This window comes from Actinoplanes palleronii (assembly GCF_016862315.1).
GTDB classification, from domain to species: domain Bacteria; phylum Actinomycetota; class Actinomycetes; order Mycobacteriales; family Micromonosporaceae; genus Actinoplanes; species Actinoplanes palleronii.
This window is the reverse complement of the sequence record NZ_BOMS01000053.1, coordinates 1-227,630: the sequence shown is the minus strand read 5'-3', so window position 1 is coordinate 227,630 and position 227,630 is coordinate 1. Positions and strand designations below refer to the sequence as shown.

201 protein-coding genes and 1 riboswitch are annotated in these 227,630 nt (G+C 71.4%); of the genes, 69 read left to right on the top strand and 132 right to left on the bottom strand.

Annotation, left to right across the window (positions count from 1 at the left end):
* Positions 1–93 precede the first annotated feature (93 nt).
* Entirely contained in the window at positions 94–474 is a 381-nt protein-coding gene (locus Apa02nite_RS20720; protein ID WP_203826418.1) for an STAS domain-containing protein, read from the bottom strand.
* 121 nt (positions 475–595) lie between these two features.
* Here Apa02nite_RS20720 and Apa02nite_RS20715 point away from each other — a divergent pair, with 121 nt between their 5' ends.
* The 5 genes from Apa02nite_RS20715 (at position 596) to Apa02nite_RS20695 (ending at position 8,237) form a co-directional block, all read left to right on the top strand.
* Positions 596–1,636, top strand: a complete 1,041-nt coding sequence (locus Apa02nite_RS20715) for a hypothetical protein (protein WP_239164433.1) — start codon at positions 596–598, stop codon at positions 1,634–1,636.
* A gap of 51 nt (positions 1,637–1,687) precedes the next feature.
* Positions 1,688–4,024 (top strand): putative bifunctional diguanylate cyclase/phosphodiesterase, encoded by a 2,337-nt coding sequence (locus tag Apa02nite_RS20710; protein WP_203826416.1) that lies wholly within the window; start codon positions 1,688–1,690, stop codon positions 4,022–4,024.
* 37 nt (positions 4,025–4,061) lie between these two features.
* On the top strand, positions 4,062–4,952 hold the full coding sequence (locus Apa02nite_RS20705) for a sulfite exporter TauE/SafE family protein (RefSeq protein WP_203826415.1): 891 nt from the start codon (positions 4,062–4,064) through the stop codon (positions 4,950–4,952).
* A 66-nt stretch (positions 4,953–5,018) separates the two neighbouring features.
* Positions 5,019–7,430 carry an EAL domain-containing protein gene (locus Apa02nite_RS20700; RefSeq protein WP_203826414.1) on the top strand — a complete coding sequence of 804 codons (2,412 nt, stop codon included), beginning with the start codon at positions 5,019–5,021 and terminating at the stop codon, positions 7,428–7,430.
* 117 nt (positions 7,431–7,547) lie between these two features.
* On the top strand, positions 7,548–8,237 hold the full coding sequence (locus Apa02nite_RS20695; protein WP_203826413.1) for a GntR family transcriptional regulator: 690 nt from the start codon (positions 7,548–7,550) through the stop codon (positions 8,235–8,237).
* Positions 8,238–8,448: 211 nt separating this feature from the next.
* On the opposite strand, the gene pulA is transcribed toward Apa02nite_RS20695, so the two are convergent.
* From pulA to Apa02nite_RS20670, 5 genes are read right to left on the bottom strand one after another with little or no spacing between them, the layout of a single operon-like run.
* Positions 8,449–13,872: a pullulanase-type alpha-1,6-glucosidase gene (pulA, locus tag Apa02nite_RS20690; RefSeq protein ID WP_203826412.1), complete on the bottom strand. Its 5,424-nt coding sequence runs from the start codon at positions 13,870–13,872 to the stop codon at positions 8,449–8,451.
* 26 nt (positions 13,873–13,898) lie between these two features.
* Complete coding sequence (locus Apa02nite_RS20685; protein WP_203826411.1) at positions 13,899–15,695, bottom strand: glycoside hydrolase family 13 protein; 1,797 nt, start codon at positions 15,693–15,695, stop codon at positions 13,899–13,901.
* Positions 15,692–16,549 (bottom strand): sugar ABC transporter permease, encoded by an 858-nt coding sequence (locus Apa02nite_RS20680; protein WP_067696734.1) that lies wholly within the window; start codon positions 16,547–16,549, stop codon positions 15,692–15,694. Before Apa02nite_RS20680 ends, Apa02nite_RS20685 begins: the two co-directional genes overlap by 4 nt.
* Positions 16,546–18,117 (bottom strand): ABC transporter permease subunit, encoded by a 1,572-nt coding sequence (locus Apa02nite_RS20675; protein ID WP_203826410.1) that lies wholly within the window; start codon positions 18,115–18,117, stop codon positions 16,546–16,548. Before Apa02nite_RS20675 ends, Apa02nite_RS20680 begins: the two co-directional genes overlap by 4 nt.
* Positions 18,117–19,367 (bottom strand): sugar ABC transporter substrate-binding protein, encoded by a 1,251-nt coding sequence (locus Apa02nite_RS20670; RefSeq protein WP_203826409.1) that lies wholly within the window; start codon positions 19,365–19,367, stop codon positions 18,117–18,119. Before Apa02nite_RS20670 ends, Apa02nite_RS20675 begins: the two co-directional genes overlap by 1 nt.
* 185 nt (positions 19,368–19,552) lie before the next feature.
* Here Apa02nite_RS20670 and Apa02nite_RS20665 point away from each other — a divergent pair, with 185 nt between their 5' ends.
* A complete protein-coding gene (locus tag Apa02nite_RS20665; RefSeq protein ID WP_203826408.1) occupies positions 19,553–20,602 on the top strand; it encodes a LacI family DNA-binding transcriptional regulator in 1,050 nt (349 codons plus the stop codon).
* A gap of 302 nt (positions 20,603–20,904) precedes the next feature.
* Here Apa02nite_RS20665 and argH read toward each other — a convergent pair whose 3' ends face one another.
* On the bottom strand, positions 20,905–22,368 hold the full coding sequence (argH, locus tag Apa02nite_RS20660; RefSeq protein WP_203826407.1) for an argininosuccinate lyase: 1,464 nt from the start codon (positions 22,366–22,368) through the stop codon (positions 20,905–20,907).
* Positions 22,369–22,434: 66 nt separating this feature from the next.
* Here argH and dapE point away from each other — a divergent pair, with 66 nt between their 5' ends.
* On the top strand, positions 22,435–23,493 hold the full coding sequence (dapE, locus tag Apa02nite_RS20655) for a succinyl-diaminopimelate desuccinylase (RefSeq protein WP_203826406.1): 1,059 nt from the start codon (positions 22,435–22,437) through the stop codon (positions 23,491–23,493).
* Between the two features lie 130 nt (positions 23,494–23,623).
* Here the strand turns inward: dapE and Apa02nite_RS20650 are convergent, their stop codons facing one another.
* Positions 23,624–24,874 (bottom strand): FAD-dependent monooxygenase, encoded by a 1,251-nt coding sequence (locus Apa02nite_RS20650; protein WP_203826405.1) that lies wholly within the window; start codon positions 24,872–24,874, stop codon positions 23,624–23,626.
* A gap of 54 nt (positions 24,875–24,928) precedes the next feature.
* On the opposite strand from Apa02nite_RS20650, the gene Apa02nite_RS20645 reads away from it, so the two are divergent.
* Entirely contained in the window at positions 24,929–25,504 is a 576-nt protein-coding gene (locus Apa02nite_RS20645; protein ID WP_203826404.1) for a TetR/AcrR family transcriptional regulator, read from the top strand.
* Between the two features lie 222 nt (positions 25,505–25,726).
* Here the strand turns inward: Apa02nite_RS20645 and argG are convergent, their stop codons facing one another.
* From argG to egtA, 13 genes are all read right to left on the bottom strand, one after another.
* Complete coding sequence (gene argG / locus Apa02nite_RS20640; protein WP_203826403.1) at positions 25,727–26,971, bottom strand: argininosuccinate synthase; 1,245 nt, start codon at positions 26,969–26,971, stop codon at positions 25,727–25,729.
* Entirely contained in the window at positions 26,968–27,861 is an 894-nt protein-coding gene (locus tag Apa02nite_RS20635; protein WP_067696710.1) for a hypothetical protein, read from the bottom strand. Before Apa02nite_RS20635 ends, argG begins: the two co-directional genes overlap by 4 nt.
* Positions 27,858–28,367, bottom strand: coding sequence for an arginine repressor (locus tag Apa02nite_RS20630; RefSeq protein WP_067696707.1), 510 nt, complete (start codon positions 28,365–28,367; stop codon positions 27,858–27,860). The genes Apa02nite_RS20635 and Apa02nite_RS20630 overlap by 4 nt, the downstream gene beginning before the upstream one ends.
* Positions 28,364–29,296, bottom strand: a complete 933-nt coding sequence (gene argF, locus Apa02nite_RS20625; RefSeq protein ID WP_067696704.1) for an ornithine carbamoyltransferase — start codon at positions 29,294–29,296, stop codon at positions 28,364–28,366. Before argF ends, Apa02nite_RS20630 begins: the two co-directional genes overlap by 4 nt.
* Positions 29,293–30,447, bottom strand: a complete 1,155-nt coding sequence (locus Apa02nite_RS20620; protein ID WP_203826402.1) for an acetylornithine transaminase — start codon at positions 30,445–30,447, stop codon at positions 29,293–29,295. The genes argF and Apa02nite_RS20620 overlap by 4 nt, the downstream gene beginning before the upstream one ends.
* Positions 30,444–31,310, bottom strand: a complete 867-nt coding sequence (argB, locus tag Apa02nite_RS20615) for an acetylglutamate kinase (protein WP_203826401.1) — start codon at positions 31,308–31,310, stop codon at positions 30,444–30,446. The genes Apa02nite_RS20620 and argB overlap by 4 nt, the downstream gene beginning before the upstream one ends.
* Complete coding sequence (gene argJ, locus Apa02nite_RS20610; protein ID WP_067696690.1) at positions 31,307–32,476, bottom strand: bifunctional glutamate N-acetyltransferase/amino-acid acetyltransferase ArgJ; 1,170 nt, start codon at positions 32,474–32,476, stop codon at positions 31,307–31,309. The genes argB and argJ overlap by 4 nt, the downstream gene beginning before the upstream one ends.
* An 88-nt stretch (positions 32,477–32,564) precedes the next feature.
* Complete coding sequence (gene argC / locus Apa02nite_RS20605; RefSeq protein ID WP_203826400.1) at positions 32,565–33,566, bottom strand: N-acetyl-gamma-glutamyl-phosphate reductase; 1,002 nt, start codon at positions 33,564–33,566, stop codon at positions 32,565–32,567.
* A 366-nt stretch (positions 33,567–33,932) separates the two neighbouring features.
* Entirely contained in the window at positions 33,933–34,982 is a 1,050-nt protein-coding gene (locus Apa02nite_RS20600) for a hypothetical protein (protein WP_203826399.1), read from the bottom strand.
* Positions 34,983–35,083: 101 nt separating this feature from the next.
* Positions 35,084–36,055, bottom strand: a complete 972-nt coding sequence (gene egtD, locus Apa02nite_RS20595; RefSeq protein WP_203826398.1) for an L-histidine N(alpha)-methyltransferase — start codon at positions 36,053–36,055, stop codon at positions 35,084–35,086.
* A complete protein-coding gene (egtC, locus tag Apa02nite_RS20590; RefSeq protein ID WP_203826397.1) occupies positions 36,052–36,801 on the bottom strand; it encodes an ergothioneine biosynthesis protein EgtC in 750 nt (249 codons plus the stop codon). Before egtC ends, egtD begins: the two co-directional genes overlap by 4 nt.
* Positions 36,801–38,105 carry an ergothioneine biosynthesis protein EgtB gene (egtB, locus tag Apa02nite_RS20585; protein WP_203826396.1) on the bottom strand — a complete coding sequence of 435 codons (1,305 nt, stop codon included), beginning with the start codon at positions 38,103–38,105 and terminating at the stop codon, positions 36,801–36,803. The genes egtC and egtB overlap by 1 nt, the downstream gene beginning before the upstream one ends.
* Positions 38,102–39,379 carry an ergothioneine biosynthesis glutamate--cysteine ligase EgtA gene (gene egtA / locus Apa02nite_RS20580; RefSeq protein WP_203826395.1) on the bottom strand — a complete coding sequence of 426 codons (1,278 nt, stop codon included), beginning with the start codon at positions 39,377–39,379 and terminating at the stop codon, positions 38,102–38,104. Before egtA ends, egtB begins: the two co-directional genes overlap by 4 nt.
* A 321-nt stretch (positions 39,380–39,700) precedes the next feature.
* Between egtA and Apa02nite_RS20575 the strand changes: the two genes are divergently transcribed.
* Together Apa02nite_RS20575 and Apa02nite_RS20570 are read left to right on the top strand one after the other, a co-directional pair.
* Complete coding sequence (locus tag Apa02nite_RS20575; protein WP_203826394.1) at positions 39,701–41,947, top strand: exo-beta-d-1,3/1,6-glucosidase; 2,247 nt, start codon at positions 39,701–39,703, stop codon at positions 41,945–41,947.
* Positions 41,948–42,280: 333 nt separating this feature from the next.
* Positions 42,281–42,982 (top strand): SanA/YdcF family protein, encoded by a 702-nt coding sequence (locus Apa02nite_RS20570; RefSeq protein WP_373873013.1) that lies wholly within the window; start codon positions 42,281–42,283, stop codon positions 42,980–42,982.
* On the opposite strand, the gene Apa02nite_RS20565 is transcribed toward Apa02nite_RS20570, so the two are convergent.
* Positions 42,979–44,364: an FAD-dependent monooxygenase gene (locus tag Apa02nite_RS20565; protein ID WP_203826393.1), complete on the bottom strand. Its 1,386-nt coding sequence runs from the start codon at positions 44,362–44,364 to the stop codon at positions 42,979–42,981. The two genes, Apa02nite_RS20570 and Apa02nite_RS20565, sit on opposite strands and share 4 nt — an antisense overlap.
* A 105-nt stretch (positions 44,365–44,469) precedes the next feature.
* Between Apa02nite_RS20565 and Apa02nite_RS20560 the strand changes: the two genes are divergently transcribed.
* The 7 genes from Apa02nite_RS20560 (at position 44,470) to Apa02nite_RS20530 (ending at position 50,743) form a co-directional block, all read left to right on the top strand.
* A complete protein-coding gene (locus Apa02nite_RS20560; protein WP_203826392.1) occupies positions 44,470–45,033 on the top strand; it encodes a TetR/AcrR family transcriptional regulator in 564 nt (187 codons plus the stop codon).
* 42 nt (positions 45,034–45,075) lie between these two features.
* Positions 45,076–46,437, top strand: coding sequence for a M20/M25/M40 family metallo-hydrolase (locus Apa02nite_RS20555; RefSeq protein ID WP_203826391.1), 1,362 nt, complete (start codon positions 45,076–45,078; stop codon positions 46,435–46,437).
* Positions 46,438–46,576: 139 nt separating this feature from the next.
* Entirely contained in the window at positions 46,577–47,323 is a 747-nt protein-coding gene (locus tag Apa02nite_RS20550) for a GNAT family N-acetyltransferase (protein ID WP_203826390.1), read from the top strand.
* 365 nt (positions 47,324–47,688) lie between these two features.
* Entirely contained in the window at positions 47,689–47,994 is a 306-nt protein-coding gene (locus Apa02nite_RS20545) for a hypothetical protein (protein WP_203826389.1), read from the top strand.
* 9 nt (positions 47,995–48,003) lie between these two features.
* Positions 48,004–48,819 carry a DUF4253 domain-containing protein gene (locus Apa02nite_RS20540; protein ID WP_203826388.1) on the top strand — a complete coding sequence of 272 codons (816 nt, stop codon included), beginning with the start codon at positions 48,004–48,006 and terminating at the stop codon, positions 48,817–48,819.
* Between the two features lie 53 nt (positions 48,820–48,872).
* Positions 48,873–49,331 (top strand): MarR family winged helix-turn-helix transcriptional regulator, encoded by a 459-nt coding sequence (locus Apa02nite_RS20535; protein ID WP_203826387.1) that lies wholly within the window; start codon positions 48,873–48,875, stop codon positions 49,329–49,331.
* Positions 49,328–50,743, top strand: a complete 1,416-nt coding sequence (locus Apa02nite_RS20530; RefSeq protein WP_239164432.1) for an MFS transporter — start codon at positions 49,328–49,330, stop codon at positions 50,741–50,743. Before Apa02nite_RS20535 ends, Apa02nite_RS20530 begins: the two co-directional genes overlap by 4 nt.
* 340 nt (positions 50,744–51,083) lie before the next feature.
* Here Apa02nite_RS20530 and pheT read toward each other — a convergent pair whose 3' ends face one another.
* The 3 genes from pheT to Apa02nite_RS20515 all read right to left on the bottom strand — a co-directional run bounded on the left by pheT (position 51,084) and on the right by Apa02nite_RS20515 (position 55,738).
* Positions 51,084–53,561, bottom strand: coding sequence for a phenylalanine--tRNA ligase subunit beta (gene pheT, locus Apa02nite_RS20525; protein ID WP_203826386.1), 2,478 nt, complete (start codon positions 53,559–53,561; stop codon positions 51,084–51,086).
* A gap of 4 nt (positions 53,562–53,565) precedes the next feature.
* The gene (pheS, locus tag Apa02nite_RS20520; protein ID WP_067696649.1) at positions 53,566–54,627 is read right to left on the bottom strand and encodes a phenylalanine--tRNA ligase subunit alpha; all 1,062 of its coding nucleotides are present in this window, start codon (positions 54,625–54,627) and stop codon (positions 53,566–53,568) included.
* A 205-nt stretch (positions 54,628–54,832) separates the two neighbouring features.
* A complete protein-coding gene (locus tag Apa02nite_RS20515) occupies positions 54,833–55,738 on the bottom strand; it encodes a metallophosphoesterase family protein (RefSeq protein WP_239164431.1) in 906 nt (301 codons plus the stop codon).
* 181 nt (positions 55,739–55,919) lie between these two features.
* On the opposite strand from Apa02nite_RS20515, the gene Apa02nite_RS20510 reads away from it, so the two are divergent.
* Positions 55,920–57,164: an MFS transporter gene (locus Apa02nite_RS20510; protein WP_203826385.1), complete on the top strand. Its 1,245-nt coding sequence runs from the start codon at positions 55,920–55,922 to the stop codon at positions 57,162–57,164.
* Positions 57,161–58,162: a TolB family protein gene (locus Apa02nite_RS20505; protein ID WP_239164430.1), complete on the top strand. Its 1,002-nt coding sequence runs from the start codon at positions 57,161–57,163 to the stop codon at positions 58,160–58,162. Before Apa02nite_RS20510 ends, Apa02nite_RS20505 begins: the two co-directional genes overlap by 4 nt.
* A gap of 18 nt (positions 58,163–58,180) precedes the next feature.
* Here the strand turns inward: Apa02nite_RS20505 and Apa02nite_RS20500 are convergent, their stop codons facing one another.
* The 7 genes from Apa02nite_RS20500 to Apa02nite_RS20470 form a co-directional block, all read right to left on the bottom strand.
* On the bottom strand, positions 58,181–58,954 hold the full coding sequence (locus tag Apa02nite_RS20500; protein WP_203826384.1) for a TrmH family RNA methyltransferase: 774 nt from the start codon (positions 58,952–58,954) through the stop codon (positions 58,181–58,183).
* 67 nt (positions 58,955–59,021) lie between these two features.
* Complete coding sequence (gene rplT, locus Apa02nite_RS20495) at positions 59,022–59,414, bottom strand: 50S ribosomal protein L20 (RefSeq protein ID WP_067696640.1); 393 nt, start codon at positions 59,412–59,414, stop codon at positions 59,022–59,024.
* Between the two features lie 38 nt (positions 59,415–59,452).
* Entirely contained in the window at positions 59,453–59,647 is a 195-nt protein-coding gene (gene rpmI, locus Apa02nite_RS20490; RefSeq protein ID WP_067696637.1) for a 50S ribosomal protein L35, read from the bottom strand.
* 57 nt (positions 59,648–59,704) lie between these two features.
* Positions 59,705–60,322: a translation initiation factor IF-3 gene (infC, locus tag Apa02nite_RS20485; RefSeq protein ID WP_067696634.1), complete on the bottom strand. Its 618-nt coding sequence runs from the start codon at positions 60,320–60,322 to the stop codon at positions 59,705–59,707.
* A 331-nt stretch (positions 60,323–60,653) separates the two neighbouring features.
* Positions 60,654–61,112, bottom strand: a complete 459-nt coding sequence (locus Apa02nite_RS20480) for a PH domain-containing protein (RefSeq protein ID WP_157441612.1) — start codon at positions 61,110–61,112, stop codon at positions 60,654–60,656.
* Between the two features lie 2 nt (positions 61,113–61,114).
* Positions 61,115–61,957: an ATP phosphoribosyltransferase gene (hisG, locus tag Apa02nite_RS20475; protein WP_067696628.1), complete on the bottom strand. Its 843-nt coding sequence runs from the start codon at positions 61,955–61,957 to the stop codon at positions 61,115–61,117.
* A 41-nt stretch (positions 61,958–61,998) separates the two neighbouring features.
* The gene (locus Apa02nite_RS20470) at positions 61,999–62,262 is read right to left on the bottom strand and encodes a phosphoribosyl-ATP diphosphatase (RefSeq protein WP_067696625.1); all 264 of its coding nucleotides are present in this window, start codon (positions 62,260–62,262) and stop codon (positions 61,999–62,001) included.
* A gap of 78 nt (positions 62,263–62,340) precedes the next feature.
* Between Apa02nite_RS20470 and Apa02nite_RS20465 the strand changes: the two genes are divergently transcribed.
* From Apa02nite_RS20465 to Apa02nite_RS20455, 3 genes are read left to right on the top strand one after another with little or no spacing between them, the layout of a single operon-like run.
* Positions 62,341–63,216: an ABC transporter substrate-binding protein gene (locus Apa02nite_RS20465; RefSeq protein WP_203826383.1), complete on the top strand. Its 876-nt coding sequence runs from the start codon at positions 62,341–62,343 to the stop codon at positions 63,214–63,216.
* Entirely contained in the window at positions 63,213–64,052 is an 840-nt protein-coding gene (locus tag Apa02nite_RS20460; protein ID WP_067696618.1) for an amino acid ABC transporter permease, read from the top strand. The genes Apa02nite_RS20465 and Apa02nite_RS20460 overlap by 4 nt, the downstream gene beginning before the upstream one ends.
* The gene (locus Apa02nite_RS20455) at positions 64,052–64,792 is read left to right on the top strand and encodes an amino acid ABC transporter ATP-binding protein (protein WP_203826382.1); all 741 of its coding nucleotides are present in this window, start codon (positions 64,052–64,054) and stop codon (positions 64,790–64,792) included. Before Apa02nite_RS20460 ends, Apa02nite_RS20455 begins: the two co-directional genes overlap by 1 nt.
* Before the next feature lie 279 nt (positions 64,793–65,071).
* On the opposite strand, the gene ribH is transcribed toward Apa02nite_RS20455, so the two are convergent.
* From ribH to Apa02nite_RS20430, 5 genes are all read right to left on the bottom strand, one after another.
* On the bottom strand, positions 65,072–65,557 hold the full coding sequence (ribH, locus tag Apa02nite_RS20450; protein ID WP_067696613.1) for a 6,7-dimethyl-8-ribityllumazine synthase: 486 nt from the start codon (positions 65,555–65,557) through the stop codon (positions 65,072–65,074).
* Between the two features lie 46 nt (positions 65,558–65,603).
* A complete protein-coding gene (locus Apa02nite_RS20445; RefSeq protein WP_203826381.1) occupies positions 65,604–66,812 on the bottom strand; it encodes a bifunctional 3,4-dihydroxy-2-butanone-4-phosphate synthase/GTP cyclohydrolase II in 1,209 nt (402 codons plus the stop codon).
* Positions 66,805–67,404, bottom strand: a complete 600-nt coding sequence (locus Apa02nite_RS20440) for a riboflavin synthase (protein WP_203826380.1) — start codon at positions 67,402–67,404, stop codon at positions 66,805–66,807. Before Apa02nite_RS20440 ends, Apa02nite_RS20445 begins: the two co-directional genes overlap by 8 nt.
* 55 nt (positions 67,405–67,459) lie before the next feature.
* Complete coding sequence (gene ribD, locus Apa02nite_RS20435) at positions 67,460–68,545, bottom strand: bifunctional diaminohydroxyphosphoribosylaminopyrimidine deaminase/5-amino-6-(5-phosphoribosylamino)uracil reductase RibD (protein WP_203826379.1); 1,086 nt, start codon at positions 68,543–68,545, stop codon at positions 67,460–67,462.
* A 217-nt stretch (positions 68,546–68,762) separates the two neighbouring features.
* Positions 68,763–68,937: riboswitch (FMN riboswitch) on the bottom strand.
* Positions 68,938–68,998: 61 nt separating this feature from the next.
* Positions 68,999–70,180 (bottom strand): aminotransferase class V-fold PLP-dependent enzyme, encoded by a 1,182-nt coding sequence (locus Apa02nite_RS20430; protein ID WP_203826378.1) that lies wholly within the window; start codon positions 70,178–70,180, stop codon positions 68,999–69,001.
* A gap of 76 nt (positions 70,181–70,256) precedes the next feature.
* Between Apa02nite_RS20430 and Apa02nite_RS20425 the strand changes: the two genes are divergently transcribed.
* Positions 70,257–70,874: a TetR/AcrR family transcriptional regulator gene (locus tag Apa02nite_RS20425; RefSeq protein WP_203826377.1), complete on the top strand. Its 618-nt coding sequence runs from the start codon at positions 70,257–70,259 to the stop codon at positions 70,872–70,874.
* Positions 70,875–70,879: 5 nt separating this feature from the next.
* On the top strand, positions 70,880–71,533 hold the full coding sequence (locus Apa02nite_RS20420; protein WP_373873012.1) for a lysophospholipid acyltransferase family protein: 654 nt from the start codon (positions 70,880–70,882) through the stop codon (positions 71,531–71,533).
* A gap of 6 nt (positions 71,534–71,539) precedes the next feature.
* Here Apa02nite_RS20420 and Apa02nite_RS20415 read toward each other — a convergent pair whose 3' ends face one another.
* A complete protein-coding gene (locus Apa02nite_RS20415) occupies positions 71,540–72,547 on the bottom strand; it encodes a GGDEF domain-containing response regulator (protein WP_067696599.1) in 1,008 nt (335 codons plus the stop codon).
* Entirely contained in the window at positions 72,544–73,224 is a 681-nt protein-coding gene (gene rpe / locus Apa02nite_RS20410; protein ID WP_067696596.1) for a ribulose-phosphate 3-epimerase, read from the bottom strand. The genes Apa02nite_RS20415 and rpe overlap by 4 nt, the downstream gene beginning before the upstream one ends.
* Positions 73,225–73,362: 138 nt before the next feature.
* On the opposite strand from rpe, the gene Apa02nite_RS20405 reads away from it, so the two are divergent.
* Positions 73,363–74,487, top strand: coding sequence for an acyltransferase family protein (locus Apa02nite_RS20405; RefSeq protein WP_203826375.1), 1,125 nt, complete (start codon positions 73,363–73,365; stop codon positions 74,485–74,487).
* 35 nt (positions 74,488–74,522) lie between these two features.
* Here the strand turns inward: Apa02nite_RS20405 and Apa02nite_RS20400 are convergent, their stop codons facing one another.
* From Apa02nite_RS20400 to pyrR, 18 genes are all read right to left on the bottom strand, one after another.
* Positions 74,523–75,992, bottom strand: a complete 1,470-nt coding sequence (locus Apa02nite_RS20400; protein ID WP_067696593.1) for an RsmB/NOP family class I SAM-dependent RNA methyltransferase — start codon at positions 75,990–75,992, stop codon at positions 74,523–74,525.
* Positions 75,989–76,915, bottom strand: coding sequence for a methionyl-tRNA formyltransferase (gene fmt, locus Apa02nite_RS20395; protein ID WP_203826374.1), 927 nt, complete (start codon positions 76,913–76,915; stop codon positions 75,989–75,991). Before fmt ends, Apa02nite_RS20400 begins: the two co-directional genes overlap by 4 nt.
* A 4-nt stretch (positions 76,916–76,919) precedes the next feature.
* On the bottom strand, positions 76,920–77,477 hold the full coding sequence (gene def, locus Apa02nite_RS20390) for a peptide deformylase (RefSeq protein ID WP_067696587.1): 558 nt from the start codon (positions 77,475–77,477) through the stop codon (positions 76,920–76,922).
* A 65-nt stretch (positions 77,478–77,542) separates the two neighbouring features.
* Positions 77,543–79,558: a primosomal protein N' gene (locus tag Apa02nite_RS20385; protein ID WP_203826373.1), complete on the bottom strand. Its 2,016-nt coding sequence runs from the start codon at positions 79,556–79,558 to the stop codon at positions 77,543–77,545.
* A gap of 69 nt (positions 79,559–79,627) precedes the next feature.
* The gene (locus Apa02nite_RS20380; protein ID WP_067696584.1) at positions 79,628–80,191 is read right to left on the bottom strand and encodes a histidine phosphatase family protein; all 564 of its coding nucleotides are present in this window, start codon (positions 80,189–80,191) and stop codon (positions 79,628–79,630) included.
* A 217-nt stretch (positions 80,192–80,408) separates the two neighbouring features.
* A complete protein-coding gene (gene metK / locus Apa02nite_RS20375; RefSeq protein ID WP_203826372.1) occupies positions 80,409–81,599 on the bottom strand; it encodes a methionine adenosyltransferase in 1,191 nt (396 codons plus the stop codon).
* 8 nt (positions 81,600–81,607) lie between these two features.
* Positions 81,608–82,855, bottom strand: a complete 1,248-nt coding sequence (gene coaBC / locus Apa02nite_RS20370; protein ID WP_203826371.1) for a bifunctional phosphopantothenoylcysteine decarboxylase/phosphopantothenate--cysteine ligase CoaBC — start codon at positions 82,853–82,855, stop codon at positions 81,608–81,610.
* A 71-nt stretch (positions 82,856–82,926) separates the two neighbouring features.
* Positions 82,927–83,190, bottom strand: a complete 264-nt coding sequence (gene rpoZ, locus Apa02nite_RS20365; protein ID WP_067705078.1) for a DNA-directed RNA polymerase subunit omega — start codon at positions 83,188–83,190, stop codon at positions 82,927–82,929.
* Positions 83,191–83,202: 12 nt separating this feature from the next.
* Positions 83,203–83,820 (bottom strand): guanylate kinase, encoded by a 618-nt coding sequence (gene gmk, locus Apa02nite_RS20360; protein WP_203826370.1) that lies wholly within the window; start codon positions 83,818–83,820, stop codon positions 83,203–83,205.
* A gap of 32 nt (positions 83,821–83,852) precedes the next feature.
* Complete coding sequence (mihF, locus tag Apa02nite_RS20355; RefSeq protein WP_067705076.1) at positions 83,853–84,170, bottom strand: integration host factor, actinobacterial type; 318 nt, start codon at positions 84,168–84,170, stop codon at positions 83,853–83,855.
* Positions 84,171–84,344: 174 nt separating this feature from the next.
* Positions 84,345–85,175 (bottom strand): orotidine-5'-phosphate decarboxylase, encoded by an 831-nt coding sequence (gene pyrF, locus Apa02nite_RS20350; RefSeq protein WP_203826369.1) that lies wholly within the window; start codon positions 85,173–85,175, stop codon positions 84,345–84,347.
* Positions 85,176–85,196: 21 nt separating this feature from the next.
* Positions 85,197–86,471: an adenosylmethionine--8-amino-7-oxononanoate transaminase gene (locus Apa02nite_RS20345; protein ID WP_203826368.1), complete on the bottom strand. Its 1,275-nt coding sequence runs from the start codon at positions 86,469–86,471 to the stop codon at positions 85,197–85,199.
* On the bottom strand, positions 86,468–87,496 hold the full coding sequence (locus tag Apa02nite_RS20340; RefSeq protein WP_203826367.1) for a quinone-dependent dihydroorotate dehydrogenase: 1,029 nt from the start codon (positions 87,494–87,496) through the stop codon (positions 86,468–86,470). Before Apa02nite_RS20340 ends, Apa02nite_RS20345 begins: the two co-directional genes overlap by 4 nt.
* Positions 87,493–90,804, bottom strand: a complete 3,312-nt coding sequence (gene carB / locus Apa02nite_RS20335) for a carbamoyl-phosphate synthase large subunit (RefSeq protein WP_203826366.1) — start codon at positions 90,802–90,804, stop codon at positions 87,493–87,495. The genes Apa02nite_RS20340 and carB overlap by 4 nt, the downstream gene beginning before the upstream one ends.
* Before the next feature lie 5 nt (positions 90,805–90,809).
* Positions 90,810–91,916 carry a glutamine-hydrolyzing carbamoyl-phosphate synthase small subunit gene (gene carA, locus Apa02nite_RS20330; RefSeq protein ID WP_203826365.1) on the bottom strand — a complete coding sequence of 369 codons (1,107 nt, stop codon included), beginning with the start codon at positions 91,914–91,916 and terminating at the stop codon, positions 90,810–90,812.
* A complete protein-coding gene (locus tag Apa02nite_RS20325) occupies positions 91,913–93,181 on the bottom strand; it encodes a dihydroorotase (protein WP_203826364.1) in 1,269 nt (422 codons plus the stop codon). The genes carA and Apa02nite_RS20325 overlap by 4 nt, the downstream gene beginning before the upstream one ends.
* A complete protein-coding gene (locus Apa02nite_RS20320) occupies positions 93,178–94,098 on the bottom strand; it encodes an aspartate carbamoyltransferase catalytic subunit (RefSeq protein ID WP_067705061.1) in 921 nt (306 codons plus the stop codon). Before Apa02nite_RS20320 ends, Apa02nite_RS20325 begins: the two co-directional genes overlap by 4 nt.
* Positions 94,095–94,655: a bifunctional pyr operon transcriptional regulator/uracil phosphoribosyltransferase PyrR gene (gene pyrR, locus Apa02nite_RS20315; protein WP_203826363.1), complete on the bottom strand. Its 561-nt coding sequence runs from the start codon at positions 94,653–94,655 to the stop codon at positions 94,095–94,097. The genes Apa02nite_RS20320 and pyrR overlap by 4 nt, the downstream gene beginning before the upstream one ends.
* 314 nt (positions 94,656–94,969) lie before the next feature.
* Between pyrR and bldD the strand changes: the two genes are divergently transcribed.
* Complete coding sequence (gene bldD / locus Apa02nite_RS20310) at positions 94,970–95,458, top strand: transcriptional regulator BldD (protein WP_014446326.1); 489 nt, start codon at positions 94,970–94,972, stop codon at positions 95,456–95,458.
* A 185-nt stretch (positions 95,459–95,643) separates the two neighbouring features.
* Here the strand turns inward: bldD and nusB are convergent, their stop codons facing one another.
* From nusB to aroC, 6 genes are all read right to left on the bottom strand, one after another.
* A complete protein-coding gene (gene nusB / locus Apa02nite_RS20305; protein WP_067705058.1) occupies positions 95,644–96,078 on the bottom strand; it encodes a transcription antitermination factor NusB in 435 nt (144 codons plus the stop codon).
* Complete coding sequence (gene efp / locus Apa02nite_RS20300; RefSeq protein ID WP_067705057.1) at positions 96,078–96,635, bottom strand: elongation factor P; 558 nt, start codon at positions 96,633–96,635, stop codon at positions 96,078–96,080. Before efp ends, nusB begins: the two co-directional genes overlap by 1 nt.
* A 75-nt stretch (positions 96,636–96,710) precedes the next feature.
* Positions 96,711–97,130: a type II 3-dehydroquinate dehydratase gene (gene aroQ, locus Apa02nite_RS20295; RefSeq protein WP_067705050.1), complete on the bottom strand. Its 420-nt coding sequence runs from the start codon at positions 97,128–97,130 to the stop codon at positions 96,711–96,713.
* Positions 97,127–98,188: a 3-dehydroquinate synthase gene (gene aroB, locus Apa02nite_RS20290; protein ID WP_203826362.1), complete on the bottom strand. Its 1,062-nt coding sequence runs from the start codon at positions 98,186–98,188 to the stop codon at positions 97,127–97,129. The genes aroQ and aroB overlap by 4 nt, the downstream gene beginning before the upstream one ends.
* Before the next feature lie 210 nt (positions 98,189–98,398).
* Positions 98,399–98,899: a shikimate kinase gene (locus Apa02nite_RS20285; protein WP_203826361.1), complete on the bottom strand. Its 501-nt coding sequence runs from the start codon at positions 98,897–98,899 to the stop codon at positions 98,399–98,401.
* Entirely contained in the window at positions 98,899–100,077 is a 1,179-nt protein-coding gene (gene aroC, locus Apa02nite_RS20280; protein ID WP_067705032.1) for a chorismate synthase, read from the bottom strand. Before aroC ends, Apa02nite_RS20285 begins: the two co-directional genes overlap by 1 nt.
* Before the next feature lie 144 nt (positions 100,078–100,221).
* On the opposite strand from aroC, the gene Apa02nite_RS20275 reads away from it, so the two are divergent.
* Positions 100,222–101,460: a multidrug effflux MFS transporter gene (locus Apa02nite_RS20275; protein WP_239164429.1), complete on the top strand. Its 1,239-nt coding sequence runs from the start codon at positions 100,222–100,224 to the stop codon at positions 101,458–101,460.
* On the opposite strand, the gene Apa02nite_RS20270 is transcribed toward Apa02nite_RS20275, so the two are convergent.
* From Apa02nite_RS20270 to Apa02nite_RS20215, 12 genes are all read right to left on the bottom strand, one after another.
* On the bottom strand, positions 101,457–102,329 hold the full coding sequence (locus tag Apa02nite_RS20270) for a shikimate dehydrogenase (RefSeq protein WP_067705029.1): 873 nt from the start codon (positions 102,327–102,329) through the stop codon (positions 101,457–101,459). The genes Apa02nite_RS20275 and Apa02nite_RS20270 overlap by 4 nt on opposite strands.
* A 70-nt stretch (positions 102,330–102,399) precedes the next feature.
* A complete protein-coding gene (gene mltG / locus Apa02nite_RS20265) occupies positions 102,400–103,593 on the bottom strand; it encodes an endolytic transglycosylase MltG (RefSeq protein ID WP_203826359.1) in 1,194 nt (397 codons plus the stop codon).
* A gap of 132 nt (positions 103,594–103,725) precedes the next feature.
* Positions 103,726–104,910, bottom strand: coding sequence for an endolytic transglycosylase MltG (mltG, locus tag Apa02nite_RS20260; protein WP_203826358.1), 1,185 nt, complete (start codon positions 104,908–104,910; stop codon positions 103,726–103,728).
* Positions 104,911–105,372 carry a Holliday junction resolvase RuvX gene (gene ruvX / locus Apa02nite_RS20255; protein ID WP_067705092.1) on the bottom strand — a complete coding sequence of 154 codons (462 nt, stop codon included), beginning with the start codon at positions 105,370–105,372 and terminating at the stop codon, positions 104,911–104,913.
* A 263-nt stretch (positions 105,373–105,635) separates the two neighbouring features.
* Positions 105,636–108,317: an alanine--tRNA ligase gene (gene alaS, locus Apa02nite_RS20250; RefSeq protein ID WP_203826357.1), complete on the bottom strand. Its 2,682-nt coding sequence runs from the start codon at positions 108,315–108,317 to the stop codon at positions 105,636–105,638.
* Positions 108,314–108,604, bottom strand: a complete 291-nt coding sequence (locus Apa02nite_RS20245) for a hypothetical protein (RefSeq protein WP_067705018.1) — start codon at positions 108,602–108,604, stop codon at positions 108,314–108,316. Before Apa02nite_RS20245 ends, alaS begins: the two co-directional genes overlap by 4 nt.
* Before the next feature lie 28 nt (positions 108,605–108,632).
* Positions 108,633–109,082 carry a DUF948 domain-containing protein gene (locus tag Apa02nite_RS20240; protein WP_067705015.1) on the bottom strand — a complete coding sequence of 150 codons (450 nt, stop codon included), beginning with the start codon at positions 109,080–109,082 and terminating at the stop codon, positions 108,633–108,635.
* A 79-nt stretch (positions 109,083–109,161) separates the two neighbouring features.
* Positions 109,162–114,132, bottom strand: coding sequence for a hypothetical protein (locus tag Apa02nite_RS20235; protein ID WP_203826431.1), 4,971 nt, complete (start codon positions 114,130–114,132; stop codon positions 109,162–109,164).
* Complete coding sequence (locus Apa02nite_RS20230) at positions 114,129–115,880, bottom strand: replication-associated recombination protein A (protein WP_203826356.1); 1,752 nt, start codon at positions 115,878–115,880, stop codon at positions 114,129–114,131. Before Apa02nite_RS20230 ends, Apa02nite_RS20235 begins: the two co-directional genes overlap by 4 nt.
* 129 nt (positions 115,881–116,009) lie before the next feature.
* Positions 116,010–116,225: a hypothetical protein gene (locus Apa02nite_RS20225; RefSeq protein ID WP_203826355.1), complete on the bottom strand. Its 216-nt coding sequence runs from the start codon at positions 116,223–116,225 to the stop codon at positions 116,010–116,012.
* Entirely contained in the window at positions 116,225–117,508 is a 1,284-nt protein-coding gene (locus tag Apa02nite_RS20220; RefSeq protein WP_239164428.1) for an MFS transporter, read from the bottom strand. The genes Apa02nite_RS20225 and Apa02nite_RS20220 overlap by 1 nt, the downstream gene beginning before the upstream one ends.
* Positions 117,505–118,164 carry a winged helix-turn-helix domain-containing protein gene (locus Apa02nite_RS20215; protein WP_203826354.1) on the bottom strand — a complete coding sequence of 220 codons (660 nt, stop codon included), beginning with the start codon at positions 118,162–118,164 and terminating at the stop codon, positions 117,505–117,507. The genes Apa02nite_RS20220 and Apa02nite_RS20215 overlap by 4 nt, the downstream gene beginning before the upstream one ends.
* A 124-nt stretch (positions 118,165–118,288) precedes the next feature.
* On the opposite strand from Apa02nite_RS20215, the gene Apa02nite_RS20210 reads away from it, so the two are divergent.
* A complete protein-coding gene (locus tag Apa02nite_RS20210) occupies positions 118,289–119,434 on the top strand; it encodes a questin oxidase family protein (protein ID WP_203826353.1) in 1,146 nt (381 codons plus the stop codon).
* 327 nt (positions 119,435–119,761) lie between these two features.
* Here Apa02nite_RS20210 and Apa02nite_RS20205 read toward each other — a convergent pair whose 3' ends face one another.
* From Apa02nite_RS20205 to Apa02nite_RS20190, 4 genes are all read right to left on the bottom strand, one after another.
* A complete protein-coding gene (locus Apa02nite_RS20205; protein ID WP_239164427.1) occupies positions 119,762–120,250 on the bottom strand; it encodes a GyrI-like domain-containing protein in 489 nt (162 codons plus the stop codon).
* 76 nt (positions 120,251–120,326) lie between these two features.
* Positions 120,327–122,144, bottom strand: coding sequence for an aspartate--tRNA ligase (gene aspS / locus Apa02nite_RS20200; protein ID WP_067704989.1), 1,818 nt, complete (start codon positions 122,142–122,144; stop codon positions 120,327–120,329).
* A gap of 526 nt (positions 122,145–122,670) precedes the next feature.
* Positions 122,671–123,471 (bottom strand): 2-phosphosulfolactate phosphatase, encoded by an 801-nt coding sequence (locus Apa02nite_RS20195; RefSeq protein WP_203826426.1) that lies wholly within the window; start codon positions 123,469–123,471, stop codon positions 122,671–122,673.
* Positions 123,472–123,491: 20 nt separating this feature from the next.
* On the bottom strand, positions 123,492–123,836 hold the full coding sequence (locus Apa02nite_RS20190; RefSeq protein WP_203826351.1) for a hypothetical protein: 345 nt from the start codon (positions 123,834–123,836) through the stop codon (positions 123,492–123,494).
* 251 nt (positions 123,837–124,087) lie between these two features.
* On the opposite strand from Apa02nite_RS20190, the gene Apa02nite_RS20185 reads away from it, so the two are divergent.
* On the top strand, positions 124,088–124,600 hold the full coding sequence (locus Apa02nite_RS20185) for a tetratricopeptide repeat protein (protein ID WP_203826350.1): 513 nt from the start codon (positions 124,088–124,090) through the stop codon (positions 124,598–124,600).
* On the opposite strand, the gene Apa02nite_RS20180 is transcribed toward Apa02nite_RS20185, so the two are convergent.
* Positions 124,549–125,100, bottom strand: coding sequence for a GNAT family N-acetyltransferase (locus Apa02nite_RS20180; protein WP_203826349.1), 552 nt, complete (start codon positions 125,098–125,100; stop codon positions 124,549–124,551). The genes Apa02nite_RS20185 and Apa02nite_RS20180 overlap by 52 nt on opposite strands.
* A gap of 44 nt (positions 125,101–125,144) precedes the next feature.
* Entirely contained in the window at positions 125,145–126,335 is a 1,191-nt protein-coding gene (locus Apa02nite_RS20175) for an alanine racemase (protein ID WP_203826348.1), read from the bottom strand.
* Positions 126,336–126,385: 50 nt separating this feature from the next.
* On the opposite strand from Apa02nite_RS20175, the gene Apa02nite_RS20170 reads away from it, so the two are divergent.
* Entirely contained in the window at positions 126,386–127,306 is a 921-nt protein-coding gene (locus tag Apa02nite_RS20170; protein WP_203826347.1) for an aminoglycoside phosphotransferase family protein, read from the top strand.
* 41 nt (positions 127,307–127,347) lie between these two features.
* Here the strand turns inward: Apa02nite_RS20170 and Apa02nite_RS20165 are convergent, their stop codons facing one another.
* Positions 127,348–128,976 carry a beta-N-acetylhexosaminidase gene (locus Apa02nite_RS20165; RefSeq protein WP_203826346.1) on the bottom strand — a complete coding sequence of 543 codons (1,629 nt, stop codon included), beginning with the start codon at positions 128,974–128,976 and terminating at the stop codon, positions 127,348–127,350.
* A gap of 74 nt (positions 128,977–129,050) precedes the next feature.
* Between Apa02nite_RS20165 and Apa02nite_RS20160 the strand changes: the two genes are divergently transcribed.
* The 4 genes from Apa02nite_RS20160 to Apa02nite_RS52375 all read left to right on the top strand — a co-directional run bounded on the left by Apa02nite_RS20160 (position 129,051) and on the right by Apa02nite_RS52375 (position 134,026).
* Entirely contained in the window at positions 129,051–130,403 is a 1,353-nt protein-coding gene (locus tag Apa02nite_RS20160; protein WP_203826345.1) for a helix-turn-helix domain-containing protein, read from the top strand.
* The gene (locus Apa02nite_RS20155; protein WP_203826344.1) at positions 130,400–131,707 is read left to right on the top strand and encodes an amidohydrolase/deacetylase family metallohydrolase; all 1,308 of its coding nucleotides are present in this window, start codon (positions 130,400–130,402) and stop codon (positions 131,705–131,707) included. The genes Apa02nite_RS20160 and Apa02nite_RS20155 overlap by 4 nt, the downstream gene beginning before the upstream one ends.
* Positions 131,707–132,087, top strand: a complete 381-nt coding sequence (locus tag Apa02nite_RS20150; RefSeq protein WP_203826343.1) for a RidA family protein — start codon at positions 131,707–131,709, stop codon at positions 132,085–132,087. Before Apa02nite_RS20155 ends, Apa02nite_RS20150 begins: the two co-directional genes overlap by 1 nt.
* Before the next feature lie 271 nt (positions 132,088–132,358).
* A complete protein-coding gene (locus Apa02nite_RS52375; protein ID WP_203826342.1) occupies positions 132,359–134,026 on the top strand; it encodes a serine/threonine-protein kinase in 1,668 nt (555 codons plus the stop codon).
* Between the two features lie 150 nt (positions 134,027–134,176).
* Here the strand turns inward: Apa02nite_RS52375 and Apa02nite_RS20140 are convergent, their stop codons facing one another.
* Positions 134,177–134,419, bottom strand: a complete 243-nt coding sequence (locus Apa02nite_RS20140; RefSeq protein WP_203826341.1) for a hypothetical protein — start codon at positions 134,417–134,419, stop codon at positions 134,177–134,179.
* The gene (locus Apa02nite_RS20135; RefSeq protein WP_203826340.1) at positions 134,416–140,496 is read right to left on the bottom strand and encodes a DNRLRE domain-containing protein; all 6,081 of its coding nucleotides are present in this window, start codon (positions 140,494–140,496) and stop codon (positions 134,416–134,418) included. Before Apa02nite_RS20135 ends, Apa02nite_RS20140 begins: the two co-directional genes overlap by 4 nt.
* 949 nt (positions 140,497–141,445) lie before the next feature.
* Between Apa02nite_RS20135 and Apa02nite_RS20130 the strand changes: the two genes are divergently transcribed.
* Both Apa02nite_RS20130 and Apa02nite_RS20125 read left to right on the top strand, forming a co-directional pair.
* A complete protein-coding gene (locus tag Apa02nite_RS20130; protein ID WP_203826339.1) occupies positions 141,446–143,593 on the top strand; it encodes an acyltransferase family protein in 2,148 nt (715 codons plus the stop codon).
* Between the two features lie 26 nt (positions 143,594–143,619).
* Positions 143,620–144,912 (top strand): serine/threonine-protein kinase, encoded by a 1,293-nt coding sequence (locus Apa02nite_RS20125; protein ID WP_203826338.1) that lies wholly within the window; start codon positions 143,620–143,622, stop codon positions 144,910–144,912.
* Positions 144,913–144,918: 6 nt separating this feature from the next.
* On the opposite strand, the gene Apa02nite_RS20120 is transcribed toward Apa02nite_RS20125, so the two are convergent.
* Positions 144,919–148,086: a bifunctional cytochrome P450/NADPH--P450 reductase gene (locus Apa02nite_RS20120; RefSeq protein ID WP_203826337.1), complete on the bottom strand. Its 3,168-nt coding sequence runs from the start codon at positions 148,084–148,086 to the stop codon at positions 144,919–144,921.
* A gap of 44 nt (positions 148,087–148,130) precedes the next feature.
* Here Apa02nite_RS20120 and Apa02nite_RS20115 point away from each other — a divergent pair, with 44 nt between their 5' ends.
* The 7 genes from Apa02nite_RS20115 to Apa02nite_RS20085 all read left to right on the top strand — a co-directional run bounded on the left by Apa02nite_RS20115 (position 148,131) and on the right by Apa02nite_RS20085 (position 153,401).
* Positions 148,131–148,718 (top strand): TetR/AcrR family transcriptional regulator, encoded by a 588-nt coding sequence (locus Apa02nite_RS20115; protein ID WP_203826336.1) that lies wholly within the window; start codon positions 148,131–148,133, stop codon positions 148,716–148,718.
* 66 nt (positions 148,719–148,784) lie between these two features.
* Entirely contained in the window at positions 148,785–149,087 is a 303-nt protein-coding gene (locus tag Apa02nite_RS20110) for an urease subunit gamma (RefSeq protein ID WP_203826335.1), read from the top strand.
* On the top strand, positions 149,084–149,512 hold the full coding sequence (locus Apa02nite_RS20105; RefSeq protein WP_239164426.1) for an urease subunit beta: 429 nt from the start codon (positions 149,084–149,086) through the stop codon (positions 149,510–149,512). The genes Apa02nite_RS20110 and Apa02nite_RS20105 overlap by 4 nt, the downstream gene beginning before the upstream one ends.
* The gene (locus tag Apa02nite_RS20100; RefSeq protein ID WP_203826334.1) at positions 149,509–151,227 is read left to right on the top strand and encodes an urease subunit alpha; all 1,719 of its coding nucleotides are present in this window, start codon (positions 149,509–149,511) and stop codon (positions 151,225–151,227) included. The genes Apa02nite_RS20105 and Apa02nite_RS20100 overlap by 4 nt, the downstream gene beginning before the upstream one ends.
* Positions 151,227–151,874, top strand: coding sequence for an urease accessory protein UreF (locus Apa02nite_RS20095; RefSeq protein ID WP_203826333.1), 648 nt, complete (start codon positions 151,227–151,229; stop codon positions 151,872–151,874). The genes Apa02nite_RS20100 and Apa02nite_RS20095 overlap by 1 nt, the downstream gene beginning before the upstream one ends.
* On the top strand, positions 151,864–152,565 hold the full coding sequence (ureG, locus tag Apa02nite_RS20090) for an urease accessory protein UreG (protein ID WP_203826332.1): 702 nt from the start codon (positions 151,864–151,866) through the stop codon (positions 152,563–152,565). The genes Apa02nite_RS20095 and ureG overlap by 11 nt, the downstream gene beginning before the upstream one ends.
* Before the next feature lie 14 nt (positions 152,566–152,579).
* Positions 152,580–153,401, top strand: a complete 822-nt coding sequence (locus tag Apa02nite_RS20085) for an urease accessory protein UreD (RefSeq protein WP_239164425.1) — start codon at positions 152,580–152,582, stop codon at positions 153,399–153,401.
* A 325-nt stretch (positions 153,402–153,726) separates the two neighbouring features.
* Here Apa02nite_RS20085 and Apa02nite_RS20080 read toward each other — a convergent pair whose 3' ends face one another.
* From Apa02nite_RS20080 to Apa02nite_RS20050, 7 genes are all read right to left on the bottom strand, one after another.
* A complete protein-coding gene (locus tag Apa02nite_RS20080; protein ID WP_067685421.1) occupies positions 153,727–154,629 on the bottom strand; it encodes a sigma-70 family RNA polymerase sigma factor in 903 nt (300 codons plus the stop codon).
* Positions 154,630–154,833: 204 nt separating this feature from the next.
* On the bottom strand, positions 154,834–155,085 hold the full coding sequence (locus tag Apa02nite_RS20075; RefSeq protein WP_203826330.1) for a hypothetical protein: 252 nt from the start codon (positions 155,083–155,085) through the stop codon (positions 154,834–154,836).
* A gap of 392 nt (positions 155,086–155,477) precedes the next feature.
* Positions 155,478–157,427, bottom strand: coding sequence for a serine/threonine-protein kinase (locus tag Apa02nite_RS20070; protein WP_239164424.1), 1,950 nt, complete (start codon positions 157,425–157,427; stop codon positions 155,478–155,480).
* A 375-nt stretch (positions 157,428–157,802) separates the two neighbouring features.
* On the bottom strand, positions 157,803–160,553 hold the full coding sequence (gene cphA / locus Apa02nite_RS20065) for a cyanophycin synthetase (RefSeq protein ID WP_203826328.1): 2,751 nt from the start codon (positions 160,551–160,553) through the stop codon (positions 157,803–157,805).
* Positions 160,444–161,328, bottom strand: coding sequence for a cyanophycinase (locus Apa02nite_RS20060; protein ID WP_203826327.1), 885 nt, complete (start codon positions 161,326–161,328; stop codon positions 160,444–160,446). Before Apa02nite_RS20060 ends, cphA begins: the two co-directional genes overlap by 110 nt.
* 69 nt (positions 161,329–161,397) lie before the next feature.
* On the bottom strand, positions 161,398–163,008 hold the full coding sequence (locus Apa02nite_RS20055; RefSeq protein WP_203826326.1) for an MFS transporter: 1,611 nt from the start codon (positions 163,006–163,008) through the stop codon (positions 161,398–161,400).
* A gap of 10 nt (positions 163,009–163,018) precedes the next feature.
* Positions 163,019–163,435, bottom strand: a complete 417-nt coding sequence (locus Apa02nite_RS20050) for a winged helix-turn-helix transcriptional regulator (RefSeq protein ID WP_239164435.1) — start codon at positions 163,433–163,435, stop codon at positions 163,019–163,021.
* A gap of 187 nt (positions 163,436–163,622) precedes the next feature.
* On the opposite strand from Apa02nite_RS20050, the gene Apa02nite_RS20045 reads away from it, so the two are divergent.
* The 3 genes from Apa02nite_RS20045 to Apa02nite_RS20035 all read left to right on the top strand — a co-directional run bounded on the left by Apa02nite_RS20045 (position 163,623) and on the right by Apa02nite_RS20035 (position 165,669).
* Positions 163,623–164,135: a PaaI family thioesterase gene (locus Apa02nite_RS20045; RefSeq protein WP_067685425.1), complete on the top strand. Its 513-nt coding sequence runs from the start codon at positions 163,623–163,625 to the stop codon at positions 164,133–164,135.
* Between the two features lie 175 nt (positions 164,136–164,310).
* On the top strand, positions 164,311–164,892 hold the full coding sequence (locus tag Apa02nite_RS20040) for an endonuclease domain-containing protein (RefSeq protein ID WP_203826324.1): 582 nt from the start codon (positions 164,311–164,313) through the stop codon (positions 164,890–164,892).
* A gap of 267 nt (positions 164,893–165,159) precedes the next feature.
* Complete coding sequence (locus Apa02nite_RS20035) at positions 165,160–165,669, top strand: hypothetical protein (protein WP_203826323.1); 510 nt, start codon at positions 165,160–165,162, stop codon at positions 165,667–165,669.
* 7 nt (positions 165,670–165,676) lie between these two features.
* Here the strand turns inward: Apa02nite_RS20035 and hisS are convergent, their stop codons facing one another.
* Positions 165,677–166,981 (bottom strand): histidine--tRNA ligase, encoded by a 1,305-nt coding sequence (hisS, locus tag Apa02nite_RS20030; protein WP_203826322.1) that lies wholly within the window; start codon positions 166,979–166,981, stop codon positions 165,677–165,679.
* 18 nt (positions 166,982–166,999) lie between these two features.
* Positions 167,000–167,698, bottom strand: coding sequence for an MBL fold metallo-hydrolase (locus Apa02nite_RS20025; RefSeq protein WP_067700893.1), 699 nt, complete (start codon positions 167,696–167,698; stop codon positions 167,000–167,002).
* A 176-nt stretch (positions 167,699–167,874) separates the two neighbouring features.
* Between Apa02nite_RS20025 and Apa02nite_RS20020 the strand changes: the two genes are divergently transcribed.
* Entirely contained in the window at positions 167,875–168,738 is an 864-nt protein-coding gene (locus Apa02nite_RS20020) for a peptidylprolyl isomerase (RefSeq protein ID WP_203826321.1), read from the top strand.
* 29 nt (positions 168,739–168,767) lie between these two features.
* The gene (locus tag Apa02nite_RS20015; RefSeq protein WP_067700899.1) at positions 168,768–169,613 is read left to right on the top strand and encodes a peptidylprolyl isomerase; all 846 of its coding nucleotides are present in this window, start codon (positions 168,768–168,770) and stop codon (positions 169,611–169,613) included.
* An 82-nt stretch (positions 169,614–169,695) separates the two neighbouring features.
* Here Apa02nite_RS20015 and Apa02nite_RS20010 read toward each other — a convergent pair whose 3' ends face one another.
* From Apa02nite_RS20010 to ruvC, 8 genes are all read right to left on the bottom strand, one after another.
* Positions 169,696–172,179: a RelA/SpoT family protein gene (locus Apa02nite_RS20010; RefSeq protein ID WP_067700902.1), complete on the bottom strand. Its 2,484-nt coding sequence runs from the start codon at positions 172,177–172,179 to the stop codon at positions 169,696–169,698.
* Positions 172,180–172,353: 174 nt separating this feature from the next.
* Positions 172,354–172,896 carry an adenine phosphoribosyltransferase gene (locus tag Apa02nite_RS20005; protein ID WP_232344761.1) on the bottom strand — a complete coding sequence of 181 codons (543 nt, stop codon included), beginning with the start codon at positions 172,894–172,896 and terminating at the stop codon, positions 172,354–172,356.
* A 97-nt stretch (positions 172,897–172,993) separates the two neighbouring features.
* The gene (gene secF / locus Apa02nite_RS20000) at positions 172,994–174,151 is read right to left on the bottom strand and encodes a protein translocase subunit SecF (RefSeq protein ID WP_203826320.1); all 1,158 of its coding nucleotides are present in this window, start codon (positions 174,149–174,151) and stop codon (positions 172,994–172,996) included.
* A 1-nt stretch (position 174,152) separates the two neighbouring features.
* Positions 174,153–176,087: a protein translocase subunit SecD gene (gene secD / locus Apa02nite_RS19995; protein ID WP_203826319.1), complete on the bottom strand. Its 1,935-nt coding sequence runs from the start codon at positions 176,085–176,087 to the stop codon at positions 174,153–174,155.
* 167 nt (positions 176,088–176,254) lie between these two features.
* Positions 176,255–176,665 carry a preprotein translocase subunit YajC gene (yajC, locus tag Apa02nite_RS19990; RefSeq protein WP_373873005.1) on the bottom strand — a complete coding sequence of 137 codons (411 nt, stop codon included), beginning with the start codon at positions 176,663–176,665 and terminating at the stop codon, positions 176,255–176,257.
* A gap of 146 nt (positions 176,666–176,811) precedes the next feature.
* Positions 176,812–177,879 (bottom strand): Holliday junction branch migration DNA helicase RuvB, encoded by a 1,068-nt coding sequence (gene ruvB, locus Apa02nite_RS19985; protein ID WP_067700913.1) that lies wholly within the window; start codon positions 177,877–177,879, stop codon positions 176,812–176,814.
* A complete protein-coding gene (gene ruvA, locus Apa02nite_RS19980) occupies positions 177,876–178,478 on the bottom strand; it encodes a Holliday junction branch migration protein RuvA (RefSeq protein ID WP_067700916.1) in 603 nt (200 codons plus the stop codon). The genes ruvB and ruvA overlap by 4 nt, the downstream gene beginning before the upstream one ends.
* Positions 178,475–179,002 (bottom strand): crossover junction endodeoxyribonuclease RuvC, encoded by a 528-nt coding sequence (gene ruvC, locus Apa02nite_RS19975; RefSeq protein WP_203826318.1) that lies wholly within the window; start codon positions 179,000–179,002, stop codon positions 178,475–178,477. Before ruvC ends, ruvA begins: the two co-directional genes overlap by 4 nt.
* Before the next feature lie 97 nt (positions 179,003–179,099).
* Between ruvC and Apa02nite_RS19970 the strand changes: the two genes are divergently transcribed.
* Positions 179,100–179,639, top strand: a complete 540-nt coding sequence (locus Apa02nite_RS19970) for a hypothetical protein (protein WP_203826317.1) — start codon at positions 179,100–179,102, stop codon at positions 179,637–179,639.
* 102 nt (positions 179,640–179,741) lie between these two features.
* Here the strand turns inward: Apa02nite_RS19970 and Apa02nite_RS19965 are convergent, their stop codons facing one another.
* Positions 179,742–180,494: a YebC/PmpR family DNA-binding transcriptional regulator gene (locus Apa02nite_RS19965; RefSeq protein ID WP_067700925.1), complete on the bottom strand. Its 753-nt coding sequence runs from the start codon at positions 180,492–180,494 to the stop codon at positions 179,742–179,744.
* 15 nt (positions 180,495–180,509) lie between these two features.
* Positions 180,510–181,115, bottom strand: coding sequence for a pyridoxal 5'-phosphate synthase glutaminase subunit PdxT (gene pdxT, locus Apa02nite_RS19960; protein WP_083972215.1), 606 nt, complete (start codon positions 181,113–181,115; stop codon positions 180,510–180,512).
* A 288-nt stretch (positions 181,116–181,403) separates the two neighbouring features.
* Between pdxT and pdxS the strand changes: the two genes are divergently transcribed.
* Positions 181,404–182,300, top strand: coding sequence for a pyridoxal 5'-phosphate synthase lyase subunit PdxS (gene pdxS / locus Apa02nite_RS19955; protein WP_067700931.1), 897 nt, complete (start codon positions 181,404–181,406; stop codon positions 182,298–182,300).
* Between the two features lie 44 nt (positions 182,301–182,344).
* Here the strand turns inward: pdxS and Apa02nite_RS19950 are convergent, their stop codons facing one another.
* From Apa02nite_RS19950 to pgsA, 4 genes are read right to left on the bottom strand one after another with little or no spacing between them, the layout of a single operon-like run.
* Complete coding sequence (locus Apa02nite_RS19950; RefSeq protein ID WP_083972216.1) at positions 182,345–182,884, bottom strand: hypothetical protein; 540 nt, start codon at positions 182,882–182,884, stop codon at positions 182,345–182,347.
* Between the two features lie 43 nt (positions 182,885–182,927).
* Positions 182,928–184,064, bottom strand: a complete 1,137-nt coding sequence (locus Apa02nite_RS19945; RefSeq protein WP_203826316.1) for a glycosyltransferase family 4 protein — start codon at positions 184,062–184,064, stop codon at positions 182,928–182,930.
* Between the two features lie 10 nt (positions 184,065–184,074).
* Positions 184,075–184,941 carry a phosphatidylinositol mannoside acyltransferase gene (locus Apa02nite_RS19940; RefSeq protein WP_067700939.1) on the bottom strand — a complete coding sequence of 289 codons (867 nt, stop codon included), beginning with the start codon at positions 184,939–184,941 and terminating at the stop codon, positions 184,075–184,077.
* Positions 184,938–185,549, bottom strand: coding sequence for a phosphatidylinositol phosphate synthase (pgsA, locus tag Apa02nite_RS19935; protein ID WP_203826315.1), 612 nt, complete (start codon positions 185,547–185,549; stop codon positions 184,938–184,940). Before pgsA ends, Apa02nite_RS19940 begins: the two co-directional genes overlap by 4 nt.
* A gap of 189 nt (positions 185,550–185,738) precedes the next feature.
* Between pgsA and Apa02nite_RS19930 the strand changes: the two genes are divergently transcribed.
* A complete protein-coding gene (locus tag Apa02nite_RS19930; protein WP_203826314.1) occupies positions 185,739–187,895 on the top strand; it encodes an elongation factor G-like protein EF-G2 in 2,157 nt (718 codons plus the stop codon).
* Positions 187,896–187,908: 13 nt separating this feature from the next.
* Here the strand turns inward: Apa02nite_RS19930 and Apa02nite_RS19925 are convergent, their stop codons facing one another.
* The 5 genes from Apa02nite_RS19925 to Apa02nite_RS19905 form a co-directional block, all read right to left on the bottom strand.
* Positions 187,909–188,364, bottom strand: a complete 456-nt coding sequence (locus tag Apa02nite_RS19925) for an HIT family protein (RefSeq protein WP_203826424.1) — start codon at positions 188,362–188,364, stop codon at positions 187,909–187,911.
* Between the two features lie 63 nt (positions 188,365–188,427).
* Positions 188,428–190,431: a GGDEF domain-containing protein gene (locus Apa02nite_RS19920; RefSeq protein WP_203826313.1), complete on the bottom strand. Its 2,004-nt coding sequence runs from the start codon at positions 190,429–190,431 to the stop codon at positions 188,428–188,430.
* On the bottom strand, positions 190,428–191,504 hold the full coding sequence (locus Apa02nite_RS19915; RefSeq protein WP_203826312.1) for a GGDEF domain-containing protein: 1,077 nt from the start codon (positions 191,502–191,504) through the stop codon (positions 190,428–190,430). Before Apa02nite_RS19915 ends, Apa02nite_RS19920 begins: the two co-directional genes overlap by 4 nt.
* 102 nt (positions 191,505–191,606) lie before the next feature.
* Positions 191,607–193,619, bottom strand: a complete 2,013-nt coding sequence (gene thrS, locus Apa02nite_RS19910; RefSeq protein WP_203826311.1) for a threonine--tRNA ligase — start codon at positions 193,617–193,619, stop codon at positions 191,607–191,609.
* A 54-nt stretch (positions 193,620–193,673) separates the two neighbouring features.
* Positions 193,674–194,591, bottom strand: coding sequence for an ADP-ribosylglycohydrolase family protein (locus Apa02nite_RS19905; protein ID WP_203826310.1), 918 nt, complete (start codon positions 194,589–194,591; stop codon positions 193,674–193,676).
* Between the two features lie 96 nt (positions 194,592–194,687).
* On the opposite strand from Apa02nite_RS19905, the gene Apa02nite_RS19900 reads away from it, so the two are divergent.
* From Apa02nite_RS19900 to Apa02nite_RS19885, 4 genes are all read left to right on the top strand, one after another.
* Entirely contained in the window at positions 194,688–195,377 is a 690-nt protein-coding gene (locus Apa02nite_RS19900) for a response regulator transcription factor (RefSeq protein ID WP_067700963.1), read from the top strand.
* Between the two features lie 2 nt (positions 195,378–195,379).
* On the top strand, positions 195,380–196,792 hold the full coding sequence (locus Apa02nite_RS19895) for a HAMP domain-containing sensor histidine kinase (RefSeq protein ID WP_203826309.1): 1,413 nt from the start codon (positions 195,380–195,382) through the stop codon (positions 196,790–196,792).
* Positions 196,793–197,144: 352 nt separating this feature from the next.
* Positions 197,145–199,304 carry an RICIN domain-containing protein gene (locus Apa02nite_RS19890; RefSeq protein WP_239164422.1) on the top strand — a complete coding sequence of 720 codons (2,160 nt, stop codon included), beginning with the start codon at positions 197,145–197,147 and terminating at the stop codon, positions 199,302–199,304.
* A gap of 31 nt (positions 199,305–199,335) precedes the next feature.
* A complete protein-coding gene (locus tag Apa02nite_RS19885; RefSeq protein ID WP_198171156.1) occupies positions 199,336–199,482 on the top strand; it encodes a hypothetical protein in 147 nt (48 codons plus the stop codon).
* Here Apa02nite_RS19885 and Apa02nite_RS19880 read toward each other — a convergent pair.
* Positions 199,473–200,495, bottom strand: coding sequence for an adenosine deaminase (locus Apa02nite_RS19880; protein ID WP_203826308.1), 1,023 nt, complete (start codon positions 200,493–200,495; stop codon positions 199,473–199,475). The two genes, Apa02nite_RS19885 and Apa02nite_RS19880, sit on opposite strands and share 10 nt — an antisense overlap.
* Before the next feature lie 10 nt (positions 200,496–200,505).
* On the bottom strand, positions 200,506–201,267 hold the full coding sequence (locus Apa02nite_RS19875) for a trans-aconitate 2-methyltransferase (RefSeq protein ID WP_203826307.1): 762 nt from the start codon (positions 201,265–201,267) through the stop codon (positions 200,506–200,508).
* Between the two features lie 68 nt (positions 201,268–201,335).
* On the opposite strand from Apa02nite_RS19875, the gene Apa02nite_RS19870 reads away from it, so the two are divergent.
* A complete protein-coding gene (locus Apa02nite_RS19870; RefSeq protein ID WP_203826306.1) occupies positions 201,336–202,313 on the top strand; it encodes an aldo/keto reductase in 978 nt (325 codons plus the stop codon).
* Positions 202,307–202,555, top strand: coding sequence for a hypothetical protein (locus Apa02nite_RS19865; RefSeq protein ID WP_203826305.1), 249 nt, complete (start codon positions 202,307–202,309; stop codon positions 202,553–202,555). Before Apa02nite_RS19870 ends, Apa02nite_RS19865 begins: the two co-directional genes overlap by 7 nt.
* 121 nt (positions 202,556–202,676) lie before the next feature.
* On the opposite strand, the gene Apa02nite_RS19860 is transcribed toward Apa02nite_RS19865, so the two are convergent.
* The 7 genes from Apa02nite_RS19860 to Apa02nite_RS19830 all read right to left on the bottom strand — a co-directional run bounded on the left by Apa02nite_RS19860 (position 202,677) and on the right by Apa02nite_RS19830 (position 206,998).
* Positions 202,677–202,880: a cold-shock protein gene (locus Apa02nite_RS19860; RefSeq protein WP_007458127.1), complete on the bottom strand. Its 204-nt coding sequence runs from the start codon at positions 202,878–202,880 to the stop codon at positions 202,677–202,679.
* 369 nt (positions 202,881–203,249) lie between these two features.
* Positions 203,250–203,522 carry a DUF4235 domain-containing protein gene (locus Apa02nite_RS19855; protein ID WP_203826304.1) on the bottom strand — a complete coding sequence of 91 codons (273 nt, stop codon included), beginning with the start codon at positions 203,520–203,522 and terminating at the stop codon, positions 203,250–203,252.
* Complete coding sequence (locus Apa02nite_RS19850; RefSeq protein WP_203826303.1) at positions 203,522–203,941, bottom strand: DUF3618 domain-containing protein; 420 nt, start codon at positions 203,939–203,941, stop codon at positions 203,522–203,524. Before Apa02nite_RS19850 ends, Apa02nite_RS19855 begins: the two co-directional genes overlap by 1 nt.
* Complete coding sequence (locus Apa02nite_RS19845; RefSeq protein ID WP_067700985.1) at positions 203,938–204,369, bottom strand: phage holin family protein; 432 nt, start codon at positions 204,367–204,369, stop codon at positions 203,938–203,940. The genes Apa02nite_RS19850 and Apa02nite_RS19845 overlap by 4 nt, the downstream gene beginning before the upstream one ends.
* A 66-nt stretch (positions 204,370–204,435) precedes the next feature.
* Positions 204,436–205,605 carry a mechanosensitive ion channel family protein gene (locus Apa02nite_RS19840; RefSeq protein WP_373873003.1) on the bottom strand — a complete coding sequence of 390 codons (1,170 nt, stop codon included), beginning with the start codon at positions 205,603–205,605 and terminating at the stop codon, positions 204,436–204,438.
* 197 nt (positions 205,606–205,802) lie between these two features.
* Complete coding sequence (locus Apa02nite_RS19835) at positions 205,803–206,627, bottom strand: DUF1206 domain-containing protein (RefSeq protein WP_203826302.1); 825 nt, start codon at positions 206,625–206,627, stop codon at positions 205,803–205,805.
* Between the two features lie 44 nt (positions 206,628–206,671).
* Positions 206,672–206,998, bottom strand: a complete 327-nt coding sequence (locus Apa02nite_RS19830) for a hypothetical protein (RefSeq protein WP_203826301.1) — start codon at positions 206,996–206,998, stop codon at positions 206,672–206,674.
* Positions 206,999–207,062: 64 nt separating this feature from the next.
* On the opposite strand from Apa02nite_RS19830, the gene Apa02nite_RS19825 reads away from it, so the two are divergent.
* Positions 207,063–207,350 (top strand): GNAT family N-acetyltransferase, encoded by a 288-nt coding sequence (locus Apa02nite_RS19825; protein WP_203826300.1) that lies wholly within the window; start codon positions 207,063–207,065, stop codon positions 207,348–207,350.
* A gap of 10 nt (positions 207,351–207,360) precedes the next feature.
* On the opposite strand, the gene Apa02nite_RS19820 is transcribed toward Apa02nite_RS19825, so the two are convergent.
* Positions 207,361–208,905, bottom strand: coding sequence for a glycoside hydrolase family 3 protein (locus Apa02nite_RS19820; RefSeq protein WP_373873011.1), 1,545 nt, complete (start codon positions 208,903–208,905; stop codon positions 207,361–207,363).
* A 138-nt stretch (positions 208,906–209,043) separates the two neighbouring features.
* Between Apa02nite_RS19820 and Apa02nite_RS51930 the strand changes: the two genes are divergently transcribed.
* Together Apa02nite_RS51930 and Apa02nite_RS19815 are read left to right on the top strand one after the other, a co-directional pair.
* Positions 209,044–209,172, top strand: a complete 129-nt coding sequence (locus Apa02nite_RS51930) for a hypothetical protein (protein WP_269748413.1) — start codon at positions 209,044–209,046, stop codon at positions 209,170–209,172.
* A 47-nt stretch (positions 209,173–209,219) separates the two neighbouring features.
* The gene (locus Apa02nite_RS19815) at positions 209,220–210,857 is read left to right on the top strand and encodes a RecQ family ATP-dependent DNA helicase (protein WP_067701006.1); all 1,638 of its coding nucleotides are present in this window, start codon (positions 209,220–209,222) and stop codon (positions 210,855–210,857) included.
* A 3-nt stretch (positions 210,858–210,860) separates the two neighbouring features.
* On the opposite strand, the gene Apa02nite_RS19810 is transcribed toward Apa02nite_RS19815, so the two are convergent.
* From Apa02nite_RS19810 to Apa02nite_RS19800, 3 genes are all read right to left on the bottom strand, one after another.
* Positions 210,861–211,136 (bottom strand): hypothetical protein, encoded by a 276-nt coding sequence (locus tag Apa02nite_RS19810; RefSeq protein WP_203826299.1) that lies wholly within the window; start codon positions 211,134–211,136, stop codon positions 210,861–210,863.
* Positions 211,137–211,200: 64 nt separating this feature from the next.
* Positions 211,201–211,872 carry an MBL fold metallo-hydrolase gene (locus tag Apa02nite_RS19805; RefSeq protein WP_239164421.1) on the bottom strand — a complete coding sequence of 224 codons (672 nt, stop codon included), beginning with the start codon at positions 211,870–211,872 and terminating at the stop codon, positions 211,201–211,203.
* Positions 211,873–212,257: 385 nt separating this feature from the next.
* Positions 212,258–214,828, bottom strand: a complete 2,571-nt coding sequence (locus Apa02nite_RS19800; RefSeq protein ID WP_239164420.1) for an ATP-binding protein — start codon at positions 214,826–214,828, stop codon at positions 212,258–212,260.
* Between the two features lie 96 nt (positions 214,829–214,924).
* Between Apa02nite_RS19800 and Apa02nite_RS19795 the strand changes: the two genes are divergently transcribed.
* Complete coding sequence (locus Apa02nite_RS19795; RefSeq protein WP_203826298.1) at positions 214,925–215,974, top strand: class I SAM-dependent methyltransferase; 1,050 nt, start codon at positions 214,925–214,927, stop codon at positions 215,972–215,974.
* A 300-nt stretch (positions 215,975–216,274) separates the two neighbouring features.
* A complete protein-coding gene (locus tag Apa02nite_RS19785) occupies positions 216,275–216,778 on the top strand; it encodes a hypothetical protein (RefSeq protein ID WP_067701021.1) in 504 nt (167 codons plus the stop codon).
* Positions 216,779–216,967: 189 nt separating this feature from the next.
* Here the strand turns inward: Apa02nite_RS19785 and Apa02nite_RS19780 are convergent, their stop codons facing one another.
* Complete coding sequence (locus tag Apa02nite_RS19780; RefSeq protein ID WP_203826297.1) at positions 216,968–218,083, bottom strand: FAD-dependent monooxygenase; 1,116 nt, start codon at positions 218,081–218,083, stop codon at positions 216,968–216,970.
* A gap of 181 nt (positions 218,084–218,264) precedes the next feature.
* Here Apa02nite_RS19780 and Apa02nite_RS19775 point away from each other — a divergent pair, with 181 nt between their 5' ends.
* Both Apa02nite_RS19775 and Apa02nite_RS19770 read left to right on the top strand, forming a co-directional pair.
* Positions 218,265–219,152: an AraC family transcriptional regulator gene (locus tag Apa02nite_RS19775; RefSeq protein WP_203826296.1), complete on the top strand. Its 888-nt coding sequence runs from the start codon at positions 218,265–218,267 to the stop codon at positions 219,150–219,152.
* Positions 219,145–219,555: a VOC family protein gene (locus tag Apa02nite_RS19770; protein WP_067701027.1), complete on the top strand. Its 411-nt coding sequence runs from the start codon at positions 219,145–219,147 to the stop codon at positions 219,553–219,555. The genes Apa02nite_RS19775 and Apa02nite_RS19770 overlap by 8 nt, the downstream gene beginning before the upstream one ends.
* 209 nt (positions 219,556–219,764) lie before the next feature.
* On the opposite strand, the gene Apa02nite_RS19765 is transcribed toward Apa02nite_RS19770, so the two are convergent.
* The 3 genes from Apa02nite_RS19765 to Apa02nite_RS19755 all read right to left on the bottom strand — a co-directional run bounded on the left by Apa02nite_RS19765 (position 219,765) and on the right by Apa02nite_RS19755 (position 222,204).
* Positions 219,765–220,961, bottom strand: a complete 1,197-nt coding sequence (locus tag Apa02nite_RS19765; RefSeq protein WP_203826295.1) for a glycosyltransferase — start codon at positions 220,959–220,961, stop codon at positions 219,765–219,767.
* 104 nt (positions 220,962–221,065) lie between these two features.
* A complete protein-coding gene (locus tag Apa02nite_RS19760; RefSeq protein WP_203826294.1) occupies positions 221,066–221,944 on the bottom strand; it encodes a helix-turn-helix domain-containing protein in 879 nt (292 codons plus the stop codon).
* A 14-nt stretch (positions 221,945–221,958) separates the two neighbouring features.
* Entirely contained in the window at positions 221,959–222,204 is a 246-nt protein-coding gene (locus Apa02nite_RS19755; RefSeq protein WP_239164419.1) for a hypothetical protein, read from the bottom strand.
* Positions 222,205–222,460: 256 nt separating this feature from the next.
* Between Apa02nite_RS19755 and Apa02nite_RS19750 the strand changes: the two genes are divergently transcribed.
* On the top strand, positions 222,461–222,691 hold the full coding sequence (locus tag Apa02nite_RS19750) for a hypothetical protein (RefSeq protein WP_203826293.1): 231 nt from the start codon (positions 222,461–222,463) through the stop codon (positions 222,689–222,691).
* Between the two features lie 29 nt (positions 222,692–222,720).
* Positions 222,721–223,170: an SRPBCC family protein gene (locus tag Apa02nite_RS19745; protein WP_203826292.1), complete on the top strand. Its 450-nt coding sequence runs from the start codon at positions 222,721–222,723 to the stop codon at positions 223,168–223,170.
* Between the two features lie 154 nt (positions 223,171–223,324).
* On the opposite strand, the gene Apa02nite_RS19740 is transcribed toward Apa02nite_RS19745, so the two are convergent.
* Positions 223,325–224,908, bottom strand: a complete 1,584-nt coding sequence (locus Apa02nite_RS19740; RefSeq protein ID WP_203826291.1) for a phytoene desaturase family protein — start codon at positions 224,906–224,908, stop codon at positions 223,325–223,327.
* A 97-nt stretch (positions 224,909–225,005) separates the two neighbouring features.
* On the opposite strand from Apa02nite_RS19740, the gene Apa02nite_RS19735 reads away from it, so the two are divergent.
* A complete protein-coding gene (locus Apa02nite_RS19735; protein ID WP_203826290.1) occupies positions 225,006–225,470 on the top strand; it encodes an SRPBCC family protein in 465 nt (154 codons plus the stop codon).
* A gap of 135 nt (positions 225,471–225,605) precedes the next feature.
* Here Apa02nite_RS19735 and Apa02nite_RS19730 read toward each other — a convergent pair whose 3' ends face one another.
* Entirely contained in the window at positions 225,606–226,247 is a 642-nt protein-coding gene (locus Apa02nite_RS19730; RefSeq protein ID WP_203826289.1) for a hypothetical protein, read from the bottom strand.
* Positions 226,248–226,320: 73 nt separating this feature from the next.
* Between Apa02nite_RS19730 and Apa02nite_RS19725 the strand changes: the two genes are divergently transcribed.
* The gene (locus tag Apa02nite_RS19725) at positions 226,321–226,641 is read left to right on the top strand and encodes a hypothetical protein (RefSeq protein ID WP_239164418.1); all 321 of its coding nucleotides are present in this window, start codon (positions 226,321–226,323) and stop codon (positions 226,639–226,641) included.
* 596 nt (positions 226,642–227,237) lie between these two features.
* Positions 227,238–227,594 (top strand): DUF6401 family natural product biosynthesis protein, encoded by a 357-nt coding sequence (locus Apa02nite_RS19720; RefSeq protein WP_203826288.1) that lies wholly within the window; start codon positions 227,238–227,240, stop codon positions 227,592–227,594.
* The last annotated feature ends 36 nt before the right edge of the window (positions 227,595–227,630 follow it).

Genomic DNA, 227,630 nt, shown 5'->3' with positions numbered 1-227,630 from the left:
GCGGTCCGGGGCGGAGCGGGGGTCGCGCGAGGCTGCCACGGGACGTGGCTTGTAGCCTACGGGCGGGACTCCCGTTTCGTACCAAATGGGGGTTTAACTGAGGTCGGCCAGGAGTTGCTCGATCGTGTCGGTGGCGGCCGGGGTGTAGAGGTGCTCGTCGGTGCGCGGGCAGAGGCCGGTGGCCTGCAAGGCCTGGTGGACGTGGCCGGTGGCGTTTACCACTTCGTAGCCGTGGCCGCTGCGCATCGCGCGGGTGTAGCCGACCAGCAGCACCTCGAGGCACTCGCTGCCGATCAGGTCCACGCCGGCCATGTCGACGACGACCCGGGAGTTGCGGGCCCGGTCGAAGGCCTGCCGCAGCTCACGGCGCAGCTCGGCACCGGATTCCCGGTCGAAGTCGCCGTCCAGGTGCAGCACGACGGTCGACCCGGTCTTGCCCGGGTCACGGTGGATCACACAGCGCACATCGCCCATGTCCCCGGTCTACTCGCGCCAGGTGTCCGGGGGCCGAACAGCACGAAAAGAGGACATCCTCCGGAATGAGGGCTACGTCACGGGACGGACCGGGCGGGACCCGGCCGTCTACCGTGTGGCGGTGGAGATCGAACTCTGGGCGATGGTCGGCGAGCCCGAGGCGCTCGCCCTGGCCGGGCCGGGAGCGACGCTGCTGACCGGGGCCGGCGCCGCCTACGCGGTCGGCTCGGACACCCTCGTGGTGATCGGCGGCGGGGTCTCCGGTGAGGCGCACGCCGCCGCCGAGGAGATGATCCTGCCGGGGCCGTTCCCGGAGCTGATCGAGGAACGGCTGGCCGGGATGCTGCGGCCGGTGGTGCACGCGTTCGCCCGGATGCCGGACGGCTGCCTGGCGCTCGGCGCGGCGCAGGCGACCGAGCTGAGCTACCGCCGCGGCGCGCTGCACGACATCCGGCTGCGGTTCGAGGCGCCGGTCCCGTCCGACCTGCTCGGCCGGGTTCCGCCCGGGATGGACTGGCTGGACCTCGCGGTCGACGACCCGGTCGGCGCGATGGAACGGTTCATCGCCTCCTGGTACGCCGAGATCCCGGAGCGGCGGGAGACACCCGCCGCGGCCGGGCTGCCCACCGCGCTCCGGGCCTTCCACCGGGCCGCCGCCGGCCGGCCCGAGGTGTACGGAATGACCTCCCGGATCTACCCGGAGCCGTTCGCCGGCCACCCGGAGGAGCTGATCACCTTCGGTCAGGACGGCGACGGGGTGGTCACCGTGCTGATGGAGCCGGACGGTGACGACCCGCGGGTCTACTACGACGGGCTCAGCGACCGGCTGCTCCCGGAACGCGAACGGCTGAGCCGCTACCTGCTGCACGCCACCCTGGCCCGGGCCGCGATGGACTCCCCGCTCGGCGGGATGGCGTTCGTCGACCGGCCGCAGGCCCGGCGGGTGATCGCCCCGCTGCGCCGGGTGCCGCTGCAACCGATGCGCTGGCCGTCGCTGTTCTCCCGGTGTTACGCCGGGCCGGGCACTGTCGTGCTGATCGGCGAGGACGACGCGGACTGGTTCGAGATGTACGTCGGGGTCCGCCGCCCCGGCCTGCTGCGCCGGCTGCGCAAGCTCGGCCTGGACTGGGAGTCGTTCACCGACTCCGCCGAGCCCGAGTAGAGCACCTCACTTTCGCTTCAGCCCCCGGCTCAATCGTCCGATGAATGGGCCATGTCCGCTCCGAACCGCGTCCTGCGCCGGGTACACGGCACCACCGCCGTGGCGCTGGGCCTGCTCGCCTTCGTCCTGGGCTGGTTCGCGATCGGCCTGGTGCACGTCTGGTCGCATCCGATCGTCGGCTGGGTGCCGCTGCCGGTGCTGCCCCTGCTGTTCGCGTACGAGTGCCGGCGGATCGCCCGGACCCCGGAGCTGGACCGGGACACCCGCCGGTTCTGGGGCAACCTGGGCCTGTCCAGCGTGGTGCTGGTGATCAGCGTGCTCAGCAACATGGCCGACGCGCTCGGCGGACCGTCGCCGTCGCAGGCCTTCAGCGTCCGGACCGAGCTGATCTTCGGGGTGATCCTGGCGATCATCATGTGGTCGCTGCTGCGCCTGCCGGCCTGGCAGCGCTCGCGCAGCGACTGGCTGCGGTTCGGCCTGGACACCACCGTCGTCCTGCTCACCGGCAGCGTGCTGACCTGGCACTTCTGGCTGAGCCGGGTCGACTTCGGCGACTCGCCGACGGCCGCGCCGGCCTCGATCCTGCTGATCGTGGTGGTGGCCATCGTCTCGCTGGTCACGTTCATCAAGGTGGCCTTCGCCGGGGCCGGGCAGCTGGACCGCCGGTCGCTGCACCTGCTCTCACTCGCGGTGGCCCTGTCCGCGGGCACCGCCGGCGTCGCACCGGTGCTGGCCGGCCGGCCCTACCTCAGCACCGCCATGCTCGCCATCTCGGCGTCGCAGTTCGTCGGCGTGCTGGCCGCGCGCCGGCAGTGGCGCATGCGCGACGCGCCGGCCGCGCCCCGGCCCCGGTCACGGCGGTTCAGCGTGCTGCCGTACATCGCGGTGGCCGCGCTGTACCTGACCGTGCTCGCCATGGAACTGCCGCAGGGCGGGCACGAGGCGGTGATCGCGATGGCCGCGACCGCGCTGACCGTGCTGGTCGTACTGCGGCAGATCAGCACGCTGCGGGACAACGCGCAGCTGCTGGACACCGTCGACACCAGCCTGCGGCAGCTCACCGCGTACCAGAAGGAGCTGGACCACCAGGTCGCCCACGACCCGCTGACCGGCATCAGCAACCGCCCGGCGTACGCCGAACGCCTCTCCGCCCAGCTCGCCGGCGGTGAACCGTTCGTCGTGGTGCTGCTCGACCTGGACGACTTCAAGGTGGTCAACGACCGGCACGGGCACGAGACCGGCGACGCCCTGCTGCAGGCGCTGAGCCACCGGCTGCGTAACAGCCTGCGCACCCGGGACACCGTGGCCCGGCTCGGCGGCGACGAGTTCACCCTGCTGCTGCCCGGTATCGACACCGACGACACCGAGCTGCTGCTGCGCCGGCTGATGGACGCCGTGCAGGAGCCGATGGTGCTGGGCGGCCGGGAGATGGCCCCGCGGATCAGCGCCGGGGTGACCCGCAGCGCGGCCGGCGACTCGCCCGAGGAGCTGCTGCGCCGCGCGGACGTGGCGATGTACGCCGCCAAGAACGCCGGTGGCGGCCGCTGGACCTGGTTCGACCCGATCATGGACTCCCGCGCGGACACCGACGCCCGGCTCGGCGCCGACCTGCGTCAGGCGATCGCCCGGGACGAGCTGTTCCTGCTCTACCAGCCGATCGTCGAGCTGCCGACCGGCCGCCTGGCCGGGCTGGAGGCGCTGGTCCGCTGGCGGCACCCGGAGCACGGCCTGGTCTCGCCGGCCGACTTCATCCCACTCGCCGAGCGCAACGGGCAGATCATCGAGGTCGGCCGGTGGATCCTGGCGCAGGCGATGCGCCAGATCGCCGCCTGGCACCACGAGTACGGCCCGGCCGCGCCGGAGAAGGTCTCGGTGAACGTCTCGGCCCGCCAGCTGAACGAGCCGGGCTTCCCGGACGAGGTCGCCGCCCTGCTCGCCTCGACCGGCCTGGACCCGGACCGGCTGGTGATCGAGGTGACCGAGACCGCGGTGCTCGGCACCGGCGCCGCCCTGGAGTCGGTCCGCCGCCTCGACGCGCTGGGCCTCAAGATCGCGCTGGACGACTTCGGCACCGGCCAGTCGTCGCTGAGCCTGCTCGTCGACACCCCGGTGAGCTGGCTGAAGGTGGACAAGTCGTTCGTCGACGGGGTGACCGTCGACAGCCCGGAGGCGGTGATCGTGGACGGCCTGATCGGGATCACCCGCGGGCTGCGCATCCAGGCGATCGCCGAGGGGGTGGAGACCGCCGAGCAGGCCGCCCGCCTGCACCAGGCCGGTTACCGGTTCGCACAGGGCTTCCACTTCGCCCGCCCGATGCCGGACAGCGACGTGGCGCTGCTGCTGGACCGTCTCAGCCATCGAGAATCTCGACAAATTCAACTGATTTAGTAGACAAGGTGGGGGATGCTCGGGAAAACTCCCGGCCATGGATTGGACCATGGCGCTCGCCGGTCTCGGCGTCGGCATCATCGTCGGCCTGACCGGCATGGGTGGCGGCGCCTTGATGACGCCGATTCTGGTGCTGCTCTTCCACGTGAACCCGGTCGCCGCGATCTCCAGCGACTTGGCGGCCAGCGCCGTGATGAAGCCGTTCGGCGGCGCGGTGCACGCCCGGCGCGGCACGGTGAACTGGAGGCTGGTCGGCTGGCTCTGCGCCGGCAGCGTCCCCAGCGCCTTCCTCGGGGTGCTGCTGCTGCGCCTGCTCGGCGACGACGAGAGCGTGCAGCACACCCTCAAGATCGCCCTGGGCGCCGCGCTGCTGCTGGCCGCCGCCGGCATGCTCCTCAAGGCGTGGACCGCCCGGCGCACCGGAGACGGCCCGCCCGCCGAGATCGTCGTCAGGCCGGTGCCGACCCTGCTGATCGGCATCGCGGGTGGCCTGGTGGTCGGCCTGACCTCGGTCGGCTCCGGCTCGCTGATCATCGTGGCGCTGCTCGCGCTCTACCCCCGGCTCCGGGCCAACGATCTGGTCGGCACGGATCTGGTGCAGGCCGTCCCGCTGGTCACCGCGGCCGCCCTGGGACACGCGTTCTTCGGCGACCTGCACCTGGACATCGCCGGCGCGGTGGTGCTCGGCTCCATCCCGGGCGTGCTGATCGGGTCCCGGATCTCCTCGCGCGCCCCGGGCGGACTGGTCCGATCCGCCCTGATCATCGTGCTGCTGGCCAGCTCGCTCAAGCTGTTCGACCTGTCCACCCTGGTGGTCGGCGCGGTGGCCGGCGGCGCGGCGCTGATCGCGATCGGGCTCGGCCTGAGCCGGCGGTACCGCAAGCCCGCCCCGGCACTCGCACCGGACCGCGAGACGATCTCCGCCTGACGGCTTATCCCTCATCTCCCGGCCGCCCGTGCCGATCTGTGACAGGTTGACGGGGGAAAGGGTCCGATGAACGTACGGCAGAAGCTGCTCGCCGGTTACCTGGTGGTGGCGCTCCTGGTGGTGGCCACCGCGCTGACCGCATGGCTCACCGACACGGCGTCGGCACGCCGGGCGGCCGCGCTCGAGGCGGCCCAGGTGGCCCGTGGCATCGGCAAGGACATCGCGCTCGGGCTGCCGGTCGACACCCCCGGCGAGGTGATCACCCCGCTGTACAACCACCGGGCGGCGCTCACCAACTACATCAACCGGCTGCACGACAACCAGCGCCGGGACGTCGTCGTGGTGGACACCACGAAGTACATCCTGGGCGACGCGGTGATCGAGAACATCGGCTCGGTCTTCGACCACGACACCGGCAACGAGGTCGGCAGGACCATCGCCGACGGCCGGTCCCGGGTCTTCGTCGAGCAGAGCGTCGACTATCCGCAGGGCATCAAGCAGGTCGTGGTGCAGATGACCCGGGCCAGCGGCGTGGTGGTCGGCGCGGTCATCCTGGAGTACACCCCGCTCTACGAGCAGATGCTGGCCGGCACCCGGCAGGCGCAGATCGTCATCCTGTGCACCGGGTCGGTCGCCTTCCTGTCCGTACTCGTGATCGGTTTTCTGCTGGCGACCTCGCTGACCCGGCGGATCACCGCGCTGACCACCGCGGTCCGCGTGATCCGCACCGGGGACTACTCGCACCGGGTGCCGGTGACCGGCGGCCGCGACGAGATCGGGCGGCTGGCCGGCGCGTTCAACGCGATGGCCGGCGAGCTGGAACGCTCGGCCCGGGAGATCCTGGCCAAGGAGTACACCGACAGCATCCTGGCCAACGCCGGCGAGGGCATCTGCGGCCTGGACACCACCGGCCGGATCGCGTTCGCCAACGCCGCGGCCGGCCGGATCACCGGGCTCGGCGTGGCCGGCCTGCTCGAGCGCGACGCCGCGGAGGTGCTGCCGGAGACGGCCGGGCTGACCGCCGCCACCCGGGAGGGCCGGCTGCAGCGCGCCGACGGCACGAGCGTGACCGTGGAGTACACGGTCAACGCGATCGAGAAGGACGGCCGGGCGATCGGCGCGGTCATCCTGCTGCGCGACGTCACCCGGCAGCACGCCCTCGAGTACGACCTGCGCCACCAGGCCCTGCACGACGGGCTGACCGGCCTGCCCAACCGCAAGCTGCTGCTGGACCGCCTGGAGCACGCGCTCACCCGCTCCCGGGCCGCGTCGGAGCCGCTCGCCGTGCTCTACCTGGACCTGGACGGGTTCAAGCGGGTCAACGACAGCCTCGGGCACAACGCCGGTGACCTGCTGTTGCGTACCGCGGCGGAGCGGCTCACCGGTGTGCTGCGGGCCCAGGACACGGTGGCCCGGCTGGGTGGCGACGAGTTCGCGGTGCTGCTGGAGAACGCCGCGCCGGAAGCCGTCGAACTCCTCGCGCAGGAGTGCCTGGACGCGCTGGCCCGGCCGTTCCTGATCCACAACCGCGAGGTGCTGGTCACGGTCAGCGTCGGCGTGGTGCCGGACGCGGCCCGCTACACCAGCGCCGACGAGGTGCTGCGCAACGCCGACGTGGCCATGTACGCGGCCAAGGACCAGGGCAAGAACCGCTTCCTGACGTTCGAGAACCGGATGCACGAGCAGCTGCTGAGCAGGCTGGACCAGGAGTCCCGGCTGCGCGACGCGGTGCACCGGGGCGAGCTGCGGATGCACCTGCAGCCGGTGGTCTCGGTGCCGGACGGGCAGATGGTCGGCGCCGAGGCACTGGTGCGCTGGCAGGACCCCCAGCACGGGCTGCGGCAGCCGGGATCGTTCATCCCGCTCGCCGAGGAGACCGGCATGATCGTGGAGATCGACCGGTGGGTGCTGATGGAGGCCTGCCGGACGATCAAGCAGTGGCAGGACGACGACCCGGCCACCGCGCCGGCCTGGGTCAGCGTCAACCTCTCGGCCGCGCACCTGGAGGTGCCGGACCTGACCGACCGGATCGCGTACGCCCTGTCCACCAGCGGGCTGCCGGCCCGCTGCCTGGTGCTGGAGCTGACCGAGACGATTCTGATGCGCGACATCGCGGTGACCGCGGCCCGGCTCGAGGAACTGCGCGAGCTGGGCGTGAAGATCGCCATCGACGACTTCGGCACCGGGTACTCGTCGCTGGGTTACCTGCGCGACATCCCGGTGGACGTCCTCAAGATCGACCGCTCGTTCATCACCGGGATGACCGGCAACGGGCGCCAGCAGGAACTGGTGAACGCGGTGATCCAACTCGGTCACATGCTCGGCCTGCGGGTGGTGGTCGAGGGCATCGAGGAGGCCGACCAGCTGGCCCTGCTCAGCGTGATGGGCTGCAAGTTCGTCCAGGGCTACCACCTGGGCCGGCCGGTGCCGGCCGACGAGCTCCGAGTGCTCCGGGCAGCGCCCGCCGTGCACGCCTGAGACCCCTCACCGGGACAGGCCCAGGTGGGTGCCCACCGTTTCGCGCTTGCCACCTCGGGGTTAGCAATCCGGCACCGGTCTAGGGTGGTAGCGCCGCGCCGACGGAAGGGGCCCCACTTGGCATCGCTGCGCGATCGGGCGTACCAGGAACTGCGTCGGCGGATCCTGACCACCGAGCTGGCGCCGGGCGAACGGCTGGTGGAGCGTGACCTGGCGGCGGACCTGGACGTGTCGCGGATCCCGCTGCGGGAGGCGTTGCGCCTGCTGGAAGCGGACGGCCTCGTGCTGCAGGTGCCGCACCGGGGCGCACTCGTCGCGCCGTTCACCCCGGCCGACGTCCGCGACCTGTTCGACGTCCGGGAGTCCCTGGAGGCGCTCGCCGCCCGGCTGACCGCGGAGCGCCGGGACGACGCCGGGCTGGCCCGGCTCCGCGAGCGGCTGAGTGCGGCCCGCACCGCCACCGCGGCCGGCGACGAGGCCGGGATAGCGGCAGCGAACGCCGGCTTCCACGCGGACATCGTCGAGATGGCGGCGAACCCGCTGCTCACCGGCCTGATGCGGCCGCTCGAGGCGCGGACCCACTGGCTGTTCCGGCTGACCGCGCAGCGCGACCCGGCGCGGCAGTGCGCGGAGCATGAGGAGCTCTACGAGGCGATCGAGGCGGGCGCGGCGGAGAAGGCGGCCGCGCTGGCGCACGAGCACGTGGCCAGTGGGCGGGAGACCAGCCTGCGCCTGGCCGAGCGGTGGGCACACCCGGAGGTCGACCCGGCCGCTGTCGCGGCCAAACGCCGGCGCCGCCGAGCGTGAGAAAAGCGGCCGCCTTGAGAAAAGCGGCCATGAGGAAAGCGGCCGCAAGCAGTGCGGGCCTCGAGAAAGCCGGGCGCCAGGAGTGCCGGCTGGTTCTCAGGGGTGCCTCCGGGGGCCGGAGGCACCCCTGAGAACCAGCCAGGAACGGTGAGCGAGCCGGCCCCGCCCTCCCGGGCTGATCGGGTGAGCGGGGCCGGTGTATCGGGGTGCGTCAGCTCTGGACGAACACCGAGACAGTACGCGCCGGTGCTGTGAACGTGCCGGTCGCCGGGGCGAACGATCCGGTCCGGACCAGCGGGTCGGCGGAGGACCGCTGCACCGGGTGCAGCGCGACGCTCTTGCCGGCCAGAGCCGGGACCGTCTGGGTGGCGGCCGCCGCGGTGGAGTTGAAGACCACCGTGATCGACTTCCACTGACCGCCGAGGCCCCGGGCGTCCAGGGTCATGGTGATCACGCCGGGCGTCTCGCCGGCGCCGGAGAGCGGGAACGCCAGCCGGTCCTGCACCTGCTTCGCGGTGGCCAGGCCGAACACCGGCGAGGACTTCCGGATCTTCAGCAGCTCCTGGTAGCGGTTGTCGGCCAGGGCGATCGCCGCGCAGTCCGCCTTCAGGGCCGGGTCGGCGAGCAACGGCTTGGCGTACGGCCACTTCGACTGGTTGTCGGCCGCCGGCGGCAGGCCCTTGCCGAAGCCGTTGCCCTTCGTGCAGTCCCACTCGACGGCGTTGAACCAGTCCCCCGAGTTGAACGAGTTCCGGTCGAGGGACTTCGAGCGGAGCCGTTCACTGCCGGCCGCCACGAAGCCGACGCCCTGACCGAGCACGGTGGTGGCGAGCGCCACCGACTGTGACCGGGCCCGGTCGGCCGCCGAGGTGGCCTGCGGGAGTTTGTAGGCGAGTGCGTCGTAGAGGATCTCGTTGTCGTGCGCGTCGACGTAGGTGATCGCCTCGTCCGGCGCGGCGGTGTATCCCGCGGGTGCGCCGTTGTAGTCGATCTGCGCCCCGGTGACCGTCGACCCCGACGAACCGGTGAACGAGTAGCCAGCGAGATTGCCGGTCAGACCGACTTTGATCAGGTCCTGGTAGTGCAGCAGCCGCTCCCGTTGCGAGGCTGCCGTGCCGTTCACCGGGTCGCCGTTCGGCTGGTCCGCGAGACCCGAGGCGAAGCCCTGCACTCGCGGGTTCTCGTCGAACGGGCCACCGCCACGGACCGCGTCCCGGAGCCGGTCGTTGAACGTGCCGATCCCGGTGCCGGCCATCTCGGTCTGGCTCGCCTGCACGAAGCGGGCGTTGTCGGCCACCTCGCCGAAGTTCCAGCCCTCGCCGTAGACGTAGATGCTCTTCCCGTCCACGCCGTCACGCGCGAGGGTGAGCCGGTCCAGCGCCTTGCGTACCGCGAGGATGTTCGCCTTCGGGTGGTGACCCATCAGGTCGAACCGGAAACCGTCCACCTTGTACTGCTTGGCCCAGGTGACGATCGAGTCGACGACCAGCTTGCCCATCATCGCGTTCTCCGGCGCGGTGTTGGCGCAGCACGTCGAGGTGGCCACCGAGCCGTCGGCGAGCAGCCGCTGATAGTAGCCCGGCACGATCTGGTCGAGCACCGACTTGTCGTCGACACCGGCCGCCGAGGTGTGGTTGTAGACGACGTCCATCACCACGCGCAGGCCGGCGTGGTTGATCCCGGCGACCATGGAGCGGAACTCCTTGGTGCGCTGGGTGGGGTCGACGGCGTAGCCGCCCTCCGGGACCGTGTAGTGCAGCGGGTCGTAGCCCCAGTTGTAGCCGTCCGTGCCGGCCACTGCCGCGAGGCAGGCCTGCTGCTGATCAGAATCGGGCGGCAGGGTGGCCAGGTCACAGGCGGGCTGCGCCTGGTCGGCCCGGTTCTCCGGAATGGTGGCGAAGTCGAACACCGGGAGCAGGTGCAGGTGGGTGACGCCCGCGGTGGCGAGTGCCGCGAGGTGTTTCGTCGCCGCGGTCTTCTGCGTGAACGCCGCATAGGTGCCGCGCTCGTTCGCCGGAACGGAACTGTCCGAGATGGAGAAGTCCCGTACCGAAAGCTCCTGGATCTGGATCTTCGCGGGTGTGACAGCGGCCGGCTTCTTCAGCGACTTCCAACCGGCCGGCGCGAGGGCCGGATCACCGAGATCCAGGAACCGGCTCTGCTGGGAGTCGGTGGAGAGCGCCACCGAGTACGGGTCGGTCACCGACGCGGTGACGACCTTCTGCGCGGCCGGCTGCCACGCGGTGACCCGGAACTTGTAGTACTTGCCGTACCAGCTCTTCTCGCCCTTGATCGACCAGATGCCGGTGCGGTCGTCGCGGGTCATCGGCTTGACCGCGTCGCCGAGCTCCAGCTCGACCTTGCTCGCGGTCGGCGCCCAGACCGAGACCGACGGTTTGCCGGCGGCGAACACCGGACCGAGATCCGCACTCGCGGCGGAAGCGTAGACATCGTCAAGGACACCCGCCGTCTGCACTCCCGTCGCGGCAAGCAGCTTGCCGGCCGCATCCCGCTCCGTGACGACGACCTGTCCGCGCAGAATGTCGGCAATGTGCCGCGCGTTCACCGCGAACGCTCCGTACTGCCACAGGTGCGGGAACGCCGCCCGCTGCGCCTCGGTCAACCCGTTGCGCCGCGAGTTGAGCCGCGTGCTCTGATAGGAACCGGTCAGTTCACCGTCGGCCACCCCGATCCCGCCGGTCGCCGACCAGACCAGGTCGTAGACCTTGCCGTCGGTGCCCGCGCCGACCTCCTGCAGCGTGGTGCCGGTGCTCGTCTGCCAGGCGATCGTCGAGCGGTCCATCCAGACCGCCGACTCCTTGGACAGATCCGTCGATCCGCCACCGCCCGCGGTCTTGACCAGCGGCAGCAGCCGCTTCTCCTGACCGCCGAGCAGCCACACCTCGTGGCCCGCCTCCGCGAAGGTCAGACGCTGGTCGGTCGGCAGGTCCTTGGCGTCGCCGTTGTGGATGATGTAGCTCAGCCCGGCCGCGCCGTCGGCGAGCGGCACCTGGAAGACCGCGCCGAACGCGTCGAACCGGGCCGGCTTCAGCGGGCTGCCCCAGTCGGTGCCGGTCGCCGCGCCGTCCCAGACGTGCAGGCCCCAGCCGTCGTAGTCGCCGTCCGCCTTGCGCCAGTGGATGACCGCCGTCGACGTGTCCTGCGCCGGGTCGGGCTGACCGGTGGCGGCCTGCCTCGACGGGTAGACCGCGGTGTCGCCCTGCTTGATCCACACTTCCGGTGTCGTGCTCGGATCGAGCGTCCGGTCCGCGTCGGTGTCCTTCACCCCGTCCTTGCTGACCGCGATGAACCCGACGCTCTTGGCGTTCGGCGCGAGCTTGACGTAGGCGAACCGCCCGAACGAGTCCTCGCCGGCGAACGGCTGCCCGGCGGGCCACGTGGTGGACATCGACGGGTCGACGTCGCCCCAGGTGTAGAGGCCGTAGTCGTCGTAGCCGCCGGCCGGGCGCTGGTAGTGCACGATCGCGTAGTCCACGGTGGACGCCGCGGCCGGGGTGCCGACGGTGATGCTGGTCGAGGACGACGCGAGCCGCCCCAAGCTGTCCCGCACCACCGCTTTGTACTTCACCGTGGTGCCGCCGGCCAGCCCGTCCAGGTCGTGGTAGATCCGGTACGGCGCCTTGTCGGCGGTGCCGAGCAGCTCCCACGCGCCGGTGCCGACCTGCGCGGCGAAGGTGACCGTGGCGAGCGGGTCGCCGGTGGTCGCGGCCACCAACTCGGTCCGGGTCGCCACCCGGTCGCCCGCCTTCGGCGTGCTGATCGTGACGGTGGGCGCGGCAGTCGGCACGGGCACTGTCACACCCGATTTGAGTACGACGGTGGACAGCGCCGGCACGGTCACCGTGATCTTGCCGGTACCGTCCGCGGTGACCGGGGCCGCCCCGCCGTACAGGCCGGTGAAGGTGGCGCCGGGTGACGAGGTGGCGAAGCTGACCGTCTGGGTGGTGGTGGCGCTGTTCGCGGCGACCACGTACTCGGACCGCTTGGCGCGGTCCAGCCGGGACACCGCGAAGACGCCCTGGCCCTCGGCCGCGTACCGGGTCAGCTGCACGCCGTTCACCAGCGCCGGGTGTGCCCTGCGGAGCTTCGCGAGCGCGGCGATGGCCTGGTAGAGCGGGTGCGTGGTGGTGTAGTTGTCGACCGCGTGGGTGCTGTCGGTGCCGATCAGGTCGTCGTCCAGGTAGTCCGCGCTCTTGCTGGCGAACATGTCCTGGCGGGCGTCCTTGTCACCACCCGGGCCGGTGAAGCCCTGCTCGTCGCCGGAGTAGACGACCGGCTGGCCACGGGTCAGGAACATCAGCTCGTGGGCGAGCTGATCCCGCTTGAGCTGGGTGTCGGCGGTCGAGGCGGCCGCGATGAACGAGCCGATCCGGCCCATGTCGTGGTTGCCCAGGAACGTCGGCAGCCGTTCGGCGCTGGTGCTCTGCGTGGTGTAGAGGTCGTCCTTGGCGTAGACGTCGGCGAGCCCGGTCGCGGCGCCGGCTCCGGTGACGAACGCCTGCGCGGCGGCCTGGAACGAGAAGTCCAGCGTGGCCGGGAGCTCACCCTGGCGTACATAAGAGGATTCGATTTCTTGATCGGCGCTGTAGACCTCGCCGAACATGAAGAAGTCCTTCTTGCCCGCCCTGTCGGCGGCCTTGGTGATCCCGGCGGCGAACTGCGGCCAGAAGTCCATGTCGGTGTGCTTGACGGTGTCCAGGCGGTAGCCGTCGATGCCGGTGCTGGTGATCCAGTCGGCGTAGATCTTCGTCATGCCCTTGACCACCTCGGGACGCTCGGTCCACAGGTCGTCGAGGCCGAAGAAGTCGCCGTATTCGCTGTTCTCGCCGGAGAACGTCGAGTCACCGCGGTTGTGGTAGATGTTCACGTCGTTGAGCCAGGCCGGGGTCTTGGCCCTCTTGTCCTTGGCGTCGACGACCGGCGTGTAGGGGTAGGACGTCGCGTCGACCGGCGGGAACCCGTTCTTGCCGGTCGCGTAGTTGCGGTCCTCGAACGGCTGGCCCTCGGTGTCGGTGTACGGCGACGCCGTCTTGTCGACGTACGTATAGGTGTTCTCGGCGTACTTGATCACGTCAGCGGTGTGGTTGACGATGATGTCCAGGTAGATCTTCATGCCCCGCCGGTGTGCGAGCGTGACCAGCTTCTTCAGGTCCGCGTTCGTACCGAAATGCGGGTCGACCTGAGTGAAGTCGGTGATCCAGTACCCGTGGTAGCCGGCCGAGACGTCGGTGCCGCTGCCCTGGACCGGACGGTTCTTGAAGACCGGGGCGAGCCAGATCGAGGTGGTGCCGAGCCCCTGGATGTAGTCCAGTTTCTCGATCACGCCCTTGAGGTCGCCGCCGTGGTAGAAGCCCTTGTCGGCCGGGTCGTATCCGGTGGACAACCGGTCACCGGTGAGACCGCCCTTGTCGTTGGACACGTCACCGTTGGCGAACCGGTCCGGCAGGACGAAGTAGTACTGCTCGTTGGTCGCGGGCCGGTCGGAGCCCCAGTTCGCGACGACGGACGCGCTCGGCTCGGCCGGGGCGGCGGACGCCTCGGCGGCCGGGACCGCGATCAGCGGGAGGAGAAGGCTGAGCAGCGCGGCCCCCAGCCGCGTTTTACTCGATGCCACGGGTGCACCTTCCGATTCGGTGGATATCAGATGTGGCGCACGGACCACACCTGGAAGGTAGGCCCATCACCAGATATTTCAATACATCCATCGGCGGCGACCTTCAGTTCGCCGGCGCCGCCGTAGAGGTTCTCGCCGCTGACGCCGGTCGGCAGCCCGGCCAGGCGCAGCGGTTCGCCCGCCGCCCGCCGGGCCACCACCAGCACCGCGTCGTCGCGCGTCTCGCGCAGGAAGGCCAGGGTGTCGCCGGACGCGTGCGCCCAGCGCAGGCCGCCGGCACGCAGCGCGGGCTGCGCCCGGCGCACCGCGAGGAGCGCACGGTAGGCGGCGAGGGTGCCGCGGTCCCAGGTCTCCGGGCGGTGCCAGGGCATCGGCGTACGGGAGTGCTCGCCGTTGATCCCGGTCAGCCCCAGCTCGTCCCCCGCGAAGATCATCGGGGTGCCGGGCAGCGTGCAGAGCAGACCCACGGCCACCTCGTGGCGAGCCGCGTCGCCGACCACCGAGCGGATCCGCGGGGTGTCGTGCGAGCTGAGGATCTGCCACGAACTGGCCCACGAACGCCAGGACATCTGCGCCGCGAACGCGCTCATCGTCGCCACCAGCGCGCCGGCGTCCCGGTCCGGGATCTCGCCGGGCACACCCAGGAAGTCGTCGAACGGCAGCACCGCGGCGCGCAGCCAGCTCCACACCGGACGGGTGAAGCCGGCGTAGTTCATCGTGCCCTGCCAGCCGTTGCGGTCCAGGTCGGCGGTGGCGTCGTGCGCGTGCTCGCCGATCAGCAGCGCGTCCGGGCGGACCTGCTGGACGGCGCGGCGCAACAACACCGCCGCCTCCCGCGACCAGTCCTCGGCGCCGCGGCGACCGGTCATGTTCGCCACGTCGATCCGCCAGCCGTCCAGGGCGTACGGGTAGGTCAGCCAGTGCTGGGCGATCCGCGCGAACCGGCGGCGCAGCTCGGGACTGCCCCAGTTGAGCTTGGGCAGACTCGGCGCGCCGAGCCAGGACTCGTAGCCGCCGTCCGGGGTGAAGTAGTAGAGGTCCCGCTCGGCCGGGAACCACGGATGGGCGGCGCCGGTGTGGTTCGTGGTCAGGTCACCGATCAGGCGCATCCCCCGCGCGTGGGTCGCCTCGGCCAGCCGGACCAGCGCGGTGTCGCCACCGAGCAGCGGGTCCACCTGGTCGAACGAGCTGCTGTCGTAGCGGTGGTTGGAGCGGGACGGGAAGAACGGGGTGAGGTAGAGCGTGTTCGCGCCGAGGGCGGCGACGTGGTCCAGGTGGTCGGTGACGCCGTCCAGGTCACCGCCGTACCACTGGGTGCCTTTGAGCGGACCTTGGGCCGCAACCGGTTCGTCCCAACCGCAACGGACCGCCCAGTCCGGGGTCTGCCGGGAGTCCGCCGCGGCGGACTTCCCGAAGCGGTCCGGGAAGATCTGATAGACCACCGCGTCGCGGGCCCAGGCGGGTGCCGGGGCGTAGGAGACCAGCCGGAAGTCGGTCGAGTCCGGCACGTCGTGCGAGGTCAGGCCGCAGCCGGTCAGCCAGCGCACCGCACCACCCGCGGTGCGGAGCAGGAACCGGTACGGCGTGACCGGGTTCCGCACCTGCAGCTCGGCCCGCCACCACTGTCCGCCGGCGTCGCGCCGGTCCAGCACCGCCGAGGTGAAGACCGGCTCGCCGTCGCGGACCCAGCGCATGTGCACCCGCGACACCCGGCTCCCGGCCGGCGCCCGGACGAAGACGTTGACCGTCTCGCCCAGGGCCGGCGCGGGGTTCGAGACGTACCCCTCGGAGCCGTCGTGGTGCGGCCGGAGCAGCCCGGTCATCCCTTCACCGCACCCGCGCTGAGACCCTCCACGATGTAGCGCTGCAGGTACATGAACACACCCACGGTCGGGATCGCGGTGAGCAGCGTGCCGGCGCAGAACATCCCGAAGTTGGTGTTCCGCTCCGAGCCCTGCACCAGGCCGTACAGGCCGACCGAGAGCGTCTTGGCGGCGCCGTCGCGCAGGAACACGTTGGCGATCAGGAACTCGTTGATGGTGCCGATGAACGCGAGCAGTCCGCTGACCGCGAGGATCGGCGACACCAGCGGCAGCAGGATCTTGAAGAAGATCTGTACGTGGGAGGCGCCGTCCACGTGCGCCGACTCGTCCAGCTCCTTCGGGACCGTGTCGAAGAAGCCCTTCATCAGCCAGGTGTTCACGCCCAGCGCGCCGCCCAGGTAGATCAGGACCATGCCCCACCAGGTGTTGAAGCCGATCGGTGGCCACAGGTCGGTGACCGTCGAGAAGATCAGGAACAGCGCGACGATCGCCAGGAACTGCGGGAACATCTGGATCAGCAGCAGCGCCAGCAGACCGGTGCGCCGGCCCCGGAACCGCCGCCGGCTGAACGCGAACGCCGCCAGCGCGGAGAGGAACACCGACAGGAAACTGGCCAGGGCGGCGATCACGACCGAGTTGACGAACCAGTGCCCGAAGTCGGTGTCGCTCCACAGCCGCGAGAAGTTGTCCGGTGACACTCCGCTCGGCACCAAGGAACTCGACGAGAGTGTTCCCAGCGGGTTGACCGCCGCGGAGAGCACGAAGGCGATCGGCCCGAGCGAGAAGAGCACGGCCAGGATCGCGACCAGGTGACGCCACCCGACCTGCTTGATCCACTTTGCTGTCGCCGTCATGAGTAGACCTCTTCCTGTGCGCGGGTGCGCCGGAAGCTCACCGCGGAGACCACGGCCACGATCATGAAGATGAAGATCGAGACGGCCGCGGCGAAGCCGTACTGGGCGCCGGATCCGCCGAAGGCCAGGCGATACGTGTACGTGATCAGCAGGTCGGTCGCCCCGCTGTTCGGATTGTCGGCCGGGAACGGGCCGCCCTCGGTGGTCAGGAAGATCGCGTTGAAGTTGTTGAAGTTGAACGCGAACGACGAGATCAGCAGCGGGGTCAGCGCGATGAGCAGCAGCGGCAGCTTGACCCGGCGGAACGACTGGAACGGCCCAGCACCGTCCACCTTGGTCGCGTCGGTCAGCTCCCCCGGTATCGCCTGCAGCGCACCGGTGGTCACCAGGAACATGTACGGATACCCGAGCCACAGCTGGACCAGCAGCACCGCGAACTGTGCGGTGATCGGAGTGCCGAGCCAGTCCACGTGGATGCCGAGCACGTTGTTGATCAGGCCGAAGTCGGTGTTGAACATGTCCCGCCAGACCAGCAGCATCGCGAACGACGGCATGGCGTACGGCAGGACCATCAGGATCCGGTAGAGCCCGCGGAACCGCATCCGGGTCGACTGGAGCGCGATCGCGCAGAACATGCCGAACACGAACGTGCCGCCGGTGGAGCCGATCGCGAAGACGAAGTCCCAGATCAGCGTGCCGAGGAAGGCGCTCGCGACGTCGTCGTCGGTGAACGCCCGGGTGAAGTTGGCGAACCCGACGTTGACCTTCCAGCCCTGGGCCAGGCGCTCGCCGTCGGCCGCCACGAACGCGCCGGCCGACTCGTCCGCCGGCCACACCTTGCCGGTGACGGTGTCCTTGATGGCGTCGGCCACGGCGTCGTACGCCCGGACCGCCTTGCCCTCGTACGCCCGGGACAGTCCGGCCGAGCGGATCGCGCCCGCCGCGGTCGGCACCGCGAAGTCGGTGATCTCCGCGCTCCGCGTGCTGGCCTGCCCCGCGGTGAGCACGGTGTACCCGGCCGGCGGGTTCCCGTCGGCCGGCCGCAGCCCGCCGGCGTCACCGATCTGCACCTGCCCGGTGGCCGGATCGGTGATCAGGAAGACCAGCGCGCCGGTGGCCGGGTCGCCCTGGGTGGCGATCCGCAGCCGGTACTCGGTGGAGCCCGGCACCCGGGTGACCGAGCCGGTCTGAATCGCGGTGACCGCGTCCGCCTTGCTCCCCCGGTGACCGTCGCCGAAGTTGGTGAACGCCGTGCTCGCCGTGTAGAGCACCGGGAAGATCTGGAAGATGATCAGGAAGATGGTGCCCGGGACCAGGTACTTCGCCGGGACGTGCCGCGGCGTGAGGTACAGGTAGAGCAGTCCGGCGGTCGTCGTGACCAGGACGCCCAGGCCGACCCAGTGGTCGCCGGCGATCAGCGGGAACGCCGCCCAGACGGCGACCGCGACGAGCAGCCCGAGCAGCAGCACCTTGGTGATCAGCCCGGCCGCGGTGACGGACCGCTCCGCCGGGGGCTCCGTGACGGGGAGGACCCGCTGGGTGGCGGGCCCTCCGAGCTGCGTCGTCATTACTTGATCTGAGCCGAGATCGTCTTGGCTGCCGCGGCGACGGTGGTCTTGGCGTCGGCGCCGCCGATCACGGCCGCCTCGGCCTTGCCGAACGGCTCCCAGATCGCGGCCATCTCCGGGATCGCCGGCAGCGGGATGGCGTTCTTGCCGGCCTCGGCCCACTTGGCCAGGTCCGGGTCCTGCGCCTTGACCTGCTCCAGGGCCGCGGTCAGCGCCGGCGGGCGGGGCTCGGCGTCGTAGAGCGCGACGGCCAGCTCCGGGGTGGTCACGTAGTTGGTGACGAACTCCTGGGCGAGGGCCTTGTTCTTGCCCTTCGACGCGACGTAGAAGGTCTGCACACCGAGGAACGGGGTGGCCTCCTTGCCGCCCTTGAACCCGGGGACGGCGGAGATGTCGTACTTGAGGCCGGCCTTCTTCACGTCCGCGGTCGCCCACGGGCCGGAGACCAGGAACGCGCACTTCTTGCCGGTGAACGTCGCGATCGCGTTGTCCGGGCTGATCGACCGCTTCAGGGCGCCGTCACCCTTCTCGCCGAGGGCGCGCAGCTTCTCGAACGCCGCGATCGAACCCTCCTTGCCGACACCGAGGTCCTTGGCGTCGTAGCCACCGTCCGCGGCCGTGCCGAACAGGTAACCGCCGGCCGAGGCGTACAGCGGGTAGGCGTGGTAGGCGTCGCCGTTCTGGCCGGACTGCAGGCAGAGGATCTCGGAGACCTTCTTGTCGGCCTTCAGCTTCTTGCCCGTGGCGACCAGGTCCTCGATGGTGGCCGGTGCGGCCGGGGCCAGCTCGGTGTTGCGGATCAGGCCGAGGTTCTCGGTGGCGTACGGGACGCCGTACGTCTGGCTGTTGAAGGTGACCGCCTTCAGCGCGCCGGGCTGGATGCCGCTCTTCTGCTCGTCGGAGAGCTGGACCGGGTCGACCGCCCCGTTCTGCACGAGGTTGCCGATCCAGTCGTGCGCGCCGACCATCACGTCCGGGCCGCTGCCCTGCTGGGAGGCGGTCAGGAAGGTGGTCTGCTGGTCCTTGGAGATCGCCTGGATCTTGACGGTGACGCCGTTCTCCTGGCCGAACTTGTCGGCGAACGGCTTGAGCGCGGCGGAGCGCTTGTCGTCGGCCCAGATCACCAGCTCGCCGGTGGCGGCGGACGCCTTCGGCCCGGCGGCCTTGTCGTCCTTGCCGTCGCCACAAGCCGCGGCGCCGACCAGGCAGAGCATGCTCGCCGCAAACACTCCTGCGGTGCGAATGCGCATGGAAATACTCCCGTTCTTAAACGGATTTAGCACGAGAAAAGGGGTGTCCTGAGCGCAGGCATGACACGGCGCTCACAAGATCGGTAAGGTGTCGTCCTTGTTGCCGGGACGTTAGCAAGCTCTTGCAGTCAATGGAAGGGCTTGCAAGACGATGGCCGGTAACAGCTCGGCACTACAGTGGCAACATGCGTGCACGGATGGCGGACATCGCCCGTCAAGCCCAGGTCAGCGAGGCGACGGTCTCTCGCGTCATCAACGACCGCCCGGGCGTCTCCCCGGAAACCCGGCAGGCGGTCCTCACCGCCCTCGACGTGCTCGGCTACGAGCGCCCCGAGCGACTCCGCAAACGCAGCGCCGGCCTGGTCGGCCTGGTCGTGCCCGAGCTGGACAACCCGATCTTCCCGGCGTTCGCCCAGGTCATCGAGTCGACCCTGGCCCAGTCCGGGTACACCCCGGTGCTCTGCACCCAGTCACCGGGCGGCGTCACCGAGGACGAGTACGTGGAGATGCTGCTCGACCGGCAGGTCTCCGGCATCGTCTTCGTCTCCGGCCTGCACGCGGACACCACCGCCGACGTCGAGCGGTACCGCCGGCTGCTGGCCCGGCCGCTGCCGATCGTGCTGGTCAACGGGCACACCAACGGCATCAACGCGCCGTTCGTCTCGTGCGACGAGCAGCTCGCCGGCGACCTGGCGGTGGGGCACCTGGCCTCGCTCGGCCACCGCCGGATCGGGATGATCTCCGGCCCGCACCGGTTCAGCCCGGTGCAGCGCAAGCTGGCCGGCTACCGGGTGGCGATCCAGCGCGAGCTGGGTGTGCCGGCCGCCGAGGTGGACGACCTGGTGGAGCTGACCCTGTTCGGCGTCGAGGGCGGCGAGGTGGCCGCGGAACGCCTGCTGAACAAGGGCGTCACCGGCATCATCTGCGGTTCCGACCTGATGGCGCTGGGCGCGATCCGGGCCGCGCGACGCCGCGGGATGACGGTGCCGACCGAGGTGTCGATCATCGGGTTCGACGACTCGCCGCTGATGGCGTTCACCGACCCGCCGCTGACCACGCTGCGCCAGCCGGTCTCCTCGATGGCGGTGGCCGCGGTCCGCTCCCTGGTGGACGAGATCAACGGGCACGGTTCGGACAGGTCGGAGTACCTTTTCCGCCCCGAGCTGGTGGTCCGGAACTCGACCGCGATGGCGCCCGCGCACCGCGCGTTGACGGCGAACACCCCGGCCGCCTGATCCGGCCCGAGCCGGGCCCGATCCGCACCCTGAGTCGGCCCCTGAGCCGGCCGCTGAAAGAAACTTGCTGCAACTTCTTGCACGATCTGCCAGAGAAATCCGCGCCGCCGCTCAAGAGAGCGTGTTCTCCGACTCCTTTGAGCGGCAGGCGCCGGCGCTGGTGACGCGCAGATCGCCGCGCTGGCGACCTGCGACGGCGACGTCATCCGGCAGCTCCCGCAAGCACATGCAGATCTCTTGCAGCACAAGCCAGCCGCCCGAATGTGACTCCCGTCACATGGGGCGGCTGGCCGGCGACGGCGTCAGCGGCGCGGGACGACCGTCTCCACGGCCCACTGCCGCCAGGTGTCCAGCTTGTGCTCGACCGTGGCCAGCTGCTCGCGCACCGGCCCAGGCCCGGTCGAGCCCTTCGTCTTCCGCGCGGCCAGCGCCGACGACACCGACAGCACCTCACGCACCGACGGGTCCAGATGGTCGCTGACCGTCTTCAGGTCCTCGTCGGACAGGTCCTCGAGCTCGCACTCCCGGGCCGAGCACAGCGCCACCAGCTTCCCGGTGATCTCGTGCGCGTCGCGGAACGGCACGCCCCGGCGGACCAGCCAGTCGGCCACCTCGGTGGCCAGGGAGAAGCCGACCGGCGCCGCGGCGGCCAGCCGGTCCACCCGGACGGTCATCGTGGAGATCATCCCGGCCAGGGCGGGCAGCAGCAGCTCCAGGGTGTCGACCGCGTCGAAGGCGGGCTCCTTGTCCTCCTGCATGTCCCGGTCGTACGTCAGCGGCAGTCCCTTGAGCATGGTCAGCACCGTGACCAGGCCGCCGATCAGGCGGCCGCTCTTGCCACGGGCCAGTTCGGCGATGTCCGCGTTCTTCTTCTGCGGCATGATCGACGAACCGGTGGCGAACGCGTCGTCGAGCTCCACCCAGCCGAACTCGGTGGAGGTCCAGAGGACCACCTCCTCGCCGAGGCGGGACAGGTGCACGCCGATCAGCGCGGTGGTGAACAGGAACTCGGCGACGAAGTCACGGTCGGCGACGGCGTCCATCGAGTTCTCCGCCGGCGCGGAGAAGCCCAGCTCGCGGGCGACGGCGGCCGGGTCCAGCGGCAGCGACGAGCCGGCCAGCGCGCCGGAGCCGAGCGGGCTGATCGCGGTCCGCACGTCCCAGTCGCGGAGCCGCTCCAGGTCGCGCAGCAGCGGCTGGACGTGGGCCAGCAGCCAGTGCCCGAAGCTGACCGGCTGTGCGTGCTGCACGTGGGTCAGGCCGGGCGCCGCGGTGTCGACGTTGCGGGCCGCCTGCTCGGTCAGCGCGTCGGCCAGCTCGATCAGCGCGACGGCCACCCCGCGGGCGTGGTCGCGCAGGTAGAGCCGCAGGTCGGTGGCGACCTGGTCGTTGCGGGACCGGCCGGCGCGCAGCTTGCCGCCGAGCGCGCCGAGGCGCTCCAGCAGGCCGCGCTCCAGCGCGGTGTGCACGTCCTCGTCCTCGATGGTGGGGCGGAACTCACCGGCGGCGCAGGCCGACTCCAGGTCGTCCAGCGCGGCCAGCATCTTGCCCAGCTCGTCCGCGTCGAGCAGACCCGCGTTCGCCAGCACGCGGGCGTGCGCGCGGGAGGCGAGCAGGTCGTACGGCGCGAGGCGCCAGTCGAACTGGACGCTGACGCTCAACCGGGCCAGGGCTTCCGCCGGCCCGCCGGCGAACCGCGCACCCCAAAGCCTGGTCGGCTCGTCACTCTCCGGCACACCCACTCCTCGATCGTTCACTCTGTGCATTCCTGGTCGACCCTATCGTCAACCACGGCCTGCATAATAATGCCACACATCTGATAAAGTTACAGCATGGCGAATCTCGATCTCACCGGCGACGTCGTCGCCCTCACCCGCACCCTCTGTGACATCCCCTCGGTCAGCGGCGACGAGAAGCAGCTCGCCGACGCCGTGGAGAGCGCGCTGCGGGAGTTCGCCCACCTGGAGGTGCTGCGCGACGGTGACGCCGTGGTGGCCCGCACCGGCCTGGGCCGGGCGACCCGGGTGGTGCTCGCCGGTCACCTCGACACCGTGCCGATCGCGAACAATCTGCCGGTCGTCGAGGACGGCGACCTGCTGCGCGGCCGCGGCACCGTCGACATGAAGGCCGGTGTGGCCGTCATGCTGCAGCTCGCCGCGCTGCTGACGACGCCGCGTTACGACGTCACCTACGTCTTCTACGACCACGAGGAGGTCGCGGCCAAGCTCAACGGCCTGGGCCGCCTGGTGCGCAACCACCCGGCCTGGCTGACCGGCGACTTCGCGATCCTCGGCGAGCCCTCCGACGGCACGGTCGAGGGTGGCTGCCAGGGCACCATGCGCGTGAAGATCACCGTGCCCGGTGTCGCCGCGCACGCCGCCCGCTCGTGGCGCGGCAGCAACGCGATCCACAGCGCCGGCGGCGTCCTCGACGTGCTCCGAGCCTACGAGCCGCGCCGGCCGATCGTCGAGGGCCTGCAGTACCACGAAGGCCTGAACGCCGTGAAGATCGAGGGCGGCATCGCCGGCAACGTGATCCCGGACCTCTGCACGGTGTTCGTCAACTACCGCTTCGCACCGGACCGCGACGTCGCGGCCGCCGAGGCCCACCTGCGCGAGGTCTTCACCGGCTTCGCGCTCGAGGTGACCGATGCCGCACCGGGCGCGCGTCCGGGCCTGGACCAGCCGGCCGCCAAGGAGTTCGTCGAGCTGGTCGGCCGCACCCCGCAGGCCAAACTCGGCTGGACCGACGTCGCCCGCTTCGCCACCCTCGGCGTCCCCGCGGTCAACTACGGCCCCGGCGACCCCCTGCTCGCCCACACCGACGGCGAGTTCGTCCCGGTCCCCGAGATCCGGACCGCGCTCGGCAACCTGACCCGCTGGTTGGTGTAACCCCCATGGGGTACGACCTGGGCACAGCCCCCGCCGGACAACGCGAGGCAGTCCCGCTCACGATCGCTGAGCGGGCGTCCGGGGTGGTGCGGGTGGTCCAGGTCAGGGCACAACGGCCCGGGTCCGGCGGTCACCCGAGGTGACCGTCCGGCCGGACCAGGCCGACCTCGGTCCTGACGTGCTCCCCGGTGCGCAGCCGCTGGAAGAGGGTCGTGCCGTCCGGGAAGGACAGGTCCGGCACCCGTCGCCCGCTCGGATACGTCACGTCGAGCCCGGACAGCCGCTCGGCCAGCTGCCGTGACATCTCCGGCACCGTCGCGATCAGCCGGCTGAGCACCGCCCGCAGCGCCTGACCCTCCGGCGTCCAGCCGGTCATCAGCGCGGTCTGGGCCCGGGTGTGCTCGAGCAGGATCGCGCCGACCGGGTGCCGCTCCTGGTGGTACGTGTCGAGCAGGTCCTCGCCGGCCCGGCCGGTGACCACCGCGGCGAGCTTCCAGCCGAGGTTGTGCGCGTCCTGGATGCCGACGTTCATCCCCACCCCGCCGGCCGGGAAGTGCTGGTGGGCGGCGTCGCCGGCGAGCAGCACCCGGCCACGGCGGTACTCGGCCGCCTGCCGGGTCGCATTGCCGAACCGGGACAGCCAGACCGGGTCACGCATGCCGAAATCGGTGCCGGCGATGCGCCGCACCGTCGCGCGCAACTCGTCGAGGGTCAGCTCGCCCGGCCACCCGGGCCCGTCGCAGGACGGGTCCGAGCCGACGAGCCGGGTGACACCGCCGCCGAGCGGCACGGCCATCACGGCGCCGTGCGGCCCGGCGATGCTCGCGGCGCTCCGCTCGGGTGGCGCGTCGAGCACCACGTCGCCGAGCCACCCCCAGGTGCCGGCCTCGGTGCCGGGGAAGTCGATGCCGGCCGCCGCGCGGACGGTGCTGCGGACGCCGTCGCACCCGGCCACGTACCGGGCCGCCACCACCTCGCCGGTCGCCAGCTCCACGCCGTCGCCGGTCAGGCCGGTGACCCGGCAGCCTCGGCGGACGGTCGCGCCGAGGTCCCGCGCCCGGATCTCGAGGAGCTCCTCGGTGCGCGCCTGCGGCAGCGCCAGCGTGTAGGGATGCGGCGTGTCCAGCACCGCGAAGTCCATCCGGTCGGGCAGGCCGCCGAAGTGCCCGGACGGGATCCGCACCCCCTCGGCCAGGAACGCCGCCGCGACACCGCGGCTGTCGAGGACCTCGATCGTCCGGGGGTGGATCGTCAGCGCCTTGGAATGCGGATCACGCTCGGTCCGCGACTCCAGCACGGTGACGGTGGCGCCACCCAGGCGCAGCTCACCGGCGAGCCAGAGCCCGGTGGGCCCGGCGCCCACGATCACGACGTCATCCATGACTACCTCCTCTTGGTCACTGACCAACAATGTGTGGTCGAGTAGACTTGGTCAATGACCAAGAGTCAAGGGGATGTGGTCCGGGCCGCTCTGGCGGTGCTGAACGAGCAGGGGGCCGCGGCCGTCTCGATGCGGGCCGTCGCGGACCATCTGGGCGTCCGGATGAACACGGTCGTCTGGCACGTCAAGAGCCGGGCCCGGCTCGGCGACCTGATGGCCGACGCGATCATCGGCGGGGTCGCGCTCGACGACCTGCCGGCCGGGTGGCGGGAGCGGGCCGCCGAGATCATCCGCCGCTACCGGAGCGCTCTGCTCGCCCACCGCGACGGCGCGTCCGTGGTCGCCGGCACGTTCGCCGCCGAGCCGGCCACCCTCGACGTGGCGGAAGCCCTGGTCGGCGCGCTGCTCGACGGCGGGTTGCCGGAGCGGAAGGCCGCCTGGACGTGCTGGAGCCTGGTCTATTTCACGCTCGGCCTGACTCAGGAGGAGCAGTCGGCCCCGAGCCGCTTCACCCGCGACCTCACGGTCGGCGACCGCCCCGCGCTGCTGCGAGCCCTCCCCCACCTGGCCTCGGAGGCCTTCAGCGAGCGCTTCGAGCACGGCCTGACGCGCCTGCTCACCTCCCCCTGACCGGGTCGATACCCACGACCTTCGGGGGGAGGGTCTGCGAGCGCCGGCCGGACCCGCCGACCCGCCGCTCGCGGCGGAGCTGACCTCGGGCCGCGCGTCGCACGGCACAGCCGGCGCTCACGGTCCTGGCTGGTGCTGAGGGGTGCCTCAACGTCGTTGAGACACCCCTCAGCACCAGCCAGACCCCCGCACGCGACCGGGGTGCTCGTGAGCGCGGTCCAGCTAGTCGGTCGGGTGGCCGGCGAGGCGGGCGATGCTGCCCGGCATGGCGTACATGTGGGCGAACGCGCGGGCCTGCTCCCCGGTCCACGCCGACGAGCCGTGACCGTAGACGACGCCCTGGCGGGTGGCCGCGTCCAGCAGGCTGTACGGGCTCTTGCTGCCCAGCAGCACGACGTTGCCCTTGTGCAGCAGCACCCGTACGGTCCCGTCCACCCGGCGCTGGCTGGAGTCCAGGAACGCCCGGAAGTCATCCATGATCGGGTCGAAGTAGACCGCCTCGTGCAGCAGGTCGCCGTACGTGTTGCCGAGCGTGGCCTTCGTCGCCTGCTGGCGGTTGGAGAGCACCAGCTTCTCCAGCTCGCGGTGCGCGGCGATCAGGATCAGCATGCCGGGCGCCTCGAAACCGACCCGGGCCAGGTTGCCGACCATCGTCGAGCCCATGTGGATGCCGCGGCCGACGCCGTGCTCGCCGCCGAGCGTGTTCAGCGCCTGCAGGATCGCGAAGTTCGCCGCGCCCGGGCCGGTGCCCTCGATCGGTACGCCGCCGGCCGTGGTGGCCTCGACCACGGCACCCTGGTGGAACGTCAGCAGCAGCTCGACACCCTGGTCCGGCGCCGCGGAGATCGGCTTGGTGTACGTCCAGGCGTCCTCGGGGAGGTACTCCCAGGAGCCGTACGTCTCCTCGCCGCCGATCGACGTACCGATCAGGCCCTCGTTGATCGAGTACTTCTTGACCTTCTCGCTGACCGCGTAGCCCCGGGCGCGCAGGAAGTCGGTCTCCTCCTCGCGGGTGAGCCGCTCGTCCCGGATCGGCGTGACGATCTCCAGCTGCGGGGCGAGCGCGCGGATCACCGCGTCGTACCGGACGTGGTCGGCGCCGGCGCCGGTCGACCCGTGCGCGACGGCGTCCGCGCCGACCTGCAGCGCGACCTCGACGACCTTCTCCGCCTGGATCAGCCGCTCCGCGCCGACACACGACGGGTACGCGCCGTTGCGCAGGTAGTTCGCCTTGATCGCGTAGGTGACGACCCGGTCGTAGAGCTCGGAGCGCGCGTCCACGACGTGGTGCTCGACGGCGCCCAGCTCCTCGGCGCGGGCCCGGACCGCCTCACCCTCGCCGCTGTGCAGCCCGCCGGTGTCGATGTTCGCGGTCACCACGTCCCAGCCGGCCTCGCGGAACGCGACGAGGGCGTACGAGGTGTCCAGCCCGCCGGAGAAGGCGAGAACGATCTTGCGCTTGGTCATCGGGGCAGTTCCTTCTCGAGAATCGGCACATATGTCGTACCGTCCCGGCGGACGTGGCCGGGCGGCAGGACATAGAACTCCGAGCGGCCCGCCTCGATGTCCTTCTGCATCGCCTGCTGGCGGCTGTAGTCGAACGGATCGAGCAGGAAACTCGGCTCGGACAACTCTCCCCCGGCGGGAAGAGTGAGGTCACTCTGGTAGACGAACGAGCCCGGCGACGTGTGGAACGGCACCGTGGCGACCAGCACCTTCAGCGCGCCGAACTCGGTGTGCACCTTGAGGGCGCTGTTGTCGTACTGGGTGACGCCGTCCAGCTTCTGCGCGCGGTACGCCGACAGCGCCAGCGCCTTGGCGGCCTTGCCCAGCCCGACGGCCGGCATCAGCGACCACAGCGACCAGCCGACCCACCGGCCCGGCTCGGCCGAGGGCGCCGCGCAGTAGCCACCGACCGGAACCGGGCCACGGTACCCACTGGCCCGCATGTCCTCCTGCACCTTGCGCAGCAGCTGCTTGACGTCGGTGTCGAAGCGGAACGTGGACCGCTCCACCATCGCCGCGAACTCGTCCTGCGGCAGACCGGCGATCAGCGCCGCGGCCGGCATCAGGATCAGGTCGACCATCACCCACTGCGGCATCGGGATGCCCCGGTCGCCGAACGCGATGCCGTTGATCACGTTGAACAGGTTCAGGAACTCCCGGACCGACCAGTCCTTCTCGGTCGTGTCGGTGAAGTCCAGCCAGCTCAGCTTGTACCCGTACGGGCCCTCGTTGAGGTGCGGGCGGACCGTCTCGTTGGAGGCGAGGAAGAACTCCACGCCGAGGCCGGCCAGCTTGCCGGTCTGATCGGCGAAGTCCGGGAAGCGGGTCTCCACCGCGGGCGGGAAGTTCACGACTGATTCTCCTCACGAGGGTCGGCGTCCGACCGGCTCCAGTTGCCCAGCTTCTCGGCCAGGGCGGCGCCCGAGGTGGGCCCGTTGTCCCGGGCCACCACCAGGATGGTGTCGTCGCCGGCGATGGTGCCGACCACGTCCGAGAGCCCCGACCGGTCCAGCGCGCTGGCCAGGAACTGCGCGGCGCCCGGCGGGGTACGCAGGACCGCGATGTTCCCGCTCGAGTCCACCCCGGTCAGCAGCTCCTTGAGCAGCCGGATCAGCCGGGCCGGCCCCTGACCGGTGGTCTCCCGCAGCGGGCGCTTGCCGTCCTCCGGGATCAGGTAGGCGCCGCTGACCTTGACCGCGTTCAGCTCCTCCAGGTCACGGGAGAGGGTCGCCTGGGTGACCTGCACGCCCTCGGCGGCGAGCAGGTCGGCCAGTTCGGTCTGGGAGCGCACGGTGCGGCCCCGGATCAGCTCGACGATCCGGGCGTGCCGCCCCGCTCGGGTAACCGCGGAAGTCACTTTTGGTTGACCGCCAGCAGCCAGGTGAGCAGGGCCTTCTGCGCGTGCAGCCGGTTCTCGGCCTCGTCGAAGACCACACTCTGCGGGCCGTCCATCACCTCGTCGGTGATCTCCTCGCCGCGGTGCGCCGGCAGGCAGTGCAGCACGATCGCCTCGGGCGCGGCCACCGCCAGCAGCTCCTTGTTGATCTGGTACGGCCGGAACGGGGTGAGCCGGTCCTTGCCGTCGCTCTCCTGCCCCATCGACGTCCAGGTGTCGGTGGCGATCACGTGCGCGCCGTCGGCCGCCTCGCGCGGGTCCCGCACGATCTCGACCGAGCCACCGGTCCACGCGGCGATCTCGGCGGCCCGCGCGACCACGTCGGGCGCCGGATCGAAACCGGACGGGCCGGACACCCGGACGTGCATCCCGGCGGTCGCCCCGGCCAGCAGGTAGGAGTGCGCCATGTTGTTCGCGGCGTCACCCACGTACGAAAGGATCTTGCCTTGGGTGGTGCCCAGCTTCTCGCGGATGGTCAGCAGATCGGCCAGCAGCTGGCAGGGGTGATACCCGTCGGAGAGCGCGTTGATCACCGGGATGTCGACGCCGGAGGCCAGCTCGGCGAGCCGCTCGTCACCGTGCGTGCGGTAGACCATCGCGGACACGTAGCGGGCGACCACCCGGCCCGCGTCGGCCAGGCTCTCGCCCCGGCCGAAGTGGGTGTTCTGGGTGTCCACGATGATCGGCTGGCCGCCCAGCTCGGCGATGCCGGCCTCGAACGACAGCCGGGTGCGCAGGCTGGCCTTGTCGAAGAAGACCGCGACCGAGCGCGGGCCGGAGAGCGGCGTGTAGCCGAACCGGTTCGCCTTCATCTCGGCGGCCAGGTCGAGCACGTCGGCCTGCTCCTGCGGGGTCAGGTCGTCGTCGCGGAGGAAGTGGCGGGTGGTCACCGGATACCGTCCAGGGCAGCGATCAGGGCGTCCGCCTGATCGGAGGAGATGATCAGGGGCGGGGCGAGCCGGATGATGTCCGGCTGCGGGGCGTTGACCAGGAAACCCGCTTCGCGCAGCCGCGCTGCGAGCTCCGCGGAGACCGGCTGGTTCAACACGATGCCGAGGAGCAGGCCGGCGCCGCGGACATTTTTCACGTACGGGTGAGCCAGCCCCTCGATCCCGCGCCGCAGCTGCTCACCGACCCGTTTCACGTGGTCGAGCAGGCCCTCGCTGGCGATCGTACGGATCACCGCGAGACCGGCCGCGCAGGAGACCGGGTTGCCGGCGAACGTGCTGCCGTGCTGGCCGGGCTGCAGCAGGTCGGCGGCCGCACCGAAGGCGATGCACGCGCCCAGCGGCAGCCCGCCACCGAGCCCCTTGGCCAGGGTCACCAGGTCGGGCTCGACACCCTCGCTCTGGTGGTGGAACCAGTGCCCGGTCCGTCCGATGCCGGTCTGGATCTCGTCCAGCACGAGCAGCGCGCCGTTGCGGGTGCAGATCTCCCGGGCCGCGGCCAGGTAACCGGACGGCGGGACGACCACACCGTTCTCACCCTGGATCGGCTCCAGGATCACCATCGCGGTGTCCGTGGTGACGGCCGCTTCCAGGGCGGCTACATCCCCGTACGGGATATGGGTGACATCGCCCGGCAGCGGCCGGAAGGGCGCCTGCTTCGCCGGCTGGCCGGTCAGTGCGAGCGCGCCCATGGTCCGGCCGTGGAACGCGCCGTCGGTGGCGACCATGTGGGTGCGGCCGGTGAGCCGGGAGATCTTGAAGGCGGCCTCGTTGGCCTCGGCGCCGGAGTTGCAGAACAGCACCCGCCCGGACCGGCCGGCCAGCGCGAGCAGCAGCTCGGCCAGGGCCACCGACGGCTCCGAGACGAAGAAGTTGGAGACGTGCCCCAGCTGCTGGATCTGGTGGGTGACCGCGGCGACCACGGCCGGGTGCGCGTGGCCGAGGGCGTTGACCGCGATGCCGCCGAGGAAGTCGACGTACTGCGTGCCGTCCTCGGCGGTGAGCACCGCCCCCTCGCCCTTGACCAGGCCGATCGCCGGCGTGCCGTAGTTGTTCATCATGGACTGCGACCAGCGCTCACTGAGCGTGCTCATCGGGGGATCACCATCGTTCCGAATCCTTCTTCCGTGAAGACTTCGAGCAGCGTCGAGTGGGCGACCCGGCCGTCGACGACGTGCGCCGCGGGGACACCGCCGCGCACCGCGCGCAGGCAGGCCTCCATCTTGGGCACCATCCCGGACTCCAGGCTGGGCAGCAGCTTCGCCAGCGCGTCCGCGTCGATCTCGGAGGTCAGCGAGCTGGTGTCCGGCCAGTTCGTGTAGAGGCCGGGCACGTCGGTCAGCACCACCAGCTTGCGGGCGCCGAGCGCGACCGCGAGCGCGGAGGCGGCGGTGTCCGCGTTCACGTTGTGCAGCACACCGTCGACGTCCGGGGCGACCGTGGCGATCACCGGGATGCGACCGGCCGCGATCAGGTCGTCGACCGCCGAGGTGTCCACCCGGTCGACGTCGCCGACCAGGCCGATGTCGACCTCCTCGCCGTCGATCAGGGCGCCCCGGCGGACCGCGGTGAACAACCCCGCGTCCTCGCCGGAGAGGCCCACCGCGTGCGGGCCGTGCTGGTTGATCAGGCCGACCAGCTCCCGGCCGACCTGGCCGGTGAGCACCATCCGGACGATCTCCATGGTCTCCGGGGTGGTCACCCGCAGGCCGCCGCGGAACTCCGACTCGATGCCGACCCGCTTGAGCATCCGGTTGATCTGCGGGCCGCCGCCGTGCACCACGACCGGCTTGATCCCGACGTGCCGCAGGAACACCATGTCGGCGGCGAACGCCCGCTGCAGCTCGGGATCGATCATGGCGTTGCCGCCGTACTTGATCACGATGGTGGTGCCGTGGAAGCGCTCCAGCCAGGGGAGGGCCTCGATCAGGATCTCGGCCTTCTTCTGAGCCTTCACGAGGAGTAGGCCGAATTCTCGTGCACGTAGGCGTGCGACAGGTCGGTGGTCCAGATCGTCGCGTTCATCTCACCCTCGTGCAGGTGGATGGTGACGTCCACGTTCCGCCCGGCCAGGTCGACCTTCTTGCGGTCCTCGGCGGCCGCGCCGTTCTTGCACACCCAGACGCCGTTGATCGCCACGTCGATCCGGTCCGGCTCGAACGCCGCGTCGGTGGTCCCGACCGCGGCCAGGATCCGGCCCCAGTTCGGGTCGTTGCCGAAGAAAGCGGTCTTGACCAGGTTGTTGCCGGCCACGGTCCGCCCCACCTGTACGGCGTCAGCCTCGCTGGCCGCGCCCTTCACCTCGATCGCGATGTGCTTGGTGGCACCCTCGGCGTCCCCGATCAGCTGCTGCGCCAGGTCGTGGCAGACCTCGGTGACCGCCGCGGTCAGCTCCTCGAGCGACGGCTGCCGGTCCGAGGCGCCACTGGCCAGCAGCAGCACCGTGTCGTTCGTCGACATGCAGCCGTCCGCGTCGATCCGGTCGAAGGTGACCCGGGTGGCCGCACGCAACGCCTTGTCCAGGGTCTCGTTGTCGGCCGACGCGTCGGTGGTGATCACCACGAGCATGGTGGCCAGCGCCGGCGCCAGCATCCCGGCGCCCTTGGCGATCCCGCCGACCGACCAGCCCTCGCCCTGGAAGACCGCGTTCTTGGCGACCGTGTCGGTCGTCATGATCGCCGTGGCCGCCTTCGGCCCGCCGTCGGTGGCGAGCGCCTTGACCGCGGCGGTCACGCCGGGCAGCAGCTTGCCCATCGGCAGCAGCTCGCCGATCAGGCCGGTCGAGCAGACCGCCACGTCGCCGGGGCCGACCATCAGCTTCTTCTGGGTACGCAGGATCTGGGCGGTGTGCTCGGCGGTGGTGTGCGTGTCGCGGAAACCCTGTGAGCCGGTGCAGGCGTTGGCGCCGCCCGAGTTGAGCACCACCGCGCGGATCACCCCGCCCTTGAGCACCTGCTGGCTCCAGAGCACCGGCGCGGCCTTGACCCGGTTGCCGGTGAAGACACCGGCCGCCGTGTAGTCCGGCCCGTCGTTGAGTACCAGGGCGACATCCGGGTTGCCGCTGGTCTTGAGCCCGGCAGCGACGCCGGAGGCCCGGAAGCCCTTGGGATGGGTGACGGTCACGGTGCTGTGCCCTTCTTTGCCATGCCCTCCTGGCCCTCGTCTGCGAGGCCGTCGGGCGGTGCGGCGTGGTGCCACTCGGTGCAGTCGCTCATGGCGCGACCCCGAAGACGCTGAGGCCCGCCGTCTCCGGCAAGCCGAACATGATGTTGGCGTTCTGCACCGCTTGACCGGCGGCGCCCTTGCCGAGGTTGTCGAGTGCGCTCACCACGATGATGCGGCCCGAGTCGACATCGACAGTGGCCTGCAGATGGCACGAGTTGGAACCCGAGGTGGCCGCGGTGTGCGGCCAGACCCCTTCGGGAAGCACGTGGATGAAGGGCTCGTCGGCGTAGGCGGCCTGCAGCGCCTCGCGCGGGTCCCCGCCGTTGCGCCGCTTCGCGGTGACGGTCGCCAGGATGCCCCGCGGCATCGGCGCCAGGATCGGGGTCATCGACAGCGACGCCGCCCCGGTGGCCTGCTTGATCTCGGCGACGTGCTGGTGCGCGCCCACCTTGTACGGCGAGAGGTCACCCATGATCTCGCTGGCCAGCAGGTTCACCTTCGCGTTGCGGCCCGCGCCGGACGTGCCGGAGCTGGCCACCACCACGACGTCCTCGGGGTCGGCGACACCGGCGGCGATCAGCGGCGCCAGCGCCAGGATGATCGTGGCCGCATAACAACCCGTGTTCGCCACCCGGTCGGCGTCCTTGATGGCCGCCCGGGCGCCGGGCAGCTCGGGCAGCCCGTAGGTCCAGGTGCCGGCGTGCCCGCCACCGTAGTAACGGGTCCACTGCTCGGCGCTCTCCAGCCGGAAGTCGGCGCCCAGGTCGACCATCCGGGTGGTCGGCGCCAGCTTCCCGGCCACCGCGGCCGACTGCCCGTGCGGCAGCGCCAGGAACACCAGGTCGGCGTCGCCGAGCGTCTCCGCGTCGGTGCTGCCGAGCGTCAGGTCCAGCCCGGTCAGATGCGGGTGGACGGATGTCACGTGCTGACCGGCTTGACTGTGCGCGGTCGCCGCGATCAGGTCGAACTCAGGGTGCCCGGCCAGCAGGCGCAGCAACTCCCCGCCGGCATACCCACTGGCCCCGGCCACCGCGACCCGGATTCCCATACCCACCTCCGCATGACTATGCAAAGAACCGTATCAACTCACATTCCCTGCGGCAACCACGCCGTGCCCGGAGTCACCTTCCCGCGCCCACCCCACCCCTCTCCCCACAAATCCCCATCTACCATCCCGAAATCTCCCAATTACCCGGCCAAGCGCGACCGGCTGGCCCTGAGGGGTGTCAAAGCGGGCGCGAGACACCCCCTGAGAACCAGCCAAGGCCGGGACGCGGGCAGCGCGCGGGAGGACCGGCTGGTCCTGAGGGGTGTGAAACAGGGCGCGAGACACCCCTGAGAACCAGCCAGGGCCGGGAGGCGCGCAACGGGCGGGACCGGCGGCGGGCGCCGGCGTGGGGCCGGGCTGTGCGGGTCAGGGGTGGGTGGTCCAGGTGGTCCAGGCGGTCAGCCAGTGGTCGCCGGCGGCGAGGACGGCGTCCGGGCGGGTGGTCGGGATGCGGGTGCCCTGGCGTTCGCGCCAGGCCTCCTGGGCCGGGCGGCTGGGCACGTCCGTCGCGAGGCCGGTGACGAACAGCAGCGTCTCGCTGATCGCGCGGTGGCGCAGGGCGGTGTCCTCGCGGAACCAGGCCGCTTCCCGCTGCAGCGCGGCGAGCTGCGACAACATGTCCGACACGGCGCTCTGCGCGGCATCCTCGGACTGGCCGGCCAGGTCGGACTGGCGCTTGACCACCGAGGTCCAGAGCGAGCCCCAGGAGGCCGGCAGCTGCGGCATCGGGCCACCCTCCGCCATCCAGGTCTGCTGCTCGATCGCCTGCTGCAGCACGATGTCGACGAGCACCCGGTGCGGTTCCCCGTCGGGCAGGGCCGGGCCGGCCACCGGTCGCGCCGGCGCCCATCGCTCCAGGTCCGGCATCGGCGCGTTCAGCATCTCCGCGATCTCACCGGGCAGCAGGGCACCGAGCCGCGGTTCGAACCCTTTCCGGTACGCCAGCAGCCCCACCTCCAGCCCCACCTGACCGGCAGCCGGTGGCGCGCTGCGGAACTCCGGGGCGAGCTGCGCCACCGCGGAGGCGCCGAGGACCACCCGGGCCGCCCACCAGTCCTCGCCGGCGTGCAGCACCTGGGCGGTCAGCGAACGCCCGTCGACGGTGACCGCCGCCTCCGACTCGTCCCAGGTGACGTCGGCGAAGCGGACCCCGGCCAGCCGCAGCTGCTCCTCCAGCGTCTCCCGCAGCGAGGACCCCGACGACGCGACGGCGGTCTCCACCGACAGCCACGAGCCCGGCTCGCCGTACTTGACGGTCACCGCGGTCAGCACGTCGGCCGAGGTGTCCCAGCCGGCGATCCACCCGCCCGCCGTGCCCGGCAACCCGATCATCGGGAGCTGCTCGCCGGTCAGCGCGCTCCGCAGTTCCGCCCGGTGGTCTCGCCACCCCCGCCGTTCCGGATGCTCGAACCTCATCGGCCCATCCCACCACGGCCGCGCACGCCGCGCTCGTACGGAAAACTGCTCTGACTGATCAGAGCCGGACACGGCGTGCTGCGGCCGTACGGGAAAAGGTGTTAGATCTGGACGGCCTGGGCCAGCGCGACGCCGAACCAGCCCTGCGGGTCGGTCCACCAGTGACGGAGGGCGAAGCCCGACGCGGCGAGTTCCGCGGTCAGTCCGTCGCGGCGGAATTTCGCGGAGACCTCGGTGCGCATCTCCTCGCCGGCCGCGAACGGCACGGTGAGGTCCAGGTCCTTGATCTGCACGGTCTGGTCGCGCACCGAGCGCAGCCGCATCTCGATCCACTCGCGGTCCGGGTCCCAGACCGCGGCGTGCTCGAACGCGAGCGGATCAAAATCGGCCCGCAGCTCCCTGTTGATCACGTGGAGCACGTTCTTGTTGAACTCGGCCGTCACACCGGCCGCGTCGTCGTAGGCCGGCACCAGCGTGCCGGGATCCTTGACCTGGTCGGCACCGACGAGCAGCCACTCGCCCGGGTGCAGCGCCGCGTGCAGATCGGTCAGGAACGCGGCACGCTCCTCGGGCACCAGGTTGCCGATCGTGCCACCCAGGAACGCCACCACCCGGTTGTCGCCGTCGGGCAGGTGCCGCAGGTGGCGGGTCAGATCGCCGACCACGCCGGAGATGCTCAGCCCGGGGTAGGCGACGCCGAGCGACTGCACCGCCTCGACCAGGGCAGATTCGGACACGTCCAGCGGTACGAACGAACCGAGCGTCCCCCGGGACAACATCGCGTCGAGCAGCAGCCGGGTCTTCTCCGACGAGCCGGAACCGAGCTCGACAAGGGTCTTGGCGTCGGTGATCCGGGCGATCTCGGCGGCGTTCTCGGTCAGGATCAGCCGCTCGGTACGGGTCGGGTAGTACTCCGGCAGCCGGGTGATGTCCTCGAAGAGCCGGCTGCCCCGCGCGTCGTAGAACCACTTGGGTGGCAACCGTTTGGGCGTGGCGGTGAGCCCGTCGCGCACGTCCGCACGCAACGATCGGGCCAGGTCACGCTCGTCGAGGTGCTTCTCCAGAGAGGTCACAGTGCTCCTAAGGGGGTGACGTCGATGTCCGCCCGGGTGGCGATCAACAGGTGGTGGTCCGGTACCGGCTGCCAGGCCGGGTGCGCGTCCAGCGGCTCGGACGCGACGAGCACGGCACCGCCGGCCGCCCGCACCGAGAGTGCGTGCCCGGCGGTCGTCGCGGTGATCTGTTCACCGTCGGTGAGCAGCAGGTTGAGCCGGGAGCCGGGCGCGGCCCGCAACGTCTCGCGGACCACCGAGGCGAGCACCTCGGCGGCCGGTTTCCCGGCCCGCAGCTGGTGGCGGACCAGGGCGAACAGCGCCGCCGCGTCGGTCGGCGCGTCGAGGGTCAGCAGGTCCTCGATCGGCAGGTCGGCGGCGAGCCCGGCGAGTGTGCCGGGGTAGCCGCGCACCACGCCGTTGTGGCTGAACAGCCAGCGGCCGTCGGCGAACGGCGCGGCCGCGGTCTCCACTACCGGCATCCCGGCGGTGGCCGAGCGGACCGCCGCCAGCACCGCGCCGGACGTGGTCGCGGCGGCCAGCGCGGGCAGCGCGGCGTCACTCCAGATCGGCATGGCGCTGCGGTACCGGATCGGCTCGGCGGACCCGTGCGGGAACCAGCCGACCCCGAAACCGTCCGCGTTGATGGTGCCGCCGCCGCGCATGTCCCGCGGCGCCCAGGCCTGGTGGGCCAGCGCGTGCGGCGGGTCGAGCAGCAACTCGGCCAGGGTCACGGCCGGCCCGAGGTAGGCCAGGTGCCGACACATCAGGCGAGCTCCGGTGCGAGGTCGCGGGCGCAGCGGAAGCCGCTGAAGATCTGCCGGCGGATCGGGTGGTCCCAGTTGCGGAACGTGCCCCGCACCGCGGACCCGTCGGTGCCGAACGAGCCACCGCGCAGCACCCGGTAGTCCCCGCCGAAGAAGACCTCGGAGTACTCCGCGTACGGGAACACCCGGAACCCGGGGTGCGGATGGAACTCCGACGACGTCCACTCCCAGACGTCACCCATCAGCTGGTGCACGCCGAGCGGGGAGACGCCGGCCGGGTACGCGCCGACCGCCGCCGGGGTGAGGTGCCGCTGCCCCAGGTTGGCGTGCTCCGGGCCGGGCGCCTCGTCACCCCACGGGAAGCGCCGGGACCGGCCGGTCTCCGGGTCCCAGCGGGCCGCCTTCTCCCACTCGGCCTCGGTCGGCAGGCGTTTGCCGGCCCAGGACGCGTACGCCTCGGCCTCGAAGAAGCAGACGTGCACCACCGGCTCGTCGGCCTGCACCGCCTCGACGCGCCCGAACCGCCGGTAGTGCCAGCCGCCCTCGGCCTGGAACCAGTGCAACGGCGCGGTCAGCCCGGCGGTGTTGCGGTGCTCCCAGCCCCGGGTGGACCACCAGCGCGGTTCGTCGTAGCCCCCGGCGTCGATGAACGCCAGGTATTCGCCGTTGGTGACCGGCGCCCGGTCGATCAGGAACGCCGGGACGTCGACGGCGTGTGCCGGCCGTTCGTTGTCCAGCGCCCACGGGTCGGTGTCGGTGCCCATCGTGAACGCGCCGCCGGGGATCAGCACCTCACCGCGGATCCGGCGGTCACCCGGCGGCGCGGGCGGCGCGGACAGCACCGGGGCGCCGGTCCGCAGCTGGTGGGTCGCGAGCATGGTCTCGTCGTGCTGCTGCTCGTGCTGCACGATCATCCCGAACGCGAAGCCACCGGCCAGCAGCGGCTGGTCGTCGGCGAGGCGTACCCGGTCGAGCACGTCCAGGGCCTTGTCCCGGACCTGCGCGAGGTAGCGGCGGGCCTCGCCCGGGTCGAGCAGCGGCAGCGCCGGGCGGTCCTTGCGGGCGTGCTTGAACGCGTCGTAGAGGTGGTCGATGTCCTCCCGGACCGGTTCGCGCCCGCCGACGTCCCGGACCAGCCAGAGCTCCTCCTGGTTGCCGACGTGCGCCAGGTCCCAGACCAGCGGCGACATCAGCGGCGAGTGCTGCCGGCCCAGCTCGTCGTCGTCCACCGCGTCGGTGAGCAGGGCGGTGCGCGCGCGGCTCCGGTCGAGCAGGGCCGCGATCTGATTCTTGTCGGGGGTCACCGTGCGGTTCCTTCCACGCTGGGCGCTGGGTAACGGTCGAGCGGTCCGCTCGCGGTCCGCTTCGGGATTTCCGGGTACGACCGGAGCCGCCGGGACAGCACCCCGGAGACCCGATCGCGTACCGCCTCGGGCAGCCCGGTCCGGTCCAGATTCCGGCAGGCCAGCTCGGCCAGCCCGGTGGCGGCGGCCCGGACGACCGGGTCACGCAACCCGTCGCGGGCGGCCGGGAGCCACCGGTCGGCGGCCGGCGCGGCGATCTCCCGCCCCCGGTCGGTGACGGTGTCGTCAGCGAACAGCGCCGCGACCGCCGCGACCGCCGCGATCCACTCCTCACCCGGCTGGGTGTCCAGGTAGCGGACCTCGAGGTAGCCGCGCGGGCGTACCGGCGGGAACAGGGTGTTCAGGTGGTAGTCCAGGTCGGCCACGGTGGGCGGCCGGTCCTCGGCGCCGAGCCGGCCGGTCGTGATCCAGCCGGCGAAGGTGAGCCCGGCCGGCGCGGTCCAGTCCCCGCTGTCCCGGCGTACGCAGAGCAGCGGCGCGTCCAGGGCGTACCGGGCCCAGTCCCGGGCCGGGTCGTCGCGCCCGGACGGCACGTAGGCCGGGGCGGTACGCCGGCGGTCGATGCCGTACCAGGCGGCCATCCGGGCGGAGGCCCACCCGGTGTCCCGGCCGGCGTGCCGGGGCGAGTTCGCGAACAGCGCCACCAGCGGCGGCCCGAACTCGTGGACCGCGGCCCACCGGCTGGCGACCGCGGCGCCCTCACCGGCGTCCAGGCAGACCTGCAGGCCCGCGGTGCTGCCCATCATGGTCCGGCCGGCCTCGTCGAAGGCGTGTTCCATGGCCGCGTACCGCGGGGTGTCGAGGATCCGGCGCGGCGCCCGGTGCGGGTCGATCCCGTGGTCCCCCAGCTCGATCCCGCCCCGGGCGAGCAGCTCGGTGAGTGCGGTGTGATCGGCGGTCACGGCGGCGTGCAGGGCGGTGAGGGATTCCGCCGGTGCGGAGGAGATCTCCACCTGGCCACCGGGTTCGACGGTGACCGGGCCTCCGCCGGGCAGTGGTCGCGGCTCCGGGTTGCCGAGGCTGGCGGGCGTGTGCCCGCCGAGTGCGGCGCTCAGCTCCTCGGGCCGCAGGTAGGCGGCCGGGTCACCGGCACGGTGTGTGGTCCATTCCAGCTCGGCGCCGATCCATCGGGGTGGCCCGGTCTTGAAGCAGATCCCCTCGATGTACTCGATCGCCTCCGCCACGCCCCGAAGGACTCGATCGGTGGTGCTCATGTTCCCCCTCGACGTCCGGACGATCACCCTAGGTAATCGAAGAACTCCGATGTGTTTGCCGCTCTTCGGACCTTACCGGCATCCCCCGGATCCGCCCACCCCGAACCTGAACGTTCGTTAGAACGTCAGCCGCGCCTCGCCCGGACGTCGGACGAGCCGCGACTTCTACGATGCCGCCGGACCGGCCGCGCGGCGACCGTTCGGGGGATCTAAAAGTTCCGGAACCGACCCGGGGTGCCGGAACCGGTTCCGGACTGGAAGACTCCGACACGTTCGCGTTTGGGAGACCGTGCTTTGCGGTCATGACGACCGGAGGCCCGCGTGCCCGCAGACTTCCCCTATCTGGACCCTTCTATCGAGGTCGAGCGGCGGGTGGACGACCTGCTCAGCCGCATGACACTGGCCGAGAAGGTCGGCCAGATGCTGCAGCTCGACGCCCGGCAGGACCTGGCCGAGATCATTCACGACAAACTGGCCGGATCGATCCTGCACACCTCGCCGGCCAAGCTGATCGAGGCGAGCGAGCTGCTGGCCCGCACCCGGCTGAAAATTCCGCTCCTCACCGCCGAGGACTGCATCCACGGCCACTCGTTCTGGCCGGGTGCGACGATCTTCCCGAGCCAGCTCGCGATGGCCGCCACCTGGGACCCGGAGCTGCTCGAACGAGTGGCGAGGGCCACTGCGGTCGAGGTCTCCGCGACCGGCATCCACCAGACCTTCTCGCCGGTGCTGTGCATCGCCCGGGATCTGCGCTGGGGCCGGGTCGACGAGACTTTCGGCGAGGACCCGCTGCTGATCAGCGACCTCGGCGCCGCGATGATCCGTGGATACCAGGGCCGGGGACTGACCGACCCGACCGGCATCCTGGCCACCGCCAAGCACTTCGCCGGCTATTCCGAGACCCAGGGCGGCCGGGACGCCAGCGAGGCCGACATCAGCCGGCGCAAGCTGCGCTCCTGGTTCCTGCCGCCGTTCGAGCGGGCTGCCAAGGAGGGTTGCCAGGTCATCATGCTCGGCTACCAGTCGATGGACGGCGTGCCGATCACGGCGAACAAGTGGCTGCTCAACGACGTGCTGAAGCAGGAGTGGGGCTTCACCGGCACGCTGATCACCGACTGGGACAACGTCGGCCGGATGGTCTGGGAGCAGAAGGTCTGCGCCGACTACGCGGAGGCCTCGGCCCTCGCCGTCAAGGCCGGCAACGACCTGGTGATGACCACCCCGGCGTTCTTCGAGGGCGCACAGGAGGCCGTCCAGCGCGGCATCCTGGCCGAGTCCGACATCGACGCGGCGGCCCGCCGGATCCTGCGCCTGAAGTTCGAGCTCGGCCTGTTCGAGAACCCACGCACCCCGGACGCCGACCGCCAGCGCGAGGTGATCGGCTGCGCCGAGCACGTGGACCTCAACCTGGAGATCGCCCGCCGCTCGCTGGTGCTGCTGCGCAACGACGGCACGCTGCCGATCGACCCGGCCGCCGGCGCCCGCCGGATCGCCGTGCTCGGACCGAACGCCGACGACGTCTCCGCACAGCTCGGCGACTGGGCCGGCAACTCCGGCCAGGTCGGCTGGATGCCGGACGGCCACCCGCGCGAGCTGACCTCCACGGTGCTGGACGGCCTCCGCGCCGGGGTGCCGGACGGCTGGACCGTCACGTACGAACGCGGCGCCGACGTCGAGCGCCTGGTGCCGGACCCGGAGGGTGAGACGTTCCCGGACGGCCAGCCCCGGCCGCCGATCTCCGAGTCGGCACCGGTCGACCCGGCCCGGATCGCCGCGGCGGCGCTGCTGGCCGCCGAGTCCGACTACGCCGTCGTGGTGGTCGGCGACACCGTCAACCTGACCGGCGAGGGCTGCTCGACCGCCACCCTGGAGCTGCTCGGCGGGCAGATCGCGCTGCTCGACGCGGTGGCCGCGACCGGCACCCCGATGATCGTCGTGCTGGTCAACTCGAAGCCGCTGGCGCTCCCGCCGTCGGCGCTCGGCGCGGCTGCGATCGTGCAGACCTTCAACCCGGGTATGCGCGGCGGCCAGGCCCTCACCGAGCTGCTGCTCGGCGCGATCGAGCCGAGCGGCCGCCTGCCGATCTCGGCCGCCCGGCACGTCGGCCAGCAGCCGGTCTACTACAACCAGCTGCGCGGCCAGCACGGCACCCGGTACGCCGACCTGACCCAGGACCCGCTGTTCGCGTTCGGCGAGGGGCTCAGCTACACCACCGTGGTCTACGACGGCCTGACCATCGGCGAGCCGGACGTCCCGGCCGACGGGGTGGTGCGGGCGACCGTGCGGCTGTCGAACACCGGGACGCGGCCGGCGCTGGAGACCGTCCAGGCGTACGTCAGCGACCTGGTCACCAGCGTGACCTGGGCGAGCCGGGAGCTGAAGGGCTACCGGCAGGTGACCGTGCCGGCCGGCGAGAGCGTGACCGTGGAGATCGAGATTCCGGCCGCCGAGTGCACCCTGGTCGACGCGGACTGCCGCCGGGTGGTCGAGCCCGGCGACTTCGAGCTGCTGGTCGGCCCGAACTCGCGGCTTTCCGCCCTGCAGTCCGCCAAGTTCCGGATCAGCTGACCCGCTGTCCGAGCCGGCCACCGGCCCGGACAGCCACCCGGACAGCCGGCAGGCCGCCACCGGGCCGCCCGCGACGCCACGCCGGGTCCGGGCCGCAGCGCGAGTCCCGGTCACCGGCTGGCTCCCGGGGGTGCCTCACGACCATCGAGACACCCCTGGGGGCCAGCCGGTGACAGTGGGCCGCGCTGCGGCCCGGTGCCGGGACGGTGTCGCGCGAGGCCACCACGGGACGCGGCTCGTCGCCTGCGGACGAGCGCTCGGTATCTCGTACCGAAAAGGGGTTGGCCGTTGGCACGAAGGCGGGACGAGGATCTTGTCGAGGGCTGCCAGAGTGTGCTGGTGCGCAAGGTTTCCCTCGGCCGGCTCGGCCGGTCCCGCTGGTTTCGCCGCCTGGTCGTCGCGGGTGGTCTCGGCACGGTGCTGACGGTCGCGACCGTGGCGGCCGCCAACCTCTGGGTCGATCGGGCCGCGGCTGGTCACGTCTACTCGATCGCCGACGTGCCGGACGCGCCGGTGGCTCTGGTGCTGGGCGCGCAGGTGGACCCGCCCGGTGAGCCGTCGGCGTTCCTGGCCGCGCGGCTGGACATCGCCCGGCAGCTCTACGAGGCCGGCAAGGTCAAGGCGATCCTGGTCTCCGGTGATCACGCCGAGTGGAGGTACGACGAGCCCGGCGCGATGCTGGTCTGGCTGGTCGCGCGCGGGGTGCCCGCCGACCGGATCGTGATGGACCACGCCGGGTTCGACACCTACGACTCGTGCTCGCGGGCCAGCAAGATCTTCGGGGTGCGGCAGGCGATCGTGGTCAGCCAGTCGTTCCACGTGCCGCGGGCGGTGGCGCTGTGCCGGGCGATGGGCATCGACGCCACCGGGGTCGGTGACGACACCGCGCGGGTCTTCAAGCCGATGTGGGCGCGGGGCGAGGTCCGGGAGTGGGCGGCCGCGGTGAAGGCCGGCTGGGACGCCGCCACCGGCCGGGACCCGATCTTCCTGGGCCCGCACGAGACCGGCGTGGAGGCCGCGATCGCGAAGGGCTAATCGGGCGGGCCCAGGAGACGGCGCAGCGCGGTCGGGGTCTGCGCGGCAGCGCCCTGCCAGGCGACGTACCCGTCCGGGCGGATCAGGGTGGCTCGGCGGGACGGCGTCAGGGGCCGGGCCAGGTGCAGGCGATCGTCGTACCCTGTCTGATTTTGATCGTCGGTGAGCAGGACGTGCCGTCCGTCGCGCAGCGCCTCGTAGAGACGCGTTCCATCGCGCAGCTTCTGATCCGCAGCACGCGGCGCGTCCGGGTAGTCGATGCCGACGCCGGAGAGGATGCCGGCGGCCCGGTGCATCACCGGCGGCAGGGACATCAGCGCGGAGCCGATCGTGTCGCGGGTCCGGCGGCCCGCCGCGGAACGGATCATCGCGAGCCGGATCAGCGTGCCACTGCTGCGCAGGACCAGCTTGCCGACCGGGTGGCGTTCGGCCTGGTACGTGTCGAGCAGCCCGGCCGACGCCCAGCCGTGGACGGTCGCGGCGAGCTTCCAGGACAGGTTCGCGGCGTCCTGCAGGCCGGTGTTCATGCCCTGCCCACCGGCCGGTGAGTGCACGTGCGCCGCGTCGCCGGCCAGGAACACCCGGCCGGACCGGTAGGCCGGCACCTGTCGCTCGTCGCTGTGGAAACGGGACATCCAGCGGCTCTCGGTGACCCCGAAGTCGGTGCCGAGCGCCCGCCGGGTGACCGCGCGGATCTCGTCGAGGGTCACCGGCTCGGCGTCGCCGACCTGCTTGCGGCGGTCCCACGCGAAGATCCGATACCACCCGTCGCCGAACGGGGCGACGAACGCGAACGCGTCGCCGACCGCGTTGACCGCGAGCACATCCTCCGGCGGGGTGGCCAGCCGGACGTCGGCCAGCATGATCGAGGTGAGCACCGACTGGCCGGGGAAGGGCAGGCCGACCGCCTGGCGGACCGCGCTGTGCACACCGTCCGCGCCGACCACCCAGTCGGCGGTGACGGTCTCCGCGCCCAGGTGCAGGGTGACCGTGTCGGCGCTCTGATCGAGCCCGGTCAGCGTGGCGCCCCTGACGATCTGCGCCCCGGCCTTCTCCGCGCGCTGCTCGAGGAGCCGCTCGACGTGGTACTGCGGGGTGATCAGCAGGTACGGGAACCGCGACGGCAGGCCGGACAGATCGACCCGGATCCGGTTGAACAGCCGCAGCCGCTGCACCTTGGCCCCGGTCTCGATCAGCTCCCCGGCGAGCCCGCGTGCGTCGAGCACCTCGAGGGTGCGGGCGTGCACGCCGAACGCCCGGGTCAGATCGGACGCGCCGGAACGCTGCTCGAAAACGGTCACCTGAACCCCGGCCTGGGCCAGGTCACCGGCCAGGAGCAGACCGGTCGGCCCGGCTCCGACGATCGCCACGGTGGTGTGCATGACTGCTCCTCGACTCGTTTGCCAACACTTGTTGACAACGATAGGCATCCCGGCAAGATCGAGTCAACACTTGTTGGCCAACGCTCGTTGACATAGGTTGGGACCATGACAGCGCAACGCCGCTCGGACGGCACCCGGGCCGCGATCCTGACCGCCGCACGCGAGCGGTTCGCCGCCGACGGGTTCGAGCGGGCCACCATCCGGGCCATCGCCGCCGACGCGAACATCGACCCGTCCCTGGTGATGCGCTATTACGGCAACAAGGAGAAGCTGTTCGCCGCGGCCGCCGAGTTCGACCTGCGCCTGCCGGACATGGCCCTGGTCCCCGCCGACCGGCACGGTGCCGTGCTGGTGGAGCACTTCCTCGACCGCTGGGCCGGCGACGAGACCCTGCTCGCGCTGATCCGGGCCGCGGTCAGCCACGAGGCCGCCGCCGAGCGGATGCGCACGATCTTCGCGGCCCAGGTCGGCCCGGTCGCCGCCCGGCTGGCGCCCGACCCGGCCACCGCCGCCACCCGGGCCGGCCTGATCGCCACCCAGATCCTGGGCTTCGCGCTGTGCCGGTTCGTGCTGCGGCTGCCGCCGATCGTCGCGCTCGACCGGGACGCGGCGGTCGCCTGGCTCGCGCCGACCGTCCAGCGGTACCTGTACGACACCCCGGGACATTGACGGACGTGGACATCTGAACCAGAGTGGACCACAGTGTCAGGCATGACGAGTCGGCGTAGCCTCCTCTCCGCCGCGGCCGCGGCATCACTTGCCGCGCCGGCGCGGGCCGCGCAGGCGGCCGGCCCGCGCCGGCGCCCGCCGGACCCCACGCTGAAGGCGATCCTGCGCGAGATCGACCCCCACCGGATCGAAGCCGTGGTGCGGAGGCTCGCCGCTTTCGGCACCCGGCACACCCTGTCGTCACAGACCGATCCGGTACGCGGGATCGGCGCCGCCCGCGACTGGATCCACCAGCAGCTCACCGCGTACGCGGCGACGTCCGGCGGCCGGATGACCGTCGAGTTGCAGTCCTTCACCCAGCCGGTCTCCCCGCGCGTGCCCACGCCGACCGTGATCACCAACGTGATCGCCGCCCTGCGCGGCAGCGTCACCCCGGAGCAGATCTACGTGGTGACCGGCCACTACGACTCCCGGGCCACCGACGTGCTCGACTTCACCAGCGACGCGCCGGGCGCCGACGACGACGCCTCCGGAGTCGCTGTCGTGCTGGAACTGGCCCGGGTGCTGGCCGGTCGTGAGCCGGAGGCCACCCTGGTCTTCGCCGCCGTGGCCGGTGAGGAGCAGGGGCTCTACGGCTCCGACCACATGGCGCAGGTCTACAAGGACGCGGGCGCCGACATCCAGGCGATGTTCAGCAACGACATCGTCGGCACCGGTGACGCCCACGACGGCAGCCGCCCCGACCACCGCACGGTGCGGCTCTTCGTCGAAGGGGTGCCGACCGCGGAGACGGCGGCCGAGGCGACCACGCGCAGGAGCATCGGCGGGGAGAACGACGGCCCCTCACGGCAACTGGGCCGGTTCGTCAAGGAGGTCGAGCCCGCCGGAACCGACGTCCGGGTGGTCTGGCGCCGCGACCGCTACCTGCGCGGCAGCGACCACGTGTCGTTCCTGCTGCGCGGCTACCCGGCGGCCCGGTTCACCGAGCCCCGGGAGAACTTCGCCCACGAGCACCAGGACGTCCGGGTGGTCGACGGCGTGCAGTACGGCGACCTCGTCGAGTTCTGCGACTTCGACTACATCGCCCGGGTCGCCAAGGTCAACGCGGCCACGCTGTGGTCACTGGCGACCGCGCCCGGCACCCCGAAGGGCGTGGTCGTCGACACCACCCAGCTGACCAACCAGACCACGCTGCGCTGGACCGTCGGCACCGAGCCCGACCTGGCCGGGTATGAGGTGGTCTGGCGGGAGACGACCGCGCCGGACTGGACCGACGTGCTGCCGGTCGGCAAGGTCGGTGCGGTCACGGTGGACGTGTCCAAGGACAACGTCCAATTCGGCGTACGGGCGGTGGACACCGGCGGGCACCGCAGCCCGGCAGCCGCCCCACGGCCCGCCGCGTGATGCGTTAGCATTCCGGCGAGATCGCCCAGAACGGACGATCCTCGAGTGCTCGAAGGAATGAAGCCAGTGATTGCAACGGTGTCCACCCCCACGCTTCGGTCTTCCTTCTTGTAGAGCACTCGAAAGGTTTCACCTCACCATGGATCTGCGCATCCAGAACGCTGTCGTCGCCAACCTCCGCACCCGCCCGGACGCCGTGCAAGCCGGTCCGTTCGTGCTCGGCCTGGACCACGGCACCGACAGCCCGCACATCAACTACGCGACACCGCTGCCCGGCGCTGCGATCACCCCGGACGACGTCGCAGGCCTGATCACGGCGTTCGGCGGACGCCCGCCCCGCCTGGAGTACGTCACCAGCTGCGCCCCCGACCTGGAGACGCTGCTGCTCGACGCGGGTTTTGCGGTCGAGGCCCGGAACGAGTACCTGGTCTGCACGCCGTCCTCGCTGGCCACACCGCCCGTGCCGGACGGCTTCCGGGTCTTCGCACCGGTCACCGACGACGACCTGACCGGCATGATCGCCGCACAGAACCAGGCGTTCGGCGGTCCCGCCTCGGCCACCGCGGACGACGTGGCGCGCTATCGCCGCAACCAGGACCACGGCGCGGTCCAGATCACCGCCCAGGCGGCCGACGGCCGGTACGCCGGTGGCGGCACCTCGACAGCCCCGAGTGACGGGGTCAGCGAGGTCGCCGGCATCGCGGTCGGCGAACCGTTCCGCCGCGCCGGCCTCGGTGGCGCGATCACCGCGGCGATCACCAGCCGGCTCTTCGCGGCGGGGGTCGATCTGGCCTGGCTGGAGGCTTCCGGCGAGGACTCCTGGCGGGTGTACGAGCGGGTCGGCTACCGGGCCGCCGGGAAGCGCCTCTACATCGCCAAGTACTGAGCGGGACGGGCCGCCGGTTCCATTCACCCGGCGGCCCCTTCTCACCCAGCGCCCCTCTTCACCCGGCGGCCCCTTCTCCACCGGCGGGCCCTTCTCCACCGGCGGGCCTTTCACCCGGCGGGCCTTTCACCCGGCGGGCCTTTCACCCGGCTGGGATGAGCCGTGGTGGACTCCGGGGCGGCACGCTGGCTCGCATGAACGGATGGCTGATGTGGGGACTCATCCTCCCCACCCTCCTGGTGGTCGCGGGTTCCGTCGTCCTGATCCGCCGGCGCAACGACCGCCGGTGAACGCGGGCTACCGTTGGCGGCGGACACGCCGTCGGACACCCGGCGGACACGCCGTCGACGGGCGAAGGGGCAGCCATGCGGCAGGTCTACGCGCACCACGCGATCCTCCGGCGCGCCCACGGCGCCGACCCGGGCGCGGTGGTCACGTCAGCGCTCGGCGGGGCGACACCGCACCGGACCACCGTGTCGCCGGAGGGTGATCGGCTGCGGGTGCTGTTCGCCGCCTCGCCGGATCTGGTCGACGGGATCCGCGGGGTGATCGACACTGCGCTGGCGGCGGGGCCGTGGGAGCTGGTGGAGGCCGGGTGCGCGCGGCTCGATCCGGATGAGCGGCCGCAGGCCAGACTGCTGCTCCGGGAAACTGTCACACCCGCTGGTTAGCGTGCGGGCATGTTCTTCAAGCGACGCCAACCGTCGTCTCCTTCGCCCGCGGCCGCCGGGCCGGGGCTGGCCAGTGATCCGGCCGGTGGGGCGTGGCGTTTCGCGCAGGGGCTGATCTGGGTCAGTCAGGCGCGGGTCGGGGCCGGCTGGTGGAGCAGTGCGCACGCGCAGTTCGCCGAGTCCGGGCTGTGGCCGGTGTTCCTCAGCGGGCTCCGGCCCGAGTCGCCGCTGCGCCCGTGGGAGACCGGCGAGCTCCGGCCGCAGATGATCACCACCGACCCGGGTGATCACGACCCGGCCGTCCTGCTGCGCGACTGGTTCGACGGCCACATCCCGGACGATCCGGAGGAGCTCGACGAGGTCGGTGCGAATGTCGCGCCGTTCTTCGACGGCTGGCCCGGCTTCGCCCCGCCCGGCACCGGCGGCACCGACCCGGAGCGGCACGCGGCCGAGGTCGCCGAGCTGCTCGTCGACTTCGACCGGGTCACCGACGCCCGGCTCGGCCTGGCCCGGTGCCCGCGCGGCGCCGACCTGCCGGCCCTGATCGGCTGGACCGGCCCGGTCAACCACGAGAACGACACCGCCCGCTTCTCCGCGGTCCTTCGCAGCTGGGAGGACCGGTTCGGCGCCCGGCTGATCGCGCTCGGCTTCGACACCATGATCCTGAGCGTGGCCGCGCCGCCGCGCGACCGGGACCATGCCCGGCTGGTGGCCGCCGAGCACCTGGCCTTCTGCCCGGACACCATCACCCAGGGCACCGAGTCGCTGGAGGACTACGCGGCCGAGCTGGTCGGCGCCGAGCAGTGGGAGTTCTGGTGGGACTGATTTTTCTTCAGCCTGGACTGGTCAGTTTCAACTGAAGGTTTTACCGTGGGGTGATGAGTGAGACTCCCACGGTCGAGGCCGGCATTCCCGTTTCGGCAGCTCAGGCCGCCGGCGAGATCCGGGTGGTGTTCAGCCGGCTGCGGCGGCGGCTGCGTGAGGTCGCCGGGCTCGGTGAGCTCACCCCCTCGCAGACGTCCGTGCTGAGCCGGATCGACCGGGGTGGTCCCGCCTCGATGAGCGATCTGGCCGCCGCCGAGCGGGTCCGCCCGCAGTCGATGGCGGCCATCCTCGCCGCGATCGGCGAGCAGGGCCTGATCCAGCGCACTCCTGACCCGGCCGACGGCCGGCGGCAACTCGTCTCCCTCACCGACGTCGGCCGTGAGGCGATCGCGGGCTCCCGGCGGCAGCGCGACGAGTGGCTGACCCGCTCACTGACCGACCACTTCACCGAGGCCGAGCGGCAGACGGTCCTCGAGGCGATGACCCTGCTGGACCGGCTGGCCGACCGGTGAAGTCCGGTTCCGGCCAGACCACTCCCGACCGGACCGCTGCGGATCAGGTTGCCGGGCGCGGCTTCGACCGGCGGCTGATCGTCCCGATGGTGCTGGGGTCGATCCTGAACCCGGTCAACTCGTCGATGCTCGCGGTCGCGCTCGTCCCGATCGGCATCGCGCTCGGCGCGCCGCCGGCCGACACCGCCTGGCTGGTCTCCGCGCTCTACCTGGCCACCGCCACCGGTCAGCCCGTCGTCGGCCGGCTGGTCGACCGTTACGGCGCCCGCCGCCTGCACCTGGCCGGCTCCGCCCTGGTCGGGATCGCCGGGCTGATCGGCACGCTCGCACCGTCGCTCGGGGTGCTGATCGCCGCCCGGGTGCTGCTCGGCCTGGGCACCTGCGCCGGCTACCCGGCCGCCATGTACCTGATCCGCAGCGAGGCCCGCCGCACCGGCGTGGACAGCCCGGCCTCGGTGCTCACCCTGCTGTCGGTGTCCGCGCAGACCATCGTGGTGATCGGCCCGACCCTCGGCGGCCTGCTGATCGGGGCCGGCGGCTGGCGCACGGTCTTCGCGATCAACATCCCGGTCGCCCTGGTCACGTTCGTGCTGGGCTGGCTGCGGCTGCCCCGCGCCACTCCGCAGCAGAAGACCGGCGCCTCCTTCGACATCCCGGGCATCCTGCTCTTCGCCGGCACCCTCACCGCCCTGATGCTCTTCCTGATGGACCCGGCCGTCGCCGACCTCTGGCTGCTCGGGCTCGCCCTCGCCGCCGGCGCCGGGTTCGCCGTCCGCGAGCTCCGCTTCCCCGAGCCCTTCATCGACCTGCGGGTCTTCGGCGGCAACACCCCGCTGATCGCCACGTATGCCCGCGCGCTGCTGGCACAGACCATCGCGTACGCGGTGATCTACGGCTTCACCCAGTGGCTGGAGGCCGGCCGGGGCCTGGGCCCCTCGCACGCCGGCCTGATCCTGCTGCCGATGTCCCTGGTCGCCATCGGTGTCTCCACGATCACCGGCCGGCGCGCCGGCTTCCGGGCCAAGCTCCTGGTCGGCACGGTCGCCCAGCTCGCCGCCGCGGCCCTGATGCTGACCCTGCACGACAGCAGTCCGATTCTGATCCTGGTACTGATCTCGGTGATCTGCGGCCTCCCGCAGGGCCTGCACAGCCTCGCCAACCAGAACGCCGTCTACTTCCAGGCCGACCCGGCCCGGATCGGCGCGTCGGCCGGCCTGCTGCGCACGTTCAGCTACCTCGGCGCGATGGTCGCCTCCGCCGCCTACGGCGCGTTCTTCCGCCACGGCGCCGACACCGCGGGCCTGCACGACGTCGCCTGGTTCCTGATCGCGGTCGCCGCCCTGCTGCTGGTCCTGATCCTCGCCGACCGCTCGCTGACCCGGCTCAGCGCGGAAAGCCGCAAGGCCCGCTGACCCCAACCCCTTTTCGGTACGACCTCGACCCCGGACAACCGCAGCAAGCAGGTCCCGGGTCTCCACTCCACGCCGCACCCACTCCCGATCGCTGCACGCCTCACGGGTGTAGCTCTTGGTCACCCTCGCCAGGCCCGCCCCACCCCGGACCGCAGCGCGGCTCCCGATTCCCCGGCTGGTGCTCAGGGGTGCCCCAACCCGTCCGAGACACCCCTGAGCACCAGCCGACCCCGTGACACGCGCTGCGGCCGTGCGGAACGCGGACATCGCGCGCGTCCGGGCCGGCTGGACATGAGGAAGGGCCCGCGGCACGTCGCCGCGGGCCCTTCTCCAGGGATGGTCAGGCGCCGCGCAGGACGGCGCCGAAACGGGACGCCGTGACGGCCACCGCGGCGTCGCGGGCGGTGATCGTCTCCTCCGAGGTCAGCGTGCGGTCCGGAGCGCGGAACGTCAGCTTGTAGGCCAGCGACCGCTTCCCCTCGCCGAGCTGCTCCGACTCGTACACGTCGAAGAGCGCGACCGACTCCAGCAACTCCCCCGCGCCCTCGGCCAGCGCGGTCTGCACCTCGCCGGCCGGGACCGCGCGGTCGAGCACCAGCGCCACGTCGATCAGCGCGGGCGGGAACGTGGAGATGTACGGAGCGTCCACCACCGGGGCATCCGGCAGGACGTCCAGGTCGATCTCCATGGCGCTGGTGCGCTTGGGCAGGTCGAGGGCGGAGAGCACGGCCGGGTGCAGCTCGCCGGCGTACCCGATCACGGTGTCGCCGACCAGGATCGCGGCGCACCGGCCCGGGTGCCACGGCGCCTGCTCGGCCGCGCGCACCGTCACCCGGACGGCCGGGACACCGGCCGCGCTGAGTGCGGTCCGGGCCGCCTCGATGGCGTCCGCCCAGCCGGCCGCGCGACCCGCGCCCCACCAACCGGCCGGTTCGATGTCACCGGCCAGCACCGCGGCGAGGTGCCACGGCTGCTCCGGCACGATCGCGTTGGCCTGCGCCCACTCCTCGTCGGTCGGCCGCCGGTCGACACCCAGCGCCGGCGGGGTGCCCGCGGACAGGTGCGGCAGGAACACCGTGCCGGTCTCGTAGAGGGCGACGTCGCGGCGGCCCCGGCCCAGGTTGCGCTTGAGCGTGCCGAGCAGCGGCCCGAGCAGGGTGGTCCGCAGCAGCGGCTCCTCCTCGGAGAGCGGGTTGGTCAGCCGTACCGCGCTGCGCCGCGGGTCGTCGACGGGCAGCCCGAGCTGGTCCGCGGTGCCCGGGGCGACGAACGGGTAGGACAGCACCTCGACGTACCCGTTCTCGGCCATCGCCCGGCCGATCGAACGGCGGCGGCGCTGACCCGGGGTGAGCCCGTTGCTGGCAACGGCCCGGGGCAGCAGGCTCGGGATCTCGTTGTAACCGCCGAGCCGGGCCACCTCCTCGATCAGGTCGACCGGTGCCTGCAGGTCGGGACGCCAGCTCGGCGGCACGACCTCGAGCACCTCGACGCCGGTCACCGCGCAGCCCACCGCGGTGAGCAACTCGGCGACCTTGGCCGACGTGTACGGCAGCCCGATCAGCTGCGCGGGCGCCTCGGCCGGCAGCGTGATGGCGGCCGGTGCGACGACGTGGTCGATGTCGAGGACCCGCTCGTCGGCGGTGCCGCCGGCGTGCTCGATCAGGATCGCGACGGCCCGTTCCAGCGCGGCCAGGGTCAGCTGCGGGTCGACACCGCGCTCCCAGCGCTTGGCGGCCTCGCTGAACAGCTTGTGGCGGCGCGCGGTCCGGCCGACCATCACCGGGTCCCAGTGCGCGGCCTCGAGGAGCACGTCGACGGTGCCCTGCTGCCACTCGCTGGTCTCGCCGCCCATCACGGCGGCGAGCGAGATCGGCCCGGTCTCGTCGCAGATCACCATGTCCTCGGCGTCCAGCACACGGGCGACGCCGTCCAGGGTGGTCAGCTTCTCGCCCGGGTGGGCGCGGCGCACCAGCAGGCCGCCGCTGAGCCGCTGCAGGTCGAAGACGTGCATCGGCTGACCGAACTCGAGCATCAGGTAGTTGGTGATGTCGACCGGCAGCGAGATGGCCCGGATGCCGGACGCGATCAGGCGGCGCTGCATCCAGGCCGGCGACGGGGCCGCCGGGTCGATGCCGCGCACCACGCGCGCCGAGAACCGGTCACACCCGACGGTGTCCTCGATCGTGACGGCGTACGGCGCGTCCGGGGTCGCCGGGGCGGCCTGGGCAGCGGCCGGGTCGGTGAACGGCACACCGAAGTGGGTGGCCAGCTCCCGGGCGATGCCGCGGACGCTCATCTCGTAACCGCGGTCGGGGGTGATCTCCACCTCGACCAGGATCTCGTCCAGCCCGACCACCGGGCGCGCGTCGACACCCGGCGTGGCCGAGCCGGCCGGCAGCACGATGATGCCGTCGTGGTCGCCGGAGAGCCCGAGCTCGGCCGACGAGCAGATCATCCCGTGCGAGTTCCGCCCGTACGTCTTGCGGGCTCCGATCGTGAAACCACCGGGAAGCTCGCCGCCGGGCAGGATCGTGACCACGAGATCGCCTTCGGCGAAGTTGCGGGCACCGCAAACGATCTCCTGCGGCGCGTCGCGCCCCACGTCGACCGTGCAGAACCGGATCGGCTTCTTGAAGCCGGTCAGTTCCTCGATCGTCAGGACCCGGCCGACGACCAGGTCACCGCGGATGGTGGCGGCCTGGTCGACGATCGACTCGACCTCCATGCCGAGGTTGGTCAGCGCCTCGTCGAGGCGGGTCGCGGAGAGGTCCGCGGGCAGCTCGACGTATTCGCGGAGCCACGACAGTGACGTCTTCATGTCCTCAGGCCTCCATTCCGAAGTTCGTGGTGAAGCGCACGTCGCCCTCGACCATGTCGCGCATGTCGCTCACCCCGTTGCGGAACATCAGGGTGCGGTCCACGCCCATGCCGAACGCGAAGCCGGAGTACTTCTCCGGGTCGATACCGCAGGCCACCAGCACGCGCGGGTTGACCATGCCGCAGCCACCCCACTCGACCCAGCGCGGGCCGTCGCGGTGCTCGGCGAACCAGACGTCGAACTCGCCGGACGGCTCGGTGAACGGGAAGTAGTGCGGCCGCCAGCGGGTCTTCGCGTCCGCGCCGAACATCGCCTTGGCGAAGTGGTCGAGCGTGCCGCGCAGGTGGGCCATCGTGATGCCCTCGTCGATGACCAGACCCTCGATCTGGTGGAAGACCGGGCTGTGCGTGGCGTCCAGCTCGTCGGTCCGGTAGACCCGGCCCGGGCTGACCACGTAGATCGGCGGCTGCCGGTCGAGCATGGTGCGCACCTGGCCGGGCGACGTGTGCGTCCGCATCACCAGGCCGGGCACGTCGACGAAGAACGTGTCGGAGGCGCCGCGCACCGGGTTGTCCGGGCCGATGTTGAGCGCGTCGAAGTTGGCCCACTCCAGCTCGAGCTGGGGACCGTCGATGATGTCGTAGCCCATCCCGATGAAGATGTCGCTCATGTGCTCCATCAGCGTGGTCATCGGGTGCCGGGCGCCGCGCGGGCGGCGGGCGACCGGGAGGGTGACGTCGACCCGCTCCTCGAGCAGCACCCGGGCGGCCTGGTCGGCTTCGAGCTCGGCGAGGCGGGCGTCGTACGCCGCCTGGACGGCCTGACGGGCGATGTTGACCCGCTTGCCGGCGTCGGACTTCGCGGCCGGGGGCAGCGAGCCGATCTCCCGGCGGGCCAGCGAGATCTGCGAGCGGTCGCCGAGGTGCGCGGACTTCAGCGCGGCGAGCGCGTCGAGGTCGGCGGCCTGCGCGAACGCCTTCTCGGCGTCGGCGACGGCGGCTTCCAGCGCCTCGGGCGCGAGCAGGACGGCCTGTTTCGGATCGTACGGATCGTTGCGGTAGGACATGGTCGGGCGAACTCCCTCACACCGGATGAACCATCGGGCAGTGTACGGAGGCACGGCTGAGCCGCAGCCCACCGGTCACGGGAGTCGCGCAGGAAAGTGTCAGACCCGGCGCCCGCGACCAGCGGGCCGGATAAACAGTGACCTCAGTCCTGACATGGGGCCCAGCATACCGGCACGCTGCTGGGCCCCGCCGAGAGATATCGGCTCAGTGGCAGCCGGCGGTGCCGCTGTCGGTGTAGGTCTTGCCGGCGACCGGCACGAACTGCCAGTCGTACGATCCGGCGTGCAGGGTGAACTTGAGAACGCCGAACGTGTTGTTGTTGCGGGCCGCGCTGTTCGGCTGGATGGTGCCGAAGTTGTAGTGGTCGGCGCCGCCCATCCCGGCCACCCAGGCACGCAGACCGCGGGCGGTGTCCAGCGCGCCGCTCGGGTTCATCGGGTCGAAGCGCTCGTAGACGTGGTTGTGGCCCCAGAGCACCACGTCCGCGTTGTAGTCGTAGAGCGCCTGGTAGAGCGGCCGGGTCCCGGTGGACGGGGCGTGGTTCGAACTGGACGTGAACAGCGGGTGGTGCCAGTACGCCAGCGTGCACGACTTCGTACTGGCCGCCAGGTCGGCGCGCAGCCACTTCTCCTGCGCCGAGCCCGCCGACATGCCGACGTTCGAGTTCAGCGACACGATGTGCCAGCCGCCCAGGTCGTACGAGTAGTAGCCCACCCCGGACGTGCCCGCCTGGCTGCCGAAGTAGTTGTAGTACCCGCTCGCGCCCGAGGTCACGTAGTCGTGGTTGCCCGGCGCGGGCCGGGTCCGCGACTTGAACCGTCCCCAGGTCGGCGCGTAGTAGCTGCTGAACTCGGCGGCGGTGCCACTGTTGTAGACGTTGTCGCCGAGCGTGTAGACGGTGCCGGCGATCCCGTCGAGCAGGGCCGCCGTGGCGGTGTCGCCGGTCGCCGAGTTGGCGATGTCACCGGCGCCGACGAACACCGGGTCGGCGGAGGCGGTCAGGGTCGCGGTGGCCGGGCCGCTGGTGGCGACGACCACGGCAGCGGTGGCGGCCATCAGCAGGGCGGCCGAGGCGACCAGCAGGGGTGGCCGGGTTCTGTGGATACCCATCGGGGTGTGATCCCTCTTCTCAGGTGGCGGGGCAGACCACAAAAATCCAAGAACACCAATGGGTACGACGGGTGAACAGTCGCGCCCCCGGAAGGCGAAACCTTCCCCCGCCACGCGTTGTTCACCCCGCACCGCCCCGCACGACATTCTTTGTTGTCGATGCCACGGCCACCATGCTCTCGTGTACCTCTCCACCATCGACCGTCCCGCACCGGCCGGGCCGCGCCGCCGGTTCGCGCTGATCGGCGGCAACGTCGTCGCGCTCGGCACGGTCAGCCTGATCACCGACGTCTCGTCCGAGATGGTCACCGCGATCCTGCCGATGTACCTGGTCCTCGGCCTGCAGGCCGGCCCGCTCGGGTACGGCGTGATCGACGGCGTCTACACCGGTGCCACCGCGGTGCTGCGCGTCGTCGGCGGCTACCTCGCCGACCGGCTGCACGGCCGCAAACTCGTCGCCGGGGCCGGTTACGCGCTCTCCGCCGTCGCCAAGCTCGGGCTGCTGCTGGCCGGCCGCTCGATCCCCGCGCTCGGCCTGGTCGTGGCGGCCGACCGGCTCGGCAAGGGGCTGCGCACCGCGCCCCGGGACGCGTTGATCAGCATGTCGGCCGCGCCGGACGCGCTGGGCCGGGCGTTCGGGCTGCACCGCACGATGGACGCGATCGGCGCGTTCCTCGGCCCGCTGGTCGCCATCGGGGTGCTGGCCGCGGCGGGTGGGTCGTACGACGCGGTCTTCGTGGCCAGCTTCTGCGTCGCCACGCTCGCGGTTGTGGTGCTGGTGCTGTTCGTCCGGGAAAAAGGGCGGGCCGCCGCCGCGCCCGCGACGCGTCCCCGGCTCGCCGAGGCCGCACTGCTGCTGCGCGACACCCGGGTCCGGCGGCTGATCCTGGCCGCCGGGCTGCTCGGGCTGGCCACCGTCGGCGACGGTTTCGTCTACCTGCTGCTGCAACGGCGCGAGGACCTCGGCGTGGTCTGGTTCCCGCTGCTCGCGGTCGGCACCAGCCTGGTCTACCTGCTGCTGGCCACGCCGCTGGGTCTGCTGGCCGACCGGATCGGGCGGCTGCCGGTGGTGCTCGGCGGGGGCGGGGCGCTGGCCGGCACGTACCTGCTGCTGGCCGCGCCGCTCGGCGGCACTCCCCTGCTGGTGCTCACCCTCGGGCTGTACGGGCTCTTCTACGCGGCCACCGACGGGGTGCTGATGGCGCTGGCCGGCCCGGTCGTGCCGGAGCGGCTGCGGGCCACCGGGATGGCGCTGATCCAGACCGCGCAGGCGCTGGCCTACCTGGTCTCCTCGGTCCTGTTCGGCCTGGCCTGGCAGCTCTGGGGCCCGGCCGCGGCGAGCCTGGCGGCGGCCGGCGCGGTCGGCGTCGCGATGGCCGGCACCGCGCTGCTGCTGGCCACCCGGCGGACAGCGGTGACTCGATGAGCCCATTCTTCGCAGCCGGCGACCGGCCGGCGGGCGGCCCGATGAGCTCGCGTTCCCGGGTCCTGGCGCTCGCGCTCGCCACGGTGCTGCTGGCCGGCGTCGCCGTCGGCTACGTGCTGCTCACCCGGAGACCCGCACCGGCCGCGAACCCTCCCGCTCCCGGCCCGGTCACCCTGCCGCCGGGGGCGCGCCTGCTCACCGTCACCGACCGGCACCTGGCCACGGTGACCGGCGGCACCCGGACCGTCTCCGCCGTCGAGTGCGTCCGCGTGTACGCCGCGGCCGGCACCGGCATCTGCCTGCGCGCCGAGAACCCCTGGGCGTACCAGGTCGTGGTGCTCGACGCCGGGCTGCGCCAGACCGCCGCGTTCGGTGTCCCCGGCCTGCCGAACCGGGCCCGGGTGTCACCCAGCGGCCGGATGGTCGGCTGGACCACGTTCGTCGGCGGCGACTCCTACACCGCGGCCGGCTTCTCCACCCGCACCGGCATCTACGACACCCGCACCGGTACGAAGGTCACCACCCTGGAGGGTTTCGCCATCACCCGGGCGGGCCGGCCGTACCGGGCCGCCGACGTCAACTTCTGGGGTGTCACGTTCGCCGACGACAACGTCTTCTACGCCACCATGTCCACCGGCGGGCAGCGCTACCTGGTCCGCGGCGACTTCGCGAACCGGGCCGTGGTGACCCTGGCCACGAACGTCGAGTGCCCGTCGCTGTCCCCGGACGGGACCCGGGTCGCGTTCAAGCAGGCGATCGGCGGCGACCCGCTGCGCGGCTGGCGCCTCTCGGTGCTGGACCTGGCCACCCTGCGGGTCACCGCGACCGCGGAACCGGCCAGCGTGGACGACCAGGCCGCCTGGCTGGACGACACGACGCTGGCCTACACGCTGCGGCACAGCGACGGCAGCCCGGACGTGTGGACCGTGCCCGCCGACGGCTCGGGCCCGTCCCGCGTGCTGATCCCGGGAGCGGAATCGCCGTCCGCGCTGAGATGAACCGCCCGCGCTGAACCGTCAGCGCTGGGCGCGGGCCGACGAGTACAGGCAGACCGCGGCAGCGGCCGCGAGGTTGAGGCTCTCGGCACCGCCGTAGATCGGCACCCGGACCCGGCGGTCGGCGGCCGCGATCAGCTCACCCGGCAGCCCGTGCGCCTCGGAACCGAACAGCCACGCGGTCGGCGCGGCCAGCAGCCCGCCGTCCAGCAGCGAGTCCACGTCGTCCTCGCCGGTGCCGCTGGTCGCGAGCACCTGCAGGCCGGAGTTCTGCAGCAGGTCGAGCACATCGAGCGAGGCGCGGACCACGTCGAGGTGGAACAGCGAGCCGGCGGACGCCCGTACACATTTGCCGTTGTAGGGATCGACGGCGTCGCCCGCGAAGATGACCGCGTCGGCGCCGGCCGCGTCGGCCGTGCGCAGCACGGTCCCGGCGTTACCCGGGTCCCGGATCTCGGCGAGTACCGCGATCAGTTTCGGCTGTTTCGCCAGCACCTCGCCGATCGGCACATCCACCTGCTCGCAGAGCGCGACCAGCCCCTGCGGGTGGACGGTGTCGGCGAGCGCGGCCAAGGCCTCGTCGGTGACCGGGGAGACCTCCGGCGCCTGCGCGGCCAGGTCGGCGTGCCGCTCCAGCCCGGCCGGGGTGCCGAACAGCTCCAGCACGACGCCTGCGGCGAGGGCCTCCCGGACGGCCTGCGGCCCTTCGGCGAGGAACCGCCGGGCCTGGTCGCGGTCCTTACGGCGCTGCAGGCGCCGGGCCGTGACGATTCTCGGGGTACGCGGTGTGAACATCGGCTCCGACTCCGGGAATGGGAAACGCCCCCCGATTCCTCGGGGGGCGTCTCCGGAAAGCAGAAACTCAGGCAGCCTGAGCGGCAGCGCCGCCGATGCCCTCGGCCTGAACGGCCGCGCGAGCGATCTCGACGATGGCCGCGAAAGCGACAGCGTCGTTGACCGCGAGCTCAGCCAGGATCTTGCGGTCGACCTCGACCTCAGCCAGCTTCAGACCCTGGATGAGACGGTTGTAGGTCATGCCGTTGGCCCGGGAGGCCGCGTTGATGCGCGTGATCCAGAGCTGACGGAAGTCGCCCTTCCGGTCACGGCGGTCGCGGTAGGCGTACTGCATCGAGTGCAGTACCTGCTCCTTGGCCTTCCGGTACAGGCGAGAGCGCTGACCGCGGTAACCGCTCGCGGTCTCGAGCAGAGTGCGGCGCTTCTTCTGGGCGTTTACCGCCCGCTTGACGCGTGCCATTTCAAGGACTCCTTACAGGGGAACGTGTCAGGCTCGCGTCAGCGACCCAGAAGCTTCTTCACTCGCGGAATGTCGACCTTGGCCACCGTGACAGTGCCGGTCATCCGACGGGTAACGTGGGAGGACTTGTGCTCCAGCAGGTGACGCTTACCGGTCAGCTCGCGCACGATCTTGCCCTTGCCGGTGACCTTCACCCGCTTACCCATGCCGGTGTGGCTCTTCATCTTCGGCACTTTAAAACGCCTCTTTCTGATCTTTCCGCGCGCCCGGGGGACGCGCGGAAAAGCTGACTACTCTACTGCTGCTGGGGTGTCGGCAGGCTCGGCCGACGGAACCTCGGTGCCGTCGTCGCCCTCGCGCGGCTCCCGGGCGGGCTTCGCGCCGGCCGCGACAGCGGCGACCGCGGCGGCCTTGGTGGCCCGGTGCGGTGCCAGCACCATGATCATGTTTCGACCGTCCTGCTTCGGGCTCGCTTCCACGAATCCGAGCTCGGAGATCTCCTCGCTGAGCCGGCGCAACAGCCGGAAACCCAACTCGGGGCGGCTCTGCTCACGGCCGCGGAACATGATCGTCACCTTGACCTTGTCGCCCGCCTTGAGGAACCGCACCACGTGACCCTTTTTGGTCTCGTAGTCGTGCGGGTCGATCTTCGGCCGAAGCTTCATTTCCTTGATGACGGTCTGCTGCTGGTTGCGCCGCGCTTCGCGGGCCTTCAGTGCGCTCTCGTACTTGAACTTGCCGAAGTCCATGAGCTTGCACACCGGCGGCCGCGCCATCGGAGCAACCTCGACCAGATCCAGGTCTACGTCCGCAGCCAGCTGCAGGGCGCGCTCGACCGGCACAATGCCGACCTGCTCACCCTCAGGGCCGACCAGACGGACTTCGCGAGCCCTGATCTGTTCGTTCACGCGTGGTTCGACGCTGATGGGGCCTCCTCAGAACGTACCTACTTCTGCCAATGTCGGTCGGCCCCGAGTCACCGTCCCCGCATGGGCAGGAACGGCCGGGAAAGCAGAAGACCTCGGCCGCACGTTTCCGCGCATGCCGAGGCCCGCTCGACCGGTCATCGGCGTCCAAAGGGAGGACGCGCCCCGGACAGGAAAAATTCCCTGTACGGCTGACCGGACCCGGTCATAGTCAATGACTCGGGTGGGAACCAGCGGGCTCCTCTTTCGCGCCGTGCTGGGCTCTCAGAAGATCAAGAGCAACGCATGGCGTGGTCGACTGCCCGCTAGTCTATCAGGCCTCGTGGGAGGCCTGGTGCAGGGCCCGGAGGCTCCGCACTCCGTCCACCGCGTAGTCCTTGTCGACCGCCTGCAGCGCGTGGATCGACACCTGCTCGTCGTCCAGCAGCTCGAGCTGCGCCCACGGCGAGTTGCGGTCGAACCGCACGGCGCGGACCACCGCCCACGGCAGGTCGTAGCCGCCGACCACGTTGCGCACGTGCACACCCTGGTCGTCAGCGGTGACCCTGGGCCGGCAGAACGCCAGGATGCCGAGGCCGATCAGGACGCCCAGACCGACCATGGCGGCCTGGTCGCCGCGCTGGAAGCTGCCCGAGCCGACCTGCCCGGCGTTCTCGAAACCGCCCTGCCCGTGCAGGCCGAAGCTGAGCACGGTGAACAGCACGACCACGCCGAGCGCGAGCGTACCGGCCACCCAGCGGATCTTCTGCGGGCGAAAAATCACGTCAGCCATCATCACAACCTGCAGTTGGCGATATCGGTTACCAGGATCGCACGCGCGCCGAGCTCGTACAGCTCGTCCATCACCCGGTGCACCTGGCTGCGCTGGACCATCGCCTGCACCGCGACCCAGCCCTCCCGGTGCAGCGGCGACACGGTCGGCGACTCGATGCCCGGGGTCAGCCCGGTCGCCTGCTCCAGCAGGTCGGCGCGGACGTCGTAGGCGAGCATCACGAAGTTGCGCGCCACCAGCACCCCGTTGAGCCGGCGCAGCAGCTGGGCGGCGCCGGCCGGCGGCTCCGCCTGGCGGCCGATCAGGATCGCCGACGAGCGCATCAGCGGCTCGCCGAGCGTGACCAGACCGGCCTGGCGCAGCGTGGCGCCGGTCTCCACCACATCGGCGATCAGGTCGGCGACCCCGAGCCGGACCGCGTTCTCGACCGCGCCGTCCAGGCGGACCACTTCGGCCTTCAGCTCGTGCTCGTCCAGGTACTGGCCGACCAGGCCGGGGAACGCGGTGGCGATCCGCTTGCCACCGAGCTGGTCGACCGAGGTCAGAGTCCCGGCCGGGGCGGCCCAGCGGAACGTGGCACCGCCGAAGTTCAGGTCGAGCAGCTCGGCGGCCGGCACCCCGGAGTCGACGAGCAGGTCGCGACCGGTGATCCCGAGATCCAGGTCACCCGAACCGACGTAGGTCGCGATGTCCCGGGGCCGCAGGTAGAAGAACTCGACGTTGTTGCCCTCGTCACGGCAGGCCAGGTCCTTGGGGTCGGAACGCTGGCGATAGCCGGCGTCCCGCAACATCTGTGATGCCGGCCCGGAGAGGGTCCCCTTGTTCGGAATGGCGATGCGCAGCATTGACGTGCTCCTTCGTTCTGATGGACGGATAGGGGCGCACGTCAGAGATGTCGGTACACGTCCTTGAGCTCGAGACCGGTGGCGATCATCAGGACTTGTGCCTGGTAGAGCAGCTGCGAGATCTCCTCGGCAGCCCGCTCCGGCCCCTCGTGCTCGGCGGCCATCCAGGACTCGGCCGCCTCCTCGACGACCTTCTTCCCGATGAAGTGGACTCCTCGTTCGAGCGCGGCGACCGTGCCCGAACCGGGGGTCTGCTCCGCCGCCTTGCGCTGCAATTCGGCGAACAGTTCTTCGAACGTCTTCACGGGAGACGATTGTGGCAGCTCATCACGTCTTGACGACGAACGCCCCCAGCGGTTGGGACGTCTTTTAAGCTGCCCGTCATGGTCAGCCGTTTCACCCCCCTCCTCGTGGGCGGCGCCGTGCTGGCGCTCGCCACCGTCACGGCCTGCTCCCCGGTCGAGGACGACACCACCACATCCACCGCATCCCCCAGCTCCTCAGCGGCGGATGCCTGCCCGTCCGGCTCGCTGGACACCCTCACCGCCGGCAAGATCACGATCGGCACCGACAACCCGGCGTACGAGCCGTGGTTCAAGGACAACAAGCCGGCCAGCGGTGAGGGCTTCGAGTCCGCCGTGGCGTACCAGGTCGCCGAGCGGCTCGGGTACTCCAAGGACAAGGTGGTCTGGACCTCGGTGACGTTCAACAACGCCATCGCGCCCGGGCCCAAGACGTTCGACTTCGACGTCAACCAGTTCTCGATCACCGACGAGCGCAAGCAGGCGGTCGACTTCTCCTCGCCGTACTACCTGGTCCGGCAGACCGTCATCACCACCAAGAAGTCCAAGATCGCGAACGTCACCACGCTGGCCGGGCTGACCGGCGCGAAGCTCGGCGCCCAGGTCGGCACGACCAGCTACCAGGCGATCACCGACATCATCAAGCCGTCCGGCAAGCCGTCGGTGTTCAACAGCAACGACGACGCCAAGGCGGCGCTGGAGAACGGCACCGTCGACGGCATCGTGGTGGACCTGCCGACCGCGTTCTACATGACCGCGGCCGAGCTGGACGACGGCATGATCCTCGGCCAGCTGCCGCAGGTCGGCGTGCCCGAGCAGTTCGGCCTGGTGCTGGACAAGGGCTCGAAGCTGACCGGCTGCGTGAGCAAGGCCGTGGATCAGCTGCGCCAGGACGGCACGCTCGCTGTACTGGAGAAGACCTGGTTGTCCGACGCGGGAGCACCCGAACTCAAGTGACCTATGCGCCAAGTGCGCGGCAGCAGGAGCGGTTCGCCTACCGTCGCCGGCAGGCGATCCGCTCGGTCCTGCTCGCCGCCCTCTCCACCGCCGTCGTCGGCGTGCTGTTCGCCGTCGGGATCACCGGGTCACCCGGCTGGCCCCGCGTCAAGCAGTCGTTCCTGAACGTCGACGTCGCCACGAAGTACCTGCCGGACATCCTCGACGGCTTCTGGCTCAACATCCAGCTGTTCCTGGTCTGCGCGCCGCTCGCGTTGCTGCTCGGGCTGCTGATGGCGGTGCTGCGCACGCTGCGGGGGCCGGTCTTCTTCCCGGTGCGCGCGATCGCGACCGGGTACACGTACATGTTCCGCGGGCTGCCGCTGATCATCACGATCTACCTGTTCGCGTTCGGCCTGCCCGGGCTGCGCCTGCAGGGCACCCCGGACGTGCTGGTGCTGGGCGGGGCGGCCATCACGATCACCTACGGGTCGTACCTGGCCGAGGTGTTCCGGGCCGGCATCGAGTCGGTGCACCCGAGCCAGATCGCCGCGGCCCGGTCGCTGGGCCTGAGCTATCGCCAGGCGATGCGGCACGTGGTGCTGCCCCAGGCGGTCCGCCGGGTCGCGCCGCCGCTGCTCAACGACGTCGTGTCGATGCAGAAGGACGTCGGCCTGATCTCACTGGCCGGCCCGATCGACGCGATCCGGTCGGCGCAGATCGGCCAGGCGGGCAGCGCGAACTTCACGCCCTACGTGGTGGCCGCGGTCCTGTTCATCCTGCTCGCCCTGCCCCTGATCGTGATCACCGACCGGGTGACGTTGCGGGCCGCCCGGACCCAGAACGCGGGGATCTGATGCTGCTCTCCTGCACCGACGTGCGTAAGACGTTCGGCGACCACGTGGTTCTGGACAACCTCGGCCTCGAGGTCGCGGAACACGAGGTGGTGGCGCTGATCGGGGCCTCCGGCTCGGGCAAGTCGACGCTGTTGCGCTGCGTCAACCTGCTCACCGGGATCGACGACGGAACGATCCACCTGGACGGCGAGGAGATCACCGACCCCAAGGTCAACCCCGATCTCGTACGCCAGAAGATCGGCCTGGTCTTCCAGTCCTACAACCTGTTCCCGCACATGACGGTGCTCGACAACATCACCCTGGCGCCCACCCGGGTGCACGGCAAGTCCGCCACCGAGGCTCGTGAGCTGGCCATGCAGTGGCTGGACCGGGTCGGGCTGGCCGACAAGGCGAAGGCCTTCCCGGACGGGCTCTCCGGCGGCCAGCAGCAGCGGGTGGCGATCGTCCGGGCACTGGTCAACAGCCCGCGGCTGCTGCTGCTCGACGAGGTCACCTCGGCGCTCGACCCGGAACTGGTCGGCGAGGTGCTCAGCATGATCCGTGACCTCAAGGCCGAGGGCATGACCATGGTGCTGGCCACCCACGAGATGGGCTTCGCCAAGCAGGTCGCCGACCGGGTGGTCTTCCTGGACGCCGGCCGGGTGCTCGAACAGGGCCCGCCCGCCCAGGTCCTCGGCGACCCGGTCGAACCCCGCACCCGCCAGTTCCTCGCCCGCATCATCGAGGCCGGCCGCCTGTAATCCGGTCCTCGCGCACGCGAGGCCGCCCACGGCCCGGACCGTGCCGCGCTCCCGGTCCCCGGCTGGCGCCCAGGGGTGTCTCAGGGTGCCGGAGGCACCCCTGAGAACCAGCCAAGACCGGGAGGCGCGCTGCGGCCGGGAGGAGCCGCGGTCTCGCGTCGGCCTCACGGGCGGGACTCGGCTCGTAGCCTGCGGACGGGCGCTCCACATCCGTACCGAAAAAAATGAAGCGGCCCGCTCGTTCCCGGAAGGAGCGAGGCGGGCCGGGCTTCTTGGTGATCAGGAGCGGTCGGACTTCTCGATCTCGCGGATGGCCAGGGCGGCGTCGAGGACCGCGACAGTGCTCTGCCAGCCCTTGTCCTCGATCGAGTCCTCCAGGCCGGCGCGGTCCCGGGCCTGGCCCAGGCTCTGCACGGTGAGGACGCCGTGCGCGACCGGGGTCTGCTCGTCCAGCGCGACCCGGGTGAGGCCGGCCGTGACGGCGTCGCAGACATACTCGAAGTGCTGGGTCTCGCCCTTGATCACCACACCGAGGGCGACCACCGCGTCGAAGCGCTTGGCCATCGCCTGGGCGACCACCGGCAGCTCGACCGAGCCGGCCACCCGGGCCACCACGACGTCCGTGACGCCGCACGCCTCGGCCGCTGCCCAGGCGCGCTCGATCATGTGATCGACCAGGTCGTTGTGCCAGCGTGAGCCGACGATACCGAGCCGGAGCCCGGCCGCGTCGACGGGCTGTGTATGTGGATCTCCGAAGCCGGCCATTAGTCGTCCCCCTCTATCGTCATTTTCACCCTCGAACGCGTGCAGGTCAGCCCAATGCCTCGAACAGGTGCCCCATCCGGTCCCGCTTGGTGCGCAGGTAGCGGACGTTCTCCGGGTGCAGGCGGACCGGCAGCGACTCGAGGCCGGTGACCCGCAGGCCGTAACCCTCGAGGCCGGCGCGCTTGGCCGGGTTGTTGGTGAGCAGGCGCATCGAGCGCACGCCCAGGTCGTAGAGGATCTGCGCGCCGGTGCCGTAGTCACGGGCGTCGGCCGGCAAGCCCAGCTCGAGGTTCGCGTCGACGGTGTCGAAGCCGCGGTCCTGCAACTGGTACGCCTGCAGCTTGTGCAGCAGGCCGATGCCGCGCCCCTCGTGACCGCGCATGTAGAGCACCACCCCGCGCCCGGCCGCCGCGACCCGCTCCAGGGCGGCGTCGAGCTGCGGGCCGCAGTCGCAGCGCCGGGAACCGAAGACGTCGCCGGTCAGGCACTCGGAGTGCACCCGGACCAGCACGTCCTCGCCGTCGGTCAGGTCGCCGAAGACCAGCGCGACGTGCTCGCCCTGGTCGGCCTCGGTGCGGTACCCGACCGCGGTGAAGACGCCGTGCTCGGTCGGCATGGTGGTCTCCACCACCCGCTCGACCTGCTTGCCGTCCTTCTCCCGCAGATACGCCACCAGGTCGGCGATGGTGACCAGCACCAGGTCGTGCTCGACCGCGAACTTCTCCAGGTCGGGGCGGCGCTGCATGGTGCCGTCGTCGTTGACCATCTCGCAGAGCGCGCCGGACGGGCTGCACCCGGCCAGCACGGCCAGGTCGATCGCGGCCTCGGTGTGGCCCGGGCGGCGCAGCACGCCGCCGGACTTGGCCCGCAGCGGCACGACGTGACCGGGCCGGGACAGGTCGGCCGGCTCGGTGGTGGCCGAGCCGAGCAGGCCGATGGTCCGCGCCCGGTCAGCGGCCGAGATGCCGGTGCTGACCCCGTGCTTGGCGTCGACGGCCACCGCGTAGGCGGTGCCCTTCTTGTCCTGGTTGGTGTGGTACATCGGGGGCAGGTCCAGCCGGTCGGCCTCCGACTCGGTGATCGCCACGCAGATGTACCCGGACGTGTAGCGGACCATGAACGCGACCAGCTCCGGGGTGGCGTGCTCGGCCGCGAAGATGAGGTCGCCCTCGTTCTCCCGGTCCTCGTCGTCCACCACGATCACCGGACGACCGGCCCGGATCTCGGCGATCGCGCGCTCGACGCTCTCAGACATGACGGCTCCCCAGCATCTTCTCGACGTACTTGGCGATCACGTCGACCTCGAGGTTGACCGGTTCGCCGATGGCTTTGCTGCCCAGAACGGTGTTCGTGGAGGTGGCCGGGATCATCCCGACCGAGAACGTGTCGTCGGTGACCGCCATGACGGTCAGCGAGACGCCGTCCACCGTGATCGAGCCCTTCTCCACCACGTAGCGCGCCAGCTCGGCCGGCAGCGAGAACGTGACGATCTCCCACTGGTCGGCGGCCTCCCTGCCGACGACCGTGGCGACCCCGTCCACGTGGCCCTGCACCAGGTGACCGCCGAGGCGGCTGCCGAGGGCGGCGGCACGCTCCAGGTTGACGTTGCCGCCGACCTTCAGCGCACCGAGCGAGGAGCGGCGCAGGGTCTCGCCCATCACGTCGGCGGTGAACACACCGTCGACGTTGTCGATGACGGTGAGACAGACCCCGTTGACCGAGATCGAGTCGCCGTCGCGGGCGTCGGAGGTGACGAGCGGGCCTTTGACCGCGATGACCGCGGAGTCTTCCTTGCCGTCGGTGAGCCGAATGATCTCGCCGAGTTCTTCGATGATTCCCGTGAACATAAGAAAGGGCCTTTCACTCCGAACTAGGGCGGTGGGCGGGGCGGTTGGAAGGCTTTCACTCCGAACTAGGGCGGTGGGCGGGGTGGTCGGAAGGCTTGGGGCGGAGCGTGGCGGTGAAGCGCAGGTCTGCACCGATCTGCGCGATATCCGTGAAGTCGAGTTCGAGCGCTTCGGCGATGGTGCTGATCCCCGCGTCGACCAGGGCGGCGCGGCCGGCGCCGAGCAGTTTCGGCGCGACGTAGCCGATCACGCGGTCGACCAGGCCGGCCGCCAGGAACGCGCCGGCCAGGGTCGGGCCGCCCTCCAGCAGGACGTTGCGGATGCCTCGCTCGAACAGGCCGGTGAGCACGGCGGTCAGGTCGACCCGGCCGTCCGGCCCGGGACCCGCCTCGGCCGTGGTGACGATCCAGGTGGACGCGGCCGCGTCGCGGACCCGGGCGGTCGTAGGGGTCCGCCCGTGCGAGTCGACCACCACCCGCAGCGGCTGTTTGATGGCGAGCGAGCCGTCCCGCAGGTCGCGGACGGTCAGCTGCGGGTCGTCGGCGAGCACGGTGCCGACCCCGGCCACGATCGCGTCCACCGTGCTGCGCAGCACGTGCACGTCGGCGCGCGACTCGGCGGAGCTGACCCACTGGCTGGTGCCGTCGGCGGCGGCCGAGCGCCCGTCGAGGGTGGCGGCGAACTTCCAGGTGACATACGGCCGGCCCCGGCGGACCGCGGTCAGCCAGGCGATGTTGCCCAGCTCCGCGTCGGGGCGGCGCATCCCGGTCGCGACCTGCAGACCGGCCGCCCGCATGGTGGCGGCGCCGCCGGAGGCCACCGGGTTCGGGTCGTCGACGGCGATCACCACCCGGCGCAGCCCGGCCTGGATCAGCGCGTCCGAGCACGGGCCGGTGCGGCCGGTGTGGTTGCACGGCTCCAGGGTGACCACGCAGGTGCCACCGCGAGCCCGTTCACCGGCCTGCGCCAGCGCGACGATCTCGGCGTGCGGGCCGCCGGCGTACGCGTGGAAGCCCTCGCCGACCACCTCGCCCTCGGGGCTGAGCAGCAGGCAACCGACCACCGGGTTGGGGCTGGTCGTGCCGAGGCCCCGGGCGGCCAGCGCGATCGCGCGGCGCATCGCCTCGTCCTCGGTCACCATCCGCGTGTCGTCCTCTCGCGCGTTCGTCCGGTTCGTGCGAGGAGACGAACGCGGCTTATGCCGCGAATCTTCCCGCCCGATCCGGTCCGCACGATCTCTCGCGCGGTCTGGTCACGCGCTGAGAGAGGGAGAAAAAACGCCAGAAAAGGACACCAAGGGTACGCTTCGCGCACCCCGGTTGGACGCACCCCTGCTGAGGGCACACCCGTCCGATTCCGCGCGCTGTCTCCCATCCGGACTGTCTGGCCGGGCTTTCGCCTGACCAACCGTCGGCCCCGGAGTCTCACCAGGTCCACCGGCCGTCATGGTCTGACGTCCGGGTCGCGGGCTTACCGATGCTTGCGCGTCGGATCACCGCCGGTTCGGAATCTCACCGAATCCCGCCAGCGCGTGGTGGGTTACCCCCGAGTCTTGCACGCACTTGCGGATTTGCCACCCCGGGCGCGAGGGATCTCACAACCGCTTACCGACCAGGGCTCCGATAAGGGTTGCGGCGTGCTCGACCTCGTCCTCGGTGTTGTAGTAGTGCGGCGAGAACCGGACCAGCGGCGGCGGATCCCGGTCCTCAGTGTCGAACTGCTGGTGCGCCGGCGTGGTGCTGCTGACGTTCACCCCGGACTCGGCCAGCCGGGTCACCACCTGCTCGGCCGGCACCCCCTCGGCCACCGCCGTGACGATCGCGCACTGCTCGCGGCCCAGGTCGTAGACGGTCACGCCGGGGGTGTCCTCGAGCAGGCCGCGCATCCGGTCGCCGAGCTCCGCGTTCCGCTTGCCGATCTCGTCCAGGCCCAGGTTGAGTGCCTGGTCGACGGCCGCGCCCAGCCCGAGCACGGCCGCGTAGTTGAGCTCCCAGGTGGCGAACCGCTGCGCGCCGGGCGCCCAGTCGAAGCCGCGCGCGCCGTCCCAGACCGCCGACTGGATCTCCACGACGTGCGGGTCGAGCCGTTCCAGCAGGCCGGTGCGTACCCAGAGGAAGCCGGTGCCACGCGGCCCGCGCAAGAACTTGCGGCCGGTGCCGCAGAGGAAGTCGCAGCCGATCTCCTCGACGTCGACCGGGAACTGGCCGACCGACTGGGTGGCGTCCAGCAGGTACGGCACGCCGGCCGCCCGGGCGATCCGCCCCACCTCGGCGGCCGGGTTGACCAGCCCGCCCGCGGTGGGCACGTGGGTCAGGCCGATCAGCTTCGTCCGGTCGTCGATCAGGCCGGCCAGGGCGGACGTGTCGATCTGGCCGTGCTCGTCGTTCGGCACCACCACCACCTCGGCGCCGGCCCGGCGGGCCGCCTGCAGGTAGGCCAGGACGTTGCTGCCGTACTCGTTGCGGCCGGTCAGCACCCGGTCGCCGGCGCGCAGCGGCACCGCGTAGAACGCCGCCTGCCAGGCGTGGGTCGCGTTGTCGAAGAGCGCGATCTCGTCGGGGCGGCCGCCGAGCAGCTCGGCCAGCCCGGTGTGGACGGCGGCGACCCGGCCGGCCGCCGCCTGCGCCGCCTCGTACCCGCCGATCTCGGCCTCCAGGCGCAGATGCCCGACGACGGTGTCCAGGGTGGCCTGCGACATCAGGGCCGCGCCCGCGTTGTTGAGGTGGATCCGGTGCCGGCAACCGGGAGTGCCGGCACGAAGCGCGTCGACGTCCATCTCCGCAGATTGGCAGATTCACCGGCACGTCGCACCTGTCGTAGACAGTGTCTACCGGCTCTGGTAGACACTGTCTATGCCCGCTGACGACGCCTTACGTGATCGTCTGGTGCGCGTGGGCGCCGAGTTGTTGCGTACCGAAAGTCCTGGCGCCCTCTCACTGCGTGAGATAGCCCGCCGGGCCGGCGTCTCGCACGGCGCGCCGCGCCGCTACTTCCCGACCCATCTGGCGCTGCTCTCGGCCATCGCCCGGTCCGGCTTCGCCGACCTGTCCGCACAGGTCACCACGGCCCTGCGCACCGCCGCTCAGGACCCGCGGACGCAGATCACCACGATGGCGCACCTCTACGTACGGTTCGCCGCGACCAACCGCAGCATGTTCGAGCTGATGTTCCGGCACGACCTGCTGCAGAGCGGCGGCCACCTGGGCCTGCGGGACGCGTCGCTCCCGTTGTTCCGGCTCCTGGTCGACCTGGTCGCCGCGGCCCGGCCGGCCGCCGGGACCTCCGCCGAGATCAGTGCGGCCGCGATCTGGGCGGCCCTGCACGGCACCGCGGAGTTGTGGAACTGGGGCTCGCTGACCCTGGCCGCCGGCGCCACCGACCCGGCCCCGTTCGTCGACGCGATCCTGACCGCCCATCTCGGCCCTTCGGAACACAACGCCGCCATGCCCGCACCGGAAGGTTCCCGATGACCCGCATGCCGCCCCTGTACGCCTCGGCCCACCGCACCCTCGGCATCCTGCTGCGCGGCCTCTGGCCGACCACCGTGACCGGCCTGGAGAACCTGCCGGCCACCGGCGCGATCCTGGCCGCCAACCACCACGCCATCGCCGACCAGCTGTTCCTCGGGATCAACACGCCCCGGCACATCGCGTTCTGGGCCAAGGCGGAGTATTTCCGCGGCGACGGCCTGGTCGGCGGGCTGACCCGGCGGGTGGTCACCGGGATGGGCGCCATCCCGGTCGAGCGGGCCGGCGGGCGGGCGGTGCTGACCGCCTTCGACGCGGCGGTGCCGATCCTGCGGGGCGGCGGGCTGGTCGCGGTCTTCCCGGAGGGCACCCGCTCCCCCGACGGCCGGCTCTACCGCGGGCGTACCGGTGCGGTGCGCCTGGCGGCACAGGCCGGAGTGCCGGTCGTGCCGATCGGCATCCGCGGCACCGACCACATCCGGCGGGCCGGCGACCGGTTCCCGCGGCCGCAGGCGATCAGCCTGGCGTTCGGGACGCCGATCCCGGTGAAGGTCGAGTCGGCGCCGGACGCCAGGCGGCTCACCGACGAGCTGATCGCCGCGATCCAGGCGCTGACCGGGCAGGAGTACGCCGGGTCCTACGCCCCGATCCGGCACGGCTGACCAGCGTCAGCCTTCCGGCTCCGGCCTGCGGCGGTCGATGGCGACGTAGGAGCCGGGCTGCGACTTGGCGACCTTCTTCATCTCCGAGGCGACCGCGATGACCATCCGGGGGTCGTCGAACTGCCGGCCGCCGTCGGTGGCCTGCGCGACCCCGATCGAGAGCGTCACCAGGGCGGCCCGCTGCTTGTTGCCCCGGCGGTCCGGCACCTCGATGTAGCCGCGCTGCGCGTCGATCGCGTCGTAGAGCCGGTCGGCGGCCGACTCGAAGTCGGTGACCATGCTCTTGGTCAGCGGCAGCACCTGGTCCGGGTGGCAGATGAAGACGAAGTCGTCACCGCCGATGTGGCCCAGGAAGATCGACGGCTTGCCGGTCGACGCACTGGCCCGCTGCAGGCTCCGGGCCAGGGTGATGATGAACTCGTCACCGCGGTCGAAGCCGTAGACGTCGTTGACGCTCTTGAACCGGTCGACGTCGATGTAACCGACCGAGTAGTCGCCGCCGGCCCGCATCCGGTCGCCGATCTCGCGGCGCACCCGGGCGTTGCCGGGCAGCCCGGTCAGCGGCGAGACCTCGCGGAACTCCTTGTTGCGGCGCAGCGTGGTGGTCACCCGGGCGATCAGCTCGGCGGTGTCGAAGGGCTTCGTCAGATAGTCGTCGGCGCCGTTGGTCAGCCCGACCACCTTGTCCACGGTCATGCTCCGGGCGGTCAGCATGATCACCGGCAGGGCGGAGGTCAGCGGCTCCGCGCGCAGCTTGCGGACCAGCTCGACCCCGTCCATCCGGGGCATCATCCAGTCGACGACCGCCAGATCCGGGCGGTGCGTCTCCATCAGGTCGAGCGCTTCCTGCCCGTCCCGGGCCCGGATCACCTCGAAGCCCTGCACCTTGAGGTTGAACTCGACGAAACTCGCGATGTCCTGATCGTCGTCGACGACCAGGATCAGGTCAGGTCGTTGCTCCTCGTCCTCGAACCCGAAGTCGTCGACAACGGGTCCCGGCTCGGCAGTACTCACATCGACTTCCCCATACGTCCGGCGGCCAATGCACGCAGCTTACGCACCGCCTCGGCGGGATCGGCCGCGCCATAGACGGCCGTGCCCGCCACGAACGCGTCGGCACCCGCCTCGGCGGCCTGCTCGATGGTGTCCGCCGCGATGCCGCCGTCCACCTCGATCCGCACGTCGAGGTCGCCGACGGTGACCCGCCGCCGCACGTCACGCACCTTGTCGAGCATCTCCGGCATGAACTTCTGCCCGCCGAACCCGGCCTTGATCGTCATGATCAGCACGGTGTCCAGATAGGGCAGCAGCTCCAGGTACGGCTCGACCGGCGTGTCCCGGTCGATCGCCAGCCCGGCCTTGGCGCCCGCGGCCCGCAACGACTTCGCCAGCGCCACCGGGTCGTCGCACGCCTCGGCGTGGAACGTCACGTTGTACGCCCCGGCCTCGGCGTAGGCCGGCGCCCAGCGCTGCGGGTCGGCGATCATCAGGTGGACGTCGAACGGGATCGTGGTGGCCTTGCGCAGGCTCTGCACCACCGGCAGGCCGAGCGTCAGGTTCGGCACGAAATGGTTGTCCATGACATCGACGTGCACCCAGTCGGCCGCCCCCTCGATGGCACGCACTTCCTCACCGAGACGAGAGAAGTCGGAGGCGAGAATGCTCGGCGCGATGATCGGTGAAGGCGTCACCGGCAAAGTGTATGACCCCGCACTCGAGCCACAGCACGGGAACGGCAGCCGACCGGCACGCGAACTTTCGCTCACCAATCCGCGAACCCGCCCGCGGGCGCCTGTGTACGGCCTGTGCGCTGGGTATCGTCCCGCCCCATGATCACGACGCTGGACCAGCGCCGCGCGCCGGAGGACCCCACCAGCACCCTGGAACCCCGCCGGCCGCACCGCATCGCGGTCCTCGACGGGCTCCGGCTGCTGGCCGCGCTGGCCGTCGCCTTCTACCACCTGTCCGGTGGCCTGACGGTGGCCAAGGCCTGGGCGGCGCATCCTCGGGACCTGTTCCCCACCCTGTCCCCGATCGCCGCCTACGGCTGGCTGGGCGTCGAGCTGTTCTTCATGATCAGCGGTTTCGTCATCTGCATGAGCTGCTGGGGTCGTACCCCCGGGCAGTTCTTCCGGTCCCGGGTGATCCGCCTCTTCCCGGCGTACTGGCCGGCCGTGCTGATCACCACGGCCGTGGTGGCGTTCTGGCCGGTCGCCACCACCCGGCTGCCGTGGGACCAGGTGATCGCCAACCTGACCATGCTGCACACCCCGATGGGCGTGAAGAACATCGACGCGTCGTACTGGACGCTCTGGGCCGAGATGCGGTTCTACCTGCTCTTCGCCGTCGTCCTGGTATGGCGCGGGCTGACCCTGCGCAACACCCTGCTGTTCGGGTACGGCTGGCTGGTCGCCGCCGTCCTGAGCGACGCCTCGAAGATGCCGGTCCTCGGGCAGATCTTCCAGCCCACCTTCGCACCGCTCTTCGTGGCCGGCATCGCGTTCTTCCTGATCCACAAGTTCGGACCGGACCTGCAGCTGTGGGGGCTGGTCGGCCTGTCCTGGGCGCTCGCCATGCACACAGTGGTGGGCCGGGTGGCGAGCACCGCGTCCTCGGACCGGCACCACCTCGACCCCCGGGTCGGCATGGTCATGGTGAGTCTGTTCTTCGCCCTGCTCGCCGTGATCGCGATGGGCTGGACGGCCCGGATCCAGTGGCGCTGGCTGACCTGGGCCGGCGCCCTGACCTACCCGTTCTACCTGCTGCACCAGAGCATCGGCTGGTCGCTCATCCACGCGATGAACGGCATCCGGCCGCACCTGCTCGTGCTCGTGGCGGTGATCCTGCTGCTGCTCCTCGCCGCCTGGCTGCTGCACCGCCTGGTGGAGAGGCCACTCGCCCGGGTGATGCGGGTGAAACTCGACCAGGCCGCCCTCGCGAGGCGGCCGGGCTGATCAGCCCGGCCGCGTCGTCAGTTCGTCTTCCGGTCTCAGCTCGTGCGGCGCAGCACGGCCAGGAACATCGCGTCGGTGCCGTGGCGGTGCGGCCACAGCTGCACCGTCGGTCCCGGGCCCAGCCCCGGCATGCCCGGCGGCAGCAGCGGACGGGCGTCCACGAAGTCGACCTCGACGCCGCTGCGCCGGGCCCCCTCGCTCACCGTCACCTGGGTCTCCACCATGTGCGGGGAGCACGTCACGTACGCCACCACGCCGCCCGGACGGACCGCGCGCAGCGCCGCCACCAGCAGCTCCCGCTGCAGCTTGGTGAGCGGCGGCAGGTCGGCCGGCTGCCGGCGCCAGCGCGACTCGGGCCGGCGCCGCAGCGAGCCCAGCCCGGTGCACGGCGCGTCCACCAGCACCCGGTCGAACGCCTCCTCGGGCAGGTCCGGGTCGCGGCCCACCGAGCGGCCGTCCATCGGGAACACCGTCACCGGCATCCCCTCGGTGGCCTGCTCGACCAGGCGGGCCCGGTGCTCGGCCACCTCGACCGCGGTCACCTCGGCGCCCCGGCCGGCCGCGATCGCGCCGATCAGGCCGGTCTTGCCACCCGGGCCGGCGCACAGGTCCAGCCAGCGGGTGTCCCGGCCCTCGACCGGTGCGGCCAGCAGCGCCGCCGCGACCAGCTGCGAACCCTCGTCCTGGACGTGGGCCCGGCCCTCCCGGATGGCGGCCATCTCGCGCGGCGCGCCACCGCTGAGATAGACCGAGTACGGAGAGAACGCCCCCGGCACCCCGTTCACCTCGTCGGCCAGGTCGACCGCGTCGACCCGCCCCGGACGCGCGCACAGATGCACGGCCGGCGGCTGGTTGTCCTCGATCAGCAGCCGGGCGGTCTCCTCCAGGTCGCCGCCGAGCGCCTCGGCGAACGACCGGACGATCCACTGCGGGTGGTTGTGCAGCACCGACAGGCTGGCGATCGGGTCGTCCTCGTACTTCGGGGTGATCTTCTCGAGCCAGGCCTCGACCGGCGTCTCGGAGATCGTGCGCATCACCGCGTTGGCGAAGCCGGACGCGGCCGGCGCCACCGAGCGCACCAGGTCGACGGTCTGGTTGACCGCGGCGTGCGACGGGACCCGGGTGTAGAGCAGCTGGTAGGCGCCGAGCCGCAGCGCGTCCCGGGCCGGCGGGTCGATCCGGGACACCTCACGGCCGGCCGCCTCGGCGATGATCAGGTCGAGGGTGCCGAGGGCACGCAGGGTGCCGTAGGTCAGCTCGGTGGCGAACGCCGCGTCCCGCCCGTGCAGACCCATCCCGCTGAGGATGTCGGACAGGACCAGGTTTCCGTACGCGTCGTCGCGGTGCACAGCGGCGATCGCCTCGTACGCCGCCTGCCTAGCCGGGTCGGACGGCGGGCGACCGGCCCGCGGCGCCCGGCCACTGCGGTCGTCGCGGGGACTTCCCGGGCCGGACGGCCGACGAGGCCCGGCACTGTGCGGCCGTGAAGCCCGATGTTCCGTCACGCCAGTTTCTCCCCTGCTTCGAGGCGCAATCCACGCGCCCAATCAGTCGCGGCCATCGGCTTCTTGCCGGCGGCTCGCACCTCACCCAACTGCACCGGTGTCGTCGCGGTACCGACCAGCACCTGGGCGCGCTCCACCCGCAGCTCGCCGGGCTCCAGGTACGGCCCGTTCGCGATCGGCCGGACCGGTCCCAGCTTCAGCCGGTCCTCGCGCAGCGTCGTCCACGCGCCCGGCGCCGGGGTGCACGCCCGGATCCGCCGGTCCACCGCGAACGACGGGTCGGTCCAGCGGATCCGCGCGTCGTCGACGCTGAGCTTCGGCGCCAGGCTGATCCCGTCGTGCGGCTGCGGACGTGCCACGGCCTGACCCGACTCGATCGCGTCGAGCACCGCGACGAGCAGCCCGGCACCCTCGGTGGCGAGGCGTTCCAGCAGATCGCCGGAGGTGTCGGTGAACCGGATCTGGTCGGTGACGGTGCCGTAGACCGGGCCGGTGTCCAGCCCGGCCTCCAGCTCGAACACGCTGGCACCGGTCACCTCGTCGCCGTGCAGGACGGCGTGCTGCACCGGCGCCGCGCCGCGCCAGGCGGGCAGCAGCGAGAAGTGCAGGTTCACCCATCCGTGGCGGGGGATCTCCAGCGCGGACGGCGGGACCAGCGCGCCGTACGCCACCACCGGCGCGCAGTCGGGCGCGAGCTCGCGCAGGCGCTCCTGGAACTCGGGCTCCCGCGGCCGCTCCGGGGTGAGCACCTCGATGCCGCGCTCGTCGGCCCAGGCCCCGACGGGCGACCGGACCAGGCGGCGGCCACGACCGGCCGGCGCGTCCGGGCGGGTCACCACGGCGAGCAGTTCGTGTCCGGACGCGGAGATCGCGTCCAGGCTGGGCAGCGCCACCTCGGGCGTGCCGGCGAAGACCAGGCGCATCAGATCACCGGCCCATGCCGAAGATGCCCCGGCCGTGCGGGCTCTCCTTGACGGTGGGGGGTTTTGCCACGTCGTACCACTCGGCGGAGCGGATCTGCTTCATCGCATCCTTGCGTGAGGTGGTGTCCAGCCGGTCCAGGAAGAGCACGCCGTCCAGGTGGTCGGTCTCGTGCTGCACGCAGCGTGCCATCAGCCCGGTGCCGACCAGCTGGATCGGGTCGCCGTGCTCGGAGAAGCCGTTCGCCACCACGTTCTGCCGGCGCTTGGTGTCGACGTAGATGCCCGGGATGGAGAGGCAGCCCTCCGGGCCGTCCTGCTCCTCCTCATCGGGGAACGACAGCACCGGGTTGACGATGTGCCCGACCACCTCGTCGACGTCGAAGGTGAACACGCGCAGGCCGACACCGAGCTGCGGGGCGGCCAGGCCGGCGCCGCCCTCGTCGAGCATGGTGTCGGTGAGGTCCTTGACCAGCTTGCGGAGTTCTTTGTCGAAGTCGACCACTAGGTCGGCCTCGGTGCGCAACACCGGGTCGCCGAAGAGACGGATGGGCTGGACGGTCACGCGGCGGAACTCCTCAGTCAGGAACGGCTGCAGTCAGGGAAACGGCTGCGAAACAGTCTACGGACCTAGAAGAGCTCGGCCGGGTCCACCTGGATGCGCACCGCGACCGCCGCTTTACGCGCGCTGCGCACGCCGGCCGCCACGTGCAGGGCGTGCGCCAGCTCGGCGGCCCGGGAACGGGACACCCGCAACAGCATCCGTTCCTGCTCCTCGCCGGCCGGGACCGGGCCCAGCTGCTCGGTGCCGTCCGGCAGGTCGGCGATGGTCAGCAGGTCGGCGACGGCCGGCGCCGGACCGGTGACACTGGCCATCCGGGCCGCCGGCGGGAAGCCGAGCTCGCGGCGTTCGGCCAGCTCACGGGCGGCGAACCAGCCGGGATCCCAGCGCAGCAGGGCCTGCACCGGCGCCAGCGAACCGTCCGCGACCACGATCACCCGGCCACCCTCGGAACCCGGCCGGGCCAGCGCGGACGCGTTCAGCCAGCGCCGCATGGTCTCCTCGGCGGCGCGCAGGTCGGCCCGGCTGAGCAGCGCCCAGGTGTCCAGCAGCAGCACCGCGCCGAAGCCGCCCTCGGCCACCGGCTCGGCACCCGGGGTGGCCACCACGATGGCCGCCTCCCCCGGAACCGTGTCCAAGATCTCGTCTCGCCCGGACGTGCGCACCGGCACACCCGGGAACGCCCGGCCCAGCTCCTCGGCCGTGCGCTTCGCGCCGATCACCGACGCGCGCAGCCGGCGCTCGCCGCAGGCCGGGCACTGGTAGGCCGGGAACGACCGCCCGCACCACAGGCAGACCGGCACATCGCGGGCGTTCTGCAGCGCCAGCGGCCCGGAGCACTCCGGGCAGCGCGCCGGGGTGCGGCACTCGGCGCAGGCCACCGACGGCAGATAGCCCCGCCGCGGCACCTGGACCAGCACCGGCAGGCCGGCCTGCAGCGCCTGCTTGGCGGTCTGCCAGGCCAGGCTGGGCAGCCGGGCGACCACCGCGCCGGCGTCCCGGGCCAGCTGCGGGTCGTCCCCGGTCGGCGAGATCGCCGGCTGGCGCCGCCGCAGCAGACCGCGCTCCGCGACGATCTCCTTGGCCCACCCGGTCTCCAGCAGGAGCTGACCCTCCCCGGTCCGGGCGAAACCGCCGACCAGCGCCGCGCAGTCGGCCAGTTGGGCGCGGGTGAGCAGCACGTCGCGCGCGTGCGGATAGGGCGACCGGGGCTCGGCGTGCAGGTCGTCGCCGTCGTCCCAGATCACCACCAGGCCCAGGTCGGCGGCCGGCGCCCACATCGCGGCCCGGGTGCCGACGACCACCGGGACCTGGTGCCGGCTCGCGGCCAGGAACCGCCGGTAGCGCTCGGCCGGGCCCAGCGCCGCGTTCAGCGCGACGTGCCGGCCCGGGCCGAGCACCGCGCCGAGCGACCGGTCGACCCGGTCCAGGTCGCGCGCGTCGGCGACGACGATGACCACGCCGCGGCCGCCGGTCACGGTGGCCGCGGCCGCCTCGGCGATGCGCAGCGACCAGTCCTCCCCCGGCAGCGCCGACCAGACGGCGCGGGCGGGACGGCCGGCTTCGAGCGCTTTCAGATATGCCGGGCCGGTCGGATAGGAATCCCAGCCGCCGGGCACGGGCGCCTGGAACGCCCGCTGGACAGCGGGCTCGGCGGGCTCGGCGGGCTCGGCCGGTGCGTCACCTTTCGCCTTGGCGGGCGGGGACTCCACCCGGGCGTGGCGTGGCGGGATCGCCAGGCGCAGCACGTCGTTGAGGCTGCCCGCATAACGATCGGCGACCGCCCGGGCCAGCCGGGCGACCTCCGGATCGAGCACCCGCTCCGGGGAGACCACCTTCTCCAGGTAGGCCAGCTTGCCCTGGTGCTCGGAGGCCTCGGCCCGCTCCAGCAGGAACCCGCCGACCAGCTGACCGGCGAACCGCACCTTGACCCGCACCCCGGGCTGCGCGGCCACGTCGTCGGCGCCGGCGACCAGATAGTCGAACGGACGATCCAGGTGCGGCAACGGGACGTCGACACACACCCGGGCCACCGGCAGACGCTCCGCCGGTTCCCGTTCCGCTCGCACACCCTTGGTCGCCATCGTCGAACATTCTGCCCGCACCCACCGACAAGACCCGCACCGTCACGCCAAGGCTGTGGACAAGACGACTCAGTGGGCCAGGCAGCTGACCGTCTCGGTGCCCAGGTCGATCTCGACGATGTCCGGGAAGCGCAGCCCCGCCCAGAACCGCGCCGGGTCCGGGTCCAGCCGGTACCGGCTCGCCATCCACACCGTCGGTGCCAGCCCGTGCGTACCGATGACCAGCGTCTGCCCGCGCTCGCTGGCCGCCGCCGCGTGCCGGACCACCGCCGCGTCGAAACGCTCGACCACCCGCTCGCGGGACTCCCAGCCGTCCGGGCACTCGCCACCCGCGTAGGCCAGCGCCGCGCCGCGATAGTCCGCGTCGGTGAGCCAGACGTGCGGCCGGTGCACCTCGGTCAGGTCGTCGTCGGTCACCACCCGCTGCGCCCCGGCGATCTCCTGCATGGTCTGCGCGGCCTTCGGCTCGGTGCTGGCCACGTAATACGCCGGATGCTTCACGTGCAGCCGGATCAGCCGGGCCGCGACCCGGCTCTCCTGCGCGAGTTGCCACTGCTCGGCGGGCACTCCGGGATCGACCGCGGGCATCGCGTGCCGGACCAGGAACAGCCGTTCACCTTGGACAGCCGTCATCGCGACAGAGTAGCCGCCCGAACCTCCGAAGACTCCCATGCGAACAATCACGCAAAAGATCCACCACCGGATCACCACGATCGATCGATCCCCGGCCGCTTTCGGCAAACCCCGATGGGGTACGACGGAGCCGGCGCCGCAGCAAGCACCGCCCCGAGCGACGCGAAACGGCCGGCGACCCCGGGTGGGGTGCCGGCCGTCCGAAAAGCGAAAACCCTCAGGAAGCGGCGTTCTTCAGGTCCTGCGCGCGGTCGGTGCTCTCCCAGCGCAGGTCCGGCAGCTCGCGGCCGAAGTGGCCGTACGCCGCGGTCTGCTGGTAGATCGGCCGCAGCAGGTCCAGGTCCCGGATGATCGCGGCCGGACGCAGGTCGAAGACCTCCCGGATGGCCTTCTCGATCCGCTCGACCGGCACGTTCTCGGTGCCGAACGTCTCCACGAACAGCGACACCGGGTGCGCCTTGCCGATCGCGTACGCGACCTGGGTCTCGCACCGCTCGGCCAGACCCGCCGCGACCACGTTCTTGGCCACCCAGCGCATCGCGTACGCCGCGGACCGGTCCACCTTCGACGGGTCCTTGCCGGAGAACGCCCCACCACCGTGCCGGGCATACCCGCCGTACGTGTCCACGATGATCTTGCGGCCGGTCAGACCCGCGTCACCCATCGGGCCACCGATCTCGAACCGACCGGTCGGGTTCACCAGCAGCCGGTAGTCCTTCGTGTCGATACCCAGGCCCTCGAGCTCCGGCGCGATCACGTGGTCCCGGATGTCCGGGGTCAGCAGCGACTCCAGGGAGATGTCCGCGGCGTGCTGGGTCGACACCACCACGGTGTCCAGCCGGACCGGGCGCAGACCGTCGTACTCGATGGTCACCTGGGTCTTGCCGTCCGGACGCAGGTACGGAATCGTTCCGTCCTTGCGCACCGCGGACAACCGGCGCGCCAGCCGGTGCGCCAGCGCGATCGGCAGCGGCATCAGCTCAGGCGTCTCCGAGCAGGCGAAGCCGAACATCATGCCTTGGTCGCCGGCGCCCTGCTGGTCGAGGACGTGCTCGGAGTCACCCTCGCGCAGCTCGATCGCGCTGTCCACGCCCTGGGCGATGTCCGGGGACTGCGACCCGATCGACACGCTCACGCCGCAGGACGCACCGTCGAAGCCCTTCTTCGACGAGTCGTAGCCGATCCGCAGGATGGTGTCGCGCACGATGCTGGGGATGTCGGCGTAGGCCTGGGTGGTGACCTCGCCCGCCACGTGCACCTGGCCGGTGGTGATCAGGGTCTCGACCGCGACACGGCTGCGCGGGTCCTGTGCGAGCAGGGCGTCGAGAATCCCGTCGCTGATCTGGTCAGCGATCTTGTCCGGGTGGCCTTCCGTGACCGACTCGGAAGTGAACAGACGGCGTGCCACGGTGCTCCTCAGTTGTCGAATACAGGTTTCGCGGAAGTGTAATCAGGGTGGCCGACGTGGCCTACCTGGGCATCCAGGCGGACCACGACGTGGTCGAAAATCCTATCCGCCACATCGTCTTTAGAGAGTTCCTCGAGTTCGTCGGTGGAACCGTCCGCGCCCAGCACAGTCACGGTGTTCCGGTCCTGGCCGAAGACGCGGTCGACGCCCACCTCGTTAACGACGATCAGGTCCGCCCGTTTTTTGCGCAATTTCGCCCGGGCGTGTTCGAGGGCGTCGTGCGTCTCGGCGGCGAACGCCACGAGCACCTGGCCGGGCCGCTTGGCGGCGCCCAGCTCGGCGGCGATGTCCGGGTTGGTGACCAGGACGATCGGGGCGGGCAGGCCGTCGTCGGTCTTCTTGATCTTCTGCTCGGCGACGGTGGCCGGGCGGAAGTCGGCGGGGGCGGCCGCCATCACGACCACGTCGGCCGAGGCGGCCGCGTCGACGGTCGCCTTACGCAGTTCCTCGGTGGTGCCCACCCGGATCAGATCGGCACCGGCCGGGTCGGGCAGCGCCACGTTCGCCGCGATCAACGTCACTTTCGCGCCGCGGGCCAGGGCCGCGCGGGCCAGGGCGTAACCCTGCTTGCCGGACGAGCGGTTGCCGAGGAACCGGACCGGGTCGAGCGGTTCGCGGGTACCGCCCGCGGTCACCACCACGTGCCGGCCGGCCAGGTCCTGGGCGGCGGCGCGCAGCACGCGCACCGCGTACGAAAAAATCTCCGCAGGATCCGGAAGACGGCCCTTGCCGGTGTCCTTGCCGGTGAGGCGGCCGACGGCCGGCTCGATGACGATCCCGCCCCGGGACCGCAGCGTCGCCACGTTCGCCCTGGTCGCGGCGTTCTCCCACATCTCGGTGTGCATCGCCGGCGCGTAGACCACCGGGCACGTCGCGGTCAGCAGGGTGTTGGTGAGCAGGTCGTCGGCGATGCCGTGCGCGGCCTTGGCCAGGATGTCGGCGGTGGCCGGCGCGACCACGACCAGCTCGGCGGCCCGGCCGATGCGCACGTGCGGCACCTCGTGGACGTCATCCCAGACCTCGGTGGTGACCGGGCGGCCGGAGAGCGCGGCCCAGGTCGGCGCGCCGACGAACTGCAGCGCCGAGGCGGTCGGCACCACCCGCACCCCGTGGCCCGACTCGGTGAACAGCCGCAGCAGCTCACAGGCCTTGTACGCGGCGATCCCGCCGCACACCCCCAGGACGACCTCGGTCACCGCGCCTCACCTCGTAGAAACAAGTCGATCCCGCGCCCATGATGCTGGGACGCGGGATCGCATGATGTGGATCAGGGGTGGTCGGTCGGCTCTGCGGTCAGCAGGCCGGCGTTGATCTCCCGCATCGCGATGGAGAGCGGCTTCTCCTGCGGGGTGGTCTCGACCAGCGGGCCGACGTATTCCAGCAGACCCTCGCCGAGCTGGCTGTAGTAGGCGTTGACCTGGCGGGCGCGCTTGGCCGCGAAGATCACCAGCGAGTACTTCGACGAGGTCTTGTCCAGCAGCTCGTCGATCGGCGGGTTGGTGATGCCCTCGGGGTTGGCGACAGTTCCCACGTTGAGAATTCCTTAATGCTCGTTTGCTGAGGCTGGCCCGAGAAGTGACACGGGCGCTAAGTATGACGAACCGAGCAAGCTTACCAGCTCATCTGCGGCCCGTTCGACGAAGTCGTTCACCACCGTGTTGTCGAACTCGGCTTCCGCGGCGAGCTCCTCGTCCGCGTGGACCAGCCGGCGCCGGATGGTCTCCTCGTCGTCGGTGCCCCGGCCGATCAGCCGGCGCTGGAGTTCTTCGACGCTGGGTGGGGCCAGGAAGACCAGGCGGGCCTCCGGCATGGCGGACCGCACCTGGCGGGCGCCCTGCAGGTCGATCTTCAACAAAACGGGCCGGCCCTGTTGGAGCCAGCCCTCGACCTGCGCGCGGGGCGTCCCGTAGAGGTTGCCCGCGAATTCCGCCCACTCCAGTAGCTGATCACCATCGATCAGGCGCTGGAACTCGGACCGGGTCACGAAGTGATAGTGCTCGCCGTCGGTCTCGTAGTCGCGTTTCTTCCGTGTCGTGACCGACACCGACAACCTGATCCAAGGCGAGCGCGCCCGGATCAGCTCGATCACACTGTCCTTCCCGACCCCGGAAGGGCCGGAAAGAACAGTGAGTCGTGCTGCCGGGCGCGCGTCGTCATCCATGCTCACGGCTCATTCCTACACGAGCCGATGAGTCAGTTCGCAGCGAACTCCCCCAGGAGGGCCTTCCGCTGCTGGTCGCCGAGACCACGGAGCCGACGGCTCTCAGCGATCTTCAGCTTCTCCATGATCTGGGTCGCCCGGATCTTGCCGATGCCCGGCAGCGCCTGAAGCACGGCCGAGACCTTCAGCTTGCCGACGACCTCGTCGCCCTCCGCGCGGTCAAGCACGGCGGCGAGGGTGGTCTTGCCGGACTTGAGCTGTTCCTTCAGCTCAGCCCGAGCCTTGCGAACTTCCGCAGCCTTCTCGAGCGCGGCAGCGCGCTGTTCGGGGCTCAGTGACGGGAGCGGCACCAGTTCTCCTCAGGTCCCTATCGCGGCGGTGGTTCAATACCGGCGCTTCTGTGAAACGTGGTGTGCCAGGGAACCAAAGGGGCATGTGGTTCCCGGCGCCGGGAAAACTAGCGGTCAGCGGCGCTTTCGGCAACGTGGGGGTACCCCGACTCGCACCGCAATACGCAGGCTCTTTCACCCGAGAGCAGTTCGGACGTCCTCCAGAACACGCTCCGCGGCAGCCCGAAGATCGCCGATACCGGGTCCCGCCGACAGAACTTCCCGTGAGTACGAGGGCAACACGTTGTGCAGGCTCTCGCCGAAGACCGCGCGCAGGTCGTCGGGGGTTCCGCCCTGCGCTCCGAGGCCCGGAGCGAGCAGCGGGCCGTTCACCGCGGACAGGTCGTGGCCGGTCTTCCCGATCGTCGCGCCCACCACCAGACCGAAACTTCCGAGCGGGCTCACACCCGCGTTGAGCTGGGAAATCTCATCGATCACGGATTGCGCCACGGTCGTCCCACCAGGACCGACGGCGTGCTGCACCGAGGCGCCCTCCGGGTTGGAAGTCAGCGCGAGAACGAAAATTCCGGCGCCGGTGGCGGTCGCGAGATCGAACGCCGGCCGCAAAGAACCGACGCCGAGATAGGGACTCACAGTAATCGCGTCAGAGCGCAGAGTACTGCCCGAATCGAGATATGCGGCCGCATAAGCGGCCATGGTCGACCCGATGTCGCCCCGCTTCACGTCGAGCAGGACAAGCGCTCCGGCCTCGCGAGACTGTCGGATAGTTGACTCAAGAATAGCGATGCCACGTGACCCAAATCTCTCAAAAAACGCCGACTGCGGCTTCAGAACAGCCACCCGATCGGCCAGCGCCTCGACCACCGTATGGGCGAAGCGTTCCAGGCCGGCGACATCGTCGGAGAGGCCCCAGCGAGCGAGCAGAGCGGCGTGCGGATCGATGCCGACACACAGCGGTCCCCGCTCAGTGATAGCGGCGTGCAGTCGTTCTCCGAAGGTTTCCATGCGGCAGTTCCCTCTCCCGTGTCAGCTAGCCGCCACCGCGGCGGCGATTCCCGCGGTAATGCGGGCCATATCGGCGTCGTCCGTGACGTACGGCGGCATGGTGTAGATCAGGTCCCGGAACGGCCGCAGCCAGACGCCCTCGGCCACCGCGGCCGCCGTCGCCCGCGCCATGTCCACCGGATGGTCCAGCTGGACGACGCCGATGGCGCCCAGGACCCGCACGTCCGCGACCCCTTGCGCGCCGCGGAGCGGTTCCAGGCCGCTTCGCAGAGAGCTTTCGATATCTCGTACGCGGTGAGCCCACCGGCCGTCGCTCAACAACCCGAGCGACGCGCTGGCCACCGCGCAGGCCAGGGGGTTGCCCATGAACGTCGGCCCGTGCATCAGCCCGCCACCCTCGCCGGCCGAGATCGCCGCGGCCACCTCGGGCGTGCAGAGCGTGGCGGCGAGGGTCAGGTAGCCGCCGGTGAGCGCCTTGCCCAGGCACATGATGTCAGGGCTCACGCCGGCGTGGTCGGCGGCGAAGAACCGCCCGGTCCGGCCGAAGCCGGTGGCAATCTCGTCGAAGATCAGGAAGATCCCGTGCTCGGCGGTCACCTCCCGCAGCACGCGCAGGTACTCCGGGTCGTGGAAGCGCATCCCGCCGGCGCCCTGGACCACCGGCTCGACGATCACCGCGGCCAGTTCGCCCTCGTGCCGTTCGATGAGCCTCGTCAAAGAGTCGGCATAACCCTGCTCGAACTCCGCGGGCGGCGGATCCGCGAAGACCTGGGCGGGCAGCACCCCGGTCCAGAGCGCGTGCATGCCGCCCTCCGGGTCGCAGACGCTCATCGGGTGGAACGTGTCGCCGTGGTACCCGCCGCGCCAGGTGGCCAGCTTCTGCCGCCCGGGCCGGCCGAGCGCCCGCTGCGCCTGCAGCGCCATCTTGATCGCCACCTCGACCCCGATCGAGCCGGAGTCGCAGAGGAAGACGTGCTCCAGGCCGGGCGGGGTGAGCTCGACGAGCGTGGCGGCCAGCCGGATCGCCGGCTCGTGGGTCAGCCCGCCGAACATCACGTGGCTCATCCGGCCGGCCTGGTCGGTCAGCGCGGCGTCCAGGACCGGGTGCCGGTACCCGTGCACGGCCGCCCACCAGGACGACATCCCGTCGACCAGCTCCCGGCCGTCGGCCAGCCGCAACCGGACCCCGGCCGCGCTCTGGACCAGATAGGGATCGCTGCGGCCGGGCATCGGGCCGTACGGGTGCCAGACGTGCGCCCGGTCGAGCGCAAGCAGATCGCGCCCGGCCGGGGTCATCGCGCCGCGGCCGCCCGGGACGGACGGGCGCTCTGCGCGACCGCCTTGACCAGGTCCGGCCCCTTGTAGATGAAGCCGGAGTAGAGCTGCACCAGGGTGGCGCCGGCGTCCAGCATCCGGGTGGCGTCGTCGGCGGACAGGATCCCGCCGACCCCGATCACCGGCAGCCGGCCACCGGTCTCGTCGTGCACGAACTGCACCACCGCGCGGGCCCGCTCGGTGAGCGGCTTGCCGGACAGCCCGCCGGTCTCGGTGGCCAGGTGCCGGTCACCCGGAGCGAGATCGTCCCGGGCCAGCGTGGTGTTGGTGGCGATCAGGCCGGCCGCGCCGTGCTCCAGGCAGACCTCGAGCAGCTCGGCGATGGCCGGCTCGGTCAGGTCCGGGGCGATCTTCACGAGCACCGGTACCGGGCCGCTGAGCTCCTTGAGCAGCGTGCTCAGGAAGTCCCGGTCCTGCAGGCTGCGCAGGCCGGGCGTGTTCGGCGAGGAGACGTTCACCGCGATGTAGTCGGCGTACGGGTGCAGCAGCCGGTACGACTCCAGGTAGTCCTCGACCGCCTCGTCCAGCGGGGTGACCTTGGACTTGCCCAGCGAGATGCCGAGCGGCACCCCGATCGGACCCAGCTCCTCCAGCCGCGCGGCCAGGGCGGCCGCGCCGGCGTTGTTGAAGCCCATCCGGTTGATGATCGCCTCGCTCTCGCGGAGGCGGAACAGCCGCGGCCGGTCGTTGCCCGGCTGCGCCTTGGCGGTGACCGTGCCCACCTCGACGAAGCCGAACCCGAGGGCCGGCCAGGCGGGCAGCGCCAGACCGTTCTTGTCCATCCCGGCGGCCAGGCCGACCCGGTTCGGGAACCGGACACCGAACGCCTCGACCGGTGCGGAGAACGCGTACCGGCGGCGCATCACCTCACGGGCGGCCGGCGGCATCGAGGCGAGCCGGTGCAGTGTCCACTCGTGCGCGGTCTCGGCGTCGCCGCCGCCCAGCCGGAACAGCACCGGCCGGACGGCGCGCGCGAACAGACTCATGCGGTGCCCCGCAGCAGCTTGTGCAACTCCTGCAGCGGCCGGACCTGCATGTCGCCGCGCATCAGGGCCTCGATGCCCATCACCGCGGCGGCCACACCGGGCACCGTGGTGATGCACGGGATGTCGGCGGTGACCGCGGCGCTGCGGATCTCGTACCCGTCCTGGCGGGCGCTGGCGCCGGAGCCCTGCGGGGTGTTGATGATCAGGGCGATCTGGCCGGCCAGGATCAGCTCGACGGCGTTCTGCCCCGGGCTCTCGTAGTGCTTCGGCACGACCTCGCAGTCGATGCCGTACCGGCTGAGCACCTCGCCGGTGCCGGCCGTGGTGACGATGGTGAAGCCCAGGTCGGCGAGACGCTTGACCGGGAAGATCATCGCCCGCTTGTCCCGGTTCGCCACCGACACGAAGATCTTGCCGGTGATCGGCAGCGAGCCGTACGCGGCGGCCTGCGACTTGGCGAATGCCTGGCCGAACCCGGCGTCGATGCCCATCACCTCGCCGGTCGACTTCATCTCCGGGCTGAGCAGGCTGTCCATCCCCTTGCCGGTCGGGGTACGGAACCGCTTGAACGGCAGCACCGCCTCCTTGATGGCGATCGGGGCGTGCGGCGGGGTGGAGCCGCCGTCGCGGTCCGCGATCAGCATGCCCTCGGCGCGCAGCTCGGCGATGGTGGCGCCGAGCATGATCCGGGCGGCCGCCTTGGCGAGCTGCACGCCGGTGGCCTTGGAGACGAACGGCACGGTCCGCGAGGCGCGCGGGTTCGCCTCCAGGACGTAGAGGCTCTCGTCCTTGAGCGCGTACTGGACGTTCATCAGGCCGCGCACGCCGATCGACCGGGCCAGCGACTCGGTGTACCGGCGTACCTCGGCGATGTGCGAGGCCGCGAGCGTGATCGGCGGCAGCGAGCAGGCCGAGTCGCCGGAGTGGATGCCGGCCTCCTCGATGTGCTCCATCACGCCGCCCAGGTAGACCTCGCCGGTGGCGTCGCAGAGCGCGTCCACGTCGATCTCGATGGCGTCGTCCAGGAACCGGTCGACGAGCACCGGGTGGTCCGGGGAGATCTCGGTGGCCCGCTCGATGTAGCCGCGCAGGGTGGGCTCGTCGTAGACGATCTCCATGCCCCGGCCACCGAGCACGTAGGACGGCCGGACCAGCACCGGGTAGCCGATCGTGTCGGCGATCGCCTTGGCCTCGGTGAACGAGGTGGCGGTGCCGTGGTCCGGCGAGCGCAGCCCGTTCTCGGCCAGCAGCGTGCCGAACAGCCCGCGGTCCTCGGCCAGGTCGATCGACTCCGGCGAGGTGCCGACGATCGGCAGGCCGGCCGCCTTGAGCCGGTTCGCCAGCCCGAGCGGGGTCTGTCCGCCGAGCTGGACGATCACGCCGACCACACCGGGACCGCCGGCCGCCTTGCCGGAGGTGTCCTCGGCGTGGAACACCTCGAGGACGTCCTCGAAGGTGAGCGGCTCGAAGTAGAGCCGGTCGGCGGTGTCGTAGTCGGTGGAGACCGTCTCCGGGTTGCAGTTGACCATGACGGTCTCGTAGTCGACGGCGCGCAGCGCCATGACCGCGTGCACACACGAGTAGTCGAACTCGATGCCCTGGCCGATCCGGTTCGGGCCGGAGCCCAGGATCAGCACCTTGGGCCGGTCGCTCGGCGCGACCTCGGTCTCCTCGTCGTACGTGGAGTAGTGGTACGGGGTGTCCGCCTGGAACTCGGCCGCGCAGGTGTCCACGGTCTTGTAGACCGGGCGCACGTTGAGCCGGTGCCGCAGCGAGCGGACGCCGTCCTCGCCGGCCAGCTCCGGCCGCAGCGCCGCGAGCTGCTTGTCGGAGAGCCCGGCGCGCTTGGCCTTGCGCAGCAGCTCCTCGTCCAGCACCGGCGCGGCCAGGATCTCGGCGCGCAGGTCGACGAGCGCCTGGATCTCGTCCAGGAACCACGGGTCGATCCGGCCGCTCGCCTGGTGCACCTGCTCGACGGTGGCGCCCAGCCGCAGCGCGGCCTCGACCGTGTAGAGCCGGCCGTCGTGCGGCACCCGCAGCGCGGCCAGGGCCTCGTCCACGTCGGTGAAGGTCGGCGCGGTCCAGAAACCGGCCGCCTTGGTCTCCATCGAGCGCATCGCCTTGTTCAGCGCCTCGGAGAAGTTGCGGCCCAGGCTCATCGCCTCGCCGACCGACTTCATCGTGGTGGTGAGCTCGGGGTCGGCACCGGGGAACTTCTCGAACGCGAACCGCGGGATCTTGACGACCACGTAGTCGAGCGCCGGCTCGAACGCGGCGGGCGTCTTGAGCGTGATGTCGTTCGGGATCTCGTCGAGGGTGTAGCCGATGGCCAGCTTCGCGGCGATCTTGGCGATCGGGAAGCCGGTGGCCTTCGACGCCAGCGCCGACGAGCGGGAGACCCGCGGGTTCATCTCGATCACGATCATCCGGCCGTCGTCCGGGTTGATCGCGAACTGGATGTTGCAGCCGCCGGTGTCCACGCCGACCTCGCGGAGCACCGCGATGCCCAGGTCACGCAGCTTCTGGTACTCACGGTCGGTGAGCGTCATGGCCGGCGCGACGGTGACGCTGTCGCCGGTGTGCACGCCCATCGGGTCGATGTTCTCGATCGAGCAGACCACCACGACGTTGTCGTGCTTGTCGCGCATCAGCTCGAGCTCGTACTCCTTCCAGCCGAGCACGCTCTCCTCGATCAGGACCTCGGTCACCGGGGAGGCGGCCAGGCCGGAGCCGGCGATCCGCTCCAGGTCCGCGTCGTTGTGCGCCATGCCGGAGCCGAGGCCGCCCATGGTGAACGACGGGCGCACCACGACCGGCAGGCCGATCTCGGCGACGGTCGCCCGGACCTCGTCCATCGAGTGACAGACCCGCGAGCGAGGGGTCTCACCGCCGGCCTTCGCGACCACGTCCTTGAACAGCTGCCGGTCCTCACCCTTGCGGATGGCCTCGACGTTGGCGCCGATCAGCTCGACGCCGTACTTCTCCAGCACGCCGTTCTCGTGCAGGGCGATCGCGGTGTTCAGCGCGGTCTGGCCGCCCAGGGTGGCCAGGATCGCGTCCGGGCGCTCCTTCGCGATGACCAGCTCGACGAACTCCGGGGTGATCGGCTCGACGTAGGTGGCGTCGGCGAACTCCGGGTCGGTCATGATCGTGGCCGGGTTGGAGTTGACCAGCGAGACGCGCAGCCCCTCGGCGCGCAGCACCTGGCACGCCTGGGTGCCGGAGTAGTCGAACTCGCAGGCCTGGCCGATGACGATCGGGCCGGAGCCGATCACCATGATGTGCTTGAGATCTTCACGTTTCGGCACGGGGCTCAGCCCTTCTTCTCGACGAGCTCGACGAACCTGTCGAACAGGTAGTCGGCGTCGTGCGGGCCGGCAGCGGCCTCGGGGTGGTACTGGACGGTGAACGCGGGCACCTCGAGGCCGCGCAGGCCCTCGACCACGTTGTCGTTGAGGCAGACGTGCGAGACCTCGACACCACCGAACTCGGTGTCGGTCACCTCGCCGATCGGGGCGTCGACCGCGAAGCCGTGGTTGTGGCTGGTCACCTCGACCTTGCCGGTGGTCTTGTCGAGCACCGGCTGGTTGATGCCGCGGTGGCCGTAGCCGAGCTTGTAGGTGCCGAAGCCGAGTGCGCGGCCGAGGATCTGACTGCCGAAGCAGATGCCGAACAGCGGCACCCGGCGGCGCATCACCTCCTGTGCCAGCGCGACCGGGCCGTCCGCGGTGGCCGGGTCACCCGGGCCGGGCGAGAAGAAGACCGCGTCCGGGCTCACCGACAGCAGCTCCTCGATCGAGGCGGAGGCCGGGAAGACGTGCGTGGTCACGCCGCGGGCGGCAAGCCGGCGGGCGACGTTGCGCTTGATCCCCAGGTCCAGGGCGGCGACCGTGTAGCGGTGCTCGCCGTCGGCCTTGGCGGTGTACCGCTCGCCGGTGCTGACCTGCGCGGAGAGGTCCGCGCCGAGCATCTGCGGCTGGCTGCGGACCCGTTCGGCAAGTGCCGCCGGGTCGAGGTCGAGCGACGAGATGCCGACCCGCATCGCGCCGCGGTCGCGCAGGTGCCGGGTCAGGGCGCGGGTGTCGATGCCGCTGATCCCGACGACACCCTCGGCGGCCAGGCGTTCGCCCAGGTCACCGGTGGCGCGCCAGTTGGACGGGCGGCGGGCCGGGTCGCGGACCACGTAGCCGGCCACCCAGATCCGGTCCGACTCGTCGTCCTCGTCGTTGACGCCGGTGTTGCCGATCTGCGGCGCGGTCTGCACCACGACCTGCCGGTGGAACGACGGGTCGGTCAGCGTCTCCTGGTACCCGGTCATGCCGGTGGTGAACACCGCCTCGCCGAACGTCTCGCCCACGGCGCCGTACGCCGTGCCGGCGAAACTGCGCCCGTCCTCGAGCACCAGAATTGCCTTGGTCACTTCGCTACCTTCCCGTCCAGCACAGTCGCTTCGCCCCGCAGGAAGGTCGCCACGATGCGACCGGGCAGGGTCATCCCCGCGTACGGCGTGTTCCGGCTGCGGCTCGCCAGCCCGGCCGGGTCGACGACCCAGCTGGCCGCCGGGTCCACCAGCGTGAGGTTGGCCGGCGTACCGGCCTGCGTGAGGTCACCGCCGTGCCCGTCCAGCCCGGCGATCCGGGCCGGCGCGATCGACATCCGGTCGGCGATCAGGTCCCACTGCGGGCCGAAGACGCTCAGCACGATCGGCAGGGCGGTCTCCAGGCCGAGCATGCCGGGCCGGGCGTACGACCACTCGCATTCCTTGTCCTGCACCGCGTGCGGGGCGTGATCGGTGGCGACCACGTCGATCACGCCGTCCAGCACCGCCTGGCGCAGCGCGGCGACGTCCGAGGCCGTACGCAAAGGGGGGTTGACCTTGAAAACCGGGTCGTAACCCGCGGCGAGCTCGTCGGTGAGCAGGAGGTGGTGCGGGGTGACCTCGGCGGTCACCCGGACCCCGCGGGCCTTGGCCTGGCGCAGCACCTCGACCGAACCGGCGGTGGAGACGTGGCAGACGTGCAGGCGGCTGCCGACGTGCTCGGCCAGCAGCACGTCCCGGGCGATGATCGCCTCCTCGGCGACCGCGGGCCAGCCGGTCAGCCCGAGCCGGGTGCTGACCTCGCCCTCGTGCATCTGCGCGCCCTCGGTGAGCCGGGGCTCCTCGGCGTGCTGGGCGATCACGCCGTCGAACGCCTTCACGTACTCCAGGGCGCGGCGCATCAGCTTCGGGTCGGCGACGCAGAAACCGTCGTCGGAGAAGATCCGTACGTTCGCGGCCGAGGTGGCCATCGCGCCCAGCTCGGCCATCTGCTTGCCGGCCAGCCCGACCGTGACCGCGCCGATCGGCTGCACGTCGACCAGCCCGGCCTCCCGGCCCAGCCGCCAGACCTGCTCGACCACGCCGGCGGTGTCGGCGACCGGCGAGGTGTTCGCCATCGCGCAGACCGCGGTGTACCCGCCGAGCGCGGCGGCCCGGGATCCGGTCTCGACCGTCTCGGCGTCCTCGCGGCCCGGCTCGCGCAGGTGGGTGTGCACGTCCACCAGGCCGGGGAGCGCGATCAGCCCGGTAGCGTCGACGACTGTCGCACCGTCCACCGGCTTGCCGGAGATAACGCCTTTTTCGATATACAGATCGACCGGCGCGGCGCCGAGGATCGAGACGCCCTTGAGCAGGTACGCCATCACTTGCCTCCCAAAAGCAGGTAGAGGACGGCCATCCGGACGCTGACGCCGTTGGCGACCTGTTCGACGATCGTGGAGCGGGGTGAGTCGGCCACCTCGGGGGCGATCTCCATCCCGCGGTTCATCGGGCCGGGGTGCATGACGATCGCGTGCTCCTGCATCTGCTTCATCCGCCGCAGATCGAGGCCGTAGCGCCGGCTGTACTCCCGGGACGAGGGGAAGTAGGAGTCCTGCATCCGCTCGGTCTGCACCCGCAGCATCATCACCACGTCACTGTCCGGGATGACGCTGTCGAGGTCGTAGCTCACCTTCGTCGATGCGGAGAGCGCCGCCGCGACGTTCAGCGGGATGAGGGTCGGTGGGCCGACGACGGTGACCTGGGCACCCAGCGTGGTGAGCAGCAGCACGTTGGAGCGGGCCACCCGGCTGTGCAGCACGTCGCCGACGATCGCCACCCGCAGCCCGTCGAGACGGCCCAGCCGGGAACGCATCGTGTACGCGTCCAGCAGCGCCTGGGTCGGGTGCTCGTGGGTGCCGTCGCCGGCGTTGACCACCGAGCCCTCCACCCAGTTCGCCAGCCGGTGCGGCGCGCCGCTGGCCGGGTGCCGGATCACCACGGCGTCGGCGCCCATCGCCTGCAGGGTGAGCGCGGTGTCCTTGAGACTCTCGCCCTTGGAGACGCTGGACCCCTTGGCGGAGAAGTTGATGACGTCCGCGGAGAGCCGCTTGGCGGCCGCCTCGAAGGAGATCCGGGTCCGGGTGGAGTCCTCGTAGAAGAGGTTCACCACGGTACGGCCACGCAGCGCGGGCAGCTTCTTGACCTCGCGGCCGGAGAGCGCGGCCATCTCGGCGGCGGTGTCCAGGATCAGGGTGGCGGTCGCGGCGTCCAGGTCGGCCGCGGAGCGCAGGTGCTTGATCATTGGAGGCCCCCGATCAGTTTGACCTCGTCGGCGCCGTCGATCTCGGTGAGCGTCACCTTCACGCTCTCGCTGAGCGCGGTCGGGATGTTCTTGCCGACGTAGTCGGCCCGGATCGGCAACTGCCGGTGACCGCGGTCGACGAGCACGGCGAGCTGCACCGAGCTGGGCCGGCCGAGGTCCTTGAGCGCGTCCAGGGCGGCGCGCACCGAGCGGCCGGAGAACAGCACGTCGTCGACCAGGATCACCCGCAGGCCGTCGATGCCGCCGGGCGGCAGCTCGGTCTTGCCGAGCGCGCGGGTGGCCTGCAGGCGCAGGTCGTCGCGGTAGAGCGTGATGTCCAGCGAGCCGACCGGGACGTCGACGCCTTCGAAGGCGTGGATCCGGGCGGCCAGGCGATGGGCGAGGGGAACGCCGCGGGTGGGGATGCCGAGAAGAACGGTGCCGGTGGCGCCGGAGGTCTTCTCCAGGATCTGATGGGCGATCCGGTCGACGACCCGGGACAGGTCGGACCCCTCGAGAATGATCTTGCTGGGCGCGTCTGCGCGTGGCTGCGCCACGGCGGACCTCCTTCCCCGCCTCACGGGACGGGTCGTTAAAGGATGTCGGGATCGGTCCGGCCCCTGTAGGAACCGGCGCGATGGCTGACGCTACGTTACCAGTGGACCAAGCGCTGACCATGGTGACGTGCCTGACCCACGAACAACCCGGACAAATCCAGCAACTAGGGATACAGCCGGTAACTTTGGAAGGGCCCGCGCGACTCATCGGTAACCAACACTTGACCGGCGGTCGCAAACTCCGTACCGTCACGCAGCGTAGCGATCCGTGAGGAAGAACCCTCCGGGCCGAGCACAGTACTGGGAGTGTCCGAATGCCGTCTGAGTACGCGAAGTCGCTAGGCGCTCGCCTGCGCTCCATCCGCCAGCAGCAGGGCCTGTCCCTGCAAGGCGTCGAAGAGAAGTCCAACGGTCGATGGAAGGCCGTCGTGGTCGGCTCGTACGAGCGTGGCGACCGCGCGGTAACCGTATCGCGTCTGGCCGAACTGGCCGACTTCTACCGAGTACCCGTCTCCGAGCTGCTGCCCGACGGCAGTGGCATCCGCCTCGAGGCGACCAACAAGATCGTGTTGGACCTCGAGAAGCTGTACGACACCACCGGTGAGGACCTCGCCTACGTGGCGCGGTACGCCCGGGCCATCCAGCAGCAGCGCGGCGACTACAACGGCCGGGTCCTCTCGATCCGCGCCGACGACCTGCGTGCCCTCGCCATCGTCTACGACATCTCGCCCTCGGGCTTGATCGAGCGGCTGACCGAGCAGGGTGTTCTGGTCGCCGACCCCCGGGCGTTCTTCGCCAGCTGATTTCCTGGTAGCCGGGTCACTCCGGTACGCAAAAAGAGCCCGCGTCGGCCCCCCAAGATCGACGCGGGCTTCTCCTTATCCTTTTCCGGATGTCCACATTGCGGAACTCTCTTCGGAAAAGTGCAATATCTGAAAAAACGGCCCGGACCAACTGGTCCAGGCCGTTTCCTGCTTTCCGGTGACACTCAGCGCGTGGCGAACGCCGCGATCCGGTCCAGCAGACCGTTGAGGAACCGCGGGCTGTCGTCGGTCGACATCTCCTTCGCCAGCTCCACCGCCTCGGTGATCGCCACCGGGTCGTCGACCTCGGGCTCGTAGAGCAGCTCGTAGACCGCGATCCGCGCCAGGTTCCGGTCAACGGCCGGCATCCGGTCGATCGTCCAGCCCTCGGCGTAGCTCGCGATCAGCTCGTCGACCCGATCGAGGTTCTTGGCGACACCCTCGATCAGGGTGATCGCATACCCGAGGTGCTCGGGGTGCGGCTTGGCGATCCGCTCGAGATAGGTGACGAGCACCTCGCCCGGCGCCAGATTACGCAGGTCAGCCTCGAAGAGGACGTCCAGCGCCCGCTTGCGAGCCTTGCGGCGCGCCAGCCGTTCCTTCTTGGGACCTTCCGCCATCAGCTGCGGCCGAGGTAGCGGCCGTCGCGGGTGTCGACCTTGATCTTCTCACCGGTGGTGATGAAGAGCGGAACCTGAACCGTGGCGCCGGTCTCGACGGTCGCCGGCTTGGTGCCACCGGTCGAGCGGTCGCCCTGCAGGCCCGGCTCGGTGTAGGTGACCTCGAGGAACACGCTGGTCGCCAGCTCGATGTAGAGCGGCACACCCTCGTGCAGCGCGACCGTGGCCTCAGCCTCCGGGAGCAGGTAGTTGGCGTTGTCGCCAACCGTCACACCGGGGACGTGGATCTGGTCGAACGTGTCCAGGTCCATGAAGACGTAGTCGTCGCCGTCCTTGTACAGATACTGCATCGTGCGCTTGTCCACGGTCGCGGTTTCGACCTTGGTGCCCGCGTTGAAGGTCTTGTCGACGACCTTGCCGGACAGCACGTGCTTCAGCGTGGTCCGCACGAAGGCGGGACCCTTACCGGGCTTGACGTGCTGGAACTCAACGACGGACCACAGCTCCTTGTCGAGGTTGAGAACCAGGCCGTTCTTCAGGTCGTTGGTGGAAGCCATGTCCTGCCTTGATCTTGACGCGAATCGGTGACCGAACCACTTTACCGATGATTGGCTGGTGAGGGCGAATCGGGCCTACCGGCAGATGTGTTCCAAAGCCAGCCGGTACCCGTCTATACCGAGCCCCGCGATCACTCCGGTCGCCACCGCCGAGATCACTGAGTGGTGCCGCCACTCCTCCCGCTGATGGATGTTGGAGATGTGCACCTCGACCAGCTTGCCACGCAGCAACGCGCAGGCATCGCGGATCGCGATGTTGTAATGCGTCCAGGCGGCCGGGTTCAGCACCACGTCGGCGCCCTCGTCGACGGCCCGGTGCAGCCACTCGATCATCTGGTGCTCGGCGTTCGTCTGCTCCACCTGGACCGTCACGCCCAGGTCCTCGGCCACGCTCAGGCACATGTCGACCAGGTCCTGGTAGGTCGTCTTGCCGTAGATGTCCGGTTCCCGGGTGCCCAGCCGGTTCAGGTTCGGCCCGTTCAGCACGTAGATCATCGGGCCACCGCCGCGTAGGCCCGCCGCAGCAGGTCGTCGTCCGGCCCGGCCAGGATGCCCGGCTTCGCCAGGCCGTCCAGGACCACGAACCGCAAGGTCGCGGCCCGGGTCTTCTTGTCGACGCGCATCCCGGCCTCGAGGTCGGTCCAGGCATCTTTGTCGTACGACGTGGGCAGGCCGAGCAGTTCGAGGATCCGCCGGTGCCGCGCGGCGGTGTCCTCGTCCAGCCGCCCGGACAACCGGCCCAGCTCGGCCGCGAAGATCATGCCGACGGCGACCGCGTGCCCGTGCTTCCAGGTGTACTTCTCCCGGCGCTCGATGGCGTGACCCAGCGTGTGCCCGTAGTTCAGGATCTCCCGCAGCCCGGACTCCCGCAGGTCCACCCCGACCACGTCGGCCTTCACCTGGATCTTGCGCTCGATCAGCTCCCGCAGCACGTCACTGCGCGGGTCCAGCGCGGCCTTCGGGTCGGCCTCGACCAGCTCCAGGATCCGCGGGTCGGCGATGAACCCGCCCTTGACCACCTCGGCCAGCCCGGCGGCGATGTCCTCGGCCGGCAGCGTGTCCAGCGCGTCCAGGTCACAGAGGACACCGGCGGGCGGGTGGAACGCGCCGACCAGGTTCTTGCCGGCCCCGATGTTCACCGCGGTCTTCCCGCCGACCGCGGCGTCGACCATGCCGGCCACCGATGTGGAGACCGGCACCCAGCGCACCCCGCGCAACCAGGCCGCGGCGACGTAGCCGGCCAGGTCGGTGGTCGCTCCCCCACCGACACCGACAACCACATCGGTACGGGTGAAGCCCGCCGCGCCCAGCTCGTCCCAGCAGTGCGCGGCCACCTCGACGGTCTTGCCCCGCTCGGCGTCCGGCACCTCGATCAGCACCGTCGTGGCCCGTGCCGCCTCGGCCACCGCCGCCGCCCGCTCACGCAGCGTCGGCGGATACAGCACAGCGACCCGCGCGGCCCCCTCGATCAGCTTCGGAAGCTCGTCGTCAAGGCCTCGCCCGACGATCACGTCATACGGACGGTCACCCGCCACCGGAATTCGCGTCACCACAGCGCTGAGCCTATCGGTGCCCCGGCCCGCAGTCGTCGCACACAGCCATCGGTCCGCCAGGTGGGCACCCACCCCAGACGTGTGTGGGGAGTTTGGGCGCGCTCCGCACCCGAACTCCCCACACAACGCTTGCCACAGACGTGTGTGGGGAGTTGCGGTGCGCTCCGCACCCGAACTCCCCACGCAGCGCTGGGAACGGACGTGTCCGGGTCAGCGGAGGAGGGTGGCCACCTCGGCGGCGATCTCGGCGGGGTCGCGGGCGTCGGTGGTGATGGTGTGGGTGGCGATCTCGGTGTAGAGCGGACGGCGCTGCTCCAGCAGGTACTTCATCGTCGCGCGCGGGTTCATGGCCAGCAGGGGGCGGCCGCCGCCGAGGCCTACCCGCTTGATGGCGTCGGAGAGCTCGACCGAGAGGAAGACGACCGTGTGGTCGTGGAGGAGTTTGCGGGTGGCCTCGTCGAGGATGGCGCCGCCGCCCAGGGCCAGGACACCCGGGAACGACGTGAGGGCCTCCGCGACGACCTCGCGTTCCAGGGCGCGGAAGACGGGCTCACCCTCGTCGATGAAGATGTCCGGGATGGGCTTGCCGGCGCGGGCCTCGATGAGGGCGTCGGTGTCGACGAACGTCAGGCCCAGGGCGGCCGCGACGGCCTCGCCGATGGTGGTCTTGCCGGCGCCCGGCGGGCCGACCAGGACTGCGACCGGCGCCATCAGCGGATCACCAGGTTGTCCAGGTAGGACTGCAGGTTGCGGCGGATCTCCGGGACCGAGTCGCCGCCGAACTTCTCGGTGGCGGCCTCGGCCAGGACCAGGGCGACCATCGCCTCGGCGACGACCGCGCCGGCCGGGACCGCGCAGACGTCGGAGCGCTGGTTGATCGCGGTGGTGGCCTCGCCGGTGAGGATGTCGACGGTCTGCAGGGCCCGGTTCAGCGACGAGATCGGCTTCAGGGCGGCGCGGACCCGCAGCGGCTCACCGTTGGTGATGCCGCCCTCGAGGCCGCCGGCGCGGTCGGTGACCCGCTTCACGCCGTCCGGCGTGGGGATGATCTCGTCGTGCGCGACCGAGCCGCGCGAACGGGCCTGGGTGAACCCGTCGCCGATCTCGACGCCCTTGACCGACTGGATGGACATCAGCGCGGTCGCGAGGCGGGCGTCGAGCTTGCGGTCCCACTGCACGTGCGAGCCGAGGCCCGGCGGGACGTGGTAGGCCAGCACCTCGACGATGCCACCGAGCGTGTCGGCGTCCCGCTTGGCGGCGTCGACCTCGGCCACCATCCGGGCGCTGGCCTCCGGGTCGAGGCAGCGCAGCGGGTCGGCGTCGATCCGGTCGGCGTCGTCAGGCGTGGGGATCAGGCCGGACTTGGCGGCGACCGAACCCAGCTCGATCACGTGCGAGACGATCTCGATGCCCAGGGCCTGCTTGATCAGCTGCTTGGCGACCACGCCGACGGCGACCCGGGCCGCGGTCTCCCGGGCGCTGGCGCGCTCCAGGATCGGGCGGGCGTCGGTGTGCCCGTACTTCTGCATGCCGGCCAGGTCGGCGTGACCGGGGCGCGGGCGGGTCAGCGGGGCGTTGCGGGTCTGCGCGGCCAGCACCTCGGGGTCGACCGGATCGGGTGACATCACCGTCTCCCACTTCGGCCACTCGGTGTTGCCGACCCGGATCGCGACCGGGCTGCCCAGGGTCAGGCCGTGCCGGACACCGCCGATGAACTCGACCTCGTCCTGCTCGAACTTCATCCGGGCGCCGCGGCCGTAGCCCAGGCGTCGGCGCACGAGGTCACGGGTGATGTCCGCGCTCGTCACCTCCACCCCGGCGGGAACACCCTCCAGAAGCGCGACGAGAGCCGGACCGTGCGATTCACCTGCAGTAAGCCAGCGCAGCATGGGAGAAGTCTAGATATGCGGCCCGCACGCGCCGACGGGAGGCACGCCGATCCCGCACTCCGGACCGGGAACGACGAGCGGTGCTGGTCACACCTGGTGTGCGCGGACACCGGCCGGACACCGCGCCGCCGTAACTTCGGCGGCGTGACCGCACCCAGCACCGCCGCAGCAGACGCCCCGCCCGAGTCACCGGCCCCGCGTCCCCGGGCCCTGCTCGTCGTGGTGCTCGGGCTGATCACCGCGATCGGGCCGCTCTCGCTCGACATGTACCTGCCGGCGCTGCCGGAGATCACCGCCGAGCTGCGGGTGCCGGCCGGGCAGGTGCAGCTGTCGCTCACCGCGTGCCTGATCGGGCTGGCGCTGGGCCAGTTCGTGTTCGGCCCGCTCAGCGACCGCTGGGGACGGCGGCGACCGGCGCTGCTGGGCGTGCTGGCGTACGCGATCGTCTCGTTCTTGATCGCCCTGGCCCCGACGGCGCCGGTGCTGACCGGCCTCCGCTTCCTGCAGGGGGTTGCCGGTGGGGTCGGCGTCGTGGTGGCCCGGGCGGTGGTCCGCGACCTGAGTTCCGGGGTGGGTGCGGCGCGGCTGTTCGGCACGCTGACGCTGATCTTCGGGGTGGCGCCGATCGCGGCGCCCAGCCTGGGCAGCGCGGTGCTGCGGGCCGCCTCCTGGCAGGGGATCTTCGTGGCGCTCGGCGTGATCGGCCTGCTGCTCACCCTGCTGGTGCTGGTCGGCCTGCCGGAGACGCTGCCGCCGGAGCGGCGCAGCGCGGGCGGGCTGGGTTCGCTGGCCGGCATCGCGCGGACGCTCTTCACCGATCGGGTCTTCCTCGGGTACGCGCTGGCCCAGGCGTTCGCGTTCGCCGCCCTGTTCGCCTACATCTCCGGGTCGAGTTTTGTGCTGCAGGACGGGTACGGCCTGTCCCCCACCGTGTTCAGCCTGCTCTTCGGCGCGAACGCGATCGGCCTGACCGTGCTGAGCCAGGCCAACGGCGCGCTGCTGGGCCGGTGGGGCCTGCGCACCATGCTCGGCACCGGGCTGGTGCTGCTGACCGTCGCGGGCGCGCTGGCCCTGCTCGGCGCCGGGCTGCAGAGCCTGCTGGTGCTCCTCGCGGGGCTGTTCCTGCTGGTCACGGCGATGGGACTGATCCTGCCGAACACTGCCGCCCTGGCCCTGGACCGCTATCCGGCGCACGCCGGGGCGGCCGCCGCGCTGCTCGGCGGGGTCCAGTCGGTGATCGGCGCGGTGGCCGCGCCGCTGGTGGGACTGGGCGCGGCCGGTCACGGCGTACCGATGGCGGTGGTGATTTTCGGTTTTGCCGCAGCGGCCCTGATCGTGACAGCGGTCCTGACCCGCGCGGCCCCCGCCTCGCCGAAAAACTAGGCCGAGCGGGCGCGGACCGCCTCGTCGAGAGCGGCCCGCATCTCCGCCTCCGGGGCGTCGGGCACCCCGGTGAACTGCTCGAACTGGCTCAGCGCCTGGGCCAGCAGCAGGTCCAGCCCGGAGACCACGGCCAGCCCGGCCGCGGACGCCGACGCGGCGAGCGGTGTCGGCCACGGGTCGTAGAGCGCGTCGAAGAGCACCGTCCCGGGCCGCCAGGTGGCCACCGCGGCCAGCTCGTCGGCGGCACCCTTGGGCACCGTGGCGATCACCGCGTCGGCGTCGAACGCGGACGGGGCGTCGGCCCAGGCCACGCCGTCCAGCTTGATGCCGAGCTCGCCGGCGATCGGCTCCAGCTCGTCGCGGGCCTCGGGGCGGCGGGTGATCAGCGTGACCACCTCGGCGCCCAGCTCGGCCGCGGTGGCCAGCGCGGCGCGGGCGGTGCCGCCGTTACCGAGAATGGTCACCCGCGGCGGCGCCTCCGGGACGGCGTGCCGGCCGGTGCCACGGCCCAGACCGGCCTCGCGCAGCACCCGGACCATGCCGGAGATGTCGGTGTTGTCGGCGTGCCAGGCCCCGTCCGGCTGGCGGACCAGAGTGTTCGCGACACCGACGGCGAGCGCGGCCGGTGTCGCCACGGCGGCCAGCTTGAGCGCGGCCTCCTTGAGCGGCATGGTCAGCGACAGGCCGGCCCACTCCGGGCCGAAGCCGGCCACCAGGGCGGGAAGCTCCGACTCGGCGCACTCGATCGCCTCGTAGCTCCAGCCGGTCAGGCCGGCGGCGGCGAACCCGGCACGATGGATCACCGGGGAGAGCGAGTGGGCGATCGGCTTGCCGAGGACGGCCGCCCGTCGCGAGCTGTTCGTCTGCACAGCGGTCCGTCCTTGTCGTCGGCGAAGGGTCGCCGTCGTATTTTACGGAGTCCGCCCACAGGGGACGACGTCAGCAGAGCGGAATGCCGTTCTGGCAGGCGATCAGGACGTTCTTGGCGTGGTCCTCGCCGGTCTTGCCGTAGGCCATCGTCCCGGCCGTGTCGACGCTGATGAAGTAGTAGTACGGGAAGTTGTTCGTCGGGTTCATGGCGCCCTTGATCGCAACCTGGCCGGGGTTGCCGATCGGGCCGGGCGGCAGGCCCTTCTTGTCGTGCGTGTTGTACGGGTTCTTCGGATTGTGCAGATCCGCGTTCGTCAGGTGCTCGGACGCCTTAGAGCCCTTGCCGGTGATCCGCAGCCAGTAGTTGACCGTGCTGTCCAGGCCCAGGCACTTGCAGTCGAAGTCGCCGTACGCCCGGTTGTAGATCACCCGGGACACCTTCGCCATGTCCACGTCCTTGAGCGCCTCGGCCTGCGCGATCGACGCCACGATCAGGGCCTCGTACGGCGTGACCCCGCCCCGCGACTTGCGCACGGTGGCGGCGAACTCCATCTGCTCCATCTGCGTGTTGAAGTTCGCGATGATCGTCTTGAGCACCTCGGTGGCGTCCGCCTTCGGCGACAGCTCGTACGTCGCCGGGTAGAGGAAGCCCTCGATGTCGGTCTTGTCGATCTTCTTGCCGTCGCTGCGGGTGAACCAGGACGCGTCGATCCCGAGCCCGACCGGGTTCTTGCCGGCCTTCTCGAACGCGGCCACCGGGATCTTGGTGGCTTTCGACAGCGCCTGGAAGGTCTGCTGGTAGGTGAGGCCCTCGGGCAGGGTGACCTTGGTGACCCAGCGGCTCTTCGGGTCGAGCAGCAGGGTGAGCGCGTCGCTCGCCTTCATCTCGACCTTGAGCTTGTACCAGCCGGCCTGGATGTTCTTGCTGCGCGCGTTCTCCTTGGCGGCCGCGACGAACGCGTCGGCCGAGGCGACCACCTTCTGACCGACCAGCGTGGTGCCGATCTCGGCGGCCGACTGACCGGTCTTGATCTGCACGATCGCCTCGGCGCCACCGGGACCTGCGTAGTCCTCGTCGGTGAACAGGCCCTTGACCTTGGTGTACCCGTACCACCCGCCCCCGGCCAGCAGGCCGAACAGCAGCAGGGTGAGGAAGAGGGCGATGGCCGAGCGGCCACCCCGCCCGCGTGGGCTCAGCCGTGGCGAATCGGACTTCGCCGGCTGATCCTCTTCCTCCAGTACCGCGTCCAGATCGTCGAGCATGACCGCCTCCGCTACCCGTCCAGCCACCGAGCCCCCGGCCGGAACCACGAAAGGGAGGGTGCCACGGATCGACAATCGGCGCTACCTCGCACCACCGGCCGGCCGGAATGATCCGGCCGGCCGTTCATGACTTCAGCAGAGCGGAATACCGTTCCTGCAGGCGATTTGAATGTTCGCCTTGTGGTCATCGTTGGTCACGCCGTATGCCGTCGTGCCCTTTTTGTCAATCGTCACGAAGAAGAAATAACCGCTCTTCGGGGGGTTGAGAGCACCCTTGAGAGCAATTTCACCGGGACTGCTGATCGGCCCGACCGCCATGCCCTTGACGTCGTAGTTGTACGGGTTCTTCGGGTCGTGCAGCTCGTCCCTGAGCAGCTTCTCCGAGGACTTCGCATCCTTGCCGGAGATCCGCAGCCAGTAGTTCACCGTGCTGTCCAGTTGCAGGCAGCTGCACGGGAAATTGCCGGTATAGGCACGGTTGTACAGCACGCGCACGATCGGACCCATGTCCACCGGGAGCAGCCCCTCGACCTGAGCGATCGACGCCGCCACCAGCGCCTCGTACGGCGAGATCTTGACGTCGAGCTTCTTCACCTTCGCGACGAAGTCGAGCTTGTCCATCTCGGCGTTGAAGTTCGCGATGATCATCTTGAGGATGTCGGTGGCGGTGCTCTTCTTCGGGATCTCGTACGTCGCCGGGTAGAGGAAGCCCTCGATGTCCGTCTTGACGACCTTCTTGCCGTCCAGGCGGGTGAACCAGAGCGCCGGCACCCCGAGCTTCTGCGGATCCTTCGCGGCCTTCTTGAACTCGGCGACCGGGATGCCGGACGCCTTCGACAGCCGGTCGAAGATCTGCAGCGAGATGATCCCCTCGGGGATGGTCACCTTGTTGACGTTCTTGTTCTTCAGGTCCAGCAGCATGGTCAGCGCCTCGCTGGCCTTCATCTCCTTCTTCAGGAGATACGACCCGACCTGCACCTCGGTGCTCTTCGGGTTGTCCTTGGCAGCGTCGACGAACGCCGCGGCGCTCTTCACCACACCCGCTTTGAACAGGGTGTTGGCGATGTCGGTCGCGGTGTTGCCGGACTTGACCTCGATGACGGCCTCACCGGCGCCGGGACCGGGGAAGTCCTCAGCGCTGAAGTAGCCCTTCACCTTGTCGTAGCCGACGTAAACACCGCCGCCGAGTGCGCCGAGCAGCAGAATGACCATGGCGAAGGCCATCAGCGTGCGACCGCTGCCCTCCTTCTTGCGATGTTTCCACCGGCCTCGGTCCTCGGCTCCCTCGAACGAAAGATCCAGGTCGTCGTCGTTCAATTAAGTCTGCCTCCGCTGCGCGTCCAGCCAGCACTGCAGGATCTCCACGGCGGCCGCCTGGTCGACGACGGCACGCTGCCGACGCCCGCGAACGCCCCGCTCACTCAGCCTACGGCTGGCTACCACGGTCGACATCCGCTCGTCGGAGAGCACGACCGGCCGAGGCGCGACAGCCGCGCTCAGCCGTTCCACGTACGCCCGGACGTGGCCGGCCGCCACGCCCTCGCGCCCGTTCAGGGCGACCGGGAGCCCCACGACGACCTCGACGGCCTCGTGCTCCTCCGCCAGCCGGGCCAGCTCGGCGATGTCGGCGGGGACCTTGTCCTCGCCGGCCAGCTGATCCCGGGCCACGGTCACCACCGGGCTGGCCAGGATCCCGTCCGGGTCGCACTTGGCGACCCCGACGCGCACCTGGCCGACGTCCACCCCGAGGCGCACCCCTCGGGTGAAGCCGTGTGTCACGCTCTCTCCCTGCACACCAGCAAGCCGCTTCTCCAAGTCCTGCGAACAAGCCGTTTCGAAAGGCGAAGAGAGCCGATATCAAGAAATATCGATACCGGATCTCGATCGCGCGCAAAGCTTAACCGCTTCGCCCGCCAAAACGACGCCCCCCTGTGCACGAGCTAGGCGTACCCAAGGAAAACAAAAGGATCCGTCGCGGTGGGCGACGGATCCGTTACCAATCCGGCCGCTCCGGATACCCGGAGCGGCCATCACCATTACCGTCAGTTCGCCTCGGCGAGCGACTTCTCGATCGACGCCAGCAGGTTCGCGGCCTCGGCCGCCGGAACGCCGCCGCCCTGCGCCAGATCGGCGTTGCCGCCACCCCGGCCGGAGAGCGCACCCTTGACCAGATCCTGCGCGGACAGCCCCCGGCTCTTCGCGGCCGCGTTCACCGCCACGATCAGCGACGCCTTGCCGTTGGCCCGGGAGGTCACCGCGACCACCGCGGGACGCGCCTGGTCGATCCGGCCCCGGATCTCCTGGGCCAGCGTGCGCACGTCGTTGACCGCCGCGCCCTCCGGCGCCTCGGTCCCCACGTAGGCCACGCCGCGCAGATCCTTGGCGCCGTCGGCGAGCGCGCTCGCGCCACCCATCACCATCTGCGCCTTGAGCTTCTCCAGCTCCTTCTCCGCGTCGCGCAGCGCCGAGACGGTCTGCTCGACCCGGTCGGCGACCTGGTCGCCGGGCACCCGGAACATGTCGGCCAGGCGGGACACCAGCAGGTGCTCCTTGGCCAGGAAGCTGAACGCGTCGATGCCGACCAGCGCCTCGACCCGGCGCACGCCGGAGCCGATCGACGCCTCGGCCAGGATCTTCACGAGGCCGAGCTGACCGGAACGGGCCACGTGGGTGCCACCGCACAGCTCGCGGGCGTAGTCGCCGACCTCGACGACCCGGACCTCGTCGCCGTACTTCTCGCCGAAGAGCGCCATCGCGCCGAGCCGGCGCGCCTCCTCCTGCGAGGTGATGAACGCGTTGACCTCGAGGTCGCGCAGCAGCACCTCGTTGATCTGCTGCTCGACGTCGTGCAGCACCGCCGGCGAGACCGCGCCCGGGGTGTGGAAGTCGAACCGCAGCCGTCCCGGCGCGTTCAGCGAACCCGCCTGGGTCGCCGACTCGCCGAGGAAGTTGCGCATGGTCTGGTGGACCAGGTGGGTCGCGGTGTGCGACCGGGAGATCGCCTTGCGGCGGGTCACGTCGATCTCGGCCAGCGCGGACTCACCGGCGCGCACCTCGCCGCGGACCACCCGCACCTTGTGCACGATCAGGCCGGGGATCGGCTGCTGCACGTCGACCACCTCGACGCGGCCGTCACCCACGTTGATCAGGCCGGTGTCGGCCTGCTGGCCGCCGCCCTCCGCGTAGAACGGGGTGGTGTCCAGGACCAGCTCGACGAAGTCGCCCTCGCCGGCCACCTCGATCCGGCCCTTCTCCCCGATCAGCGCACGGACCCGGGACTCCCGGGTGACCTCCTGATAGCCGGTGAACTCGACGGCGCCGCCGGCGTCCAGCGCCGACCGGTACGCCGACAGGTCCGCGTGGCCGGTCTTGCGCGCCTTCGCGTCCGCCTTCGCCGCGTTCTTCTGGTCGGCCATCAGCCGGCGGAAACCAGCCTGGTCGACCTCGAGGCCCTGCTCCTGCGCGATCTCCAGGGTCAGGTCGATCGGGAAGCCGTACGTGTCGTGCAGCTTGAACGCCTGCGAACCGGACAGCTGCCGGCCACCGGACGACTTGGTCTCGGTGATCGCGGTGTCCAGGATCGTGGTGCCCGAGCGCAGCGTGGCGAGGAACGCGTCCTCCTCCGCGTACGCGTACGTGGAGATCCGGCCGAACTCCTTGGCCAGCTCCGGGTACGACGGCGCCATGCAGTCGCGCGCGATCGGCAGCAGCTCCGGCAGCGCGGCCTCCTGCCAGCCCAGCAGGCGCATCGCCCGGATCGCCCGGCGCATGATCCGGCGCAGCACGTAACCCCGGCCGTCGTTCGCCGGGACCACGCCGTCACCGATCAGCATCAGCGCGGTCCGCACGTGGTCGGCGATCACCCGCAGGCGTACGTCGTCGGGGTGCGACTCACCCGCGACGTGCCCGGAGTGCACGCCGTACTTCTTGCCGGTCATCTCGGCCGCGCGGGCCAGGATCGGACGGACCTCGTCGATCTCGTACAGGTTGTCGACACCCTGCAGGATCGACGCGATGCGCTCCAGGCCCATGCCGGTGTCGATGTTCTGCTTCGGCAGCGGCCCGACGATCGTGAAGTCTTCCTTCGAGGTCACGTTCGTGATCTCGTACTGCATGAAGACCAGGTTCCAGTACTCCATGAACCGGTCCTCGTCGGCCTCGGGGCCGCCGTCCTTGCCGTACTCCGGGCCACGGTCGTAGAACAGCTCCGAGCACGGGCCGGCCGGCCCCGGGATGCCCATCGACCAGTAGTTGTCCTTCTTGCCCCGGCGCACGATGTGCTCGACCGGCACACCGATCCGGCGCCACAGCTCGAACGCCTCGTCGTCGTCCAGGTAGACGGTCGGCCAGATCCGCGACGGGTCCAGCCCGAAACCTCCGTCGGCCACCGACTTCGTCGACAGCTCCCAGGCGAGGTTGATCGCGCCTTCCTTGAAGTAGTCGCCGAACGAGAAGTTGCCGTTCATCTGGAAGAACGTGCCGTGCCGGCTGGTCTTGCCGACCTCGTCGATGTCCGGCGTGCGCAGACACTTCTGCACGCTGACCGCCCGCGAGAACGCCGGCGTCTGCTGACCCAGGAAATACGGCACGAACTGCACCATGCCGGCGTTGATGAACAGCAGGTTCGGGTCCTCGATGGCCGGCAGCGGGGCACTCGGGACCACCGTGTGCCCGTTCGCCTCGAAATGCGCCAGATAGCGCCGCTTGATCTCCGCGGTCTTCATCGATTCTCCTCCTGCGAACCGGGCTGCGTGTCCTCGCGCAGCTCGGCGAATTTGTCCTCGTACAGCTCCCCGGCGGCGAATGCCTCGTGGATCTGCTGTTCCCGCTCGGCCATGCCGTCGCGGACGTCCTCCACGAAGCTACGCATCGACTCGACCAGCCCGCCAGCGGATTGCGAGAGCGAGGTGGCGATACCGGTCGGGGTGAACTCCTCGGCCTTACGGGTCAGCTTGCGGACCACGATGGCGCCGACGGCCAGGCCGACACCGAGCCAGAGCAGGCGTTTCATGACGGCGATTCCCTCTTCCCCAGGATGCTCAGCGACCGGCCTTGCGGCGCTGCTTGATCGTGGTGCGGACCTCACGGTCCTCCTCGGCACTGCGGCGCGCGGCGGCGGCCTTGCGCAGGCCGTACCCGAACGAGGCCACCTTGACCAGCGGGTTCGCGGCCGCGGCGGAGACCACGGTGACCAGGTTCGCGACGTTCGCGGTGACGTTCTGCGCGTGCTCGGTCATCGTGTCGACCTTGGCCAGCTGCAGGTTCACGCCGTCCAAAGAGACCTGAACCTGACCGAGCGCGGTGTTCACGTTCTCCACCGTGGTGTTCACGTTGCCGAGCAACGGTCCGGTGCGGTCGGTCACCTCGTTGATCGCGCGCGTGGCGGCGTCGACGGTGCGGCCCAGCTTCAGGATCGGCACGGCGAGCACCAGAACGAGCATCAGGAAGGCGCCCGCCGCGATCAGACCAGCGATTTCTCCGGCGTTCATGTTGCGCGTCTCCTCTACGGGTGGTCACGGTACGGCTGGGACAACGTGCAGACCCTACCGTCCGTGACCACTACGCGCGTCACGACGCCTCTGGTGTCGGCTCCAAGAGGATTTCGTCCGGGTCCAGCGTCGGATCCGGCGTCACACCGACCGGTCCCGGGTTCTTGTCGGTCTTGCCGCGTTCGTCGGCGATCGCGGTGCGCACCTTGATGCTGACCGTCGAGCCCTCGCACGTCCTCGCGCCGCTCTCGCCGGCTTCGGCCTCCGGTGTGCCGGCTTGCGGCACGGCTTCCTGCGCCACCTGGTCCACCGCACAACCGGGCAGGCTGACGAACAGGTCCAGAGTGAACTCGTCCCGCGTCCAGCAGGTGTAGATCCCGTTCTCCGCGTCGATCTTGTTCTCCGGGCAGCCGTCGACGTTCCACGGTGCCCAGCCGGCCTCCTTGAGCGCGGTCACGTAGGTCTGCGAGGTCTCCTTGAACGACTCGCCCGACTCGGCGGTCCGTTCCCAGAACCGGCACTCCAGGAAGCACCAGCGGCTGTTGCTGGCCTTGTCGTCCGGCTTCTGATCCGCCCAGGACGGCACGTTCAGCGCGTTCAGCGACGTGAAGACCGGGTCGCTGCTCATCGCCCGCAGCCCGAAGAACGCCGGCAGCAGGAGCAACACCACTGTCGCCAGCGTGGACAGCGTGATCACTCGCAGCCGCCGCTGGGTGCGCAGCTTCTGCCGCAACTCGGCGGCCAGACCACCTTCCGGCTCGGCTGCGCCATCGCCCTCGGCCCGCGATCCACTCCCGGTCTTCTTCGCACCGGGCACAGACCCCGATGGTACGGAGGAAGCCGCGCCGGCCCGTGCCACCACGACGGTGCCCGTGCCGTTACCGGTCCCGGCACCGACCGGGACGACCGCGGATCCCGCCGCGGCGCTGCCCTTGGCCCCACCGGCACCCGGACCGTCCCCGGAGCCGGTGCCCGGCGCGGATGCGGTGCCCGGCACCGAGGCCGAGCCCGTGCCACGCCCGCCGACAGCCGCGGAACCGGCGTTTCCGGACACCTGGGCTGCTCCCGTGCCCCGCGCCTGGCCACCCTGCCCGGTGCCGGGTCCGCCCGGCCCGGTGCCCGGGCCGCCGTTGCCGGGGCCGCCGGGTCCTCCGGGGCCGTTGCCGTTGCCGGGTGCCCTGGTGCCGTTGCCGGGGATGCCGGCCGTGCCGCGTCCCGGGCCGTTGCCGGGCACCGCGGCAGCACCACGCCCCGGGCCACCGGGGCCGTTGCCGGGCACCGCGGCAGCGCCACGTCCCGGACCGCCGGGCCCGTTGCCGGGCACGGCTACCGAGGCGGCGCCGCGCGGCAGGCCGCTCGGGCCGCCGGCTTCCGGGCCGCTCCCGGTGACACCGGCCGCGCCACGGGGCGGGCCGCTCAGCTCAAGGGAGTTCCCGGGCACGCTGGCGGAACCGGCGCCGCGGGGCAGGCCACTCGGGCCGCCCGGCTCGGGCCGGTTGCCCGGACCACGACCACCGGCGCCGCGCAAACCGCTCGGGCCGTCAGCATCCGGGCCGCCCTGCCCGTTCAGGCCGCCCTGTCCGTTGGGGCCGTTGGGCCCGTTGGGGCCGTTTCCGGGCACCGCTACCGATGCCGCTCCGCGTCCGGGGCCACCCGGGCCACCGGGCCCGTTCGGACCACCGGGACCATTCGGGCCGCCGGGGCCGTTCGGACCACCCGGCCCGCCGGGACGTCCGGGGCCGCCCGGGCCACCGGGACCGCTCGGACCGTTTCCGGGCACGCTGGCAGAACCGGTGCCCGGCACGCGGGCCGAACCGGCCGAACCGGGTACCGACGCGCCACCGCGAGCCGGTCCGGCGCCACGGGGCCTGGGCCCGCCGGCACGCTGGCCAGGGGCCGGCGAGACCGGGCCGCTGGGCATGCCGTGCTCCGGCTGGCCGGTTCCGGCCGCGAAGCCCTGACTCTGATCGGGACCGGCCGGGCGGCGGCCTCGCGGCCCCTGCTCACCGGCCGGGAAACCCTGGCTCTGCTCCGGACCGGCCGGGCCACGGCCCTGATCGGCCGGTCCACGGTCCTGGTCCGGAGCGGCGCGACGCCGGCGACCCCGCGAGGTCGGCTCCGGTCCGCCCATACCGGCCGGGAAGCCCTGGCTGGCGTCCGGCCCACCGGTCCCCGCCGGGAAACCCTGGCTCTGATCCGGGCCGCCCATACCGGCCGGGAAACCCTGGCTCTGGTCAGGACTGCCCATACCGGCCGGGAAACCCTGGCTCTGATCCGGACTGCCCATACCCGCGCGGAAACCCTGGCTCTGCTCGGGGTTCCCCGCACCTGCCCGGAAACCCTGGCTCTGATCGGGACCGCCCGCACCCGCACGGAAACCCTGGCTCTGGTCGGGACCACCCGTGCCCGCACGGAAGCCCTGGCTCTGGTCGGGGTGGCCCATACCGGCCGGGAAGGCCTGGCTCTGCTCCGGAACAGGCGCGCGGCGGCCGCCCGCGGCACGGGCCGGGCCACCGTCGGCGCGGCGTCCGCCACGACCGGGTTCACCGGGACGACCCGGCTCACCGGCGGTTTGCTCGCCGGCGCCCGGCTCGAGCTGCGCGCCGACCAGGTCGGCAAACGGCGAGTCGGCCGCGATCCGGACGCCCTGCTCCTCGCCGCGCCCCCGTCGTCCCGGACCGGCCTGACCGGGCACCGAGACACCGCCACCGGGGCCACGAGTCCCCTGGCCGGGCGGCGTCACACCACCGGTCTGGCCACCGTCCTGCGAACGCCGATCGGTGGTGAAACCGTCCTCGTCCGGCGCGAGCTGACCGGTGCCACCCCGCGGAGGCGGGCGCTGGATGACACCCGAGGGGCTGTCCGCCATCGCACCGGCCCGGCCGGGCATCGCCGGAGCACGCACACCCTGACGGCCCGGCACGACCGGCGGCACCACGGCCGCGGAAGCCCGGACCGGCCGCCCGTCACCGGGTCCGACCCGGCGCGGTCCGGGAACACTCGGCCCACCGTCCCGGCCGCCGGGACCGTTGCCCGGGCCGCGCTGCCCGGCGCCGGTTCCGTCACCCGGACCACCGGGCATGCCGCCAGGACCACGCTGACCGTTGCCGGGACCACCCGCGGCACGCTGACCGGCACCACGGCCGGTGGCGCCACCCGGGGCGCCGTCCGGCGCCTCGTGCCGTCCCGGACCCTGCTCGCGCGGATCCGGAGCGGCCGCGTGCCCGGCGCGGCGACCGGCCGAGCCGTCCAGCGCTCCGGTGCTCAGTCCGAACCGGTCCTCCGGCTGCGCGTGCGCTCCGGACGTCGGTCGCGCCGACCCGCCGCGCATCGCGTCCGGGCCGGTCGCGTGCGAGCCGTAGCCGTCGTCAGCCGCGGCGTGCGTGGGCGCACCGGAGACCGGGCGCGGCCCGCGACCGCCGTAGGCGCCGTCCGGCGCGGCATGTGTGGGCACACCGGAGACCGGACGCGGCCCCCGGCCACCGTCCGGCGCGGCATGTGTCGGCACACCGGAGACCGGACGAGGCCCGCGGCCGCCGTCCGGCGCGGAGTGTGAGCCGTCGACCGGCTCGACGCCGTCGGCGCGCGACCGGCGGCCGCGGCCGCGGCCGCCACGCTCGTCGGCGGTCGGCACGGGTCCGGTCTGGTAGACGGCCGGCGACACCGGGTCGGCCTGGTAGACGATCGGCGGCACGGTCTCCGCGGCGAAGCCCGCGCCACCGTTCGGGATCGGGCCGGTCTGGTAGACCGCCGGCGGGATCGGACCGGACTGCTGCGCGTCGGCGCGCGCCGGACCGCCCTCGGTGCGGAACCTGTCCCGGGCCGGACCGGCCGGTGAGGTCGGGCGGACACCCGGCGAGACCGGGCGCACGCCCGACGTCATGCCTCGTGGGTCCGGGCCGACGGCACGCCCGCCGGGGATCTCCGGCGGGTTGCCGGACCGCGGAACGCCCTGCTCCGGATAGCCCGGCGCGGCGGAGTCGATCTGACGGCGGCCGCTGCCCGGCTCGGGCGGCATGCCGGGACGACCGGGCGGGGAGACCGGCGCGCCGGGCCCACCACGCCGGGCCGGTCCCGCGCCCACCTGACCGGGCGAGACCGGGTTGGGGGCCAGCTGACCGCCGGCGCCACCACGCTGACCGGGCGGAACCGCCCGGCCCGGTGCGGCACCCGGCGGAACCTGGCCGGTCGCCATGCCACGCGGCATCTGACCGGCGGGCGGCTGACCACCACGCGGCATCTGGCCGGGCTGCTGCTGACCGTCGCGCGGCATCTGACCTGGCGCCTGACCGTCGCGCGGACCGGCCGGGACGCCACGCGGCATCTGACCACCAGGCTGTCCGACCGGCGGAGCGCCGGGAGGCGGCCCGCCACGCTGACCGGGCGGCATCTGACCGGTGGGCTGAACGCCGGGAGGCGGCCCGCCCCGCTGACCGGCGGGCTGAACGCCGGGAGGCGGCCCGCCTCGCTGGCCGGGCGGAACCGCACCGGGCGGCATCTGACCGGGAGCGATCGGGCCGGACCGCTGGCCCGGACCGGACATATTGGGGCCGGGACCTTGGCCGGGCGGCATCTGACCGGGCACCTGCGCAGCGCCCTGCGGACCCTGACCGGGCCGCCGGACCGGCGGCGCCTGCCCGGGACCGGCCGCGGCCGGTCCGGGCTGCTGCGCGCCGGGGCGTCCCGGGGAGAACTCACCCGAGGGACCCTGCCAGCCGGGCGCGGGCGCACCGGCGGGCCGGGCGGCCGGGCCGTCACCGGCGGGCTCACCGCCGCCGAAGACCGGGCCGTCGTCGTCCGGACGGTCCTCGGCGGTGGGCGCACGACGGCCGGACTTGCTGGTCCGGCCCTCGCCGGGCGCCGTACCGGGCCCGATCGCGACAGCCGACTGCTTCGCCGTCCGCAGGTCGTCGAGCCAGCCGGTCTCCTCGCGCGGGACCTCGACCGGTTCGGCCGGCTGCTCGGCACGGCCGCGCCCGAAACGGCGGCCCTTCTTGCCGCCGCTCTGACCGGGGTCGTCGTCGGGCCGATCGGCACCGCGCGCTGTCACGGCTGTTCCTTCCCGGCTGCGACGCCGCTCTTGTCTGACCGCTCTGACCGCATCACGTCGTCCTCGGCATCCGGTCCGGCCGCCGCCGTACCCGATCCCGTCACCGTTACCGGATGGTCCGCGACCGTGTCCGGGCCGCCCTCATCCGCCGTCTCCACCGCACTGCCCGGCTCACCGGCCGGTGTCCCCGCCTCGCCGGATGCCGCCGGCTCGACGGGCCCCGAACCCTGCGGTCCGGAGCCGGTGGTGCCCGTCTGTTCCAAGTCCGCCGACGACTGTGACGCATCGGAGGCCGCCGCACCACCCGCCGCGCGGTTCGCACCGCTCGCCGAAGCGGCGACCGGCCGCGACTCGCCGGGCCGGGCGCCGAGGCCCCGGACGATCCGGCGCAGGCGCGGCACCCGCTCGCCCACGGCACGCTCGGCCCCGTGTTCGGACGGCCGATAGTAGTCGGTGCCCACGAGATCGTCGGGAACGTACTGCTGACGTACAACGCCTCTCGGGTCGTCATGCGGGTACCGATAGCCCAGACCGTGACCAAGGCCACGTGAGCCCGAGTAGTGCGCGTCGCGCAGCGGCGAGGGGACAGCACCGCCCCGACCGGCCCGGACGTCGGCGATCGCGGCGCCGATCGCCGTGGTGACGCTGTTCGACTTGGGGGCGGTGGCCATGTGCACGACCGCCTGGGCCAGGTTGAGCTGGGCCTCGGGCATGCCGATGAGCTGCACCGCCTGGGCCGCCGCGGTCGCCACCAGCAGCGCCTGCGGGTCGGCCATCCCGACGTCCTCGCTCGAGAAGATCACGATGCGCCGGGCGATGAACCGCGGGTCCTCGCCGGCCACCAGCATCCGGGCCAGGTAGTGCAGTGCGGCGTCCGGGTCGCTGCCCCGCATGCTCTTGATGAACGCGCTCGTCACGTCGTAGTGCGCGTCGCCGTCCCGGTCGTAGCGGACCGCCGCCACGTCGACCGCGCGCTCGGCGGTGGCCAGGTCGATCACCTTCGCGCCCTGGGCGGTCGCGGACCCCGCGGCGGCTTCGAGTGCGGTCAGCGCCTTGCGCACGTCGCCGGCTGACAGCCGTACCAGATGGGTCTCCGCCTCGGGCGACAGCGACACCGCGCCGCCCAGCCCGCGGTGATCGGCGACGGCCCGGCGGATCAGGCCGCGCACGTCCTCCTCCTGCAGGGCCTGCAGGGTCAGCAGCACGCAGCGGGAGAGCAGCGGGGAGATCACCGAGAAATACGGGTTCTCGGTCGTCGCGGCGAGCAGCGTGACGGTGCGGTCCTCGACCGCGGCGAGCAGCGAGTCCTGCTGGGTCTTGCTGAAGCGGTGCACCTCGTCGATGAACAGCACGGTGGGTGGTCCGCCGGAGCGGCGGGCACGGCGGGCCGTCTCGATCACGGCGCGGACGTCCTTCACGCCGGCGGTCAGCGCGGACATCGCCACGAACTTGCGGTCGGTGGCGTGCGCGACCAGGTGCGCGATGGTGGTCTTGCCGGTGCCGGGCGGACCCCAGAGGATCACCGACATCGGGCTGGAACCCGTCACCAACTGCCGCAACGGGGCGCCGGGGGCGAGCAGATGCTGCTGCCCGACCAGCTCGTCCAGGCTCGCCGGGCGCATCCGGACCGGGAGCGGGGCGTCGGCCGCGGCCGCACCGAATCCGGCGGTCTCGACACCCGCCGGACCGCTCGGGGCGGCTGGCCCGAAGCCCGGTTGCGCGAGAGAGAAGAGCCCGTCGGTGTCCATCACAACCGACAGTACCGGCCCGTCGGGGCCGATCCGAAATGCCACGTCACCACGTGTGGACACGCTCCCGGCCCGCGAGTGCGGCACTACTGTGCGTGCACGCGCGGGCCCGCGGAGGAGCGGTGTGGATCAGCCGCGGCCGGGGCGACGGCCGGCGAACCGACGGCCACTGCCGGTGCCGGTGGACGGGCCACGACCCACGCCGGCCAGGTAGAGCGAGAGCAGCAGCAGGCCGAGCGACGCCATCGTGGAGAAGTTGAACAGGTCGGGCGCGCCGAAGTTCGTGTCGAACAGGTCAGCGAGCAGGTAGATACCGAAAACGACAGCTGCGGCGATCGCAAGCATCAGGTTCCTCCGGGGGTGAGAGCCGATGCTGAAGGGGTACCCGCATCAATGGGTTCCCGAAACTTGGGTTTCACCAGATAGAGCGGAGCGGCCACGGCGAGCACCACGGCGCCCGCCACCATGGCCGCGCTGACGCCGGCACTCTGCGCGAACGCGGTCAGCACGATCGCCCCGATCGCGAAGCCCGGCTGGCCGACCATCGAGTTGAGCGAGAGCAGGCTGGTGCGGTACTCCCCCTCGGCCTGCCGGTGCAGCAGCCCGGCGTGCACCGGGTTGGCCGCGCCGTGCGCCGCGTAGGTCAGCAGGAACCCGGTGATCACCCCGGCCGGGCCGGCCAGCAGACCCATCGCGACGATCGTCAGACCCTGCACGATCCGCAGGGTGAAACCGGCCCAGGGCGCGCCGACCCGCCGGATGAGCAGCGGCACCAGCGCGGCGCCGGCCGCCGAGGCCGCCCATCCCACCGAGCTGACCGGGCCCATCAGCGCCGCCGCACCGTCTTTGTCGGCCAGCACCTCGCTGAGCCGGATCGGCATCAGCTTCTCGAAGGTGACCATGCCGAAGCTCCACAGCAGCTCCACCATGATCAACGCGAACACCACCCGGGACCGGCGGGCCAGGCCCAGCGCGGAGCCGATCGCGACCGGCACGCCGCGGAGCGAGGCGGCCACGGCCGCCCATCCGCGAGCCGGGCGGGCCTCATGCATCAGCAGCGCCACCGCCAGCGTGCTCACCAGGCTCAAACCAAGAGCAACAAGCATGGGTACGGTCAGCGCGCTCACCCGGCCGACCGGCCCGAGCCAGACCAGTCCCCCGCTGACCAGGGCCCCGCCCGCGATGCCGAGGCTGAGCGCGACCGAGCCGTGGCTCAGCCCGGTCTCGATGTCGGCGTGCTCGTCCGCGGCCAGTGACTCGTCGACGAACCAGGAGTCCAGCGGGCCGCTGTCCAGCGCCCGGAACACCCCCTGCAGCAGCCAGGCCAGGGCGAAGAGCGCGAACGTGTCGGCGACGCTCATCACGGCCAGCGCGGCCACGTTGACCACCCCGGCGATCAGCAGCAGCGGGCGCCGGCCGAACGCGTCGGCGAACCCGCCGGTGGGCAGCTCGAGGACCAGCACGGTGAAACCCTGCACCGCGGCGACCGTGCCGGCCTGGGCGATGGTGAGGCCGCGCTCGAGCGGGAGCAGCACGAGCATCGGGATGGTCAAGCCGACCGGGAACCAGCGCAGCGTGACGAGGAGCAGGAAGCGGAACCGGACCTGCCGCACGGAGAGCGCCATCATCGGTCAGCCTCGTCCCCGGTCGCGTCGTCTTCCCCGGACCCGCCTTCTCCGCCTTCCGTGCCGCTCTTTCCGCCTTCCATCACGCCTTCGATGCGGGGCAGGGCGGACGTGTAGAGGGCGACCGAGCGCGTGTCCGGCGCGGGCTCGTCCAGGCCGAACTTGCGATAGCGCTCGATGACCTCCTCGATGTCGCGCATCATCGCCTGGGTCTGCGCCGAGCCCAGCTCGAGCATGTAGTCGGAGATCTCGGCGGTGTCCTGCCAGGCCGGTGTCTCGCCGGGCAACGCACGACGCCAGTTCTCCGCCAGCTCGGCGAAGCGGCTGACCTGTTGCCTCTGCAGCCACTCGGCGGCCGCGGTGGCCTCCGGGTCGCCGTCGTAGTAGCTGCGCCGGAAGCTGGACATGTCGTGCGCGGCCCGCCACCAGCGCTGCCGGCCACTGCCCGCGCGCTGCTCCTCGATGACCAAACCGGCCTCGGCGAGCTGACGCAGGTGATAGCTGGTCGCGCCGGTGTTGGTGGCCAGGGCGGTGGCGAGCGAGGTGGCCGTGGCCGGGCCGGCCAGCCGCAGCTGGCCGAGCAGCCGGAGCCGCAGCGGGTGGGCCAGGGCGCGGATCTGCTCCCCGGTGAGGTGGACCTGTGTGAGTTCGTCGGCCATGCATCCACAATAACTGTGCACAGAAGTTATGCAAAGCAATTGTGCATCATTGGCGCCGACGTGCCGTGAGCTGGGCCTTCCGGGACTTGAAGTCAAGCCGGGTTGAGGTTGCAGGCTCGTGAGCATGGAAAACGACACGCTTGACGAAGCGCTGGTCCGGCTCCACGGGACCGGGCCGGAGCACGACGGCTGGCTCTCCAACCACGCGCCGATGGCGACCGAGGCGTTGATCAGGAACGGACACGCAGACGATGTGCACCGGTGGATCGACGCCTACCGGGATCGCCTGGACGAGGCGCCGCGCGGCATCGCGCCGATCTCCGCCGAGGGCTGGCGGGATCCCCTCGGCGACCCGACCCGAACCGCGGACTGGCTGGGCTTCTTCGAACGGGAGACCCGGTCCGGGCCGTGGCGGGAGGTGCTGGCGACCTGGTGGCCGCGGCTGCTGCCTGGTATCGCCGCGGGTGCCACGCACGGGGTGATCAGGGTCGGGCACGCGGTGCGGGCGCTGCTCGACCGGGAGACGCCGGAGCGGGTGGCGGAGCTCGGTCAGGGGCTCGCATACTGGGCCGCGCGGTGGCAGCCGCTCGCGCCGGCCGGGCACGGGGCGTATCCGGCGAGCGACCCGCGGAGCGCGCTGGACGCCGTGCCGCGGGTGCCGGATCAGCGGTTCGGCATCCGGAACCGGCTCGCTCAGCTCGCCGACCTGCCCGCGTGGCCACAGTCGGCCGGCGCGGTGCCGGGGAGCGGTGCGGCCGAGGACCGCCTGCGACAGATCGTCGCGGCAGCGGTCCGGCACCATCTTCGGTACGGATACGGCAACCCGGTCATGCTCGTGCACGCCGCGACCGCACCAGCCGCCGTGCTGCGAACGCTGCCCGCCCTCCCATCATCCCTGACCACCCCGAGCCTGGCCGCCGCCTGGGCAGCCGCAGCGGCAGTGACCGCGGCCTATTCCCCCACCACCCCCGACCCGTCCGCCACGCGCGAGCCGTCCTCCACGCTCGGGCCGGCGTCAGCGCTCGGGGCGACGTCAGCGCTCGGGGCCGCGTCGGCGCTCGGGGGCGGCCCGGCGCTTGATCGGGGTTCCGGTTCCGGCCGGGACGCCGCGCTCGATCCGGCGGAGGTGTTCGATCGGGCGGTGGTGTCGGGGGACGCGCATGCGATCAAGTTTGCGGATGCTGCCGTCGAGGCCTGGCGGGTGTTCGGTGATCCGGCCCTGCTGGCGGCTTCGGTGCACACCACCGGCCTGATCGGCCCCGCCTCCTGAACGCGGGCGCCCGGCGGTCCCGGATCACGGTCGCCGCCGCGCTCCAGGCCTTCGGCTGGCTGTCAGGGGTGTCTCCGCGTCGCGGAGACACCCCTGACGACCAGCCAACCACCGCGAGGCGCGCTGCGGTCCGGGGTGGTGACGGCCTTGCGCGGTGAGTGGCGCGGGCTGGTGGCGCGGCCGCGGTCCGGGGTGGCGCGGTGTCGCGGCGGCCTCACGGGCGGGACTCGGCTCGTAGCCTGCGCACGGGCGCTCCGTAGTCGTACCACATGGGGTGGATCGTGATGCGCGGCCCGGCGGCGAAAGGCGGGCGGTGATGGGAATCGGTCAGTCGGCGAGCTTGAAGAGCAGCACCGTTTCCCATTTGTGCATGTCGGGCTGCTCGGCGGGGTTGGTCATCAGCATCTCGACGCGGGCGTTCCACAACTCGCCGGTGGGGGTGGGCGTCATGTCCCAGGTCAGGCCGTTGCGCTGGGCCCAGTCGAGCAGGCGCGCGGTGATGCTCATCAATTGATCGGGGTGGCCGACGTGGCTGACCGTGGCGTAGCGGCCGGCCGGCAGCCGGTCCAGGAAGTCGGGCGCGTCGACCGGGACCGGGCCGGCGACCGGGATGCCGGCCTCGACCACCATCTCCGCCGCCATGTCGATCATGCGGTAGCGGAAGAACGGCGCGCCGGTGGTGGCCACGCCGCGCTGGGCCAGGCCGGAGAACATGGTGGGCAGGTGGTCGGCGATGCGGGCGAATTCGGTCATGGTGATCGATTCGCGGCGGCCGACATACAGCTGCTCGGCGCACTGGACGATGGTCGGCTCCACGCCGACCAGTCTCACAGGAACAGCGCGCCCGCGCACGCCCGGCCGGAATCGAGTCCGGCCGGGCGGCGCGACCGGATCAGTTCGAGCGTTCCACCGGGGCGGCCTGGCCGTCGGTGCCGGGCGTGCCCGCGGCGGCCTTCGGCTTGGCGTCGACGCCCGCCTCCAGACGCTGCTGCGCGGTGATCGGCGTGGGCGCGCCGGTCAGCGGGTCGAAACCGCCGCGGCTCTTCGGGAACGAGATGACCTCGCGGATCGAGTCGAACCCGCCGAGCAGCATGCAGGTCCGGTCCCAGCCCAGCGCGATGCCGGCGTGCGGCGGCGGGCCGTACTTGAACGCCTCGAGCAGGAAGCCGAACTTGTCCTGCGCCTCGTCCGGGGTGATGCCGAGCAGGTCGAAGACCCGGCTCTGCACGTCACCGCGGTGGATACGGACCGAGCCGCCACCGATCTCGTTGCCGTTCACGACGATGTCGTACGCGTAGGCCAGCGCCTTGTCCGGAGCGGACTCGAAGTTGTCGAGCCACTCGTCGTTCGGCGAGGTGAACGGGTGGTGGACCGCGGTCCAACCGCCCGCTGTCCCATCCTCGTTCGAGGTCCGTTCGAACATCGGCGCGTCGACCACCCAGCAGAACGCCCAGGCCGACTCGTCGATCAGCTTGGCCCGCTTGGCGATCTCGATGCGCGCGGCGCCGAGCAGCTCCTGCGCGTCGCGACGCTCGTTGGCCGCGGCGAAGAAGACCGCGTCACCCGGCTTGGCGCCGACCGCGTCGGCCAGGCCGGACAGGTGCTCGGGCGACAAGTTCTTCGCGACCGGGCCCTTCGGCTCGCCGGTCTCGGCGTCGAGGACCACGTAGGCCAGGCCGCGGGCGCCCCGGGCCTTCGCCCAGTCCTGCCAGCCGTCCAGCTCCTTGCGGGTCTGCGCGGCGCCACCCGGCATCACGACCGCGCCGACGTAACCGCCGGCGTCGATCGCACCGGCGAAGACGCGGAACGCCGTGCCACGCAGGTAGTCGGTCAGCTCGACCAGCTCGACCCCGTAGCGCAGGTCGGGCTTGTCGGAACCGTAGCGGTTCATCGCGTCGGTCCAGGTGATCCGCGGGATCGGCAGCTGCACCTGGTAGTCGGCGAGCTCGCTCCAGAGCTTGCTGACGATCTCCTCGCCGAGCGCGATGATGTCGTCCTGCGTCACGAACGACATCTCGATGTCGAGCTGGGTGAACTCCGGCTGCCGGTCGGCGCGGAAGTCCTCGTCGCGGTAGCAGCGGGCGATCTGGTAATACCGCTCCATGCCGGCCACCATCAGCAGCTGCTTGAACAGCTGCGGGGACTGCGGCAGCGCGTACCAGGCGCCGGGCTGCAGGCGGACCGGGACCAGGAAGTCGCGCGCGCCCTCCGGCGTCGACCGGGTCAGGGTCGGCGTCTCGATCTCGTTGAAGTCGCGGGCGTGCAGCACCTCGCGGGCGATCTGGTTGGCCCGGCTGCGCAGGCGCAGCGCCTTCGACGGGCCGGAACGGCGCAGGTCGAGGTAGCGGTACTTGAGCCGGATGTCGTCGGACGCGGTGACCGCGTCGTCGATCGGCAGCGGCAGCGGGGCCGCCTCGGAGAGCACGGTCAGCTCACTGGCGACGACCTCGATCGCGCCGGTGGCGAGATCCGGGTTCTCGTTGCCGGCCGGGCGGGCGTTGACCTCGCCGACGACCTTCACGCAGAACTCGTTGCGCAGCGCGTGCGCGTCCTCCTCGCGGAAGACCACCTGCACCACGCCCGAGCCGTCCCGCAGGTCGACGAAGATGACACCGCCGTGGTCGCGCCGGCGGGCCACCCACCCGGCGAGCGTCACCGTCGTGCCGGCGTCGCTCGCACGCAGACTGCCGGCGTCATGGGTCCTGATCACGGAAACGTCTCCTAACAGAGTTCGCGGGGCGCACCCGACATTCTGTCAGGAGCGCCAGCCGCCGCGTGTCACGGGCCAGTGGGCGCGGTCGCCGCCCGGTTCGGGGGGCGGCGCGGTGATCGCACCGGCGGTTGTTGTTGTGGTCGGTGGGTGGCTTTGGTCGGTCGGTGTGTCAGTGGTCCGTTGTCGCTGCTGGTTGTCGGTGGCGGGCCGCCGCACGCGCCCTCCGCTTGGTGGCGCTGACGGCCGACGCCTCAGCGTCGCAGTGGTCCTTAAGTCACGACGCCCGAGCACCACGGCGCCGCGAGAACGCAGAATCCAGCGCCGCAGCGTCCCAAGACCCGACAACCAAACACCACGGCACCGCGAGAACGCGGAGTCCCGAAGTCGCAGCGTCTTCAAGCCGCGACGCCCAAGCAGCGCGGCGCCGCGAGGTCGCGGAGTCCCGGTGCCGCGGGGTCCCGAAGTCCCGAAGTCGCGGCGTCGCGGCATCGGGTTGGCGGAACCATCCGATCGGCAGCGATGATCAACCTGGCGGGGTCGGTTCCGCTCGGCGGAACCAGCCGTCCTGCAGGACCGGGACAGCTGTGGACGCGTCGACCTCGGCGGCGATCGCGACATCCTCGGCGAAGCTGCGAGCCGCGGCCCCGGGATGATCCAGAGCGGCCAGCTCACGGCCCGAAGCCGCCGCGGCGAGAGCGGCCGGCACACGACCCGCCACGGCCCGATAGGCGGCCACCGCCGACTCCGCCTCCGGTGACAGATCGCTGAACCCGGCCAGGAACGCTCCCGCACCCCACAGATCCTCCACGGCCGGCCGCAGCGAACCATCCGGCCACCGCTCCCCCGCCGCGACCACCGCGACCGGCCGACCGGCGAGCCGGGCCCGCACCCACTCCCCCGCGATCGCCGCGTTGCGCAGGCACACCCCGAGCACCGTCACCGCCTCACCGGCCGGGCGGGCGCTGCCGGCTGCCGAGAGGCGCGCGCAGATGGCCGAGCCGTTGGGTGACGGCAGCACCAGCCGCTCGATCCGGCGCCCGGTCGCCACCCGCCGGATGGCCGCCGGCGACAGGCTGATCTCGTCCGGGCCGGCCGCCGACCGCCCCACCGCCAGCTCGGCGTCGTACCGTGCCGCCGCAGCCACCTCGGTGCCGTCCCGCCACGGGTAGGGCATCACCGCGACGCCGTTCTCCACCGCGACGCTCAACGCCGTGGTGAACGACAGGACGTCCACCACCGCCACGAACGCCGCCCCGGCCGCCACCGCGTCAGCTCCCGACGGCCCCCACTCGAACCGCGCCGAGTACCGCTCCTGCCCGAACACCCGCCCCACCCCCGTCACCCTCACCGGAACTCGCGGACGACCTCGATGACGCCGACGATGTGGTCGTTGAACTCGTCCAGTTCCTCGGCCGGCACCCAGAGCTCCAGGATCGTGTCCCCGCCGGCCTGCCGTACCGGATACCGAGCCGCGAACGCCGCGTCCACCTCGAACCGGGTCACGAAGCCCGCCCCGGACGCCGGCACGTTCCAGTCCCGGGCGATCCGGATCGCGTAGTCCTCGTTGAGCACCGGATAGAAGATCGGCTGGTCCGGCAGCCGCGGGGGCCATCGCCGCCACCCCGAGGCCTCCACCAGCGCGAGCTCGTTCGGCCCGGTCGGCCGCCACAGCGTCAGCGTCTCCGTCATACCGCGCAGTCTTCCAACATCAACTCCTTCCCGTCGCCCCGATTTCCCGTCGCCCCGGTTTTCCCGGGCCCCGACTTCGCCGGCCGGCACGCCCACCTGATCAACCGGGCCGGGCCGCCGCACGCGGCCGCCGCGGCCGTGTGCGGCCGCCGAGGCTGTGTGCGGCGTGCGTGGATGCCGCGCCCACCGCACGCGGCCGCGGCCGAGAGGGGCGTCCCCGGGTTCATGAGCGGCTGTGCGAGGCTCGGCCGATGAGCACATCGGAGTGGGACGCACGACTGGCCGCCGTCTGGGCCTCCATCGACGAGCGCGAGCTCGCCGATTTCCGCCAGGCGATCGCCGACCTCGCCGCGGAACTCCCCGCCGGCGACCCGGACGGCACCTTCGAGCGGGCCGCCGCCTTCGACTCGACCGGCAGTTCGGACCTCGCGGTGCCGCTCTACCAGGAGGCCCTCGCCGCCGGCCTGACCGGGGAACGCCGCCGCCGCGCCGTGATCCAGATGGCCAGCTCACTGCGGAACCTGGGCCGCTCACCGGAGAGCGTCACGCTGCTCACCGCCGAACTCCAGGCCGGTTCCGACCATCTCGACGACGCGGTGACGACAGTCCTCGCCCTGGCGCTGACCGACGTGGGCCGGGAGCGCGAGGCCGTCGCCATCGCAGTCGGCGCTCTCGCCCGGCACCTGCCCCGATACCAGCGGTCCATGGCGAATTACGCCCGCCTGCTGCTCGAGCCGGAGTCGGGCGGACCCGCCCCGGCCTGAGCTGACAGGTCGAACCGCCAGTCGTTGCAGCGGATCGGGTTCCCCTTCGGATATTCGAAGTCCACCTCGCCGAGCAGCTCGAACCCGGTCTTGCGGCACAACGCGTTCGACCCGGTGTTGTCGATCCGCGGGTAGGCGTGACCCCACCGGCGCCGCCCGGTCGCGGCGGCCCGGGACAGCGCCTCGGCGACGGCCCCGCCCGCGAGGCCGCGCCCCTGGAACCCCGGAAGCACCTTCCAGCCCAGCTCGAACACCGGCTCGCCGCGCCACTCCTTCTCCCAGAAGCCGACCGAGCCGACCGGGTCGGGCTGCTCCTCGACCACGATCAGGAACATGCTGGTGGTCCCGTCGCGGATGCCCTGGCTTATCCGCTCGTGCCGGGCCACTGTCGCCTCGTCGGGCTCGACCCCGCCGAGGAACGTCTGCATCTCCGGAGTGTTGGCCCGCCGTTCGAAGGCCAGCCCTCGCGCGTCCCACTCCACCAACCGAAATCCCGCCATGCTTTCACCTTCCCGCACGGGTACGACACTCACCCGGCGCCGGGTCAGAAGTAGGTGTGCAGCACGTCCACCACGCGCCGTTCCTCGTCCACCACCGGGATGTCCCGCCACTTGTCGAAGGCGGTGCACGGGTGCGAGATGCCGAATCGGACCAGGTCACCGGGCTCGACGACGAACCCGTCGGCCACCTCGAGATAGGTGTGGTGATCGTTGAGCCGGGTCACCCGCAGCCCCTCGGACGACGCCGCGGAACCGTCGGTGCGCCGCACCTCCAGCGGCACCGGCAGCCCCTCGTCGAACGGAGCGTCCCGCTTGCCCATCCCGGCCAGCGCCAGCCCGGGCTCCGGAACCGACAGCACCTGCGCCCAGATCTCCAGCGCCGCTGCCAGCGGCCCCTCCTCGGGCACCCGGGTGAACGGCGTCCGCTCGCGGTAGAACCCGTCGTCGTGGGTGACCGAGGCCCCGCTGCGCAGGAGGAGCCGCGCCCGGGAGTCCAGCACGGCGAGCCGGTCGGTCACCCGGTCGAACCAGGCGCTGCCACCGGCCGAGACGAGCGGCTGATCGGGCAGCAGTCCGGCACGCGACAGCCGCTCGAACCCCTCGACCAGCAGGTCGAGATAGGCGTCCACTCCGGCCTGGTCGGTGAGCTGTCCCTCGTACCCGGTCAGGCCGGCGAGGTCGACCCCGGAAGCGTCGGCCGCGGCCCGGGCCACCTCCTCCAGCTGGTCGAGGGTGCGCACGCCGGTCCGGCCACCGGGGTGGCCGAGCTCGACGAGGACCCGGGCACCTCCCGCCTCGGCCGCCGCTCGCACTCCGGCGACCGAGTCGACCTGGAAATACACCTCCCAGCCCGCGGCGCTCTGTGCGGCCAGCCAGCGCAACGCCGTGGGATCGAGCACCTGGTTCGCGATCAGCACCCGCGCCACGCCGAGGCGCCGCATCACCAGGGCCTGGTTCGGCGTGGCCACGGTCATCCCCCAGGCGCCGGCCCGCAGCTGCGCCTCGACCAGGCCGGGTGCCATGGCCGTCTTGGCGTGTGGGGCGAAGTCGAATCCGTGCCGCCGGCAGTAGGCGGCCATGGTGGCGATGTTCGCCTCCACCGCGGCACGCCGCACGGTCAGCAACGGCCAGGTGAAACCGCCGGCGAAGATGCTCTGCGGGTCGGCCGCGAACTGCTCGGGGGTCCGGGCCGCCTCCGGCAGCCAGAAACCCTTGCTGCGCCAGTCGATCGTCATTCCGGGCCTCCCTCAATTCCGCTCTTGTCGCCGATTGCCAGACTGCACACATGGTGGAGATCGCGGTGCCGGACGCTTTCGCCCAGCACGTGGCGAAGGTCTGGGGAGCCGCCGGGACCCGGTGGCTGGCCGGGCTGCCGGAGACCGCGGGGCAGGTGCTGCGGGAGTGGGATCTCCGGCTGGACGGGGCCTATCCGCTGAGCCTGAACTGGGTGACCCGGGTCCGCCGGGCGGACGGCTCCACCGCGGTGCTGAAGATGGGCGTGCCGGAATCGGAGCACCTCGCGCAGGAGGCCGCCGCGCTGGACTTCTTCGGCGGGCACGGCGCGATCTCGGTGCTCGCCCGGGACACCGCGCGCGGCGCCCTGTTGCTGGAGCAGGCCCACCCCGGTGTGCCGGCCCGATCGCTGGTGCCGGAGCGGGACGAGGCCGCCACGGCCGCCCTGATCGGGGTGATCCGCCGCCTGCACCGGCCGGCGCCACCCGGCGTCGCGCTCCCCGAACTGGCCGCTCGGCGCGCCTCCTTCGACGAGCACCTGCGCCGTTTCCCCGGGGACGATCCACTGCCCCGGCACCTGGTCGAGCGGGCCGCGGAACTGCTCACCGCCCTGTGCGCGACCGCGCACGAGCGGGTCGTGCTGCACGGCGACCTGCACCACGACAACGTGCTCACCGCCGGCCGCGAGCCGTGGCTGGCGATCGACCCGCACGGGGTGATGGGCGATCCCGGATACGAGATCGGGGCGATGCTTTACAACCCGGATCCGATGGGTGACGACGACACCGTGCTGACACTGGCGCCGGCCCGGATCGAGCAGCTCGCGGACGGCCTGGGCCTGCCGGTCGAGCGGGTGGTGGCCTGGGGTTTCGTGCAGGCGGTGCTCTCCGAGGTGTGGAACGCCAGTGGTGACGGCCCCGTCGCCGGGCGCCCGTTGCGCCTCGCGCACCTGCTGCTGCCCCGGCTGGCCTGAGCCGGGCCGCTCCGAGCGCCCGCTGTCCCCGCCTGCGGCGATCATGCCGGTGCCTGGTCCAGATCCGCGGTCATCTCGCGCAGTTCGGCGAGACGATCCTCGATCGTACGAGGGTGACCGGGCGCGTCCGGCCGGGCATCCCACGGCCGTGGCCCGGTCGGCGGCCGGTAGTTGACGCCGAGTGCATCCAACCGGGCCAGATGGGCCGGGAGTCGCGCGGTGAACGCGTCGAAGTCGCGCCCGGCCGAGCCCCAGACCGTCTCGGCGAACCCGCAGAGACGGGGGAAGGCTTGGTAGTCGACCTGCCGCGCGGACTCCATGTGCTCGGTCCAGAGATTGGCCTGCCCGCCGAGGACCAGGCTCGCCTCGGCCGGGGTGAGGCCCGGCGGGACCGGGTCGAACGCGTAGACGTCGGCGAGGGTGAGGCGGGTGCCCACCGGGGTCGGCTCGCCGGGGTCGTCGGACTGGCGATAGTCCAGATAGACCGAGGTGTCCGGGCAGGACACCACCGGGTGACCGGCCCGGGCCGCGTGGGCGGCCGGCCCGGCGCCCCGCCAGGCGGCGATCACCGCTCCGGGTGGCGCCCCGCCGGCCAGGATCTCGTCCCACCCGAAGACCCGGCGGCCGCGGCCGGCCAGGTGCTCGGCCAGCCGGGCGGTGAACCAGGCCTGCAGGTGGCGCGGTCCGGCCAGGCCCTCGTCGCGGATCCGGGCCTGCGCGACCGGGCTGTCCTGCCACTCGGTGGACGGGCACTCGTCGCCGCCGATCCCGATCAGCTCGCCGGGGAACAGGTCACAGAGGTGATCGAGCACGTCGCGACAGAACTGGAGCGCCTCCGGCCCCAGGTTGAGCACGTGCGGCGAGATGCCCCAGGAACTCCGGACCGGGCCGGCGAACCCGTTGCCGAGCGCCGGGTAGGCCGCGACCGCGGCCTGCATGTGCCCGGGCATGTCGACCTCGGGGACGACGGTGATGTGGCGCTGAGCCGCATAGGCCACGATCTCCCGCAGGTCGTCGTCGGAGTAGAAGCCGCCGTGCGGGCGCTCGTCATAACGCTCGTGCTGGCGGGAGCCGAGCATGGTGGCCGGCCGCCAGGCGCCGATCGAGGTGAGCCGGGGCCGGCCCGGCACGTCGAGCCGCCAGCCCTGGTCGTCGGTGAGATGCAGATGCAGCACGTTGAGCTTGTGGAAGGCGATCAGGTCGAGCAGGCGCAGCACGTCGGAGACCGGCATGAAGTGCCGCGCGACGTCGAGCATCACGCCGCGCCAGCCGAATCGTGGCGCGTCCTCGACTCGGACGCCGGGCAGCGTCCACGGGCCGCCGGGGAGCCGGGCGCGGCGTAACGTGGCCGGTGGCAGCAGCTGCCGCAGGGTCTGCACGGCATAGAAGGCGCCCGCCGCGGACCCGCCCCGGATCTCCACGCCGGCGGGGCGGATGTCCAGCTGGTAGCCCTCCGCCGGAAGCTCCGGGGCGATCCGCAGGCGGATGCCGCCGGGACCGGGCGGGAAGTCGCACCCGGTGGCCGGGCCCAGCACGCCACGCAGCACGGCAGCCACCTCGGTGAGGCCGGGAGCCGCGTCCAGCGTGGTCGCCGGGTCGAGAAGGAAGCCGTCGCCGCCCGCCACCACCCGCGCGGGCAGCGGGATAAGGTTCGTAAGTGGCTCGCTCATCGTGCCTCCTTGACCTGGCGGGCGTTTTCCAGGAGGCTACTACGAACCACATACGAACCACCAGAGGAGGCGCGATGGACATCGGAGTCGTGGTCCACTCCGGTCAACGTGGCCGGTTCGCCGAGGCGGCGCGCACGCTGACCGGCGTCTCCTTCTCCTGGGCGGTCTACGAGCGGGAGGAGGAGATCCGCGACCGGGTCACCGACCTGCTCGCCGGCGGCACGCTGGCCGGCCTGCTGCTGGGGCTGGTTCCGTATGCCCGGGCCCGCGACCTGCTGCCACCCGCCCTGCCCGTCGCGATCACCCGCTCCGCCGCGCTCGACCTGGCCCTCGCCTGGGCGCGAGCCCGCGGCAACGGCTGGCCGGCCACCCCGGTCAGCATCGACACCTTCCCCGACGAGACGGTCGCCGAGGTGGCCGCCGCGCTCGGCCTCGACCGCTCGGCGATCACCACCCTGCCGTTCCGGCCCGAGCAGCCGATCGCCGAGGTGGTCGCGTTCCACCGGGAGCACCTGGACCGGACGGGTTCGCCCTACGTCATCACCGTGCGCACCGGCGTCGCCGCCGCACTGGACGGGCGGACAGCCGTGCTACCGGCGCTGCCCACACCCGGCACGATCCGGGCCGACCTGCACGAGCTGGTCCTGCGGGTGCGCGGGCGGCAGGCCGACGGGCAGCGGTTCGCCGCCGCGGTGTTCCGCGCCCCCGAGTCCGGCGCCCGGGCCGCCCTGCGCGAGGCGCTGTCCGCGCTTCCCGAGCTGGCCGACGCCTGGATCGACGAGCACGGGCCGCGCGCGGTGATCGCTTTCGCACCGGCGGCCGTGTTCGAGACCATGACCCGGCACTGGGTCAGCCTGCCGCTCGGCGGGATCACCGGCTTCCACGGCGCCCCCACTCCCGGCGCCCTGATCGACGAGGAGATCTCCGGAGCGGACGACCAGCGGGTGCCCGCGGCGATGGGTGACGCGGCGATCGGCTTCGGCATCGGCGCGTCCGCCCGGGGCAGTGTGGCGCTGGCCGAGCAGGCGGCCGACCGCGCCGAGCGAGACGGCGCCACGGCCGGTTACCTGATCACCGCCGACGGCGTGATGATCGGGCCGATCGGTGCGGCCGGTCCGCCGCTGGCCTATACCTACCGGGGGCACGGCGGTCTCGAGGGGCTCGCCGGCCGGGCCGGGCTGAGCGCCGCCACCATGTCCCGGCTCGCCGCCCTGGAGCGGTCGCTGGCCGGGCGCCCGATCACCCCCGGCGAGCTGGCCCGGGCCCTCGGGATCACCGATCCGAGCGGGCGCCGCCTGATCAGGAAACTCAGCGACGCGGGGCTGGTCGCCGACGAGGGCAGCGCCCAGCCGCATCACAAGGGCCGCCCCACCCGCCTCTACCGGCTGGCGATCCACGCCGCCCTGACGACAGCCGACGACCGATGACCTTCGACCTGTTGCTGACCGGTGGCCGGCTCCTGACCGACGGCGATTCCGGCACCGGGCCGACCGCCGGTAACGGTTCCGGCCCCGGGCCGGCGGCCGGACGGCCGGTGGATGTCGCGGTCCGCGATGGGCAGATTGCCGCAGTCGGGCCGGACCTGCCCCGCGACGCGCGCCGGGTGGTGGACCTCGCCGGACGCCTGATCACCCCGGGTCTGATCGACCTGCACACCCATGTCGGCCCGGGCTACTGGGGCATCGATCCCGACCCGGTGGCCTGGCACTCCGGGGTGACCACATGGGTGGACGCCGGGTCCGCCGGGGCGTACACGCTGGACGGCCTGCGCCGGGTCGCGGCCGCCGCGGCGGTCCGGGTGCCCGCGCTGCTGAACATCTCCGCGATCGGCCTGGCCGGGCGCACCGGCGAGAGCCGGGATCTGGGCAACTGCGACGTCCCGCTGGCGATCGACACGATCCAGGCCAACCGCGAGCTGATCCACGGCGTCAAGGTCCGCATCGACCGCGAGACGGTCGGCGACAACGGGGTGGAGCCCCTGCGCCGGGGCCTGGCCGCCGCGGCGGCCTGCGGAGTGCCGGTCATGGTCCACATCGGGTCCGCCCCGCCGTCGCTCGACGAGGTGCTCGACCTGCTGCGGCCCGGCGACATCATCACGCACTGCGCCAGCGGCATCGCCGTCCCGACCGGCCCGGCGGTGCACGCGGCGGCTGGGCGCGGGGTGCTGCTGGACCTCGGGCACGGTTCCGGCGGGTTCGCCTTCGACGTGCTCGAGGCGCAGCTGGAGGCGGGCTTGCGGCCTCACACGGTCTCCACCGATCTGCACGCCCGATCCCTGCACGGGCCGGTCTTCGACCTGCCCACCACGATGGCCAAACTGCTGGCCGTCGGCGTCCCGCTGGCCGAGGTGGTCGCGGCGGTCACCACCCATCCGGCCCGGGCGCTGGGCCTGGCCGCCGGAACGCTTGCGGTGGGCGCTCCGGCCGACATCGCAATCTTCGAGGTACGAGCGGAAGAGTTCCCGGTCGCCGACGCGCATCGGCAGGTCCGCGTCTCGCCGGTCCGGCTGGTCAACGAGGCGACCTACGTGGGTGGGCGGCTGCTCGCCCCGCGCCTGCCGTCCCCGCCGGCGCCGTGGATCCCGCTCACCGACACGCAGCGCGCCGCTCTGGACAGCCGGGCGCGCCACCTCCGTGACCTGCTCGCCACTCCGCTGGTGGGAGTGGACGGGCTGGCCGAACAGTTCCCACGAGACCGACCGATCCCACGAGAGCAACCGAGGAGTTCCTGATGCCGAAGCGCGCTGTGACAACCGACAAGGCGGCGCCGGCCGGCGGCCCGTATTCGCACGCCGTCGTGGCCGGCGACACCATCTATCTGGCCGGTGCGGTGCCGGCCCTGCCGGACGGCTCCTGGGTGACCGGGAACTTCGCCGAGCAGGCCCACGCCGCGTTCCGCAATCTGGCGGCGGTCGCCGAGGCCGCCGGCGCCAGCCTGGACGATGCCGTCCGGGTCGGGGTCTACCTGCGGGACTTCGCGGACTTCGCCGAGATGAACGAGATCTACCCGCAGTACGTCAAGGGCGACCACCCGCCGGTCCGGACCACCCTGCCGGTCCCGCTGGTCGGGTTCGACATCGAGATCGACGCCATCCTCTACACCGGGGAGTAACCACACGACAACCGTGACAACAGCATCACCACCGACCTGAGGCGCGGCGCGCGGGCGCGGCGCGAACGCCGGGCTGAGGAGCGGCGTGGGCCCGGCGGGCCTGCGCGTGGGCGCGGTGTGGGCCGTGGGCGCTGGGCTGGGCGTGCGGCGTAACCGCGAGGCTGCGGCGTCAGTTCGGAGCGGCCGCCGGGCCGCCTCGGGTGAGTGGCTGCTGTCGATGTCCGGGGGCGCGGGCGGATAGTCGGTGACTCTCCTGGGTAGAGGAAGACTCATGCCTAACCCCGGAGAGCTACTCGGCGGACGGTATCGCCTGGATGACCGGATCGCGGCCGGCGGTATGGGGGAAGTCTGGGCGGCCACCGACACCGTGCTGAACCGTTCGGTCGCGGTGAAGACGTTGCTCGGTGGCCGCGGGACCGATCCCGGCTTCCTGAGCCGGTTCCGGCACGAGGCCCGGACGATGGCCGCGCTGCGGCATCCGGGCGTCGTGGCGGTCTACGACTTCGGGGACACCGACGACGGCGCCTACCTGGTGATGGCCCGGGTCGACGGGCAGCCGCTGAACCGGATCATCGCCGACCGCGGGCAGCTGACGGTCGCCGAGACCATGTCGATCGTGGCCCAGGCGGGTCGCGCGCTGCAGGCCGCCCATGAGGCCGGGATCGTGCACCGGGACGTCAAGCCCGGGAATCTGATCATCGAGCCGGATGGGACGGTGGTCCTTGTCGACTTCGGGGTGGCCCGGTCGGCCAACTCGGTCACCCTGACCGGGGCGCGCGAGGTGGTCGGTACGGCGCTCTACATCGCGCCCGAACAGGTGTCGAAGCAGACCACCGGGCCGGCCGCGGACATCTACGCGCTCGGCGCGCTGGCCTACCACTGCCTGACCGGCCAGCCGCCGTTCCTCGGCGATAACCCGCTGGCGGTCGCCCTGCAGCACGTCACGGACGATCCGCCGCCGCTGCCCCGGGAGTTGCCCCACCAGGTCCGCGACCTGGTCGGCATCGCCCTCGCGAAGGACCCGGCCGACCGCTTCCCGTCCGCGTCCGTGATGGCCACCGCCGCAGAGGAGGCCGCGAACCTCGACGACGACGCCGAAGCCGCCGCCATCGCGGCAGTGGACCCGCGGGCTGTCACGCAGGCCGTGGCGGCGGGGGCCGCGGCCGGGTTCGCCGGGCGGGCCATGGTGGGTGCGCCGCTGTTTGCCGACATTCTGCCCGCGGGTCCCGCGCAGGACGGCCACACCATGGTCTCGGGGAAACTCGACGGCCCGGCCGGACCCGCATCGACCACCGGGACAACACCGATCCCCGCAGCCGGAAGCGACACCACCGGAACTGCCAGCACTCCTTCCGCACAAAACGGATATACCGGGAACAAGATCAACGGCCTGACGGGAGCAAGCAGCCCGGCCGGAACGGATGGCCGGGCCGGGGCCGGCGACCTGGGCGGGCAGGACGGAACCGGCGGCCCGGACGGCGCCGGGCCAGCCGCGCTCACCGCCCCCCGCAACCGCACTCTGATCACGATTGCCGCTGGCCTCCTGCTGCTGCTCGGCCTGGGGACCGCTTTCGCTCTCGCCGACCCCTTCGGACTCTTCGACGAGAATCCCGCCGGCACCGCCCCCGGCGTAAGCACCCCGGCCCCGACCGCCTCGGCCGGCCCGAAGCCCGCCACCACCACGGACAAGAAGAGCGGGGGCAGCGAGACCGGCCGGCCCCGAACCTCCTCCCCCTCTCGAGCCGCCACCTCCCCCAGCGCCGGCCCGGCGAGCCCGACCGGCCCGGCGCAACCCGCCGAGACTGGATCCACCGCCCCGGAGACCACTGCCCCGGCCACCCAGCCGACCACCGCGGCACCGGCCCCGAGTTCCGGCGGCGAGGACAACAGCAACGACGGGGACGAGGACGACCCGGGAAAGATCATCAACGAGAACTGACCGAGGAAACTCCGAAAAACGTCTTTTTCGTGACTACCGAAAAGAAATTACCCGGCTCCGGCGACAACACTCGGCGGCCATCCCCATCGTGCGCCGGTCACAAAAAGGCTGCGACCGGGATAACCCCGGCCGCAGCCTCTCGAATGTCGTTCAGGACTTTTGGATCTTGTCGTTGTCGAACAAGCTCAACAGGAAGAGAGTGAGCCCGAAGGGCAGGATGGTCGCCGGAACGGCTTCCATCCAGAAACCCCAGACAGCCAGAGCAATCACGATCGGAATGCCGACAGCGAGCCCCTTCCTCCCCCGTTCAGAGCCGCGCTTGCCACGGATCGCCAGCGCGAGGCCAACACCCGCGACGGCCCCGATAAGGATCGACAAGATCTCAATGATCACTTACAGAAACCCCCACGATACGAGGAAATCCCATGCTTACCGCCCCAAAAAGTATTGACATCGATCTGGATGCACTTCCCCGACTCCACCCAGCCCTGGTATCTCCACCAATACCGAGCAGCATAGACAATCACAAAGGCAAGATAGGGGGCGGCAACCGGGTAGAGAATGGCCAAGGCACCGACGAGTGTACCTGCAAGCGCGGTGCTGTCAGTAAAACGTGCGGAATAGTACTTGTCGAGACGAACACGCAGGTGGGTGTAGTACCTGGACCACTTGGTCTTGAAGTGACGTGCCTGGCCGGACAGGTCCAGGCCGTCGATGGGGTTGCTCGGGTACGCGTAGGCGTTGTCGCTACCACCGGGGACCGGGTCCGGTGTGAGGAACCGGCCGCTGGCCGGGTTGTAGAGCCGTACGCCCATCAGTACCAGGCCACCGAGCGTCTCGGCGGAGCGCATCGCCCCACCCAGCCAGGCGTACTGCGGGGTGCTGCCACCACCGCGAGCGGCACCGAATTCGGTGGACTCGAAGTATGCGGTCGTACTGGCGCCTGATGTGTTCGCCGCGGTAGGAACCGCGTCGGGGACGGTGGCCACGATGTCACCGTGCAGGTTGGTGATCTCCAGAACCGCACCACCGCTGGACAGCTGAACCGCGGCGAGGTCGCCGCCGATCCCGAGGACGTTGCGGGCCCAGGTGGTCGTCTTTCCGCCATCAGTGGACCTTGCGATCCAGGACGGCGAGTCGATCGAGGCACCGTAGTGGTTGACGACTCTCGACGTCTCGGTTCCCGCTGTCGTGTCGATGACCTGACGGTAGCGGCCCTCGGGGTCGATGGTGAAGGACTTGCCGGCGGTTCCCTGCGTGAAGGACTTCGGCTTGTCGGTGTCGTAGTAGCTGACTGCCAGCGCGGCGGACCCGGACGCCAGGTCGGACACCGGCACCGTGAGCGTGCGACCGAGCTGGTCATAGGTGTACCCGCTGGTGGTCACCCGGTTGGCGGTGTCGTAGGTGCTGGTGCTGGTGCTGGAAACGGTGCTCGACTGGCAGGTTCCGTCTCCGCCGGCGGCATAGTTGGCCACCGAGGTGCGGTCGGCCTGCTTGTCGTAGCCGTACACGCGCGTGGCGCACGAGCCGTCGACCGTGTCCTCGACACGGCTGAGGCGCCCGTTGTTGTCGAAGGTGTAGTCCTGGGCGGACAACGGTGACTGCGTCTGCACCGTCTGACCCTGCGCGTCGGTGACGGCCGAGAAGGACAACATCGCGGCAGTTCCACCCTGGTACGTGGGCAGGGTGTAGGTCAGCCCCGTTCCGTTGCCCACGTTGTCGTATCCACGGACGGCGGTCATGCCGTTCGGGTACGTCTCGAGAACGAGCGAACCGGCCGCGTCGTAGACCCCGCCGAACGTGGACGGGTTGCCGCCCATGCCCGTCTCCATCGCGGTGACCAGGCCACGATGCTCGGTTGCGGAGTCGTAGGTGTAGCTGGTCGTACCCTTTCCGTCGTTGTTCGTCCGAAGATTGTCGTCGATGTCGTAGGTTCGCGTCGACGTGGAACCGTCAGCATCGGTGTAGCTGGTCTGACGGCCGATCGCGTCGTACGCGGCCGTGATCGCCGCGGAGTCCTGGGTGATGCTGGACAGTCCGCCGGTGGCGGAGTCGTACGCCAGCTCGATCTTCGACACCGAGGTCGACGTCGACAGACCGGCGACCGCCGCGGTGGTGCTCGTCTTGCGCCCTGCCGTGTCGTACCCGGTCGTGGTGGTCCGGGTCACCGCGCCCGACATCTCGATCGCGGTCAGCTGCTGCCGGTAGAGGTCATAGGTGTAGACCGTCGAGGCGACGGCGTGACCCGCCGAGGGGCTGCCACCGGGATCGGTACGGCACACCAGACCCGCCCAGTACGGTTTGGCACCGCACGCGCTGTAGGTCGAGTTGGCAGCGGTGCTGTAGTAGGTGGTCACTGTCGTGTTCGCGTCGGAGGCGGAGCCGCCCGGCAGGCGGGATTCCACGACGCGACCGGACGAGTCGTAACGGGTCTTCGTGGTGAGGTCGTCCGACGACGCGCTCGTACCCATCCACGTGGTCGTCGTAGTCGGCTGGAACAGGGTCCATCCGGAGGTGGCCCCCGTCGTCGAGGTGCCGTCGATCGGGTCGTACCCGGTCACGACGGTCCTGGTGTCGGCGGCGGGCACGGTCGAGCCGTCGATCGCCACCGGCTGGGTGACGGTCTTGGTGACCAGGTGGCTGGCATCCGAGGTGGGCGCCCCGGCGTCGTAGGTGTACGCCGTCCGGGATCGGATCGAGGCCATGGTGCCGTCCGAGAGCCGGGCCAGGTGGGCCGGCTCGAGCGTGCTGATCAGGTCAGCACCGTCGTCACTGTAGGTACTGATCGTGGCGAGCAGGTCGGCCCGGACGGCGGACGAGGTCTGCGCCGCGGCGTACGGGTCGGTGTCGGCGGTCGGGTTGAGCGCATGCGCCCGGCTACCGGCGTCGAGGGACCAGATCTCGCTGCCGCCGTCGTCGTACCGCACCGAGTCGATCTGCCAGGCGCCGGCCCCGTAAGCAGCGGAGCTGACGACGTTGCCGTCGATGTCGGCGTACTTGATGTCCGCGTACGGCCAGTCCGCGGCACTGGGAGCATAAGTGCCGTTACTGCCGGTGGCGGGGACGTGCGAGGCCGGGAACACCGCCGCGCCCGTGTACGCCAGGTCGGAGATCTGTCCCCAGGTGGCTGCCGCGGATTCGGAGACGTCCGGAGCACCGGAGAGTCCCGAGACAGGCAGGTTGTAGACGATCGCGCGGATGGCGTTGCCGTTGGCCGGGTCGGTCCGGGAGACACTGGCGAGTCGGCCCGCGGTGTCGTAGGTCAGAGCCCAGGCGTTGACCCCGGGCGGGGTGATCGTGGCGATCCGCCCGGCCCCGTCATACGAGTACCGCGTCTTCAACGGCACCGGCTGGCGCGGGTCCCACGTGCTCCGCAGGTGCCCGGTCGAGTCGTACTGATAGACCGCGATGGACTTCGTCGTCATCGCCGAACTGGCCGGGTCGTATCCGGTCCAGGTGATGCCCGACGCCAAGCCGCTGTAGTTGCCCCAGCCGTTCTCGTCGGTGCCGGTGGCCGTGGTGGCGGTGGCGTAGACGATCTGCAGCGCGGTGCAGCCCGGCGTGTTGAAGCTGGCCGTCGTGCACGTCACTCCGGTCGGGGTCGGAGCCAGGATCGTGGTGACCCGGCCCGCCGAGTCACGGCCGTAGGTGGTCTCCCCTTCCTTGCCCGCCCTGTCGACCCAGGCCACGAGCCATGCGCCGGTGCTCGCTTTCAGCCAGGTGGTGATCGTGCCGCTGGTGTCGGTGAGCTGCCAGCCGGTGTAGCTGGTCGTGTCCGCCGAGTTCGCCGGGTTGCCGATCGAGGTCGACTTCGCCAGCACGCTGCCGTCGTTGGCGTCTCCCACGCCCAGGTACTTACCGGAGTACGTGCCCGAGACCTGCTTCACATAGACGGACTCGGTGCCGTCGCCCTCGCGGATCACTACCGAACCGGAAACGGAGTTGTCGATCAGTGTCGCGTCACTCGCGCCGACGGAAGGCAGGGATGCGCTCCAGCCGGAACCGAAGATTCCGGTGGCACCGGTCGTAGCGGACGCCGGGGCCAGGCTGGTCGCGGCGCGTCCGATACTCAGCGAGCCGACGGCGGCATCGCCCGCCGAAACCGCGAAGTCACCAGTGGTCAGCGAGACCGTACCCGGACCGAGGTCCTCGGTGGCCGCGTTCTGCCCGAAAGTGGTCACTGCCAGGCTGAACAGCCGCTCGGCCGAGTAACCGACCGCACCGGACGCGGTGCTGAACTTGGCCCGGATCCGCAAGGCGCCGTCCGGCTCCCCGGCTGCGGCGAGGGTCGCGGCGACGTTCCAGTTGTAACCCGAGAACGACGTGAGCGACCCGGAAGCGGTACCGGCCAACGGCCAACCGCTGATCGCGGTGGATGATCCGTTCGAGGTGACATCCGCGGCCGGCAGGTCGGTCCAGGATGTCGAGGTGCTACCGGGCGCCCACTGATATGTGATCCCGGTATAGGTCGAGTTCGCGGATGACGAGAGTGCGACGCCCTTGGCCGTGGAGGCCCCGACCGCCGGGGTGAGCACCCCACCGGCGCCCACACCGAAGGTGTACGCGGTGGTCCCCGTCGACAGGTGCAACGCGGTGTCACGACTGCGGACGTACAGCGTGTGCCAGCCGGTCTTCGCGGGCACGGTCGAGACGGTCACCGCCGCACCGGAGTTGCTGCTGTCGTTCGCCAGGTTCGGCGTCGCCGGGTCGTCCAGCCCCCAGTAGTAGCCGGCACCGTCCGCCGAGACGGTGTCGAAGGTGCACGAGGTGGTCGACGCGGTCGGAGACGCCCAGGTCCCTGACGGGAAGCTACCGCAGGAGACCGCCGGGGCCGCGGGAACGCTGATGTTCAAGGCGATCTTCGACGCGGTGGTCGACGTCAGACTGGCCGGCGACCAGGCCGAGTAGTCGTAACCGCCGGCGCCGTTGGTCACCCGGGCACGCACCTGGTACATGACGTGTGTGCCGGCGGTCAGCACACCGGACGGCACGGTCACCGAGGCCTTCGCTCCCGGGTTCACGGCTGCCGAGGTGACCGTCGTGATCTCCCCCGTGCCCTCCGAGGTGTAGTTCACATCGCGCGACAGCTTCACCTGCAGGGAGACCTTCGCACCGTCCGCGTTGGAGACACTGGAGGTGAACGTCGGTGTCAGCGACGGTGAGTACACCGTCGGCTTCTTCAGGTAGGCGTCCGTAGTCGTTCCGGTCACCCGCGGCGAGAAGACGTTGGTCGTCGGTACACCCGGGTAGGTGTCGTACACGACGCTCATCGTCGGGAAGCGAGCACTGGTGGAACAGGTGGTGGCACCGGTCGCGTCGATGTTCATCGAGCAGAAGTACTTCGCGTACGAAGTGTCGGTCTCGCTACCGGCCTTGAGCAGCATGCCGTTGTCAGCCAGCGTCCCGGACACCCAGGCCTGCACCATGTTGGTCACGGCGATCGATCCCGTGCCGTTGGCGCAACCCAGACTCTCGTTGCCGTAGGCGAACGACGCGCTCGCGGCATACGCCGAGGAAGTCGAGTAGCTGGGCTGGTTGGCCCAGGTGGCGCTGGTCATGGTGTATGACTCGGTGATCGGGTAGGCGTATACCGATCGCGCCGTACACGTGATGGAGGCGTTGTTGTACAGCTTCAGCGTCGCGTTGGTGACGTGCGACCCGGCGGGAACGCTGCTGGTGGTGCTGAACCGGACCAGGGACCGCCTGATGTTACCGGTCGACGCGACACCGATGCGGAGGTCGCTGTCGGACACGTGCGAGTCCGCGTCGGCCTGAGTCACGTACGTGTCGCCGTTGCGCGACACCGATGACACTGTCGGGTCGATCCAGACCGGGTAGACCGTCGCCGGGTCGGTCAGGAACGGCATACCCGCGGACAGGTCGAGGTACGCGCTGCCGTCGTCGTCGCTCTTCAGCGTGGCCGGGACCGCCTGCACCTGGGTGCGCTCCTCATTGACCACCTGCGACGAGTACATCCGCGGCTTCGGCATCGTGAAGATCACCGTGGAGGTGGCCTCGCCGTCGACAGTCTTGACGAAGTCGTAGCCGCCGGTGCCGTTGGCCACCATGCTGACGCCGGTCATGTCGAAACCGAGGCGCTGCTTGGGAGCGCTCGTGGGTGGCGCCAGCAACTTCAGCGACTGCTCAAAACCGTCCGAGGTCGCCGTCAGGACCAGGACCTCGTTGGCATTCAGCTGGTAGAGGGCGTTAGGGCCCTCGATCGTCGGGGCGGGCAGGTCTTTCGCCCAGGACATCTCCACCCGGCGTGAGCCACTGCCCAGAGTGACGGCCGGGCCGTCGCCGCCGCCGGAGAACACCACGTCCGAGGGTGACACCTTCGGCGCGTATCCAGCGCCGGCCTTCGTCAGGTCGTAGTCGACGTCCGCCCACGATCCGTCGGATTGTTTGATCCGCACCGGCACCGTGGCCAGCTCGGAGCGCAACGAACCGTCCGGTCGCGCATAGGTCAACGACGTCTGAGTCGTCGCTCCCGTGATCAGAATTTCGTGCCGCGTAGCCTGCGCGGCCAACTGTGCCGAAACTTCGTCCGGCCGCTCAAAGTCTTCTTTCGCCGCGGCTGCGGCAGTCCCGGCGACAGCCTCGGCAACCGCACCGGCCGGTGCCACGAACACGGTCGTCGTGGCGACGACGGTAGCCGCGCACCAGGCGACCCATTGACGACCCAGGCCCGTTGACCTGAGTCGATGACGGTTCCCCTTAGGGAAACTTCGCACTTCGAACCCCCGTTGATAGAGGCCACGCTCCCGTTGACCTCAAGATCGAATCGGCGAAACACTTCCATCGGGAAGCACCTATCTACAAGGACCGGACGGTCCTAACAGGAGAGATTGAAGTCACACGTTCAGTTCGCTGTCCATCACGGCTGGTGACTGGAATACTGCGCTCCGCAGACCATCTGAATCTTGAGCGCGCCGAGCGTCACGCCGCCGGAATTCCGATCGGACCCGCCCGCCGAAAAATGGGCAACGCCCCGTAGCCGGGCGCAGCCGCCTGGGTCGCGGCCAGAGCCGACGTCGGCGGGACCAGCCGGGCAACCGGGCGAGCCGCGTCGCGCTCAGTGACGTCCGTTACGGCGTTCGAGTGACGGGGCTACTCGATCGAAGGACACCTGTCGCTATCGGGCCAACCCGGATCTATACCTGCGGCCATCTTCCTGACCTGTGCAAACGCCAGCATCTCGGCCCGATGAGCCGGGATGGGCAACAACGTATTTGCCAATGAGGCGTCATGAATCGGCTCATGGTGGGTTAGGCCCTACAAGCATCCCAAAGCAGCAGCCAGCGGGCCGACCGCCGACCTCCCGCGCCATAACTGACCGTGCCTGTGACTGCGCATTGATGGATGCCATCGCCCGACCCCCACCGGTCCCGCGCGGCCCCAACTCCAGCAGGGCAGGACATGTCGGTCACCTACGACATCCATACCGAAGCTAATCGACCGGAGAACACGGTCGGTAAGCCCGCCGAGACGCCTCGCCCCAACCTCAAGTTCCGTGCGGACATCGAGGGTATGCGGGCCATCGCGGTCACCCTGGTGGTGCTCTCGCACGCCGGCCTGTCCGGACTGGCCGGAGGCTACGTCGGCGTCGACGTCTTCTTCGTGATCTCCGGCTTCCTGATCACGACGTTGCTGCTCGGCGAGCTCAAGCGCAGCGGCACCGTCTCGCTGGCCAAGTTCTACGCCCGCCGGGCCACCCGCCTGCTGCCGGCGTCCACGCTGGTGCTGCTGGTCACCGTCGCGGCCGCGTGGATGTGGCTGCCGGCCACCCGGTTCAAGTCGATCTCCCTGGACGCGCTCTACGCGACGTTCTACGGGATCAACTGGCGGCTCGCCTACGAGGGCGTCCAGTACCTCAACGCCGACGCCGCGCCCTCCCCGCTGCAGCACTTCTGGTCGCTCGCGGTGGAGGAGCAGTTCTACCTGGTCTGGCCGCTGCTCCTGATGATCTTCGCGCTGGTGTTCAAGAAGACCACCAAGCCGATCCTGATCACCCTGGTCGCGGTGATCGCGGTCTCGCTGTACGCGAGCGTCCAGATCACCGAGTCGTCCGCCCCGTACGCCTATTTCGGCGCACACACCCGAGCCTGGGAGCTGGGCATCGGCGCCCTGGTGGCGGTCGGCACGACCCGCCTCGCCGGGCTGCACCGGGGCTTCGCCGCCGTGCTCACCTGGGCCGGCCTGGCCGCCGTCCTGAGCAGCGCGTTCCTCTACGACGAGAGCACGCCGTTCCCGGGCACCGCCGCGGCCCTGCCGGTGCTCGGCGCCGCCGCGATCATCGCCGGTGGGTGCGCGGCCCCGCGGGGTGGCGTGGCCACCCTGCTGGGCATCTGGCCGCTCCAGCAGATCGGCCGGTACTCGTACAGCTGGTATCTGTGGCACTGGCCGATCCTGATGATCGCCCCGTTCCTGCTGGACCGGGAGCCGACGCTGGGGCTGAACCTGATCCTGGCCGCGGTGGCCCTGGTGGTCGCGGTCGGGTCGTACCACCTGGTGGAGAACCCGGGGCGCAACCAGGCCTGGGTGAAGAAGTCCGCGGTGCGCGGGATCGCCGTCGGCCTGGTGCTCTCGGTCGGCGCCGCCGGGTTCGCGCACGTCGCCTCGGGGCACCCGCCGGCGCTGGCCAAGGGTGCGCCGGCCGTGGACACCGCGCAGGCGGTCGCGGCGGCCACCGACCCGGAGGCCGAGCTGCAAAAGATCATCGCGGCGTCGGCGAGCCTGGGCGAACTGCCCGCCAACATCACCCCGAAGGTGCAGAAGGCGCGCAAGGACCTGCCGTCCTACTACGCCACGAACTGCCACCTGCAGTACGAGGAGACCGTCCACCCGGGCGAGTGCGTCTTCGGCGACCCGGCCGGCACCGAGGCGGTCTACCTGTTCGGCGACTCGCACGCCGCGCACTGGTACCCGGCGATGCAGGCGATCGCGGTCGAGCGCGGCTGGAAGCTCGTCGTCCGTACCAAAAGTGCTTGTCAGGCTGCCAGCGTCACCAACTACTCGGGCACGTTCAAGCGCGCCTACACCGAGTGCGTCGAATGGCGCAAAACCGTGATGGCCGAGATCAAGCAGGCCAAACCGGCCATGGTGGTGCTGTCCTCGAACGGCTGGGACAACGGTGGCCTGCTCGACGCCAAGGGCGCCCGGATCGACAAGGGCGGCCCGGCCGAGGCCGACGCACTGTGGGCCAAGGGCTGGGCGGACACGTTCCGGGCGATCTACAGCAAGGGCACCAAGCTGGTCATGATCGAGGACACCCCGTGGCCGGACGAGGACGCCCCGGAGTGCCTCGCGGCGAACTCGAAGCACGCGTCGCGGTGCGCCCGCCCGGTCGCCGAGGCGATGCCGTTCCCGGCCCGGCAGGCGCTCGTCTCGCAGACCGCCCGCAAGCTGGGCGTCACGGTGATCCCGAGCCGGAACTGGTTCTGCACCGACGTCTGCCCGGCGGTGGTCGGCAACCTGCTGATGTGGCGGGACAACAGCCACATCACCACCAAGTACGCGGCCATGCTGGCCCCGGTCCTGGAAGCACGACTGCCGGTCGTGAAATAGGGCGGGAAACACATAGGCTGGGGCCTATGCCCCAGCCTGGCGAGTCGCTGAACGGGCGATACCGGCTGGACGATCGCATCGCGGCCGGCGGGATGGGCGAGGTGTGGCGGGCGACCGACACCGTGCTCGGCCGCCCGGTCGCGGTGAAGACGCTGCGGGTCGAGCGGGCCGCCGAGCCGAGTTTCCAGCGGCGCTTCGAGCACGAGGCCCGGGCGATGGCCACGCTGCGCCATCCCGGGGTGGCTACCGTCTTCGACTACGGCAGCACCGACGAGGGCGCCTACCTGGTGATGGCCCGGATCGACGGGAATCCCCTGGACCAGCGGATCACCGAGCGCGGCCGGCTCTCCGGCGCCGAGACGATGGCGCTGGTCACGCTCGTCGCCCGGGCGCTGCAGGCGGTGCACCGGGCGGGCATCGTGCACCGCGACGTCACCCCCGGCAATCTGATCATCGAGCCGGACGGCAACGTGGTCCTTGTCGATTTCGGGGTGGCCCGCTCGGCACTGTCGGTGACGCTGACCGGGGCGAGCAACGTGATCGGCACGGCCTGTTACATGGCGCCGGAGCAGGTCGCCAAGGCCACGGTCGGTCCGGCCGCCGATCTCTACGCGCTGGGCGCGGTCGCCTACCACTGCCTGACCGGCGGGCCGCCGTTCGCCGGCGGTGACGCGGTCTCCATCGCGTTGCGGCACGTCACCGAGGCGCCCGCGCCGCTGCCCGGCGACGTGCCGGCCCGGGTCCGCGCGCTCGTGCACCGCGCGCTGGCCAAGGATCCGGCCGATCGGCACCCGTCGGCGGCCGCGATGGCCGAGGCCGCCACGGCCGCGGCCGGCGGTGACCTCCGGCTGCTGGCCACCGAGAGCGAGACCGTCTCGATCACTCCGCCGCCCGAACCGGAAAGACCGGAAAAGCCCAGGCTCTGGACACCGCTGCTGGCCGTGGTGCTCGCCGCGGTCTCCGGGGCCGCCGCCGTCGCCGCGGTCACCGATCCGTTCGGATGGTTCCCGGAGTCCCCGGCGCCGGTCCCGGCGGTCTCCCCCGCCGCACCGAGCGTTTCCAGCACACCGGGCCCCACCCCACAACCATCAAGATCCCTTTCTCGTACGACCGAAAAGGATCCGCCACCCGCCAATCCCGGGCCCCCGCGCCGCACCAGCACCCGCCCGAGCGCCTCGGCGAGCACCAGTACCAGCGCCGGCCCGTCCACCTCGAGCAGCCCGGACGACAGCCCCGACCCGGGCGGCAGCGGCGACCCCGGCGGCGGCTCGGAGCCGGCCGGCGACGACCCGTCGGCCGCCCCTGAAGCCGCCCCCTGAAAAACGTCAGGCGAAGACGTCCTGCTGGTACCGCCCCGCGGCCTCGAGGGACCGCAGCCACACGTCGGCCTGCTCCGCGGTCCCGCCGGTCCGGCCCCGGTAGATCGCGGCCAGCTCACCCCGGACGGCCGGCGCCATCCGCGCGCCGTCCCCGCACAGGTACACGTGCGCGCCCGCCTCGAGCAGCTCCCACACCTGGTCGGCGGCCGCGGACAGGGCCTCCTGGACGTACCGGTGCGGATGCCCGGTCACCGCGGAGAACGCCAGGTGCAGGTCGGCGACACCGTCGGCCGCCCACTGCTCCATCTCCTCGCGGTAGAGCCAGTCGTGGTCGGGGTGCCGGCACCCGTAGAAGATCTTCGAGGGTCCCCGGGTGTCCAGCAGCGCGCGCTCCTGAAGGAACCCGCGCAGCGGCGCGAACCCGGTCCCAGGACCGATCAGGATCATCGGGGTGGCCGGGTCGGCCGGCGGGCGGAACGGCGGCGCGGGCACCCGCACGTGCCCGTAGAAGACGTCGCCCTCGGTCAGCCCGCCCAGGTACCGCGAGCACATCCCGCGGTAGCGCCCGGACCCGGCCCGGGACGGCCCGTCGACCAGGCCGACCGTGATGGTCACCGCGGACGGGTCGACCCGCGGCGACGAAGATATCGAGTAGAACCGCGGCCGGATCGTCCCGACCAGCTCCAGGAAGACCGCGAACGGCAGCTCGATCGCCGGGAACCGCTCCAGCAGGGCGAGGATCGACACCCGCTTGGCCAGGATCTCGTTCGCGTACGCCTCGCCCGCCTCGGCGGTGTCCGCCGTCCACCCGGCCAGCTGACCGGTGGTCCACGGGCAGCGGGTGTGCTCGGCGAGCGCGCCGAGCTGGCTGCGGGTGGCCGGCTCCTGCAGCTCGACGAAGTCGGTCAGCAGCAGCCCGGCGGTGACCGGCACGCCGATCGGCAGCCCGGTACGCCGGTCGCCGTCCTGTCCGAGACGGATCACCATGTCGTGCGCGACGCGCAGCGTGTGCAGGGCCCAGTCGACGAGCTCCGGATCGTTCTTGGCGTAGACCGCGAGGTGGTCGCCGGCCTGGTACGTCGTACCCTCCGGCAGCCGCACGGTGATCGCCTTGACGCCCGCCCGGGGCGCCTCCCGGCCGAAGTCCCACAGCCCGTCCGCGTCGCCGACCAGCTCCCGGATCGCCTCCACCATGAGCGGGTACGCGCTGCCGGACACCACGGCCGGCCGCACCTGGTCCTCGCCGAGCACCTCCACGGTGTACCGCGGGCCGGTCGCCGCCGCGGACGTCGCGCCGTAGGCGAGCGCGAGTGCCGTCCACAGCCGCTCCGACCAGGCGGTGGCCATCCCGTCGAAGTCACCGGCGGCATCCGTCTCGCCCCGCCCGACCACCGGCGACGCCCCGGCCGCGGCCAGCTTCGCCTCGACCCGCTTGGGGAACGCCTGGTACGTGGCCCACTGCGTGTTGCCGTTGCCGAGCACCGCGAACGTCACCCCGTCCAGCGCGCCGGCCGGGATCTCCAGGTCGTCGAAGAGCCGGGCGTTGTCCGGCGCCCGGCCGTTGTAGCTGGACGTCACCACGGTGAGCAGACCCTCGCCCGGCAGGTCGGCGGCGAGCTCGTCGAGGGTCTGCACGGTCACCGCGAAACCGGAGCGCCGGGCCCGGTCGGCGAGCTGCTGGGCGAGGTCCTCCGACGTACCCAGGTTGGAACCGTAGGCGACTCTCATCCGTACCCCTGACGCCTGGACCTGGACCGGCGTCGTGGCCGGCGCCGAGGCGGCGACCGGGACCGAGGCGAGCCTCTCGTGGTCCTGCCGGGCGCGGACCCGCAGCAGGAAGTCCTGCGGCTTGATCGTCAGGGTCTGCTTGATGGTGAGCCGGTGACCGGCCGGGTCGGAGATCGCGAAGCGCTGCAGGATCAGCGCGAGCGCGAGGCGGGCCTCGGTGAGCGCGAACTGCCGGCCGATGCAGGCCCGCTCGCCGTTGCCGAACGGCTTGTACGCGTGCGGGTGGTGGCCCGCCTTGGCCGCCGGCAGCCACCTGTCGATGTCGAACGTGTCCGGATCCGACCATGCCGACGGGTGCGTGTGCAGCGGCTTCATCAGCACCGCGACCTTCTGGTCCGCCGCGATCGGATACCGCCCGCCGAGCGTGGTCGCCGTCGTCGCGGCCAGGCCGATCGCGGTGATCGGCGAGTGCAGCCGGAGCGTCTCGTCGAGGATCCGCGGGATCACGTCGAGCTTCATGATCGTCTCGTAGGTGGCCGCCGTGTCGCCGGGCAGCATCCGGTCCACCTCGGCATAGGCCTGCGCCAGCACGTGCGGGTTGCGCATCAGGTGGTGCAGCGCGAACGAGAGTGTGCCGCTGGTGGTCTCGTGCCCGGCGATCAGGAAGGTGAGCACCTGATTGCGGATGTTCTCGTCGGAGAGCCGCCCGCCGGTGACCGGGTCGGCGGCGTCGAGCATCAGCCCGAGCAGGTCGTTCGAGGTGTCACTTTGTGAACGACGAGCGCGAATCACCTCATCCACTGTCTCCTGCATAACGGAGATATCCGATTTGTAGGCGGCGTCGGCGCGCTTCTTCAGCCCGGTCACGAACGGAAGCTGCCGCGTCCGATCCATCGCCTCGGTCAGCGCATGACCCATCGCCTGCAGGAACGGGTGCAATTCGGGCTGCTCGAACGACTTGAACCGTTGTCCGAAACCGGCCAGCGCGATGGTGTCCAGGGTCAGCCGGGTCATGTCGTCGGTGACGTCGACGTCAGACTTCGATGACCATGCCGCCACGAGGTCCTCGGCCACCTCCAGCATCTGCGGGAAGTACGCCTTCATCGACCGCTGGCTGAACGCCGGCAGCAGGATCCGGTGCGCCTGACCCCAGACCTCCTCCTCACCGCGGGCGGTGAACAGGCCGTCGCCGGCGAAATCCCGGACGTGCGCGAGCGGCGGGTCGATCGGCTTGTAGAACCGGGACTCGTCACACACCTCGGCGACCAGGTCCGGGTCGTAGACCAGCACGACGTGCCGGCCGGCCATGTTGAGCTTGAAGAGGCCGCCCGGGTGCTCGGCGGCGAGGTCGGTGAAGAACTGGTGCGTCCCCTCCACCGGAATCTGCCATCCGTTGCCGACGATGGGCAGCCCGCGAGGGGTGGGGATGATCGCGTTCTTTTCCACTAGGCTCCTCAGCCATACGGTGTATGGCGGGTACCGTACGGCGTATGGCGGGGAGCGCAAAGCCAGTTGATCCACGTTTAACAAAGGACGCCATCCTCCGTACCGCGTTACGGATCGTCGATGCCCACGGCATCGACGGGCTGAGCATGCGAAAGCTCGCCGCCGAGCTCGGCGTGAACCCGATGTCGCTCTATCACCATGTGGCGAACAAGGCAGCCGTGGTGAACGGGATCACCCGGCTGGTCACCGACGGGGCGCGGGACATCGCGGTCGGCCCGGGCCGCTGGCCGGACCAGCTCCGCCAGCTCGCGTACGCGTTCCGCGCGCTCAGCCTCGCCCACCCGCACCTGATGCGGCACGCGTTCACCGGCGACGACTTCATCCAGCGGCGCGGTCCGATGTGGCAGGCCCTCTGCGACGTGCTGCGCACCGCGGGCCTGCCGGAGGCCGAGGTGGAGCAGACCGGCGCGGTGCTGACGGTGCTCGTGGGCGGGCTGCTGCTGACCGAGGTCAACGGGACGATGCGCCGGCTGATCGGTGCCGACGCGGCCGACGACGCCGGTTTCGCACTCGCCGTCGACCTGCTGATTAACGGCATTGCAACCCGCGTGAGCAGGACGGACATGATTTGATCAATAAGGGTTACACGTCGGAAACTTCCAAATGCAAACATCTCGGGGCGCGACCAGGGAGGTGCTTTGTTCCTCAGCCAACATGAGCAGGAACGTCTGCTCATTCACGTGGCGGCCGATGTCGCCCAGAAACGGCGCGACCGCGGCCTCAAGCTCAACCATCCGGAGGCGATCGCGATCATCACGGCGTTCCTCCTGGAGGGCGCCCGCGACGGGCGGACCGTGGTGGAGCTGATGGACGCCGGCCGGCGTGTGCTGACCCGCGACGACGTCATGCCCGGCGTCCCGGAGATGATCGTCGAGGTGCAGGTCGAGGCGACGTTCCCGGACGGCACCAAGCTGGTCACCGTGCACGGGCCGATCCCATGAGCACCGACGCGGTGATCCCGGGCGAGGTTCTCCTCGGCGACGGCGAGATCGAGATCAACACCGGGCGGACGGTCCTGGAGCTCACCGTGCGCAACACCGGCGACCGGCCCGTGCAGGTCGGCTCGCACTTCCACTTCGCCGAGTCGAACGCGGCGCTGGAATTCGACCGCACCGCGGCCTGGGGCCACCGGCTCGGCATCCCGGCCGGCACCTCGGTCCGGTTCGAACCGGGTATGCCCCGCGACATCGTGCTGGTCCCGCTGGTCGGCAACCGGGTGGTGCCGGGCCTGCGCGGCCTGGCCGGCGGTGCGCTGGACACGACGTCGCCCGCGAGCGACACCGACTCGGCCGACATCGAACCGGCCGGCTCCCTCGACGAGGACACCGGCGAGGGCTACGCCAGCACCAACGGGAGCCCCCGATGACGTCATTGGACCGGAGCCGGTATGCGGCTCTCTACGGGCCGACCGCCGGCGACCGGATCCGGCTCGCCGACACCAACCTGCTGATCGAGATCGAAGAGGACCGCAGCGCCGGGCCGCACCCCGGCGACGAGGTGGTCTTCGGCGGCGGCAAGGTGATCCGCGAGTCGATGGGCCAGTCCCGCGCCACCCGCGCCGAGGGCACCCCGGACACCGTGATCACCGGGGTCGTCGTGCTCGACCACTGGGGCATCGTCAAGGCCGACGTCGGTATCCGCGACGGCCGGATCGTCGCGATCGGCAAGGCCGGCAACCCGGACACCATGGACGGCGTGCACCCGGGCCTGGTGATCGGCGCGAGCACCGAGATCATCGCGGGCAACGGCAAGATCCTGACGGCCGGGGCGATCGACAGCCACGTGCACCTGATCAGCCCGACCATCCTGGACACCGCGATCGCGTCCGGCATCACCACGATCATCGGTGGTGGCACCGGCCCGGCCGAGGGCACCAAGGCCACCACCGTCACCCCGAACGCCTGGCACCTGGCCCGGATGCTCGAGGCGCTGGACACCTTCCCGATCAACGTGCTGCTGCTCGGCAAGGGCAACACGATGTCCGAGGAGTCGATGTGGGAGCAGCTGCGCGGCGGCGCCGGCGGTTTCAAGCTGCACGAGGACTGGGGCACCACCCCGGCCGCGATCGACGCCTGTCTCAAGGTGTGTGACGCGTCAGGGGTGCAGGCCGCGATCCACACCGACACGCTGAACGAGGCCGGGTTCGTCGAGGAGACGATCCGGGCGATCGGCGGGCGGTCCATCCACGCGTACCACACCGAGGGTGCCGGCGGCGGGCACGCACCGGACATCATCACGGTGGCGTCGCTCCCGCACGTGCTGCCGTCGTCGACGAACCCGACCCGGCCGTACACCCGCAACACCCTGGCCGAGCACCTCGACATGCTGATGGTCTGCCACCACCTGAACTCGGCGGTGCCGGAGGACCTGGCGTTCGCCGAGAGCCGGATCCGGCCGTCCACCATGGCGGCCGAGGACCTGCTGCACGACCTCGGGGCGATCTCGATGATCGGCTCGGACTCGCAGGCGATGGGGCGGGTCGGCGAGGTCATCCTGCGGACCTGGCAGACCGCGCACGTCATGAAGGACCGCCGGGGCTCGCTGCCCGGTGACGGGCCGACCGACAACAACCGGGCCAAACGGTACGTCGCCAAGTACACGATCTGCCCCGCCGTGGCGCACGGGATGGCCGAGCAGGTGGGCTCGGTCGAACCGGGCAAGCTCGCCGACCTGGTGCTGTGGGACCCGGCGTTCTTCGGGGTCCGCCCGGCACTCGTGATCAAGGGCGGGATGATCGCGTACGCGCAGATGGGTGACGCCAACGCGTCCATCCCGACGCCGCAGCCGATGCTGCCGCGGCCGATGTTCGGGTCGTACGGCGTGGTGCCCTCACAGACCTCGCTCGCGTTCGTGGCGCCGGCGGCGATCGACGCGCTGCTCAGCGATCGGATCGGGGTGAAGCGGGCGCTCGTGCCGGTCGGGGACACCCGGTCGGTGGGCAAGGCGGACATGCCGCTGAACTCCGCGCTGCCCCGGATCGAGGTCAAGGCGGACACGTTCGAGGTGCGGATCGACGGGGAGGTCGTGGAGCCGGATCCCGTCACCTCGCTGCCGATGGCTCAGCGGTACTTCCTCTTCTGATGGCCGGTTTGGCGACGTTGTTGCTGCTTGCTGACGGGCGTCTGCCGTCCGGCGGGCATGCGCACTCGGCCGGGTTGGAGGCGCAGGTCTCGGCCGGGCGGGTCCATGACGTCGCGTCGCTGGGTGGGTTCCTGCAAGGGAAGCTCGCCACGAGCGGGCTGGTGTCCGCGGCTTTTGCGGCGGCGGCCTGCGGGGACGTGACTCGGTGCGCCGCGCTGGACGACGGGCTGGATGCGCGGACGCCGTCGCCGGCTTTGCGGAAGGCGTCGCGGGCGCAAGGGCGGGCGTTGCTGCGGGCCGGCCGGGCGATGTGGGCGGTGGCCGACCTCGGGCGGGAACCGCACCAGCCGGTGGCGCTGGGTGCGCTGGCGGCTGCTGCCGGGCTGACGCCCGGGCAGGTGGCGGTGGCGGCGGCGCACGGCACGATCACCGGTCCGGCCAGTGCGGCGGTCCGGTTGCTGGGACTTGATCCGTACGCGGTGCACGCGCTCCTGGCGCGGCTCGCACCTGTTTGTGACCGGGTCGCGGCGACCGCCGCGGCCCGTTCCGGCGACCCGGTCGACGACTTGCCGTCGGCGGGCGCCCCCCTGCTCGACATCGGCGCCGAGCATCACGCCACCTGGGAGGTGCGTCTCTTTGCATCCTGAACTGCACGAACACGGTCCCGATGAGGTTCCGCACACGCACCCCGAACCGGGTGTCGACCCGCACGCCCCGCTCGCCTCGGACGGCGCGCCGCGGGCCCTGCGGATCGGCATCGGCGGGCCGGTCGGCTCCGGCAAGACCGCGCTGGTCGCGGCGCTGTGCCGGGCGCTCGGCGAGGAGCTGGAACTGGCCGTCGTCACCAACGACATCTACACCACGGAGGACGCCGACTTCCTGCTGCGCAACGGGGTGCTGCCTGCCGAACGGATCCGCGCGGTGGAGACCGGGTGCTGCCCGCACACCGCGATCCGCGACGACATCTCGGCGAACCTGGACGCGGTCGAGGACCTCGAGTCGTCGCTCGGGCCGCTCGACCTGGTGCTCGTGGAGAGCGGTGGGGACAACCTGACCGCGACGTTCAGCAAGGGCCTGATCGACCAGCAGATCTTCGTGGTCGACGTGTCCGGCGGCGACAAGGTTCCCCGCAAGGGCGGCCCGGGCGTGACCACGGCCGACCTCCTGGTGATCAACAAGACCGATCTGGCGCCGATGGTCGGCGCGGACCTGTCGGTGATGGACCGGGACGCGAAGGCCCGCCGCCACGACCTGCCGACGGTGTTCCTGTCGCTGGCCCAGGACAAGGCGGCCACCCCGGTCGCCGAGTGGATCCGCGGCCTCCTCGCAGTGCGGTGAAAGCTGAGGCGCGGGTGGTCGCCGAGACGGACGGGATCGGCGGGACGCGGCTCGCGGTGCTCCGCGGACAGTCGCCGCTGCTGCTCCGGCGGACCGGGCCACGGCGACCCGGCGGCGTCACGGTGCACGTCGTCGGCGGGGCCGCCGGGCCGTTGCGCGGCGATGAACTCCGGCTCGACATCGAGGTCGGCCCGGGCGCCTCGCTGGAACTGCTCAGCGTCGCGGCCCAGCTCGCCCTGCCCGGCCGCCCGGCACCGGCCTCCCGGCTGACGATCACCGCGACGGTCGCGGCCGGCGGCACCCTGCGGTGGCTGCCGGAACCGCTGATCGCCGCCTCCGGCTGCGACCACATCGCGATCACCCGGGTCGCGGTCGAGGCCGGTGGGTCACTGTTGTGGCGCGACGACCTGGTCTGCGGCCGGCACGGCGAAGGCTCCGGGGACTTCGTCGCCGACACCCTCATCTCGTACGCGGGGAAAGCCCTGTACCGCCACGAACTCGCCGTCGGACCGCGTGCCTCCGGCTGGGACGGCCCGGCGGTCCTCGGCGAGGGCCGGGCCACCGGCACGGTGGTCGCCGCCGGCACCGGTCTCGCCGCGTTCACCGCGGCCGGCCGGGATTTGGCCACTTTCGCCACCACCGGCACCACGGGCGGGTCCGGGAGCCGGGCGGGCAGCTCGATCGGTGCCCGTGGCGGCCGGGTGACCGGCGCGCACGCCGCGATCATGCCGCTCGCCGGGCCGGGCTGGCTGGCCACCGCGGTCGGCGCGGACATCCGCACGGTCCGCGCCGCCCTCGACCCGCTCTGCCTCCGCCCCGCACCGGTACCGGTCTGACCGGCGGCCGGCCGCGTACACCCCGCGAGGCCGCAACCGCTCCGGACCGCAGCGCGGCTCCCCACCCCGGCTGGCTCTCAGGGGTGCCTCGACCGCGGTGAGGCACCCCTGAGAGCCAGCCGGGGACCCGGGGCCGCGCTGCGGTCCGGGGCGGGCAGCCACGTCGCGGTCGCCTCACGGGCGGGACGTGGCTCGTAGCCTGCGGACGAGCGCTCCGTATTCGTACCGGAAAAGGGTTGGCCGGAAGCTGATCGGTCTCGGACATGAAACCGGCGGAGGACGGCCGATGGCCGCCCTCCGCTTCGTCTCCCCCTGCCCCTGTGGTCTATGCGGCAACCGCGATCGGTACGCCATGGGCGTCGGTCAGCGCGAGCCGGGTGTGCAGATTGCCCTGCTGCTGCACCTTCGCGAAGTACTCGGTGCGGCGGCGTTGCAGGCAGCCCTTGCGGGTGCGCGGGCCACCCGCCGCCACCGTCAGCAGTTCCGGTGCGAGCGAGCTGTTCAGTCCCTCCCGGAGCAGGCGCAGCGCCTCGGTACGCAGCTGGGAGATCCGCGACTCGGTCACGCCGAGACGGGCGGCCACCTCGCTGAGCGGCTGCTCCTGCAGAAACGACTCCTCCACCACCTGACGCAGCCGCTCGGGCAGCGCCTGGATCGCCTGATGCAGGTATCCCAGCCGCTCGCGCTTGAGCAGCAGGTCCTCCGGCCCCTCGGACAGTTCCGGCACCATCTCCTCGGCCGCCCCGGTCGGGAAACCCTGCAGACTCAGCAACGACGCCTTCTGCACGTCGTCCTCCACGCTGGCCAGCTCGGACACCCCGATGCCGAGCATCTCGGCCACCTCGGCGTCGCTGGGGGTACGCCCGAGGGCGGCGGTGAGTTCCTGGCGGGCGGTGGCCGCACGCCGTGCCCTGGCCCGCACCGATCGGCTGGCCCAGTCCTGACCGCGGAGTTCGTCCAGCAGGGCGCCGCGGATCCGCACGGCGGCGAAGCGGTGGAACGGAATCCCGCGGGACACGTCGAAGGAGCGGGCCGCTCCGAGCAACGCCGCGAAGCCGGCCGACGACAGGTCATCTGAGTGGACATGGCCGGGCACCCGGTTGAGCAGTTCCCGGACCAGATGGCCAACCATCGGCATGTTCTCGCGGATCAGGTCCTCGATGTCGCGCGCAGAGGGCGCGTCATGGGTGATGCCGATGGCGGCGGGGAGTTGGGTCGTGGCGGTCACGTAGTCCTCCTCGCTCGTACGAACCGGCTGATGAAGCCGGCTGACGAGAAGAACACTGAGCGCCGTCGGGTGCAGTGGGGCCCGAACTCGGTTGTATTTGTGGAGTTTTTTCATGAAAAACCTCAGGCCGCGAGCTGAGCTCGCGGCCTGGTGAACCAGTGAACAGGAACCGAGGCGGATGTGCCGAGGGAATGGGCCGGAACGTCAGCGCATCGCCGGCGCCCGCAGCATCACAACCTCGGCGAGCTCCGCCTGCACCCAGCGCATCCGGCGGACCGCCACGTCCGGATGGTCACCGAACTCGGTGGCCACGCCGGCGGCGCACCCGTCACTGCCGTGCCGGAGGATCATCGTGGTGATCGCGTCCTCCACGGTGGCCCGGGTGGGGTCCTCGGAAGGCTGCAGGCACGAGACGAACAGCGCCTCGGCAGCCAGATCCTTCACAGTGCTGATCATTGTCGAACTCCCCGTTGCGACGACCTGCTTGTTGTTCCCGGCGGACACCCGCGTCGATGTGGACGAGGCCGTGACGGTCATCGCCCATCATCCCTGCGGGAGTCCTGCCGGTCGGCAGCCACGCCGTGCGAAAGTACCGCGATCCGGGCAGTAGTCGATCGGTGCGGGACACCGTGCTGAACCCGGGCGGAAAGAAGCAGAGCGCCTGTCGTTTCCCTCTGAACCGTAACGCGGCGGGCACCGGTCTGACGTCTGCTTTTCGTCCCCGGTGGCCGTTCCGCAACCAACCTGTCACCAGGTGGCCACTCCTGGTCATACCCACGGAGTGGCGCGGCTATCCCGGGACCGGCCGGCTTTCCCCCGCACGGGCGGGGAAAAGCCGGCGATAGGCGTCAGCCGACCGGGCAGTCCACCGCGGCGTCGCAGTCGTCGTCGCCCGTCCCCGGGCCCGGCGCACCGGTCGGCACCGCGATCGTGGGATCGGAGGTGGTCGGGTCGATCACCGGGTCCTGCACCGGCACCGACGGCGGGATCGTCGACTGCGAGGGGCTGGGCGACGGGCTGGCGCTGGGGCTGCTGCTGGTGCCGCCGCTCGGCGCCGCGCTGCTCGCACCGGTGGTCGGGCCGCTCGTGCTGGTGCGGCTCGGCGTGGCGCTGGTCGTGGTCGGCGTGATGTGCACGATGCCGTCCGGGTCGACCGAGATGCCGGGCTGCGGCGTGGTCTCCACGGCCGGCGTGCCGAGCCGGACCGTGCCGTCCGACAGCCGCTCGACCGGCCGGGACGGCGCACCCGGCTCGTTGGAGACGAACGCCTCGCAGTTCAGGCCGTTGAGCTGGAAGAGCATCGGGGCGGCGTTGCTCTTGGCATACCGCCCGGTGATCTCCAGAGTCGTGTTGGCCTGCGGCTGGAGGGCGGCCACCGAGGTGACCGTGACCGCGCGGTTCTCCTGGTTCAGGTGGCTCGCGGCCGTCTTGATCTTGCTGGAGAGCACCTGGTCGCCGGGCATCAGGAACCAGAGCTTCCAGTCGTCGACCGCCTTGTCACCCCGGTTGGCCAGGGTCACCTGGGCCTTGAACCGGTTGCCGGTCTGCGACCAGACCGCGTAGCTCACGATGCAGTTGCCGGCCGCCGGGATCAGGGTGGGACCGGGCACCGCGGAGGCCTTGTCGTCGCTCTTCTCCGGGCCGGCCGTCAGGCTCCACCCGTACGTCAGCAGGCTGAGCGCGGCGACCGTGCCGGCCACCACCAGGGCGCGCCGGGGCCGGACCTGTTTCGGGCCACGGGGCGGGCGGCTGTCGCCGACCGGCGCGGACGGCGGGGCACCGGCGCCCGGACGCAGCGCGGGCGCCACCGGCCGGGACGGCGCCGGCGCGGGCACCACGGCCTCGGCGGCCGGGGCCTGACCCATCCCCATGTACGGATAGCCGGACGGGAGGATCGTGGTGTCCTCGCCACCGTCCTCCCAGTCGCCCCGGAAACCGCTGACCGCGGCGGCCGGGACACCCGCGGCGATCCCGGCCAGCAGGTGCGCCACCTCGGCGGTGGGCGGACGGTCGGACGGGCGCTTCTCCAGGCAGCGGCCGATCAGCGCGTCCACCTCGGGCGGCATGCCCTCGACCGGCGGCAACGGCTCCGGCTCGGTGTACTGATGGGCGCGCAGCAGGGCCGTCGTGGTGCCCACGTCCCACGGGAGCTGGCCGATCAGCATGCGGTAGATCAGCAGGCCGACCGCGTAGACGTCGGTGGCCGGGCTGACCTGGCCACCCTCCAGCCGCTCGGGCGCGAGGTAGGCCGGCGTGCCGAGCAGGCTGCCGTCCGGGTCGGTGTCGTTCTCCCCGATCAGGGCGGAGATGCCGAAGTCGACCACCTTGGCGCCGGAGCCGGTCAGCATGACGTTGGCCGGGGTGACGTCGCGGTGCACGATGCCACGGGCGTGCGCCGCGGCCAGGGCGGCCGCCACGTCGGCGCTGATCCGCACCGCGGTGTTCCACGGCAGGGTGCGGACCCGGGCCAGCACCGCGGCCAGGGACTCGCCGTCGACGAGCTCCATCACGACGTAGGGCACGGGCTCGCCGTCGACCGTGGTGGCCTCGCCGTAGTCGTACACATTGGTGATGTGCGGGTGACTCAGCCGCGCGGCGGCCTGGGCCTCCGCGCGCAATCGCCGCCGGAACGAGGGATCGGCACTGGTGGACGGGGGCAGGACCTTGACCGCGACCTGACGCCCCAGCACTTCGTCGAACCCTCGCCACACCACTGACATCCCGCCGGCCCCGAGACGCTCGACCAGTCGATACCGACCGGCGAGCAGACCCGAACCGGGCAGGTCCGTCGTGCTCATGTGCCCCCACATGCGCGCTTGAAGAAGAAGACACCGGGCCGCACCGCCATGCCGCCCGACGCCGGGCGAGTCGGGCCCCCACCATCGGACTCCGAGCATCCCCCATCGACGGCGAGGATGTTAGTCCCTATCGGTCATCAGTTCGAGCCAGGATGAGGCGGTCTACCAGGGTTTCATCACCGTCAGTGGGATCGGTCGAACGACGCGTGCAGGTACCCGAACGGACAGGAATGCGCTTTCCGCAATCGCGTGATCACGGAGTGCCACGACCGCGCCCGGGGATTGCCCGCTTCGTCGGAACTTGCGGTTTCAACTACCTGGTCACTCCATCGTGGATAAATGCACGATGGGTCATCCGATCACTACGCAGAGAGATCAAGAATGTCCATGATCTGTCACACTCTTTGACACCATCGGAGCACTCCCGGTGAGATCTCGCCCGACCTGCGGCATCGCCCGCACCGCCGGGGTGCTCGGCAGCACCGGGTGCGTGCCCGCCGGAACCGCGCCGAGCTCCTCGAGGAACGCCCGCATCGGCGCCCACTTCTCATAGATCACCAGCAGCACCTCGCCCGGCGCGGTCAGGCCCAGCCCGGCGGTCACCGCGTCCCGGAAGCCCTCCGCACGGGCCGCCCGGATCAACGGCCGACGCGACCGCATCTCGCGTTCCACCAGGGTGGACACCTCCCCCGGGGCACGCCCCCGGGTGTCGCCGTCGTCGTAGAGCACCGCCCGGGTCAACCCGTCCGCCAGGATCTGCGCCGAGGCGGCCAGCAGGTCGTCACGGCGGTCGCCGGGCAGCGTCACGGCGGCCACGCAGCGGTCCGCGCCCCAGAGCCGGTGCAGGGTGCGCAGCGTGGTGGCGAGCGCGGCCGGGTTGTGCGCGTAGTCCAGGAAGATCGAGACGTCGCCGAGTCGCAGCAGGGTGCCCCGGCCCGGGTTGTCCACGGCCGGCTCGAACTCGCCGAGCCGGGCGGCCACCGTCTCGGTCCGCGCGCCCAGGGCCCGGGCCGCGGCGATCGCCGCCAGGGCGTTGGCGACGGCGTGCGGGGCGGCGCCGCCGTACGCCCCGGGCACCTCCGCCGACCGCAGCAGCGGCGTCCGACGGGCGCCGGTGGCCTGCACCAGCCAGCCGTCCTGCAGGACATACGCCGTACCGCCCCGGCCCAGGTGCTCGGTGAGCACCGGGTTGGCCGGGTCCAGCCCGAACCACACCAGGCGCTTGCGGTCGGCGCGTACCCGGGGCCGGCCGGGCAGGCTGCGCACCCACGGGTCGTCGACGTTCAGCACGAGCGTGCCGCCGTCCCGGACCCGTTCGGCGACCACCGCCTTGACGTGCGCCAGGTCCTCGATCGCGTCGAGCCCGTCCTGGCCCAGGTGGTCGGCGGTGATGTTGGTGATCACTCCGACGTCCGACCAGTCGTAGCCGAGCCCGCGCCGCAGCAGCCCGCCGCGCGCCGTCTCCAGCACCGCCACCTCGACCTGCGGGTCACCGAGCACCTGCTGCGCCGAGCGCGGGCCGGTGGCGTCGGCCAGGTGGATCGCCCGGCCGTCCACGAACACGCCGTCGGTGGTGGTCGTGCCGACCGTACGGCCGTTGCCGCCGAGCAGGTGCGCGGCCAGCCGGGTCACCGTGGTCTTGCCGTTGGTGCCGGTCACCGCGACGGTCGGGATCCGCCCGTCGGAGCCGCCCGGGAACATCGCCCGGACGATCGCGTCGCCCACGTCCCGGGCCCGGCCGCGGACCGGGGCCAGGTGCATCCGCAGCCCGGGCACCGCGTTCACCTCGATCACGCCGGCCGTCGGCTCGTCCTCACCGGTCGGTGGCAGCGGCGCGGCGATGTCCGGCAGCCGCAGGTCGATCCCGGCGATGTCCAGCCCGACCAGGGCGGCGACCCGCTGGCACAGCCGGGTGACGTCCGGGTGCACCCGGTCGGTGACGTCCCGGCTGGTCCCGCCGGTCGACAGGTTGGCGCCCTCGCGCAGCCAGACCGTCTCGCCGTCGGCCGGCACGTCGGCGGGCTCCCGGCCGGCCAGCCGCAGGGCCTCCGCGTCCAGGGTCAGCCGGGTCAGCACCCGGGAGTGCCCGACACCGCGGCGCGGGTCGGCGTTGGTCAGCCCGACCAGCTCGGCCAGGGTGGACCGGCCGTCGCCGACCACGTGCGCGGCGATCCGCTCGGCGGCGGCCACCATCTCGCCGGCCACCATCAGCACCCGGTAGTCCCGGCCGTCCAGCTGCCGTTCCACCACCACGTCGCCGCCCGCGTCCCGGCAGGCCCGTTCCACCTCGCCGGGCGTGGTCAGGCCGAGCGCCACGTGCCGGCCCTGGCTGCCGTGCCGGGGTTTCACCACCACCGGGCCGCCCAGGTCGCGCAGCAGTCGTACCGCCTCCCCCGGCGAGCCGGCCGCGCCACCGGCCGCCACCGGGATGCCGGCCTCGCCGAGCAGCCGCCGGGTGACGTGCTTGTCGCCGGCGATGTCGATGCCCACCCCGCTGGTCCGGTCGGTCATCGCGGCCCAGGCCATCCGCCGCCGGGTGCCCCAGCCCAGCCGGACAAGGCTGAGGTCGTCGAACCGTTCGACCGGGATGCCCCGGCGGCGGGCGGCCGCGATGATCGCCCGGGTGCTCGGCCCGGTCGCCTCCCGCTCGGCGAACGCGGCCAGTTCCTCGAGCCGGGCCGCCGGTGTGCCGCCGGCCTGCCCGGCGTGGGTGGCCAGGACCAGGTCGACCGCGGCTTCCAGCAACTCGCCCGGCACCCGGGACTCCGGGGACTCGTCGACCGGGCACTCCAGGATCACGTCGTAGCTGCCGGGTTCGCCGGCCGACACGGTACGGCCGAAGCTCACGTCCCGGCCGATCAGCTGGGACAGCTCCAGGCAGACGTGCTCGGTGACGTGCCCGAAGTACGTACCGCCGCGCAGCCGGCTGACGAACCCGCCCGCCGCGCCCGCCGCGCAGTGGTGCTCGGCCAGCCCGGGCAGCGCCCGCAGCAGCCGCTCGGTGAACCCGGTGACGTCAGACGTCTCCCGGCCGGTCAGCTCCTCCAGCCGGAGCCGGGCCACCACCGCCGGCCGGGACAGGTACACGTTGGGGCCGCGCAGGCGACGCAGGCTCTCGATCTTCATGCGAGTCCCCGATCCCCGGCTTGCGGCCGGTCAGGTGGAAGGTGTGCCCGGCCGGCAGCACGTGGATCAACGCCCCGGCGAGGGCGATCGGCCCGGTCCTCGGTACCCGGATGTCGGAGGCCGCCCCGGCGTCGACGACGGTGACCGCGCCGCTGCCGAGCACCTCGAACCGGTCGCCGTCGGTGAGGATCGCGGTGTCCTCGTCGATGCCCAGACCGAGCTCGTGCGGGTACCGGGCCACCGCGCTGAGCAGCCGGTTGAGCCGCCCACGCTGGGCGAAGTGCTGGTCGATCAGCACGCCGGGCAGGAACTCCAGGCCGGGACCGGTCCGCACGCTCGCCGCGGTCACCCCCGGCCCGTCCCCGCCGACGATCATGGTGGCCGACATCATGGCCGCGCCCGCGCTGGTCCCGCCGAGCAGCACCGCGCCGCTCGCCACCAGCTCCTGCAGCAGCGAGTCGGTGGCGGTGCCGCCCAGCACCGAGGTGATCCGTTCCTGGTCACCGCCGGTGAAGAAGATCCCGGTGGCGTCCCGCAGCGCGGTGGCGGCCGCGGGCGCGTTCGCGTCGGCCCGGGTGGCCAGGCGCAGCGCGCGGACCCGGCCGGCGCCCCGCGAGGTGAACGCGTCGACGTAGTGCGCCTCGGCGGTCTCCGGCTGTTCACTGGCGGTCGCGATCACCACGATCCGCGCGGCGACGCCCCCGGCCAGCTCCACGAACCGGACGAGCAGCTCCGGTCCGGCGGCGCCTCCCATGATCAACAACCGGGCGTCCACCGTGCCTCCTCAGCAGGGGCCCGCGCGGGCCACTGTTGAGATTAAGCGGAACAAAAACGAAACATCCGGCTATTCAGAATGCTCCGCCGGCAGCAGGTGCCGGACCTCCGGCGGACCCTCGGCGAGCGCCGTCGCGCGCTGCTCGGCCTGCTCGTCGTCGCCGGTCAACCGGCCCTCGTGCTGACGCAGGTGCTCCTCCCACGTCGGCACCAGATAGACCTCGACGAACCGCGCCGGGTCCGCGCCGTCGCGGAACAGTCCCCACTGGGTGGCGCCGGTGCGCTGCCGGGAGCCCCGCAACCCGAGCATGGCGGCGGCGAACGCGGTGGCGTTCGCGGGCGGCACCCGGTACGTCGCGGAGACCAGGATCGGGCCGTCGGTCAGGTGCGGTTGCAGCATCAGGTGCGGCTCGGCCCAGAAGACCGCGGGACTGTGGTCCTCGTCCTCGTGCGTGTGGACCGGCCATAGTCGTACCGTCACCGTCCCCGCAAGCATCAGGACCGCCGCGACCCCGAACGTCTGCCGCAGGCCGAAGGCCTGTGCCGATTGCCCCCAGGCGACCGCGCCGAGCGCCTGCCCACCGGCGAAGACCAGCTGGTAGATCGCCAGCGCCCGGGCCCGGACCCAGTTCGGCAGGAAGAGCTGCATCGCCGCGTTCATCCGGGACACCAGCATCATCCAGGCCAGACCCGCGCCGACCAGCGCCGGCGCCACCGCGAACCGGTTCGGCACCAACGCCGTGACCAGCAGCGCGACCCCGTAGACGGCGCCCGCCGCGACGATCATCTGGTTGGTCCGGAGCAGCCGGCGGGCCCGCGGCATCAGCAGCGCACCGGCGATCGCGCCGGCACCGAGCGCGGCCAGCAGCAGGCCGTAGCCGTCCGCGCCCATGCGCAGCTCCCGGCTGGCCACCAGCGGCAGCAGGCCCCAGACCACACTGCCCGGCACCACGAACAGCAGCACCCGCCCGAGAATCCGGCGGATCACCGGCGACCAGCGGACGTAGCGGCCGCCGGCCCGCAGCGCCGAGGCGAAGTGCTCGGGATGGCGCGCCGGCGGGTTCGGCGCCCGCCGCCAGCGCAGCAGCGCCACCGCGAACACCGCGAAGGACAGCGCGTTGAGACCGAACACCACCGCCGACCCGAAGTGCGCGACGAGCAGCCCGGCCAGTGCCGGACCCGCCGACCGGGCCAGGTTCGTATTGACCGCGCCGAGCGCCGACGCCGACGGCAGCTGGTCGTGCGGCACCAGCTCCGGGATCACCGCCTGCCAGGACGGCAGGGTCACCGCCTGACCGCACCCGAGCAGGAACGTGAAGACCAGCAGACCCCGCGGACCGATGTCATCCCGGGCCGTCAGCACGGCCAGGACCGCTGCGATGCCACAAAGCCCTATTTGTACGACGATGAGCAGCCGACGCCGGTCGAGAGTGTCCGCCAGGGCACCGGCCGGCAGCGCGAAGAGCAGCACCGGGAGCATGGTCGCGGTCTGCACCAGGCTGACCCAGGTGGCCGCGTCGGGCTGGTGGACGACGAGCCACTGCGCGCCGACGGTCTGCATCCAGGTGCCGACGTTGCCGGCCAGTACGGCGATCCAGAGCGCCCGGAACACCGGCTCGCGCAGTGGCGACCTCTCGTCCGGCCCGGTTTTCTCGTCGGACGTCGGCTTCTCGTCGGGCATTTCCAGGAATCTAGCGGCGGTGTGCGCCCGGGCCCGGGCGGGGCAGCACGTCGCGATGGTCGCTCACCGGGTGCCCCTGCGCGCAGTGGATCTCGACGTGCAGCGCGGCCCCGCAGTCCCGGTGCGCGAACTCCAGCGGGGGCCCCTCCGGGTCGGCCAGGTGCTTGTCCCCCCACCCGGCCAGGGCGATCAGCACCGGATAGAGGTCGAAGCCCTTCGCGGTCAGCCGGTACTCGTGCCGCACCCGGGCGCCCGGCTCCTGATAGGGGTCGCGGCGCAGCACCCCGTGCTCGACCAGCGCGGCCAGCCGGTTGGCGAGCACCTGCCGGGGAATCTTCGTGCGCACCCGCATGTCGTCGAACCGCCGCACCCCGGTGAACACCTCCCGCAACACCACCATCGTCCACCGCTCACCGAGGATCGCCATCGCCCGGCTGATGGTGCAGTTGTCCACAGCCCAGTCAAGCGCACTCGGCGCCGCCGCCGGTGCCGGTGCCGGTGCCGCCCGGGGTGTCGGGGCGTTCGGCGATGACTCCTCGGGTGCGACCTGTCCGACCATGCGTCGAGGCTAGGTCTCGTTGACAGACGCAGCAAGCCCGTGCCAGCCTGCGTCCATGACACAGACTCAGGCCGCCGCCCGGACCCGCACGTTCTCCTGGACGGACCCGTCCGAGCACGTCAAGCTGCTCACCGAGCTCAGCGGCCTGGAGTTCCTCCGTGCCATGTCGGCCGGCGAGGTCCCGCCCCCGCCGATCTTCCAGCTGATCGACGGCAGCAGCCTGCACGCCGAGGACGGCAGCGTCACGATCACGCTCGACCCGCAGGAGTTCCACTACAACCCGATCGGCACCGTGCACGGCGGCGTCATCTCCACCCTGCTGGACACCGCGGCCGCCTGCTCGGTCCAGACCACCCTGCCGGTGGGTGTCGGCTACACCAGCATGGACCTGAACGTGAAGTTCCTCCGCGCCGTCACCGTCGACTCGGGCACGCTGACCTGCACCGGCGCCGTCCTGCAGCGCGGCCGCCGCACGGCCCTGGCCGAAGCCCGCCTGACCGACGCCAAGGGCCGCCTGGTAGCCCACGCCACCTCCACCTGCCTCATCCTCGACCTCCCCACCCCCTGACCCCGGCGCCCGCCCCCACCAGCAAGCCGCCCGTCGCACCGCGCCCCGCCGCCACGTCCGCCTGATCCTCCCGCGCGGAACGGCGATCGGCGGTCCGAGCGCGGCCCACCTGTGGGGTGCCGAACTCCTGCATCCCGACCCACCGGTGTCGGTGGTGGCGCCGAGGGACGCATGGATGAACCGGCATCCGCGGGTGTCCACCCATCACACCGTCATCGGCGAGGGTGACCTCACCGTTCTCCACGGGCTGCCGGTGACCACCCCGGAACGCACGGCGTTCGACCTGGGCCGGCGCCTGGCCCGAGTGGACTCTCTGATCCTGCTCGACGGAATGTCGGCGCTCGACGTCGGCGCCGCTGCCGAGATGGCCAGGCAGCGCTTCCGGTGGCCGGAGACGGCGCGCCTGCGGGAGGTGCTCGGTCTGGTGGACAGTCGTGCCGAGTCACCGATGGAGACGCGCCTCCGGCTGCTCATGCACGATGCCGGCGTCCCCGCGCCACATCCTCAGTTCGAGGTTCACGATCACCGGGGACGGCTGATCGGCAGAGTCGACCTGGGCTGGCCGTTCGCCCAGGTGGCCGCCGAGTACGAGGGCGATCATCACCGGGGGCGTGACCAGTTCCGCCGGGACATCGCCAGGTACGGCGCTCTGCGCGAGGCCGGCTGGACGGTCTTCCAGTTCACGGCTGACGACGTGCTCCGCCTCCCCCGCCAGACCGCGCTGAGGGTCGCCGCCGAACTGGCCCGCCGAAGCTGACCGGCTGGCCCCCGAGGTGCCTCAACCCCGCCGAGACACCCCTGCAGCCCAGCCACGGCCCGCCGGCTGGGCCCCAGGGGTGCCACAACCAGACCGAGACACCCCTACAAGCCAGCCACACCACGGAACGCCGGGGGGCCACAGGTGGGTCGAGACACCGCTGCGGGCGGGAGGTCACGAGTGGACGGGGTGGCGGGGAGGACCAAGGGCGGGGGCGTTGTCGGGGGTGGGTAGGCTCGCGGCGGTGAGGAGCCGGTGAAGCGGGGCGTGCAGGTTTCGATCGGGCTCACCGTGCTGGCCCTGCTCGCCTGTGGTCTTCCCCTGGCCTGGCAGCAGAGGAGCGACGAGTCCTGTGACACCTCGGTCGACGGGGCCAACGAAACGGTCTACACGGCACACCGGTGGACCGAGGACCAGCTGCCCGGCATCGGCGACTATCTCGAGGTGCACTACCACGTGACGGTCCTCGGCACCCCGTGCGACCGGAACGTCCCGGGACCGACCGACATGCGCTACGAGGGGCTGATCCGGTTGCGCCCGGCCGACGCCGACGAGCTGGCCGGCGAGTACGACTGGAAGCCGCTCCCGTCCGGCGCGACGTTCACCTTCGGCGCGCCGGACGACATGTGGCCCAAGCTCGCCCCGTTCGCACCGGCCGGAACGACCTGGCTGCACAGCGAGCAGTACGCGCAGACCACGTCGACCGGCCCGCTGCCCGGCGACCTGTTCCTCAGCGCCGACCGGGCAACGGCCTATTTCCTGTTGAGCACCGGCTGAGGAAGGCTCAGACCCCGGTGATCGCCGGGTGCAGGTCCGCCGTCGGCGGCGTCCACGTCGCGGCGTCCGCCTCGACCTGCTCACCGGAACGGATGTCTTTCACCGTGTGCGACTCACCCGGGAACCAGACGTACGGGATCCCCCGCTTGTCGGCGAACTGGATCTGCTTGCCGAACTTGGCGGCGGTCGGCGCCACCTCGGTCGGGATGCCCCGCCGGCGCAGTGCGGACGCGACCCGGTCGCACGCGGCCCGCTGGTCGTCGCTGGGCAGCGCGACCAGCACGCAGGTCGGCACCGAGCGGGACACGGTCAGCGCGTTCTGCCCGAAGAGCAGGCCGAGCATCCGGGACACGCCGATCGAGATGCCGACGCCGGGGAAGCGGGTGTTGCCGACCGACGCGAGGTTCTCGTACCGGCCGCCGGAGCAGATCGAGCCGAACCGCTCGTAGCCCTGCAGCTGGGTCTCGTAGACCGTACCCGTGTAGTAGTCCAGGCCCCGAGCGATCTTGAGTTCCGCGCGGACCAGGCCCGGAGCGGCCTCGACGACCTGCAGCAGTTCGGCGAGTCCCTCGTCGAGCATCGGGTCGTCGACGCCGAGCGCACGCACCCGGTCGGCGAACGAGCCGTCCGTCGAGGAGATCGCGGCGAGCGCGAGGCACGCCGCGGCCTGCGCGTCGGTCGCACCGGCGGTCTCGGTCAGCAGCGCCGCGACCTTGTCCGGCCCGATCTTGTCGAGCTTGTCGACGGTGCGGAGCACCTGCGCGGTGTCCTCGAGCCCGAGGCCGCGGTAGAAGCCCTCGCACACCTTGCGGTTGTTGACCAGGATGGTCGCGGCGGGGATCGGCAGCGAGCGGAACACGTCGCCGATGACCAGCGGCATCTCGGTGTCGAAGTGGAACGGCAGGGTGTCCCGGTTGACCACGTCGATGTCGGCCTGGAGGAACTCGCGGTAGCGACCCTCCTGCGGGCGCTCGCCGCGCCACACCTTCTGGATCTGGTAGCGCCGGAACGGGAACTGCAGCTTGCCGTGGTTCTCCGTGACGAACCGCGCGAACGGCACGGTCAGATCGAAGTGCAGCCCAAGTTGATCATCGCTCTTCGGTGCGGCGTCACCCGAATCCTGCAACCGGCGCAGCAGATAGACCTCTTTGGACGTCTCGCCCTTGGACAGCAGGGTGTCCAGCGGCTCGACCGCGCGGGTCTCCAGCGGGGCGAACCCGTACAGCTCGAAGGTGGAACGGATCTTGTCCAGCACGTACTGCTCGATCATGCGCTGGGACGGCAGCCACTCAGGGAAGCCGGAAATAGGCACTGTGTCTCCTGAAGACGATCAGAGGAAGCGGCCGGGCGCGGCGATCAGTTCCCGCAGGTACGGGTTCGACGCGCGCTCACGGCCGATGGTGGTGGCCGGTCCGTGGCCGGGCAGCACGACGGTGTCGTCGGCCAGCGGCAGGACCTTGTCCCGCAGGCTGGCCATCATCGTCGGGGTGCTGCCACCCGGCAGGTCGGTGCGTCCGATCGAGCCCGCGAAGAGCACGTCCCCGGAGAGACAGAGCTCCTCCGCGTCCCAGGAGGAGTTCGCTCCGGGCAGGCGGAACATCACCGACCCGCCGGTATGGCCGGGCGTGTGGTCGACAGTGATCTCCAGACCGGCGAGGCTGAGCACCATGCCGTCGGCGAGCGTGGCGACGTCCTCCGGCTCCGAGTACGGCAGCCGGCCGCCGAACAGCGCGTTCAGGTCCATGCTCAGGCCCTTGGCCGGGTCGGCGAGCATCTCCAGGTCGGCCGGGTGCACGTACGCGGTGATGCCGCGCGCCCCGCAGACCGGCGTGACCGAGAACGTGTGGTCCAGGTGCCCGTGCGTCAGCAGCACCGCGGCCGGTGAGAGCCGGTGCTGCGCCAGCACCTCGTCGAGCTGGTCCAGCACGCCGATACCCGGGTCCACGACCAGACACTGCTCACCCGGGCCGGCGGCCACCACATAGCAGTTGGTGCCGAAGGCCTCGGCCGGAAAGCTGGTGACGAGCACGAGCGCTTCCTCCCAGCGAACTTTGATGAAACCCAGCGAACCTTGATGAAAACGGGTGCGAATCGTAACGAGCCTAGCGGGGCAGCCGCACACCACTTTCTCAGGAGGTACCCGTACACTCTTGCGGGCGTGTGGCGTGCCGCACCCCTTGACATGTATAGGGAAGGACAGCGTTAGTGGCTCCCAGCAAGGACCGGCAGCGCAAGCTCGCGCGCGCGAAATTCGATCGCCAATCGGCACGCCGGGCTGTGCGGGAGCGGCGTCGCCGCCGGATCCTCGCCGGCGTCGGCACTGGCCTGGCCGTTCTGCTCATCGCGGTCGGTGGCGCGTGGATCGGTGGCGCTTTCGACAGCGACGAGAAGACCACCACCGAGGCCGCGGACGTCTGCCTCTGGTCCCCCTTGACCAAGGATGACAACCCCGACAAGACGGACGTGGGTACACCGCCCACCAAGGACTTGCCGGAGACCGGCACCGAGACGCTGACGATCGCCACCAACCAGGGTGACCCGATCACGGCGAGCCTGGATGTCGCGAGCGCCCCGTGCGGCGCCGCCAGCCTCAGCTACCTGGCCGGCAAGAAGTTCTACGACGGCACCGACTGCCACGAGATCCTGGACATCGGTGCGGTGCACTGTGGCGACCCGTCCGGCACCAACAACGGCGGCCCGCTCTACAGCTTCTACGACGAGAACACTCCGGTGCAGCCGGAGCCGGCGGCGAGCGCCAGCGCCCCGGCCAAGGCCCCCGTGCTCTACCCCAAGGGCACCGTGACGCTGATCGGCAACCCGGCCGCCAGCAACGGCAGCCAGTTCCTCATCTTCTTCAAGGATTACGCGCCGACCACCGACGCGTCGTACTCCATCGTGGGCCAGGTCACCGGTGGGCTGGACACGCTGGCGAAGATCGGCAAGATCACGACGGTGACCGATGACGCAGGCGACAAGGTCAAACCCAAGGAGAAGATCACCATCAAGACCCTGACCGTCGGCGCGGATGCCGCCTCCACGGCCGCTCCCTCGGCGAGCGTGCAGTCGTGAGTTCGGAAGAGACCAGCAGGAGGAACGACGTGTCGACGATCAAGGACCGGCAGCGTGCGGCAGCACGGGCCCGGCTCGAGAAGGAGATGGCCGAGCGCGCCGCTTCGGCCCGGGGCCGGCGTCGCAAGCAGGCGATCATCGGGTCGGCTCTCGCCGTCGTGGTGATCGCCGGCGCGGCTGTGTGGATCGTCAGTGCCCTGAAGAAGGACGACAAGAAGACGTCCTCCGGGAGCGCCACCGTCGCAGCCGGTTCGGTCGCCTGCACCTGGACGCCGGTCGACACGGCCACGGCCGAGGCCAGCGGTGGCAAGGTCAAGGACGTCGGCACTCCGCCGGCCACCGTGCCGAACACCGGCACCAGCCTGCTGACCTTCGACACCAACCTCGGTGCGATCGAGGCGACCATCGACCTGACGAAGGCGCCTTGCACCGGCGCCAGCTTCAAGTACCTCGCGTCGAAGAACTTCCTCGACAACACCAAGTGCCACCGCCTGGTGAACGAGGACAGCTTCAAGGTCCTGCAGTGCGGCGACCCGTTCGCCACCGGCAAGGGCTACCGCGACACCGACGGCACCGGCGGCCCGAGCTACACCATGGCCGAGGAGAACCTGCCGACCGACACGACCAACCCGTACCCCGCGGGTTCGATCGCGATGGCCAATACCGGTAACCCGGGTTCCACCGGCAGCCAGTTCTTCATCTGCTCGGAGAACACCACGCTGGGTGCGAACTACACGCTGCTCGGCACCATCACCAAGGGCCTCGACCTGGTGAAGTCGGTGGTCAAGGCCGGCGACGACGGCGCGTTCGCGTCGCAGGCCGGCGGCGGTCACCCGAAGAAGGAACTCGACATCAAGACCATGAAGGTCTCCTGACCCCAGGTCTGCGAAAAAGGGCGGCCCCCGGCGGGGGTCGCCCTTTTTGCGATCAACGACATTTTTTCGGTACGACGGAAGCTCAGGCCCCGGACGTCACCCGGTACGCGTCGAACACCCCGTCGACCTTCCGCACCGCTGCCACCAGGTGGCCCAGGTGTTTCGGGTCGGCCATCTCGAAGGTGAACCGGCTGACCGCCACCCGATCACGCGTCGTGGTGACCGTGGCGGACAGGATGTTCACCCGCTCCTCGGAGAGCACCCGGGTCACGTCGGCCAGCAGCTTGTGCCGGTCGAGCGCCTCCACCTGGATGGCGACCAGGAACGTCGACGCGGACGTCGGCTTCCAGCTCACCTCGACCACGCGTTCCGCCTGATCGCGCAGGTCCTGCGAGTTGGCGCAGTCCTCCCGGTGCACGCTGACCCCGCCGGAACGGGTGACAAAACCGAACACCGCGTCGCCGGGCACCGGGGTGCAGCAGCGGGCCAGTTTCACCCAGACGTCCGAGACGCCCTTCACCACCACACCCGGGTCCTGCGCGGTGGCGCGGTTGCGCGGCGGACGGGTCGCGACGGCGGTCTCGGCGATGTCCTCGACCGCGCCCTCCTCGCCACCGAAGCCGGCCACCAGTTTGGTGACCACCGAGTGTGCCGAGACGGTGCTCTCGCCGACCGCCGCATAGAGCGAGGCGACGTCGGGCAGGTGCAGGTCACGCGCGATGGTGTTGAGGTTGTCGCTGGTCAGCATGCGTTGCAGGGGCAGGCCCTGCTTGCGCATCGCCTTGACGATCGAGTCCTTGCCGACCTCGATCGCTTCCTCGCGGCGTTCCTTGTTGAAGAACTGGCGGATCTTCGTCCGGGCCCGGGGGCTCTTCACGAAGCCGAGCCAGTCCTGCGTCGGGCCGGCCGTGCTGGACTTGGACGTGAAGATCTCGATCACGTCGCCGTTGGAGAGCGTCGACTCCAGCGGCACCAGCTTGCCGTTGACCCGCGCGCCGATGCACTTGTGCCCGACCTCGGTGTGCACGGCATAGGCGAAGTCGACCGGTGTCGAACCGGTCGGCAGCGGGATCACGTCGCCCTTCGGCGTGAAGACGTAGACCTCCTGGCTGGAGAGGTCGAAGCGCAACGCGTCCAGGAACTCGGACGGGTCGCTCGCCTCCCGCTGCCAGTCGAGCAGCTGCCGCAGCCAGGTCATCTCGTCGATGTGCGCCGGCGGGCCGACGATCGTCGCGCCCTTCTGCTCCTTGTACTTCCAGTGCGCGGCGATGCCGAACTCGGCGGTCCGGTGCATCGCGAACGTCCGGATCTGCATCTCGACCGGCTTGCCGGTCGGGCCGATCACCGTCGTGTGCAACGACTGGTACATGTTGAACTTCGGCATCGCGATGTAGTCCTTGAACCGGCCCGGCACCGGCTGCCAGTTCGCGTGGATCACACCCAGCGCGGCGTAGCAGTCGCGGACCGTGTCGACCAGGATGCGCACGCCGACCAGGTCGTAGATGTCGTTGAAGTCCCGGCCCCGGACGATCATCTTCTGATAGATCGAGTACAGGTGCTTGGGACGGCCGGTGGTCTCGGCCTTGATCTTCGCCGACTTGAGGTCGAGGCTGACCCGGTTGGTCACCTGGCGCAACAGCGCCTCGCGCTGCGGCTGGTGCTCCCCGATCAGGCGGTTGATCTCCTCGAACCGCTTCGGGAAGAGCGTGCCGAAGGCCAGGTCCTCGAGCTCCCACTTGATCGTGTTCATACCCAGCCGGTGGGCCAGCGGGGCCAGGATCTCCAGCGTCTCCTTCGCCTTCTGCTCCTGCTTGGGGCGGGGCAGGAAGGTCAGGGTCCGCATGTTGTGCAGCCGGTCGGCCAGCTTGATCACCAGGACCCGCGGGTCCTTGGCCATCGCGACGACCATCTTGCGGATCGTCTCGGCTTTCGCCGCGTCGCCGAGTTTCACCCGGTCGAGCTTGGTGACGCCGTCGACCAGCAGCGCCACCTCGGCGCCGAAGTCGGTGCGCATCTGCTCGAGGCCGTAGTCGGTGTCCTCGATCGTGTCGTGCAGCAGCGCGGCCACCAGCGTCGTGGTGTCCATGCCGAGGTTGGCCAGGATGGTCGCGACCGCGAGCGGGTGCGTGATGTACGGATCGCCGGATTTCCGGTACTGACCGGAGTGCCAGCGGGCCGCGACGTCGAACGCCTTCTGCAGCTGGCGCACGTCACCCTTGGGGTGGCTCGCCCGGTGCGTGGCGATCAGCGGCTCGAGCACCTCACTGATCTGGGTGTTCTGCCACGGCGCGTTGAACCGGGCCAGACGGGCCCGGACCCGCCGCCCGGTGGGCGCGCTGGCGAATCCGAAACCGACCGTCTCACCGGTCGGTGTGAGTGGCTGAGCAAGCTCGACTTCACCGGCGGGGGCCGCGGAGCGGGGACCCACCGCGGGTGTCACCCCGTCGGCAGTGGCCTTCTCGTCCGCGCGAGCCTCGTCGCCGGGCGTGGAGTCACCCGAGCCGGTCCGCGAGTTCTGGGTCGGTTGCACCGTGCCCTCCGCCGGAGGGACGACGTCGCTGGACACCGGCCTCCCTCTCACCTTCGCGAATACCTCGCCGGAGCGTGCAGCCCGCCGAAGCCGATTTCTCCCAGGGGTGCCCCTCTGGAACGCCCATCCTACCCGCACCGCGATGGCGATTGGCCCGGCCGAACCTCTGATTCGGCCGGGACCAGCCGGGCGACGGACATCGAAGTCGGATCAAACGGTCAGCAGGGCGTGCACCGTACGCGGGCTCAGCTTCTCCCGGCCGGGCAGGAAACCCAGCTCCAGCAGCACCGAGAAGCCGCTGACCGTGCCGCCGGCCCGCTCCACCAGATCCATCGCGGCAGCCGCGGTGCCACCGGTGGCGAGCACGTCGTCGACCACCAAGACCCGCTGTCCGGCGATGAACGCGTCCTCGTGCACCTCGATGGTGGCCTCGCCGTATTCCAGCGCGTACGAGGCGGACAGGACCTTGCGCGGCAGCTTGCCGGCCTTGCGGATCGGCACCACCCCGGCACCGGTGGCGTACGCGATCGCGGCCGCCACCACGAACCCGCGCGCCTCGACGCCGGCCACCACGTCGAACGAGCCGGCGCCGTGGTGCGCGACGATCCCGTCGATCACCTGACGGAACACCGCGCCGTCGGCGAACAGCGGCATCAGGTCCTTGAACACCACACCCGGCTGGGGGAAGTCCGGCACGTCGACGCTGGCGCCCGCGACCAGGGCGGCCAGCTCGGCACCGCTGTCACCGGTCACTGAAGGATTCTCGCTAGTCACCGCGACAGCCTAATGACAGCGGAACGGCCCGCCACCGCAGGTGCGGTGACGGGCCGTCCAGAAGTGCCGTGCCAGGTCAGCGCTTGCCGCCCGGCCGGTTGTTGTTGGTGCCCCGGCGGGTCGCCGGACGGGCGCCCGGGCGGGGGGCGGAGCCACCCGCCATGACCGGCTGCACGTCCGCGTCGGTGGCGTTGGCCGGCCGGCCACGGTCGCCGCGGGCCACGTCGTCGGAGCGGTTCGCGCGGCGGGTCAGCACCCGGGCGTTGTGCGCCTTGATCTTCGGGTCCTGGTCCTTCAGCGCGCTCAGCACCGGCGCGGCGAACAGGATCGAGGAGATGACCCCGAAGCCCATGCCGACGAAGAGCACCAGGCCCAGGTCCTTCAGGGTGCCCGCGCCGAGCAGGCCGGCACCGATGAAGAGCAGGCCACCGACCGGCAGCAACGCCACCAGACCGGTGTTCAGCGACCGCATCAGCGTCTGGTTGACCGCCAGGTTGGTCGCCTCGGAGTACGTCCGGGTGCTGCCCGCGGTGATCCCGCGGGTGTTCTCCTGCACCTTGTCGAACACCACCACCACGTCGTACAGCGAATAACCCAGAATCGTCAGGAAGCCGATCACCGTGGACGGCGTCACCTCGAAGCCGACGATCGAGTACACGCCCGCGGTGAGCACCAGGTCGAGGATGAGCGAGGCCAGCGCGGCCACCGCCATCCGCCACTCGAACCGGACGATCAGGTACCCGACCACCAGCACCAGGAACACGATCAGACCGATGAGCGCCTGCTTCGTGACCGCGCCACCCCAGGCCGCCGAGACCTGGCTGTCCGAGACCTCCTCGGCCTTCACGCCGAGGTCGGTGACCAGCGCGGTCTTGGCCTGCTCAACCTCGGCCGCGGAGAGCGCCGAGGCGCGCACCGTGTAGCTGGCCTTGGCGCCGTCGCCGACCTGCTGCGCGTTGAGCACGGCGGCCTCGGGGTTGGCCGCGACCACGGCCTTCTCCACCGCGTCGTGGACCCGGTCCTGGGTCAGCGTCTTGCCGTCGGCGGAGGCCGGGACGCTGAACGAGGTGCCACCGGCGAACTCGATGCCGAGCTCGAAGCCACGGATCACGAAGCTGCCGATCGCGACGAGGATCAGCGCCGCGGCGACCGTGAACCACATCTTCCGGCGGCCGACGATGTTGATGTTCGCTTCGCCCTGGTAAAGGCGATTCGCGAGACCGGAACCGGCCATGTCAGGCCTCCTTCACACGCGAGGAGCCGGGCTCCTCGGTCGGGGTGCGGCGCAGGACGCGGCCGAGACCACTGACCCGCGGCGACATGAACGCCTTGGTGCTGGCGAACATGGTCATGATCGGGTGCCGGAAGAGGAACACCACGAGAAGGTCCAGCACGGTGGAGAGACCCATCGCGAACGCGAAGCCCTGCACCGCGCCGATCGACACCACATACAACACCACCGCACACATGATGGTGATGGTGTTCGCCGAGATGATCGTCCGGCGGGCCCGGTGCCACGCCCGCGGCACCGCGCTGCGAGGTGACCGGCCCTCGTGGATCTCGTCCTTCAATCGTTCGAAATAGATCACGAACGAGTCGGCCGCGACGCCTAGTGACACGATGAAGCCGGCGATACCGGCCAGCGTCAGCGTGTAGCCCATGGTCCGGCCGAGGAAGACCAGCGCGCCGAAGGTGAGCAGGCCGGAGAGCAGCAGGCTCAGGAAGATGACCGAGCCGAGCAGCCGGTAGTAGAAGAACGCGTACACCGCCACCAGGGCCATGCCGATCGCGGCGGCGATCAGGCCGGCCTCGAGCTGCTGGATGCCCAGCGTCGCGGAGACGGTCTGCATCGGGCCGGCCGTGAAGGTGACCGGGATGGCGCCGAACTTCAGCTGGTCGGCGAGCTGCTTGGAGGTGACCCCGTCGAAGCTGCCGGTGATCTGCGAGGAGCCGGTCAGCACGCCCTGGATCTGCGGCGCGGACAGGATCTCCTTGTCCAGCACGACGGCGACGGCGCAGTGCTCGGTGTCGGTGCCGTAGAGGCTCTGCACCGCGGTGAAGCAGGGGTCGGCCGAGGTCGCGTTGAACGCCACCCGGGTCAGGTCGGCCCACTTCTTCTGGCCGTCGCTCTTGAAGTTGAGCGAGACGACCCACTGGCCGGTCTGCGAGTCGAGCTGCGGGCTCGCGCTGTCGATGTCGTTACCGGTGACCTTGGCCTGGTCGAGCGTGACCTTGGCCTGGCCCTCGTAGCACGCCACCACCGGCGAGGCCGGGTCGTCGATCGAGCCGTTCGGCCGCTTGTTCAGCTGCTCGCAGCCGATCGTCGGGATGTTGAACTGCATCGCCGGGCTGAGCGCGGCGATCTCGGCCGGGGTCAGCTGGGCGAACGGCTTGTAGACCAGGCCGGCCTTCGGGTCGGTGGACAGGTCCACCGGCGCCTTCAGCGCCTCGGCCTGCGCCCAGAGCTTGGCGCCGACCTTCTGCTCGATCGCCTTGCGCTGCGCCTGCACGTTCGCCGCGACCGGAGCCGGGGTGGACGACGCGGTCGGCGTGGCCGCCGGGGCCTCGGCCGTCGCGGACGGCGCCGCGGACGGGGCCGACGGGGTGGCGCTCGGCACCGCCTCGCCACCGCCCTGGCCACCGGTGCCGGACGACACGCTGGGCTTGACCGCCGGCGCGCTGCCGCTGGTCTTCGGGGTGGCCGCGCCACTCGGCTTCACCGAGCCGGACGGTGCCGGGGCACCGGACGCGCTCGGGCTCGGCGCGGCCGGGTTCAGCGCCGCCGCGGACACGTCCATGGTCGTGCCGGTGAGCAGCCGGAACCGCATGTTGGCGGCCTGCGCGAGGTCCTTGAGCTGGTCGTCGGCCTTGCCCGCCAGGGAGACCACGATGGTGTTGTTGCCCTGGATGACCACTTCGGCCTCGGAGACGCCGAGGGCGTTCACCCGATTCGAGATGATCGTCCGGGCCTGCTCCATCGCTTCCTTGGTCGGCGTCCCGCCGGCCTGCGTCGCGATGTACGTCGCCTGCGTGCCGCCGACCAGGTCGAGACCCAGTTTCGGCTTGAGGCGGTTGGTGAAGCTGCCACTGGCGTCACCAGCGAAGAAGACCATGAGATACAGGACGACGAAGATCAAGCCGAGCACGCCGAGTTGGCGTCCAGGATGCATCTGTCCCTGTGGTGGTCGTGCCACGGCGTTAGGTCTCCCTGTGTTCCGGCCGCGCGATCCGCGCGGCACTGTCGATCGATGGCCGGCCGTCGACGGTCGAAACGGCGGCCGGGACGGACCGGACCCGCCGGCTGGGAGGCCGCGGGCCGGTCCGGAAGAACGTCCTGTCAGTCCTTCTTACGGACGTCGACGACCGGGTTCACCGGCTCCTCGACGGAAGGCTCGGCGACCACCGGCTCCTCGGCCTCCGACTCGTCGGTGACCGACTCCTCGGCGACCGGCTCGTCGGCGCGGGTGAGCACCCGCGCGATCGCCGGGCGAGCGAACCGGACCTGAACGTCCGGCGCGATCTCCAGGGTCACCACGTCGTCCGCCACACCGACCACGGTGCCGTGCAGGCCGCCGATGGTGACGATCTCGTCGCCGGGTCCGATCTTGTTCTGCATCTCCATCGCTTCACGCCGCTTCTTCTGCTGCGGCCGGATCATCAGGAAATACATCACGCCGATGATCAGAATGAAGGGCAGGAACAGGCCAAGGGGATTCCCGCTGGCGGACTCGGCCAGGTACAGGGGCACGACAAACAGCCTTCCGTAGGCCTCCGGCACCGCTGTAGAGGCGGTCCGAGGCGTCAAAACATCCGGGTTGAAGCGGAGGCGAGTCTAATCGGTCAACCTGGAGACTACGAATGCGGCACACGTCACGTTCACATCACGAGGGATATTTATGTATCTCGTGCGAACAGGTCACCCTGAAAGACCCCGGACCTGCCGTCTTGAGGCGGAGTGTGACCCAGGTGCGCCCAGCCCGCCTCGGTGGCCACCCGGCCGCGCGGGGTACGCGCCAGCAGACCGGCCCGGACCAGGAACGGCTCACACACCTCCTCCACCGTGTCGGACTGCTCACCGACCGCCACGGCCAGGGTGGAGAGCCCGACCGGCCCGCCCTTGAACGACTCGATCAGCGCGCGCAGCACCGCGCGGTCGAGACGGTCCAGTCCGAGCGCGTCCACGTCGTACACCTTGAGGGCGGCCCGGGCCACCGCCTCGGTGACGATGCCGTCGGCCCGGACCTCGGCGAAGTCACGGACCCGGCGCAGCAACCGGTTCGCGATGCGCGGGGTGCCCCGGGAGCGCCCGGCGATCTCGGCCGCGCCGTCCGCGGTGATCGGCACCCCGAGGATCCGGGCCGAACGGTGCAGCAGAGAGTCGAGGTCGGCGGGTGAGTAGAAGTCGAGGTGCGCGACGAAACCGAACCGGTCGCGCATCGGCCCGCTCAGCAGACCCGCCCGGGTGGTCGCGCCGACCAGGGTGAACGGCTCCACGTCCAGCGGGATCGCGGTGGCGCCGGGACCCTTGCCCACCACCACGTCGACCCGGAAGTCCTCCATGGCGCTGTAGAGCAGCTCCTCGGCCGGCTTGGCGATCCGGTGGATCTCGTCGATGAACAGCACGTCGCCCGGCGCCAGGCCGGTCAGGATCGCGGCCAGGTCGCCGGACCGCTCGATCACCGGGCCGCTGGTGGTCCGGATCCCGGCGCCCAACTCGGCCGCCACGATGTTGGCCAGCGTGGTCTTGCCCAGCCCGGGCGGGCCGGACAGCAGGATGTGGTCGGGCGGGGTGCCCCGGCCCATCGCGCCCTTGAGCAGCAGTTCCAGCTGGTCACGGACCCGGTGCTGCGCGATGAAGTCGGCAAGCCGTTTCGGCCGGACGCTCGCCTCGGCGTCCAGTTCCTCGTCGCCGGCCAGCGCGGAGACCAGGTCGGGGTCGTCGTCGCCGAACTCCTCGGTCATCGAGTCTTCCCGAGCAGCCGGATCGCCTGGCGGAGCAGGATCGGCACCGACGGGACCTCGCCGTCGATGGTCTCGGAGACCGCAGCCACCGCCTGGTCGGCCTGGGCGGCGGACCAGCCGAGCGCGAGCACGCCCTGCCGGACCTGCTCCTGCCAGGCCCCGGCGAGCACGCCGGCCGACCCGCCGTCGAGCAGGCCGATCGGGCCGATCTTGTCCTTGAGCTCGACGACCAGCTTCTCGGCACCGCGCTTGCCGATGCCCGGCACCTTGGTCAGGGCGGCCAGGTCGCCACCGGCGATCGCCCGCCGGACCGCGTCCGGCTGGTGCACCGCGAGGACCGCCTGCGCGGTCCGCGGACCCACCCCGTTCGCCGTCAGCAGCAGGTCGAACAGTTGCCGCTCGTCCTCGTCGGCGAAGCCGAACAGGGTGAGCGAGTCCTCGCGGACGATCAGCGTGGTGGCGAACCGGGCCTCGGCGCCGGTGCGCAGCCCGGCGAGCGTGTTCGGCGTGCAGAACACCCGCATGCCGACACCGCCCACCTCGACCACGGCACTGTCATGAAGGATCGCGGCGACCACGCCGCGCACGCTGGCGATCATCGAGTGCTCCTGCGGGCGGCGGCGAGCGCCGCGGCTTGGATCTTCGCGCGGGTTCCGCCGCGCCAGATGTGGCAGATGGCCAGCGCGAGGGCGTCCGCCGCGTCGGCCGGTTTGGGCGGGGCGTCGAGCTGCAGCAGGCGGGTCACCATCGCGGTCACCTGGGCCTTGCCCGCGGTGCCGGAGCCGGTCACGGCCGCCTTCACCTCGCTCGGCGTATACATCTCGACGGGCAGCCCGGCCCGGGCGCCGGCCAGCACGGCGACGCCGCTGGCCTGCGCGGTGCCGATCACCGTCTGCACGTTGTGCTGGGCGAACACCCGCTCCACGGCGACCGCGTCGGGCTTGTGTTCGGCCACCAGATCGGTCAACCCACGATCCAGATGCAGCAGCCGATGCGCGATGTCGGCATCGGTGTCGGTGCGAACCACGAAGTACCCGATCAACTTACCGGGACGACCGGGCACTCCCTCGACCACACCGACGCCGCACCGGGTGAGACCCGGGTCGATGCCGAGCACGCGCACCGCGGCCCTCCCCTCACGTACGTGTGTTCGACACCCTAGTACCCCGCCCTCTTGCGCCCGCCGCCGACACGCCTCGACGATGGGGTGGGAGGTAGCCGTGTACCTCATACCGCCGATGGAGGACGATCCACCGCCAGAGTTCGTCGATGTGATCGCGGCACACGAGCGTGAGCTGCGGTATGAGGCCGTGCGCCTGGTCGGCGGCGACCCGGTGGGTCAGGAGATCTATCAGGACCTGCTGGTCGACCTGGCCGCCCACTGGCGCCGGCTGTGCTGGTGGGGCCGCCTCACCCACTCCGACGCACCCGGGCTCTACCTGCGCAGACGCCTGCTGAAACGGACCGCTGCCTGGCGGGACGACCAGATCTACGAGGTCGAGGTCCGCGTGCTGCGCACCCCGGAAGGATCGCCGGTCCCGGTGAGCGGTCCGGCCGCCAGCATCGCTCTGCGCAAGGCCGCAGTCATCGAGGGTACGGCCAGAGCGGGCCTGCGCACTCTCGCCGACGCCGGAGTCGCCTGGATGCACGCCTGGCGCCAGTCCCAGAACCGCCGCGTCGCCCGCCTCATCATCGGCAGCGTCATCCTGATCACGACGATGGTCCAATACATGTCCTGGCTCGCCGGCCCCGGCCTCTGACCGGCAGCCCGCGAATGCGGACGGGCCGGTTCCCGCGCATTCATTCGGCCAGAGGCGAAAGCACCTGTCGAATGCGCGGGAACCGGCCCGTCCGGCCGCTGATTACGCGTCGATGAGTGCCATTACCTCGTCGGAGATGTCGAAGTTGGCGTAGACGTTCTGGACGTCGTCGCAGTCGTCGAGCGCGTCGATCAGCTTGAACGTCTTGCGCGCCGGTTCCTCGTCCAGCTCCACCGTCATCGTGGGGACCAGCGGGGACTCGGCCGAGTCGTACTCGATGCCGGCGGCCTGCAGGGCGTTGCGGACCGCGATCAGGTCGGTCGGCTCGCTGACCACCTCGAACGAGTCGCCCAGGTCGTTGATCTCCTCGGCGCCGGCCTCCAGGACGGCGAGCATCACGTCGTCCTCGCTCAGCTCGGCCTTCGGGATGATCACCTGGCCCTTGCGGTTGAACAGGTACGACACCGAACCGGCGTCGGCGAACGTGCCGCCGTTGCGGGTCAGCGCGGTGCGCACCTCGGTGGCCGCGCGGTTGCGGTTGTCGGTGAGGCACTCGATCAGCAGGGCCACGCCGTTCGGGCCGTACCCCTCATACATGATCGTCTGCCAGTCGGCGCCGCCGCCTTCCAGGCCGGAACCGCGCTTGACCGCGTTGTTGATGTTGTCGTTGGGGACCGAGCTCTTCTTCGCCTTCTGGATGGCGTCGTAGAGCGTGGGGTTACCGGACGGGTCGCCGCCGCCGGTCCGGGCCGCGACCTCGATGTTCTTGATGAGCTTGGCGAACATCTTGCCGCGCTTGGCGTCGACGACCGCCTTCTTGTGCTTGGTCGTCGCCCATTTGGAGTGGCCGGACATGCGTAACCTCCGTGTCTACCGTGCGGGTGCGGCCTGGCGGACCATCTCGACGAAGTACCGGTGGACGCGAAGGTCGCCGGTCAGCTCCGGGTGGAAAGCCGTGGCGAGCAGGTTGCCCTGCCGAACGGCGACAATCCTACCGGCGGTGTCACCACTATCAACGCGCCCCAGCACCCGCACGTCGGGTCCGACCTGTTCGACCCACGGCGCGCGGATGAAGACAGCGTGGAAATCGCCGCCGGCGATGCCCTCGATCTCCACGTCCGCCTCGAACGAGGCGATCTGCCGGCCGAACGCGTTGCGCCGGACGGTCATCTCGATCCCCTGGAAGGACTCCTGGTCGGGACGGCCGTCCAGGACCGTGGTGGCCAGCATGATCATGCCGGCGCAGGAGCCGTAGACCGGCATGCCGTCCGCGATCCGCTTCCGGATCGGGTCGAGCAGGCCGAAACTGATCGCCAGGTTGCTCATCGTGGTGGACTCACCGCCGGGGATCACCAGCGCGTCGACGTCGGCGAGTTCCTCGGGCCGCCGGATGGGCCGCGCCAGCACGTCCGACTCGGCCAGGGCGGACAGGTGTTCGCGCACGTCGCCCTGCAGGGCCAGCACTCCGATGTTCACGCCGACAACTCTAAAACGCCCCGCGCGCCCCCCGCGCACCGTGGTCACCCCCGGCTCCACCGCCGCCGGCCGGCGGCGGACCCCGGCTGGTGCTGAGGGGTGCCTCAATGCCCCGGAGACACCCCTGAGCGCCAGCCGGGGCAGGGAGGCGCGCTGCGGCCGGAGGGGGAAGCGGCCTGGCGGGGCGGGGTTGGCGGCTAATGCAGGCCACCATGGGGTCGATTGGCTATCGAGGGGTCCGGTAACAGCTTCGTAGGATCGCCCTAACAACCCCGCACGAGGAGTCGTATGTCTGAGAACCAGCCCGCCGTCGGGACCGCTCGCGTCAAGCGCGGCATGGCGGAGATGCTCAAGGGCGGCGTGATCATGGACGTCGTCAACTCCGAGCAGGCGAAGATCGCTGAGGACGCCGGCGCGGTGGCCGTGATGGCGCTGGAGCGGGTGCCGGCTGACATCCGGGCCCAGGGTGGCGTGTCGCGGATGTCGGACCCCGACATGATCGACGCCATCATCAACACGGTGTCGATCCCGGTGATGGCCAAGGCCCGGATCGGGCACTTCGTCGAGGCGCAGGTGCTGCAGTCGCTCGGCGTCGACTACATCGACGAGTCCGAGGTGCTGACACCGGCCGACTTCGCCAACCACATCGACAAGTGGCAGTTCACCACGCCGTTCGTGTGTGGTGCGACGAACCTGGGTGAGGCGCTGCGCCGGATCACCGAGGGCGCCGCGATGATCCGTTCGAAGGGCGAGGCCGGCACCGGCGACGTCTCGAACGCGACCACCCACATGCGCAAGATCCGCGCGGAGATCCGCCGGTTGCAGACCCTGCCGGAGGACGAGCTGTACGTCGCCGCGAAGGAGCTGCAGGCGCCGTACGAGCTGGTCAAGGAGGTCGCCGAGGCGGGCAAGCTGCCGGTCGTGCTGTTCACCGCGGGTGGCATCGCCACGCCGGCCGACGCGGCCATGATGATGCAGCTCGGCGCCGAGGGCGTGTTCGTCGGCTCGGGCATCTTCAAGTCCGGCAACCCGGCACAGCGCGCCGAGGCGATCGTCAAGGCGACCACGTTCCACGACGACCCGGACGTGATCGCCAAGGTGTCGCGGGGGCTGGGCGAGGCCATGGTCGGGATCAACGTCGAGGAGATCCCGCAGCCGCACCGGCTCGCCGAGCGTGGCTGGTAGTCATCTCGTGGAAAAGGGCCGCCCGGCTGGGCGGCCCTTTTTCGTCAAAGGACGGGGAGCGGGGTCTCCGGAGGAACGGCTGGGACCGGGACCGGCATCGGCAGGGCCGGCATGATCGGCTCGACGATGTCGAAGTACCGCGGCATCGGGTAGCGCCCGGGCAGCCGCAGCACCCGCACCAGTTTGCGGCGCCGCGCGGTGAGCGCGTCCCGGACCAGGTCGGTGTGCACCTGCCGGGCCAGCACCACCCGCCGGCTGCTGCCGATCAGGGTGCGTGCCGCCGGGTCGGCCGGGTTCAGCACGATCCCGTGCAGCTGCCGGGTCAGGTCGTTCTCGGCGGACTCCCGCTCGTCCGGCTCGGCGTCCAGGGCCAGCCGCGCGGCGGCGTACAGCTCGATCGCGTCGCTCTGCTCGGCGACCACCGCGGCGGCCGCGGCGCGGCGCAGCAGGTGGGCGTCGAGGGCGCGTTCCGCCGACTGGGCGCGGGCGTGCACCCGCTCGACCCGCTGGGCGGTCCAACCGAGGTACGCCGAGAAGATCGCGGCCAGCACGACGGCACCCACCACCCACCACATGCGGGGCATCGTAGTGCCGGAATGTGTCCGACCGTTACCTGCCCCGGACGGATCAGGCCCCGTTGTCGTCGAAAACGCGCCCGTCGGTGGCCTCGATCGCCGTGGTGTAGACCTCGAGCACCCGGGCGGCCACACTCGGCCAGTCGAACGCTCCGACCGTCTGCCGGGCGCAGGAGGCCAGGTCAGCCCGTCGGGCGGGGTTGTCGAGGAGGTCGCCGAGCAGTTCGGTGAGCGCTGTCGCGTCGCCGTTCGGGAAGAGCGCGCCGGCCCGGCCACCGTCCAATACCCGACGGAACGCGTCGAGGTCGCTGGCCGCGATCGCCGCGCCGGCCGCCATCGCCTCGGTGAGGATCATGCCGAAGCTCTCGCCGCCGGTGTTCGGCGCCACGTAGACGTCGACGCTGCGCAGCATCCGGGCCTTGTCCGGCTCGCTGACCAGCCCGAGGAACTCGACCCGGGAGTGGAACTCGGCCGGGATGTCCTCGAAGAGCTCGTCCCGGTCGCCGGGGCCGGCCACCAGCAGACGCAGGCCGGGTCGCTCGGCGGCCAGCGCGACGAACGCCGTACGAAGAAGCGGGAACCCCTTGCGAGGCTCGGTGAAACGGCCGAGGAAACCGATCGCACCGCCCTCCCCGGGCCAGCCCGGCAGAGCGGGCGCGGTGGCGAACTTGCGCACCGCGACCCCGTTGGGGATCTCCACGGCGCCGCCACCGAGGTGCTCCACCTGCACCTTGCGGGCCAGTTCGCTGACCGCGATCCGTGCGGTGATCTTCTCCATCACCGGCTGCAGGAAGTTCTGCGCGACGGCGAGGGCCCGGGAGCGGGTCATCGCGGTGTGGAAGGTGGCCACCACCGGGCCGCGCGCGGAGAGCACCGCGAGCAGCGACAGGCTGGGGGTGAGCGGCTCGTGCACGTGCAGCACGTCGAACTCGCCGCGGGCCAGCCAGCGGCGCACCCGGGCGGTGGAGACCGGCCCGAAGGCGATCCGGGCGACCGACCCGTTGTACGGCAGTGGCAGCGCCCGCCCGGCCGGCACCAGGTAGTGCGGCAGTTCGGCGTCCTCGTCGGCGGGTGCCAGCACGCTGACGTGGTTACCGGAATCGATCAGCGCCTCGGCCAGGTCCATGATGTGGTTCTGCACACCGCCGGGGACGTCGAACGAGTAGGGCGAGACGATCCCGATCCGCACGGCCGACCTCCTAGATCCAGAGCTTCTGGAGCATGTGCCAGTCCTGCGGGTGCTCGGCGATGCCGAGGGCGAACGCGTCGGCCATCAGCTGGGTGGTGCGTTTGACCCGCTCGTCGAGCGGGCCGTCCTCCGGTGGGGTGATCTTCCGGAGCCGGGCCTCGACCCGGTGCTCCGAATACCACATGTCGACGGTGAACATCGGCGCTCCGGTGCGCAGCGCGAGGATCGCCGGACCGGCCGGCATCCGGGTGCGCCCGCCGAAGAACTGCACCTCGACGCCGTTGCGGGACAGGTCCCGGTCGGCCAGCAGCGGGACCACCCAGCCCTGCTTCAGGTGGTCGCCGAGCTCGTCGAGCGGCGAGCGCTCACCGCCGGTCAGCGGCAGCACCCGCATGCCCAGGCTCTCCCGGTACTCCAGGAACTGCTTGTAGAGCGACTCCGGCTTGAGCCGCTCGGCGACCGTGATCATGGGCCAGTCGTGGGAGACCACCCAGGCCGCGGCCGCGTCCCAGTTCGCAACGTGCGGCAACGCCAGGATCAGCCCGTTGCCCTCGGCGATCAACTTCTTCATTTCTTCGTACGAGTCGGTCTGCATGAAGAACCCGGCGGCGTTCTGCGCCCGGGACTGCGACGGCAGGCGGAACGCCTCCATCCAGTACCGGGCGTACGACCGGAGACCGTCCCGGACCAGGGTGTCCGGCATGTCCGGGCCGGCCACCTGCTGCAGGTTGCGGCGCAGGCGCTGGGTGCCGGGGCCACCGCCCCGGTAGGCCCGGTCGGCGGCCGCGGTGAACAGCTTGCGGGCGACCGGCAGCGGCAGGGCGCGCACCACCCGCCACCCGGCCGTGTAACCGAGAGCGATCAGGCGGTCCTTCATGCGGCGGGCTCGGTCCGCGCCGAGTGGATCAGCCGCTGGAACACCGTGATCAGGGAGAGCGCGGCGAGCACCCACAGCGCGGCGGGCAGGCCCCACTCGAGGCCGGCCGCGCCGAGCAGGCCGCCGACACCCACGATGAGCAGGCGTTCCAGGCGCTCGGCGATGCCCACGTCGGCGTTCAGGCCGAGGCTCTGCGCCCGGGCCTTGACGTACGACACGACCTGACCGGCGACCAGGCTGATCAGGGCGGCGATCAGGCCACCGTACGGATTGCCCTGCCCGGCCAGGTAGTACGCGACGGCACCGAAGACCGCCCCGTCCGCGAGCCGGTCCATCGACGAGTCGAGGAGCGCGCCGAACTTCCCGGTTCCGCCTCGCATCCGGGCCATCGTGCCGTCGAGCGCGTCGGTGAGGGCACAGGCGGTTACGATCACGGTGCCGGCCAGGAGATGCCCTTGCGCACCGAAATATGAACCGATGAGCACACCGACGGTGCCCGCGATTGTGACGGCGTTGGGTGTGACGCCGATTCTGAGCAGGAAACGTGCGACCGGGTTGACGCCGTACGAGACGACGGCACGGGCCGTTACTTGAACGATCTTTGCCATGGCCGTCCCACCATAACGGCGCGGGCCTGGTGGCGGTACGGCTCGCCCCCCGGTTAGCCGGATCGTCACCATCCGGCACGATCTGGTGTCCGCCGGTCCTTGCGGCCGGGGACGGCCCGGGTGTCGAATTTTATCCACAGCCGCGTCACCCCACGGATACATCAAGCGGATACGACAGGAGCGCTCGGCATGGCGCAGAAGACTTCGGAGAAGGGACTCGCCGGCGCCGTCGCGCCGGTGGTGACAGAGCCCGGCAGAGTTCGCAACGTGGTGCTGGTGGGTCACTCCGGCGCCGGGAAGACGACCTTGGTGGAGGCGCTGCTCGCCGCCACCGGCACGATCCCGCGCACCGGCAGCGTGACGGACGGCACCACGGTCACCGATCACGACCCGGCCGCGGTCCGGCAGCAACGCTCGGTGGCGCTGGCCTGCGCCCCGCTCGTGCACCGGGACGTGAAGATCAACCTATTGGACGCACCGGGGTACGCCGACTTCGTCGGTGAGCTGCGGGCCGGGCTGCGCGCGGCGGACGCGGCGCTGTTCGTGGTCTCGGCGGTGGACGGTGTCGACGAGTCGACCGTCACCCTCTGGGAGGAATGTGCCGCGGTCGGCATGCCGCGCGCCGTCGCGATCACCCGGCTGGACCACCCGCGCGCCGACTACGAGGCGGCGCTGCAGGACTGCCAGGAGGCGTTCGGCGAGAACGTGCTGCCGACCTACCAACCCATGCTCGGCGACGACGGCCAGTCGGTGGTCGGCCTGATCGGCCTGGTCACGCTGCGGGTGCTCGACTACTCGCAGGGCTACCCGCCGCGGATCGGCGAGGCCGAGCCGGAGCACCTGAACCCGATCGCCGACGACCGCAACACGCTCATCGAGGGGATCATCGCGGAGAGCGAGGACGAGACCCTGATGGACCGGTACATCGCCGGTGAGCTGATCGACACCGCGGCGCTGCTGCCCGACCTGCACCAGGCGGTCGCCCAGGGCAACTTCCACCCGGTCATCCCGGTCTGCGCGGGCACCGGCGTCGGGCTGGACGCGCTGCTCGACGGCCTGGTCGACGCCGCGCCGTCGCCGCTGGAGCACGACCTGCCGGTGGTCACCGGCGTGGACGGCTCGCCGCGCTCCCCGCTGACCTGCGACCCGGACGGCCCGCTGGTGGCCGAGGTGGTGCGCACCACGATCGACCGGCACGTCGGCCGGGTCTCGCTGGTCCGGGTCTTCTCCGGCACGCTGCGCCCCGACCAGGTGCTGCACGTCTCCGGGCACGGCCTGACCGGGCGCGGGCACCCGGACCACGACGCCGACGAGCGGGTCGCGCACGTCTACGCCCCGCTGGGCGCGCAGCTGCGCGAGGTGCCGTACGCGATCGCCGGCGACCTCTGCGCGATCACCAAGTCGGGCAGCGCCGAGACCGGTGACACGCTCTCCGGCAAGGACGACCCGATGCTGATGACGCCGTGGTCGATGCCCGAGCCGCTGCTGCCGATCGCGGTGGTCGCCAAGACCCGCTCGGACGAGGACTCGCTGGCCAAGAACCTGGCCCGGCTGGTGGCCGGCGACCCGACGCTGCGCCTGGAGCGCAACCCGGAGACCCACCAGCAGGTGCTCTGGACGATGGGCGAGTCGCACGCCGACGTGGTGCTGGAGCGGCTCCGGGCCGGCGGTGTCGAGCTGGACACCGAGCCGGTGAAGGTGGCGCTGCGGGAGACGTTCGGCGGCCCGGCCAAGGGGCACGGCCGGCACGTCAAGCAGTCCGGCGGCCATGGCCAGTACGCGGTCTGCGACATCGAGGTGGAGCCGCTCCCCCGCGGCGCCGGCTTCGAGTTCGTCGACCGGGTGGTCGGCGGCGCGGTGCCGCACAACTACATCCCGTCGGTGGAGAAGGGGGTCCGCGCCCAGCTGGAGAAGGGCATCGTCGCCGGATACCCGGTGGTCGACCTGCGGGTCACCCTCTTCGACGGCAAGTCGCACAGCGTGGACTCCTCGGACGCGGCGTTCCAGACCGCCGGGGCGCTGGCCCTGCGCGAGGCCGCCGCGGCCGGCCAGGTGACGCTGCTGGAGCCGGTGGACGAGGTGCTGGTGCGGGTGCCGGACACCTACGTCGGCGCGGTGATGAGCGATCTCTCCGGCCGCCGTGGCCGGCCACTGGGCACGGACACCGAGGACGACGGCGGGCACAGCCTGGTCCGGGCCGAGGTCCCGGCGGCGGAGCTCGTCCGGTACGCGGTGGAGCTGCGCGCCCTGTCCTCCGGGTCGGGCACGTTCTCCCGGTCGTACGTCCGGCACGAGCCGATGCCCCCGCACCTGGCCGACGTGGTCACCAAGGAGCACGCCCGGTAGGGAACCGCCGCGGTCAGGGAGCCGGCCACGCCTTCGCCAGCATCAGCCGGGTGTCGGCGAGCAGCTGCGGCAGGATCTTGGTCTGACCGATCACCGGCATGAAGTTGGCGTCGCCGCCCCACCTCGGCACCACGTGCTGGTGCAGGTGGGCGGCGATCCCGGCGCCGGCCACCGAGCCCTGGTTCATGCCCAGGTTGAAGCCGTGCGGGCGGCTCACCGTCCGGATCACCCGCATCGCCGTGCGGGTGAACGCGGCCACCTCGGCCGTCTCGGCGTCGGTGAGGTCGGTGTAGTCCGCCACGTGCCGGTACGGGCAGACCATCAGGTGACCGGGGTTGTACGGGTACAGGTTCAGCACCGCGAAGACCAGCTCACCGCGCGCCACCAGCAGGGTGTCCGGCTCGGGCACCGCCGGCGCCAGGCAGAACGGGCAGCCCGGCGGCTTCTGTTCGCCGGTGACGTACGCCATCCGGTGCGGAGTCCAGAGCCGTTCCAGGCCGTCCGGCTCACCCGTCGCATCCACGATCGCATCCTATGCGGTGGCGCTCTCCGCATCCGCGTGCACGTGATAGCGGCCGCCGCCGTTCCGCTTGGCCACGTACATCGCGGTGTCCGCGTCCCGCAGCACGTCGTCGGCGCCCTGCCCGGGCCCGGACAGCGCGATCCCGATGCTCGCCGGGGTACGCACCACGTGCCCGGCCACCGTCATCGGCAGGTTCAGCGCCCGGACCACCCGCCCGGCGATCACCAGCGCGCCGGCCGGCTCGTTCAGGTCCTCGGCCAGGATGACGAACTCGTCGCCGCCCAGCCGGGCCACCGTGTCCTCGGTCCGGACACACGTCCGCAGCCGGTCCGCCACGATCTGCAGCACCGCGTCACCGACGTCGTGCCCGTACGTGTCGTTCACCGGCTTGAACCCGTTCAGGTCCAGCAGCAGCACCCCGATCCGCCGGTCGGTACGCCGGGCCCGGGCCAGCGACGCGGTCAGCCGGTCCCAGAGCAGCGCCCGGTTGCCCAGCCCGGTGAGCATGTCGTGCATCGCGCGCCGGGTCAGCTCGGCGGTCAGCGCCACGCTGTCCAGCGCCAGCGACACCTGGGTGCGCAGCGTCTGCAGGGACTTGATCACGTCGGCGGGCAGTTCCCGCTCCGCGCCGACCTGCAGGGTGCCGAAGAACCGGCCGCCGTTGAGCAGCGGCAGCAGCAGGATCGGCCGGTCGCCGAGGGTGTCCAGCCCGACCACCCCGAGCGCGCCGAGCGTGGTCCCGGAGATCACCTCACCGCTCGCCAGCCGGGCCAGCAGCGGGCGCGGCACCGCGTCGCTGGGCAGCCGGAACCCGGCCACCGTCGCGGCGCCGTCACCGGCGGCGTGCAGCACGGTCCAGTGGTCCGGTTCGCCGGGTGTCACGCTGACGATCACGGCCCGCCCGCCCGGGCAGTCCGCGACCAGCGCCGCCGCGGCGCTCGCCGCCAGCCGCTGCACCTGCGCCGCGTCGTTCGTGGTGAGCAGCCCGGTGCCGAGGTCGTTGAGGATCTGCTCACGGGTCATCGCCTGGCGCAGCGCGCTCAGGCTGGCGTCCACCCGGACCAGCAGCCGGGTGTTGTCCCGCAGCCCGATCACCTGCCGCAGCACGACCAGCCCGGTGAGCAGGATCGAGCCGGCGACCACCGGCCAGGACCGCCCGGACAGGCCGCCGAGCAGGGCCCCGATCAGCAGCGCGCAGGCCGCGGTGATCGCCAGGTAGGGCACCAGGCTGGTCGGCCGGTGCCCGGTCGCCTCCTCGGGCGCCGCGACGCCCTCGGCGGCCACCGTCCGCAGCTGCGCCGCACCGGCCGCGATGATCAGCCCGGCGAACAGCATCCAGACGGCCAGCGTCCAGTGCTGCTCGTCCTCGGCCAGCACCCGCTGGCAGACCGGGACCACCACGTTGCAGCCGGCGGCCAGGCCGGACCAGAGCAGCGAGCGCCGGCCCACCTGGACCGGGCCGCCGAGCACCAGGCGGGCGATGGCGAAGAGCACGACGAGCACGCCGCACGTCTTGACCATGACCAGGGCCGGCACGAGGCCGCCGTGGCCGAGCAGGTGCGGGTAGATCAGGAAGTACCAGACGAAGAGCATCCCGGCGACCTGCACGATCGCCACGTCCAGGGCCAGCCGGGCGTTGCTCGCCGACCAGCGCGCGCGGATCGGCACGGTCAGCAGGCCGGCCAGCACGAGCAGCATCACGGTGATGTCGCCGAGCCAGACCACCGGGCTCGGCGACGGGTACCGGTGGTCGCCGGTGACCAGCATGTAGCCCAGCGCCCAGCCGGTGGCCGCGGTCATCACCGTCCAGCCCAGCGCGGTGAGCGTGGAGTACCGCCGGGCGCCGGACAGCCGGGTGCGGCGGGCCGCCCGCCAGCACAGCGCGGCCGCGGCGGCGGAGAGCAGCGGTGCGCTGACCCGGTAGCCGGTGACCTGCAACGTCCAGCCGCCGAGGTCGGCCACCAGCAGCAGGATCCCGATCACGACCGGGATCTGCAGCAGCCGGTACCTCATGAGATCTCCGCCAGCGCGTGCACGTGGTAGCGGCCGCCGCCCTGGCGCTTGGCCACGTACATCGCGGTGTCCGCCTCGCGCAGCACGTCGTCGGTCCCGCTGCCCGGTACGGAGAGGGTGATGCCGATGCTGGCCGGGGTGCGCAGGGTGTTCCCCCGTACGGTCACCGGCTCGTTGAGCGCCTCGATGATCCGTTCGGCGATCACCAGCACGTCACCGGGCTCGCGCAGGTCCTCGGTGACCACCACGAACTCGTCGCCGCCGAGCCGGGCCACGGTGTCCTCGGTGCGCACACACGTCCGCAGCCGGTCGGCCACCTCCTTGAGCAGGGTGTCCCCGGCGTCGTGGCCGAACGTGTCGTTGACCGCCTTGAAGCCGTTCAGGTCGAGCAGCAGCACCCCGACCGGCCGCTGGGTCCGGCGGGACCGGGCCAGCGCACCGGTGAGCCGGTCCCGCAGCAGCGCCCGGTTGCCCAGCTCGGTGAGCATGTCGTACATCGCCCGGCGGGTCAGCTCGGCGGTCAACGCCACCCCGGCCAGGGCCAGCGACACCTGGGTACGCAGCGTCTCCAGCGACTTGACCAGCTCGTCGGGCAGCTCGTCGTCGGTGGTCACACCGATCGACCCGAACGCACGGTCCCCGCTGAGCAGCGCCAGCACCGCCGGTGGCCGGCTCTCCGGGAGGTCCGGCCCGGTGGTGTGCACGACGGTCCCGTCCGGGTCCCGGATCACCACCCGGGGGTTGGCACAGCCGTCGAGCAGCGCGACCGCCGCGTCCGCGGCCAGCCGGTGCACCTCGGCGACCTCGGTGCTGCCGAGCATCGCGGTGCCCAGGTCGCTGAGCACGTGTTCCCGGACCATCGCCTGGCGCAGGGCGATCATGCCCACGTCGACCTGTTGCAGCAGCCGCTGGTTGTCCCGCAGCCCGATGATCTGGTGCACCACCACCAGGGTGGTCAGCGCCACCGCCAGAGGGAGCGTGACCAGGGTTCCGACGCCGACCGCGTGCAGCACGAAACAGACGGCGGCCAGGGCGTACCCGGCCAGCGCCAGCCTCGGCGTCCGGAACTGCATGCAAACCCCGTCTCCCGCCGCCGCCCGAAGCGGAGGCACCGCCACCGCGAAATGCGGAGGCTCTACCGCCGTTACGTCGGTCGGCGGGAGGCGGAGCTGAGATCAGACCGCGGACGGCCCGGTGTTAACTCGGGAGCGAACGATCTCGGCCACGTGCGCGACGGCCTCGTCGAGCGAGACGCCGTTGCGCTGCGAGCCGTCCCGGTAGCGGAACGACACGGTGCCGCCGTTGACGTCGTCGTCGCCGGCGATCGCCATGAACGGGATCTTCTGCTGCTGCGCGGTACGGATCTTCTTCTGCATCCGGTCGCTGGAGTAGTCGACCTCGGCCCGGATCCCCGCCGCCTTGAGCTTCTCGATGAACGAGGCCAGGTAGTCGGCGTGGTCGTCACGGATCGGGATGCCGACCACCTGCACCGGCGCCAGCCAGGCCGGGAACGCGCCGGCGTAGTGCTCGACCAGCACGCCGAAGAACCGCTCCAGCGAGCCGAACTTCGCCGAGTGGATCATCACCGGCTCCTGCCGGGTGCCGTCGGCGGCCTGGAACTCCAGACCGAACCGGGACGGCATGTTGAAGTCGTACTGGATCGTCGACATCTGCCAGGTGCGGCCGATCGCGTCCTTCGCCTGGACGCTGATCTTCGGGCCGTAGAACGCCGCGCCACCCGGGTCGAGCACCAGCTCGAGGCCGGACTCGGTCGCCACGTCCTCGAGGACCTTGGTGGCCGTCTCCCACTGCTCGTCCGTACCGATGAACTTGTCGCTCTTCGGGTCCCGGGTCGACAGCTCGAGGTAGTAGTCGTCCAGGCCGAAGTCGTCGAGCAGCGAGCGCACGAAGTTCAGCAGGTGCTTGATCTCGCCGGGCGCCTGCTCGGCGGTGACGTAGGAGTGCGAGTCGTCCTGGGTCAGGCCGCGCACCCGGGTCAGGCCGTGCACCACGCCGGACTTCTCGTAGCGGTAGACCGTGCCGAACTCGAACAGGCGCATCGGCAGCTCACGGTAGGACCGCCCGCGCGACCTGAAGATCAGGTTGTGCATCGGGCAGTTCATCGCCTTGAGGTAGTAGTTCGCCCCCTCGAGCTCCATCGGCGGGAACATCGTGTCCTTGTAGTAGGGCAGGTGTCCCGACGTCTGGAAGAGGTTCTCCTTGCTGATGTGCGGGGTACCGACGTACTGGAAGCCCTCCTCGATGTGGCGGGCCCGGACGTAGTCCTCCATCTCCCGCTTGATCACCCCACCCTTCGGGTGGAAGACCACGAGGCCCGACCCGATTTCATCGGGGAAGGAGAACAGGTCCAGTTCGCTGCCCAGCTTGCGGTGGTCGCGGCGCTCGGCTTCGGCAAGACGGTTCAGGTACGCCTTGAGCTCGTCCCGCGACGGCCACGCCGTGCCGTAGACCCGCTGCAGCTGCGGGTTCTTCTCGCTGCCCCGCCAGTACGCGGCGGCCGAGCGCATCAGCTTGAACGCCGGGATCAGCCGCGTCGACGGCAGGTGCGGCCCGCGGCACAGGTCGCCCCAGACCCGGTTGCCGTCCTTGTCGATGTTGTCGTAGTGGGTCAGCTCGCCCGCACCGACCTCAACAGAGACATCGGACTCGTCGACTGCGACATCTGACCCCTTGATGTCGACCAGCTCGAGCTTGAACGGCTCGGCGTGCAGCTCGGCCTTGGCCTCGTCGAGGGAGGAGTACTCCCGGCGGCGGAACGTCTGACCGGCCTTGACGATCTCCTGCATCCGCTTCTCGAGCTTCGTCAGGTCCTCCGGCTGGAACGGCTTCTCGACGTCGAAGTCGTAGTAGAAACCGTCCCGGATCGGCGGGCCGATGCCGAGCTTGGCGGCCGGGAAGATGTCCTGCACGGCCTGGGCCAGCACGTGCGCGGCCGAGTGGCGCAGCACGTCGAGGCCGTCCGGCTCGTCGATACCGACCGGGGTGACCGCGGCGTCGGCGTCCGGCGTCCAGGTCAGGTCACGCAGCCGGCCGTCGGCGTCGCGCACCACGACGACCGCCCTCGGACCGTGCACCGGGAGCCCGGCGGCGGCCACCGCGTCGGCCGCCGTCGTCCCGGCCGGGACGACTAGGGGGTCGGCCGCCGCGGGCGTACGGGGTGCAGACACGGTGATCTCCATTCAGAAGGTGATGTAGGCGTCCTGATGCTATCCGCCGGTGATTCAGTCACTGCTCTCGGCGGCCAGCCACGCCGGTAGCGGCTCGCGCCCGGCCAGCCACGCGCCGGGGATCCCGGCGGTCCCGGTGTACGCCGCCACCACTCCCCCGGCGATCGCCGCGGTGGTGTCCACGTCCCCGCCGGCCACCACGCACGCCGCCACGGCCGCCGGGAAGTCGTCCAGATAACGGTCGGCGACCCAGAGCGCGAACGGCACGGTGTCCTGCGCGGTCGCCTGCCCGCCGTTGCCCAGCCGTTCGGCCGCCTCCTGGACGCCGCCGCGCCAGGCCGCCGCCGTGGTCAGCCCGTCCCGGACCACGCTCGGCGCGGTGTGCGCCGCCGCGGCCAGCAGTGTGCGCCCCGGGTCGGGCCGGTGGCCGTTGAGCCGGGCGGCCGCCGCGAACGCCGCGGCCACGGTCACCGCGACCCCGCCGGCGATGCCCTCCGGGTGCGCGTGGGTCACCTCGGCGGCCCGGCTGCCCTGCGCCGCGGCCCGGGCCAGCGAGTCGGCGTGCCAGGCGCCCAGCGGGGCGGCCCGCATCGCCGCGCCGTTGCCGCAGGAACCCTGTCCGTCGAAGGCCGCGGCCGCCGCGATCGGCCAGGGCAGGCCCTCGCGGATCTGGCGCAGCATCACCACCGCGCCGGGGCCGTACCCGCGGTAGGGCTCGAAGCGGCGGCCGAGCAGGTCGGCGAACCCGTCCCGGTCGAAGTCGCCGTCACCGAGCGTCGCGACCAGGCAGCACGCCTGCTCGGTGTCGTCGGTCCAGTCCCAGGGCGGGTCGGGTGTCCGGGCGTCGAGCAGGTCGGCGGGATGATTTCCGGGCACGAAGTACTGCGCTCCGAGGGCGTCGCCGACGCTGAGGCCGGCCAGGCTGTCCAGCGCCAAGTCCCGGCGCGTACGGGGAAAAAGAGTGAATGACATCGGTACTTCGGATCGTATTCCATCACTGACTGTCATCAAAGCATCTCGTTCCATGACCCTTTAGGTTTCGCCCGTCGGAGCCAGTACGGTCTTCGCATGGCCACGGTATTGCTCGTCGAAGACGATCATGTCGTGCGTGGCGCCATGCTTCGTTCGCTCGCCGACCGGGGGCATGCCGTGCACGCCGTCGGCACCGCGCTCGAGGCGCTCCGCCGGGTCGCCGCGGAGACGCCCGACCTGGTGGTCCTCGATCTCGGGCTGCCCGACCTGGACGGGTCGGACGCGCTGCGGATGCTGCGCGGGATCACCGACGTGCCGATCATCATCGCCACCGCGCGCGACGACGAGCAGACCGTCGTGCGGCTGCTCCGGGCCGGCGCCGACGACTACATGGTCAAGCCGTTCACCGGCGCCCATCTGGACGCCCGGATCTCCACGGTGCTGCGCCGGGTCGGCCGCGCCAGCCGCGCCGCCCAGCCCGCCGTGCACGAGGTCGGCGAGCTGCGGGTGGACATCGGCGAGCGGAGCGCGGTGCTCGGCGACCAGACGCTGGCGCTGACCCGCAAGGAGTTCGACCTGCTGGCGTACCTCGCCGCCCGTCCGGGCCGAGTGGTTTCCCGTCGTGAGCTGTTGGAGGAGGTATGGCGACAGCCGTCGGTCGGCGAGGACCAGACCATCGACGTGCATTTGTACTGGCTCCGCCGGAAACTGGGCGAGTCCGCGGCGAAGCCCCGCTACCTGCGCACCGTGCGGGGGGTCGGATTCCGGTTGGTGGCGCCGGACTGAGGTTGCGGCTGGCGTACACGACCGCCGCCACCACCGCGGTCGCCGCGCTGGTCTTCCTCGTCCCGCTGGGCTGGGGGCTGCGCTCCGACCATCGGGAGCAGGCCCTGGCCGACGCGACCCGGTCCACCTCCACGGTGGCCGGCGCGATCGTCGCCGGCGCCGGGCAGAAGGGTGTCGCCGCCGCGGTCGCCGCGGCCGGTGACGTCGTCGTGCACACCCCGGGCCTGGCGCCCGGTGACGGCGGACGGGTGTCCGGCCGGCAGGTCGACCTGGCCGCGACCGCGACCGAGGCGAGCGTCGTCGACGTCCCCGGCGGTGTGGCGCGCCTGCAGCCGGTCACCGCGGGCGGCAAGTCCTACGTGATCGAGGCGTTCGTGCCGGACTCCGCGCTGGGCGAGAACACCGCCCGCGACTGGTGGCTGCTGCTCGGGCTGGCGATAGTGCTCGTCGGCGGCTCGGTGATAGTGGTCGACCGGCTGGCCCGGGGCGCTGTCGACTCGGCCAACAACCTGGTCGCCGCGGCGCTCGCGGTCGGCGACGGCGACCTCGGCGTCCGCATCCAGCCGTCCGGCCCGCGCGAGCTGGCCGAGGCCGGGTACGCGTTCAACCGGATGGCCGACCGGCTGGTCTCGGCGCGCACCGACGAGCGGGAGTTCGTCGCCGACCTGTCACACCGGCTGCGCACCCCGCTGACCGCGCTGCGCCTGGACGCCGAGGCGCTCGACCCGGACGACACCCAGATCATCGACCTCTCCGCGGCCGAGGTGGACCGGCGGCGGGGTATCCGGCGCATCCGGCAGGCCATCGCGTCCCTCGACGACGAGGTCAACCAGCTGATCAACACCACCCGGCAAGCGGTCGCCGCGCAGGTGGCGGCCACCCCCGAGGAGGGCCTGTGCGACGCCAGCGAGGTGGTCCGGGAACGCATGACCTTCTGGTCGGCGCTGGCCGGCGACCAGGACCGGCAGTACCGTGTGGTCGGCGCGCAGATGCGCATCCCGGTGCCGGTGCCCCGGGCCGAGCTGGCCGCCGCGCTGGACGCGGTGCTCGGCAACGTGTTCCGGTACACCCCGCAGGGCACGTCGTTCGAGGTGGCGCTGTCGCGCCGGGACGGCTGGGTGGCGCTGCGGGTCGACGACGCCGGACCGGGCATCCCGGACCCGGAGCAGGCGCTGCGCCGGGGTCAGAGCCAGCAGGGCTCGACCGGCCTGGGCCTGAACATCGCCCATCGGCTGACCCAGTCCACCGGCGGGTCGGTCAGCCTGGACCGCGCCGCGATGGGCGGGGCCAGCGTGGTGATGCTGATCGCCGACGCGGAGGCCGCCCCCAAGGCGGCGAACCGGTTCGGCCTGGTCGGACGGGGCCGGTTGACACGTGACCGGGAGTCCGGCCGCCGCCGAGGACAGCAAACGTAGTTAGCGCAAGCCCCCTGACGGACTCCTCCCCCAGACGGAACAAGAGTTGCTTAGATCTGTTTTAAGAGTGTTCCCCTGGCTCTTCCGGCCTGGCAGTGTTCCCTCCGATCCCATCCGGCTCCCCGAGCCGCTCACCGCAGCACGTCCCCATCGCCGCGGCCGGCGGAGTCACCGCGTGGTGGGGGGCGGGCACCCCATGGCCCCCTCCCACCGCGTCCCCGCTCGACGCGTTACCGCACGACGAGGAGACGCTTTGCCCGCGCATCGCCGGTCAGCGTTCCGTGGGTCGCCCGAGGGGCGGCGCCGCGCCGAGACCGACAAGCCGCGGAAGTCACGCTCAGCAACCAGCCGAATGCTTCCGGTGGCGCTCGGCATCGCCCTGCTCGGGGTCGGTGGCGTGGTCGGGCCCAGCGTGATCGGCCACTCGTCCGCTCCGGACCCGGGCGCGTTCCAGCTCACCGCGCTGCCCAAGGACGCCCCCGACGAGGGCCTGGTCTACGACGGGCTGAAGCCGGTGGCGGCCGACGCGCTGTGCTCCGGGTCGTACGTGGTGCTCGACGAGACCTGCACGCACGGTCCGGACGCGGCACCCACCGGCCTGTCCGTCCGTAAGGACGTCGCACCGGTCACCGCCGCCACCAAGCTGCCCGGCACCGTCCGGGTGGTCCAGCCGGTGGTCGTCCCGCCGGACGCCGAGATCGCCCGCGACCTGGGCGGCAGCGCGCTGACCCCGGAGGCGCCGGCGCTGATCCCGGACCCGGCGCCCGGCAACGCCGACTTCGTGCTCGGCCGCGACGGAGTGGCCTGCGAGAGCGACGGGCAGAGCGGCCGCCGGGTGCAGATGCTCTATCTGTACGCGGCCGGCACCGCCACCCGCTACAACACGTTCGTCAACTCGTTCCGCACCTGGGCCGGCGGCGTCGACGCGATCTTCGACGCCAGCGCGGGTGAGACCGGCGGCTCCCGGCACGTGCGGTACGTGACGACGCCGGAGTGCACGGTCGCGGTCGCCGAGGTGGAGCTGCCGCCCGGGTCGCTCGATTCGTTCACCGGCACCGTCAAGGCGCTCGGCGCTCTCGGGTACAACCGCACCGACCGCAAGTACCTGATGTTCGCCGACGCGAACGTCTACTGCGGCATCGCCACCTACGTCGACGACAAGCGCCCGGGGCGGACCAACCGCAACAACGGCGGCCCGTCCTACTCCCGGGTCGACTCCGGCTGCTGGAGCTCGGCGGTGGCGGCTCGCGAGCTGACCCACGCGCTCGGCGCGGTGCTCAACGGCGCGCCGAACGGCACCGGCGCGGGCGGCTGCCTGGACGACTACGACCTGCTCTGCGGCCCGGACCGGTCCGGGCGGCCGGTCCGGCAGTCCTGCCCGAAGACGCACGAGGTGCGCCTGGACTGCGGCCACGACGACTACTTCAACACCAACCCGAAGCCGGGCAGCTACCTGGACCAGAACTGGAACGTCGCACTCAGCGACTTCCTGCTGCGCTCGGACGGTGGCGACGACATCCCGGACGTCCCGGGCGCGGTGCAACCCGCACCGGGTGAGAGCGTCGACCCCGCGGCGGCCGGTGACCCGGCCCAGCCCGACCCGGCTGCGGCCGGCGGGACGCCGGCACCGAGCGCCGAGGCTCAGGACGGCAGCGGCGACGCCCCGGCCCTGCCCAGCACCGCGCCGAGCACCTCGGCGCCGGCCGATCCGCTGCCCGGCGCCAGCTCCGGCTCGCCGTCGCCGCTGGTCACCGAGCCGGCCGCCTATCAGCCCCGCACCGAGAACGGCTCCGGCGACCAGGACGCCGGCGCACCGCAGCCGCCGACCGGCGGCGACGGCGTGCAGGCGGCGCTGGAGATCCGCGACGCCACCAGCCTGTCGGTCCGGCTGACCTGGAGCGCCGCGTCCGACGACGCGAAGTACGAGGTCTCGGTGGACGGCAAGCCGGTGGCCACCACCAAGGCGACCCGGGCGCGGCTGATCGGCCTGAAGCCGGACGCCACGTACCGTGTGGAGATCAAGAGCGCGACGCTCGGCTACCACGCGACCGGCTCGGCGCGGACCGCTCCGGCGGCCCGCCCGGTGGAGAACTCGTGGTTCGTGCTGACGAACTCGCTCACCGGTGGCGCCGCCGAGCTCTACGCGGCCCGCGCCGCCGACGGCACCCCGGCCACGCTGGGTCCGGCCGACGGCGGCAACCAGCAGCAGTGGCAGCTCGTCCCGGCCGGCGCGGCCGGTAGTTACACGCTGGTCTCCCGGGCCAGCGGCAAGTGCCTGATGCCGCTGGGTGGCACTCCGGTGGCCGGCGCGCCACTGGTGCAGGGTGACTGTGCCAGCGCCGGCGGCAGCCACTGGCGGCTGCAGGCGTCCGACTACGGCTTCACCCTGCGTACCGAGACCGGCGACCTCACCATCGGCGTCGGCAGCCAGCGGTACGGCTGGCACCGGGTGCTGGCTCTCGAGCCGGACACCGGGCAGCGGCACCAGAGCTGGACCGCGGCGCCGGCCTGACGCCGTTCATCGACGAGGAGAGAAGAAGACGATGCCTGATCTGCTGAGTAGGCCGGAGACCGAGCCGGAGGAGGATCCGGCCCGGTTCAACCGGCGTCGGATGGTGCGCTGGCTGGCCATTCTCACCGTCGGTACGGTGGTGATCCTGGCCTGCCTGCAGGAGCCGCTCTACCCGTAGTTCTCGTGGTACGCGTCGATCTCGGCGAGCAGCTCGGCCTTGCCGGCGTCGGATCGGAAGCTGTGCCGGACGGCGTCCCGGGCCAGCTCGGCCACGCCGGCCGTGTCCAGGCCGAGCAGGCCGGCGGCGACCGCGTACTCCTGCTCCAGCGTGGTGCCGAACATCGGCGGGTCGTCCGAGTTCACGCTGATCGGCACGCCGGCCGCGACGAGCCGCCCGATCGGGTGCTCGGCCAGGTCGGCGACCGCTCGGGTACGCAGGTTGGAGGTCGGGCAGACCTCCAGCGGGATCTGGTGCTCGGCCAGGTAGGCCATCAGCCGCTCGTCCTGCGCGGCCGCGATGCCGTGCCCGATCCGTTCGGCGCCCAGCTCCCGGATGGCGTCCCAGATCGTCTCCGGGCCGGTGGTCTCCCCTGCGTGCGGCACGCTGTGCAGCCCGGCCGCCCGCGCCTTGTCGAAGTACGGCTTGAACTGCGGTCGCGGCACCCCGATCTCGGGCCCGCCGAGTCCGAAACTGACCAGCCCGTCCGGCCGCTCCTCGAGGGCGATCCGGAGCGTCTCCTCGGCCGACGGCAGCCCGGCCTCGCCCGGGATGTCGAAGCACCACGCCAGCTCCAGGCCGAAGTCGCGGCGGGCGCCGGCTCGGGCGTCCTCGATCGCCTCGCAGAACGCCGGCGCCGGGATGCCCCGCCGCACGCTGGAGTACGGCGTGACGGTCAGCTCCGCGTACCGCACCTGCTGGCGGCTGAGCTCCCGGGCGATCTCGTAGGTCAGCAGGCGGATGTCCTCGGCGTCCCGGATCAGGTCGACCACGCTCAGGTAGACCTCGATGAAGTGCGCGAAGTCGTGGAACTCGAAATACTTCTCGAGCGCCGCCGGGTCGGTCGGCACCGGCGAGCTGCCCTCGTGCCGGGCGGCCAGCTCGGCCACGATCCGCGGGGAGGCCGAGCCCACGTGGTGCACGTGCAACTCGGCCTTCGGCAGGCCGGCGATGAACGACGTCAGATCCGTCAAGTGGTTCCCCCTAAATAGAAGCCACCACGAAGATACGGCGGAACGGAAACGCCACGCGGCCGTGTCGCACCGGATACGCCGGTGCCAGCCGCCCGCGCAGCGCGGTGCGGAAGTCGGCCCAGGCCGGCTCGGTCAGCGCCGCCCGGACCGGTCGCAGCGCGGTGCCCTCCATCCAGCGCAGCACCGGGTGCTCCGCGCCGTCGTCGGGCAGCAGGTGCAGGTACGTGGTCTCCCAGGCGTCGACCGTGGCGCCGGGACCGGCACCGGCCAGCAGGTCGGCGTAGTCGGCCGGGTCGTCCACCGGCGACTCGCGCAGCACACCGGCCACCCCGAACTCCTCGGCGACGGCGCGCAGCAGCCGGTGCGAGGGCGCGCCGAAGTTGCCCGGCACCTGCACGGCCAGCCAGGCGCCGGACGGCAGCTCGGTCACCCAGCGGGCGAGCATCTGCTGGTGGCCGGGCACCCACTGGAGCGCGGCATTGGTGACCACCACGTCGGTGTCCGGGCCGGGACGCCAGCCGGCGATGTCACCGAGCCGGAAGTCCACGCCACCGGGCTCGGCGGCCGCCTTCTCGATCATCTCGGGCGAGGAGTCGATCCCGGTCACCCGGGCCTGCGGCCAGCGCTCGGCCAGGGTCCGGGTCAGCTCACCGGGGCCGCAGCCCAGGTCGGTCACCGCCCGCGGCCCGGTCGCGCCGATCCGGGCGACCAGGTCGGCGAACGGGCGGGAGCGCTCGTTGCCGAAGCGGCGGTAGACGGTCGGGTCCCACATGGCGGCCTCCTGTGCAAACCGTACGTACGTTTTGTTTGACCCTAGCAGGCAGGCGGTAGGGTCTCCACGTGGAAAATCGAAGCTTTCGCCGGATCGGTCGCGACGCCTCGGTGATCGGCCTGGGCGCCTGGCAGCTCGGCGCCGACTGGGGCGACGTCAGCGAGGCCGACGCGCACGCCACCCTGCAGGCCGCGGTCGACGCCGGGGTCACCTTCATCGACACCGCCGACGTGTACGGCGACGGCCGCAGCGAGCAGATCGTCGGCTCGTTCGTCAAGGACAAGCCGGGTCTCACGGTCGCCACCAAGATGGGCCGGCGGCTCCCCCAGGAGCCGGCGAACTATCACCTGGACAACTTCCGGGCCTGGACCGACCGCTCCCGCGCCAACCTCGGGGTGGACACTCTCGACCTGGTGCAGCTGCACTGCCCGCCGACCGCGGTGTTCAGCAGCGACGAGGTCTTCGACGGCCTGGACACGCTGGTCCAGGAAAAGCGGATCGCCGCGTACGGCGTGAGCGTCGAGAAGGTCGACGAGGCACTCACCGCGATCGCCCGTCCCGGCGTGGCCAGCGTCCAGATCATCCTGAACGCGTTCCGCCTCAAGCCCCTCGAGCGGGTGCTCCCGGCCGCGGCCGAGGCCGGCGTGGGTATCATCGCCCGGGTCCCGCTCGCCAGCGGCCTGCTCTCCGGGCGGTACGACGAGAACACCGCGTTCGCCGCCGACGACCACCGCAACTACAACCGGCACGGCGAGTCCTTCGACGTCGGCGAGACGTTCTCCGGTGTGGACTTCTCGACCGGCCTGGAGGCGGTTCGCCGGCTGCGTCCGGCCGTTCCGGCGGGCGCCACGATGGCGCAATTCGCACTGCGCTGGATCATCGATCAGCCGGCGGTCACCGTGGTGATCCCGGGTGCGCGTAATCCCGACCAAGCGCGCGCCAACGCGCACGCCGCCGAACTGTCGCCGCTTTCGCCGGAAACCCGGGAATTGATCACCGCGGTCTACGATGAGCTGATTCGCCCCCAGGTGCACGACAAATGGTGAACAATGAAAGCGAATCCCCGGCTGAGGTCCCCCGGTTGCACGGCTGGCTGATGATGTCGTTCGGTCTGCTCGGCCTGGTACTGGGCACGGTGTGGATCCTGCAGGGTCTGAACCTGTTCGAGAACGAGCTGATGAGCGATCAGCCCGCGTGGGCCGCCGCCGGCGGCGCGCTGGCCCTGGCCGGTCTGGTGCTCGTGGTGATCGGCAAACGGCGGCGCGAGAGCGCCCGCCCGACCGCCTGACCCGGGTTGACCGGGGGCAACCAAAAGCGGCCCCGCAACCCTCGTCGAGGGTGCGGGGCCACGGTCAGGCCGACCTCCGCCAGGCGGTCAGCGTGCCGGCCTCGCGGCCGGCGGATTGGTCTCAGAGCGGGCGGACCTGCTCCGCCTGAGGGCCCTTCTGGCCCTGGGCGATCTCGAACTCCACCCGCTGGTTCTCCTCCAGAGAGCGGTAGCCGCTCGTCTGGATGGCCGAGAAGTGGACGAACACGTCAGCACCCCCGCCATCGACGGTGATGAAGCCGAAGCCCTTGTCTGCGTTGAACCACTTCACGGTTCCTTGCGCCATGCTGAACTCTCCTTCTGAAAATGCCGGCCCGCCCTACGCGGCAGCGGAGCGCGGGGCCGATGACCGTTTTCGAGCAGCGGCACCTCGAGGCGGCCCTTTCAGAGGACGTCCCGTCCGTCCGGCGTTGCGACACCTGGTGGCCCTCCCGGGATCGGGCCGGTGCCGCGCCCCCTGGCGGAAGCAGCGAACCACGTACGCAAAAACTGGCCACACTGTACCCGAAAAACGGGCCGCAAAGCTGCCCCTCGAAGGAATCCAATAAAGCATGGCGGATATGGAAAAGGCTCCCCACTTCGCGGTTACGAAGTGGGGAGCCGTCAAGACTCCTGTCTATACCGCCGCAGATGATCTAGCGGCGATCGGACCGGCTCAACCGGGCCAGTGACCGGTCACCCGGCGGGCCCCGGTCGCACCACCACGGTGGACGGCCGCCTTCACCACGGCGAAGATCGCGCCCTGGATCGCCGCCGCGGCGAGCACCTCGCCCCAGCTCCGGTCCTCGTCGCCGGCGTCCGGCGCGTTGTCGTCACCGGACGCGAGCTTCCACACCTGCTTGAAGAGCGCTCCGGCGATGGCGCCGGCCGCAATGCCGAGCACCACGTTCACCGGCTTGAGCGCCACCTTCTCCAGCTTGCCCGCCATCAGCGCCTCCCCCGTACGATCAAAATGATCCCGACCACGGCGGCCAGCCCGGCCACGATCAGCGCGGGCGGGATCGGACTGGTCCGCGCCCGGACACCGGCGTCGTGCGCCAGCTCCCCGGACACCGCGGCGGTCTGCCCGGCCGCGTCCTTGACACTCGCCGTGGCCTGCCCGGCGGCGTCCTTCACCGTGGCGGTGGCCTGCCCGGCCACCGCGCGCAGCCGGCCGGTGGCCAGCGCGGCCTGATCCCGGACCCGCTGCTTGGTCAGCTCGACCTGGTCCTTCGCCCGCGCCTTGACGTCCGCGCGAGCGGCCAGGGCCTGCACCGTCTGGCCCAGCTCGGCCCGGGTCTGCTTGATCTCCTCGCGGAGCGCGACCAGGTCCGGCTTGGCCGGTGCCGCGCCGTTCTTCTCACTCATGCCTGGCTACGCTCCTTGACTGCGTGCTTGACCTCGTCGACGTCGGCCTTGAGGCCCGCGATCGCAGCCTGAGGCTCGGCCGGGACCGCCCGCTTGAACTGCGAGCGGCCGACCAGGGCCAGCACACCGGCGATCACGAAGATCGTCACGGTGACCACCAGGGCCGCCAGCCAGAGGTCCCAGACCAGGTTCAGCGCGATGATCGAGGTAGCGATCAGGGCACCGACGCCGTAGCCGGCGAAGAGGCCCGCGCCGCCGAACAGGCCCGCGCCGATCCCGGCGTGCTTGCCCTTTTCCGAGAGCTCGGCCTTGGCCAGGGTCAATTCGTCCCGGACCAGTTTGCTGAGCTGCTCACTGGCGCGTTGCACCAGTTCCGCGGTGGACTGCTCGGCTATCGGTCGAGGCCTGCCGTTCAGTACGTCGGCCATCGTTCCCCCTTTCGCTGTGTGCCCGGTGTATGCCCTGATCAGTCACTGCTCAATCCTGCGTGCCGTTCACCGCGCGGCGGACGCCGGAGCGTGCCCGTCCACGCCGCCGAACGCCGCGCCCCGGGACTCGCCGTCGTCGCCGCCGCTGAACACCCGGGCGTCCTCCGGGGAGTCCTCCGGTGCGCGGGCCGGACGAGACGGCGCCACCCGGTCCTCGTCGTCCAGCTGGGCGCGCACCCGGGGCAGGGTGCCGCGCTGGTGCTCCCACATCCAGCCGACCAGGCGCTCGCGGGCCAGGCAGCGCAGGTCCCACAGCGCGCCCGCGTCGGCCGCGCTGACCAGGGCCCGCAGCCGGATCATCCCGCCGGTCGCCTCGGTCACCTGCAGCACGCAGACCCGCTTGTCCCAGAGCTCGGAGCCCTCACAGACCCGGCGCAGCTCGGCGCGCAGCGGCTCGATCGGGGTGGACCAGTCCACGTCGATCTCCGCGGTGCCGAGCACCGCCGAGGTGTTGCGGGTCCAGTTCTGGAACGGCTTGGTGGTGAAGTACGAGGTGGGCAGGATCAGCCGCCGGTCGTCCCAGATCTGCACCGCCACGTAGGTCAGCGTGATCTCCTCGATCCGCCCCCACTCGGCCTCGACGACGACCACGTCGTCGACCCGGATCGCGTCGCTGAACGCGAGCTGCAGCCCGGCGAAGACGTTGCCGAGCGTGCTCTGCGCGGCCAGCGCCGCGATGACGCTGATCAGGCCGGCCGAGGCGAGCACGCTGGCGCCCAGGGCCCGGATGTCCGGGAAGGTCATCAGCATGACGCCGGCCGCGAGGATGACGATCGCCGCGACGGTGACCCGGCGCAGCATCACCACCTGGGTCTTGATCCGGCGGCGGCGCAGGTTGTCCGGGACGTCGGTGCGCCAGCGGGCCAGCGCCATGTCCTCCAGCACCAGCAACAGGGCGCCGACCAGCCAGGCGAACGCGGCGATGACGAGCAGCACCAGCGCGTGCACCACACCGGCCCGCCCGGGGAACTCCCCGGCGAAGACCCGGATCGCCTGCTGGACGGCGACCAGGGTGACGGTGACCAGGAACGGCCGGTGCATGGTCCTGGCGAGATCAGCGGCGAGTGCGGATCGGCGGCCGATCCGGATCATCGCCCAGTGCGCCGCTTCGACGAGCACGACGGCTGCTCCCGCAGCCACCGTGACACCGAGCACGGCAGTCAGAACGCTGGACACGAACTTTCCCCTCCACGGTCGAGTGCTGTGCCAGCGCACCAACGTGCCCCGGCCGGGGCCCGGCACACACCCGCTATGGCAGATGTCGGATACAGCTCACACCCGCCAGGGGTAGGAAGCGACGCCAAGTCCTGTTTCCGTCACTCAGATCTTGCGACGCGCAGATCGTGCGGACCGCGGCCGGCGAAGAACCGCGCTCAGATCTTGCGGTACTTGGCCTGCGCGAAGCAGTACGCGCCGAACGCCGCGATGCCGACCGCGATCAGCGCCAGCAGCCAGACGCCCCACGGGTGACCGGCGAGCGTCTTCAGCGCCGCGTCCAGGCCCCGGGCCTTGTCCGCGTCGAAGGTCACCGCGGCCGCGACGACGAGGATGCCGGCGATCGTGTACGCCACGCCCTTGGCCGCGTAACCGGCCATGCCGAGCCGGATGATCGGCTGCCGGGTGGCGGCCGGCATCTGCTGGGTGTTCAGGTGCTTGGCGAACTTGCGGGTCAGACCGTAGACGGCCATGCCGATGCCGACGCCGAGCACGACCAGGCCGATGAAACCGACCAGCCAGCGTCCGCCGGAGGACTGCATCAGACCCGCCGACTTGCTCTCCGAGTTGTCACCCATCGACGACTTGGCGCCCTGGATCACCTTGACCGCGACCCAGGCCAGGTAGAGGTAGAGCACGGCGCGGATGCCGGAGAGCACCCGCTCGGCGATCGCACCCTTGGTCTGCTCGCCGCTCTCGCCGACGGCCGCCTCGAAGAGCTGCCAGATCGCCATCGCGACCAGGCCGATCACGATGGCCACCAGCAGCGCCTTGCCGTAGGACTGGCCGGCCAGCTCCTGGAGCGCGCCGGACTGGTCGCTCTCCTTGCCGGAGCCGCCGAAGGCGACCTGCAGCGCGATCCAGGCGAAGAGCAGGTGGATGATGCCGTAGCCGACGAATCCGCCCCGGGCCAGGTATTCCAGAGGCTTGCTGTCGGCCGCGCGTGACGCGTGGTGCTTGACGTTCGAGGCAGTGGAGGACATGCCCCTCAATGTGACCGGACGCGCCCTCCGCCAAACGCCGGGTGTTAGCGGGCCACCTGCACCTGGATCGCGCTCTGCGTCACGTTCGACAGCGAGACCTGCAGGCCGGCCACGTCGACGGCCTGCTGGCCCTTGGTCAGCGTGACCTGCTCGCCGCCCACCGACAGGGTGACGGTGTTGTCGTCGGCGCTGATGAACGCGGCTTCCACGCCGAGGACGCTGACGCTCGCGTCGGTCTCCCGCTGAATGGTCACGGTGCACTGGTCGACGCCACAGCTCAGGTCGTCACTGCAGCCGGTCAGCAGGGCCGCACCCAGGGCGGCGGAGACGAGAACGGCGGCGATGCGGCGGCGGGGCTCAAAGGTCAACACCCATGCAAGGGTACGCACCGGCGACAACCCTAAGCTGGTCATCGATACTGCGAGGAGGCTGTGAATGAGCGAGTACCCGGTCCAGGACAACACCGCCAGACACCGGTTCGAGCTGCTGCTGGACGGCGAGGTGGGCGCGCTCGCGACGTACCGGATGCGCGGCGAGGACGTGGTGATCGTGCTGCACACCGAGACCCACCCGGACATGCGCGGGCGGGGCCTGGCCGGCGAGCTGGCCCGGCAGACCCTGGACCAGCTCCGTGCGCGGGGACAGAAGATCGTCCCGGCCTGCCCGTTCTTCGCCCACTACCTCGGCGAGCACCCGGAATACAGCGATCTCGTCGCCCACTGACCAGTACTGATCAGGCGGCGACCGGCTCCGGGACGTTCGCGCCGGCGATCAGCTCGGCGGCGGCCAGGCCGCACGCGCGGGTGGCGCCGAACGTGGCCACGTGCAGCCCGCCGAGCACGGTGACCGGGATGCCCATCTCCACAACGATCGCGTCCGGCCGTACCGCGAGCACTGCGGTCAGCGCGTCCTCGATCCAGCGGTGCCGGTGCACGTCCCGGACCACCAGCACCAGCGGCCGGCCGTCCGCACCGGCCAGCACCGCGCCCGCCGGGTCGCCGAGTCCCTCGAGGTCCTCCGCGGCGAACCGGGCCGCGGTGGTGCCGGGCAGCAGCTCGCTCAGCGGCGCGCCGATCCCCCAGGGCGTCTCGCTGCCGATCGCGATGTTCCGCGGCGGCGCGAACTCCACCACGTGCGGCACGCCGACGATCGGGAGCTCCGGCGCACCCTCGCCGCGGGTCACCCGGACCGCGCGGCGGGCGGCCGCGAAACCGACGTCCGAGCCGAGGCCCGCCGGTTGCTGCGAGCCGTGGGTGACTCCGGCTTCCTTTTGGGTACGGGTGGTCCAGGCGCCCAGCGCGCGCACCCGGGCGACCGCGTCCCGCAGTCGCTGCTCGGGCAGCTCGCCGGAGCGAACCGCTTCGACGATCGCGTCCCGGAGCTCGATCGCGGTCTGCTCGTCGGCGTGGTCACCGCCCACACAGATGGCGTCCACACCGGCGGCCAGCGCGCGCACGGTGGCGCCGGCCAGCCCGTAGCGGCGGCGCACCCCCTGCATCTCGATGCCGTCGGTGACGATCAGTCCGTCGAAGCCGAGCTCCTCGCGCAGCAGCCCGGTGAGGATGCGGTGGCTGAGGGTGGCCGGCAGCTCCGCGTCGTACGCGGGGACCAGCAGGTGGCCGGTCATCACCGACTTGACGCCGGCGGCGATCGCGGCGCGGAACGGCACGAGCTCGCGGTCGGCCAGCTCGTCGGCGGTGCGCGCGATCAGCGGGACGTCGTGGTGCGAGTCCACGCTGGTGTCGCCGTGCCCGGGGAAGTGCTTGGCGCAGCCGGCCACGCCGAAGGTCTGCAGTCCCCGTACGAAAGCGGCGGTGTGCCTCGCGACCAGCAGCGGCTCGGCGCCGAACGAGCGGACCCCGATCACCGGATTGTCGGGGTTGTTGTTGACGTCCGCGTCGGGCGCGTAGTCGAGAGTGATGCCCGCGGTGGCCAGGTCGCAGCCCAGGTCGCGGGCGACCGCCTCGGTCAGCAGCGGGTCGTCGATCACGCCGAGCGCGAGGTTGCCCGGGCGGGAGCTGCCCAGCCGGGACTCGAACCGGGTGACGTCGCCGGCTTCCTCGTCGATGGCAACGATCACGTCGGCGCGCTCGGCCCGCAGCTGCGCGGTGAGCGCGGCCACCTGGGCGGGCGATTCGACGTTGCGGGCGAAGAGCGCCACCCCGCCGAGGCCGTCGCCGAGCCAGCGGCGGATCCAGTCGGGCGCGGAGGTACCGACGAATCCCGGCTGGAGAACCGCGGCGGCAAGTTCCGACAATTCGCCGTGCTTGGACATGATCCCCCGTACCTCCGATTGCATCCAAGAACGTCTATGTGAACGTTCTCCCCCGTTCGGGGACCTATGGTCACACCCGCCACAGCCATTAGTCAACAAACCTTTCTATTAGCTGTGGCCGATACTCGATAGAGTGGCGGCGTGCCGCTCACCCCCCTCGCGGAAGCCACCGTCGACTGGTCAGAGATCCACGCCGTCCGGTTGCTCGGCGTCGCGCTCGCCGTTCTCTTGCTGATCTGGGCGATCCGCCGCATGTTCGGCGGCAAATAGGGGTACGAGGCGGCAACCTTCACCACAGATCGGATGGCCTCACCCCCATGAAGCTCCCCATCTACGGCCCCCGACTGCGCAAAGTCGCTCGCACCCACTTCGGGTGGCCGTCCCTGCGCCCGGGCCAGTTCAAGCCGATGCGCGCCGTGCTGCGCCGCAAGGACGCCCTCGTGGTGCTGCCGACCGGAGCCGGTAAGTCGGCCATCTATCAGATCCCGGCCGTGCTGCTGCCCGGCCCGACCGTGGTGATCTCCCCGCTGCTCGCTCTTCAGCAGGACCAGATCGCCGCACTCAACGAGCGGAACGACCCGAAGATCCGCGCGGTCCGGGTCAGCTCCGCCGAGACGCCGCGCGAGCAGCAGGAGGCGATCGAGGAGCTGCGCGCCGGCCGCGCCGAGTTCCTCTTCATCACCCCGGAGCAGCTGGCCAACCCGGAACGCCTGGCCGAGGTGCGCGCCCTCAAACCCGGCCTGGTCGCCGTCGACGAGGCGCACTGCATCTCCGCCTGGGGACCGGACTTCCGGCCCGACTTCCTGGCGCTCGGCGACATGATCAAGGAGCTGGGCAGCCCGCCGGTGCTGGCGCTGACCGCCACCGCGTCGCCGCCGGTCCGCGACGACATCATCGCCCGGCTGCGGCTGCGCAAGCCCGAGATCCACGTGTCCGGACTGGACCGGAGCAACCTGTTCCTCGAGGTGGCGTACTGCGCGGACGAGACGTACCGGTGGAAGCGGCTGACCGCGATGCTGGACCAGGAAGAGCGGCCCGGCATCGTCTACGTCCCCACCCGGCGCGCGGCCGAGGAGCTCGCCGAGAAGCTCACCGCGGCCGGCTACTCCGCCGAGTACTACCACGGCGGGATGACCGGCGCCCTGCGCGAGCAGCGGCACGAGGACTTCACCAACGACCGGGTCGACATCATGGTGGCCACCTCGGCGTTCGGCATGGGCATCGACAAGCCGAACATCCGCTGGGTGGCGCACGTGGCGCTGCCCGACTCACCGGACAGCTACTTCCAGGAGATCGGCCGGGCCGGCCGGGACGGCGAACCGGGCCGGGTGCTGCTGCTATGGCGTTCCGAGGACGAGGCGATCCAGCGCTTCTTCAACGGCGGCGGCCCGGACGAGGAGGAGCTGCGCAAGCTGGCCGGCGCCCTGCACAAGGGAGTGACCACCAAGACCGAGCTGGCGAAGAAGACCGGGCTCGGCCCGCGCCGTCTCGCGCAATACCTCGCGCTGCTGGAGCAGGCCGGCGCGGTCCGCACCGGAGCGGGCGGCAGACTCTCCGTCCCGCCCGGCGCGCCGATGCCGCCCAAGGCCGCCAAGACCGCTGTCGCCGAGCACGAACGGCAGCAGACCGTGGTCAAGTCGCGGACCGACATGATGCGCGCGTTCGCGGAGAGCCGGCAGTGCCGCACCGAGACCCTGCTCGCCTACTTCGGCGAGGAGATCCGGCGCAGCTGCGGCCACTGCGACAACTGCGCCGACGGCAGCGCGGAGGCGGTGAACGCGGTCGAGGAGGAAGGCCCGTTCGCCATCCACAGCAAGGTCCGCCACGGCGAGTGGGGCACCGGCATGGTGATGGGCTACGAGGAGGAGAAGATGACCGTCCTCTTCGACACGGTCGGCTACAAGACCCTGTCCGTGCCGGTCGTCGTCAACCAGAAACTGCTCACCGCCGCCTGACCGTCACCGTCCCGGCTCGGCCTGCGGGTCGCTCTCCGCGTGCCAGTCGGGCTCCGCGGAGGGCTCGTCCCGGTCGGTCAGCCGGGCGGCGACGAGCAGGATCGTCGCGGCGGCCAGGACGCAGCCGGAGACGACGAAGACGTCGACCGCGGCCCGCGCGAACGCCGGCGCGAGCAGCAGCGTGCCGAGCACCGCGAGCGACGAGCCGACGCTGCCGACCACGCCGGCCGTGAACAGGACGGTGGCCGATCCGCGGACACCCACACCGAGCGATCCCATCCAGCCCCCGTCCATCGACCGTGACGCATGACAATAGCCATGCGGGCCGGCCGATGGGGTCCCGTCAGGTAACAGCCTCGCGAAAACGTGCGGCGGCGTCGCCCGAAATCGGGCTTCCGTGCCCGAAAACGGCATGCTCGAAGTCCCGCTCGGCCAGCCGGGCGAGGCTCTCCGCGGCGCGGTCCGGGTCGGCGGTGGCCACCGGGTTCGGCCCGGTCACCCGCCCGCGGACGGCGGTGGCGGCGTCACCGGCGAAGAGCACCCCACCCGCGCGGTCCAGCAGGTAGGACACATGCCCCCGGGTGTGACCGGGGGTGTGCACGGCGGTGAACCCGTCGACCGGCTCGGCGCCGTCGCCCACCAGCTGGTCCAGCTTGGTCGGCTCGACAGTGCCGATCGTGCGGACCAGGAAGCGCCGCAGCCGGCCGCCGGTCGGCTCGGCCGGCGGGAACGCGCCGTTCATGAACGGCGCCTCAGCGGCGTGCGCGATCAGCCGGGCGCCGGCGCGTCTCCGCAGGTCGGCAGCGCTTCCCGCGTGGTCGGGGTGGTGGTGGGTGAGCAGCACGGCCCGCACGTCGGTCAGCGACCGGCCGAGCTTGCGCAGCGCGCGCTCGATCGTCGCGCCCCGCCCGGGCAGCCCGGTGTCGACGAGCACCACCCCGTCGTCGGTGACGACCAGATGGACGTTGACATATCCGAGAGGGATCTCGAAGACCCCGTCGACCACTTCGCGCACCCGCCGAATCTATCGCTAGCCCCACCCCTGTTCCCGGCAGCGGTGCCGCGGGGCGACGCGCCCGCGGGACGGCGGGAGCACGCGATCCCGGTTACGCGTGCCGCTGCCGCCCACCCGGGGGCGGTGCGGCACCGCAATCCCACAACGCGTCCCCGCACCGCCCCACAACAGCGGTCGGCTGGTGCTCAGGGGTGCCAAAAACCCGCGAGACACCCCTCAACACCAGCCCAGCGCGGCCCGGCGCGGTCGGCTGGTGCCGACGGTCCCCTCCAGGTCCGCGAGGCAACCCTGAGCACCAGCCGGTCGCCCGGACCGAGTCGACGCCGACCCGGACGGTGGCCGCCGGTCAGCAAGCGGCGGGCGGTGATGCGACAGCGGGTAGGGGTCAGCGGGTGGCCAGGTTGGGGAGGATGCCCAGGTTGCGGGCGTGGGCCACGGCCTGCCGGCGGTTGGTCGCGGTCAGTTTGGTCAGGACGGCGGCCACGTGGGCGTCGACGGTGCGCACCGACAGGAGCAGCCGGGTGGCGATCTCCGGGTTGCTCAGGCCCGCCGCGAGCAGCCGCAACACCTCCAGCTGGCGGCCGGTCAGCCCGGCCGGGTTGTCCCGGGTGGCCGGGAGCGGGCCGCGCGGGATGCGGGTGACACCCTGCTCGCGCAGCCGGTGCCGGAGCCGGCGGGCGAGCGGGGCGGCGCCCATCGCGTCCAGGTCGGTGATCGCGGTGAGCAGGTCGGCCGGGTCGGAGCTGTGGGCCAGGGCGACGGCGGCTTCGTACCGGCAGCCCGCCTCGGTCCAGCCGGCCGCTGCTTCCCGGGCCGCGCCGGCCGCTTGTAGTGCGTACAAATGGGAATTGAGCCTGACCGGGACCCCCAGCTGCCGCAACCAATAGCCGAACGCCTCCTCGCCGAAGACCGGCCGATAGGCCGGCGCGAGCAGATCCGCGACGACCCGGTCGTCGCGCAGCCACGCCGCCTCCGCCATCGCCGCGCCGGCCGGGCCGATCCGCTGCGCCTCGCCGATCCGCAACGCGATCGCCCACCCCTCGGCGATCATCTCGTCGCCACCCGGACGACCGGTGCGCACCCGGGCCAGCCCTTGCACGACGAGCGCCGGGCAGCGCATGTTCGGTGGCGCACCGGCCGCCCAACCGGCCTCGCGTTCGGCGTCCGCCCACTCGGCGCGGGCCAGGTGCAGGCGGGCCCGGGCGACGTGCAGGTAGCGCAGGAACCCGAGGGCCTCGTTGCGGTCGGCGAACTCGATCGCCTGGGTCAGCATCTCGTCGGCCTCGGCGAGCCGCAGGTGGTCGAGCAGCTGCCAGCACATGTTCGCGTAGGCGCGGCAGGCGTGATCGGTCTCGCCGGCGGCCAGCGCGACGGTCAGGCTCTCGGTCAGCAGCGGCCACCCGGTCGCGGCGTCGCCGGCCTGCCAGTGCGCGAAACCGACGTTGTTCAGCGCGTGCGAGAGCACCCCGGCGTCCGTGCCGGACCGGCGGGCCAGCGTGATCGCCCGGGTGCCGACCTCGATCGCCTCGGCGTTCTGCCCGGCCAGCATGTGCAGCTGGGACTGATTGCTCAGGCCGAACGCCAGAGCGCCCGGTTCGCCGGCGCCGGTCAGCACGAACACCGCCTGGAACGCGCACGCCTCGGCCGCCGGGCGGTCACCGGCCCACCAGTGCAGCCGGGAGAGCCGGCGCAGCGCCAGCCCGATCCGGACCGGATCACCCAGATCCCGGCGCAGCGCGAGGGCCGCCTGCTGGGTGGTCACCGCGCGGGTGGCGTCGGCCAGCAGGTAGAGCTCCTCGGCGTACCCCTCCAGCAGATCGGCCCGGACCGCCGGCTCGAACGCGGCCTGCTGATCCAGGGCCAGCGCGTAGTGCGCGGCGGCCTCGCGATGCGCGCCGGCCTTCGCCGCCTCCGCCGCGGCCGGCGGCGCGAACCGGATGATCAGCGCCTCGTCACCGGCCTCGGCCGCGTGATGCACCAGCCGGGAGAGATCAACCCCGCTTCGGTCCAGGAGGGCGGCGACCACCGCCTGATTCGCGGCGATTCTTCGGTACGACGGCAGCCCGGCCGCCACCGCCCGGCGCATCAGCTCGTGCCGGAACGCCACCCGCCCCGGCGCGACACTGAGCATCCCCCGCCGTTCCGCGGCGGCCAGCGTGCCCAGGCCACCCGGCACCAACGCCTCGACCAGCCAGCGCTCCACCGCGGACGGCACCACCGCGAGGGTCTCCAGCGCCACCCGGCACGGCTCGTCGAGCGCCTGCAGCCGGGCCAGCACCGCCTCCGCGACGGTGGCCGGCACCCCTTCCGCGTCGCGAGCGCCGAGCACCTCGGTGACGAAGAACGGGTTGCCCGAGGTGACCGCGAAGACCCGCTCGGCGTCCAGCCCGCGGCCGGCGACAAGCGTCCGCACCGCGTCCGCGGAGAGCCGGGCCAGCGGCAGCCGGCACACCGTCGCGGCCTGGGCGAGCACCTGGTGCAGCGGGTGCCCGGCGGCGACCTCGTCGTCCCGGTACGTCAGCACCAGCACCACCGGCAGCGCCGCGATCCGCCGGGCCAGGAACAGCAGCACGTCGAGGGTCGCCTCGTCGGCCCAGTGCACGTCCTCGATCAGCAGCAGGGTGGGGTGGCCCGGCCAGTCCAGCTCGGCCCGGAACGCCTCGAGCACCCGGGCCCGGTCACCGGCGGCGAGCGCCTCGGTCAACGCGGTGCCCACCTTGCCGATCAGGTCACGCAGCGGCCCGAGCACCCGCGGGGTGGCCAGTGCGTCGCACCAGCCGGTCAGCAGCCGCCCCTCGGCCGGCAGGATCGACCGGGCCGCGGCGGCCACACTCGACTTGCCGATCCCGGCCTCGCCGGTCACCAGCACCACCGAGCCGTGCCCGGCGGCGGCCCGCCGGGCGGCCGCGGCCAGCTCGGCGAGCTCCTGGTCGCGTTCCAGCAGGTGCCGCCTCATATCCCCGAGACTAAGCGCCGGGCTAGGTGATACCAGCGGCCGAGCTAGGTAGCCGACACGGATTCGGCCCGGCCCGGACGTCCGTAGAACAGATGCATGAATGACGACAAGCTGATGGAGTTCGTACACAAGTTCGTCGGTGACCTGGGCGCCACCATCGGCGCCGGCGGCGTGGTGATCGGGGATCGGCTCGGTCTTTACCAGGGGCTGACCGCCGGGCCGTCCCTCCCGGAGGAGCTGGCCGAGCGGACCGGGACCGCACCGCGCTACGTCGAGGAGTGGCTGCGCGGCCAGGCCGCCGGCGGCTACGTCGAGTACGACCCGGCGAGCGGGCGGTACTCGCTCACCGAGGAGCAGGCGTTCGCGCTGACCGACCCGGACGGGCCGATCTTCGCGCCGGGCGCGTTCCAGCTGGCCCTGGGCGCGCTGCGGGCCGAACCGCAGATCACCGAGGCGTTCCGGACCGGTCACGGGCTGGGCTGGCACCAACATACCGAGGACGTGTTCACCGGGTGTGAGCGGTTCTTCCGGCCCGGGTACAGCGCCAGCCTGGTCGCCGCGTGGCTGCCGGCACTGGACGGGGTGGAGGCGAAACTGCATGGCGGGGTGCAGGTGGCCGACGTGGGCTGCGGGCACGGTGCGTCGACGGTGCTGATGGCCTCGGCGTACCCGGACTCGGTCTTCACCGGGTCGGACCTCCACCCGGACTCGGTGGACCAGGCCCGCAAGCGGGCGTCCGACGCCGGGCTGGACGGGCGGGTGCGGTTCGAGACGGCCGGCGCGCAGAGCTTCGGTGGCGGCCCGTACGAGCTGGTCACCACGTTCGACGCGCTGCACGACATGGGCGACCCGCTGGGCGCGGCACGGCACGTACGGTCGAAGCTGACCCCGGACGGTACCTGGATGATCGTGGAGCCGGCGGCCGGTGACTCGGTGGGCGCCAACCTGAACCCGATCGGGCGGGTGTACTACGCGTTCTCGGCGTTCCTGTGCGTGCCGAGCGCGCTGTCTCAGGAGGGCGGGTACTCGCTGGGCGCGCAGGCCGGCGAGGAGCCGATCCGGCGGCTGACGGCGGACGCCGGTTTCACCCGGTTCCGGCGGGCGGCGGAGACCCCGTTCAACATCGTGTACGAGGCCCGCCCGTAGGCCGCGTTTCAGAACGAGCCGGGCCGGGTTTCGGAACCGGCCGGGCCCCGGGTTTCAGAACCGGCCGGGCCCCGGGTTTCAGAACCGGCCGGGGCCCGGGTTTCGGAACCGGCCGGGGCCCGGGTTTCGGAACCGGCCGGGCCCCGGGTCTCGGAACCGGCCGGGCCCCGGGTCTCGGAACCGGCAGGGCTCCGGGGTGAACACCAGCGTGATCGGGTAGAGGGAGCGGTGAGAGGCGCCGGCCCGGCAGTGCGCGACAATGCGCTGTCGGCCGCCGACGAAAGCGAAAGGACTCCCTGAGTGACGGACGAACCGCTCTACGCCAAGCTGGGCTTCACCGACGGCGAGTGGGGGCTGCTTGTCGGCCTTCCGCACGCGGTGGTCACCGCGGCCAGCGCCGCCACCCATGACAGCGCCCGCAAGACCCGGGCCGAGAGCGCGGCCGGGATCAGCCGGATCTCGGACGCCCGCGCATCGGCGAGCACCCTGGTCACCGCGGTGGCCACGGCCGCCGTGGCCGAGGCGGGCGACCCCGAGTTGGGCGAGGAAGCGCCGGTGATCGAACCGGCCGACCCCGCCGCGTACGCGAGTGACGTCCTGGGCCGCGCGGCCGAGGTCGCCACCCTGCTCTCGGCGAAGGCCTCGGTGGCCGACGCCGAGACCTACCGGCACTGGCTGCTCGAGGTCACCGACGCGGTGGTCGGCGCGGCCTCCAGCGGCGGCCTGCTCGGCATCGGCGCCGAGACGGTCACCGAGGACGAGCGCACGTTCCGCGACGATCTGGCGAGCGCGCTCGCTGCTTGAGCGGTCGCATCGGAGCCCGGGCCGTGTCGACGGTTCCGGGCTCCTTTGCCGTCCGGCGGGCGCCGGCCGGACGGCCGCCTCAAGCCGTCGGGCGCCCTCAGCCTGGCGGTCTTTCTCAAACCGTCGGGCATCCTGCTCTCTGCGAGCTTTGTCTTTCGGCCTCTCTGCGGGCTTTGTCTTTCGGCCTCCTCAGGTTGGTGGGTGCCAGGTCAAGACCGGGTCCATCTGGCGGAGGATCAGGTCCGGGCCCAGCCGCCCGGCCAGTGACATGCCGGTGTTGCGGACCCACTCGGCGGCCCGGTTGTCCAGCCCGGCCATGCGGGCGACCCGGCGCGACGCCCGCGCCACCGCCGTGGTCCGCGGCAATCGCTCCGCCGAATATCGCGGCAGGTCGGCAGCGTGCGCGGCGAGCACCGCGGCGTCCTCGATCGCCTGGCAGGCGCCCTGACCCAGATTCGGCGTCATGGCGTGGGCCGCGTCGCCCAGCAGCGCGACCCGGCCCCGGTGAAAGCTCGGCAACGGCTGGTCCAGGCAGCGGACGTCGGTGCGGGTGACCGACGTCGCCGCGGCGATCAGCGACCGGATCGGCTCGTGCCAGGCGCCGAAGAGCCGGGACAGCTCGGCCTGCTCGTCGGCGGCCCGGCCACCCGCCGGGGCGGGCGCGGTGGCATAGCAGTAGACCCGGCCGTCGCCGAGGACGACCACTCCGAAGACCTTGCCGCCGCCCCAGGTCTCACCGGGTGTCACCGTGCCGCCGGGGTGCGGGACGACGAAACGCCAGCTGGTCACGCCGGTGTGGACCGGGCCGGGGTGGGCGGGGAACAGGCTCATCCGTACCGAAGAGTTGATCCCGTCGGCCGCGACCACGAGATCGGCGGTGAGCGGGCCGGCGGCGGTGACCACCGTCCCGCTCGACGGGTCGACCTCGGTGACCGGCCGGCCCAGGCGGAGCGTGCCCGGCGCCAGCCCGGAGGCGAGCACCTCGACCAGGGTCGCCCGGTGCACCGCGATGATCGGATCACCGAACCGCGCGGTCGCCCGATCACCGTCGCTGCGGCTGATCCACCCGCCGTCCGGCCGCCGGATGCCGGCCGCGCCCTCCAGCCCGGACAGCTCGCGCAGCCGGTCACCGAGCCCGAACGTGTCAAGCGTGCGCAGCGCGTTGGGCGCGACCGCCAGCCCGGCGCCGACCTCCTCCAGCGCGGCCGCCCGCTCCAGCACGGTGACATCCCACCCGCGCCGCTGCAGGGCCACCCCCGCGGCGAGGCCGCCGACGCCCGCTCCGATCACCACTGCCTGTGCCATGGATCGATCCTGGCACGCGGCCGGAGCGGTCGTCCGCACTCATGAGGGCGCCTTTCGGCCGCCCCGATCGGGCCATTGTCAAACGGGCTTCCGGGACCGCCGCCTGATCCACTCGCTGCGGCTCCCTTGACCTTTCCCCTGAGGGAAGGTGCAGGCTGGAGGCCGGAGACGGGAGGGTCCGATGATCGACGAGTATGTCCAGGCGCGCCCCGCGCCGCCGCTGCGGCCGCACATCGCGTTCTACTCCGGCTATCGGCAGCGCGGCGTCCCGCCCGGCCGGCATCGTGGCCTGCCGTCGCCCTACCTCACGCTGATCTTCACGATGGACGAGCCGCTGGTCATCGCGGAGCACCCCGACCGGCGCCAGGTCCCGGGCACGTTCGACGCGCTCCTCGGCGGCCTGCACCTGCGCCCGGCGACGATCACGCACGACGGCTGCCAGTCGGGTGTCCAGGTGGCGCTGCACCCGCCCGGCTGCCGGGCGCTGCTCGGCCTGCCCGCCGCCGAGCTGGCCGGCCTCGACGTCGACCCGGGCGCCGTCCTCGGCGCGCCGTTCGTCGGCCAGCTGCGCGAGCGGTTGTCCGCGGCGCCCGGCTGGCCGGCCCGCTTCGCGGCCCTCGACACGGCGCTGACCGCCCTGCTTCCCGACGCTTCCACCCCTTATCGGTACGCAGTGCGCCACCGCACCACGATCCCGCCGGCACACGCCGCGGCCGAGCGGATCGCCCACGTCTGGGCGAGCCTGTGCCGCGGTGGCACGCCGATCGCCGAGCTGGCCGGCGAGGTCGGCTGGAGCGCGCGTCACCTGACCGACCGGTTCCACGCCGAGCTGGGCCTGCGCCCCAAGGAGGCGGGCCGGATCGCCCGTTTCGACCGCGCCCGCCGCGCGTTGCGCCCCGGCGTGCGGTTCGCCGACATCGCCGCCGAGCACGGTTATGCCGACCAGTCCCACCTGGTCCGCGACTTCCAGGCGTTCGCCGGGTGTGCACCGTCGCGGTGGTTGTCGGACGAGTTCGGTTTCGTCCAAGCGTCCGCCGCCGCGGCCGACCACGATGGAGGTCATGACTGAGCAGAAGACACCCCCGCCCCCGCAGATCTGGCCGACCCTGCGGGCGGCCGACGCCCGCGCACTGATCCGTTTCCTGGTGACCGCGTTCGGGTTCGAGGAGACCGTGACGTACGGCGACGGCGACCGGGTCGACCACTGCCAGCTGAGCTGGCCGCCGGGCGGTGGCCTCATGCTCGGCTCGGTCCGCGACGAGACGGACGACGCGTGGGCGCTGCAGCCGGGCACGTTCGGGGCCTACGTGGTCACTGACGAGCCGGACAAGCTGGCCGAGCGGGCCCGAGCGGCCGGGGCGGTGATCGTCAAGGAGCCGTTCGACACCGACTACGGCTCCCGCGATTTCGCCGCCCGCGACCCGGAGGGCAACCTGTGGGCGTTCGGCACCTACCGCGGCGAGCCCCGCTGACCGTTTTTCACCACTCGGACCGGCCGCTCACGCTGACCGGTTTTCATCACCCGGACGGGCTGCTCACCGCTGACCGGTTTTCATCACCCGGACCGGCTGCTCACCGCTGACCGGTTTCACCACCCGGACCGGCTGCTCACCGCCGAGAAGACCTCGTTCGAAGGCCGCGGCCTGCGCCGCGGCCCGGCCCGGTGCGCTTACGCCACCGCTTACGCCACCGCTTCCGCTTCCACCTCGGCGGCACTGCGGCGCAGGCCGGTCACCGCGGAGTAGACCGACCCGACCTGCGCCGCGACGCGCTTCCAGGAGTACGCCTGCCGGGCCCGATCGAGCGCCGCCGTCGCGTACGTGAACCGCCGCACCTTGTCGTTGACCAGCCGGCGCAGCGCCCCGCCGAGCGCCCGCGGGTCCCGGGCCGGCACCAGGTCACCGGTGAGCCCGTCGACAACGGTCTCGGTCAGCCCGCCCACCGCGGTCCCGATGATCGGCACGCCGCAGGCCATCGCCTCCAGCGCGGACTGCTCGAACTGCTCCTCCCAGGGCGCGGCGACAAGCATGTCGGCCGAGCGGTACCAGCTCGGCATGTCCCGGTGCGGCACCGAGCCGACCAGGCGGAACCGGTCGGCGACCTGGCACCGCTCGGCGAGCGCGCGCAGCGACTTGGCGCCCGGGTCACCGGCGAGCTGATCGGCCCGCGGACCGCCGACAACGACCACCTCGGCGCCCGGCACGAAACGCATCGCCTGGATGACGTCGCCGAAGCCCTTGTGCTCGACGAGCCGGCCGACCGAGAGGATCCGGGGCCGGTTCAGGTCACGCGCGGCCATCGGGCCCTCCGGGGTGAACCGGACGCTGTCCACGCCGGCCGGCACCACGGTGAGCTGTGCCCGCGGCACCCCGATCCGGACGAGTCCGCGCACCTCGTCCTGGGTCTGTGCGACCACCCGGTCGACCGCGCGGCCGAGCGCCCGCTCGTACCCGGAACGGGACGGGCCGACGGCGGCCGGGTCGATCGCGCCGAGTTCGTGGAACGACTGCACCACCGGGATGCCGACCTGCTTGGCCGCGGTGATCGCGGCCAGGCCACTGGTCCAGAAGTGTGCGTGCACCACGTCCGGGCGCCAGCCGTCGTGCTGCCACTGCGCGCTGAGCAGCCGGGCGAACTCGGCCATGTGCGGAAGGAGATCCTCGGCCGGCACGTGCTCGGCCGGACCGGCGGCGATGTGGACGACATGCACGCCGTCCGGCCCGGGCACCACGTCGGCCACCGCCGGGTCCGTACGACGGGTGTAGACACGGACGTCGTGCCCGATTTCGGCGAGCGCCCTGGACAGGTCGGCGACGTGGGCATGCTGGCCGCCCACGCCTAGAGGGCTGGCGTGTTCGGAGATCATCGCAATTCGCACGGGTTCTCCTCAGCGGCGGGAGTGACGGGATAACGGCAGGTTTCGTTGCCCGAGTGCCCCTAGCGTAAACATCCTGGCCGGGCGGGGTGGCCGCTCAACCGAGTTCAGACGGCGGCCTGATGGCGGTAGTACTCGGTGTACTCGTCGAGCAACGCATCGACATCGGCGGTGGCAGCGAGGTCGAAACGCTCAAAAAGGTCGTGATACAGGCGGATGTCGGAACGGCTCTGTGCGGTCATCGACGTGTTGAACAGGTCGATGATCACGGCACGCCGATCGAGCAGCTCGAAGGAGTGCATGGGCGCGACCGTGACGAACGAGCGGGCCGGCAGGATCTTCAAGCTGACGTTCGGGAGGCCGGTCAGGTACCGGATCTGCTGAAGCTGGCCGATCATGTCTTCCGGGGTGCCGACCCCGGCGCCCAGCACCGATTCCGTGATCACGAAGTGGAACCTCTTCGTCGCCGAGGCGAGGATCTCCTGTCGCGACATCCGCCGCGAAACGGTCGTCACCAGGTTCTTCCCGGCGTCCTGCCCCGCCGATTCCGGTGCGAGCATGGATGCCAGCGTGGTGATCACCGCGCGGGCATAGCTGCTGGTCTGCAGCAGGCCCGGGATGACCGACGGATTGAAGACGCGGATCTCCGCGCTCTGCCGCTCGAGCTGTCCCACCTCGTCCTGGCGCTGCGGCAGACCCCGAGGCTCGGCCCGCCAGTCGGTCATCCGCTCGTAGGTCTGCGTAGCCAGCGATTCCAGCGCCTCGGCCTCGTCTGCGGGAAGACCCATCGCCTGGGCGAGTGTCCGGACGTCGGCCGGATCCGCGGGCGATTTACCGGTCTCCAGCCGCGACACCTTGGCCTGGCTCATACCCGCCCGATTGGCCAGGTCCGCACCGGTCAGCCCGGCACGGAGCCGGGCGAACCGCAGGGCCGCGCCGATCGACAGCCTGCCGACGTCGCCGAGCGAGCCGAAGACATCAGACATGGGCCGGCCATCGCTCAGGAGATCTGGCGCGCCGCGTCCAGGAGCAGGTGCAGCGGAATCTCAACGAGTGACTCGCCTTCCGGTAGGTCGACACCGGCCACCCCGCCCGGCACGGCATAGCCTTGCACGACCAGTGAATCGCGATCCGTGCGATACACGGTCGGGCAGCTGCCGGTGACGCATACCCCGGCAATCATTTCGGCTTGAAGCGGTCGATGCTCGGACGAGTTAGTCATTTCGGCAGATGTCTCCTTTGTCATGTCATGAAGGTAGCTAGCCGCGGGCACGATAACACGACTTCTCAAATATTCAATGGATATTCACTCGATGTGGCGTCACGCGCACGATACCGCCACCTGACTACCCCGTCACCCGAGGGCCAACATCACTGATCACCAGGCAAAGTACCGTTTTGCCGCTCAGTGAATATGCATTGATATGCAGGAGCGAATCTCAGATATTCATCTCAGAGGCGAGATGCCCCTTTCCGACCCCTCGGCCCCACCGGGAGTAACCATGAACGAGGCCGTGCTCTACCTCACCGTCGCCGCCCTGATCATCTTCGTCGTGCTGACCGAGTTGGTGGCCGCCGCGATCCCGGTCCTCATCGTGATCACCCTGGTCCCACCGGCCGAGCGCGCCGACCTGGCCCGCCTGCTGGCTGCCGCCGACAGCTCCCGCCGCCTGCGCCTGTGGCCGGCGCTGCGCATCGCCACCGCCGCCCGCCGCCGGCAACGCACCCGTTAGGAGCTGGCCACGCAGGGTAATCCCCGGCCATGGCCACTGTCGTACGCACCGTTCACGCCCCGCCCGAGCGCGTCTTCGCCGTCCTCGCCGACGGCTGGTCGTACAGCGACTGGGTGGTCGGCACCACGCACATCCGCGACGTCGAGGCGTCCTGGCCCGAGGCCGGCGCCGAGCTGCATCACAAGGCCGGGCCGTGGCCGTTCTCGCTGCACGACAAGTCGACGGTGCTCGCGTGCGTCCCGGGCCGGGAGCTGACGATCCGGGCGGGGCTGTGGCCGCTGGGCGAGGCGGTCGTGAAGATCGTGCTGGACACCGAGGTCAACGGCGACACCCGGGTGACCATGCACGAGAAGTTCGACTCCGGTCCGCTGCTCTGGGCCCGCAACAAGATCAACGATCTGGTGCTGCACCAGCGCAACGTGGAAGCCCTGCGCCGGTTGGCGGACATCGCCGAGTCCCGCCGCCGGCCCGCCGCTTGATCACCGCTTGATCACCAGCCCGAGGCGAGCCGCGCCGCACCACCAGACCGCCGCTCCTCAAAACCACCACGCCGCCACGCCACCAGACCACCGCTCCTCAAAACCGCCGCGCCGCCACGCCACCAGACCACCGCTCCTCAAAACCGCCGCGCCGCTACGAGGCGTACACCGCCCGCTGCAACCCCTCAATCCCCGCCCGATAGAACGGCAACCGATCCCGCGCCAACGCCGCCCGAGCCGCATTCGCCCCCGGCGCCCCGTGCACCCCACCCCCCGGATGCGCCGACGAACTCCCCAGATACAGCCGGTCCACCGGCGTGTCGGCCCGCCCCAGCCCCGGCACCGGCCGCAGGAACAGCTGCTGGAACGCCGCCGACGTCCCCCCGCCCAGCGCCCCGCCCACCAGCGACGGGTTCTCCCGCTCCAGATCACCCGGCCCGAACACGTTGCGCCCCACGATCGCCGCCCGGAACCCCGGCGCCTGCTTCTCGATGACCGCCTCGATCCGCTCCACGTGCGCCGCGATCACCTCGGCCGGCCACACCGGCCGGTGCGGCAGGTGGGTATACGCCCACGCGCTCTCCGTACCCGCCGGTGACCGACTCGGATCAGTCGTGGTCATCTGCCCGAGCAGCAGGAACGGGTCGTCCGGCACCTCACCGGTGGCGAGCTTCCCGGCGTACCGGGTCAGGCCGTTCAGGTCCGCGCCCAGGTGCACCGTCCCGGACCCGGACGTCTCCGCGGTCGTCCACGGGATCGGCCGGTTCAGTGCCCAGTCCACCTTCACCGTCGCGCCGTCCCAGCGGAAGTGCGCGAGATCCTCGACCAGCCGGGGCGGCAGCCACCGCTCACCGACCAGGTCCAGGAAGAGCGCCGGCGCCGGCACGTCCGCGATCACCGCGCGCCGGGCCCGCCAGTCCCGCCCGTCCGCGGTGCGCACGCCCATCGCCCGGCCGCGCGCCACCAGCACCCGGCTCACCGGCGCCCGGTGGACGATCTCGCCGCCCCGGGCCCGCAGCCGCCGGACCAGCGCGGCGGTCAGCTGACCGGCCCCGCCCACCGGCACCGGCCAGCCGACCTGCTGGCCGAGCATGGTGAGCAGCCAGCCGTAGACACCGCCGCCGGCCTCCTCCGGGGACAGGTCGGTGTGCAGCGCGCACCCGGCCAGGGCCACCCGGGCGCCCTCGCCCTGGAACAGCTCCGAACCCAGCTCCCGGGCGGAGAGCACCAGCCGCCGGGCCAGCCGCAGACTGCCACCGACGCCGAGCCGCCGGGCCAGGCCGAGGCCGTCGGCGACCGGCGGGAACGGCCGCAGGATCACCGGCAGCATCCGGTCCGCGATGTCCGACCATTCGCCGTACGCCTGCTTCCACCGCTCCCCGTCCCCGGCGGCGAACGTCTCCATCGACGCCATTGTCCGTTCCAGATCACGGCTGACCGTGGCCGCCCGCCCGTCCGGCAGCAGGTGGGTGAGCACCGTGGGTGCGTGCGTCCAGGACAGCCCGTGCCGGTCCAGGGCCAGGTCCCGCAGCACCGGCGACGCGTACCCGAGCGGGTAGAACGCGCTGAACAGGTCGGACAGATATCCGGGCGCGGTCACCTCCCCGGAACGCACCGCGCCGCCGGGTTCACCGGTGGCCTCCAGCACCCGCACCGACCAGCCCGCGTCGGCCAGCAGGTTCGCTGCCACCAAGCCGTTGTGCCCCGCCCCGACGATCACCGCGTCAACCGTGTCCACGTCCGCACGTTAGCCACGTTTCGCCCCGGACGCCGGGGGCACCTCGCAATCATGGGGTGAGGAAACAACCGGCAACCGACTGAGGGGGGATCACCGCATGAGCACGGTCACCGAGTTCGTCGACGTCAACGTCCCGGTCCGCACCTGCTACGACCAGTGGACCCAGTTCGAGGAATTCCCGCGCTTCATGGAGGGCGTCGCGGAGATCCAGCAGCTGGACGACACCCACACGCACTGGAAGACCCGGATCGCCGGGATCGAGCGCGAGTTCGACGCGACGATCACCGAGCAGCTGCCGGACGAGCGCGTCGCCTGGACCGCCACCGAGGGCGAGAAGCAGGCCGGTGTGGTCACCTTCCACCGCCTCGACGACTCGCACACCCGGATCACCGTGCAGATCGACTTCGACCCGCAGGGCTTCGTGGAGACCGCCGGCGACAAGCTCGGGCTGGTCGACCGCCGGGTCAAGGGCGATCTGCACCGCTTCAAGGAGTTCATCGAGAGCCGCGGCGGCATCACCACCGGCGGCTGGCGCGGGCAGGTCGACCGCCCGGGTGCCTGAGGTCCGCCGTTCCGGCACGGCCGCTCTCCGGGGCGGCCGTTTCGCCTGATTTCGTACGAGGGTGAAGGCCGTTTCACCCGTCCCGCACCGGGTACGCCGATGTCATGACCGAGCAACCCGAGCGCACCGCGGTGATCAGCGTGTTCGCCGTCGTGCCGGCTCGTACCGGCGCAGGACCACACTGCCCATCCCGGCCACCGCGCGGACCGCGTACCGATCAGCGGCCCGGCGCCAGCCGTCCTCCCGGAGGATCGCGCCCACCGGCGCGCCGTTGTTCGCCGCCCACGGAGTGACCACCGCGCCGGCGCCCTCGTCCAGCACCACCCGGAACGGGGCCGGCGTGCCGGTGCTCAGCACCGCGGAGCCCACGCCGCCGCGGAACATCACCGGCACCGTGCCGTCCGGGTCCGGCAACCACACCTCGGCCAGCCCGGACGCACCCAGCTCGACCCGGCTGACCCGCCCGCCGCGCAGGTTCAGCTGCTGCTCCCCCGCGCCGGCGGGCAGCCTGATGTCCCATCGGACGGCACGGTTGAGCACGATCCGCACCTCGTCCAGGCCGTCACTCCCGGTAGCCCGCAATCGTACGACGACCCGGCCGCCCTGCCGGCTCACCACCGGTGCGACACCCGAGTCCGGTGCGGCGCTGACCCGGTAGAGCAGGCCCGGCAGGGTGGCTGTCTGCACCCGTACCCGGCTGGCCGCGTCGCCGACGGTGAGCCAGGCGGCGGTCCGATCCAGCAGCGGACCGGCCTGTACGAGGTCCGGTACGAGCACCTCGATCGGCCGGATCGGCTCCGATTCCCGAAAAGATCCAACAACAACTGCCCCCACCAGCGCGAACGAGCCGATGACGGCAGCTGTTGAGCGGCTTCGACGCAACGCTGATCGCACTATCGGACAACTGAGAATCGGCCGAACGGGTGACGGCGATCCGGACTTATCGCGCCAGACTTTCCGGGTGCGATCTGCCGGATTCTTGTCTGAACGTCAGCGCCGCCTCGCGTGGCTGGGTTTTTTCCTAGCCGCCTTCCAGGCCCCGCTGGCAGCGAAGCTCATCGATGACGCCTCCTGGTTCTTCGCGGTCGTCGTCGCCCTCGTGGTAGCCACGGTCATCGTCGCCGACGACACCCAACGTCGCCGCCCCGAGCCCGTCCCCTACACGGAGTAACCCTCCCAGGACGCCCACCGACCACCACCCCAGGCGGCCGGCACTTCACCCTGCCCACCCCCGCCCCCACCCACTGCGGCCGGTGCGGCCTGCGGCCCATCAGCCGCGCCCCGGCCGCCCTCAGCCCCAGATGGCCCGTCGGCCATGGCCCGGCGGCTCTCGGCCGCGGGTGGTCATCGTTCGCGACCCGGCGGCGCTCAGCCACAGGTATCCCGGCGGTCACGGGCCGGTAGCTCTCGACCGCAGGTGGCCCCTCGGAAACGAGCCGGTAGCCCTCGGCCGCAGGTGACCCATCGGTCGCCGGCCGGTGATCCTCGGCCGCGGATCCGGGTGAGCACCGCGTCGACCGCTCCCACGTCGAGGCCGCGGGTTCAGCTCTGCTCATCCCGGCAGCGCCTCACACCCGGCCGGCCCTGCGTCCGACGCCACTCGGGCCGGTCGGGCCCGGACCGGCCTCGGGTTCCGGTCTGGCCTTCTCCCCTGCTCCGCCGCTGGCGACAGGGGCCAGGCGCGGCGAGTTCTGCGGTTTCAGGTTCAACCGACCTGCACCGTTAGGGAGAACCGTTGGCTACCCGGCGGTCTCTAACTTTCTCCTCATGCCTGGTCTGTTCAGCAACGCCGCCGCCCGCGCCGCCCTCCGCTCCGCTCACGCCTCGCTTGCCGACCTCACCGCGGCAGTCGGAGTCAGCGGGCTCGCCGCCACCCTGTCCTCCCCCGGCCTGATGTCAGTGATCGACCAGCACGCCGCCGGCGTCCGCGACAGCCTCAACGCCGACACTCGCCCGCTGACCCCGATCCTGCTGGCCGCCTACGCCGAGGGCGTCCGCGACGCCGCCTTCCAGCACGGCTGGGTCTCCCCCGAAGGCGACATCGACTGGACCGAGAGCGACTGGGTCCTCCGCCGTCTCCTCGCCGTCTGCATGCTGGCCCGCACCCTCCCCGCCCCGAACTGAACCCGCCCCAACCCACCAGGCCGGCACCGAACCTAG

Coding starts and splice junctions, on each gene's coding strand:
- Apa02nite_RS20720 (WP_203826418.1), bottom strand. CDS start 474: ATGGGCGATGTGCGCTGTGTGATCCACCGTGACCCGGGCAAGACCGGG.
- Apa02nite_RS20710 (WP_203826416.1), top strand. CDS start 1,688: ATGTCCGCTCCGAACCGCGTCCTGCGCCGGGTACACGGCACCACCGCC.
- Apa02nite_RS20705 (WP_203826415.1), top strand. CDS start 4,062: ATGGATTGGACCATGGCGCTCGCCGGTCTCGGCGTCGGCATCATCGTC.
- Apa02nite_RS20700 (WP_203826414.1), top strand. CDS start 5,019: ATGAACGTACGGCAGAAGCTGCTCGCCGGTTACCTGGTGGTGGCGCTC.
- Apa02nite_RS20685 (WP_203826411.1), bottom strand. CDS start 15,695: ATGACCGGGCTGCTCCGGCCGCACCACGACGGCTCCGAGGGGTACGTC.
- Apa02nite_RS20680 (WP_067696734.1), bottom strand. CDS start 16,549: ATGACGGCGACAGCAAAGTGGATCAAGCAGGTCGGGTGGCGTCACCTG.
- Apa02nite_RS20675 (WP_203826410.1), bottom strand. CDS start 18,117: ATGACGACGCAGCTCGGAGGGCCCGCCACCCAGCGGGTCCTCCCCGTC.
- Apa02nite_RS20670 (WP_203826409.1), bottom strand. CDS start 19,367: ATGCGCATTCGCACCGCAGGAGTGTTTGCGGCGAGCATGCTCTGCCTG.
- Apa02nite_RS20665 (WP_203826408.1), top strand. CDS start 19,553: ATGCGTGCACGGATGGCGGACATCGCCCGTCAAGCCCAGGTCAGCGAG.
- argH (WP_203826407.1), bottom strand. CDS start 22,368: ATGCACAGAGTGAACGATCGAGGAGTGGGTGTGCCGGAGAGTGACGAG.
- dapE (WP_203826406.1), top strand. CDS start 22,435: ATGGCGAATCTCGATCTCACCGGCGACGTCGTCGCCCTCACCCGCACC.
- Apa02nite_RS20650 (WP_203826405.1), bottom strand. CDS start 24,874: ATGGATGACGTCGTGATCGTGGGCGCCGGGCCCACCGGGCTCTGGCTC.
- Apa02nite_RS20645 (WP_203826404.1), top strand. CDS start 24,929: ATGACCAAGAGTCAAGGGGATGTGGTCCGGGCCGCTCTGGCGGTGCTG.
- argG (WP_203826403.1), bottom strand. CDS start 26,971: ATGACCAAGCGCAAGATCGTTCTCGCCTTCTCCGGCGGGCTGGACACC.
- Apa02nite_RS20620 (WP_203826402.1), bottom strand. CDS start 30,447: ATGAGCACGCTCAGTGAGCGCTGGTCGCAGTCCATGATGAACAACTAC.
- argC (WP_203826400.1), bottom strand. CDS start 33,566: ATGGGAATCCGGGTCGCGGTGGCCGGGGCCAGTGGGTATGCCGGCGGG.
- Apa02nite_RS20600 (WP_203826399.1), bottom strand. CDS start 34,982: ATGAGGTTCGAGCATCCGGAACGGCGGGGGTGGCGAGACCACCGGGCG.
- egtC (WP_203826397.1), bottom strand. CDS start 36,801: ATGTGTCGGCACCTGGCCTACCTCGGGCCGGCCGTGACCCTGGCCGAG.
- egtA (WP_203826395.1), bottom strand. CDS start 39,379: ATGAGCACCACCGATCGAGTCCTTCGGGGCGTGGCGGAGGCGATCGAG.
- Apa02nite_RS20565 (WP_203826393.1), bottom strand. CDS start 44,364: ATGCACACCACCGTGGCGATCGTCGGAGCCGGGCCGACCGGTCTGCTC.
- Apa02nite_RS20560 (WP_203826392.1), top strand. CDS start 44,470: ATGACAGCGCAACGCCGCTCGGACGGCACCCGGGCCGCGATCCTGACC.
- Apa02nite_RS20555 (WP_203826391.1), top strand. CDS start 45,076: ATGACGAGTCGGCGTAGCCTCCTCTCCGCCGCGGCCGCGGCATCACTT.
- Apa02nite_RS20550 (WP_203826390.1), top strand. CDS start 46,577: ATGGATCTGCGCATCCAGAACGCTGTCGTCGCCAACCTCCGCACCCGC.
- Apa02nite_RS20545 (WP_203826389.1), top strand. CDS start 47,689: ATGCGGCAGGTCTACGCGCACCACGCGATCCTCCGGCGCGCCCACGGC.
- Apa02nite_RS20540 (WP_203826388.1), top strand. CDS start 48,004: ATGTTCTTCAAGCGACGCCAACCGTCGTCTCCTTCGCCCGCGGCCGCC.
- Apa02nite_RS20535 (WP_203826387.1), top strand. CDS start 48,873: ATGAGTGAGACTCCCACGGTCGAGGCCGGCATTCCCGTTTCGGCAGCT.
- pheT (WP_203826386.1), bottom strand. CDS start 53,561: ATGAAGACGTCACTGTCGTGGCTCCGCGAATACGTCGAGCTGCCCGCG.
- pheS (WP_067696649.1), bottom strand. CDS start 54,627: ATGTCCTACCGCAACGATCCGTACGATCCGAAACAGGCCGTCCTGCTC.
- Apa02nite_RS20515 (WP_239164431.1), bottom strand. CDS start 55,738: ATGGGTATCCACAGAACCCGGCCACCCCTGCTGGTCGCCTCGGCCGCC.
- Apa02nite_RS20505 (WP_239164430.1), top strand. CDS start 57,161: ATGAGCCCATTCTTCGCAGCCGGCGACCGGCCGGCGGGCGGCCCGATG.
- Apa02nite_RS20500 (WP_203826384.1), bottom strand. CDS start 58,954: ATGTTCACACCGCGTACCCCGAGAATCGTCACGGCCCGGCGCCTGCAG.
- rplT (WP_067696640.1), bottom strand. CDS start 59,414: ATGGCACGCGTCAAGCGGGCGGTAAACGCCCAGAAGAAGCGCCGCACT.
- Apa02nite_RS20480 (WP_157441612.1), bottom strand. CDS start 61,112: ATGGCTGACGTGATTTTTCGCCCGCAGAAGATCCGCTGGGTGGCCGGT.
- hisG (WP_067696628.1), bottom strand. CDS start 61,957: ATGCTGCGCATCGCCATTCCGAACAAGGGGACCCTCTCCGGGCCGGCA.
- Apa02nite_RS20465 (WP_203826383.1), top strand. CDS start 62,341: ATGGTCAGCCGTTTCACCCCCCTCCTCGTGGGCGGCGCCGTGCTGGCG.
- Apa02nite_RS20455 (WP_203826382.1), top strand. CDS start 64,052: ATGCTGCTCTCCTGCACCGACGTGCGTAAGACGTTCGGCGACCACGTG.
- ribH (WP_067696613.1), bottom strand. CDS start 65,557: ATGGCCGGCTTCGGAGATCCACATACACAGCCCGTCGACGCGGCCGGG.
- Apa02nite_RS20445 (WP_203826381.1), bottom strand. CDS start 66,812: ATGTCTGAGAGCGTCGAGCGCGCGATCGCCGAGATCCGGGCCGGTCGT.
- Apa02nite_RS20440 (WP_203826380.1), bottom strand. CDS start 67,404: ATGTTCACGGGAATCATCGAAGAACTCGGCGAGATCATTCGGCTCACC.
- ribD (WP_203826379.1), bottom strand. CDS start 68,545: ATGGTGACCGAGGACGAGGCGATGCGCCGCGCGATCGCGCTGGCCGCC.
- Apa02nite_RS20430 (WP_203826378.1), bottom strand. CDS start 70,180: ATGGACGTCGACGCGCTTCGTGCCGGCACTCCCGGTTGCCGGCACCGG.
- Apa02nite_RS20425 (WP_203826377.1), top strand. CDS start 70,257: ATGCCCGCTGACGACGCCTTACGTGATCGTCTGGTGCGCGTGGGCGCC.
- Apa02nite_RS20420 (WP_373873012.1), top strand. CDS start 70,880: ATGCCGCCCCTGTACGCCTCGGCCCACCGCACCCTCGGCATCCTGCTG.
- Apa02nite_RS20405 (WP_203826375.1), top strand. CDS start 73,363: ATGATCACGACGCTGGACCAGCGCCGCGCGCCGGAGGACCCCACCAGC.
- fmt (WP_203826374.1), bottom strand. CDS start 76,915: ATGCGCCTGGTCTTCGCCGGCACGCCCGAGGTGGCGCTGCCCAGCCTG.
- Apa02nite_RS20385 (WP_203826373.1), bottom strand. CDS start 79,558: ATGGCGACCAAGGGTGTGCGAGCGGAACGGGAACCGGCGGAGCGTCTG.
- Apa02nite_RS20380 (WP_067696584.1), bottom strand. CDS start 80,191: ATGACGGCTGTCCAAGGTGAACGGCTGTTCCTGGTCCGGCACGCGATG.
- gmk (WP_203826370.1), bottom strand. CDS start 83,820: ATGGATGACGACGCGCGCCCGGCAGCACGACTCACTGTTCTTTCCGGC.
- pyrF (WP_203826369.1), bottom strand. CDS start 85,175: ATGGAAACCTTCGGAGAACGACTGCACGCCGCTATCACTGAGCGGGGA.
- Apa02nite_RS20345 (WP_203826368.1), bottom strand. CDS start 86,471: ATGACCCCGGCCGGGCGCGATCTGCTTGCGCTCGACCGGGCGCACGTC.
- Apa02nite_RS20340 (WP_203826367.1), bottom strand. CDS start 87,496: ATGAGTCTGTTCGCGCGCGCCGTCCGGCCGGTGCTGTTCCGGCTGGGC.
- Apa02nite_RS20320 (WP_067705061.1), bottom strand. CDS start 94,098: ATGATCAAGCACCTGCGCTCCGCGGCCGACCTGGACGCCGCGACCGCC.
- bldD (WP_014446326.1), top strand. CDS start 94,970: ATGCCGTCTGAGTACGCGAAGTCGCTAGGCGCTCGCCTGCGCTCCATC.
- nusB (WP_067705058.1), bottom strand. CDS start 96,078: ATGGCGGAAGGTCCCAAGAAGGAACGGCTGGCGCGCCGCAAGGCTCGC.
- efp (WP_067705057.1), bottom strand. CDS start 96,635: ATGGCTTCCACCAACGACCTGAAGAACGGCCTGGTTCTCAACCTCGAC.
- aroQ (WP_067705050.1), bottom strand. CDS start 97,130: ATGATCTACGTGCTGAACGGGCCGAACCTGAACCGGCTGGGCACCCGG.
- Apa02nite_RS20285 (WP_203826361.1), bottom strand. CDS start 98,899: ATGGCGCCGGTCGCAGTCCTGGTCGGCCCGCCGGGCGCCGGCAAGACC.
- aroC (WP_067705032.1), bottom strand. CDS start 100,077: ATGCTGCGCTGGCTTACTGCAGGTGAATCGCACGGTCCGGCTCTCGTC.
- mltG (WP_203826359.1), bottom strand. CDS start 103,593: ATGCTCGACGATCTGGACGCGGTACTGGAGGAAGAGGATCAGCCGGCG.
- alaS (WP_203826357.1), bottom strand. CDS start 108,317: ATGAAGACCGCGGAGATCAAGCGGCGCTATCTGGCGCATTTCGAGGCG.
- Apa02nite_RS20245 (WP_067705018.1), bottom strand. CDS start 108,604: ATGAAACGCCTGCTCTGGCTCGGTGTCGGCCTGGCCGTCGGCGCCATC.
- Apa02nite_RS20240 (WP_067705015.1), bottom strand. CDS start 109,082: ATGAACGCCGGAGAAATCGCTGGTCTGATCGCGGCGGGCGCCTTCCTG.
- Apa02nite_RS20230 (WP_203826356.1), bottom strand. CDS start 115,880: ATGGACACCGACGGGCTCTTCTCTCTCGCGCAACCGGGCTTCGGGCCA.
- Apa02nite_RS20225 (WP_203826355.1), bottom strand. CDS start 116,225: ATGCTTGCGATCGCCGCAGCTGTCGTTTTCGGTATCTACCTGCTCGCT.
- Apa02nite_RS20220 (WP_239164428.1), bottom strand. CDS start 117,508: ATGATGGCGCTCTCCGTGCGGCAGGTCCGGTTCCGCTTCCTGCTCCTC.
- Apa02nite_RS20215 (WP_203826354.1), bottom strand. CDS start 118,164: ATGGCCGACGAACTCACACAGGTCCACCTCACCGGGGAGCAGATCCGC.
- Apa02nite_RS20210 (WP_203826353.1), top strand. CDS start 118,289: ATGGAAAACGACACGCTTGACGAAGCGCTGGTCCGGCTCCACGGGACC.
- Apa02nite_RS20190 (WP_203826351.1), bottom strand. CDS start 123,836: ATGACGGAGACGCTGACGCTGTGGCGGCCGACCGGGCCGAACGAGCTC.
- Apa02nite_RS20185 (WP_203826350.1), top strand. CDS start 124,088: ATGAGCACATCGGAGTGGGACGCACGACTGGCCGCCGTCTGGGCCTCC.
- Apa02nite_RS20180 (WP_203826349.1), bottom strand. CDS start 125,100: ATGGCGGGATTTCGGTTGGTGGAGTGGGACGCGCGAGGGCTGGCCTTC.
- Apa02nite_RS20175 (WP_203826348.1), bottom strand. CDS start 126,335: ATGACGATCGACTGGCGCAGCAAGGGTTTCTGGCTGCCGGAGGCGGCC.
- Apa02nite_RS20170 (WP_203826347.1), top strand. CDS start 126,386: ATGGTGGAGATCGCGGTGCCGGACGCTTTCGCCCAGCACGTGGCGAAG.
- Apa02nite_RS20165 (WP_203826346.1), bottom strand. CDS start 128,976: ATGAGCGAGCCACTTACGAACCTTATCCCGCTGCCCGCGCGGGTGGTG.
- Apa02nite_RS20160 (WP_203826345.1), top strand. CDS start 129,051: ATGGACATCGGAGTCGTGGTCCACTCCGGTCAACGTGGCCGGTTCGCC.
- Apa02nite_RS20155 (WP_203826344.1), top strand. CDS start 130,400: ATGACCTTCGACCTGTTGCTGACCGGTGGCCGGCTCCTGACCGACGGC.
- Apa02nite_RS20150 (WP_203826343.1), top strand. CDS start 131,707: ATGCCGAAGCGCGCTGTGACAACCGACAAGGCGGCGCCGGCCGGCGGC.
- Apa02nite_RS52375 (WP_203826342.1), top strand. CDS start 132,359: ATGCCTAACCCCGGAGAGCTACTCGGCGGACGGTATCGCCTGGATGAC.
- Apa02nite_RS20130 (WP_203826339.1), top strand. CDS start 141,446: ATGTCGGTCACCTACGACATCCATACCGAAGCTAATCGACCGGAGAAC.
- Apa02nite_RS20125 (WP_203826338.1), top strand. CDS start 143,620: ATGCCCCAGCCTGGCGAGTCGCTGAACGGGCGATACCGGCTGGACGAT.
- Apa02nite_RS20115 (WP_203826336.1), top strand. CDS start 148,131: ATGGCGGGGAGCGCAAAGCCAGTTGATCCACGTTTAACAAAGGACGCC.
- Apa02nite_RS20105 (WP_239164426.1), top strand. CDS start 149,084: ATGAGCACCGACGCGGTGATCCCGGGCGAGGTTCTCCTCGGCGACGGC.
- Apa02nite_RS20100 (WP_203826334.1), top strand. CDS start 149,509: ATGACGTCATTGGACCGGAGCCGGTATGCGGCTCTCTACGGGCCGACC.
- Apa02nite_RS20095 (WP_203826333.1), top strand. CDS start 151,227: ATGGCCGGTTTGGCGACGTTGTTGCTGCTTGCTGACGGGCGTCTGCCG.
- Apa02nite_RS20075 (WP_203826330.1), bottom strand. CDS start 155,085: ATGATCAGCACTGTGAAGGATCTGGCTGCCGAGGCGCTGTTCGTCTCG.
- Apa02nite_RS20070 (WP_239164424.1), bottom strand. CDS start 157,427: ATGAGCACGACGGACCTGCCCGGTTCGGGTCTGCTCGCCGGTCGGTAT.
- cphA (WP_203826328.1), bottom strand. CDS start 160,553: ATGAAGATCGAGAGCCTGCGTCGCCTGCGCGGCCCCAACGTGTACCTG.
- Apa02nite_RS20055 (WP_203826326.1), bottom strand. CDS start 163,008: ATGCCCGACGAGAAGCCGACGTCCGACGAGAAAACCGGGCCGGACGAG.
- Apa02nite_RS20050 (WP_239164435.1), bottom strand. CDS start 163,435: ATGGCGATCCTCGGTGAGCGGTGGACGATGGTGGTGTTGCGGGAGGTG.
- Apa02nite_RS20045 (WP_067685425.1), top strand. CDS start 163,623: ATGACACAGACTCAGGCCGCCGCCCGGACCCGCACGTTCTCCTGGACG.
- Apa02nite_RS20040 (WP_203826324.1), top strand. CDS start 164,311: ATGAACCGGCATCCGCGGGTGTCCACCCATCACACCGTCATCGGCGAG.
- secF (WP_203826320.1), bottom strand. CDS start 174,151: ATGGCCGGTTCCGGTCTCGCGAATCGCCTTTACCAGGGCGAAGCGAAC.
- secD (WP_203826319.1), bottom strand. CDS start 176,087: ATGCATCCTGGACGCCAACTCGGCGTGCTCGGCTTGATCTTCGTCGTC.
- ruvB (WP_067700913.1), bottom strand. CDS start 177,879: ATGACCGAGGAGTTCGGCGACGACGACCCCGACCTGGTCTCCGCGCTG.
- ruvA (WP_067700916.1), bottom strand. CDS start 178,478: ATGATCGCCAGCGTGCGCGGCGTGGTCGCCGCGATCCTTCATGACAGT.
- Apa02nite_RS19965 (WP_067700925.1), bottom strand. CDS start 180,494: ATGTCCGGCCACTCCAAATGGGCGACGACCAAGCACAAGAAGGCGGTC.
- pdxS (WP_067700931.1), top strand. CDS start 181,404: ATGTCTGAGAACCAGCCCGCCGTCGGGACCGCTCGCGTCAAGCGCGGC.
- Apa02nite_RS19950 (WP_083972216.1), bottom strand. CDS start 182,884: ATGCCCCGCATGTGGTGGGTGGTGGGTGCCGTCGTGCTGGCCGCGATC.
- Apa02nite_RS19940 (WP_067700939.1), bottom strand. CDS start 184,941: ATGAAGGACCGCCTGATCGCTCTCGGTTACACGGCCGGGTGGCGGGTG.
- pgsA (WP_203826315.1), bottom strand. CDS start 185,549: ATGGCAAAGATCGTTCAAGTAACGGCCCGTGCCGTCGTCTCGTACGGC.
- Apa02nite_RS19930 (WP_203826314.1), top strand. CDS start 185,739: ATGGCGCAGAAGACTTCGGAGAAGGGACTCGCCGGCGCCGTCGCGCCG.
- Apa02nite_RS19925 (WP_203826424.1), bottom strand. CDS start 188,364: ATGGCGTACGTCACCGGCGAACAGAAGCCGCCGGGCTGCCCGTTCTGC.
- Apa02nite_RS19920 (WP_203826313.1), bottom strand. CDS start 190,431: ATGAGGTACCGGCTGCTGCAGATCCCGGTCGTGATCGGGATCCTGCTG.
- Apa02nite_RS19915 (WP_203826312.1), bottom strand. CDS start 191,504: ATGCAGTTCCGGACGCCGAGGCTGGCGCTGGCCGGGTACGCCCTGGCC.
- Apa02nite_RS19905 (WP_203826310.1), bottom strand. CDS start 194,591: ATGTCATTCACTCTTTTTCCCCGTACGCGCCGGGACTTGGCGCTGGAC.
- Apa02nite_RS19900 (WP_067700963.1), top strand. CDS start 194,688: ATGGCCACGGTATTGCTCGTCGAAGACGATCATGTCGTGCGTGGCGCC.
- Apa02nite_RS19890 (WP_239164422.1), top strand. CDS start 197,145: ATGCTTCCGGTGGCGCTCGGCATCGCCCTGCTCGGGGTCGGTGGCGTG.
- Apa02nite_RS19885 (WP_198171156.1), top strand. CDS start 199,336: ATGCCTGATCTGCTGAGTAGGCCGGAGACCGAGCCGGAGGAGGATCCG.
- Apa02nite_RS19875 (WP_203826307.1), bottom strand. CDS start 201,267: ATGTGGGACCCGACCGTCTACCGCCGCTTCGGCAACGAGCGCTCCCGC.
- Apa02nite_RS19865 (WP_203826305.1), top strand. CDS start 202,307: ATGGTGAACAATGAAAGCGAATCCCCGGCTGAGGTCCCCCGGTTGCAC.
- Apa02nite_RS19860 (WP_007458127.1), bottom strand. CDS start 202,880: ATGGCGCAAGGAACCGTGAAGTGGTTCAACGCAGACAAGGGCTTCGGC.
- Apa02nite_RS19855 (WP_203826304.1), bottom strand. CDS start 203,522: ATGGCGGGCAAGCTGGAGAAGGTGGCGCTCAAGCCGGTGAACGTGGTG.
- Apa02nite_RS19850 (WP_203826303.1), bottom strand. CDS start 203,941: ATGAGTGAGAAGAACGGCGCGGCACCGGCCAAGCCGGACCTGGTCGCG.
- Apa02nite_RS19845 (WP_067700985.1), bottom strand. CDS start 204,369: ATGGCCGACGTACTGAACGGCAGGCCTCGACCGATAGCCGAGCAGTCC.
- Apa02nite_RS19835 (WP_203826302.1), bottom strand. CDS start 206,627: ATGTCCTCCACTGCCTCGAACGTCAAGCACCACGCGTCACGCGCGGCC.
- Apa02nite_RS19825 (WP_203826300.1), top strand. CDS start 207,063: ATGAGCGAGTACCCGGTCCAGGACAACACCGCCAGACACCGGTTCGAG.
- Apa02nite_RS19815 (WP_067701006.1), top strand. CDS start 209,220: ATGAAGCTCCCCATCTACGGCCCCCGACTGCGCAAAGTCGCTCGCACC.
- Apa02nite_RS19810 (WP_203826299.1), bottom strand. CDS start 211,136: ATGGGATCGCTCGGTGTGGGTGTCCGCGGATCGGCCACCGTCCTGTTC.
- Apa02nite_RS19800 (WP_239164420.1), bottom strand. CDS start 214,828: ATGAGGCGGCACCTGCTGGAACGCGACCAGGAGCTCGCCGAGCTGGCC.
- Apa02nite_RS19795 (WP_203826298.1), top strand. CDS start 214,925: ATGAATGACGACAAGCTGATGGAGTTCGTACACAAGTTCGTCGGTGAC.
- Apa02nite_RS19780 (WP_203826297.1), bottom strand. CDS start 218,083: ATGGCACAGGCAGTGGTGATCGGAGCGGGCGTCGGCGGCCTCGCCGCG.
- Apa02nite_RS19775 (WP_203826296.1), top strand. CDS start 218,265: ATGATCGACGAGTATGTCCAGGCGCGCCCCGCGCCGCCGCTGCGGCCG.
- Apa02nite_RS19770 (WP_067701027.1), top strand. CDS start 219,145: ATGACTGAGCAGAAGACACCCCCGCCCCCGCAGATCTGGCCGACCCTG.
- Apa02nite_RS19760 (WP_203826294.1), bottom strand. CDS start 221,944: ATGTCTGATGTCTTCGGCTCGCTCGGCGACGTCGGCAGGCTGTCGATC.
- Apa02nite_RS19755 (WP_239164419.1), bottom strand. CDS start 222,204: ATGACAAAGGAGACATCTGCCGAAATGACTAACTCGTCCGAGCATCGA.
- Apa02nite_RS19750 (WP_203826293.1), top strand. CDS start 222,461: ATGAACGAGGCCGTGCTCTACCTCACCGTCGCCGCCCTGATCATCTTC.
- Apa02nite_RS19745 (WP_203826292.1), top strand. CDS start 222,721: ATGGCCACTGTCGTACGCACCGTTCACGCCCCGCCCGAGCGCGTCTTC.
- Apa02nite_RS19735 (WP_203826290.1), top strand. CDS start 225,006: ATGAGCACGGTCACCGAGTTCGTCGACGTCAACGTCCCGGTCCGCACC.
- Apa02nite_RS19725 (WP_239164418.1), top strand. CDS start 226,321: ATGACGGCAGCTGTTGAGCGGCTTCGACGCAACGCTGATCGCACTATC.
- Apa02nite_RS19720 (WP_203826288.1), top strand. CDS start 227,238: ATGCCTGGTCTGTTCAGCAACGCCGCCGCCCGCGCCGCCCTCCGCTCC.